A 228,906-nucleotide genomic window follows, 5' to 3' on the forward strand; every position below is an offset into this window, starting at 1 on the left:
GATTGCGCATGAGCTTGGAGACGGCGGCGGCCATTTCCGGGGTCAGCCCGGGCGCAAGGGCCGCGAGTTGCTCGGGCGTTGCCTGATCGGAGAGCAGAAAATCCCGGAAATCGCCTACCGTCAGGGCAGAGACGGGAGCGAAGGCGACCGGATCATGGGTGTCGAGGATGAGGCGGGTGACCTCATCCGTTTCATAGGGCACCAGCGCTTCGGAGAGGAAGGCCTTCAGCGGCACCTCCGCCAGGGCCATCTTGGCGGCCACATTCTCCTCGGCGGATGAGGCGGCGATGCCGGCCAGCATGTCGCCGGAGCGCGGCGGCGTGGCCTTGGCCATCAGCTCCTTAAGATCCGCAAACACATAGCTGCGGGCGCCGATGCGGTGGACATAGGCCATGATGTGCTGCTCCCCGTCCGGATCATCCTGCGTGAACGGGGCCTGAGAAACAAGGAATGTGCCAATTTGTGGGGATGTGTGGAATTTCGGCTGAAAATCCTCACTGTCCCGCCGGCGGCGTCTCCGCGGTCTCGGTCTCGTCCTCCTCGCCATAGCCCACCAGGCGCAGGGGGCGGGCGCGGATCTGCCGGGTCTGCGCCCAATGCACCAGCGCATCCTCGGCGCCGTGCGTCACCCACAGCTCTTGGCAATGGGTGGCGCGGATGGCGGCGCACAGGCCGTCCCAATCCGCATGGTCGGAGATCACCAGCGGCAGTTCCACGCTGCGCTGGCGGGCGCGGGCGCGCACCCGCATCCAGCCGGAGGCGAAGCAGGTGAGGGGATCGGCGAAGCGCCGCGCCCACAAATCGGTCATGGCCATGGGTGGCGCCACCACGATGGCCCCCACGAAGGCGGACTTGTGCGCCCCCGCCACCGGTTTCAGCGGGCCGAAATCCTGCCCCTGGGCGGCGTAATAGTCGGTGATGGGCTCGAGAGCGCCGTGGACATAGAGCGGCGCGGTGTGGCCGGCGGCGCGGATCATGGCCATCACCCGCTGCGCCTTGCCGAGGGAATAGGCGCCCACCAGATGGGTGCGCTCGGGAAACACCGCCACCGAGCGCAGCAGCTTTGCCACCTCCTGGGCCGGATCGCCGAAGCGGAACACCGGCAGGCCGAAAGTGGCCTCGCTTACGAACACATGGCAGCGCACCGGCTCGAACGGGGCGCAGGTGGGGTCGGCGGCGGTCTTGTAGTCGCCGGAGACGACGATCACCAACCCATCCTTCTCCAGCCGGATCTGGGCCGAGCCCAGCACATGGCCGGCCGGATGCAGGCTGACGGTGACGCCGTTGATGTTCACCATTTCGCCATAGGCGAGGGGCTGGCGGGTGGACGTGAAGCGCTCTCCCAGGCGCAGCGCCATCAGATCCAGCGTCTCGCGGGTGGCGAGCACGGCGCCATGGCCGGGGCGGGCATGGTCCGAATGGGCGTGGCTGATGAGCGCCCGGGGCACCACCCGCACCGGGTCCACATAGAAATCGCCGGGCGGGCAATAAAGCCCCTTGGGGGTCGGGTGAAGCAGATCTTCAGGGCGCACGTCTGGTCTCTTTCCGCAACTCGTTATATGGGAGCGCGCCGCTTATCTGCGAGGCCCCCGTGTCCGCCGCCGTCCACACCCATTCCTCGGGTGACCCTGTGCTCGATCGCCGGCTCGACTGGGCCCGCGCCTGTCTTGATCACCATGACTGGTCCGCCGCCGCGGATCTCCTCACCGACACCCTGGCCGAGGCGCCGGACTTCGCCGCCGCGTGGTTCCTGCTCGGCGAGGCCCGCGAGGCGGGCGGCGATGCGGCCGGCGCGGCCGATGCCTTCACCCGGGCGCGCGATTGCGACCCGGACGACGCCTTCGGCGCCGGCCTGCGGCTGGCGCGCCTCGGCCAGGCGCCGGTGGAAGGGGCCATGTCGGCGGCCTATGTGCAGACCCTGTTCGATCAATATGCGGACCGCTTCGAGGGCGCCCTGCGCGACAATCTCAACTATCGCGGCCCGGAACTGCTGCACGCCGCCGTGGCGCGGGTGGCGGGGCCCGACTGTCACTTCCACCGGGCGCTGGATCTTGGCTGCGGCACGGGGCTGACGGCGCCGCTTTTCGCGCCGCTGGTGGACGCGCTCCACGGGGTGGATCTCGCCCCCGCCATGCTGGAGCGGGCCGAGCGGCTCGGCCTTTATGCCGGGCTGGAGGTGGGGGAGATGGGTGCGGTGCTGGCAGCGGCCCCGCCGGCCAGCTTCGACCTCATCATCGCCGCTGATGCCCTGTGCTATGTGGACGAGATCGCGCCCCTGTTCCGGGAGGCGGCGCGGGTGCTCACCCCTGGCGGGCTGTTCGCCTTCACCAGCGAAACCCATGAAGGTGAGGGGGTGCTGCTGCGCGACACCCTGCGCTTCGCGCATCCCGCCGCCATGGTGCGGGCGGTGGCCGCCACCGCCGGGCTTGAACTGCGGCTTCTGGATCACGCCTCCATCCGCACCGAGGAGGCGGTTCCCGTGCCGGGGCTGGTGGGGGTCGCGGCGCGGCCCTGATCAGTTCACCGGCAAGGCGAACGGCGTGCCCTCGAAGGCATCGCGGCCGCGGCCGATGCCGGCGATGGCCGCCACCATGCGCCCGTCGCGCCCCAGTGCCGCATCCGCCAAAGCGACGATGCGCGGATTCGGGGTGGCGGTGGGCGAGGCGTGGCGCAGCCGCTGCGCCAGCTCCACCTCGTCGCGATCGGGCAGCAGCGCGCACAGCGAGGCGTAGGCCGCCGCCGTCGAGCGCGAGATGCCGGCATAGCAATGGATCACCAGCGGCGTTTCCCGCGGCCAGGCATGCACGAACTCAAACAGCGCGTGCATATGCTCGGCACCGGGCACCACCATGCCTGCCATCTCATCGACAATGTCGTTGATGCCCAGGAACAGGTGGTCCGTGGGGTCCACATTGCTGGGTCGGGTGAAGACCGTGCCGCCGTTGATGAGCGAGATCACATGGCGCGCGCCGGTGGCCGCCACTGTCTCATGCAGTTTGGCGAGGGAGCACACGTGAATCATGGCTGCAGCTCCTCGAAGCGTCGCAGAAACCGCGCCTTGGCGGTCTCCGCCTCCCAAGGGGTGAGATAGTCACTTTCCTCTGCGTCGTCGAGGTGCACCGGGCGGCCGAAAAAGCCGCGCGCCTCCTGCGCCGAGAAGCCGGCAAGCCGGGTCGCCTCCAGATAGGCCGAGGCGCGGTCGGCCGCCTTCACGATCTTCACCAGGGTGTCGGGCCAGGTGGTGGGCAGGGAAAAGCGCACCGAGATGGCGGTGAGCAGGCGCGCCTCGACGCCCTTGTAATCGCCCCCCAGCACCGCCTTGAACGGGGAGATCATGTCGCCGATCACATATTCGGGGGCATCGTGCAGCAGCACGCACAGCCGCCAGCGGGCATCGAGATCGGGATGGGTGCGCCGCGCCAGGCGCTCGGTGAGCAGGGAATGCTGGGCCACCGAGAAGATGTTGGCGCCATGGGTCTGGCCATTCCAGCGCGCCACCCGGGCAAGGCCATGGGCGATGTCCTCGACCTCCACGTCGAGCGGGGAGGGATCGAGCAGGTCGAGCCGGCGGCCGGACAGCATGCGCTGCCACGCGCGTGGCGGCGCGCTCTTGCGGGCGCGGGAAGGCTTGGCGCCCGCGCGGGGGGCGTCCGGGTCCGGTGAGGCGGGGTGAGAGGTCACGAATCGCGTGCTCCGATGCTGCCGCGAAGGTAAGGTGCCGGCCGTTCGCCACAAGGGTGGGCCCATCGCCGCGATGGCTCTCCACAGGCGCAAAGGGATCAGGAGCGCGATGACCGCCACCGGTGCAACCCCCGCTGCCGCGATGACCGCCGCCATTCTGGAGCCACCTGTCGTGCTGCGCCCCACGCTGGCGGCCAGCGCGGCGGTGTTCCGCGGACCGCTGGTGCTGCTGGCGCGCCGGGTGAACGGCCCGGGCGCCGGCCTGTGGAGCCTGCCCGGCGGGCGGGTGGAAGCCGGCGAGACCCTCGCCACCGCCGCCGCGCGCGAACTGATGGAGGAAGTGGGCGTCGATGCCCACATGGTCGCTGTCGCCGGGGTGCGGGACGTGATTCTGCAGGATGCGGCCGGGCGGCTGGAGGCCCATTTCGTGGTCATCGCCTATGCGGCCCGCTGGCAGGCGGGAGAGCCCCGCACCGGCCCGGAGGCGGCGGAGGTCGGCTGGTTCCGGCCCCAGGAGGTGGCGGGCCTCGCCACCACGGAGGGGCTGGCGGAGGTGGTGAGCGCTGCCGCCGCGATCATGGCGCAGCCCTGAGGCATCGCTCCTCAGTCGCAGTCAAGGCCTTGACCGCGCCGCATGAAGATCGCACCACAAGGCAACCCGGAACGAACCATGCCCATCCGCAGCCTGTTCTTCGCTTTGCTTGTGGGGGCGGCGGCCCTCTGTGGCCCCCTCACTGGCCCTTTGGGCGGGCGCCTTCTCGCCGCGCCTTCCGCCGCTGTGGAGGGCGCGGCGCCGCCCTATGACGACGATCTGCAGCGCCTCGCCGAGATTCTCGGCGCCCTGCATTACCTGCGCCCCCTGTGCGGCGCGGTGGGAGAGGAGCAGCGCTGGCGCGACGAGATGGGCGCGCTCATCGAGACCGAGCAGCCCTCCGATGCCCGCAAGGGCAAGATGATCGCCGCCTTCAATCGCGGCTACACCAGCTTTTCCCAGGTCTACCAGGTGTGCACGCCGGCCGCGAAAGTGGCGGTGGAGCGCCAGCTGGAGGAGGGGGCGCGGCTCGCCCACGACATTGTGGTGCGCTACGGCGGAAATTGATGAACGGGCGCCGGGGACGTTAACCTTTTGGTTAGAACTGGGCTCCCCTCGCGGCCATCTCGTGGTAGTCATCTCCCGTCGCCGCTTGTTGCGCGGCTGGAGGTTTCTACGTGTCGACATTGCCCAGCCCAGCCATTGCCCTTCCCGATATCGCGGACATGGCCGCCGACGATCGCCATGTGGCGCTGACCTATCTCAGCGACGCCTGGGTCGAGGCCGTGCGCGACGGGCTGGAGGAGGAATGCCTGGTGCAGGCGGCCCTGTTCACGGCCCTGCGCAGCCTGGTGGCCACCTATGGCGAGACGGCCAGCGCCGATTTCGTGCTGGGGCTCGCCGACCGGGTGCGCGCCGGGGAGTATACGGTGGTGGACCACACTCATTGAATTTCGACGCCGCCGGGCGCCGTCGCGTTGTTTGAGAGTACCGCTTCAAACCGACTTCCAAGCGTTCCGCGTGGATGACCTCCACCGGAGCGCTTTTTTCTTGTCCGGGCGCCAAACGCCAACCGGCGCCCCGAGGGGCGCCGGCGCGGCAGGCAAGGTGAGCGCGGCGCCGATCAGGCGGCGGCGTCCCGCTTGTTCTGGCGGTTGCTGATGAGATCTTCCACCACCGTCGGATCGGCGAGGGTGGAGGTGTCGCCCAGGCTCTCGAACTGGTCCTCGGCGATCTTGCGCAGGATGCGGCGCATGATCTTGCCCGAGCGGGTCTTGGGCAGGCCCGGCGCGAACTGGATGAGGTCCGGCGAGGCGATGGGGCCGATCTCCCGGCGCACCCAGCCCACCAGCTCCTTGCGCAGCTCTTCGGTGGGCTCGATGCCGTCCATCAGGGTGACATAGGCGTAGATGCCCTGGCCCTTGATGTCGTGGGGGAAGCCCACCACGGCAGCTTCCGACACCTTGGGATGGGCGACGAGGGCGCTTTCCACCTCGGCGGTGCCCATGCGGTGGCCGGAGACGTTGATCACGTCGTCCACGCGGCCGGTGATCCAGTAGTAGCCATCGGCGTCGCGGCGGCAGCCGTCACCGGTGAAATACTTGCCGGGGTAGGTGGAGAAATAGGTCTGCTCGAAGCGCTCGTGGTCGCCATAGACGGTGCGCATCTGGCCCGGCCACGAATCGGCGATCACGAGGTTGCCCTCGCAGGCGCCGGCAAGCACCTTGCCTTCCGCATCCACCACCTCGGGCATGACGCCGAAGAACGGGCGGGTGGCCGAGCCGGGCTTCAGCTTGGTGGCGCCGGGCAGGGGGGTGATGAGGATGCCGCCGGTCTCGGTCTGCCACCAGGTGTCGACGATCGGGCAGCGCTCGTCACCCACCACCCGGTAATACCATTCCCAGGCTTCGGGATTGATGGGCTCGCCCACCGAGCCGAGCAGGCGCAGGGAGGCGCGGGACGTCTTCTTCACCGGCTCCTCGCCGCCCTGCATCAGCGAGCGGATGGCGGTGGGGGCGGTGTAGAAGATGGTGACCTTGTATTTGTCGATCACCTCCCAGAAGCGGGACGTGGTGGGATAATTGGGCACGCCCTCGAACATCAGCGTGGTGGCGCCGTTCGCGAGCGGGCCATAGATGATGTAGGAGTGGCCGGTCACCCACCCCACGTCCGCCGTGCACCAGTAAACATCGCCTTCGTGATAGTCGAAGACATACTGGTGGGTCATGGAGGCATAGACCAGATAGCCACCGGTGGTGTGGAGCGCGCCCTTCGGCTTGCCGGTGGAGCCGGAGGTGTAGAGGATGAACAGCGGATCTTCCGCATTCATCGGCTCGGCCGGGCATTCATCGGTGACCATGGCGGCGGCTTCGTCGTAGTAGACGTCGCGGCCGGGGGTCATGTCCACCTTGCCGCCGGTGCGCTTCACCACGATCACATGGTCGACGCCCTCGCCGCCCATATGGCCGATGGCGGCGTCCACATTGGCCTTCAGCGGCACCTTGCGGCCACCGCGCAGGCCTTCGTCGGCGGTGATGATGACCTTGGAGCCGCAATCGGAGACGCGGCCGGCGAGGCTGTCCGGAGAGAAGCCGCCGAACACCACCGAGTGGATGGCGCCGAGCCGGGCGCAGGCCAGCATGGCATAGGCCGCCTCGGGGATCATCGGCAGGTAGATGGTGACGCGGTCGCCCTTCTGCACATTGCGGTTGCGCAGCACGTTGGCAAAGGTGTTCACCGCGCTCGCCAGCTCGCGGTAGGTGATGATCTTGGATTCGTCGGGCCCGTCGCCTTCCCAGATGATGGCCGGCTGGTCGCCGCGGCTCTCCAGGTGGCGGTCGACGCAATTGTAGGCGACGTTGGTGATGCCGTCCTCGAACCACTTGATGGAGACGTGGCCGGGGTCGAACGAGGTGTTCTTCACCTTGGTGAAGGGCTCGAACCAGTCGATGCGCTTGCCGTGCTCGCCCCAGAAGGTGTGCGGATCCTCGACCGAGGCGGCGTACATGGCCTTGTAGCGGGCATCATCCACGAAGGCCTTCTGGGCCCAGGCGGACGGCACATCATAGATCTTCTCGGACATGGCCTTTGGCTCCCTCCCGCGGGTTCACGACCCGCACCTTGAACATTTCCACCGCCGGCGCGTTCTCGCGATCATCAGCGGATGGCACGCGACTTATCGTTCTCAGCGAACGCCGTTCGCCCTTATTGGGGCGGATTATGCTGACCTGACCGCCCCTCCACAAGGCATGGAACAGCCCGACTTTGGGTGCATATCCCATTGGTCAGGCCCCCGGCGCCAGGTGTTGCGGTGCACGCCGATGAACCGCATTGCGGGAAGTGCATGGCGGTGCAGAAGCATCTTTTGCGTGTGGTATCCGGCGGGGCTGCGTCGCCGGGGCAGGTATTCCCGTAAAAACTCTTCCCCTATAACGCGCCGAGGGTGGAGGTTTTGTGGAATGGACATCTGGACGCGGATTCTTTTGCTGCTGGCCGGGCTCATGGGCGCGGCCGGCGTGGCGGCGGCGGCGGTGTCGGCCCATGTGGGCGGCGGCACGTTTGTGGAAACGGCGGCCTACTTCCTGTTGTTCCACGCCGCCGCGGTCACCGCACTGGTGGCGCTGGCACTCGGCCTGGCGCGGGGCACCACCCTGGTGCGCCTCGCCGGCTCGCTGCTGGTGCTCGGCGTGGTGCTGTTCAGCGGGGACCTGGCCATGCGCGGCCTGATGGACGCGAAGCTGCTGGGCGGCAGCGCGCCGTTCGGCGGCACCACCATGATCGCCGGCTGGCTGGTGGCGGCGGTGGCGGCGCTGGTGGCCCGCCGCGCCTGAGCGTGGTCACGCCGGGGCGCGGGGCCGCCACACGCTGGTGTGCTTGATCTCCATGTCTTCCAGCTCGCGGGTCATCGGCACCCGATATTCGGCGATGCGCTCCAGCGTCTCCTTGGGCAGATAGGTGCGGCCGGGATCGCCGATCAGCACCCGCGCCCCGCGCCGCGCCAGGGCGCTGAGCCAGCCATGGACTCGCTCCGCCAGCTCGCGCTCATAGCTGATGTCGCCGGCCAGCACCGTGTCCCAGCCCGCGTCGCGGCCGATCAGGTCCTCGCCCACCGGGGTGAGCGCCACGCCGTTGGCGTCGCCGTTCAAGGCGATGGCCGAGAGGGCGAACGGGTCGATATCCGCGCAATCCACCTCAAGCGCGCCGGCCTTCATGGCGGCGATGCCCACCAGCCCGGAGCCAGAGGCGAAATCCAGCACGCGCCCGCCGGCCACCAATTCCGGATGGTCCAGCACATGACGCGCCAGCGCCTGGCCGCCGGCCCAGGCGAACGCCCAGAAGGGCGGCGGCAGGCCGAGCTCGCCCAGCTCTTCCTCGGTGCGATGCCAGATGGGCACCGCCTCGTCCGCCACATGCAGCGAGATTTCCGGAACCAGGGGAACAGGCCGCAGCCGGGTCTCGGCGCGGATGAAGGCGACGGGGTCCTTGATGCGCCCGCTCACGCCTTGCCCGCCAAACCACCCCCAGAAACACCTCCCGAAACACCTCCCGAAACACCTCCCATGGCGCACAGCAGGGCCCATTCCTCATCGGTCACCGGCTGCACGGAAAGCCGAGAATATTTGATGAGGGCCATCTCCTGAAAGCGCGGATCGGCCTTGATGGTGGCAAGGCTGATGGGGGTCTTCAGCGGCTCCACCGCCTTGAGGTCCACCATCACGAACTTGCCGGAGGGGTCGGAGGGGTCAGGATAGGCCTCCTTGATGACCTCGACGATGCCGACGATCTCCTTGCCCTCGTTGGAATGGTAGAAGAAGCCGGTGTCGCCCAGTCTCATGGCCAGCATCTGCTGCTTGGCGAGGTGGTTGCGCACCCCATCCCAATGGGTGCCCTTGGCGCCGGCCTTCACCTGCATGTCCCAGGACCATTTGAAGGGTTCGGATTTGTAGAGCCAATGGGCCATGGGCGCGCTCGAAAGGTTTGTGAAATGAACCTTGCGGGTGTGCCGCGTCGCGCCGGAGTTGGCAAGGGGGCTTGGCAAGGGGGCTTGGCAAGGGGGCTTGGCAGTAGCTTTGGCAATCCCGTCGGCAAGCGGATGAGCGGGGGGTCACGGCGTGGTTGGCGGAACAGGCTGGTGGTGTAAGAGGGGGCGCCGCTTGGGCAGGGTCACAACACGAGGAGCGCAGGATGATTCTTGAGATCGCCACCATCGAGGTGAAGGACGGCGCGAGCGCCGACTTTGAAGCGGCCGTGCGGGCCGCCACCCCCTGCTTCCAGCGCGCGCGGGGCTGCAAGGGCCTGGCGCTGCGCCGCTCGGTGGAACAGCCCAACCGCTATTTTCTGGTGGTGACCTGGGAGACCCTGGAGGACCACACGGTGCATTTTCGCAATTCGCCGGACTTCCAGGAATGGCGGCAGCTGGCCGGCCCGTTCATGGCGGCGCCGCCCAGCGTCGAGCACAACACCCTGGCGCTCACCGCTTTCTAACGCCGGTTGAGGCGCGGCTGCGCGGCCCGATCCAACACGGGTCCGACCGACCCCGGAGGACGGCCGCCGGGGTCGGTCCGGTCACAGACCAAACAGGCGGCGGGGCGCCGGGGCAGGCTCGGCATCCGCCGTCTCCGGGCCGGGATCATCCGGCAGGGGCGGCATGGCGATGACCGGGTCGCTCTCCTTCGCGCGCTCCGCCGGCCGAGCCTTGAGCGCCACCTGCGCCGGGGTCGCGCCCACCACATCAATGGTGTGCGGCGCCGGCCCGGCGCCGGGGGCCACGGCGGGAGCCGCAGAAGGGGCCACAGAGGGCGCCACGGCGGGAGTGACAGGGGTGGTCGGCTGAGCGGTGGGCTCCACGGACGCCGGCATTTCCGGTTCTGCCGCCAGGGCGGCTTCCAGGGCGCGCGCCTGGGCTTCCGCCTGCGCCTCGGCCTCGGCCGCCTGCACCCGGGCCTGCTCGCTGGCGCGCACGGCGGCGATGGCTGCCATCACCCGTTCGGCGCCATGCTCCAGCACCGGGGTCGAGGCGACGCCCGGTGGCACCGTCCAGGTGAAGGCATCCAGCTTGCCGGTGACCGGGGAGATGGGTTGCCACTGGTCGGCGATCACCCCATCGGCGATCCACGCCGGGTCGCGGGCGGCATTGACGGCCCGCGCGGTCCACTCACGGGCCTTGCCGATATCGCCATTCTCGCCGGCCTCCAGCTCCGCCATCAGCAGGCACACCCGCTGGGTAGGCGCCTCCAGCAGCGGCTGCAGGGTCTTGCGGGCCTCGCCATATTCATGGGCATCGAGGCAGGCGCGGGCCAGGGCGACGGCGCTCTCGGGATGGTGGGGCGCCTTGGCCACCAGCAGCCGGACCCGCTTCAGCCGATCCAGGGCCGCGTCTCCGGGGCGCAGGTGGGCCTCCACCTCAGCCAGTTCCGGATGGGGGTTGGCGGCATAGGCGGCTTCCACCACCTTGGCGGCCTTTTTCAATTCACCGGCGGCACCCATCAGGCGGCCGGCACAGGCGGCGGCGGGCACCAGCGTGGGGGCGAGACGCACCGCTTCCTGCGCCAGTTCGCGCGCCACCAGCGGGTCGGCCTGCTCCAGGGCCAGGGCCTCGGCGGTCAGCAGCACCGCCCGGCGGCGGCGATATTGCGCCTTGTCGATGCCCTTCTGCGCCATCTGCCGTTCCAGCACGGTGCGGGCGGCGCGAAAATCCCCGGCGGCGCAATGGGCCTCGATGACCGCGTCGGCCGCCCAGCCCAGGGTTGGGGCCTCGGCCGCCGCCTCGGCTGCGATGACGGCAGCGGCGGCGCGATCGCCGGCCTTGCGGGCTTCCATGTGCAGGCCGCGCAGACCCAGCAGGCGGGTCGGCGGATATTTCGCCATGGTTTCGAAGGCGGCCACGGCCACCTCGGGATTGTTGTCGAACTGGGCGGTCTGGGCCGCCAGAAGGTGCGTGAGCGGCTCGTGGGGCAGCAGCCGGGCCGCATCGCTGCACGCCTTGCGGGCGGCGGTGGCATCGCCGCTGCCGATGGCGATGAGGCCCTGGGTGAGCGCCCGCCAGCCCTGTTCGCGCCGGCGCCGGCCGGAAAGGGCGGCCACCAGCCGCGGCGAGTTGATGAGGAAGGCGATCAGCCGCCACAGGGCCAGCATCACCCCGGTGACCACGGCGATGACGGCGAGCGCCACCGGAATGGTGGTGTCGACGCGCCAGCCCTGCCACACCAGGGAAATCTCCCCCGGTCGGTCGGCAATCCAGGACGCGCCGAAGGCCAGGGCCGCGAGCAGGGCGAGGAAGAAGACGAGACGGATCACGGCGCTTTCCCCGAAATGCTGGCGAGGGACTGCTGATAAAGCGCGGCGGCCGCGTCCAGCGCGCGCAGCCGCAGGTCCATCTGCGCGACGATGGGGGCGAGCTTGGCCGACACCGCCGGCGGCATCTGCCGCAGCAGCGTCAGGGCGCCGGCCAGATCACCGGTGCGCACCGCCACCACGGCACGGCCGAGGGTGGTGCGCGCGGCGTCCACATCGGGCCCGTCGGCGGGGCGGATCTTCACCAGCGTCTGCGCGCTCGACAGGAAGCGGGTCATCAGCGAGGCATCGGCGGGCGCGGCCTCGGGTGCTGGCGTGAGGGCGTCGAGGCTGGCGTTGCCGGTGGCGGCCAGGGTGTCGGCCAGCTTCGCCAGGGTGGGGAAGCCGCCTGCGGCCTGACCGGCGAACGGCTCCAGCGCCGCCGCCCGCGGGCCGAGCAAGGCCTGCGCCGCCGCCAGTTCCGGAGCGAACGGCCGGCCCGTCTCCAGCGCCGCCTTCAGGCTGCCCAGCACCACCAGGCTCGCCGCCGCGCGGTTGGTGGCAGCGGCCGCATCGGCGGCGTTCAGCGCTTCCTTGCGGGCTTCGTCGATGCGCGCACCCATGAGATCGATGCGCGGTCCGAGGCCCTGGGCCTGCTGGGCCGCCACGGTGGCGGCGGCCACGGCGGTCTTCAGGCTCTCCTGTCCCGCCTGCAGCGCCTCTTCGGCGCCCTTGAGGGCGGTGACGCGGGCATCGAGGGCGCCAAGGGCGGTCTCCGCCTTGCCGACGGCGCTCTTGAGCGCATCCATCTGCGGCGTCAGGTCCGGTCCCGACGCGGCGGGCGGCGCCGGCGCGTCTTTCAGGGCCGCCAGGGCACTGTCCGCGGTGGCGAGGCGCGCGTCGATCTGGTCGAGCCGTCCGGCCAGCGCCGCCAGCCGCTGCGGATCGGCGCCCGGGCGAGCTTCCAGCGCCGCCATGCGGGCGGTCAGCGGGCCGAGGTCCACCGTCGGCGCGGCGGGCTGGTGGTGAATGAGGGAATAGGCAAGGCCACCGCCCGCGCCGGCCCCGCCCAACAGGCCGAGCACCAGCGCCGCCAGCACCGTGCCCGCCCCCGAGCGCCCTTTGGGCGCGGCGGGCGGGGCCGAGGCGCCGGCTTTCGCCTCCGCCTTGCTGTCGTCCTTGACGGCCGCCTTGGCCGTGTCCTTCGGCGCATCCTTGGGTGCCGCCGTGCCGGTCGGCGGCACGCTGGCGCGGGTGTCCGCGGGCTTCGCCTCTGAAGCCTTGGTGCTCGTGGCTTTGGTATCCGTGGCTTTGGTATCCGTGGCCTTGGTATCCGTGGCCTTGGTTTCGGCCGCCGGCTTGCCGTCGGATTTCGTCGCGGCGCCACCCGTGGTTGCGGGGGCGGGCGAATCGACAGGGGCCGCGCGGCCGGCGTTTTCGGGCGCCGATGCGGATGTGGCCGAATCGGCCACGGTGCCCGCCACAGGCTCGCTCTTCAGCTCCTGCGCCTTCAGATCGAGGGTTGGCGGGGTGCGGGGGCGGCGGGACTGTGCGCCCGCCGCATTCGGATCATCGCTCGCCATGGGCCTCCTCGTGGGTCGCATCCGCCTGTGGACTCGGATAGACCGCCGGGCGTCCCATCGCAACCTCTGGCGGTCCGGGCGGGGTCAGAACAGCGCGAACAGGGCGTCCTCATTGGGGGCGCCGGCGGCCTCGATGGCGAAGCCCGCGCGCACCAGTGGCCCGCCCACCTGTTCGGACAGGCAGAACTCCCGCACCCCGGCCAATTGCCGGGTGAGCCCGGCCTTGGCCACGCACTCCAGCAGGGTCTTCACCGTGCGCTGGGAAAAATGCAGGGCCGCGTTGATCTGTCCCGCCTCCAGCGCCGCCCGCGCGTCCTCGGAGAGGGCATCGGCCGGCTGGGCCGCATAGATGATGGTGAGCACCAGCTGGAGACCCGGCGCCTTCAAGAGTTCGGCGAGGTCGGTGGCGCGGTCCTCGCCCGCCGGGTTCAGCACCCGCGCGCCCTTGGGCAGGGCCTCCGCCAGGCGGATGGCGAGGGCGCTGGCATTGCCTTCGCAATCGGTCACCTGGGTGAAGCCGGCGGTGCGCGCCTCCCTCGCGGTGCGCGATCCCACCGCAAAGGCCGGCAGATGGAACAGGCCCGGCCCCTCCGGATGGGCGGCGAACGCCTTCACTCCGTTGATGGAGGTGAAGGCCACCGCCTCGAACGGCCCGGCCGGCAGCGGCTCCCGGGTGGGGGCGATGCGCAGCATGGGGTCCACGGTCGCGTCATGGCCGAGCGCCCGCAGGCGGGCGGCGGTCTGGGAGGCGGCGGGTTCCGGGCGGGTGATGAGAAAGTGCATGGTTCGTGTCTCCGGCTCGTTTCTCCGGCGCGTGTCTCCGAATGGCCCCCTTCGGCCCCTAGAGGCCGAGGGCGCGGGCCGGGGCGCTGTCGCGCAGCCGCAGGCCGCAGCGGGTGCCGAGGGCGGCGGCCTCGGCCACTGGCGCCGCCTCCTCGGTCTCGGCGGCATCGGAGCCGTCGAGCGCGAGCACCAGGCCGGCGAGCCGCACCCGCTCGCCGTCCACGGTGGCAAGCCCGGCGATGGGGGTGCGGCATGAGCCGTCGAGGGCCGCGAGGAAGGCCCGCTCGGCCGTGACGGCGATGCCGGTGGCGCGGCAGGCGATGGCGGCGACCGCCGCATTGCTCTCCGCATCCGCCACGCGGCATTCGATGGCCACCGCCCCCTGGCCCACCGCCGGCAGGAAATCGCAGGTGTCCAGCACCGCGCTCGCCTCATGGGCCAGGCCGAGGCGGGTGAGGCCGGCCAGCGCCAGCAGGGTGCCGTCGAAATCCCCTTCGCGCACCCGGGCGAGGCGGGTGTGGACGTTGCCGCGCAGCAGCTCCACCTTCAGATCCGGCCGCAGACGCTTGAGCTGGGCCGCTCGCCGCAGGGACGCGGTGCCGACCTTGGCGCCGGGGCCAAGATCGGCGAGGCAGCTGCCGTGCTTGAGGATCAGCGCGTCGCGCACGTCGGCGCGGGGCAGGTAGCCGGCGAGGTGCAGGCCCGCCGGCAGCTCGGTGGCCACATCCTTGGTAGAATGCACGGCAAGGTCGATACGCCCGTCGAGCAGCGCGTCCTCGATCTCCTTGGTGAAGAGCCCCTTGCCGCCGGCCTCGGAGAGCGCGCGGTCCTGGATGCTGTCGCCGGTGGTGCGGATGATCTCGATGGCGATGGCCTCCGCCGGCATCTTCAGCGCGGCGGCGAGGGCGGCCTGCACCGCATGGGCCTGCCAGAGCGCCAGCGGGCTACCGCGGGTGCCGATGCGCAGCCGGGCCGGGCCGCTTTTCGCGGGGGACGACGGGGCGGGCGAGGTGAGAGTGTTCGTGTCTGCGCTCATGGGCGCGTACAATGCCCCTGGGAATCAAAATGGGGTAGAGCGGCGTTCCGGCGCAGCGTCCGCCGGCCGTGAGGGAGTGAAAACAGCGTGGCGGATCTTCTCGTTCTCGGCATCGAGACCACTTGCGACGAGACCTCCGCCGCCGTGGTGGCCCGCTCGCCCTCCGGCGCCAGCGACATCCGCTCCAACGTGGTGCGCTCGCAGATCTCCATTCACTCGCCTTATGGCGGCGTGGTGCCCGAGATCGCCGCCCGCGCCCATGTGGAAATCCTCGATCACGTGATCGCCGAGGCCATGCGGCAGGCGAACCTGTCGTTCCCCGAGCTGTCGGGCATCGCCGCCGCCGCCGGGCCGGGGCTCATCGGCGGCGTCATCGTCGGCCTCACCACCGCCAAGGCGCTGGCGCTGGCGGCCCGCAAGCCCCTGGTGGCGGTGAACCATCTGGAAGCGCACGCGCTCACGGCGCGGCTCACCGACGGCGTCGCCTTCCCCTATCTGCTGCTGCTGGTCTCCGGCGGCCACACCCAGCTTCTGGCAGTGGAGGACGTGGGCCGCTACACCCGGCTCGGCACCACTTTGGATGACGCGGTGGGTGAGGCCTTTGACAAGGTGGCGAAGATGCTGAGCCTGCCCTATCCCGGCGGGCCGCAGGTGGAGGCCCAGGCGGCGCGCGGCTATGCCGGCCGCTTCGCCTTTCCCCGCCCCATGATGGGCCGGCGCGAGCCGGATTTTTCCCTCTCCGGCCTGAAAACCGCGGTGCGGCTGGAGGCGGAGAAGCTCGCCCCCCTGACCGATGACGATGTGGCGGACCTGTGCGCCGGCTTCCAGGCGGCGGTGGTGGACGTGATCGTCGACCGGGTGAAGGCCGGCGCCCGCGCCTTCCGCGATCGGCTGGGGCGCGGCCCCACGGCGCTGGTGGTGGCGGGGGGCGTGGCCGCCAATGGCGCCATTCGCGAAAGCCTTGCCCGCGTCGCGGCCGAGCTCAACACCCGCTTTGCCATGCCGGCCCCCGATCTGTGCACCGACAACGGCGCCATGATCGCCTGGGCGGGGGCCGAGCGGCTCTCCCGCGGCATGCATGATCCGCTGACGGTGAGCCCCCGCGCCCGCTGGCCGCTCGATCCCGCTGCCGCCGCCTCGGCCCACGCCCGGGCCTGACGGTGACCCGCTTTTCCACCATCGGTGTGGTGGGTGCCGGGGCCTGGGGCACCGCGCTCGCCAATGCGGCGGCCCGCGCCGGGCGCGACGTGGTGCTCTATGCCCGCGATGGCGCGCAGGTGGCGCAGATGGTGGCGGCGCGCGAGAACCGCGCGGCGCTGCCCGGCATCGCCCTCGATGCGCGGGTGACGCCCAGCGCCGATCTGGCGCAGGCGGCGGGCTGCGATGCGGTGCTGCTGGTGGTGCCGGCGCAGGCATGCCGGGTGGTGGCCCGGGCGCTGGCGCCGATGATGGCGCCGGGCACGCCGGTGGTGTCCTGCGCCAAGGGCATTGAGCGCGGCAGCCGCGCCTTTGTTACCGAGGCCATTGCCGCCGAGGCGCCGGCGGCGATGCCGGCGGTGCTCTCTGGCCCCAGCTTCGCCAGCGACGTGGCGGCGGGCCTGCCCACGGCGGTGACCCTGGCCAGCGCCGATGCCACGCTCGCGCAGGCGTTGTGCGCGGCCCTGGGCTCCTCCACCTTCCGGCTCTACCACTCCACCGACGTGCGCGGGGTGGAGATTGGCGGCGCCACCAAGAATGTGCTGGCCATTGCCGCCGGCATCGTCGCCGGGCGGCATCTGGGCGCGAGTGCCGGGGCAGCGCTGGTGGCCCGCGGCTTTGCCGAGCTGACGCGCTTTGCCCGGGCCTATGGGGCGCGGGGAGAGACCATGGCCGGCCTCTCGGGCCTCGGCGATCTCATCCTCACCACCTCCGGCCCGCAATCCCGCAACTTCGCCTTCGGCGCGGCGCTGGGCGCGGGCACGGCGACGCCGGCCAAGCTGGCGGAAGGCGCCTTCACCGCCAGCGTGCTGGTGGAAATGGCGGCTCTGAAAGGCGTCGACATGCCGGTGAGCGCCGCTGTCGACGCCGTGCTGCAGCAGCGCTTGTCCATCGACGCCGCCATCGAGGCCCTGATGACCCGCCCGCAGAAGGCGGAAGGGTAGGGTTCAGTTCTTCAGCCGGTCGAAGGTGTGTTCCATTTCGTCGCGGCTTACGGCGTCGAGGGCCACGGGGGCGAAGGGGTCGCCGCCGGCGGCGAACTCGGCTTCGGCTTCCGGATGGGCGAGGGCGATCTTCAGGGCCGCCACCAGGTCATAAAGGCCCCAGGCATAGCCGGTGTCGCGCATGGCCGATTGCAGGGCGTTCTGCACCAGCGCCCGCACGGTGCGGTGGGGCTCGGAGACCGGCACCTCTTCCGCCCCGCCCTCAAGCGCGGAGACGCAGGCGTCTTCGTTGAACGAGGCGTGGCCACGGCAGGCCATGGGCCGCACCGGATAGATGACGCAGATCCCTTCCGCCAGGAACGGGCATTCGCGCACCAGCGCCATGGGCCGCACCTTGCCCGAGGGCTCGACGAAATCGGCGGCGGTGGTGAGCCGGTCCACGAGGTCGATGCCCACAGACTTGAAGCCGGTGGCCATGGCGCGTACGTAGCGGGCCACCATCAGCACTTCCGGCGCAGTGGCCGCCACCAGGATCTGGCAGCAGGTGCCGCAGCCCTTGCGGCAGGCGAGGGCCGGCAGGCCAAGGGTCTGATCCTCCACATTGCGCTCGAAAGAGGTGAAGGCCTGCATCCAGATGCGGTCGATGAGGTCGGCCTGCGCCTTGTGGCCGGCGAGGGTGGCGACAAAGCCCTGGTGTTGGGCCTTGAAGAAGGCCACGGGGCCTGAGGATTCGGCGGGCGCGGCCGCGCTCTCGGCAATGGACACCGCAAACCTCCAAAAAATCAGTCAATCCGGCAAACGTGATCAAACATCACGTCCCATCGGGCGCAGGACCGCATTGAGCTGGAACAAGCTATGTCCCAATGGAAATAGCGGACAAGTGCGGGAAACTGCGTAGGCGGGCGGCGCGCCCCTGGCGATAGCCGTGGAGGGCGGGGCGCGCGAGCGCGCGGCGGTGAACGGCGCCTTGTGGCCGCCCCTGGCCGGTGCTATGCGGCGCGGATGACCGCCAGCGCCCAGAAGAACATCCGCAACTTTTCCATCGTCGCCCATATCGACCATGGGAAGTCGACCCTCGCCGACCGCCTGATCCAGATCACCGGCGGGCTCTCCGAGCGCGAGATGACCGACCAGGTGCTCGATTCCATGGATATCGAGCGCGAGCGCGGCATCACCATCAAGGCGCAGACGGTCCGCCTCTCCTATAAGGCGCACGATGGGGAGACCTATACGCTGAACCTCATCGACACCCCCGGGCACGTGGACTTCGCCTATGAGGTGAACCGCTCGCTGGCGGCGGTGGAAGGTTCGCTCCTGGTGGTGGACGCCTCCCAGGGGGTGGAGGCGCAGACCCTGGCCAACGTCTACCAGGCCATCGACAACAATCACGACATCGTGCCGGTGCTCAACAAGGTGGACCTGCCCGCCGCCGAGCCGGAAAAGGTGAAGGCGCAGATCGAGGACGTGATCGGCCTCGATGCCTCCGGCGCCATCGGCATCTCCGCCAAGACCGGTCTCAATGTGGACCAGGTGCTGGAAGCCATCGTCACCAAGCTGCCGCCGCCCATGGGCGACCGCGCGGCGCCGCTGAAGGCGCTGTTGGTGGACAGTTGGTACGACACCTATCTCGGCGTGGTGGTGCTGGTGCGCATCATCGACGGCGTGCTGAAGAAGGGCCAGCGCATCAAGATGATGGGCTCGGGCGCGGTCTATGATGTGGACCGGGTGGGCGTGTTCACCCCCAAGATGGTGGCCATGGCCGAGCTCGGCCCCGGCGAGATCGGCTTTCTCACCGGCTCCATCAAGGAAGTGGCCGATACCCGCGTCGGCGACACCATCACCGAGGACAAGCGCCCCTGCGCCGAGGCCCTGCCGGGCTTCAAGCCGGCCCAGCCGGTGGTGTTCTGCGGCCTGTTCCCGGTGGATGCTGCGGATTTCGAGGACCTGCGCGCCGCCATGGGCAAGCTGCGCCTCAACGACGCCAGCTTCTCCTTCGAGATGGAGACCTCGGCCGCGCTGGGCTTCGGCTTCCGCTGCGGGTTTCTGGGCCTGTTGCACCTGGAGATCATCCAGGAGCGGCTGGAGCGCGAGTTCAACCTCGATCTCATCGCCACCGCCCCCTCGGTCATCTACGAAATCCAGATGACCGACGATACGGTGATCGACCTGCACAATCCGGCCGACATGCCGGATGTGGTGAAGATCTCCGAGATCCGCGAGCCGTGGATCCGTGCCACCATCATGACGCCGGACGAGTATCTCGGCGCGGTGCTGAAGCTTTGCCAGGACCGGCGCGGCAACCAGATCGAGCTCACCTATGTGGGCGCGCGCGCCATGGTGACGTACGACCTGCCGCTGAACGAGGTGGTGTTCGACTTCTACGACCGGCTGAAGTCCATCTCCAAGGGCTATGCCTCGTTCGACTACCAGATCACTGAATATCGCGTCGGCGATCTCGTGAAGATGTCGATCCTGGTGAATGGCGAGCCGGTGGACGCCCTCTCCATGCTGGTGCATCGCACGAGGGCGGAGGCGCGCGGCCGGGTGATGTGCGAGAAGCTGAAGGATCTCATTCCCCAGCATCTGTTCAACATCCCCATCCAGGCCGCCATCGGCGCCAAGATCATCGCCCGCGAGACCATCAAGGCCCTGCGCAAGGACGTGACCGCCAAATGCTACGGCGGCGACATCACGCGAAAGCGCAAGCTGCTGGACAAGCAGAAGGAGGGCAAGAAGAAGATGCGCCAGTTCGGCAAGGTGGAGATCCCCCAGGAAGCCTTTATCGCCGCGCTGAAGATGGACGATTGAGGGCGCCGCCAGTCCCCAGGGCCGCGCGCTGACGCGCCCCGCACGTCAGCCCCTTGAGCTTATCCCCGCTGCGGCACCGGTGCCGCAGCGCCCTGAGCGACCGCCTTCTTCGCCCTCGACCTGCGCCCCGCCCGTTTCATCCACCACACGGCGATGCCGGTGCCGGCGAGCAGGGCGACCACCACGCCGGTGACCGCGATGATGATGCGGCCGGTGAGGCCGAAGATGCGGCCCGAGTGGATGGGATATTGAATCTGCAGGAAGATGTCGCCGGCGGTGCCGACCCCGGGGAGGAAGTCGCCCCTGGGGGCGGCGGTCTCGCCGTCGAAATAGAGCCAGCGGGTGTCCATGGGATCGTCGTGATCGCCGAAGGCGACGCCGAAAATGCCGAAATGGGCGGAATAGAAGATCTCGCTCGGCGGTTCGTCCCAGCCCCGCGCGCGGGCCTCCTTGATGCCCGCCTCCATTGCCACGTCATAGGAGAGGGTGCGATCGCGCAACCGCTCCAGCGGCGCGCCGGAGAGGGGCGTCGGGGTCACTTTCGAGAACAGGGAAACGAGGGGCTCCACCACCTGCGGGCGCAGGTTCATGGTGATGGAGGTGAAGGCCACCACGATCAGCAGCACGAACAGCCACAGGCCGGCGGCCCGGTGCAGGTCGAGATTCAGGCGGAACCGGCTGCCCCCCTTGATGGCGAAGGCCGGTCGCCATTTGGCGAGGAACGGCCGCCCGCGCGGGAAGGTGAGGGCAAGGCCGATGAAGCCGTCGATGAACCACAAGATGGCGACCACCCCCATGAAGAGGATGCCATAGACCCCGGGCAGGCTGAGGTTGTGGTGGAACTCGTAGAGGAACGGCACGAAGTTCAGGCGCGAGAAGCAGCATGCGCCCCATTTCCGCTCGGCCAGGATCGCGCCGCTCACCGGGTCCACGTTGAACCAGTCGGTGGTGAGCTCGGCCTGCTCGCCGGTCTTGGGATCCACCTTGCCGGCGGCCACCGCCAGTACCGCGTGGCCCGGCTCATGGTCGAGCATCATGTACCAGACAGCGCGGTCGGGGGCGCCGGCATCGATGCGCTGCGCCAGGGCCTCCGGCGACAGGGGCGGACCCTCGGCGGTGGCGCGATAGGCGGCCGGGTTCAGCGCGGCATCGATCTCCGCATAGAACGCCAGCACTGCGCCGGTGAGGCCGGCGCAGATGAGGAACACAGCGGTGGCGAGGCCGAGGATGCGGTGGGCCCACACCAGCGCCGGGCGCAGCCCGCCACCGCGTCGCGCCGGAACAGAGGTCGCGGGAGCGCCCATGGCGCTCACCAGCGGTATTTGGCCGAGGCGAGGATGGTGCGCCCCTGCTGCCAATACCAATAGCCCTCATTGTCCAGCGCCTTTTCCTGGTTGAACAGGTTCTTGGCGTTGAGGGCGAACTTCCAGGCGTCCTTTTCGTAATAGAGCGCCGCATCCACCGGGTACTGGGCGGGGTTTTTGTAGGTGTTGTAATTGTCCGAATAGAACTCGCCCAGGTAACGGATGCCGAGGCCGCCGCCGAAGCCCTTCAGGGCGCCGTCCGGCACCATGTATTTCACCCACAGGGACGCCACGTGGGTGGGCATGTTCAGGGGCGTGTTGCCGATGGTCGCGGTGTCGGCGCTGCTGAGGATCTTGCCGGCGGTGTAGGTATAAGCGGCGGTGAGATCGAGTCCCTGGGCCATCTCCACCAGCGCCTCCGCCTCGAACCCGCGCACCCGGATGTCGCCCACCGGGCTGTAGACATAGGAGATGGGGTCGGGAACGGCGTAGTTGGTCTGCTTGATCTGGTAGAGGGAGACGGTGAAGAAGCTGCGCCCGCCCTTGGGCTGGTACTTCACGCCCGCCTCATACTGCTGGCCCTCGGAGGGCTGCAGCAGCTGGCCGGAGGCATCCACATTGCTGGAGGGCAGGAACGAGGTGGCGTAGCTCACATAAGGCGACAGGCCGATGTCGAACTCGTAGAGCAGGCCCGCCTGCCAGGTGAAGGCCTGGTCATCGCGGGAGGCGATGTCGGTGCCATAAGTGAGGCTCGACATGTCCTGGGTGACGAAATCCTGCCGTCCGCCGAGGGTGAGGTGCCAGCCGCCCAGGGTCATCTGGTCCTGCGCATAAAGGCCCAGCTGATTGATGGTCACGCCGATGCGGCTGGTGATGGCCGGGGCGAGGACCTGATTGTCGGCGGTGGGGTTGAGCAGGTTGAGGGGCGAGGCGAAATAGCCGTAGCCATCGCCATAATTGCTGTTGCCCCACAGATAGTCGAGGCCGCCCAGCACCTTGTGCTGGATGGCGCCGGTGGCGAACTTGGCCTCGATCTGGTTGTCGGCCTGGAAGGTATCCAGGGTTTCCTTGTAGTTGGCGGCATAAAGGCCCACCAGCGGCCACGAGACCGCGCCGGTGGGGAACATCCAGTAGCTGTGATTGTCGATATGGCCGTAGCGCACGTTCTGGCGCGCGGTCCAGCTGTCGTTGAAATCGTGCTCCAGCCGGTAGCCCACCTGCTCCTGGGTCTGCTCGATGGCGTTGTAATTGGTCCCCACCGGGATCTTCGTGAGGTGGCCGTTGGGCTGGTAGAAATAGGTGCTGGCGGGCAGCTTGATGTCGAGAATGTCGGCCAGCACCGTGAGGCGGGTGCTGTCGTTCTGGAAGGTCATGGACGGCGCCAGATAGAGCGCGTCGTTGGAATTGAAGGCGGTGTTGCCCTGGGCGTCGCGGCCCACGCCCACCAGGCGGTAGAGCACGCTGCCATCCTCCTTGGCGCGCCCGCCGAGGTCGAACGAGGCCTGCCACCACTGGGGATAGCCGCCCTGCAGCTCCACATTGGCGAAGGGGGTATCCACCGGCATCTTGGAGATGCGGTTGATGAGGCCGCCCGGCACGGTCTGGCCATAGAGCACGCCCGCCGGTCCCTTGATCACGTCGATGCGCTCCAGGCCCTCGGTCTCGGTGCGCCAATAGGCGAAATTGCCGGCCGCCTGGGCGAGCCCGTCGCGGAAATCGCCGCGGGAGGTGACGGAGAAGCCGCGGATATAGATGTCGTCGAAGCGTGGATCATAACCATAGGCGCCGGTGACGACGCCGGACGTGTAGGAGACGGCGTCGATCACATTCTGCACCGCGCGGTCGTCCATCTGCTCGCGGGTGACCACGGAGACGGAGCGGGGCGTCGTGATCAGCGGCGTATCGGTCTTGGTGCCGGCGCCGCTGCGGGTGGCCACATAGCCATCCACCGGGCCCCAGGCGGTGTCGCCGGCGCCTTCCACATTGAGGGTCGGCAGTTCCAGGGGAGAGGCGTCCTGCGCATGGGTCGCGGTGGCGGCGAGCAGCGCACCACCGCCGAGCGCCGTGGCCGCCATCAACCGGCTGAGACGACGAAGGGTGGCTGCCGGGGCGGGGGCGGTCCGGGAGATCGTGGCGGAAGAGAAAAGAATAGCAATCATCTCAATGTCGCTGAATATGTCGAATCCGAGGCGTATTGGTGAGATACGCGATCGATTGATCGACATCAATTCAGTTGGATTGCTTTGAGCTCACATTGAAGCTATTCAATAAAATATAGATCGAAATATTATTATTATAAAATATTATTATCATAATTCAAAGCTGATGCGCGGTGTATGAGCTGAAAACGAAAGCGGCGCCTGAATGGACCCCCGAAGGGGCGCATTCAGGCGCCGATCTCAATCTCAGCAGTGCGCGCGGGACTCAGTGGTCGCGCACGTAGACCGAGGCCTCAGCGGCAGCGCACGTAAACCATGGTGCCGTAGCGCTTGGCCACTTCGGGGTCGACCCAGCGCAGCACCAGCACGTTGCCGTCGAAGCGCATGATCTGGCGGTCGGCCTGGCTGCCGGCGGGCTCGCCGGGCGGGCCGATATAGACGGGACCGCCGGGCACCTGCTTGGACACCACTTCGGTGAGCTTGTTGTCGTCGGCCAGATACATCATCACGCCGCCGTTGGGGCCGGCAGTGATCACATAGGGGTTCGAGCACTGCTCCTTGGCCTGGGCCTCGGTGCGGCCGGCGTCGTCGGGCCGGTGATAGGCGGCAAGGCCCCAGCGGCCCACCAGGCGGTCGGGCGCGATCGGGCTCGTATATTGTGGCGCTGCGGGCGGGGGCGGTTCGGTGGGAGTGGTGCTGCAGGCGGCGAGGGTCAGGGCAAGTGCCGCCGCCATGATTCCGGCCATTGCGGCACGACGATGGTGCGCAGGGCGCACGGTCGGCCGTGCAAGCGTAAGTTTCATGAATAACTCCGTGGCCTTCGCCGTCTCGACTCCGGTCTGCTCCCAGGATCCGCCGTACACCGACGGACGGGCACCGACCATAATGGCTGATTGCTCTCCCGTCGATGCCGCCGCACGCGGAAGACCGGCTGGCGCAGGTGTCGCTTCAGGTGCCGCTTCAGGCGCCCCTCAGGCCCGCCCCCTGGTGCCGTCCGGTGTGCACCACCATATGGCGGCAGGGTTACCGCTTCGTATCCCGCCACCGTTCCTTGCCCATGGCGGTGAAAGCACAGGTGAAGGTGGCGATGAAGTTTGTCGCCGGCGCCTTGACGTGGCCGGAGGGGTTGCTTATCTCCGCGGCGGGCTTGGCACTCTTGTCTTGAGAGTGCCAGCAGCGTTGGGAGCGGCGTTTCGCGCCGCTCATTCTGGTCCGAGAGGAATAGACCCATGGCCTTCCGTCCCCTGCACGACCGCGTCGTCGTCAAGCGCATCGAAGCCGAGCAGAAGACTGCCGGCGGCATCATCATCCCCGATACCGCCAAGGAAAAGCCCCAGGAGGGCGAGGTCATCGCCGTGGGCCCGGGCGCCCGTGACGAGGCCGGCAAGCTCGTTCCCGTCGACCTGAAGGCGGGCGACCGGGTGCTGTTCGGCAAGTGGTCGGGCACCGAGGTGAAGATCGACGGCCAGGACCTCCTCATCATGAAGGAGAGCGACATTCTCGGCGTGATCGGCTGATCGCGAGAGAGTGTCTGAGCCTTTTTCCGCACGTTTCATAAGGAGGCCGTGATGGCTGCCAAAGAAGTCAAGTTTTCTGCCGACGCGCGCGAGAAGCTGCTGCGCGGCGTGGATATCCTCGCCAACGCCGTCAAGGTGACCCTGGGCCCCAAGGGCCGCAACGTGGTCATCGAGAAGTCCTTCGGCGCCCCCCGCATCACCAAGGATGGTGTGTCGGTGGCCAAGGAGATCGAGCTCGAGGACAAGTTCGAGAACCTCGGCGCCCAGCTGGTGCGCGAAGTCGCCTCCAAGACCAATGATCTGGCCGGCGACGGCACCACCACCGCCACCGTGCTGGCCCAGGCCATCGTCAAGGAAGGCGCCAAGGCGGTTGCCGCCGGCATGAACCCGATGGACCTGAAGCGCGGCATCGACCTCGCCGTGGTCGCGGCCCTCAAGGACATCCAGTCCCGCGCCAAGAAGGTCTCCTCCTCCGCCGAGGTGGCCCAGGTCGGCACCATTTCCGCCAACGGTGACTCCTCCATCGGCGAGATGATCGCCGGCGCCATGCAGAAGGTCGGCAACGAGGGTGTCATCACCGTCGAGGAAGCCAAGACCGCCGAGACCGAGCTCGACGTGGTCGAGGGCATGCAGTTCGACCGCGGCTATCTCTCTCCGTACTTCATCACCAATGCGGAGAAGATGATCGCCGACCTGGAAGAGCCCTACATCCTCATCTTCGAGAAGAAGCTCACCGCCCTGCAGCCGATCCTGCCGGTCCTCGAGGCCGTGGTGCAGTCCGGCCGTCCGCTGGTGATCGTCGCCGAGGACGTGGAAGGCGAGGCCCTGGCCACCCTGGTGGTCAACAAGCTGCGCGGCGGCCTGAAGGTGGCTGCGGTCAAGGCGCCCGGCTTCGGTGATCGTCGCAAGGCCATGCTCGAGGATATCGCCATCCTCACCGGCGGCCAGGTGATCTCGGAAGATCTCGGCATCAAGCTCGAGAACGTGACCCTCGCCCAGCTCGGTCGCGCCAAGAAGGTCATCCTTGAGAAGGAAAAGACCACCATCGTGGACGGCGTTGGCGAGAAGGCCGACATCGAGGCCCGCGTCGCCCAGATCAAGGCGCAGATCGAGACCACCACCTCCGACTACGACCGTGAGAAGCTCCAGGAGCGTCTCGCCAAGCTGGCCGGCGGCGTGGCCGTGATCCGCGTGGGCGGCTCCACCGAGGTGGAAGTCAAGGAGAAGAAGGACCGCGTGGACGACGCGCTGAACGCCACCCGCGCTGCGGTGGAAGAAGGCATCGTCCCCGGCGGCGGCGTGGCCCTGCTGCGCGCCAAGGGCGCCGTGGAGGCTCTCACCTCCGACAACGCCGACATCAAGGCCGGCATCAAGATCGTGCTGCGCGCCCTTGAGGCCCCGATCCGCCAGATCGCCGAGAACTCCGGCGTGGAAGGCTCCATCGTGGTGGGCAAGGTGCTCGAGGCCACCGATCCGAACTTCGGCTTCAACGCCCAGACCGAGGAATATGTGGACCTCGTCGCCGCTGGCGTCGTGGACCCGGCCAAGGTGGTGCGCACCGCGCTGCAGGACGCCGGCTCCGTGGCTGGCCTGCTGGTGACCACCGAGGCGCTGGTCGCCGAGCTGCCGAAGAAGGACGCCGGCATGCCGGCGATGCCGGGCGGCGGCATGGGCGGCATGGGCGGTATGGACTTCTGAGGGCACACGCCTTCGGAAGGGTCTAGGCCCTGCCGGCACGTTGAAGAGGGCGCGACCGCAAGGTCGCGCCCTTTTTCTTTGCGCGTGTTTCGCGCGCCGAGCGGGGCCCCGACATTTTCGCCATCCCGCGGCCGAGAGGGCTTGAAGACGCACCGGGTGCCATCTTATATGCGTGAGAACGCATATGCGGATGTAAGCAAGATGGATGTGCCCCAGATCCTCGCCGCCTTGGCGGAGCCCACGCGGCTCGGTGCCATGCAGATCATCTGCGATGGCGGCGAGCATTGTGCCTGCGAGCTGATGGAGCGGCTGGCGGCGACCCAATCGCGCGTGTCCCGCCATATGGGCGTGCTCAAGGCGGCGGGGCTGGTGATCGACCGGCGCGATGCCCAATGGGTGCGCTATCGCCTCCATCCGGATCTGCCGGAAGGCGTGGCGCGGATCCTGGAGGCTGTCGTGGCCGCGGTGGCCCCGCTCTCGTCCGCCCCTTCGGCGCCCCCCCCCGCCACGGGAAGGACCTGCGCATGAGCATCGACACCCTGAACGCGCCGCGCGGGCGCGACACGGGCGCGCCGGCCTGGATGTGGGGCGCCGGAGTGGGGCTGGCGCTGGTCGCCTGGGTGCTGGCCTATAGCCAGCTGGTGCCGTTTTCGGCGTGGCTGGTCTCGCTGCTGCCGGTGGACCCGCAGAGCCGGCTGGGCTCGGCCCTCGCCTTCTTCTTCTATGACACGCCGAAGGTCATTCTGCTGTTGACCCTGGTGGTGTTCGCCATGGGGGTGGTGCGCAGCTATTTCTCGCCGGAGAAGACGCGGGCGCTGCTGGCCGGCAAGTGCGAGGGGCTGGGCAATGTGCTGGCGGCGGGGCTCGGTGTGCTCACACCCTTCTGCTCCTGCTCGGCGGTGCCGCTGTTCATCGGCTTCGTGTCCGCCGGGGTGCCGCTGGGCGTCACTTTCTCCTTCCTCATCGCCGCGCCCATGGTGAACGAGGTGGCCCTGGGGCTGCTGTTCGCTCTGGTGGGCTGGCCGGTGGCGCTGACTTATCTGGCGTTCGGGCTCGCCCTCGCCATCGTCGCCGGCTGGGTCATCGGCCGGCTGAAGCTGGAAGGTTGGCTGCAGGATTGGGTGAAGGAGATCCAGGTTGGCGCGGGTCTGTCGTTGCCGCAGGGGCGGCTGTCCTTTGTTGATCGTCTGAAGCTGGGCCTGGAGGCGGTGCGCGACATCGTCGGCCGGGTGTGGATCTGGATGATCGTCGGCATCGCCGCCGGGGCCTTGATTCATGGCTATGTACCGGCCGAGCTGATGGCGAGGATCATGGGCGCCGATGCCTGGTGGTCGGTGCCGGCGGCGGTGCTGGTGGGCATTCCCATGTACAGCAATGCGGCGGGGGTGATTCCCATTGTCGAGGCGCTGCTGGACAAGGGCGCCGCCCTGGGCACCACCCTCGCCTTCATGATGTCGGTGATCGCTTTGTCGCTGCCGGAGATGATCATTCTGCGCAAGGTGCTCACCTTGCGGCTGATCGCGGTGTTCCTGGCGGTGGTGGGCGGCGGCATCCTGATGGTGGGCTATCTGTTCAACCTGTTGTTTTCCTGATCGAGGGAAGGACGTGCCATGAGGGACGTGAAAGTGCTGGGCTCCGGCTGCAAGCGCTGCGAGGCGACCCAGAAGCTGATTTCCGATGCCGCCGCGCGCCTGGGCGTGGACGTCACCGTGGAAAAGGTCACCGATTACGCGCAGATCGCCAAATTCGGCATCCTCTCCACCCCCGGTGTGGTCATCGACGGCAAGGTGGTCCACGCCGGCGGCGTGCCGGAGGTGGCGGCCGTGGAGGGCTGGCTGAAGGCCTGAGGCCGACGCCGCAATGGACCCGGTGCACATCCCGAAGGGCGCGGCCGCAAGGTTGCGCCCTTGTTTTTTTGCGTGCGCAGCTTTGCCCGGATGCGCGCACTGAAGAGCCCCCACGGGGGTGCTCTGGGCAAGGTCATGGGGCCGGCGCGCTGCACCAGTCTCATGCAGAAATGACGCATGTGCCGCAAGTCGTCATAGAACCGAAATACATGAATGAAGCCCCAGAGATCAGAAAGAATATTTAATCTGTAAGATAATATGATTTTTCAATTATATAAATTTATCATTATTATGTATTTGTTATTTATAGAAATTATAGGCGATTATGGGTGGAATCTGGCCGGATTATGGTGTTTATTGGCCGCATATCAGCCCACAATAGATCGCAAGGGGAGTCATGTTCAGCCGCATTGTCATCAACCCGCCCGTGTTCTTCGGTTCTGTTTTGCTCATTGCCATGTTTCTCATGGTCGGCGTCGTCGCGCCCGACCGCGCGGGCGAGATCTTCTCGCAGCTGCAGAGCTCCATTCTTTCGGCCTTCGGCTGGCTCTATCTGCTGGCGGTCGGCATTTTCCTGGCGGCGGTGCTGATCCTGTCGGTGGGCCGGTATGGCCGCCTCAAGCTCGGCCCGGATGATGCGGTGCCCGACTTCAAGTTCACCTCCTGGGTGGCGATGCTGTTCGCCGCCGGCATGGGCATCGGCCTGATGTTCTATGCGGTGGGTGAGCCCATCACCCATTTCATGACCCCGCCCACCGCCGAGCCGCGCTCCGTGGCCGCCATGCGCGAGGCGATGACGGTCACCTTCTTCCACTGGGGCATTCATGCCTGGGCGATCTATGCGGTGGTGGGCCTCTCGCTCGCCTATTTCGGCTATCGCTACAACCTGCCCCTCACCATCCGTTCCGGCCTTTATCCGCTGCTGAAGAACCGCATCAACGGCCCCATCGGCCATGCGGTGGACATCTTCGCCATCGTCGGCACCATCTTCGGCATCGCCACCTCGCTGGGGCTGGGCGTGTCGCAGATCAATGCCGGCCTCAACTATCTGCTGGGCGTTCCCATCGGCATCGAGGTGCAGCTGCCGCTCATCGCGGTCATCACCTGCTGCGCCACCGTCTCGGTGGTCTCGGGGCTGGATCGGGGGGTGCGCATCCTCTCCGAGACCAATCTGGTGCTGGCCATCGCGCTGATGCTGTTCGTGCTGGTGGTGGGCCCCACCGAGGCGCTGTTCCGCGATTTCGTGCAGAACATCGGCCTTTATCTCGATACCCTGCTGCTGCGCACCTTCAACATCTACGCCTATCAGCCGACCCCCTGGATCGATGGCTGGACGCTGTTCTACTGGGCGTGGTGGATTTCCTGGTCGCCGTTCGTGGGCATGTTCATCGCCCGCATCTCCCGCGGCCGCACGGTGGGCGAGTTCGTGGTGGCGGTGCTCTTCATTCCGGCCGGCTTCACCTTCTTCTGGATGACCGTGTTCGGCAACACCGCCATCCTCATCGACACCACGGTGGCCAATGGCCAATTGGCGGCGGATGTGGCGCAGAACGTGTCCGTGGGCCTGTTCCAGTTCTTTGAATATCTGCCGCTGTCGCCCGTCACCTCCACCCTGGCCATCGCGCTGGTCGCCATCTTCTTCGTGACATCGGCGGATTCCGGCTCGCTGGTGGTGGATGCCATCGCCGCCGGCGGCGCCACCGAGACCTCGACCCTGCAGCGGGTGTTCTGGTGCGCGCTGGAAGGGGGCGTGGCGGCGGCACTGCTGCTGGCCGGGGGCCTTGGCGCGCTGCAATCGGCCACCATCGCCAGCGCGCTGCCCTTCACCTTCGTGATGCTGGCGCTGGTGTGGGCGCTGTTCGTGGGCATGCGGGCGGATGTGGCGCAGCGGGAGGCGCAGGCCGCGCAGCCGGCGGCGCCGGCCCCCGCGCACCCGGCCTCGGGCCTCACCTGGCAGCGCCGGCTCGCGCTCATCCTGCATTCGCCAGACCTGAAGGAAGTGGAAGCCTTCATCGCCACCCAGGCCCGGCCGGCGCTGGAGCAGGTGGCCGTGGAGCTGACCCGGCGGGGCCGGCCGGCCGAGGTGCGCGAGGAGAATGGCGCCGTGGCCCTCACGGCCCCGGCGGACGGGGTGCGCGACTTCGTCTATGGGGTGATGCCGGTGGCCCGCCGCCTGCCCACCTTTTCCGCCTATGAAGCCGCCAAGCCCGACTTCCGTTATGAGGCGCGCACCTATTTCTCCAATGGGGGCCGTGGCTACGATGTCATGGGCATGAGCCGCGAGCAGCTGCTGGCGGATGTGCTGGTGCAGTTCGAGCGCTATCTGCTGCTGGTGCAGTCGCCCGCCTCCCAGTTGGTGACCGAGGCGCCCGAACATGGCGCGGAAGGGCAGGGCCCCGCCCAGCAGCCGGCCACCTGAGCCCGCGGCGGAGACGGGCCGGCGCCAGGCGATGCGCGGCACGCCCGCGGCGCGCCGGCCACCTCACTGCTGCCGTGATCTCGGTGTCAGTGGCGCAGCGAGGGCAAGCGCGCGCGCCTCAGGGGCGACCTGATGGCGCTTGCGCTTGCCAGCGGCGCCGTGTGGCGGCACTCTCCGCCCGACACGGGGCTGGCGGGGTGCCGCGCCGGGCCACGGGACAGGGGTTTGCCAGGTCATGATCAAGGATTGTGGGACCGCCGCCGGCGGCGTGAGTGAACAGGCCGCCGCGCCGCAGCCGTGCGCGGGCGCCCTCAGCCGCCGCAGCTTCCTGGTCGGCTCGGCCCTCGGCTTCGGCGCGCTGGGGCTCGCCGGCTGCGCCGGGGTGGATGGCATGACCCTCGCCGAGGCGCAGAAGGTCTATGGGCCGGTGCCGGAAGAGAAGTTCCCCATTCCGGCGGTGGACCTCAGCAAGGTCAATCCCAAATACTACCGCCGCACCGTGCGCTATGAGACCAAGGAAGCGCCGGGCACCATCATCGTCGATCCCGGCAATTATTACGTCTACCGCATCGAGGACGACGGCATGGCGACCCGCTACGGCGCCAATGTGGGCCGCGACGGCTTCCGCTGGAGCGGCGATGCCTATGTGGGCCGCAAGGGCGAATGGGCGGTGTGGACCCCGCCCAAGGAGATGATCAAGCGCCAGCCCGAGGCGGCCAAATACGCCGGCGGCATGCCCGGCGGCCTCGACAACCCGTTGGGCGCGCGCACCCTCTATCTCTACCAGAACGGCAACTACACCCTTTACACCATCTATGCCACGAGCGACCCGGAATCCATCGGCAGCGGCGTCACCAGCGGCTGCGTGGGCCTCCTGAGCCAAGACATGCTCGACCTCTACGCCCGCACCCCGGTGAAGACGAAGGTGGTCGTGCTGCCGGCGTAGGGAGCAGGGCGGATATTGAGGCGTAGCTTGATCAGGGGCGTTCGGCTTTGCGCTTCTTAACAATCTTAGAGGCAAGCTTTGCCTCTGGCGCAAAGCGGACTCGGCTCCTGCTTTGACAGGGTGCCTCTGATGCTAGACGCTTTTGATACATGCTTGTCACCGCGGGCCTTCCAGATCCTCAACTGGGAATAAATCAAAGCGGATGAATACATGTCGACGATCAAATGAATTAGATTCCGAGACGCCTGCCGATTGCCTTGTAGTAGGTGTCTTCAAATGCACGAAAATGGTTATTTCTTAGGGTATTGATCTGAGCTGGCGGTGCGACGGTATTTTTGAGAGCAGATAAGAGGCAAAGGAATTTCGCATGAGTTATACCGGTTCCGCGGGACGGATTGGGTGCCTTTAAGATGTCGAACATTGCCCTAAAGGTCGAGGGGTCCTTGGCAAGCTTTTTGTGGAATCTATAGGATTCTCGCACACCGGCGTTTAGGGTGCCCGCAAGAAGGTTCTTTAAAGGCTCCTCGTCCGGTGAATCGAGAAACAATGGAAAGAATGATGCTGCCAGACGTCCTAGCCGGTCGTGCGGAACCCAAATTTCACGGGTGTCTTGAAGAGTTTTAAGAATCTGAGTGGTAGTTCCATATTTCGACTGAAGCCATAGTCTACAATAGAGTCCGAAATAGGTATGTGCGTCGCTGCTTTCAATGATGGATTCAATCATTGGGTGGCAGTGCCTTGTTTTAATGAACGTCTCAACAAGATAATTCGACATCTCGACCATTGCTGCGTCGTCCACCAGAAGACCCGACTGGCAAGCCCTTGCTAAGACGGCTGCGATTGACGGAGTCAGGGGGCGGCTTCTTATCAAGGAGTAGATATTTTCCCGAACAGATGGTCTCCGTTTAATAAGATCTTCAAGCGTATCTGGATTTAATATGGCGCCTGTTTTTGTTGCGAGACCTAGCCATCGCTTGAGGATCTTTTCACCGTTTCCTGTCTCAAACGATTTTTTGCGAAGCCCTTTCCGGATTCTAGCTTCAATAAGAGCGCGCTGCCTATCTAGCGGAAGTCCGTGTTTTAGCCGATAATCGACGCTAGTCGTTACTGTATCTAGGCGCACGTTCTCGAAAATTCGAAAATGTCGAATGGCGTCAGATTGTTGGAGAATGATCGTTTTGCCGCTGTTTAAGCGAACCTGCTTTGTCTGTAGTACAAGATCAACCGTCTTCAGCGCCTGCTTAGCCTCGACAATCGTGTCGACACCAATATCTATGTCGTCCATGAAGCGCACGAAATCGCGTCTGCTGTCGCTGGCAAGGTAAGAGTCTAACTCATAGAGGAAGCAGTGCGCGAGCAGACGAGGTGCATCGAGATTAATTTGCGGCAAGCCGACCTCGATGCGGGGAGTGTAGTCAGGTTGCCAAAGCAGGTCACCAAGAACGTAGATTAACATGTCGATCACGCATTCATCCACTCCGCTGATCGAAGAAATCGCGTTGCGGAGATGGACGTAGGAAATGCTGTCGTAGTAGTTTGCGATGTCCGTCACGACAATGAACTTGCGTGTTTTCGAAAACTGAAAAAGTTCCTTCTGGAAATTAAGCCAAGATGCAAATGTGCCATAACCGCTAGGTGGCGACGAAAATTTGTGATCCTTCGGTTCAAAGAAGGCCCTGCTCGTAGGTGCCTTTCCTTTGATCTCAGAGTATAGGGCGTCAGATAGGCACTGCAACACGATGGCGTCCCGTACACTTGGAATGACGAGTTGCCTGCAGAGACCCTTGCTCTTTTCAACGAGTATTCTTTGTGCCTTTTGCGGCGTGTATTCTCCCGATAGTATTAGATTAGATAATTTTGTACTTTCAGATTTTCGATATATATGAAAATCAAAATTTTCTATACCGTCACAAATAAATTGTTCTCGAATAGATTTTTTTACTTTATAATTCCATATTCGCTCTATATTTTCAGGTGAAAATATAGATTGTAGTTTCTGTGCGCGTATGTCGAAGCGAGGAGATTTCATGATTGCCATGCGATGATTGTTTTTAACAAAAATCGCCGACATTGATTGAGAAGTGTTTAATATTGACGCTAAAACGATAGCGGGCACTAGGAGGTCTGGAGCGTATGGCAATCTTTCTGGCTGTCCTGGTGAGGGCCGGGTAATTCGTGCCTAAAGGATGCTTTGGGCCGCTACATCCCAGTAAGAGCAAATGCCGACATGTCCACCATTCTGTCGTTCTATCTCACGACGGATGGGCGGTTCTCGGCCCGTTCTTGTCGTACGAGCCAAATAGGTGAATGCCCAAATCCATACACCGCTGGTTTCCGCTTAGGGGCAACCCGCGCCAACCACCACCCCCCGCACCTCCCGCCCCACGTCCCCCGCCCGCATCACGCTGCCCATGACCGCCACCCCGGCCGCTCCGGCGGCGCGGCAGGCGGTGGCGGTGGCGGCGGTGATGCCGCCCAGGGCGATGACCGGGACGCGGGCGGTGGCGGCGGCCTCGGTGAGGCCGGGGAGGCCCAAAGCGGGGCCGTAGCCGGGTTTGGAGGGGGTGGGGAAGAGCGGGCTCAGGGTGATGTAGTCGAGATGGGCCGGGTCGGCGGCCGTCGCTTCCGCGCGGGTGTGGGTGGACAGGCCGATGAGGGCTCCCGGGCCGAGCAGCGCGCGGGCGGCGGCCGGGTCGCTGCCGGCGGAAAGGTGGACGCCATCGGCCCCGGCGGCGGCGGCCAGCGTTGCCGGGCCGTGCAGGGTGAGGGTGGCACCGGTGGGGCGGGTGACGGCGCGCAGGCGGGCGAACAGGGCGATCTGCTCGGCCTGCGGCAGGTCCTTTTCCCTCAGGCTGAACCAGCGGCAGCCGGCGGCGCAGGCGGCGGCGATGATGTCGGCAAGGTCGCCCCGCGCCTGGCTGCGATCGGTGATGACGAGCAGAGGCGGGCGGGGCAGCATGGGCTCAGCTGCCCACGAGGCCGAATTCGGGGCTGGAGGCCTCCGCATGGAGCTTGCGGGGAATGCGCCCGGCGCGGCGGCCGAGCCGGCCGGCATCCACCGCGGCGCGGAAGCCCGCCGCCATGCGCACCGGATCGAGCGCCTTCGACACCGCCGTGTTGAGCAGCACCGCCGAACAGCCCAGCTCCATGGCCAGCGCCGCATCGGACGGGGTGCCGAGGCCGGCATCCAGCACCACCGGCACCGGCGAGCGGGCGCAGATGAGCTCGATCATGTGCGGATTGGCGATGCCGAGCCCGGTGCCGATCATGGAGCCCAGCGGCATCACGGTGGCGGCGCCGAGGTCCGCCAGCTTCTGGCAGGTCACCGGATCATCATTGCAATAGGGCAGCACCACGAAGCCGGCGTTCACCAGCTCCTCGGTGGCCTTCAGCAGCTCTTCCACATTGGGGTAGAGCAGTTCGCGATCGCCGATCACCTCCAGCTTCACCCAATTGGTGTCCAGCGCCTCGCGCGCCAGCTCGGCGGTGAGCACCGCATCCTTGGCGGTCTGGCAGCCGGCGGTGTTGGGCAGAATGTGCACCCGGCCGGAGAGGAGATCGGTGAGGCTTTCCTCATAGCCGGCAAGGCTGATGCGGCGGATGGAGGCGGTGGCCATCTCGGCGCCCGAGGCGGCCAGCGCATCCAGAAACACCTTCTGGTTGGGATAGCCGGCGGTGCCCAGGAACAGACGCGAGCGGAAGCTGCGTCCGGCAATGACGAGCGGGTCGTCGGAAAGGAGATCGGTCATGGCTTTTCTCGTTGTCGTGCGCCGGCTCAGCCGCCCTGCTTGGCGGTGATGATCTCCAGCGTGTCGCCGCTGGCGAGGCGGGTGTCGGTCCAGGCCCGGCGCGGCACCACCGCGCCGTTGCGGGCCACCGCGATGCCCTTGCGGGTGGCATCGATGCCCTTGGCGTCCAGAAGGTCGCTGACGGTGACGACGCTCAGCGCCTCAGCGGCGCCGTTCACGGTGAGGTCGAGGGCGGGCACGGTCATGGCGGGGCTCATTCTGCGGCGGCCCGGGGGGCGAAGCGGCCGGCCTCGAAGGGCGCGGCCAAAGGATCGAGCCGGCCGGAAAGGACGAAATCCGCCACCAGCCGGGCGGTCACCGGCAGCAGCAGGATGCCGTTGCGGTGATGGCCGGTGGCGAACACCAGCCCCTCCACCTCGGCGCTGGGGCCGAGAATGGGGGCATCGTCGCGGCTGCCGGGGCGGAAGCCCACCCATTGCTCGTGAATGGAGAGCTCCTCCAGCCCCGGCAAAGCGCGCCAGGCGTGGGTGAGCAGGGCCAGCTGGCCGCCGGCGGTCAGGTCGGTGTCGAAGCCCTTCTCCTCGGTGGTGGCGCCGAGGATCAGCCGGCCGTCGCGGCGCGGCACCAGATAGGAACCCGGCGCCCAGATCACATGGTTGAGGAGGGGCGCGGCCGGATCCATGCGCAGGGCCAGCATCTGCCCCTTCACCGGGCGCACCGGCAGCGGCGCGGCGGGGGTGATGTCCACCCCCCGGCTCCAGGCACCGGCGGCGAGGATCACCACATCGGCGGGCTTCAGCTCTTCGCCCACCACCACGCCCAGCACCCGGCCGCCGCTGGTGGCCACCTTGGCGACGGGGCTGTGCTCGAAGATCGAGACGCCGGCGCGGGCGGCGGCGATCTTCAGCGCGGCGGCCACCTTGCGGTTGTCCACCTGGTGGTCCTCGGCGGTGAGGATGGCGCCGGACAGCTGGCCGGCAAGGCGCGGCTCGCGCCGGCGGGTCTCGGCGGCGGTCAGCCACTGAACGGGGAGGCCGAGGGATGTCTGGAAGGCGAACAGATGGCGCAGCCGGGCGCCATCGTCGGCGGTGAGGCCGATGGTGAGGGTGCCTTCGGTGCGCAGGTCGACGCTTGCGCCGGAGGCGGCCTCGAGCTCGGCGGCGAAGGCGGGCCACAGGGCCTGGCTGGCGCGGTTGAGGGCGAGCAACTCCTCTTCCCCCGGCTCGGCCTCGGCGCAGGCGGCCAGCATGCCGGCGGCGGCGTGGCTGGCGCCGCGCCCGGTCTCGCCGGCCTCGAACAGGGAGACGGCGCAGCCCGCGCCGGCCAGTTGCCAGCCGAGCGAAAGACCCATCACCCCGCCGCCGACGATGGCGACGCGGGGAGCGATCCCGGGTCGCGCGGTGGCGAGGGAAGACGGGGACGAAGACACAGGCGACAAGCTCTCGCTCATCGGCACCTCCCTACGCTGGCATGATCCAGACAGGTTCGATGGGTATGATCTCAGCCGCGTGCGCACGCGGCACCCCAGGCCGGCCTCTATTATTCCACGTCGGATCGGCAGACCGCAAGCACCGGCGCGAAGGCGAGCGCGGGTGCAGCTTTGCGGGGCGGGCAGGGGGTGGCCGGCGCGACTCGGCGGGCCTATTCGGAGATGATCTTCACCTTGTCGCCGTACTTGATCTTGTTGCCGTTCTCGAGCCCGTTGAGCACCAGGAAGCGCTCCATGTGGCGGTCGGGCACCTGCATGCGGGCGGCGAGCTTGTCGGCGGTGTCGCCCAGGCCCACCGAGACCACCCGCACCCGCAGCGGCTTCACCGTCTCCGCCTCGTTGAGGGAGACCCGGCGGAAGGTGGTGGCGGCGGCACGGAACTGCTTGTCCAGCTCCGGCGTCAGCTCGCGGGCGGCGAAGATCAGCCGGTAGACATCCGAGCCGAAGCGGATGGCGAACATGCGGAACGACCACTGATCGCCCCGGGCGATCGCGGTGGCGGCGGAAAAGCCGTTCACCGAGAGGGTCTCCACCGTGTTGATCTCCACCCCGTCGATCCAGCCGGAAGAGAGGTATTGGGCCAGCGACTGGTCGGGGTTCACCCGCACCGCGTCGAGCCGCAGCGCCTCGCGGCCAGAGCCGGTGGCGCCCAGCACCGCCTGGGAGGTGTTCTCCAGCGAGAAGCCATCCGGCGCGGTGAAGGTGAAGCCCAGCTTGGGATGGAAGAACTTGCGCCCGCGCACGAAGCCTTCCTTGGGGTCGTCGCCATAGACCATGCCGTTGATGGCGGAGAGATAGAGCGCGCGGTCGCGCTCGCCGGAGCCGGGGGTGGCATATTGGCGGGCGTTGGCGATGGCGATGGAGATGCGCTCCGGCGTCGCCGGGTGGGACGAGAGGAAGTCCATGTCCGGCGTGGTGGAGGAGGACGAGCCGCCCAGCGCCGTGGAGCGGATCTCCGCATATTTGCCCATGTCGGTCAGGAAGCGGGAGGCGCCATAGGGGTCGAACCCCGCGCGCGAGGCGATGCCGACGCCGATGGCGTCCGCCTCCAGCTCCTGCCCGCGGGAGAAGGAGGCGAGGGTGCGCCGGCTCTTCTGCATGGCGAGGGCGCCGAGGTCGGGGTCGTTCACCACATCGGAGATGACCCGGCTCACCAGCACCGCCTGCTTCACCTGGTCCTCGCGGATGGTGGCATGGCGGGCGATCACATGGGCCATCTCATGGGACAGCACCGACGACATTTCGGAGGTGTCGTTGGCCAGCGCCAGCAGGCCGCGGGTGACGTAAAGCGATCCATCCGGCAGGGCGAAGGCGTTGATGGCCGGCGAGTTGAGGACCGTGACGCGGTACTTCAGGTCCGGCCGCTCAGATGCCGCCACCAGCCGTTCCACCACCTGCTGGATGAGCGCCTTCAGTTCCGGATCGTCATAGGTGCCGCCATAGCTCGCCACCAGCCGCTCGTGCTCGCGCTGCTGGGCGGGGGTCATGCCGGCATATTCGGAGGCGGCGCCGGAGGAGAGGGGCACGCTCGCCTGGTCCAGGTCCACATTGGCGCAGCTGGTCAGGAACAGGGGCACCACGGCGGCGAGCGCCCAGCGGCTCCAGCGGGCATGCGCCAGCGGCCGCGCCTTGCGGCACGGGCACGCTTGCCCCGGTGCGGTCCGCCCGCTCACGCTCACTGCCTCTTCCCCCGGCGATCGGCCGATCGCTCCGTATCGTCATCCACCAGCCGCGTGACCGCGGCGGCGGTCTTCACCACCATGGCCGGCCCGCCCTGTTCGCGCACCACGCCGCGCACGCGCACCATGGTGCCACGCAACATGGCGGGATCTAGGCCATGCCCGAAGATTGTGGCGAAATCCGCCGTCGCCATCATGACGGTGAAGTCTTGCCGCCAGCTGTCACCGAAATTCAGATAGGTACGATCCCGGCGCACGCCAACCGTCAGAATGCGGCCTTCCGCTACGGAAAACAAACCGGCGCGGGCGCTGAGGCCTTCAATATCCGTGGTGCCGGGGCGCGCGCCGGCCGCCTGCCACAGTCCACGCGCCGTCCGGCGGGCCGCGTCTTCCGCCGCCAGAAGACTGTCGGTGCAGGCGGGGGTGGGATCCGCATAGGCGGCGCCCGCGCGCACCAGCGCCAGGGCGAGGCTCTCGCCGGTGCTGCCATTTTCGTTTTGCCCGGCGGAAGTGTCGTCCAGCCACGCCGCGCCGATGAGGCGGCCGTGGCGATCGGTGGAGGTGGCGCCGAGGCGCAGGGGCACACCGGCGAGGTTCGAGACGGCGGCGCGGGCACCGGCCCAGAGCGGTGCGTCAGCGCCAAAGCGCACCGGCAGCACGACCTGCATGGGCACCAGGCGCCGGCCGTCCGACAGCCGCAGGCTGCCGTCATCTTCCAGCTGCACCATGCGCGGCCTGTCGGCCGAGGGCGTCGCACCCGTCGCCTCAGTGGCGTCCGGTCGCCCGGCGGGGGTGGCCTGCGGCGCGCACGACGTCTCCGCGGCAAAGGCCGGCGCCAAGGGTGCAAGCGTCCATAGGCCGAGTCCCAGCGCCAGACAGCGGAAGCGGAGCCATCGCCGTGCCGGAACGTCAGTTCCCCGATCTCGAGACGCGATGGACGCGGCGCGGATGCTCCGTGCGGGGGGGCGTGGGTCAAGAGGTATGAATTTGCTGCTCAGCCGGTGACCGACTGCGCGGAGCGCCGCCGGAAGGGGACCGGGGGCCGCGTCGGCAAAGGGGCGCGGTGCTCTGAAGCGGAGCTGTCGCATGACGTCAGACTACCGCAAAGCCCCCGCGTCTTGAAGGCGCGCGGGCGAAACCGCCATCACCCTTTCTTACCTTGCGTTGCGAGCGGGGGCGGGAGCGGTCGTCAGCGGAGCCCGCGGCGGGTTATAAGGCGGGCGGCCGGGCCGGTGCCGGGTCGTCTCCGTTGGGTCCGCGTTCGAGGGGTTTCATGGCCGATCTTGCTCCCACCGCCCGCCTCTCGGCGCCTTCGGTGGCTCGCAACCGCGAGCCGATCCTGGCGGTGCTGTCACCCCTGCTGCCCCGTGCCGCCCGCGTGCTGGAGGTGGCCAGCGGCAGCGGCGAGCATGCGCTCTTCTTCGCCCGCCAGCGGCCGGATATCTTCTGGCAGCCGACCGATGCCGCGCCCGATGCCCGCGCCTCCATTGCCGCTTGGGCGGCGGCCGAGGGCCTGTCCAACGTGGCGCCGCCTCTGGCGCTCGATGCCGTCGCCCCGTCCTGGCCGCTGGATGCGCCGGAGACCATGGATGCGGTGGTGTGCATCAACATGATCCACATCAGCCCCTGGGCGGCCACCGAGGGGCTCATGCGCGGCGCGGCCGCCGCTCTCAAGCCGGGCGGCGTGCTGCTCACCTATGGGCCCTATCTGCGGGCGGGCGTGGCCACCGCACCGAGCAATGCGGCGTTCGACGCGGACCTGCGCCGGCGCGATCCGCGCTGGGGCCTGCGCCAACTCGAGGATGTGGAGGCCTGCGCCGCCGCCGCTGGCCTCATGCTGGCCCGTGTGACGGACATGCCGGCCAACAACCTCTGCCTCGTCTTCCGCAAGGCGACCAAGGGGCGTTCGTGAACCGGCGTCTCAGATGACCGCGGCGGCGATGGCCCGGCCGATCTCGGCGAAGGCGGCGTTGCGCTCGTCCATGGTGAGCTTGGTCTGGGTGAGGTAGATGGCGGCCACGATGGGCTTGCGGCCGCCGGGGCCGGTGGGCCAGGAGACGGCGATGATGGCGCGGGACCCGTGGCCGCCGGCGCCGGTGCGATCGGCGGTGACCCAGCCGGCGGGAAAGCCGGCCCGCAGCAGCGGCCCGGCCACCTGATCATTGATCATCCAGCCGGTCAGCAGGTCGCGGGCTGGGGGGAGCAGGGTGTCGCCCAGCAGCAGGCGCGATAGGCTGGCGGCGGCCGCCTGCGGGGTGGTGGTGTCACGCGGGTCGCCGGGGCTCGCTTCGTTGAGGGCGGTTTCCCAGCGGTCCAGCCGGGTGTCGGAATCGCCGATGCCCCGCATGAAGGCGGTGAGGCCCACCGGCCCGCCGATCTGCATCAGCAGCAGGTTGCCGGCCGTATTGTCGCTCACCGCCAGTGCCGCTGCGCACAAAGCGGACAGGCTCATGCCGGTGGCCACATGCTGGCTGGTGACCGGGGAATAGGGCACGAGATCGGCCGCGGTATAGCGAATGATCTCATCCAGCCGTCGGCGCCGCGCGTGCACTTCCGCCAGCACGGCGGCGACGGCGAACGCCTTGAAGGTGCTGGTGAGGGGAAAGCGTTCCTCGGCGCGATGCCGCCAGGTCTGGCCGCTGGCGGTATCCTGGATGACGGCGCCGAGGCGGCCGCCGCTGCGGCGCTCCACGCTCTCCAGCGTCTGTGCGAGGGTCAGGGCGGTGGCGCCCGCCGGCGTGGACAGGCCGGCGCAGCCAAGGCCGGCAAGGGCCGTGGCGGCACTGGAGACGAGCAGGGTGCGACGGGTGAGTGCGGCGGGCACGATGGCGGGCGGCCTCCAGGGGCGGCAGGCGGATGCCCGCCAACTCGCAGCGAACCCCTGCGGAAGGGGGAACAGGAATGGTGTCCCCGGCGTGACTCGAACACGCGACACCAGGTTTCATCCCACTTCGGCTTTCGCCGCCGCCAGCCCTGCGGCCGGCGTTCGTGGTCTGGACTATCCCTTCGCCATGGCCCGCGGGAAGATCCTGCAGAAGCGTTAGGCGCCGCCCGTCTAGTCTCTACACCTTCCCGCTGGAAAAGCTCCCGCGGGCTTGGCTCGGGATTGGCATGGCCCCTGCGCTGGCAGTGGCCGAAGCTTTCCCCGACTTTGAGCGGATTCACGCGCGGCGTTTCCCCCACACGTGCCCAATTTTAGGAAACCTGTGCTCTATCCTGCTGAGCTACGGGGACCTTGCCTTCCTATACCGGGGCGGCAGGCGCCGCGCCAGCCGGAAGATGGCGCGGTCGGTGCCCTTTGGACAACGTCCTTTGGACAACCTTCGGGACAACCCTCTGCATCCGCCCGCCCTCAGGGGACGGCCTTGAGGTGGAAGGGCGCCGCCGGCGCTGTCCGCTCCTGCGGCGCAGGTCCCTCGCGCAGCATCGCGAAATGGCGCCGCGTCGCCTCCGCCCAGCTCTCCAAAGTGAAGCGCCGGGCCGAGCTGCGCAGCAGCCCCATGCGCCCGCGCGCCTCCTCTTCCGGCATGGCGAGGGCCTGGTCGAGGGCCTTGTCCATGTGGGCGTGGGAGAAGGGATTCACCGGGATGGCCCCTTCCAGCAGCACCGCCGCACCGGCGAATTCGGAGAGAATCAGCACACCCTTGCCGTCCGCGCCCTGGGCGGCGCAGAACTCGCTCGCCACCAGGTTGAGGCCGTCGGCCAGCGGGGTGATGGCGGCCACGTCCGCCGCCCGGTAATAGGCGACGAGCTCGGGCAGGGGGATGGCGGTGGAGATCAGCGACACCGGCTGCCACTCGAAGCTGCCGAAGGCGCCGTTGATGTGGCCGGTGAGCTCCTCGATGCGCTGCTGGATGTCCTCATAGGCACTCATCGCCCGGTTGGCGCCCACCGACACCAGCATGAAGCGCACCTTGCCGTGAAGCTCGGGCCGGCGCTGCAGCAGGCGCTGGATGGCCTCCAGCTGCTGGATGTTGCCCTTGGTGTAATCGGTGCGGGACACCGAGAGGATGAGCTGCCCGCCATCGAGCCCGGCGCGGATGGCCTCCACCTTCTCCGTTACGGCGGGTGCCGCCGCCAGCTCTTCGATGTAATCGAAATTCACCCCCACCGGATTGGTGTCGAGATGCACCGTGCGGCCGTCGACGGAGAGGGCCAGCGGGGTGAAGACCTCGCTCAGCGCGGTGCCTTCGCGAGCCATGCAGGGGCTGGTCTCCATGTCCTCCGCGAGCCTTGCTCGGGTAAGCGAGTGGGCGGTGGAGACGAAGTTCTGCGCATAGCGCGGAATGTGGAAGCCGATGGAATCGCAGGCCAGCAGGCTGTCGACGATCTCCTTGCGCCAGGGTAGTACGTTGAACATGTCCGCCGCCGGGAACGGCGTGTGGTGGAAGAAGGCGATCTTCACCGAGGGCTTCAGCTGGCGCAGATAGCCGGGCACGAGCCACAGGTTGTAGTCGTGCACCCAGACCACGGCGTCGTCGGAGGCCTCCTCCGCGGCGGCTTCCGCGAACGCCCAATTCACGCTGCGGAACGTGGGCCAGTCGACGGGATCGTAATTGTAGCGTTCCTTGAAGCCGTGGAGGATCGGCCAGAAGGCTTCCTTCGAGGTGACGTGGTAGAAGCTGCGCACCTGCTCGGCGGTGAGGGGCAGGCGCGTCACGGCATAGGTGCCGTAGCTGTCGGAGATCTCCACCACCCGCTCGAAAGCGGGATGGGCCGGGTCCTCCGCCTCTTTCCAGGCGATCCAGGCGCCGCGGTCCATGCGGCCGAGCAGGGCTTTGAGGGTGGGCACGATGCCATTGGGGCTGCCGTGCTCCCGCAGCACCACCTCGCCATCTTCCTCGCGCTCCTCATAGGGGGCGCGATGGTAGACGATGACGAGATCCGATTTCATACGTTGAGCTCCGGCGGTTCGGGATGCAGATGGAAGGCGGCGATGGCCTCGGCGATGCCGCCGGTGCCTGGTGCCGCGCATTGGCGCACCTTGGGCAGGGCACGGGTGGCGTCCAGCAGCGCCGCTTCGGCGCCGCCCACCACCGCGCCGTGCAAGCCGGTGCGGAACATGGACAGATCGTTCAGGGTGTCGCCGGCCACCAGAACCGCTTCCGGCCGCAGGCCGAGATGGGCGATGAGGCGGAGCAGGGTCGACCCCTTGTTCACCCCCGCCGGCAGCACGTCGAGGAAGCAGCCGTGGGAGATGAGGATGTCGAGCCCGGCCGCCTCCAGCGGGGCGATGGACGCCGGATCGTAGGCGGCGGGATCGTAATGGTAGGACACCCGGTGGCGGAACGGCGTGTCCTGCTCCGCCAGCCCCGGCGCGGCGCCCAGCGTGCGGCGCACCAGATCGGCCCGCGCGCCCCAGGCGGTGGCGATGGGAGCTTCCAGATCATGCATGATCTCAAGGCTGGGCGCGGCGCCCGCGCGGTCGACGCGCGCCACCGTGGTGCCCACGTCCGCCACCACATAATCGGGAACCGGGATCTCCTGCGCCCCATCGACGGTGCCCGCGCAGAGCTCGGTGATGAAGCCGGGATCGCGGCCGGTGACGAAGATGAGCCCCACCTCGTCCCGCCGGGCGGAAATCCAGCGATAGAGCGCCTGGCGCATCGGCGCCGTGCCGCCGAGGAAGGTGCCGTCGAGGTCGGTGGCGAGCACGAAGCGCCAGTCCTGCCGATCTCCCCGCGTCAGGGCGGGCCGGGTTACCGCCACGGTCAAGGCAACAGCTCCGCGAAGCGGCGGGTCACCTCGTCCTGCGCCGGATGGGGGAAAGTGAGGTCGAGGGCGCGCGGCTCCGCCTGGATGGGCGAGGACCAATAGGCGGCGAAGGTCTCGCCGATGGGGCGGCCATCGGCGACAATGGCGCGGACCATCTCGCAGATGGGCATGTGGAGGCCCAGGCGCCGGGCAAGATCGGTGACGGTGAGCGCGTTGTGGCGGCCTTCCACCAGAACCGGCGCGCCGTCGAACACCTCCGCGTCGCTGCGGCCCTGGCCGCGCTCAAAGCCATAGCGGAAGTTGCGCGACTTGAGGCTGGAGCAGGTGAGCATGAGGTCGCCCATGCCCGACAGGCCGGTGACCGTCTCCCGCCGGCCGCCGAGGCGCACCGCCAGTTCCTTCATCTCGTCGAGGCCGCGGGTGATGAGGGCGGCCCGGGTGTTCTCGCCGAAGCCGGCGCCCGCCAGCATGCCGCAGGCGATGGCGATGACATTCTTCACCGCCCCGCCCACCTCGGCCCCGGCCATGTCGTCGGAGACATAGGGGCGGAAGCTGTCGGAGGTGAGGGTGGCGGCCATGCGCGCCCCGGCGCGGGCGTGGGGCGGCACGTGGGGGCCGGTGACGCAGGCGATGGTGGCCGCGGTGGGGTGGCCCGCCGCGGTCTCGGTGGCGAAGGTGGGGCCGGTGACCACGCCGATGACACGGCCCGGCGCGGCCTCTTCCGCCACCGACGACATCATGAGGCCGGTCTCGGCCTCGATGCCTTTGGCGCTGACGAACAGGGGCACATCCGGCGCGGTGAGCGCAGCGATGCGGCCGGCCATCTCCCGGATGGTGGTGGAGGGGGTGACCAGCAGCACCGCCTCGGCGCCATCGAGCGCGGCCGCGAGATCGGCGGTGGGGGTGATGGCTTCCGGAATGGGAATGTCGCCCAGATAGGCGCTGTTGCGGCGCGCGCGGGCGATCTCGGCGGCACGGTCCGCATTGCGCATCCACAGATGGACGCGCCGGCCGGCACGGGCGGCGACCAGGGCGAGCGCAGTGCCCCAGGCGCCGCCACCGATGACGGCCAGGGTGTCGTAAGGGCGGGGCACCAGGGGAAGCGGCTCAGTAACGGGGCGCCGCGGCTGGTGCGCGAGAGTGGCGAAGTCGGTCATGGGACCCCCTGTGTTGCAAGGGCGTGCCGCAGCCGCACAAAGCGGGTGGCGACGGGGCAAGGATTGCCCGGTTCGGCTCCCGAAGAAGCCTGCCTTCATTCAATGGTTGAATGTATGATATGTGGATATTTTTCAAAATGTCAATTCTTTTGCGCCGAAAAAATGAAAATGATTTGTCTATTTAATGTCTTTCGAAAATGCACTTTGTGAGATGAAGAAAAAACTTGTGATATATTAAATATCAATTCTGAGATAAGTAAAAATAATTCATTGATAATGAAGTTTACGACATATCTTTCAGTTTGTTGTTTCTGTCGGTGGAGCCGGCTGTGCACGCCATGCAATCTTTGGGCGATCATGTAACGTCATTGCGCGCGCTCGTCATGAGCGGTCGGGATGCGTGAAAAATCACGTGCTGCAAATACGTTGGCGCCATGGAGCCGGGGTCGCCCGGTGCTGCCTGGGCGTGGCGGATTGATCCGATCTACTGACCGGTGGCTGATGGGGGCGGCGCAGCATGATCGCGCCGGTGCCGGGGACAGTCGGATGTGGGGAGGGGTGTCCTAATACCGTATTTCAGGTCGGTGTGCTGCGTTGTACCTGCTTCATGCGGGCGATTCCCGGTCGGCGGCGGCGGTCGGTGGGGCAGGGAAAACGAAAAGGTTTGCGCGAGATCAAAGAATGGCGCGACAGTGGCGGTGATCCTGCGATGTTACGGCGGCCCCGATGCGCAGGAGGATGGCTCGTGGGCGTGATGCCTCAGGAATTCAACACTTCGCGCGAGGTCCAGATCCCGCCCTTCGGGCTGGCGGGGGAGGTTGTGGTTCCCGCCGGTGCGCGCCGGCTGGTGGTGTTTGTGCACGATGCCGCCTCCGACCACACCAGTGTGCGCAACCGGACCGTGGCGCGGCTTCTGCAACCCCGGGGTTTCGCCACCGTGGTGTTCGATCTGGTGCGACCGCAGGATCGGGCGGACGGCGCACGGGTGGTGGATGACCTGATCGAGCAGAGCGACCGGCTGGTGGAGCTCCTCTCCTGGATCGGCCGGGAGCGCGATCTCGCCTCCCTGCCGTGCAGCCTGTTCGGCGCCGGAACCGGCGCGGCGGTGGCGCTGGTGGCGGCGGCCCGGGTCCAGTCACGGGTCCATGCGCTGGTCTCGCGCGGCGGGCGGCCCGATCTCGCCAAGCCGGTGCTGGGCCTGGTGCGGGCACCGACCTTGTTGCTGGTCGGCAGCGCCGATCTGGAGGTGCTGGACCAGAACCGCAGCGTCATGGCCCTGTTCGGCGGACCCGCTGCGCTTGAAGTGGTGCCGGGGGCGAGCCACCTGTTCGCCGAGGAGGGCGCCCTGGAGGCCGTGGCCCGGCTGACGGCGGACTGGCTGGCCGCGCAGGTGGGCCTCGCCTCCTCCGGCCAGCGATGAGCCCCCGGGGCTGTCTCCGCACGCGCTGAGTTCAGGGACGGATCGGCACCCAACGCGCGCCCGCCTTCACATAGCTGCGCTTTACCGCCGCCCACGCGATGCGGTGGGCAGCCTCCTCGCGGCGCGGGTCGTCCAGATGGGCGGCAAAGGCGGCGTTGAAGGCGGCGCGGTAGATGTCGCAGCCGTGCTGAGGCAGGTGCTGGCGCACGGCGGGCGGCAGGTCGTCATTGCTCCGGTATGGCAATCCGGCCTCCCAACGGTGCAGGCGCAGGGGGAGACGTGCGGCCCGCAGGAGACACACGCATGTCTCGTGCCGCGCAGGGCTCAGTCGGCTTCTGTCTCGTCGCTGTCGAGATCCTCGCAGGAATAGCCGAGCTGCGACAGGGCCTCCTCCAGATAGTCGGCCAGCAGCGGGATGCCCAGAAGATAGGTTGCGGTCCGGTTGTTGTGGGCGCGGGCGGCTTCGGCGCGCAGCTCGTCCCAGCTGTTGAAGTCGCCGTCGCCGCGACCAAGCCACGCCAAGGCCACCAGATCCTCCTGCTCATCCTCATTCATGTCGCGGATGAAGGAGACGATCTCGCTGCGCACCGGGTCGCTGGCGTGATCCTCCAGCACCGACACCATGGCGTCGTCGGCCGCGTTGGAACCGCTATCGGGATCGCTGACGGCGTCCTTCACGTCGAATTCGCGCGCCAGCTGGATCAGAAAGCACACCTTCTCCAGGGAGACGGTCAGATTCGGGGCATCGGCCATGGTGCTTCTCCAGGAAAATCAGGCGGGGCTGCCAGACAGCCACCGCGCGCTGCACTCTTATCCTGAATCTCGCATCCATGTCCGGCCGGCGTTGACCGGCGTCAAACGGGCGCAGGTTGGCCCGGCCCCGGGGGCGCCCTCACGGCATGGCGGAGGGCAGCTTGATGATCTCGCCATCGACCGCAAACGTGCCGTAGCCGCGGTGGTGGATGGTCTTGGGTTGCTTCTGCGCGGGATCGCGCCACGCCTTCACCACCTCCAGCACGAACAGATTGTGGCTGTTCACGAGGCGGGTGTTCACCACCTTGCATTCGAGGTTGGCGAAGCATTCGGCGATGAGGGGCGCCTTCACCTGTTCCGCCGGCAGCGGCGTCAGTCCGAAGGTGGCGAACTTGTCGGTGTCGGCGCCGGAGCAATTGCCGATGCCCACCACTTTCTTGGCAAGCTCCACCGCCGGCACGGCGATCACGCATTCCTTGGTGGCGCGCAGGGCGGTGAAACTGAAATCGCCGCCGCTGACCACGCAGGCCACCAGCGGCGGGGTGAACTCCACCATCATGTGCCACGACATGGTCATGACATTGGGCACGCCCCGCTGGCTGGTGGTGAGCAGCACCACCGGCCCGGGCTCCAGGACCTGATAGACCTCGTCGAGAGGCAGATCCTTCACGGCAGATCCCTTATTGCAGGCGCGTCACGGCCGCCGGCGGGCGCGCACGCGCACCGGGATCGCCTGGGGCTTCCGCGCGGCCTGGTGAAGGGCGAGCTGCACGGCGGCAACGGAACCGAGGGCGAGAAGCGCGAGCGTCGCGAGCGACAACATGGATAATCTCCCTCCTGGGAGGACAATCGGGGCCGGCGCAGTGTGGCGCGCCGACGGCACCAGCAAAACCCCAGAAGCTGTGGCGAGCCTTGCTTCTCATCAAATATGCAGCGCCGGCCGCTTCGCGAGGGTGTTCACGTTTTCTTGAGCATGTTTTCGAGTCCGCTTGCCCGGCCGCCGCGGGGGATGGCGTTGAACCATGGTCGGTGGCGGCGCCGGGCTCCCGCGGCGCCGGAAATGACGTATGAGCACGGCGGGCCGCTCACGGCCTCGAGGCCTGTCTTTCATGAATGAGACATCCGTGGCCGCCGCGTCGGCGACCACCAATGAGATCCATCTGCACCTCTCCGATGTGAAGACCTTCTTCCAGGAGCCGGAGCTCGACCCGTTCGTGGGCGAGGACCTGGATATGTCCGGCATCGACCAGCTGATGGATGCGCTGAAGGCACAGAGCGACTGGAAGAAGCACACCCTCAGCGCCGTGCTGCATCTGCCGCCTGCCGCCCATGCGGACCCCCATGTGGGCGAGATGCCGCGGGCGCTGGCACGCTATTGCGACAAGCAGATCCAATATAGCCGCCGCAAGATCACCGAGCTGCGGCTGGAGGGGCGCCACGCCTTGCGCATGGGCGCGCTCTTCCTGGCGGTGTGCTTCGGCCTGTCGGCGCTGACCGAGAAGCTCCTGGGTTCGGAAAGCCTGTTCGGCCAGGTGCTGGTGGAAGGCTTCATCATTGCCGGCTGGGTGGGCCTGTGGCACCCGCTGGAGCTGCTGCTCTACGCCTGGTGGCCTTACGCGCAGGACATCAAGCTGTATGAAAAGATCAAGGCTATGCGGCTCGCGTTCGCGTTCGACCGCACGGCGGTTTGAGGCGGGGCCGGATGCGGTGGGGTGAGGTTCCGTTCAGGAAGGGCTGGCGATGCGGGTGATGATGGGTCTGGCGGCGGCGGTGCTGGTGGGTGCCGCGCTCTATCTGGCGGATACGCTGTTCGCGCCGGTGGTGTTCGCGCTGTTCGTGATCGCCGTGGTGTGGCCGCTGCAGCGGGCGCTGAAGGCGCACCTGCCGTCCCTCGTGGCGGTGCTGATCACGCTTGTGATCAGCCTGGCGGTGGTGGGGGCCGTCACCTCCATCGTGGTGTGGGGCTTCACCCATGTGGGCCAGTGGGTGTTCCAGAACGCCGCCCGCTTCCAGGCGCTCTACGCCCAGCTCGGCGATTGGCTGGAAGGCCACGGCTTCGTGCTGGCGAGCGTGGTGGCCGACCATTTCGACGTGCGCTGGCTGCTGCGGGTGTTTCAGGACGTCTCCGGCCGGCTGCAGGGGCTGGCGAGCTTCCTGGTGTTCACTTTCGTCTATGTGCTGCTGGGCCTGCTGGAGGTGGATGCCGCGGTGAGCCAGCTGAAAGCGCTGGAGCGGCGGGGCAAGGGCGGCTTCCTTCTGTCCGCCGGCGCCGACATCGCCGCCAAGCTGCAGAAATACATGATGGTGCGCACCTTGATGAGCATCGCCACCGGCGCCGTGGTGTGGGTGTTCACCCTCACCGCCGGCCTGGAGCTGGCGCTGGCCTGGGGCGCCATGGCTTTTGCGCTCAATTACATTCCCTTCATCGGCCCGTTCATCGCCACTTTGCTGCCGACCCTGTTCGCGCTGGCCCAGTTCGAATCCTGGGAAATGGCGGTGTTCGTGTTCGTCTGCCTCAACATCATCCAGTTCCTGTCGGGCAGCTATATCGAGCCGCGCATCGCCGGCAAGGCGGCGGCGGTCTCGCCCTTCATGGTGCTGTTCGCGGTGTTCTTCTGGGCCTTCCTGTGGGGCCTGCCGGGGGCGTTCATCGGCGTGCCCATCCTCATCGCGGCGGTGACCTTGTGCGCCCACCATCCGTCCACCCGTTCGGTGGCGGCGTTGCTCTCCGGCCAGCCGGCGGACGAGGAGGCCTCAGGGCCGGTCGCCGGGTAGGCCGGCTTCCAGCCGCTCCAGCAGATAGGGGAAGAAGGGGTTCGAGGACATGCGTACCAGCATGTCGATATTGACGATCAGCGCCCCATATTCCCCCCGTGCAGCCACATCGCCGAGCCGCACGCCAAAGGCGTCGGCCGGGTCCGGGGTCAGGCCGTAAAGCCCGTCGTCCAGCGGGAACGGCACCGCCACATGGGAGAGGGAATAGACATCCGGCGGGTAGGACAGGCCGAGGGCGCGCACCTGCGTTTCGGTGCTGTCGGCGGGGGTGATGCGCACCTCCACCTGGTCGGAACCGGGGTTCACATTGGTGACGACGGCGGTGCGGAAGCGGCGCGGGCCCGGCGGCAGCAGCCGGTCGAGGGCGGTATCGGCCCGGCGGTTCAGCAATTGCTCGAAATGGGTGTTGCGGTTGATGTCGAACAGCACCAGCTCGCTGCCATTGTCGGCAAGGTGGGTGTGCAGGGACTCGATCACCGCCCGCGTGCTCACCGTATGGTCGAGCACCGATTGGAAGGTGAGCACCGGGGCGAGGCCGGCGAGCTGGCCGTTGCGCAGATGGCGCCGGATATTGGCTTGCACCGCCTGGGTGAGCAAGAACGACTGGCGCGCCGCCTGCACCGGAAACGAATTGTATTTGAACGGGTTGAACTCGGGAATGATGGAGAGCCAGGCGGCCTTGGCGAAGGCCGGGAACACCGCCGGCCAGGAGGCGATGCCGGCGAAGCGGGCAAATTCCGTCACCCCCACCATGGGCGAAACTAGAACGATCTTGGCCGGCGCCACCAGGGCCGGGTCATCCAATGCGTCGAGGGCGTGCATGAGGGCGAGCGCGCCGCCATTGGAATAGCCGATGATGTGAATGGGCTTGTCCGGCCCCACCCTTTTGCGGGCCTCGCGCATGGCGAGCCGGGTGGCGGCGATCCAGTCCTCGTAATCCACCCCGGTGAGGGCGCCGGGCACGGTGCCGTGGCCGGGCAGGCGGATCGAGATGGACAGGAAGCCCCGGGCCGCATAGCGCCGCGCCAGATGCCGGAGGCTGAAGGGGGAATCGGTGAGCCCGTGCAGAAACACGGCGGCGCCTGCCACCGGCCCTTCCGGCTCCAGCACGAAGGTGCGGTTGAAATCCTGCGCGAAGGCGCCGGGATAGACGGGGCTCTGCGCGAAATAGCGGTTGAAGCGCACGCGGTCCTGCGGCGGCAGCTGGTCCGTCACCTGCGCCTTCACCTCGGCGAACAGGGCGTTCTCGGCCGCCAGATAGGTGGCGAGATCCGCCTGTGCCATGGCCGCGCGGCTCATCTCCTTCGGCACGAAGGTGTGCCAGGGCTCCAGCGGAGCGCCCCTTTGGGAGTCCACCGCCCGCACCACGAACACCGTTGCCAGCACGATCAGGACGCCGATGGCCGCCCGCTTCACCCAACGCCACGCCCAACCGACCATCACCTGTCCCTCGACCGCTCGCGCGCCAGCGCGCAGCGCTACCTCTAGAGCATTTTGGAGTGAAATGGGCAGCGGGTCGGGCGCGAGCGCCTAGAGCGTGATCACCTGTGCCGCCGCCCCCAGGGCCCGGGTGGCGGCCGCGGCCACGTGGGTGTGGTGGGTGAAGACGATCACCTGGGTGGTGGCGCCGAGCTCGCCGAGCAGCCGCAGGCCGGCCTCCGTGCGCGCTTCGTCGAAGGTCACGAACAGGTCGTCGGCCAGGAAGGGCAGGGGCGCCGCGCGGCGGGCGTGCTCCTCGATGGCGGCCACCCGCAGGGCCAGGAACAATTGATCGCCGGTGCCCTCGGAGAGCGCATCCACCCCGTGCAGGCGGGCCTCGCGCACCGCCGCCAGCCGCGCCGGTTCGGCGTCGTAGTCGACGGCGATGCCGTCCCATTGGCCGCGGGTGAGGGTGCGAAAGGCCTCGGCGGCCCGCGTGATGATGGGGTTCTGGTGGGTCTGCCGGTAGCGCTCGATGGCGTGGGTCAGCAGGCGCGCCGCCACATGGGCCCGGGTGAAGCGGGCCATGGTGCCGTCCAGTTCCGCCACCGCATCCTGTGCCTCCTGGGCGGCGGCCGCGGCGCCGGCGCGCTGTTCCAGGGCCGCCAGCGCGGCCCGGGCCTGGGTGTGTCGCTCCACCGCCTCGTCGCGCGCGGCGCGGGCGGCGGAATGGGCGGCGGCGGCGGTCGCTGCGTCGCGGACCAGGGCGTCGTCATCGCGCTCGGCGATGGCGGCTCGGACCTCGTCGAGGCTGCGGTCGCCGCATTCGGCTTCGAGGCGCGCGCGGGCCTGCGCCAGGTCGGCGCGCAGGGTCGCCGCCTCGGTGAGGCGATCGATGAGCACGGGGAGGGCCGCCGCATCGTCGAGGCCCGCCTGCGCCAGCACCTCCTGGAGCCCGGTTTCGGCGCGGGCGAGGGTGGCCGCGGCGGCGGTCGCCGCAGTGGTGCGCTCGGCGAGGGTGGCATCGGCCGCATCGGCCTTGGCGCGGGCCTGCCGGGCGCCATCGAGCCGCGCCCTAAGGGCCCGCACCGTACCGCACAGATCATCGCCGGCGGGCGCGTCCAGCTGCGCCAGCAGCGCCTCCACCTGCGCGGTGAAATGGATCTCGTCCTGCTCGATGCCGGCGATGCGGCGCTCGGCGGTGGCGAGCTTTTCGGCCAGGGCCGGGGCCTCCTGCCACAGCTCCAGGGCCGCCTGCACCTCCTGCAGCGGCGCCGCCGCGCGGATGGCGAGGACGGGGAACACGGTCTCGGCCTCCTCGGCGCAGGCGCGGGCCTTGGCATCGAGGGTCGCGCGCTGGCGGGTGAGATGGGCGCTCTGGTCGTCGAGCCGTTTCCGATCGCGGATGAGATCGCGCTGCCGGGCGAACGCCTCGTCCCGCTCGCCAATGGCGCCGCGCAGCACCGCGAGCCGGATCGGCCCGGCGCCGAGAGCCGGCAGCTGCAATTGGACATGCAGCTGTTCCACCTGCGCGCGGTCGTCCCGGCAGACCGCGTCCTGATGGCTCAAGTCCGCCTGCTGGCGGGCCCGCTCGTCCGCGTCCGCGCGCAGCGCCGCCACTTCCTGGAGGAAGGCGAGGGCGCGCGGGTCCGGCTCGGGCGACAGGCCCGCCTCGCTCCACAGGCGCTGCCAGCGCAGCCGTGCCGCATCCAGATCGGCCTCGGCCGCCATCACCCGGGTGGCGTGGCTGGCCCGGCGCGCGGCAAGCTCGGCCAGGGCGATGTCGGCATGGCTGATGTCCGCCAGGCGCTGGCTGGCGCTCAGGCGATCGTCGGCCAGCCGGTCGGAGGCCGTCATGGCGTGCTCGAAGTCCTCGGCGCGGGCGGCATCGTCGGCCTCGGGCGGGCGTTGGCCCAGCAGGGCCGGCCGCAGGTCCTGCCACAGGCCGTCGCGGCGGTCGCGGGCGGCGGCGATGGCCTGGGCGGTGGGCGCCGTGCCGGCGGCGTCCAGAATGGCGCGGCGCGCCACCCATTGGTCATGCTGCCCCTCCAGCTCCGCGCTCTGCTCCTTGAGCCGGGCCAGGGTGTCGGCAGCGGCGGTGATGGCGCGCAGGGCCTGTTCCGCGGTGGCGGCATCGGGCAGTGGCGCCCGTGCGAGCGGGGTGATCTGCCAGGGGCCATAGGGCAGGCGGGCGAGGCGCGCCGCCTGGGCCTCGCGGGCGGCAGCCAATTGGCGGGCAAGGGCGGCGCGTGCGGCCTCGCGGGCTTCGGCGCCGTCGAGCGCGTCGATGGCCCGACGCAGTGGGGCAGGGTCTTCGGCGGGCGGGAGGCCACTGGCCGTGGCGTCGAGCACCCGGCGGGCGCGAATGAGCCCCTCCTCGTCCTGCGCCAGGGCGTCCCGGCGCCCGGCGAGGTCGCGCATCTGGCCCAGCAGGTCGCCGGCGCGGGCCAGCAGGGGGCGCCCGGGCAGCCGGGCGCGCAGTGTCGTCACATCGGCGAGGCCGAGGTTGGCGGCGATATGGGCCAGCCCGGCCCGCGCCTCTTCCGCCTCCTGCCGCCTGTGGGGCAGGCTGGCGCGCTCATGCTCGATCTTGGCGCGGTCCTCATCGCAGCGGACGATGGCCTCGGCCACCGCCAGCACCGCCGCATCGGGCGCAATGGCCTCGCGCGCCGCCTGGGCCATCTGCGCCGCCGCGCGCGCGGCGGCCTCGGCCTCGCTGGCGCGGGCGTGGGCATCGAGCCGGGTGCGGGCGAGCTGGGGAAAGGCGGCATCCACCGGGGGCAGGGGGCCAAGTACCGCCAGCGCCGCCTCGGCCCGCGCCACCGCCCGCAGCTCCTTGGCGGCGCGGATGAGGGCGGCGGCGCGCTGTTCGGCCAGATGGGCCTCGATCTCGGCATCACCCGCGGACGTCCGCAGGGCGGCCGCCTCGGCCTCGGCGGCGCGCAGAGCCTTGACCTCCTCGCCGCGCAGCTCGCGGGCCTGGATCTCGGCCTGGGCCGACCTGTAGCGTTCCACCGCCACATAGAAGGGGGCCTTCGCGTTCTTACGATCGGGATTGAACAGCTCGGCGGCGCTCGCCCTCATGGCGTCGCGCAGGTCGGCGACCCGGTTGAGGCCGGGGGCGGCGGCGATCAGCGTCTCGGCCAGGTCCCCTCCACCGGCCAGCAGTTTCTTGCCGCCGTCGCGCAGGCGCTTCTGGTCGAGGCCGAAGATGTCGAGGAAGGCGGCGCGATCGTGGGCACCGAGGAAGGGCGCGAGCACATCATCGGGCAGGGGCGCGTCCGTCTCGGGATCGACGATGGTGGCCTTGTTCCGCTTGCGGCGGGCGAAGGACAGGGCGTGCCCGGCGCCATCCACCAGCGTGGCGGACAGACGCATGGCGGCGTAATCGTGCAGGAAATTGAAGCGCGACGTGAAGTCGATGCCGAACAGCACGTCGCAGGCGGCGGCCAGGGCGGTGGTCTTGCCCGCCTCGTTGGAGCCCAGCACCACGCTGACGCGGGCGTCGCGATCGAAGTCGAGGGTGCGATCGGTGAAGCGGCCGTAGCGATCGAGGCCGAGACGCACGAATCTCATGACGCGGAGCCCTCCCCGGCGGGATCGCGCAGGCGGGCGATGATGGCCTGTTCTCCTTCGGCGAGGGCCTCGGCGATCACCGCCTCCAGGTCGGCCTCGTCGAGGCCGAGCGCCTTCAGCACCGGCTTTGGCGCCTTGCCATAGAGGTCGCGGATGGTGGCGCCGATGTCGGCCCGCACGGCGGGATCGGCGGTGACCTCAGCCAGGATCTGCTCGAAATCGGCCAGTTGCGCGGGCATCGCGGTGGGTGGCGCCTCCACGCGGATGGACACCTTCTCCACCAGCACCTGGTCGCCGGCCGCTGCCGCCAGCGCCACCACATCCTCCCGCAACTGGCCCGGGTCGGCGCGCAGGTGATCGGCGAGGGGCGTGCGGCCGGTGAGGGTGAGGCGCACCGCCAGCGGTCGCCCGTCCGCCTGCTCCACCGCCTCCGCGAGGGCAACCCGCAGCCGGCCGTGCAGGTCGGCAGGGCTGCTGAGGCCCGTGAGGTCGAGGTTGAGAGACGCGAAGCGGGCGGCATCGAGGGTGAGGGCAATCATGTCGGCGATGCGGCCGTCGACCACCCGCACCAGCGTTGCCCCCTTGGCCCCGGTCTCGCGGGCGTGGCGGCCCTGCAGATTGCCGGGGAAGACGATGGCCGGGCCCTGCGGGCGCACCACCTCGCGCTGGTGAATGTGGCCCAGCGCCCAGTAATCGTAGCCGGTGCGCTCCAGGTCCGCGACGGTGCAGGGCGCATAGACCTCATGGCCTTCGCGGCCGGTGAGCGAGGTGTGGAGCACGCCGATGTTGAACTGGCCCTCCCGCGCCGGAGGATAGGCCAGGGCCATGTTCTCGGGCACATGACGATGCGCGAAGCCGCGCCCATGCAGCACCACGCCGATCTCCGGCAGCTCGACGCTCTCCACCTTGCGCACCGAGAAATTGTGCACGTTTTCCGGCAGCGGCAGGTCCCGGCTGATCACCGAGAGGGCGTCGTGGTTGCCGCGCAGCATGAACACCGGAATGTTCTCGCGCGCCAGCCGGCCCATCTGCCGGACGAACACATGGCCGGTGGAAAAGTCGCGCCAGTCGCCGTCATAGATGTCGCCGGCGATGACGACGAAGGCGACCTTCTCGGCGATGGCGGTCGAGACCAGATTGTCCAGCGCCTGGCGCGAGGCGCCGGTGAAGGCGGCGGCCTCCGCGCCACGCAGCGAAAGCCCGCGCAGGGGGCTGTCGAGATGAATGTCTGCGGCGTGCAGGAATTGGAACGAGCTGGCGGCCATGCGACAATCAAAGGGTGCGACATCAAGGGGGAGGGGCGCCCGGCGGGCGCCATGGAAGGCGCGTCAGATTGCGTGCGCCGGCCCCGTTTGGCAACCGGGGCTGACTGGCGCGCCTGCGACGGTGCTGTGCTTTCGACCCTCTTGCTGAGCCCGGTGCCTGGGGTATAGGTATCCCCCTGTCCTCTGCCCCGGACCGGTGTGGCCTTCACGCCAGGGATCGCGCAGCGACGAGGGCCGGCATAGCGGCCAGCCGAAGACGCCAGCGCGCAGCCCGTCAAAAAGATACTCATGGAGACCCGCGGCCATGGCGTCCGATCTTCCCCCGCTGTCTGAAGTCGTCTCTCATATCGTCGATGCTGTCGATCGGGCGCCGCTGGTGGACGAGCCCTTCTGGCACCTCGAATTGTCGGGCGTGTTTCCGGATGCGCTCTATCGCGCCATGCGCACGGCCATGCCCGAGGCGCGCGAGTATCGCGCCCTGAAGGGCCGCAACAATGTGAATGTGAAGGCGGACGGCTCGTCCACCCGCGTGAAGATCGATCTCTATCCGGAATATATCCGCCACCTGCCCGGCGAAAAGCGCGCCGTGTGGAGCCTGGTGGGCGAGGCCCTGCGGGCGGAGCCGGTGAAGGATGTGTTCATGCGGCGGCTGGCGCCCGGCCTCGGCCGGCGGTTCGGGCCCGACTACATGGGCACCGGCATGTTCCCCGTGCCCATGCTGACCCGCGACGTGGCCGGCTATGAGATTCCGCCCCACACCGATACCCGCTGGAAGGGCATCACCATCCAGTTCTATCTGCCGGAGGATGAAAGCATCACCCACGTGGGCACCCGCTTCGACCGGCGGCGGCCCGAGGGTGGGTTCGAACTGGCCCAGCGCATGTCGTTCGCACCCAACACCGGCTATGCCTTCGCCGTGGGGCCGGACACCTGGCACTCGGTGGACAAGCTGGGCCCCGAGGTGGCGACCCGCGATTCCATCCTCCACACCTATTTCGTGGACAACACGCCGATGTTGGCGTTCCGCAATCGCGGCAAGCGGGTGGGCAACTTCCTGCTCAACGAGTTCCGGCATCTGGCCGGCTGAGGCCGGGCCGGCCATGGACGCCGAGACCCTCGCCGATCTGTTCGCGGCCTTCGGGCCGGTGCAGGTGCGCCGCATGTTCGGTGGGGCCGGTGTCTATGCGGACGGGTTGATGTTCGCCCTCGCCGTGGATGGGGTACTCTATCTCAAGGCCGACGCGGCCTTCGCCGCCGCGCTGGCCGCGCAGGGCTCGGCGCCGTTCACTTATGTGGCCAAGACCGGCGCCCGCACCATGGGCAGCTATTGGCGGGTGCCGGATGCGGCCCTGGATGAGCCCGACGACCTGGCGGTGCTGGCCCGCCGTGCGCGCCAGGTGGCGGGGGCGGCGGTTCTGGAGAAGACTGCGGCCAAGGCGCGGCGGGTGAAGAACGTCACGGGCCCGGCGCGCTGACGCCGCTCAATGGTTCGCCATGAAGGCGGCGATGGCGGGCACCAGGGACGGCGCCAGCGGCACGTCCGGTTGGGCATAGGTGGCAAGGTTGGCCATCCGCTCCGCCGGGGCGACCTTCAGCACGTGATTCATCCCCTCCACCAGCACCAGTGCGGCCCCCGGTCGGTGCGCGGCGAGGCGACGGGCGTCCTCCGGCGCGACCTGGAGGTCGGTGGTGCCCTGGAGGATCAGCACAGGCACCTCCACCCGGCCGAGCTCCTGCGCCGGATCCAGCGGCAGCCACGACATGAGATAGGGCTGGACGCTGCGCCGGTAGAGCGCGGCAAGCTCCGGCGGAGGATCGTTGACCGCCTGCTGGCGGGTGAGGGCGTCGGCGATGGCGGCGGAGCGCTGTTGCAGCGCCGCCGGAACGCCGGCCGCCGCGAGCTGCCGGCCAATGAGCTGCGCTGCGGGGAAGCCGGCGCCGGCCACCAGGATGACCCCGGCCACCGGATGCCGTGGGGTGGCGCCAGCGGCGACCTGGGTCGCCACCAGCGCGCCTTCGCTGTGGCCGATGAGAAAGATGCGGGCGACGCGGGGCTCAGCGGCGAGCCGGTCGAGCCAGGCGGTCGCATCCTCCACATAGGTTGAGAAGCGGAGATCCTCTTCGCGCAGGTCGGCCGGCTGGCTTTGGCCGACGCCCCGCTTGTCGATGCGCAGGCTGGCGATGCCCCTGGCGGCGAGGTCTTGCGCCAGCAGCTTGAGAGTGTTGGAGCGTGCCTGTGGGAGATTGCCGTCGCGATCCACGGGCCCGGACCCGGGCAGGATCAGCGCGGCTGGTACCGCGGCGGTCCCTGATGGCAGGGTGAGGGTGCCATGCAGTGCACCCAGCGCCACCGGCCGTTCCTCGAAAGCGGCTGCGACAGAGGGCATGAGACCCATCACGGCGGCGAAGATCCAGGCGAGGTGTCGTGCCATCGGTCTCTCCGGGTGGGGCAACTGGTGGGGGCGTGGCGTGCGCCGCGGCTGTGGCCTTCGCGCCCGTCTCGATCTTCGATGCGCGATCGCGGCCGGGCGAACCGTCCCGCGGTCTCCCCTCGCGAACCGCTTCCGGCAGACAGGCGGAAGCTCGCCCCATGAGACTGGCTTGGGTGGTGGGCATGAGCCGCAGGCAGGGATCGCGGATGTCGATTGAACTGAACGCTACGGAATGACGACGTTTGCCCCGAACGGTGTTTGCCCGGGATCGTTCGTCAGCACGACGGCCAGGATGCCGTGCGCCGTCGGATGCCCGAGGCGCATCTGAACCCGCCTTCCCGGAGCAGAGGACAGAGCGGCGGTGCGGATCTTCCCCGGCATGTGGCCGCTCCGTGGCAGGCCACACCGAAAACCGGCGGCGGCAGACATCCGTTCGCCGCCGGGGTGGGCCATCGCCGAAGGGCGACGGCGCCTTGTGTCAGCTCGCCTTCACGCGCACGGGGCGCAGCAGGAAGGCCGGCAGGTGGGACATGTCCGCGGGCTCGTTGGCGGGCTGCCGCTCACGGCGCGGAGGACGGGCCTCGGCCACCTCTTCCCGCTGTGGGCGGCGGGGACGCTCGGCCCGGGGCTCCTCGGTGCGGGGCTCCTCGGTGCGGGGCTCCTTCTCCCGCTGGCGGCGGGGCTCCTTCTCGCGCTCCCGGCGCGGTTCGGAGCGGGCGTCCTTCTCCACCCGGCGCTTGCCGCGCAGGCGGCCATCCTCGCGTCCCTCGCGGCTTTCGCGCTTCTCCCGCGGCGGAGCCTCGCCGAGCGGCTCGCCGTGCCAGGGAATGGCATTGCCGATGAGCTTCTCGATGGAGGCCAGGGATTTGGCGTCTGCGTGGGTGACGATGGAATAGGCGGTGCCGGTGCGGCCGGCGCGCCCGGTGCGGCCGATGCGGTGCACATAGTCTTCCGCGTGGTGCGGCACGTCATAGTTGAAGACGTGGCTCACCTCGGGAATGTCGAGGCCGCGGGCCGCCACGTCCGACGCCACCAGCAGCTTGGCTTCGCCGTTGCGGAACTGGTCCAGGGCCTTCAGGCGGGCGTGCTGGTCCATGTCGCCATGCAGGGCCACGGCATTGAAGCCATGCTTCTGCAGCGAACGATGGAGCACCGCCACATCGCGCTTGCGATTGCAGAAGATGATACCGTTCTGCAGATTTTCGCTGGAGCGGATGAGGTTGCGCAGCACATCGCGCTTCTCCCAGTCCTCCTTGCCGGAGGCCACCAGCAACTGCGTCACCGTGGTGGCGGTGGAGGCGGGCTTGGACACCTCTATGCGCACCGGGTTGGACAGGAACTGGGAGACCAGACGCTGAATCTCCGGCGGCATGGTGGCCGAGAAGAACAGGGTCTGCCGGGTGAACGGCACCAGCTTGCAGATGCGCTCGATGTCCGGAATGAAGCCCATGTCCAGCATGCGGTCGGCCTCGTCGATGACGAGCACCTCGATGCCGGACAGCAGAAGCCGGCCGCGCTCCACATGGTCGAGCAGGCGGCCGGGGGTGGCGATGAGCACGTCAACGCCGCGCAGGAGCTTGGAGTCCTGGTCACCGAACGAGACGCCGCCGATCAGCAGCGCCACGTTCAGCTTATGGTTCTTGCCGTAGCGGGTGAAGTTCTCTTCAACCTGGGCGGCAAGCTCACGGGTCGGCTCGAGGATCAGGGTGCGGGGCATGCGAGCCCGGGCGCGCCCCTGTTCGAGCAGGGTGAGCATGGGAAGGGTAAAGGCCGCGGTCTTGCCGGTGCCCGTCTGGGCGATACCGAGCACATCCCGGCGCGCCAGCACCTCGGGGATGGCCTGGGCCTGAATAGGAGTGGGCTTCGTATAGCCCGTATCGGCGACGGCCGCGAGGACCTTCTCGCTCAGGCCGAGTTCGGAAAATGACATTGCATCTTTAGGATGCGGCGGCGCGCCGCTGATCGAACGTCCCGTGCCGTACGGGGTCAGACGAGTGGTCGTCGGTCGGCGCGCTTGGATTCGACATAACTCGGACGACGGAGAGCAACATATGAAAGTTGTGCGCCGTGTCAATGATTACGTCAGCCTTGCAGGCGCAATCTGATGAAACCGGGTCTTGACCGGGGGCCGCCGGGCGTCCAGGGGTAGACGCAACCGTTTCCCTGCCCCGGGTCCCCATGCCGTTCCTCTTCATTCTCGGTCTCGCCGCATTCGCGAGCGCGTTCTCCCTGCGCGCCGTCGATCCCATGCTGAATATTCTGGCTGCCGATCTCGGGGTCTCGCTGGCGCAGGTGGCGGTGCTGGCCAGCGCCTTCACGCTGCCCTACGCCGCATTCCAGCTGGTGTTCGGCCCCATCGGCGATGCGGTGGGCAAGCTGCGGCTGGTGCGGGTCAACCTCACGGTTCTGGCGCTGGGCCTGGCGGGCTCGGCGCTGGCCGGCAGCCATGAGGTACTGCTGGTCACCCGGGTGTTCTCCGGCGCCTTCGCGGGCGGCATCATTCCCGTGGTGCTGGCCATGGTGGGCGATCGGGTGAGCTTCGATCAGCGGCCGGTGGCGCTGAGCCGCATCCTGCTGGCGCTGGTGCTCGGCCAGCTCTCCGGCTCCGCTTTATCCGGTTTCATCGCCGCCTATGCCGGCTGGCGCGACGTGTTCTGGGCGGCGAGCGCCCTGGCGGCGGTGGCGGCTCTTGCCTGCATGCTGGGCATGAAGGAGCTGCAGACGCGCGGGCCCCTCTCGTTCGGCACCTCCATCGCCAGATACGGCGTGGTGCTGCGCAACCCGTTGTCCATCAAGGTCTATGGCGTGGTGGCCCTGGAAGGCATCTTCACCTTCGGCGCCTTTCCCATGATGGCGCCGCTGATGGTGGCGCACGGCTTCGGCGATGCGGTGGAGGCCGGCCTCATGCTGGGGGGCTTCGCCGTGGGCGGCGCCTTTTACAGCTTTGCGGTGCCGGTGCTGGTGCGGGCGCTGGGGCTTGGCGGCATGGCCGGGGTGGGGGCGGCTACCGTGGGTCTGCTGCTCATGGCCACCGCCGTCGCGCCCATGTTCGCTCTGGCGCTGGGCATGTTCACCCTGGCGGGCTTCTGCTTCTACATGATCCACAACGTGCTGCAGATCCTCGCCACCGAACTGGCGCCCGAGGCGCGCGGCTCGGCCCTCGCGCTGTTCGCCACTTCGTTTTTCGTGGGCCAGGCGGTGGGCGCCATTCTCCACGCCACGGTGGCCGATCGCTTCGGCCCCACCGCCGTGTTCGTGCTGTGCGGGGTGGTGATGGTGGCCATCGCCTGGCCGGCCTCCCGGCTGGCCCCCCGCGGCGGCGCCGTGGGCCCTGCCGAGAGCGAATAGGCCCGCCGGCGGGCTCAGATGTCGAGCAGGTCTTCGTCGGCGAAGGCGGCGTGCTCGGAGATGAAGGCGAAGCGCGCTTCCGGCTTGTTGCCCATCAACCGCTCGACGATGTCGATGGTGGCGGCCCGCTCGGCATCCTCGATGCTCACCCGCTGCAGGGTGCGTGTTCGGGGATCCATGGTGGTCTCCTTCAACTGCGCCGGCATCATCTCGCCGAGGCCTTTGAAGCGGCCGACGTCCACCTTGCCCTTGCCGGAGAATTCCTTCTTCAGCAGCCGGTCCTTGTGGGCATCGTCCCGGGCGTAGAGGGTCTTGGCACCCTGGGTGATGCGGTAGAGGGGCGGCACCGCCAGGAACAGGTGGCCTTCCTCGATCAGCTTCGGCATCTGGCGGAAGAAATAGGTCACCAGCAGCGAGGCGATATGGGCGCCGTCCACGTCGGCGTCGGTCATGATGATGACCTTCTCATAGCGCAGGTCGGTATCCCGATACGCTCCGAGGGTACCGCAGCCGAGCGCCTGGGTGAGGTCGGAAATCTGCTGGTTCTGGGCCAGCTTGTCGCGGCCGGCGCTGGCCACGTTGAGGATCTTGCCGCGCAGGGGCAGCACCGCCTGGGTCTTGCGGTCGCGGGCCTGCTTGGCGGAGCCGCCGGCCGAATCGCCTTCGACGATGAACAGCTCTGAGCCCGCCGCCTCGGTATTGGAGCAGTCGGCCAATTTGCCCGGCAGGCGCAGCTTGCGCACCGCGGTCTTGCGGGAAATCTCCCGCTCCTGCTTGCGCCGCAGCCGTTCCTCGGCCCGGTCGATCACATGCTCCAGCAGGCGGCTCGCCTGGGCCGGATTGGCGGCGAGCCAGTGGTCGAAGGGATCGCGCAGGGCGCTTTCGACGATGCGCGCGGCTTCCGTGGTGGCGAGGCGATCCTTGGTCTGGCCTTGGAATTCCGGCTCGCGCACAAACACGGAAAGCATGGCAGCGCAGCCCGTGGTGACGTCGTCACCGGTGATGGCGGCGCCGCGCTTGCCCTGGCCTGAGCGCTCCGCATGGTCCTTCAGGCCCTTCAGTAGAACGGCGCGCAAGCCGTTCTCATGGGTGCCGCCATCGGGGGTCGGGATGGTATTGCAGTAAGAGGCAATGCCGCCATCGCCATCGGCCACCCAGGCCACCGCCCATTCCACCGAGCCGTGGCCACCGGGCTTCTGGATGCGGCCGGAGAAGATGTCCGGATGCACCAGGGTCTGGCCTTCCAGATCAATGGCCAGATAGTCGCGCAGGCCGCCCGGGAAGCGGAACACCATCTTCTCCGGCACGCCCTCGATGCCCTTGAGGAGGTCGGCATCACAGGACCAGCGGATTTCCACGCCGCCGAACAGATAGGCCTTGGACCGCGCCATGCGGAACACCCGCGCCGGCTCGAAGCGGGCGGCGGGGCCGAAGATCTCCGCATCGGGATGGAAGCGCACCCGGGTGCCGCGCCGGTTGGTGATGCGCCCCACCTCGGTGAGCGGGCCATCGGGCACGCCGCGGGCGAAGGTCTGGCGGTAGAGGGTCTGGTTGCGCGCCACCTCCACCTCCAGATGGTCGGACAGGGCGTTCACCACCGACACGCCGACGCCGTGCAGGCCGCCGGAGGTCTCATAGACCTTGCTGTCGAACTTCCCGCCCGCGTGGAGCGTGGTCATGATCACTTCGAGGGCCGACTTACCCGGGAATTTGGGGTGCTCTTCCACCGGGATGCCACGGCCGTTGTCGGCGACGGTCAGGTAGCCGTCGGTCCCCAGATGCACCTCGATGAAGGAGGCGTGGCCGGCCACCGCCTCGTCCATGGAATTGTCGATCACCTCGGCGAACAGGTGATGCAGCGCCTTGGAATCCGTGCCGCCGATATACATGCCCGGCCGCCGGCGCACCGGCTCCAGCCCTTCCAGAACCTCGATATGGGCGGCGGTATAATCCGACGCCATGGCGGGGACGGGCGGGGTCTTGGAGCGGGCAGACGCCTTGGTGGCGGGACGGGCACGGGCGGCGGAGCCGAAGAGGTCGTCGGTATCGGACATGGCGCGTCGATAGCAGAGGGAGGGGGGCCGCGCACGCGAATCGTTCCGCAGGCGCGAACATCGGAACCCCATTGTGCCCGAGTGCGCCGCAAAGGGGAACAGAATGGCAACGGTGGGCGTCCCCCTACGCGGCCCCGTGCCGGCGGCGGGTGGGCTTGTGTCTTTTCCCTGCCAAGGGATCGGTGTAGAGACCGATGCCCCACGTCGTCAGCCTGTTGGCCGGTCTGTCTCGGGCCGGGCGTTGGGCGTGGATGCAGGAGAGGAAGATGGCGGACGCAAAGGCAAGGGTCGCGGTTCTCGGCGCCTCCGGTTACACCGGTTCCGAGCTGGTGCGACTGCTGCTGCGCCATCCGCGGGTGGAGATCGTGGCCCTCACCGCCGATCGGAAGGCCGGCCAGGCCATGGCGGACGTGTTCCCGCAGTTTGCCCCGTTCGACCTGCCGAAGCTGGTGACCATCGAGGAGGTGGATTTCTCCGCGGTGGACCTGGTGTTCTGCGCGCTGCCCCACGGCACCACCCAGACCGTGATCAAGACCCTGTTCGAGACCACGCCGGGCATCAAGGTGGTGGACCTTTCCGCCGATTTCCGGCTGAGCGATCCCGGCGCCTATGAGCAGTGGTACGGCCACCCCCATGCGGCTCTCGAGCTGCAACAGGAGGCGGTGTTCGGCCTCGTCGAGATCTATCGCGACGACATCCGCAAGGCGCGGCTGGTGGCCAATCCGGGCTGCCACACCACCACCGCCATCCTGCCCGTGGTGCCGCTGCTGGAAGCCGGGGCCATCGAGCCGGAAAGCATCGTGGTGGATTCCAAGACCGGCATGTCCGGCGCCGGCCGCTCGGCCAAAGAGGCCATGCTGTTCTCCGAGGTCTCGGAGGGCATCCATGCCTATTCGGTGGGCTCGCACCGGCACATGGGCGAACTGGACCAGGAATATACCAAGGCCGCCGGCCGGCCGGTGGTGCCCGTGTTCGTGCCCATCCTCACCCCCATGAACCGGGGCATCTACGCCACCATCTATGTGCGCACCACCGGCGCCACCGCAGAGGATCTGCACAAGCTCATCGCCACCTTCTACAAGGGCGAGCCCTTCGTTCACGTGCTGCCGTTCGGCAAGGTGCCGCAGTCGCGCCACGTGCGCGGCTCCAACATGGTGTTCATCGGCGTGGTGGCGGATCGCGTGTCCGGCCGGGCCATCATCCTCTCCACCCTCGATAATCTGGTGAAGGGCGCGTCCGGCCAGGCGGTGCAGAACATGAACCTGGTGCTGGGCTTCCCCGAGACCCAGGGGCTGGAGCAGATCGCCCTGATGCCCTGATCGGCCTTTCGAGTAGTTTGCGTCGCACGTCACGTATTGTGCGATGCATTATAATAATTCTGCGCTGCACAACCGCTCCGGCCCCGCTGGGGCGGTTGTTTCATATGAACTTCTCATACTTCTGAATGATATTCCGTTGGGTCAATGGCTTGGGCCAACCGCGTGCCTCGCGGTACAGCTTAGGGCATACCAACATAATTCGAGTCGCCAGCAGCATTATGGCAGGCTAGCTTACCTTTGCCCGTGTTCCAGGCGGGCGCCGATTCTCGACGTCTCTTCCATTCATTCTCGCTTTGGATCCAACGCCGATGAGCTTCATCATCTGCCTTGCGGCGCTCTTCTTCCTGATGTTCGTGGCCTACCGCGGCTTCAGCGTCATCCTGTTCGCGCCCGTCGCCGCCCTTGCCGCGGTGCTTCTCACCGAACCCGGCGCGGTCCCCGTCGTCTTTTCCGGCCTGTTCATGGAAAAGATGGTGGGCTTCATCAAACTCTACTTCCCCGTGTTCCTGCTCGGTGCGGTGTTCGGCAAGCTGATTGAGCTGTCGGGCTTCTCGCGCTCCATCGTCTCGGCCATCGTCAAGCTCCTGGGGCCGGGCCGCGCCATTCTCTCCATCGTGCTGGTGGGCGCGCTCCTGACCTACGGCGGCGTGTCGCTGTTCGTGGTGGTGTTCGCGGTCTATCCGTTCGGCGCCGAGATGTTCCGCCAGGTGGGCATTCCCAAGCGCCTGCTGCCGGCTGTGGTGGCGCTGGGCGCCTTCTCCTTCACCATGGATACGCTGCCGGGCACCCCGCAGATCCAGAACATCATCCCCACCACCTTCTTCAAGACCACGGCCTATGCCGCGCCCATCCTCGGCTTCGTGGGCACCGCCTTCATCCTGGTGGTGGGCCTCAGCTATCTGGAATTCCGCCGCAAGCAGGCGCAGAAGCGCGGCGAGGGCTACGGCACCGGCCACATCAACGAGGTGGTGGTGGACGAGAGCGTGCCCCTGGTCTCGCCTTGGCTTGCCCTGGCGCCGCTGGTGGTGGTGGGCATCGCCAACCTGGTGTTCGCCCGCCTCATTCCCACCTGGTTCCCGCCCACCGCCACTGCCACTCTGGTGGAAGGCGGCCCGGTGGTGAGCGTGCCTACCGCCACCTGGGCGGCCATCTGGTCGGTGCAGGCGGCGCTGCTGCTCGGCATCGTGGCGGTGCTGCTGTTCGCCTTCAAGCCCATCAAGGCCAAGTTTTCGGCCGGCTCGAAGGATGCCGTGGGCGGCGCGCTGCTGGCCAGCCTCAACACCGCGACCGAATATGGCTTCGGCGCCGTGATCGCGGCGCTGCCGGGCTTCCTGCTCATCAAGTCGGCGCTGTCGGCCATTCCGAACCCGCTCATCAACGAAGCGATCACGGTGACCACCCTCGCGGGCATCACCGGCTCGGCCTCGGGCGGCCTGTCCATCGCGCTCGCTGCCATGTCGGAGCAGTTCATCGCCCTCGCTCATACCTACAACATCCCGTTGGAGGTCATGAGCCGCGTCGCCTCCATGGCGTCCGGAGGCATGGATACGCTGCCCCACAACGGCGCCGTCATCACCCTTCTGGCGGTCACCGGGCTCACCCATCGCCAGTCCTATGGCGACATCTTCGCCATCACCCTCATCAAGACGGCGGCGGTGTTCTTCGTCATCGGCTTCTATTGGCTGACCGGCCTCTATTGAGCCGGTACGCGCCGTGCGCATGAACCCCGCCCTCCCTGCCGGAGGGCGGGGTTTTCTTTGGCCGCGCTCACCGCGCCCGGGCCTCCGGCGCGGGCTCTGAATCGGCTGGCAGGGTGAAGATCTCCGCCATCGCCACAAAGGGTGGAACCAGCAGGAACCACATGCCGATCATCAGGTAGAGGAAGGCGGCGAGGGCGCAGCCGCCGAGGAACGCCAGGAAATTCAAGCCGAACCGCCCCAGCCGCGCCCGCATGGCGCCGACATCTGCCTCGGGCGAGGGCCGCCACAGGCCGGCGACATCCACCAGGATCTGGGTGGCGGTGCCGGTCATCATGGTGGAGGGCGGCACATCCGCCAGGTGGGTGCGATGGAGCGCATTCTGCAGCGCCATGGCGCTGACCAGGGTCATGCCGGTCATCAGGGCGGAGGGGCTGTTGACGTCGGTGAAGGGACCGAGCTGCACCGCCACCAGCGCCGCATGGGCCAGCAGCACCAGCTTCACCGCCATCAGCATGCGAAAGCCGTTGAGGCCGCGGGCTGCCATGGCGCGGCTGAACAGCATGGCCGCCACCACCACGAAGGCGAACACCGGCATGGCGATGACCTTGCCCACCGCCGGCGTCCGGCCCTCGCCGAGCGCCGCGGCGAAGGTGACGATGTTGCCGGTGACATGGGCCGTGAACAGGCCCCCAAGGGCGACGAAGCCCGCCGTGTCCACGAAGCCCGCATTGAAGCACAACAGAATAGGCAACGCGCGCCGCACGTCCGCTCTCCCCGTCAAGGTCACCCGAAAACAAGGTCACCCGAGAATAGGCCGGCGGCGCTCCGGCGCGATGCGCGAATTTGGCTGGATCCGGGGCGCTGGTGGTCGTGAGCCATGGCTCCATGGCGGCTGATGCACGTCCGGTCCTCAGGTGTCCTGCACCCTCAGGTGTCCTGCACAGTGACGCAACAGCTGCAGTTTTTAATCTCGTCCGGGCTATGCTTTCGACGTTTCTACATCGGCTCCGCCACGTCCTTGAGCCGGAGGCTCACGCGGGTTTCGCCCTGCCAGGTGTCGAGGTCGAGGCTGCCGGCCACGTGCATGGGGCGGCCGCGGGCGGCGAGCAGCGCGCGGCCGAGGGGTTCCTCAGCGATGCGGAAGGCCACCGCCTTCAGGCTGGTGCCGTCGCCGGAGACGATGCGGGCCCGCACATGGCCGGTGCCGAAGCTCTCCGCATAGGTCACCTTGTGGTTGGGGAAGGCGAACACCGGCTCGGCATTGCCAGCGCCGAACGGTCCGGCCTGGGCGAGGCTCTCCACCAGGCGCGGTGTGGCGGCTGCCGCCGTCAGGGCGCCGTCGAGGGTGAGGGTGCCTTCGGCCCGCCCCCGGGTCACATCAGCGGCGAGGCGACTCTCGAAATGGGCGCGCAGTTCCCCAAGGCGGGTGCGCTCCACGGTGAGGCCCGCGGCCATGGCGTGGCCGCCACCCTTCACCAGCAGCCCCAGCTCCACCGCCTCACGCACCGCCCGGCCGAGGTCCACGCCGGCGATGGAGCGGCCGGAGCCGGTGCCGGTGGCGCCGTTGAAGGCGATGGCGAAGGCGGGCCGCTGGAAGCGCTCCTTGAGGCGGGAGGCCACCAGCCCCACCACGCCGGGGTGCCAGCCATCGCCGCTGACCACCACAACCGAGCCCTCATCGGCGAGGCCGAGAGCGGCCTGTGCCTCCAGCTCGGCGGCGGCGACGATGGCCCGCTCCACGTCCTGGCGCTCGGCGTTGAGCCGGTCGAGCTCGATGGCGATGGTCTTCGCCTCCAGCGGATCGGTGCTCAGCAGCAGCCGGGTGCCCAGGGTGGCGTCGCCGATGCGGCCGCCCGCATTGATGCGAGGGCCGAGAATGAAGCCGAGGTGATAGGGGCGGGGCGGGCCGTCGAGCCGGGCCACATCCATCAAGGCGGTGAGCCCCGGCCGCATCCGCCGGCGCAGGGTGATCAGGCCCTTGTTGACGAAAGCGCGGTTGAGGCCCTTCAGCGGCACCACGTCCGCCACCGTGGCGAGGGCGACGAGGTCCAGGGCCTCCAGCAGGTCCGGAGCCGGCCGCCCGGTGCCGAAATGGCCGGCCAGCCGCAGCGCCCGCACCAACCCCACGGCGGTGATGAAGGTGAGCCCCGCCGCACACACATGGCCGAGGCCGGAAAGATCGTCTTCCCGATTGGGGTTGACGATGGCTTCCGCCGGCGGCAGCGCCTCGTTGGCCTGGTGATGGTCGATCACCACCACGTCGAGGCCGAGGCGGCGGGCGGCGGCCAAAGGCTCGGCGGAGGTGGTGCCGCAATCCACCGTCACCAGCAGCGTCACGCCCTGGGCCGCCAGCGCCTCGATGGCCGGCACGTTGGGGCCATAGCCCTCGTAGATGCGGTCGGGAATATGGAACAGGGGATCAAGGCCGGCGGCCCGCAGCACGCCCACGAGCAGCGCCGTGGAGCAGGCGCCGTCCACGTCATAGTCACCGAACACCGCCACCTGCTCGCCACCGGTCACCGCCCGGGTGAGGCGCGCCACCGCGGGCGCCATGTCGGTGAGGGTGTCCGGATCGGGCAGCAGGGTGCGGATGGTGGGGTCGAGATAGGTCTCCACTTCGTCCAGCGCCACCTCGCGGCCGGCCAGCACCCGGGCCAGCAGCTCGCTGATGCCGTAGCGCTGGGTCATGGCGAGGGCGGTCTGGGCGCCGCGCCCGTCGAGCCGCTCGCGCCAGGTGCGATCGGTGGCGGAGCGGGAGACATTGAGGAAGGGGCGATTCGTCAGGGCGATATTCACCCAGCTATGAAGCCAGAGCCGTGCGGCAACGTCGAGGCCGAGTTGGAGCGCAGGCGCTCAGAGCGCCTGCATGGCGAGCAGCGCCGCGCCGCCCGCCGCCATGGCGATGAGGGTGGCACAGAGGAAGCGCAGGGTGAAGGCGCGGGTCCCCGCGGCAGCGGCCAGCACCACCCGGCCCACGCCGTTCATGCCGAGGGCGACGAGGATGCACAAAGCCGCCCCTTCGAACGACAGGCCGCTTCCGGCCAGACGCGCCGCGTTCAGCGATGGCACGTCCACATCCACCAGCCCCGCCACCGCGCTCACCAGAAAGAGGCTGCCCGGTCCTACCGCCTTCAGCAGGAAGCCGCTGAGGGCGGAGATGGCGCCGAACATGGCGGCGAAGGCGGCCAGCGGGCCGAGGTCGAACGGATTGCCGAGGCTCGATTCCCCGCGGGCCCCGCTGCTGCGGCGCATCATCAGCGCGCCGGTGATGCCGAAGCCGGCGGCGGCGGCGAGCGCCGGCAGGCCGAGGTGCAGCAGCAGGCTAGGGGCGACCACCGCGCAGATGACGCAGACCCGCAGCACCGACACCATGGCGGCCACCGCCGCGCCCCCCGCCAGCAGGGACGGTGCTTCCCCACCGGCGGCCCGCCGGGCGAAGGCGAGGGCGACCGCGGTGGAGGACACCATGGCGCCGCCAATGGCGCTGATGAGGATGCCCTTTTCCGGCCCTGCCACCTTCACCGCCACATAGCCGGCGAACGAGATGGAGGCGGTGAGCACCATGAACAGCCATAGCTGCCGGGGATTGATGCTGTTGAAGGGATCGATGGCGCGGTCGGGCAGCAGCGGCAGCACGATCACCGTCATGCCCAGCAGCATCAAGGCCGAGCGCAGCTCCGGCCAGGTGAGGCGGCGCACGGCCTGATGCAGCATCTGCCGGGTGGCAAGCAGGGAGGTGGCGGCGATGGACGCCGCCGCCGCGACCGAGGTTTCGCCCGCCACCGCCAGCGCGCCGAGGGCAAACACCAGCATGGCGGCGACCAGGCCGGTTATGGAATAGTCGTTGTCCCGCACCATCTCGCGATATTTGAAGACGGCGAACAGAACTGAGGTGGCGAGCCCCGCGGCGATCAGCACGGCTGCGCTGTTCAAGGCCTGAGAGAGCGCCGCGCACACCCCGCCGAGCAGGCCGGTGAGGGCATAGGTGCGGATGCCGGCGGTGCGGCTACCCTCCGCTTCCTTGCGCTCCTGCCAGCCGCGCTCCACGCCCACCAGCAGGCCGATAGCGAGGGAAACGGCGAGGTGGAAGATGAGATGGTCCATGGTCTCCCACCACACGGCGCTGCGGCAGCACCGGTGCCGCGCAGGATCACGAGCCTAGCGAAAGCCCGTGTCACATGCTGGGTTTTTCTCGGGTCGCGCGGGTCTGCCGGGATCGCTCGCCGGCCAGACGGATGCGCGAGTGCTGCGGCCGCCTTGGTGTGCGGAACGTCGGGCCGGCGGTACAGAAAAGCCCCGCGCTTCAGGGCGCGAAGTGGAACTTGCGGAAGTCCCGATGCTGGGTGGTGATGCGCCGCACCGTGCCGGTGGCCGCCCGCAGCACGATGGTATCGGTCTCGATCACATCCCGGCCGAAGCGCACGCCCTTCAGGAGGGCGCCGTCGGTGACGCCGGTGGCCGAGACCAGGCAGTCGCCCCGCACCATCTCTTCCAGGTGATAGATCTTGGCGCCGTCGCGAATGCCCAGCGCCTTGGCCTGGGCCCGCTTCTTCTCGGTGTCGAGCACGAGGCGGCCCTGCATCTGCCCGCCGATGCAGCGCAACGCCGCCGCCGCCAGCACCCCTTCCGCGGCGCCGCCTAGGCCGAGGTAGATGTCGACCCCGCTGTCTTCCGGATTGGTGGTGTGGATGATGCCGGCCACGTCGCCGTCGGTGATCAGCTTGATGGCGGCGCCGGTCTTGCGCACCGCTTCGATCAACGGCGCGTGGCGCGGCCGGTCGAGGATCAGGGCGGTGATCTCGGAAGGCGGCACGCCCTTGGCCTCGGCCAGCGCCTGCACATTCTCCTCAGGCGGCTGCGAAAGGGAGACGATCCCCTCGGGATAGCCCGGTCCGATGGCGAGCTTCTCCATATAGACCGGCGGCACCTTCAGCAGGGATCCGGCCTCGGCGATGGCCAGCACCGAAATGGAGCCTTCCATGTTCTTGGCGCACAGGGTGGAGCCTTCGAGGGCATCCACCGCGAGATCCACCGGTTCGCCGCCGAGCCCGAAGGTGTCACCCACGAACAGGTGCTCGGTTTCGCCTTCGGCGCCTTCGCCGATGACCACGGTGCCGTGCACCGGCGCCTGCTTCAATTCGCGATAGCAGGTGGACATGGCGGCGAGGTCGGCCGCCTGCTCGTCCCCGCGTCCGCGCAGACGCGCGGCGGAAACGGCGCTGCGCTCAGTCACCTGCGCCACATCGAGGGCGAGGCGGCGATCCAGGACCGGAGCCATCCGGGCGGCGCTCATGTCATCAATCCTTTTCGATGCGGATCACCTGCGGCAGGGCGGTGACGACGCCATCGGCCTCGATAGCCGAGATGGCGCGGCGCACCGCCTGTTCCGAGGTGGCATAGGTGATGAGGATCACCCGCGCGGTGCCCTGAACGGAGGCGCCGGCGTCCTGGGGCGGACGGCGCTGGACGATGGACTCCAGCGAGATGTTCTCCTCGGCCATGCGCCGCGCGATGGTGGCGGCGGTGCCGGGCTTGTTCACCACCGAGAGGCGGATGTAATAGCCACCCTCGTGGCGCTGCATGGGCGCGCGCTCGGCCTTGGCGAGGCTGGCCACCGGCAGGCCGAAGGCGAAGCCGCGCACGCCACGGGCCACATCAGCCAGATCGCCCACCACGGCCGAGGCGGTGGCGTCGCCGCCGGCGCCCGGGCCCACCAGGGTGAGGGCGACGGCATCGGCATTCACCGCCACCGCATTGGTGACGCCGGACACCTGGGCGATGGGCCAATGCTTGGGCACCATGGTGGGATGCACCCGCTGCTCGATACCGGTCTCGGTGCGCAGGGCGACGCCCAGCAGCTTCACCTTGTAGCCGAGGTCGTCGGCGGCCTCGAGATCCTCCAGCGTCAGTTGGCGGATGCCTTCCACATAGATGGATTCGGAATCCACCTGGGTGCCGAACGCCAGCGAGGTGAGGATGGCGAGCTTATGGGCCGTGTCGAAGCCGTCGATGTCGAAGGTGGGGTCGGCTTCCGCATAGCCCAGGCGCTGTGCCTCGGCGAGGCAGGACTGGAACGAGAGCTTCTCGTCCACCATGCGGGTGAGGATGTAGTTGCAGGTGCCGTTGAGAATGCCGGAAACCCGCTCCACCACGTTGCCGGCCAGGGATTCGCGCAGGGTCTTGACGATGGGGATGCCCCCCGCCACCGCCGCCTCGAAATGGAGGCCCGCGCCCGAGGCTTCGGCGCGCTGGGCGAGATCAACGCCCCATTTGGCGAGCAGCGCCTTGTTGGCGGTCACCACCGGCTTGCCGGCATCGAGCGCCGCGGCCACCGCCGCCTTGGCGGGGTCGCCGTCGCCGCCCATCAGCTCCACGAACACGTCGATGTCGGGATCCCGGGCCAGCGCCACCGGGTCGTCGTACCAGCGCAGCGCCGAAAGGTCGACGCCGCGATCCCGGGTCCGGTCCCGCGCCGCCACCGCCACCACCTTGATGGTGCGTCCGGTGCGCAGGGCCAGTTCATCGGCGCGGCGCTGGAGCATGCGGATGACGGAGGCCCCGACGGTGCCGAGGCCCGCGAGGCCGACTTTCAATTCACTCATGGATCGGACCGGTTCTTTCCGAAGGTACGAGAACGCCCGCGGTGGGCGGGCGTTCGGGCGGGGCGGGCGTGACGCGGATCAGCGGGCCGCTGTGAGCGGCACCACATTATGCAGAGTCAGGCCGGCCTGATCGAAGAAGCGGCGGATGTTGCGCGCCGCCTGGCGGATGCGCTGCTCGTTCTCGACCACCGCGATGCGGACATAATCGTCGCCATGCTCGCCGAAACCGACGCCCGGGGCCACAGCCACTTCCGCCTTCTCGATGAGCAGCTTGGAAAATTCCACCGAGCCCATCTCGCGGAACGGCTCGGGAATGGGCGCCCAGGCGAACATGGAGGCCTTGGGAGCGGGCACCGCCCAGCCGGCCCGGGCGAAGCTGTCCACCAGTGCGTCGCGCCGCTTCTTATAGGTCTCGCGCATCTCGGCCACGTAATCCTGCGGGCCGTTCAGCGCCGCCGCCGCCGCCACCTGGATGGGCGTGTAGGCGCCGTAGTCGAGATAGGACTTCACCCGCGCCAGCGCCGAGATGAGCCGCTCGTTGCCCACCGCGAAGCCCATGCGCCAGCCGGCCATCGAATAGGTCTTGGACATGGAGGTGAACTCCACCGTCACGTCCATGGCGCCCGGCACCTGCAGCACCGAGGGGGGCGGGTTGTCGTCGAAATAGAGCTCGGCATAGGCGAGGTCGGACAGAACGATGAGCTCGTTCTTCTTCGCGAAGGCCACAACGTCCTTGTAGAATTCGAGATCCGCCACGCAGGCCGTGGGGTTCGAGGGATAGCACAGCACTACGGCGATGGGCTTGGGAATGGAGTGCTTCACCGCCCGTTCCATGGCGTGGAAGAACTCCGGCCCCGGTTCCACCGGCACCGAGCGGATGACGCCGCCGGCCATCAGGAAGCCGAAGGCGTGGATGGGGTAGGACGGGTTGGGGGTCAGGATCACGTCACCGGGGGCGGTGATGGCCTGCGCCATGTTGGCGAAGCCTTCCTTCGAGCCCAAAGTGGCGACGATCTGCCGATCGGGATCCAGCTTCACGCCGAACCGACGCTCATAATAGGCCGCCTGCGCGCGGCGCAGGCCGGGGATGCCCTTGGACGCGGAATAGCGGTCGGTGCGGGGCTTACCGATGGTTTCCTTCAGCTTCTCCAGCACATGTTCCGGCGCCTCGAGATCGGGGTTGCCCATGCCGAGGTCGATGATGTCCACCCCGGCATTGCGAGCGGCGGCCTTTACACGGTTCACTTGCTCGAACACGTAAGGCGGCAGCCGGCGAATGCGGTGAAAGTCGGTGGTCATCTCAATGGCTCCAAAGGCCGTGTCACAGGGTGTGATGAACAAGCCGCACCTGTCCCTCTCCCGGCGCGGCGAACGGGTCTTTTAGCACTCTTCGCTGAATGAAAAAGCAACGATTGCGATCGTTGTGGGGCAAAACCGGCGAGAGTGGTCAATTCCCGCTGTCGACGGCGCTGCGAATTTTCGCCTCGCGATCCCGCGACACCTGTTCCAGATCCCGCTGCAGCCGGGCGCGCTGCGCATCGGTCATGGGCGCGCGGCCGGTGCGCGGGGTGGTGCCGATGGTGGGATAGGAATCGGCCGGCACCTCGGCCACGTTCGAGGTATCCGGCGGCACCGGCAGGGTGAGGGGCGTATCGTTGGCGCACGCGGCCAGACCCAGGGCCAGGGTGGTGAGGACGCCGAAGGTGGCGAGAGGGCGGGCGGCGCGGGCCGGGACGGGGAGAGGCAGGATCCGCGGGCGGGGGCGCATCGTCGGCATGAACGCACACATCCCTGGTGCTGTGGGTGGCCTCGATCATCCCGCGAGGCTCGATCCGGGTCGCGTCCTCCGCTAATATGCGCAAATTGGGAAATGCGAAACAACCTGAGCCGGAAGCCCGGAAAAAACGGCATCAGGAGCAGGGAAGGACAGCCCAGGGTGAGGGGAACGCGGAGAATCGCCGCCGCGTCGCGATCGACATCCGACGTCCCTCCCGCACGCCCGGCGCCTGCTGCGATGCACCATATGCACAGGGCGCCGCCCGCCACGTCGCCGACATCCCGCTGCGCTAAGGAACGCCTTGCATTGGCCCCATCGTCTCGGGCTATGCTCTTTCTCTCGTACAGGTTGCGTCGATTTGTGATGCTATGGAGCGTGCCATGACCAGTTCCGCTGTCCAGCCTGCACCGACTCCGGACACGCTCACCGTGCCGGCGGAGCCCGCCGCTGCGGCACCGGCGGTCGCGCCCGCCGCCGTCACCGCGCCTCAGGAGAAGGCCCCTCAAGCCAAGGCCCCTCAAGCCAAGGCCCCTCAAGCCAAGGCGCCGGTGGCCGGAGAGGGGCAGAAGAATCTCAATCTGGAGACCTTCGCCCAGAATCTGGCACAGATGGTGGAGGAGGGCGGCAAGGCCATGGCTGCCTATCTCGCGCCCCGCGAAGCCGGCAAGACCGACGATCTCGCCGACGACATCGCCGATGCGCTGAAGACCGTCGGCCAGGTGGCCGAATATTGGATGACCGATCCCCAGCGCTCCATCGAGGCCCAGTCGCGGCTGATGACGGGCTATCTGTCGGTCTGGGCCAATACGGTGAAGAAGCTGGCGGGCGAACCGGTGGAGCCGGTCGCCGCGCCGGAGCCCCGGGACCAGCGCTTCAAGGATCAGGGCTGGAGCGAGAGCCCCATCTTCGATGCCCTGAAGCAGGCCTATCTCGTCACCTCCCATTGGGCGGAAGACATGGTGAAGGAGGCCGACGGCCTCGACCCGCATGTGCGGCACAAGGCGGAGTTCCTGGTCAAGCAGATCTCCAACGCGGTCTCGCCCTCCAACTTCGTGCTCACCAATCCGGAGCTGATCCGCGAGACCCTGTCCTCATCGGGCGAGAACCTGGTGAAGGGCATGAAGAACCTCACCGAGGACCTGGTGGAGGGTAACGGCACCCTGCGCATCCGCCAGACCGACATGAATGCCTTCGCCGTGGGGCGGAACCTCGCCCTCACCTCCGGCAAGGTGATCTTCGAGAATGAGCTGATGCAGCTCATTCAGTATGCGCCAACCACGCCGACGGTGAAGAAGACCCCGGTGCTGATCGTGCCGCCGTGGATCAACAAGTTCTATATTCTCGACCTGACCCCCGAGAAATCTCTGATCAAGTGGCTGGTGGATCAGGGCGTTACCGTGTTCACCATCTCCTGGGTCAATCCGGACGCGCGCCTCGCCACCAAGGGCTTCGACGATTACATGCGCGACGGCATCATGGCCGCGCTCGACACCGTCGCCATCGCCTCCGGTGAGCGGCAGGTGCATACGGTGGGCTATTGCGTCGGCGGCACCCTTCTGGCGGCGACCCTCGCCTATATGGCCGAGACCGGGGACGACCGGATCGCCTCCTCCACCTTCCTCACCACGCAGATCGACTTCACTCACGCGGGTGACCTGAAGGTATTCGTGGATGAGGAGCAGCTCTCCATTCTCGAACGCAAAATGAAGTCCACGGGCTATCTCGAGGGCAGCAAGATGGCATCCGCCTTCAACCTGCTGCGCTCCAACGATCTCATCTGGCCCTATGTGGTGAATAATTATCTGAAGGGGAAGGATCCGTTCCCGTTCGATCTTCTGTACTGGAACGCCGATCCCACCCGCATGCCGGCGGCCAACCACTCCTATTATCTGCGCAACTGCTACCTCTCCAACAACATCGCCAAGGGCAAGGCGGAGCTGGCCGGCGTCACCCTGGACATGCGCAAGGTGACGATCCCGGTCTATTCGTTGGCCACCCGGGAAGACCACATCGCGCCGCCCAAGTCGGTCTATGTCGGCGCCAATCTGCTGTCGGGGCCGGTGCGCTATGTGCTGGCGGGCTCCGGCCACATCGCCGGCGTGGTCAATCCGCCGGCCAAGATGAAGTACCAATACTGGGCGGACGGGCCCGCGGGCGGAGACTATGAGGGCTGGCTGGACGGCGCTCAGGAGCACAAGGGCTCCTGGTGGCCGGACTGGCTGGCCTGGTTCTCCGCCTTGAGCCCGCAGGATGTGCCCGCGCGTGAGGTGGGCGGCGGTCGCCTGACGCCCATCGAGGATGCGCCGGGCCGCTATGTGAAGCAGCGGTCCTGAGCGCCGCGCCGATCGGCACCCGGCAAGCCGCGCCTTCGGGCGCGGCTTTTTTGCGCCGTGTAGCGGAAGCCTTTCCCCGACCGGTGCAAGCGTTTAGTTTAGCGCCCCTGTCGTCATCGTTTCGATGCGGTCCCAATCCGGCGAGGATCTTTTGCGTTACGTCTCCACCCGCGGCGAAGCCCCGGCTCTCTCTTTTTCCGATGCGCTGCTGGCGGGTCTCGCCCGTGACGGCGGTCTTTATGTGCCGGAAACCTGGCCGACCCTTGCGCCGGAGGCCATCGCCGCCCTCGCCGGCAAGCCGTATCCCGCCGTCGCCAAGGCGGTGATCGCGCCGTTCGTGGGGGATGCGCTGCCGGAACGCGCCCTCGACCTGATGATCGCCGATGCCTATGCGGGCTTCCGCCACCCGGCGGTGACGCCGCTGGTGCAGGTGGGGCCGAACCGCTTCGTGCTGGAGCTGTTCCACGGCCCGACCCTGGCCTTCAAGGACGTGGCCATGCAGTTGCTGGCCCGGCTGATGGACCATGTGCTGAGCGCCCGTGGCGCCCGCGCCACCATTGTCGGCGCCACCTCGGGCGATACCGGTTCGGCCGCCATTGAGGCGTTCCGCACCTCCGATGCGGTGGATGTGTTCATCCTCTATCCCCACGGCCGGGTGTCGGAGGTCCAGCGCCGGCAGATGACCACGGTGAACTCGCCCAACGTGCACGCCATCGCGGTGGAAGGCACGTTCGATGATTGCCAGAGCATGGTGAAGGCCATGTTCAACCACCACGCCTTCCGCGATCAGCTGGCTTTGGCCGGGGTCAATTCCATCAACTGGGCCCGCATCGTCGCCCAGGTGGTCTATTATTTCTATGCCGCCACGGCCCTCGGCGCGCCCTATCGCGAGGTGTCGTTCGTGGTGCCCACCGGCAATTTCGGCGACATCCTCGCCGGTTGGGTGGCGAAGAAGATGGGCCTGCCCATCCGCGATCTCGCCATTGCCACCAACGTCAACGACATCCTGGTGCGCACCCTGAATACCGGCCGCTACGAGGTGACGGGGGTGACGCCGTCCACCTCGCCGTCCATGGACATTCAGGTGTCGTCCAATTTCGAGCGCCTGCTGTTCGAGGCGGTGGACCGGGATGCCGGCGTCATCCGCCAGCTCATGGGCTCGCTCGCTCAGTCGGGCAGCTTCACGTTGCCCAAGGAGGCGCTGGCCGCCATCGTCGCCGATTTCTCCGCCGCCCGCGCCGATGAGCCGGAGACCGCCGCCACCATCGCCAGGTTCTACAAGGGCGCGGGCTATCTGGTGGATCCGCACACGGCGGTGGGTCTCACCGTGGCCGACAAGGTGGAGCATGCCGCCAAGGTGCCGCAGGTGGTGCTGGCCACCGCCCATGCGGCCAAGTTCCCCGATGCGGTGGCCGCCGCCACCGGTTTCCGGCCGCCGCTGCCGCCCCATATGACGGACCTGATGAGCCGCCGGGAGAGCGTGACCGTGCTGCCCAATGATCTCGAGGCGGTGGAAGCCTTCATTCGCGGCCGGGCCCGCATCGCCGCCGGCGCGGCGGCGTGAAAGGAGACGGCATGAGCGTCGACGTCTCCACCCTCGAGAACGGCATTCTCGTCGTTACTGATTCCATGGAGCACCTGGGCACCGCTTCCCTCGGCATCTGGGTGGGCGCCGGCGCCCGCGACGAACAGGATGACGAGCACGGCATCTCCCACCTCTTGGAGCACATGGCCTTCAAGGGCACGCGCCGCCGGTCGGCGCGGCGCATCGCCGAGGAGATCGAGCAGGTGGGCGGCGACATCAACGCCGCCACCTCGGTGGAACAGACCAGCTACAATGTGCGGGTGCTGGGCGAGGATGTGGGTCTCGGCCTCGACATCCTGTCCGACATCCTGACCGAGCCGGCTTTTGCCGCCGACGAGCTGGCGCGGGAAAAGAACGTCATCGTCCAGGAGATCGGCGCGGTGATGGACACCCCCGACGACCTGGTGTTCGACCTGTTCCAGGAGCAGGCCTTTCCCGGCCAGGCGGTGGGGCGCTCCATCCTCGGCACGCCGGAGACGGTGCGCGGCTTCAGCCGCGACCAGCTCGGCGCCTATCTCGGCCGCACCTATCGCGGCCCCAAGATGGTGGTGGCCGCCGCCGGCGCGGTGCAGCATGAGCAGGTGGTGGAAGAGGCGCGCCGCCGGCTGGCGTCCATCGGCGCCAGCGACAAGCCGGAGCAGCCCGGCGCGCGCTACGCCGGAGGCCTTGGCCTCACCGCTCGCGACACCGAGCAGGTGCATGTGGTGATCGGCCTGGAAGGCTGTTCCTATCTCGACGCCGATTTCCACGCCTTGCAGGTGTTCACCAATGTGCTGGGGGGCGGCATGTCGTCCCGCCTGTTCCAGGATGTGCGGGAGGAGCGCGGCCTGTGCTACTCCATCTATTCCTTCCACTGGAGCTATGCGGACACCGGCCTGTTCGGCATTTATGCGGGCACCGATGTGGGCGACGTGGGCGAATTGTCGGAAGCGGTCATCGAGCAGCTCCTGGCGGCGCAGGACAGCATCACCGAGAGCGAGGTGGCCCGCGCCAAGGCGCAGATGAAGGTGGGCCTTCTGGCCGCGCTGGAGAGCTCGGGCGCGCGGGCCGACCAATTGGCGCGGCAGCTCCTGGGCTTCGGCCGCATCATCCCGGTGGACGAGATCGTCGCCAGAGTGGATGCGGTGGACGTTGCTGCGGTGCAGCGGGTGGCGCAAGATCTGGTGGCGCGCGGGCGTCCGACCCTGGCGGCGCTTGGCCCCAAGGCCGGGCTGGAGCCGGCGGCGCGTGCGGTGGAAGGGCTCGCCCGGCGGTGAGTGGGCCCGCCAGAACGGCAGGGCCCGGCGCGGCACGAACGACGGATGGCGGTCGGTGGGCCGGCAAGACGAGGGTTGAACGAAACCATCATGTGGCTGCTGAGCACGTTGTTCGCGCCGGATGTCCTGCCCAGCATCGAGGGCGACAGGGTGTATCTGCGGGTGCCGCAGACGGGGGACTTCCCCGCGTGGCGGGACCTGCGGGCGCAGAGCCGGGCCTTTCTCACCCCCTGGGAACCGTTATGGCCGTCCGATGACCTCAGCCGCGGCGCCTTCCGGCGGCGGCTGCGGCGCTACGCCCGTGACATGCTGGCGGACGAGGCCTATCCGCTGCTGGTGTTCCGGCAGGGCGACCACCAGCTGCTGGGCGGCCTCACCCTCTCCAACGTCCGTCGCGGGGTCTGCCAGGCGGCGAGCCTCGGCTATTGGATGGGTGCGCCTTATGCCGGGCAGGGCTATATGAAGGCCGCTGTCACGGCGCTTCTGCCCGTGGCCCATGAAGTGCTCCACCTGCACCGGGTGGAGGCGGCGTGCATGCCCAACAACCGCCCCTCCATCGCGCTGCTGGAGGGCTGCGGCTTCACGCGCGAAGGCTATTCGCGGGAATATCTGTGCATCAACGGGGTGTGGGAAGACCACCTGATGTTCGCCCGGCTGCGCCATGATGCCTTAAGGCCCGGCACCCGTCCGCGGGAGAGCTCCGCGGCCCAGTGAGCGGCGGCTCGCCCGGCCAGAGATGGGTGATCTCAGTCGGCCGGTGTCGCGTGGGCCGCCGGGGTGGCGGCGGGGGGCGTGGCAGGTATTGCAGCAGGGGTTGCTGCAGGGGGTGCTGCAGGTGTCGCGACCGGAGCCGCTGCCGGGGCGGCGGCGGGCGCCACCAGCTTCTCGATGACCGACCGCACGGTGGTGATGGCGCTCTTGTGACCCTTGACCGCCTCCAGCAACGACTGGGCGGCGTCGGATCGCTCGATCAGGCTGGCGGGATCGGCGATGATGCGGGGTGAGACCCAGGGTCCCTGCATCACGAACGGCAGCGAAATATCCGGCAGGCTGCCCTTGGGCGGGGCTATCAGGGCGGCTTCGCCGGTCAGGTCCAGGGAGCGGGTGCCGACATCCAGGGTGCCGCCCAGGGAGAGCCGCACCAACTTGCCGCTGAGCTTCATCTCATCGAGGGTGGCAAGGCCATATTGCAGGGTGGCGCGGGCCACCAGCCGGTCGAAGGCGGTGCGACCACCGCGCGGATCGCCACCGGAGAGCGGTCGGCGCTCGATGCGGCGCAGAACCTGGGCCACGTCGAATCCCACCAGATAACCGCCCTCGCTGGTGAGGCTGACCCGGCCGGCGAGGGTCTGGGCAATGTCCTGCGGGCTGCGGCCCTCGCCCTGGAGGTCGAACTGCAGGGTGCCGGTGCCCTCGAAATGATCGAGCCCGGCAAGGTCCGCGAGGGCCGGGGCGAGGGCGATGTCGGTGCAGTCGGCTTCCACATGCAGCGACAGGCCGGTGCCACTGGCGCGGTTGGCCCACAGGGGGGCCAGGGTCGCCGTGCCGCGCAGCATGCCGTTCCAGCCGTTGGTCTGTCCCAGCGCCAGCACCAGCCGCCCTTCGGACAGCACCGCGCTGGCGGCCACCGTGGTGAACAGGGTGTCGCCGGCGGTGACCTGACCCGCCGACAGGCGCAGGTCGAGGTCGAAGGCGTTGAGCACCGAGAGGTCGATGGGCTCCCGGCTCCATTCCAGGCCGTTGTCGCTGGTCAGGCGCAGGCGGCCATACGGATTGAGATTGAGCCGCTCGGCCGCGAACGTGCCCTGCAGCATCGGCCGGGCGTCGGTGAGCTTCAGCAGCAGGCCGCCCTCGGCGCGGTTGCCGTCCAGGTCCAGCATCGCCTTGGTGAGGGAGAGCTGATTGTCGTCCATCACCAAATGGGACGAGAGGCTGAACGCCTCGAAGCCGCGCGCGGTGGGGGCGGTGGCGCCGAGCCATTCGAGCAGGGCCCGCAGCGAATCCACGTCGGCCGAGATCGTGCCGTCGGCGCCGAAGCTGCTGCCGAAGCTGCTCTGCCCGCGAAAGCGCACAATGGCGCTGCGGGACGACAGGGCGATCCGCGTGGGGCTCTGGGTGCCGGCCAGGAAATCCTGGATATTGTCGACCGCGAGGCTGGCTTCCACCGCCTCGTCCCGCCAGTCGAAGGTGACGTCGAGGGCGACCCCGCGGCCATTGCGCATGCGGTCGATGCTGCCGTCGATGCCGGACACCAGCTCCTGGGTGAGCCCGCTTTCCGAGCGCCAGACCACAGTGCCGTTCACCACCCGCAATTCCGGCGCATCGGCGGCGGCGAGGAAGCCGGCCATGCCGAGCTGTGGTCGGACGGTCTCGCGGCGCAGCACCAGGGTGGGGCTGACCAGAGTGACGTCGGCGATCTCCACATGGCCGAGCAGCAGCGGCCACAGATTGATGCGGCTGACCACCGATTCCGCATCCAGGGCCTGGTCGCGGGGGAGGGAGAAGGTGACCTTGTGCAGGATGACGCGCGGCGAGGGCAGCAGCTGCAGCACCGGGTCGCCCGTGATGGTGACGCCCTGTGCGGTGGTGCCGGCCACGGCTTCGATGGCGGAACGGCGCAGATCGGCGGCGGGCACCAGCAGGGGAAGCAGCGCCAGCGCCGTCAGCGCCACCCCTGCGGCGAGCCCGCAGCCGGCGGCGACGATCAGCGCGAGGCGACGTGTGGGTGCGCCAAGTTTCAACGTCAACTCTCGAATGGTCGGGCCATGGAAGGCTCCATCGCCGGTCTCCCCGCCGCGCGGCACGCCGATCCGCGTCAGCGCGCCCCGGGGACTGGTGGATCCGTCTCATGGAAGAGCGGAAGGGCGCCTCGCGATGGAGGGCGCCTCAGTTCGGGGGCAACATCGTTATATTCTGTGTCGCTTTCAAGGCTGGCGCGATTGCCTGCGGAGGTAACATATAGCTGTCACTAAACGCCTTGATCCCATACGAAAAAGCCCGGCGCGAGGCCGGGCTTTCGGATCTGTCGGTGGTGGAGAGGATCAATCCTCGTCCATCTCGCCGATGTGGTGCTGCGCGTAGAGCTGCAGGCCGAGCTTGGCGACGAGGTCCAGCTGAGTCTCGAGGAAGTCGATATGGCCTTCCTCGTCGGCCATGAGCTCCTCGAAGAGGTCGCGGCTCGGATAGTCCTTCACCGACTGGCAGTAGGTGGCGCCTTCCTGGTAGAGGGCGCGGGCGTCCAGCTCGGCGGCGAGGTCCGCCTCCAGGATCTCCTTCACGTCCTGGCCGATCCGCAGCGGATCGAGCACCTGCATGTTCGGGAAGCCGTCCAGGAACAGGATGCGGTCGGTGAACTTGTCGGCGTGGACCATCTCCTCGATGGATTCCGCGCGCCACTTCTTCGCCAGCGCCTTGTAGCCCCAATTGTCGAGCATGCGATAATGGAGCCAGTACTGATTGATGGCGGTCAGCTCCGAGCGAAGGCCTCTGTTGAGGTATTCGATAACCTTCGGATCGCCTTTCATGGTCTGCTCCTGACGCCTAAAACCGGCCATACCTTGTGAAGTCGAAATGGTTTTAGACAAATTCTAAGTTGATTTCAACACCCGGAAACCGCTCGGCCGACGCTATCGGTGCGCCGCCGGTTCACGATGGCGTTTGCGGTTCAGCGGTGTGACCCGTGCCGGCGGTTACTCCGCCGCGACCATGCCGGTCAAGGCCGCGACCGCGCAATCCTCCGCGCACCCGGCGCAGCTGCGGGCCTGAGCCTGATCCATGATGGCACGAATGGTGCGGGCACAACGCCCGCATTGGGGGGAGCAGCCCAGGCAGCGATAAACCTCGCCGGGCGTACGCATCCCATCCGACGCCGCAAGGGCATCGAGGACCTGACGGTCCGAAAAGACGTTGCAAGAACAAACGATCATGGCAATGCCCAGATCAGCTCAATTAGAAGTCATCCAAAAACGTGCTTCTCATTCTCATTTACGCAGACACGGGCCTTCGCCGTCAACTGCGTAGAATTCCGAGCGCGTGAATCAGAATTTTTCTAAAGAAGTGGCGGGCGACATGCGGGTTCCGGAGGTATTCGCGCGCCGCTCTGGGCGGCTGCGCGGGGCGTTCTCCTAACGGGGTAGGGTCAGGCGGGCGCACATGCCCCGCGGCCGGCCGCGCACGATCTCGAACCGGGCGCCGAGGGCATCGGCTTCCGCCACCAGACGGGCCAGCCGGAGCGGCCGGCCGGCGCGGCTGAAGCGATCGGTGCCGGGGGAGAGGGTGAGGGGGCGCCGGGCGGCGGCATCGTCCACTTCGTCCACCGCATCGCCCGCATCGTTGATCTGCAGATACACCGGGCTGGTGCCGTCGGGATCCTCGCAGGTGAGGGAGATGATGATGGTGGAATCGGCCGGCGCGGCGCTCAGCGCCTCTTCCAGCATCAGCCGCACCAGCCGGGCCAGGCGTGGCGGGGCGGAGGTGATCTGTGGCACGTCGTCGATGTCGGTCCGCACCGTCACATGCCGGCGCCGGGCCACCGGCCGCAGCTCGGCGAGGGCGGCGTGCACCAGGGCTGCGGGTGCGGTTGGCTCCAGCGGCGGCTCGCCCAGCGGGGTGGCGAGGGCGCTCAGATCGTCGAGGCTCTGCTGCACGGTCTCCATGGCCGCCCGCAGGTCCGGCGGCAGCAGGCTGTCGTCGGGCTGCCGCGCCGGATCGCGCAGGGTGGCGAAGGCCGGCGCCAGGCTTTCCGCCAATCGGCGCGCCACCAATTGCAGCGCCGCCTCGGGAGGCCGTGGGGCCACCTGCTGGTGCGCCGGTTCAGCGGGCGGGTCGGGGGAGGGCGCCACGGTGGGCGCCGTCTGCGCTGCGGCGTCGTTCGTCGCCGCCGCGGCGCGCTGCGGGGCCGTCACGGAGCTGCCGGCGGCATCGGCGGCGGGGGCGCTGGCGGGGGGCGCCGTGGGGCCGAACACCAGGCAGAATTCGGCGGGAACCTCGCTGATGCGGGCGAGACCGGCCAGGGCCTCCAATTCCTCACCATTGCGCGCCCGCAGGGTCAGCTGCAACGGGGCGATGGCGCCGTCGCCGTTGGCCGCGCCGGCCGTGGCGCCCTCCAGCCAGCCATAGGCGCCGGCGCGCTGGGCCGGCGCCACCAGCAGAATGAAGGAGTGGCCGGTGATGTCCTCGGCCGGAAAGCCGAACCGGGCCACCGTTGCCCGGTTGGCGAACAGGATGCGGCTGCCCGCGTCGATCAGCAGCAGCGGCCAGGGCACCAGATCGAGGGCGGCGCGGCGGCTGTCCTCGGGCGCGCGGGCGGGCGGATCCAGCTCATTGGCCCGGTCGAGCCGGCGCAGCACGTGCAGCCGCGCATCCGGCGAAAGGAAGGGGGCGGTCATGGTGCGCGCAGTCACGGGCAGGCGCTCGCCGGTGGCGGTCATCAGGCTGCTGTTCCCCTGGGGTCGGATCTGAATCGCGTGGTCGAGACCGCCGGCGGCTTCCACCGCGGCGAGGTCCGGCCACCCGGTCCAATCGAAGAAGGTGCGGTTGGCGTGCACCGGCTGGTCGGCATCGGCCAGCACCGTGGCCAGCGGCAGGGCGTCGAGCACGGCGGTGGGCAAGGCAGCTGGCAGGGTTGCGGTGGTGTCGTCGTCCGGGGCCGGGCCGGGCGCATCGGGCTCCTCGCCGCCGATGAAGCCGGTCAAGGCCCGGCCGATCTCCTCGAACGTCTTGCTGTCGCGGGCCGAGAGCGCGCTGCCGAAGGGCACCACATTGGTGGCGACTGGCGCCGCACTCTCCGGCGCGGGTGGCGATGGCATGGCGGGGGCTTCGTCGGTCATCGGCATGGCGCCGCGGCGCAGGAGCCCGAAACCGCGCGTGCCAAGCTTGCGGCGGCGCGGATCCAGCAGTGGCACGCCACCCAGCTCCAGGTCCAGCGGCTGTGGCTGGCGCACCGCGAGGCGGATGCCGGAGAAGCTGACGCCCTGCGCCAGAACGTCCGTCAGCACGCCGCCGCCGCCGGGGCTGCCGCCCACGAGGCCCGCGGCTTCGAGTTCCGGCACACGGGCGCCGATCCAGCGTCCGGCGGTCGCGCCGAGGGCGCCCGCCAACACCGGGGAAAGGGAGCGGAAGCGGTCTTCGGCGTCCATCTCGAAGGTGAAGCGTTCCACGGCCGGCGCCGGAGCGGCGGGCGCGGCGATCGGTGCGGCGGCGTCGGGTACGGCGGGATCCGAGAACAGCAGGGTGCGGTGTCCCTCAAGGTCGAGCGGCAGGCAGCGGAACACCTGGTGGGCGCCGTCGCCGGGCGGGCGCAGCCGCACCAGGGTGGGCCCGCTCTGCCATGCGAGCTGTTGGGCGATTTCGGCGATCGAGGGTGGCAACGGCGCGTCCGCCACCACGCCGAGGTCGGCGCTGGCGGGGGTGGCGCTGAGAACGACGGCGGTCTGCGCATCCACGAGAAAGGCCGGCACCCGGTCCTGGCGCAGGGGCGCGAGGCGCGGTTCCGACAGATCGAATATGCGGGCCTTCGTCTCCGTCATCCCTGCTGTCCGCATTGGCCGCCCGGGCGGTCTCGTGGGTTTCCATCGGGAAGGGACAATGCAGTAAATTGGTTAATAGCGAGGCAACTCAGGCGTGCTTTATGATTTTCATATTGGCGCAGCGTGGACAGCGCATACTACAATCAAAATGGTGCGGCTTTTAGGGATGGCCGCGCCGCAGCCCGAGGAGACACCGCCATGACCACGAAGTTCAGCCCAAACCTTGAGTTGCCTGCGGAAGTGCGTGCCGTTGCGGAAAAGAATGTCGCCCAGGCGCGCCAGGCGTTCGAGACCTTGTTCAAGAATGCCCTCGATGCCGTCGACGAAGGCGAGGGCCGCCTGGAGGAAGTGCGCAGCGGCGTGCTGGAGCTGCGCCAGAAGGCGCTGTCGCAGATGGAAGCCAATGTGGATGCGAGCTTCGCGTTCCTCAACAAGCTGGTGACCGCCAGGACCCCGCAGGAAATGCTGAGCCTGCAGGCGGAATTCCTGTCGAGCCAGATGCAGAAGGCGGCCGAGCAGGCCAAGCTGCTCGGCGCCGATGTGAAGTCGCTCGGTGAGACCACCGCCAAGTCGCTGGATCAGCACGCCCGCGCCCTGGCCGATCGGGTGAAGACCCTGAGCGCCGCCGCCGCCGAGAGCGCGCAGAGCGCGGCTCAGGACCTGAAAACGGTGGGAGAGAGCGTCATTCGTGAAGCCAAGACCAATGCCGAGAAGGCGCTCGACCCCAACAAGTCCGCCTGAAGCGAGGCTTTCGCGTTCCGTCACGTCGCCTCTCGCGGCGGCTTGACTGAAAACGTTCTCATTGTGCGGCGCATGAATTGTTTTTGCGTCGCACGCAACCTTCCATTATAGCTTGGAAAGTCGGGGCAGTGGCCCGTGTTTCTCCTTTGGCGGGGTGGGGTGCAGGGGTGCCCAGAGCTCGCGGGGGTGAACGTCCGGCGCAGTCCGGAGGCCATTGTCACTTCGTTCACGCAAGGCCCCGCGTATCTTGAGGACGACATGAGCGACTCCTTCATCAAGGCGTATCAGGACCAGGTCGAGGCAGCGAAGAAGGCGTTTTCCGCCAATGGCATTCCTCCGGTGGAGGTGCCTCCGGCGGTGCGCGAGATCGCCGAGAAGGGACTGGCTGCCGCCCGCGAGAATTACGAGAAGCTGAAGGCGTCCGCCGAGCAGGTGAATGCTGCTCTGGAAGAGACCTACACCACCGCCAGCAAGGGCGTGGCGGAATACAACGCCAAGGTGCTCGAGGCCATGCAGGCGAACGTGAACTCCACGTTCGACTATTTCAATTCGCTGCTGCAGACCAAGAGCATGGCCGAGGCTGTCGAGCTCTCCACTGGTCACGCCCGCAAGCAGTTCGACACGGTGAGCGGCCAGGCCAAGGATCTCTCGGCTTTGGCGCAGAAAGTGGCGTCGGAATCGTCCGAGCCGCTGAAGAAGTCGGTGGAGAAGTCCACGCCGACGGCCTGATCGGTCGCCGCGATGTGTGCGCCGCCGCGCAAGGGGCGGCGCACCGGCCGCGGAGTGCCGACGATGGCGTGTGCCGGTGCTGGCGTGCCGGTGATGGGCGTCCCGTCCCGGGGCGCCTTTTTTGTTCGGCCTGTTTCTTTTGATCCGCCTCTTGCCATCCCTGACCCCGGCCCCTCATCTCTAGCGGCGGCCGGGCGGATGCTTGACGGCCGGGTGACGCCTTGTCATGAGGCGGAGTTGTTTTCCTGTGAGTCGCACATGCGTGCCTTCGGTTCCCTCTCGCCCCAATTGCTCGTTGGCCCGTCCTGGGTTGGCGACATGGTGATGGCTGCGAGTCTGGTCGAGGTGCTGCGCATGCGTGAGCCCTCCCGCCCCATCGACGTGCTGGCGCCGGCCGCGGCGCTGCCGATCGCCCGGATGATTCCGGGGGTGCGGCGCACGATTCCCCTGGGCCTGGGGCATGGCGAGCTCGGGCTCGTGGCGCGCTGGCGCCTGGGGCGCTCGCTGCGCGCCGAGGGCTATGGCAAGGCCATCATTCTGCCACGCGCGTTCAAGGCGGCCATTCCCCCTTTCGCGGCGGGCATTCCCGAGCGGGTCGGCTACAAGGGTGAGATGCGCACGGCGCTGCTCACCGATGCGCGGCCCGACAGCCTGCGCAAGACGGCCCGCACCATCGATCGCTTCGTGGCCCTCGGCCTGCCGCCCGGCACCCAGACCATGGTGCCCCGGCCCCATCTCATGCTGCCGGACGGCGCCCATGATGCGGCGGTGGCCAAGTTTCCCCTCGCCGGCGAGGGGCCGGTGATGGTGCTGTGTCCCGGCGCCGAATACGGCCCGGCCAAGCGCTGGCCGGCGCCGAAGTTCGCCCAGCTGGCGGCGCTGGCGGTGAAGGCCGGCTATCGGGTGCGGGTGCTGGGCTCGCCCAAGGACCAGGAGGCGGCCGACCTCATCGCTGCCACCAGCGGCGTGGCCGTGGACAATCTGGTGGGTCGCACCAGCCTGATCGACGCCGCTGCCATTCTCGCCGACGCCGACGTGGTGATCTCCAATGATTCCGGCCTCATGCACGTGGCCGGGGCGTTCGAGCGCCGGCTCGTGGTAATCTATGGCGCCTCCTCCGAGAAGATGACGCCGCCGGCCGGGCGGCGGGCGCGGGTGGTGGCACGGGATCTCGCCTGCCGTCCCTGCCACAAGCGCGAATGCCCCCTCGGCACCCTGGCGTGCCTGGAGGAGATTCAGGCGGAAGAGGTGATGGCGGCGGCCGAGCAGACCCGGCAATGAAGCTGCTTCTCATCAAGTTGTCGTCCCTTGGTGATGTGGTCCACACCTTCCCCGCGCTGACCGATGCCGCCGCCGCGCTGCCCGGGCTAAGCGTGGATTGGGCGGTGGAAGAGGCGTTCGCGCCGGTGGCGGCGCTGCATCCCGCCGTTCGCCGCACCATCCCGGTGCCGTTGCGCCGCCTGCGCAAGCACCCGCTCGCCGCCTGGCGTTCGGGGGAGGCCGGCGCGGTGCGCCGGGCGCTCGCGGCGGAACGCTATGATGTGGTCATCGACGCCCAGGGCCTGCTCAAGAGCGCGCTGGTGGCCACCTGCGCCGAGGGGCCGCGCCATGGCTTCGATCGCGCCAGCGCCCGCGAGCCGTTGGCAACCCTGTTCTACGGCCATCGCCATCATGTGCCCGAGGTGGAGCATATGGCGACGCGCATCCGAAAATTGTTCGCCGCCGCCTTGGGCTACAGCCTCGAGGGCCTGCCCGCCGACACCGGCCTGCGACCGGTGGCGACCGGCGGCGCGCCCTATCTCGTGTTCCTGCACGGCACCACCTGGCCCACCAAGACCTGGAGCCGGGAGGGCTGGCAGGCGCTGGCCGCCCGCGCCGGCGCGGCGGGCCTCAAGGTGCGCCTGTTCGCCCATGGGGCGCAGGAGACGGCCCGCGCCGCCGCCATCGCCGCCGATGAACCGGCGGTGGAATTGCTGCCGCCCCAGTCCCTGGCCACCGTCGCCCCGGTGCTGCAGGGGGCGGCGGGGGTGGTGAGCGTCGATACGGGGCTTGGCCATCTCGCCGCCGCCTATGGGGTGCCGACCCTGGGGCTCTATGGCCCCACCAATCCGCAGCTGACCGGCCTGTTCGGCGCCCGGGTGCGGGAATTGCCGGCGACGCGGGACTGCGCGCCCTGCGAGAAGTCGCGCTGCCGCATCGCCCCCGCCACGCGGGAAGGGCCGCCCTGCCTTGCCGATCACGGCGCGGCAGCCGTCTGGTCGGCGCTGGAGACGTTGCGCGCCGGCGTGGACAAAGGGCAGTGAGCCGTGGCACACGACCGTGTTCCGCGTGACCGCTGAAAGGCAGACCCCATGAAGCGCCAGCCGTCCATGAGCCGCGACATCCTCCTCGTCACCGGCGGGGCGGGCTTCATCGGCTCCAACATCGCCCGCGCCGCCGCCGAGGACGGCTACCGCGTGGTGGTGGCCGACTGGCTGGAGGACGGCCCGAAATGGCGCAACATTTCCGACATTCCGCTGCATGACGTGATCCGCCCCGAGGTCGTGAACAGCTTCGTGGAGAAGGAAGGCGGGCGGCTGGCGGCGGTGGTGCACATGGGCGCGGTCTCCGCCACCACCGAGCGCGACGCCGACAAGATCGTCGCCCGCAACATCCGCGCCACCCTGGATCTGTGGGACCTCGCCACCCGCAAGGGGCTGGGCTTCATCTATGCCTCCTCCGCCGCCACCTATGGCGACGGCGCCGCCGGCTTCACCGATGACGAATCGACCGCCGGCCTGGCGCTGCTGGCGCCGCTCAATCCCTATGGCTGGTCGAAGCTGTTCGTGGATCGCCGGGTGATGGCGGATGTGGAGGCGGGCGGGCCGCGCCCGCCGCAGTTCGCGGGCCTGCGCTTCTTCAACGTCTACGGCCCCGGCGAGGACCACAAGGGCGACATGCGCTCGGTGGTGCACAAGATCTATCCCGCCGCCGCGCGCGGCGAGAGCGTCACCTTGTTCAAGTCCCACAATCCTGAATTCACCGATGGCGGGCAGCTCAGGGACTTCATCCACGTGTCGGACTGCGTGGAGGTGGTGCGCTGGCTGCTGGAGAATCCGGATGTCTCCGGCATCTTCAACGTGGGCACCGGCAAGGCCCGCTCGTTCGCGGATCTCGCGCGGGCGGTGTTCGCGGCGCTGGGCGCGGCGCCGCAGATCACCTATGTGGACATGCCCGAGAGCCTGCAGAAGGCGTACCAGTATTTCACCGAGGCGGACGTGACCAAGCTGCGCGCCGCCGGCTACAAGCGGCCCTTCCTGTCGCTGGAGACCGGGGTGGAATCCTACGTCACCGACTATCTCAAGGGCCGCGTCGAGAGCGCGGGATGATGCGCGTCAAGGGTTTCGATCATGGTTGAAGGGCGCATGCCGCGCATCACCGTCATCGGCGATGTGATGGTGGACCGGTATATCGTCGGCTCGGTCTCGCGGATCTCGCCGGAAGCGCCGGTGCCGGTGCTGGTGCATGGCACCGAACGCATCGTGCCGGGCGGCGCCGCCAATGTGGCGGCCAATGCCTGCGCCCTGGGCGTGGCGGTGAGCCTGGTGGGCCTCGTCGGCACCGATGCCGATGCCGCGGCCCTGGCCGAGGCGCTCGCCCCCTATCGCGAGATGGACCTTGCCCATCTGGTGCGCGATCCCGCCCGCCCCACCATCACCAAGACCCGCGTCATGAGCGGGCGCCAGCAGATCGTGCGCATCGACGCGGAGACCCAGGCCGCGCCCAGCGCCGCCACCGAGGACGCCCTGGCGGCGGCGGTGGTGGCGGCGGTGAAGGGCAGCCGGGTGGTGGTTCTGTCCGATTACGCCAAGGGCGTGCTGTCCGATCGGGTGATCGCCGTCGCCATCGCTGCGGCTCAGGCCGAAGGGGTGCCGGTGATCGTCGATCCCAAGCGGCGCACCTTCGAGGCCTATCGCGGCGCCAGCCTCGTCACCCCCAACCGCATCGAGCTCGCCGCAGCCACCGGCCTGTCCGATGGCACCGATGCGGAGGTGGCCGCCGCGGCGGCGCGCGCCTCACAGCAGTTCGGCGGCGATGTGCTGGTGACTCGCTCGGAAAAGGGCATGACCCTGTGGCGCCGCGACGGCGACGTGCTGCACGTGCCGACCCAGGCGCGTGAGGTGTTCGATGTCTCCGGTGCCGGCGATACGGCGCTGGCGGCGCTGGCGGTGTCGCTAGCCTCGGGCCAGCCCATGGAAAGCGCGGTCTATTTCGCCAATGCGGCAGCGGCGGTTGCGGTGGGCAAGATCGGCACCGCGGTGGTGACCCGGGCTGAACTCGCCGCCGCCCTCGATGCCAGCGTCGCACACGGGGCCGAGGCGGGGGAGCTGGTCTCCCGCAGCCAGGCGGCCGGCATCATCGCGGGCTGGCGGGCGGCGGGGGCACGGGTGGTGTTCACCAACGGCTGCTTCGATCTGCTGCACCCCGGCCATGTCTCGCTGCTGGAAGCGGCGGCGCGGCAGGGCGACCGGCTGGTGGTGGCGCTCAACACCGATGCCTCGGTGCGCCGCCTCAAGGGGGCGAGCCGGCCGGTGCAGGATGAAGGGGCGCGGGCGCGGGTGATGGGGGCCATGCGCTGCGTGGATCTGGTGGTGCTGTTCGACGAGGACACGCCCTATGAGACCATCGCCCAGCTCAAGCCCGACGTGCTGGTGAAGGGCGCGGATTATCGCGAAGACCAGGTGGTGGGCGGCGATCTGGTGAAGAGCTGGGGCGGCCGGGTGGCACTGGTGGATCTGGTGGAGGGTCGCTCCACCTCGGCGCTGGTGGCCAAGGCCCGCTCGTAAGGCCCGGCTGAGGCGGAGGCCTCAGCTGCAATAGTCGATCACCTTGCGCATGAAGTCCTCGCAGGCCTCCAGCTGGCTGATCTCCACATATTCGTCGGCCTGATGGGCGACGCCGATGGAGCCCGGGCCGCAGATGACGGTGGGGATCTGCGCCATCTCCACGAACAGGCCGGCCTCGGTGCCATAGGCCACCTTGGCGTGGTCGTTGCGCCCGGCCCAGCGCTTGGCGAGGGTGGTGATGGGCGCTTCCGGATCGGTGGCGAGCCCGGGAATGGCGCTCATGATGTTGAAGGCGATGCGGCTTTCCGGCGCCCGCGCCTGCATGCCCGGTTCCAGCTCGGTGTGGGCGTAATCGGTGATCTCGGCGACCAAGGCGTCGATGTCCTGGTCGGGCAGGGCGCGGATTTCCCATTCCATCACCGCCCGCTCGGGCACGATGTTCACGGCGGTGCCGCCGTGCAGCACCCCCACATGGGCGGTGGAAACCGGCACGTCATAAAGGTCGTCCCGCGGGCCTTCGGCGAGGCGGGTGTCGAGGGCCATCACCCGGGCGGCGATGAGGGCCGCCGCCTGCACCGCATTCACCAGCTCCGGCGCGCGGGAGGAATGGCCGCCCCGGCCGGTCACCACCGTTTCCAGCGAGCGCTTGGATTTGTGGGCCACCACCACCTGCATCATGGTGGGCTCGCCGACGATGCAGCCTTCCGCCCGATAGCCGTTGGCCACCATATGGGTGAGCAGCGGGCGCACCCCCAGGCAGCCCACCTCCTCGTCATAGGAAAAGGCGAGGTGGATGGGCTTCTTCAGTGGCTGCGCCTGCATCTGCGGCACCATGCCGAGGCACACCGCCAAGAAGCCCTTCATATCGGCGCTGCCGCGCCCATAGAGCTTGCCCTCCCGTTCGGTGAGGGTGAAGGGATCGGAGCTCCACAGCTGGCCATCCACCGGCACCACGTCCGTATGGCCGGACAGAATGATGCCGGGCACGTCCCGCGGGCCGATGGTGGCGATGAGCGCCGCCTTGCCTTCGGCGACATCCTCCACCCGCTCGAACGGGATCGCGCGGGCGCGGAAAAACGCTTCCACCGCTTCCACCAGCGCGAGGTTGGAATTGCGGCTGGTGGTGTCGAAACCGACGAGGCGCGCAAGCCATTCCAGCGTGAGGTCGGCGGCCATGGGGCAGGGGTCTCCGGGCAATGATGCGTCGCCAGTATAGCCGCCGACCGACCTGCGGCGCGACGACGGGATGCATTTTTCCCGCCTCCCGTTTTCCCGCGCCCTCGGCCTCACACCCTGTGCTTTGCCGTGGCGGGAAGCCCCGGTAGTGTCGCCGCCCGCGGAAGGTCTGCCAGGGCAGGGCGCGGCGGTGGAGGCATGATGGCGACAGGGCTGGTGTTGGTGCTGGGCGGCGCGCGGTCCGGCAAGAGCGCGTTCGCCGAGGAGATGGTGGAGGCGGAGCCGGGCCCCTGGGCCTATCTCGCCACCGCCGAGGCGCGGGACGACGAGATGGTGGACCGCATCGCCCGCCATCGGGCCCGGCGGCCGGACGGCTGGCGCACCCACGACGTGCCCCTGGCGCTGGCGCCCGCGCTCGATGCCTTACCGCCGGAGCAGCCGGTTCTGGTGGATTGCCTCACCCTCTGGCTCACCAATCATCTTTTGGCCGAGCACGATCTCGACGGGGAATCGGCGGCGCTGGAAGCGGCGCTGTGCCGGCGGCCCGGCCTCACCGTGTGCGTCGCCAACGAAGTGGGGCTTGGCATCGTGCCCGACAATGCGCTGGCCCGCGCCTTCCGCGACGCCGCCGGCCGGCTCAACCAGCGCCTCGCCCGCCGCGCCGGGCGGGTGGTGTTCATGGTGGCCGGCCTGCCGATGTCGGTGAAGGGCGGCTGAACTCTCAGCCGAAGGCGAAGAGCAGCGCTCCCGCCACCACCAGAGCCACCAGCAGGCCATCGGCCCGGCGATAGAGGCGCAGTGCGGCGCGGATGTCGGCGGCGGTGGCCTCCCGCCGGCCATCGCCCATATAGGCATCGTCGGTGGGCACGCCGCCATAGACCTTGGGGCCGTTGAGCTTCAGCCCGAGGGCGCCGGCCATGGCCGCCTCGGCCCAGCCGGCATTGGGGGAGCGATGGCGCGGCGCATCCCGCCCCATGGCGGCGAAGGCGGGCCCCGCCGAGGCGCCCGGCGTCACCGCGGCGGCGGCCACCAGCAGCAGGCCGGTGAGGCGGGAGGCCGGCAGGTTCACAAGATCATCGGTGCGCGCCGCCGCCCAGCCGAAGGCGCCATAGCGGGCGTTCAGATGGCCGATCATGCTGTCGGCGGTGTTGATGGCCTTGTAGGCGGCGCCACCGGCCAAGCCACCGAGGCACATCCAGAAAGTGGGGGCGACGATGCCATCGGAGAAATTCTCCGCCAAGCTCTCGATGGCCGCCCGCGCCACGCCCGCCTCATCCAATTGCTGCGGATCGCGGCCGACGATCTGGCTGACCGCCACGCGCCCCGCCTCCAGGCCGCCCGTCTCCAGCGCCTGCGCCACCGCCGCCACATGGGTGTGCAGCGCGCGCTGGGCCAAAAGGCTGCTGCCCGCAAGGCCGGCGAGGAGGAGGCCGAAGGGCAGGGCGCGCAGCCCGGTTTCCAGGATCGCGGCCGGCACCGCTGTCGCGATCACCAGCACGCCGACGGTGACGACCCCCAGCAGGCGGCGCTGGGCGGCGGGGCGCTCCGGCGCGTTCCAGGCCCGGTCCAGGGTGCTGATCAGTCGGCCGATCCAGATCACCGGATGGCCGATGCGGTTCACCAGCGCCGCCGGATAGCCCAGCGCGGCTTCCACCAGCAGCGCCAATGCCGTGATCTCGAACCCCATGGACCCCTCGCCACCGAATCCCGCCCGCGCGGATCGCCTGCCCATGCCACGGGCTCCCGCGGTGGGCAAATCCCCTGCCTTTTGCAATGCAGCAAAGCCCGCTATCCTGATCTTCGAAGACAGTCCGGCGGGCGTGACGCAAGGCGCCGGCAAGCTGACCGCTTCATGGTGGCGCGCGCAAGCTGCATGCCCCAAAGGACGGCATGAGAGGACGGGTGATGACGCAGCCGCTGCCCCGGGTGCCGGAGGGCAAGAGGGTCTATGCCGTGGGTGACATCCACGGCCGGCTCGACCTTTTGGTTCGTCTGCAGCGGCAGATGGAAGACGACCAGGCGGCCCACCCCGGGCAGGAGCCGGTGGAAATCTATCTGGGCGATTACGTGGACCGGGGCCCGGCGAGCGCCGAGGTGCTGGAGACCCTGCTGGAGCGCCGCCGCGCCCGGGACGTCATCTGCCTGTCCGGCAATCACGAGCAGATGATGCGCGAGGCCCATCGCAGCTTCGAGGCCTTCCCCCACTGGCAGCGGGTGGGCGGCTTCGAGGCGGTGCAATCTTATCTGCCCGGTTTCGCCGAGGTCGCGGGGGTGCAGGAGCCGCACAGCCTGTGGCAGCAGTGGCGCGGCGCCGTGCCGGCCCGGCATCTGGTGTTCCTGGAGAGCCTCGGCACCTATCACGTGTGCGGCGACTATCTGTTCGTCCATGCGGGCGTGCGGCCTGGCGTGCCGCTGGAGGACCAGCGACGCGAGGACTGCCTGTGGATTCGCCACGCCTTCCTCGACCATGCCGGCGCGTTCGACCATATGGTGGTGCATGGGCATACGCCCACGCCCGAGCCGCAGCTGAAGGCCAACCGCATCGGCATCGACACCGGCGCCTTCGCCAGTGGCCGCCTCACCTGCCTGGTGCTGGACGGGGCCGAGCGCGTCCTGCTCTCCACCTGAGCGGAGGTCCGGGCCGCGGTGGCGCATGCCGGCGCCGCGTGCTTCACTGGCGACAGGACAAGCCGGGCGAGCAGGGGCCGGCGACAGGGAGCCGCGCGCCATGTTCATCGCATTCTTCGAGGCCCTGAAGACGGCGGGCGTGCCGGTTTCCGTGCGCGAATACCTGACCCTCATGGAGGCCATGGACCGCGATCTCGCCGGCCGGCAGGTGGACACCTTCTATTACCTCGCCCGCGCCAGCCTGGTGAAGGATGAGCGGCACCTCGACAAGTTCGACCAGGTGTTCGGCCAGCACTTCAAGGGGCTGGAGGCGGCGCTGGGCGAGGAGGGGCACGCCATTCCCGAGGAGTGGCTGCGCAAGCTCACGGAAAAGCACCTCACCGAGGAGGAAAAGCGCCAGATCGAGGCCCTGGGCGGGCTCGACAAGCTGCTGGAGACCCTGGCCGAGCGGCTGAAGGAGCAGAAGGGGCGCCACCAGGGCGGCAACAAATGGATCGGCACCGGCGGCACCTCGCCCTTCGGCGCCTATGGCTACAATCCTGAAGGGGTGCGCATCGGCCAGGACGGCAACCGCAATTTCCGCGCCGTGAAGGTGTGGGACAAGCGCGAGTTCAAGGACTTGGACGACGGGGTGGAGCTCGGCACCCGCAACATCAAGGTGGCGCTGCGCCGGCTGCGCAAGTTCGCGCGGGTGGGGGCGCCGGAGGAGCTGGACCTCGACGGCACCATCCGCGAGACCGCCCGCGCCGGCTATCTCGATGTCAAGCTGCGGCCGGAAAAGCGCAATGCGGTGAAGGTGCTGCTGTTCCTCGATGTGGGCGGCTCCATGGATTGGCACATCGCCCAGTGCGAAGAATTGTTCTCGGCCGCGCGCACCGAGTTCAAGTATCTGGAGCACTTCTATTTTCACAATTGCGTCTATGAGAGCGTCTGGCGCTCCAACGCCCGCCGCGCCAGCGAGCGGATCTCCCTGTTCGATGTGCTGCACACCTATGGCAGCGACTACAAGCTGATCTTCGTGGGCGACGCCTCCATGAGCCCCTATGAGATCATGTATGCCAACGGCTCGGTGGAGCATAACAATCCCGAGCCGGGCAAGATCTGGATGGAGCGGCTGCTCGCCACCTATCCCCACGCGGCCTGGCTCAATCCGGTGCCGCAGGCCCATTGGGGCTATACGGATTCCATCCGGCTCATGGGGCACATCCTGGAAAACCGCATGTTCCCCCTCACCGTGGAGGGGATCGACGCGGCCATGCGCGAGCTGAGCTGACCGGCGCAGGCTGCGTCCCTTTTCCCGCTCCTCTTGCGTCGCCTCCCGCCTTCGCCCACACAGCGGCGATGAAGCGAGGACCCATGCCGGACAGGACCAAGACCGACATCACCTATGCCTATCACCCCCGCCTCGGTGGTGCCGGCGTGGCGCTGACCCTGCAGGACGATGCGCTGCAATGGCTGGTGGGGCCGCGGGAAGGGCGCCTGCGGCTCGCCGACATCGGACGGCTGACGCTGCGCTTCCAGCCCGCCAAATTCGCCAGCGCCACCTTTGAGCTGGAGATCCTGGGGCGGGAGGGCACGCGGCTGGTGGTGGCCTCCGCCTCCCGCACCTCGCTCACCGCCATGCGCGACCAGAAGGCGGATTACCTGCGCTTCGTGCGGGCGCTGCACGCGGCCCTGGCGCGGGCTGGTGTCGCAGTGGAGTGCCGGGGCGGCTATGGCCGGGCGCGGTGGGGGCTGATGATGGTTCTGGGCACCCTCGCGGCGCTGGGGCTCGCGGGGGTGGTCGCTTTTGCCGCGTCGCAGGCGCAGTGGAGCACGGCGGGGCTCATCGCGCTGCTGTCGGTCATCGTCGCTTGGCCCACGGCGGAGACCCTGCGCCGCAACCGGCCGCTGCGCTATCGGCTCACCGAGCTACCGGCCCGCCTGCTCCCGGCGTGAGGGCACCTGTTCCTCCTCTTCCGCCTTGCGCAACAGGCCGGTGGCCACATCGGCGAGGCGCGGGGCGGGCAGAGCGGTGAACGGCAGCGGTCGCGTGACGGCGATGGCGGCAAGCCCCAGGCGCGCGGTCAGGAGGCCGTTCACCACCCCTTCCCCGAGCTTGGCCGAGAGGCGGGCGGCGAGGCCCTGGCCGACGATCTGCTGCACCAGCGTATCGCCCGCCGCCATGCCGCCGGTGACGGCGAGGTGGCCGAGCACATGGCGGATGAGCCGCAGCATGCCGAGCATGCCCGGCCGCCCGCCATAGAGCTGGGCGAGGCGGCGCATCAGGGAGACCGCCGTGTAGAGCACGAAGGCGAGGTCCACCAGGGCGCGGGGCGAGACGGCGGTGACCACCGAGACGTTCTTGGCCGCTTCCGACACCATCTGTCGGGCACGGGAATCCAGGGTCGGGAGCAAGGTGCGTTCGGTGAGCCGCACCAGATCCGCCCCGTCGATGATGCCGCCAAGATGGCTTTCGAGCTCCACCCGCGCGCGGGCCAGAGTGGGCTGCGCGGCGGAAAGGCGCAGCATGTCGCGCGCTACCCCCTGCGCCAGGGTTCGGTCATCGTCCGCCAGGGCCGCGGCGGCCTTCTCGCGCACATGGTCGAGATGGGCGAGGCGGGCGATGCCCGCCACCTCGCGGCCGATGAGAATGACGCCGGCCAGCACCAGCGCGCCGGCAAGGCCGAGGCCCACATAGCCGAGCGCCGGGGACTGGGCATAAAGATCGCTGACGAGCTGGCTCAGCCCCACATAGGCGGCAAGGCTCAGCACCCCGCCGAGGGCGGTCCAGAACAGGCCGGACCACGAAAAGCCGAAGCGGGAGAAGACGCCGCGTCGGCCGCCGGCCGCCGGCACCGGTTCCGGCGGCCCAGCTTCCAGCTCTGCCTCGGGCGGGGCCAGGGTGATGTCGCCTTCGTCCAGGCGGAACACCTGCGGGCGCGCGGCCTGCGGGCGTTTCGCGGAGGGGGACATGCGGGCGGGCTCGTCGCTCATCGGTTCTCCAGTCGGGCGGCCGCATTCGTGCCGCGTGGGCTCACACCAGGCGGTCGCCCAGCAGGAACTCCAGCGCCCGATCGAGGCGAATATGGGGAATGGGCGCCTTGCCGCCAATGCCCGCCGGCGGGCGGAACTTGAGGAAGCGGAAGTCGGCGTCGTTCACATCGCCGGTGGCGAGGCCGCGGAAGCCGGTGCCGGCGGGGTCGAAGAAGCTGTCGGGATCGGCCGGCAATTCGCCGGGAAACACCGCCACTTCCTCCTCGCCGTCGAAGCGGTGGCCGCCGGCCTCCTGGCCCTTCTCCGGCGTGCCGACGATGGCGGCGAGATCGAGGCCGTCGCGCCGCACCCGGGCTTCGCGGGTGGCGCGGATGGCGGCCAGCGCCACCACGTCGAGCGCCGCGCCATGCTCCTTGGCCCTGCCGCGCGCCCGTTCCACCAGCCGCGCCAGGATGGCTTCCAGCCGGTCGTGGCTGGTGTGGTGCAGGTGGTCGGCCTTGGTGGCGGCGAACAGCACCTTGTCGATGCGCGGGCGGAACAGGGTGCTCAGCAGGCTGTTCCGACCGGTGCGGAAGGCGGCCAGGATGCCATCAAGGGCACGTTCGAGGTCCGCCAGCGCGGCCGGCCCGGCATTGAGGGCGGAGAGGGCATCCACCAGCACGATCTGCCGGTCGAGCCGAGCGAAGTGGTTGCGGAAGAAGGGCCGCACCACGGCATTCTTATAGGCCTCGAAGCGCCGCTCCATCATGGCGCCGAGGCTGCCGGGGCGGGGCGCGCCGTCGGGCGGGTCGAGCGGCGCGAAGGTGAGGGCGGGGGAGCCTTCCAGATCCCCCGGCATCAGGAACCGGCCGGGCGGCAGCAGGCTCATGGCCACTTGCTCGGTGCGGCAGGCGGAAAGGTAGGCGGTGAACAAAGCGGCCAGCTCGCGGGCGTGGGCCTCGTCCGCCGGCCCATCGGCGCCATGGGCGGCCACCGCGGCGAGATAGGGGCTGGCCACCCGCGCCCGGGCCGGCGCCCGCGCCAGCTCCAGGCTCTGGCGGGCGAAGTCCGCATAGCTCATGGCCAGCAAGGGCAGGTCCAGCAGCCATTCGCCGGGATAGTCCACGAGATCGAGGGTGAGGGTGCGCAGGCTGCCGCGGGCGGTGGCATAGCGCACCGCCAGGCGCAGTTCGCTCACCCGCGTGGTGGAGGAGGGCCAGGCGCGCGCCTCGGCCAGGGTGGCGAGGTGCTCCTCATAGGCGAAGCGCGGCACCGCATCGTCGGGCTGGGGTTCCAGCTCGGCGCGGGCGATGCGGCCGGATTGCATGGCCTCGAACACCGGCATGCGGCCGCCCCGCTGCAGGGCGTGCACCAAAGCGGTGGTGAAGATGGTCTTGCCGGCGCGCGAGAGGCCGGTGACGCCGAGCCGCAGGGTGGGGTGGGCGAGGCCCTCCACCCGGTCGGCGAGGGTGAGCCAGGCGATGCGGGCTTCGTCGAGGGCGCCGGTGAGGCCGATCATGCGCTCAGCCGGCGCCATTCAGCTCGCGCGGAACCAGGAAGCGGTCGAGGCGGCCGCTGGCGGGCTTGATGGTGCTCCAGTCGTCCACCGGCAGGTCGATCACCGCCAGGGCGCCGGTGGGGAATTTCTCCGCCATGCGCGCCATGTCCGCCGCCACGCCGTTGGCGACCAGGGTCGCTGCCAGATCCTCAAGGCCTGGATTGTGTCCCACCAGCATCAGCATATGCACCTGTCGGGGCTGCTCGCGCACCACGCCGAGCAACCGGGTGGCGCTGGCATCGTAGATGCGCGGCTCGCTGGCCGCCATAGGCACCGGCGGCATCTGGCCGGAAACCAGTTCCCAGGTCTCCCGCGCCCGCCGGGCGGGGGAGATGAGCACTCGATCCGCCACCAGACCCTGAAGGGCGAGATAGGCGCCGAGCCGAGGGGCCGCTTCACGGCCGCGTGGCGCCAGGGGACGCTCCGGATCGGCCATCCCTTCAGGCCAGTCGGATTTGGCGTGACGCAGCAAGATGAGACGGCGCATGGGCAAACCGGAACGTGTCGAAGGTGGCCCCTTATGCCCGAGGCGCGTGCTGCATCGCAACCCGCAGCGGGCGTGTTCGCGCCACGCCGCGCCCGCAAGCGGCGGTGGAAACGGATTCTCAAGCCGCCTCGCGCCACACTGTCGCGGCCCTTACCTAAGGGGCGGCGCCAGGGGCTGCGGCCCGCAGAGATGAGGTGAAGGGCGTCCACCGCCAGAAAACGAGGGTTCATGACCAGCACCGCCTTGCCTTCCGCGTCTCCCGAATCCGCGCCCTTGCGCCACGCCACCGGTCCGGAGCGGACGCGGGATTGCGATGTGTGTGTCATCGGTGACGACATGGCGGGTCTGCTGATGGCCTGCGATCTGGCGACGCGCGGCCTGGAGGTGGTGCTGGTGAGCCTGGCGCGGCAGCCGGAGGGCCTCGGGCTCGATGCCACTTTGGCCCCGGGCTATGGCCTCTCCGCGCGCGCCTTACGGGATGCGGTGGGCCAGGCCGATGCGCAGGATCTTCTGCGTCTTTCGGTGGCGGCCGCCGAGCGCGGCATGGCGCTGGCGACGGGGGCCGGCCTCACCCTTGGTGCCAAGGGCCGGCTGGCGGTGGCGCGGCCGGCGGCAGCCGATGATCTGTGGCGCGAGGCCGAGGCGTTCAATGCCCTGGTGCCGGGCGGCGGGGTGGTTCTCGATGCGGCCGACACCCAGGCGCTGCTGGCCACGCCGACCTATGTGGCGGCGCTGGGGGTGGTGCCCGCCCAACAGGTGGGGGGCGCGGCGTTCCGCCAGCTGCTGGAGGCGGCGGTGGCCGATTGCGGCCTCACCCGCCTGCCGCAGCCGGCAGCCCTCAGCATCGATGGGCATGGGATTCGCAAATATGTGACCCTGCCGGGGCTGCGCGTGCGTGCCGCCCATCTCGTGTTCAGCGGTGGGGCGGAACTGGTCCGGTGGGCGCCGGAGCTGGCGCCGAGCCTGGTGACGCGGCCCTGGGTGCGCGGGCGGTTCCACGTGCCGGCGGGCACCGCCGCCTATGGTGGGCTGGCGGAGGAGGTGGGTGCCACCGGCCTGCGCTGGCGCTTTGAGGGCGATAGCCTCGCGCTCGCCGCCGAAACCGCTTTTCCGCCCTGGGGGCGGGCCTCCGCGGCCCGCTGTCTGCGCCGCCATGTGAGCGCCGTCGCGCCGGCCGCGCGTCGGGCGCTGGTGGAACAGAGCCACGGCGTGGCGCTCACCCACACCCGCCATGGCATGCCGCTGTTCGCCGAAGGGGAGAAGGGCGTGTGGTTCTGCGTCACCATGGGGCTGGAGGAGCTGGCCCATGGTGTGCTGGGTGCGCGCCTCATCACCGATGCCATTGTCGCCCGCGACGACCGCATCCGCCTGTTTCAGCCGTTTGGCCTGGAGCCGCCGGGGGCGCGGCCGCAATCCCGATTCCGGTCAGTACTGGATTATCTGCAGCGGCGGGTGCGGGTGGCCACGGCCGCGCGCGCGGCGCGCAGCGCACCGGTGGCAGAAACGGCTGAGCCGGGCTGAGGGTTTGACAAAATGCCGCAGGTGCCGGTGCGCGGGTGTGGCGTGGCCGCTGGCCAGTTCCCGCCGCATCCTGCGGTATCAAGGTCTTGGTGAGGCTGTTGGCTCGCCAGCGGTACCAAACAATGGCAAACTGCGGTATGCGGGGAAAAGCAGCGAGGGACGCAAGGTCAGGAGCGATCATAAGCTGAAATTTACGGACGGTGCCTAGCGTCCGTTGTGCGTGAGGGGGGACTTTCGGCCCTTTCGCGAAGAGTGCGTGGCGTGCGCCGCGGCAAACCCCTTCCAACCTCGAGCGGAAATGGCGAGAGCGGCGACTTCCTTTTTCGGCCTGTGCAGGCGCCCCGTGGCAGTGACGGCGGCGGTGCTGGCGCTCGGCATTCTGCCGGCGCATGCGGAGGACGGCGACTTTTTTGATTCTGTCGCCAATTTCTTCAATCCCAACCGGGAGAAAGAGAAGAAGCCGCCGACCATCGACGCCGTGCCCTACACCATCGAGCTGGAGGTGGTGGGCGGCGATCGCAGCGTCAAAAGCGCCATCACCGATGCCTCCAACCTGGAGAGCATGAAGTCCAACCCGCCCTCGGGGGCGGCCGGGCTGGTGCGGCGGGTGACGGCGGATCGTGACCGGATCATCGCCGCGCTTTATTCCAACGGCTATTACGGCGGCACCATGGAGATCACCATCTCCGGCAACCGGGCCGACACGCCCAACATTTTCGACATCGTCGAGGCGAGCCGCGCCCGGGGACCGGTGCCGGTGAAGATCGTCGTGGACCCCGGGCCGCAGTTCACCTTCGGCGCCGTGCGGGTGCTCAGCGCCAGCAACCGCCAGCCGCTGGCCGATGCGCCGACGCAGCGGGCGCTGCGGCTGGAAACCGGCCAGGTGGCACGCGCCGACGCCATCGTCGCCGCCGAGACCACCTTGTCCGACCATTGGCGGCGCATGGGCTATCCCTTCGCCAAGGTCGCGAACAAGGAGGTGGTGGCGGACCACGCCACCCAGCAGCTCAACGTCACCTTCCTGGTGTCCACCGGGCCGCGCGCCACCTTCGGGAAGTTCACCGTTTCGGGCGCCGATTTCCTCACCCCCGGCTTTATCGAGGACCGCATCGAGATCCAGCCGGGCGAGCCCTATTCGCCGGAGCGCCTGGCCGCCTTGCGCCGGCGCCTCGCCAAGATCGAATCCGTCGCCAGCGTGCGGGTGCGCGAGGCCGACCATCTCGACGCCAACGGCCAGCTGCCCATCTTTATCGATGTGACGGCCCGGCCGCCGCGCTTCGTCGGATTCTCCGCCAAATACTCCAATACCGACGGCTCCTCGCTCACCGCCTTCTGGGGCCACCGCAACCTGTTCGGTGGCGGCGAGACCCTGCGGCTGGATGCCACCGTCTCCTGGTTCGGCGAGAAATCCGAGGCGGTGCCCGATGCCGACCCGTTCGGCTACAAGGTGTCGGCGAGCTTCATGAAGCCGGGCATCTTCACCGCCAAGGACGATCTGCTGGCGGAGGTGGCCGGCCTGCGCGAGGTGACCAACGCCTATGTGCGGGAAGGCGTGACCTTCCTGGGCGGCGTGCGGCATCGCTTCAATGATCAGATGAGCCTGCAGATCGGCATCGACCTGGAAGATTCCACGGTGGAGGATGCCGACGGCAGCGGCGACTATTTCATCGCCGGCGTGCCGCTGGACTTCAATTTCGACAATACGGATTCGCCCCTCGACCCCTCCCGCGGCCTGCGCGCGGCGGTGACGGTGGAGCCGTTCGCCTATCTGGGCGAAAATGGCGCCGGCCCGGTGATGGCCAAGGGCACCTTGTCCGCCTACCACGCCTTCGATGAGGAAAAGCGCTACATCCTGGCCGGGCGGGTTTCCACCGGCGGCTATGCCGGCGCCGATCTCACCGACGTGCCGGCCCAGCGGCGGTTCTATGTGGGCGGCGGCGGCTCGTTGCGCGGCTACGACTACCAGTCCGCCAGCCCGCGCAACGCGCGCGGCATCATCATCGGCGGCCTCAGCTATTTCGAGGCATCGGCGGAATTGCGCGTGCGCATCACCGACACCATCGGCCTGGTGCCGTTCTTCGACATGGGCTCGGCCTATGCCACCGAATATCCCGACTTCAGCATGATGAAATATTCCGCCGGCCTGGGCCTGCGCTACTACACGGCCATCGGGCCGCTGCGCCTGGACTTCGCCGTTCCCCTCAATCCCGGACCAGACGACGGCTCGTACGGCGTCTATGTCAGCTTGGGGCAGGCTTTCTGATGGCGGCTCGTGGCATTCTCTTCTCGATCCTGCGCTGGACGGGCTTCGTCGTCGCGGGCCTGCTGGTGCTGGTGCTGGCGCTGTTCGGCGCGCTGCAGACCGGGCCGGGCAAGGGCGCCCTCGCGCGCATCGCTTCGCAGCTCGCGTCCGTATCCGGGCTCACGGTCACCATCTCGGACATTCGCGGCGGCGTGCCGTGGGATATGAGCATCGGCCATATCGGCGTCGCCGACGCCAAGGGCCCGGTGGCGGAGGTGGAGGCCCTGCGCCTCGCCTGGCATCCCCTGTCGCTGCTCGGCGGGGTGGTGAACATCGAGGCGGTGGAGGCGGCGCGGATCGCTGTCGAGCGGGTGCCGGACCTGCCGCCCTCGGAGCCGTCCACCAGCAGTTCGGGCGGCGGATCCTTCGCCATGCCCGTGCGGCTCGGCCGCCTGGCCATCGCCGACATCTCCCTCGGCGAGCCGCTGCTCGGTCGCGCGGCCCAGCTCACCCTCACCGCCTCGGCCGACCTGATGGCCGCCTCCGATGGGCTGGCGGTGGATTTCGACCTCGCCCGCAAGGACGCGCCCGGCCAGGTGACGGGGCAGGTGCATTACACCCCGCAGACGCGGAACCTGGTGGTGGACATCAACGCCACCGAGCCGGAAGGGGGCCTCGTGGCCCGCGCCGCCGGCATGGATGGCTTGCCGGCGCTCGACGCACGCATCACCGGCAAGGGGCCGATTGATGCCTGGGACGGCAATCTGGCGCTGAATGCCGGCGCCGTGGCGCACATGACCGGCGCAGCCGGGGTGCGCGCCACCGCGGCCGGCCACCGGGTGAACCTGACGCTCGATGCCGAGGTGGCGCGGCTGCTGCCCGCCGCCATCGCCCCCCTGTTCGAGGATAAGACTGAACTTTCGGCCACCGCCCTCGTGGAGACCGCCGGCCTCGTGGATGTGGAAACCCTGACCCTGCGCGCCTCCGGCTTCGGCTTCGCGGCGCGCGGCAAGGTGGACCCCGCCGGCGACGGCTCCGATCTCGCCTTCAGCGCGGTGGCCGGTGATGCCGACCGCTTCTCGGCGCTTGCCCCCGGGGTCGCCTGGACGTCGGTGAAGGCGGAAGGCGCGGCCAAGGGGGCGCTGGCGGCGCCGGCGGCCACCGTGCGGCTCACCGCGGCGGACCTGTCCGGTGCCGGCTATGGCGCCAAGACCTTGACCCTCGATGCGGTGACCCGGCCCCAGGGCGGGGCGGGGGACCTCGCCCTGTCCGTCGACGCCCAGGCCGCCGGGCTCACCAGCACCGACGCCAAGGTGCGCGCGGCGCTGGGCGACACTGCCCGGCTGACCGCCACCGCCACCAAGCCGGCCGATGGCACCCCGACGCTCACCGGCTTCACCGCCGCGCTCAATGCCCTGTCGGCCCGCTTCACGGGTACCGCCAGCGCCGAGGGGGCCGATGGCACCCTGCATCTGGAGCGGCTGGATCTGGCCGCCTTCGGGCCGCTGGCCGGCCGGCCCCTCTCCGGCACCGCCCAGCTCGAGGCGGACGTGAAGGGAGCGGAGCAGTTCCGCCAGCTCACGCTCAAGCTCGCCGGGGGCACCGAGAAGGTGAAGACCGGCATCGCCGCGGTCGACGGCCTGTTCGGCGACACCTCCCGGCTGTCCGGCGCCATCGCCCGCACGGGGGAGGCCGCCTTCGGGGTCGAGGACCTCACCCTGTCGGCAACCGGGCTCGACCTGAAGGTCAACGGCACCCTCTCCAAGGCGCTGGCGGACCTGAAGGTTCTGCTGACCCTGGACGATCTCAAGCGGGTGGAGCCGCGTCTGTCCGGCCGGCTCGACACCACGGCGGCCTTCTCCGGCAGCCTCGACGCGCTGGCGGTGGCGGCCCGGGTGGCGGTGCCCGAAGGCACCGCCATGGGCCAGAAGCTCGAAGGGCTGGCGCTTGATCTCGATGCGCGCAACCTGACCGGCCTGCCCGCCGGTGCGTTCAAGCTCGATGGCCGTATCGCCGGCAAGCCGGCCACCGGCGGCGGGGCCTTCGCCCTCGGCGATGGCGGCGCGGCCCGGCTGGAAAAGCTCGATCTCGCCATCGGCTCGGTGACGGCGCGCGGCGATGTGGCCCGTGGCGGCGATGGCCTCATGGCGGGGCAGCTGGCGGTGGCCGCCGGCAATCTCGCCGACCTTTCGGCCCTGGCGCTGACGGAACTGGCTGGTAAGCTCGACGCCAAGGTGGATCTCGGCTCCACCAACGGGCGCCAGACCATCGCCCTCAATGCCACCGCCGACGGCGTGCGCGCCGCCGGGCAGAGCGTGGGCGCCGCGCGCATCAATCTCGATGTGACGGATCCCACCGGCCAACCGGTGCTCAACGGCAATGTGGATGTCAGGGATGTGAATGCCGGGGTGGCCATTCCCCGCGCCACCCTCACCGCCCGCGGCGCCGGCCGCGGCACGGCATTGCAGCTCGATGCCCAGGTGAACGGGGCCAATGTGGCCGCCGCGGCCCAGCTCAACCACCAGGGCACCACCTCGCAGGTGCGGCTGGAACGCTTCAGCATGGCGCGGGGCGGCACCACCCTGGCCACGTCGGCGCCGGCCAACATCACCATCAACGGCGGCGACGTCACCATCGACCGGCTGGCGGTGGCCAGCCGCGGCGGCAGCGCCACCGTTTCCGGCCGCGCCGGCAGTACGCTCGATCTCAACGTGGATGTGCGCGCCCTGCCGCTGGCGCTGGCGGAGCTCGCAGCGCCAGGGCTGAACCTGGCCGGCACCCTCAACGGCACCGCGCGCCTGCGCGGACCGGCGGCCCGGCCGGATGGCACCTACGATCTGCAGGTGCTGCGGCTCAGCAACCCCGACCTCGCCGCCGCCGGCGCCGGCCCGTTCGATATCCGCACCAATGGGCAGCTCGGCAATGGCCGGGTCACCACCCGCACCACGATTTCCGGAACCCACCTCTCCAATCTCGCCATCACCGGCTCGGTGCCCATGGGGGCGGGGGACATGGACCTGACCGCGCGGGGCGGCGTCGATCTGCGCATCGCCAATCCTTCGCTCGCTGCGCTCGGCAGTCAACTGGCCGGCACCGCCACCATCGACGCGACCATCCGCGGCACCACCGCCGCTCCGCGCGCGGGCGGCACTGTGCGTATCAGTGGCGGGCGCTACAATGATGGCGCCAATGGTGTCACCCTGGATCGCATCGAAGGCGTCATCGCCGGTACCGATCGTTCGGTGACCGTGCAGTCGCTCACCGCCCGCACCCCCAATGGCGGCAGCGTCGCCGTGCGTGGCAGCGTGGGGCTGGACCCCGCCGCCAACTTCCCGGGCCGGCTCGAGGTGACCATGCAGAATGCGGGGCTCGTCAACAGCGAGCTCATCCGTCTCGTCACCGAGGGACGGATTGCGCTGGAGGGCCAGTTCACCAACGATCCACGGGTGACCGGCCGGCTTCAGGTGCGGGCCATGGACGTGAACATTGCCGAGCGCATGCCCGGCGGCGTTCAGTACATGCAGGTGAAGAATGTGAATGACCGCCGCGGCCGCAACGCCGCGCGGGTGCCCCCGCCACCGCCTGAGCGGCAGCGTGGTGGTGGCGGTGGCGTCACCCTCGATCTGGTGGTGGCCGCGGCCAACAACATCTTCGTGCGGGGCATGGGCATGGAGGCGGAGCTGGGGGGCGAGATCCGCGTCTCCGGCTCCAGCCGGGCGCCGCTGACCCAGGGCGGCTTCGAGATGCGCCGCGGCCAGTTCGACATTCTCGGCAAGCGCCTCAACTTCACCCGGGGCAAGATCCAGTTCACCGGCAGCACCGATCCGGAGCTCGATTTCGTGGCGGAGACCACCGCCAACGACATCACCGCGCGCATTCTGGTGACCGGACCCGCATCCCGGCCGGACATCACCTTCACCTCGACCCCGACCCTGCCGCAGGATGAGGTGCTGGCGCGCCTGCTGTTCGGCCGCAATGCCGGATCGCTGACGGCGACGCAGAGCCTGCAGATTGCCCAGACCATCGCCCAGTTCTCGGGTGGCGGCGGAGTGCTGGACCAGATGCGGCGTACCCTCGGGGTGGACAGCCTCGACGTGGGCATGAATTCCGCCGGCACCGGCGGTCAGGTGGGCCTCGGGCGGCGCATCAACGACCGCATCTATATGGGCGTGAAGCAGGGCACCACGCCCAATTCCAGCCAGGTGACCGTGGATGTGGACGTGACCCGCAACATCCGCCTGCAGGGCGCCACCGGGGCAGACGGTTCCACCTCGGTGGGCATCGGCGCGCAGTGGGATTATTAGGCGCCTTCCGCAGCGCCTTTATTGCCGCTGCTCCGGGCCGTGTTGCTCCGGACAGTCTCGCGCGCGGTTGCGGTCGTTTGGGCTCTCACGTTTACTGATCCCGGGGGACCCCACGTTTGCCGAGCCAAGGTGCGCTGGTCGCGCATTGGCAGCGGCGCCGGTGCCGCCGCGCAGCCGTCCCTCAGTGGGGCCCGTGCTGCCTGGCGTCAGTGGCGCGCGGGCCCGTTGCGGGTGGCCTGTCCGCCCGCCGGCAGGGTGAGCCGGGGCCCCTGGAGCGTCACCTTATGAAGTGGAACGTTCTGCAGAGGTGCGTTCGGCAGCGAGAGGCCGGGCTGGAGCGCATGGTGGGCATTCTGCGCGTCGGTGCCGGCGTGCGGGTTGTGCGCACCATAGCTGGCGATGGGTGCCGCCCAGAGGCGCTCGCCGCGATGGTCCAGGGCATAGATGCCGACCCAGGCGGCACAGTCACAATCCGCCTCGGCGATTTCCATCGCGAGGTCATGCTCGAAGCAGATGGTTTCGCCCTCCATCACCCACAGGCCATCATCGGCGCAGGTGAAGGGAACGACCTGGTAAGCACAGACCCGTCTGCGCCACGGCATGTCAGCACCCTTGAGAACGTGTCCGGCGCGCCCCCAAACACCGTCTCTGGTTGTCCGCAACGACAAGAGCTTACGCGCTGATGCGATGTCGCGCTACTGTCGGCGTGCAATGCGCCGGGCCCACCGCTCGGGGATGGAGACACGGTCGAGCGTGACGAGGCTTGGGCGAGAGCATGGGTGCAGTGGTCATCTCCAATGTGGTTCTGCTGGTGGTTGCAGCGCTGCTGGTTGCCGGGACCCTGTCGAGCCTGCTGGCCGCCCGCTTCGGCGCTCCGATTCTGCTGCTGTTCCTGCTCATCGGCGTGCTGGCCGGTGAGAACGGTCCGGGCGGCATCCATTTCAACGATTATTGGGCCACCTACATGGTGGGGTCGGCGGCGCTGGCGCTGATCCTGTTCGATGGCGGGCTACGCATGCGCATCGGCGCCATGCGCGGGGCGGTGACGCCGGCACTGCTGCTCGCCACCATCGGCGTGGTGCTCACGGCGGCCCTGGTGGCCCTGGTGGCGGTGCCGCTGCTCAATCTGTCGCTGCTGGAAGGCTTCCTGGTCGGGGCGGTGGTGGCCTCCACCGATGCCGCCGCCGTGTTCTTCCTCATGCATGCCCAGGGGCTGCATCTCGGCCGGCGGGTCGGCTCGGTGATCGAGCTCGAATCCGCCACCAACGATCCGGCGGCGGTGTTCCTCACCGTGCTGCTGGTGGAACTGATCACCAGCGATCTCTCCCACCCCGGGCTGGCGGTGGTGCTGGGGGTGTTTCGCGAGCTGGTGGTGGGCGGCGTGCTCGGCGTGGTGGGCGGGGTGCTGCTCGCCTGGCTCATCAACCGGGTGGATCTGCCCGGCGGGCTGCATCCGGTGCTGGTGGTGGCGGTGGCGGTGCTGCTGTTCGCGGTCACGGCGCTGGCGCACGGCTCCGGCTTCCTGGCGGTCTTCGTGGCGGGCCTGGTGATGGGCAACCGGCCGGTGCGCGCCATCGCGCCCATCACCGGCTTTCTCAATGCCGTGACCTGGATGTGCCAGATCGTCATGTTCGTGATGCTGGGCCTCCTCGTCTCGCCCCAGACGTTGCTGGATTATGCGATCCCGGCGCTGGGCGTCGCGGTGTTCCTGATCCTGGTGGGGCGCCCGCTGGCGGTGTTCCTGTGCCTGGCGCCGTTCCGTTTCTCCAACGCGGAAAAGGCCTTCATCTCCTGGGCCGGATTGCGCGGGGCGGTCTCCATCTTCCTCGCCACCATTCCCATGCTGGCGGGCCTTGCCCATGCGGAGGTCTATTTCAACATCGCCTTCACGGTGGTGCTGGTCTCGCTGATCCTGCATGGCCTCACCATGGTGCCGGCGGCACGGCGCTTCGGCGTCGCGTTGTCCGATCCGCTGCCGGCGGTGCGGCGGTTCGAGATCGACCTGCCGGGGCAGATGGAGGTGGAGCTGGTGGGCTATCCGGTCACCGCCGGCACGCCGGCCACCGGCAGCGGCCTGCCGGAATGGGCGCGGCTGGTGATGGTGGTGCGCGCCGGCCAGACCCTGACACCGGAAGCCGCCGGGCCGCTCGAGCCGGGGGACTACGGCTATATCCTGGCGCCGCCGCAGAAGGTGCATGGGCTCGATCGCCTGTTCCGGCCCAAGGAAACCCTGGTGCTCGATGACGTGGCCGCCTTTCCGTTCGTGGGCGAGGTGCGGCTCGGCGATCTCGCCGGGCTCTATGGACTGCCGGTGCCGCAGCAGGAGTGGGCGCTCACCATCGCCGACGCGTTCGCCGATCGCGCCAGCGATCGCGTCGCGCCGGGCATGCGCATCGCCTACGGCCGGGCGGTGATCGAGGTGCGCGATGTGGACGATGGCCGCGTCACCTGGGCGGTGCTGCGGCTCGAAGGGGGTCGCCTGCGGCGCGGCCTGCATGTGCTGCGCCGGCTGTTCGGTGAGAGCGCGCCGCTGGATGAGGACTGACGAGGCGCCTTTTTCCCGCCGCGAGGGCACGGCATGGCTGGCGCCGTGCCGGCCTCCGCGTGGCGGGTCGGGCGACCGGGAGAGCAGGGAAGGCCATGCGATTGTTCATGCGGCGCCGCGATGGCGCGGACGGCAACCGGGACGCCGCCCGGGCGCTGGCGGACCTGGTGCGCCAGGCGCTCGAGCTGGAGGAGGAGGCCACGGTTTCGGTGTCCGAGATCTCCTGTGGCGATCCGGCCTGCGGCGGCGCTGAAACGGTGGTGCTGGTGATGCGGCCCGGGCGGCGCACCGAGGCCGCCAAGGTGCTGATGCCCATGGCGCAGGTGACGCAGGAGGCGCTGCTCGCCGCCCTGAAGCCGCTTTCGGTGCCGGGTCGGCGCGGTTAGCGCCGCTCCGCCCTTTTGTTGCCGCCACGAAGGGGCTAAAGGGCTGGCAGCCGCTCCGTCAGGGGGCGCCGTTTCCGCAGATAGATGCCGCCATGACCTCCTTTCTCGCCGCGCGTCCGCTGAACCCCATCTATTCGGCGCTGCCCACCACCATTTTCGAGGTGATGTCCCAACTCGCCCGCACCCATGAGGCGGTGAACCTGGGGCAGGGCTTTCCGGACGACCCCGGGCCGCTGGACGTGCGCCAGAAGGCGGCCGATGCGGTGGTGAACGGCTGGAACCAGTATCCGCCGATGATGGGGCTGCCCGAGCTGCGCCAGGCCGCCGCCGCCCATTTCCAACGCTGGCAGGGGCTCTCGCTCGATCCCGAGACCGAGGTGATGGTGACTTCGGGGGCCACCGAGGCCCTGGCCGGCGCGCTGCTCGCGCTGATCGAGCCCGGTGACGAGGTGGTTCTGTTCCAGCCGCTTTATGATGCCTATCTGCCGCTGGTGCAGCGGGCCGGCGGCATTGCCAGGCTGGTGCGCCTGGAGCCGCCCCACTGGACCATCACCGAGGAGAAGCTGGCGGCCGCCTTCTCCGATCGCACCAAGCTGGTGCTGCTCAACAATCCGCAGAACCCCACCGGCGTGGTGCACAGCCGCGAGGAGCTGCAGCGGGTGGCGGATTTCTGTCAGCGCTTCGGTGCCTATGCGGTGTGCGACGAAGTGTGGGAGCACGTCATCTTCGACGGGCGGGTGTTCGAGAGCATGATGGCCCTGCCGGGCATGCGTGAGCGCACCGTGAAGATTTCTTCCGCCGGCAAGATCTTCGGCATGACCGGCTGGAAGGTGGGGCTGGTGTTGGCCGCGCCGCCGCTGATGAAGGTGTTGTCCAAGGCCCACCAGTTCCTCACCTTCACCACGCCGCCGAACCTGCAGGCCGCGGTGGCCTATGGGCTCGGCAAGGAAGACGCCTATTTCACCACTATGCGGGCGGGCCTGCAGCGCTCGCGCGACCGGCTGGCGGATGGCCTCGCGGGCCTCGGCTTCCGGGTGCTGCCCTCGGCCGGCACCTATTTCCTCAACATCGACCTCTCGGCCCATTCCAATACGCCCGACGACGAGTCCTTCTGTCTCGATCTGGTGAAGACCCACGGCGTCGCCACCATCCCGGTTTCCGCTTTCTATGCGGATGACGCGGTGCGCTCCGTGGTGCGGTTCTGCTTTGCCAAGACCGACGCCACCATCGATCGCGCGCTGGAGCGCCTTGCCCGCGTGCGGCTGGCGGCCTGAGGCGCCTGGCGGCTCTCTCGCGGTTCAGGCGATCACGGAAACGTCAACGCGCCGCGTTCGCCGTGTATTCGACTTCAATTCTGTCCAAACCTTAATTGGACCCGGTGCAGAGAGTGTCGTTGCATCGCAGCGATTGCGACAGGCGGCGGGATCGAGGGTGGCATGACGAGCGAAGGGCGTAGGCGCGGGCGCGTGGTTCTGGCCGTGGTGACCCTGGCGGTCGCCGGCGGTGGCGCCTGGCTCTGGCAGGATAAGCCGTGGTTGGCGAAGGCCCCGACCGAGTCGGCCGCCGGCCGGCCGCGCGAGGTGGCGGTGCTGGTGGGCGCCGCCACGCGCAAGCCCATGCCGGTGCGGGTGGAGGCCCTCGGCACGGTCGAGGCCATGGTGACGGTGCCGGTGCGCTCGCGGGTCGCCGCCGAGGTGGAGAAGGTCGCCTTTGCCGATGGCGCCACCGTCGCCGCCGGGGACCTGCTGTTCGAGCTGGATTCCCGGGTGATCGACGCGCAGATCCGGCAGGCCGAGGCCACCCTGGCCAAGGATCGGGTGCAATTGGAGAAGGCGCGCCGCGACGTGGAGCGCTATTCAGGGCTGGTGACCCGCGCGGCCATCTCCCAGGTGCAGCTGGACGACGCCAAGACCACCGCCGATGTGCAGCAGGCGACGGTGGACCAGGACGAGGCCAACCTGCAGTCCCTCAAGGTGCAGCGGGGCTATTACGAGATCCGCTCGCCGGTCACCGGGCGCATCGGCGTGGCGGCAGCGCGGGCCGGCACGGTGATCCGCGTCGACGACACCCTGGCCACGGTGCGCCAGCTCAAGCCCATCTATGTCGCCTTCGGCCTGCCGGAACGCTACATCAACGATCTGCGCACGGCGCAGAATGCCCAGGTGGCCATCACCCTGCAGGGGTCGGGCGAGACCATCGGCGGGGGCCGGGTGGCGGTGATCGACAATACGGTGGATCCGCAGACCGGCACCCTCACCGCCCGGGCGGTGTTTGCCAATGCCGATGAGCGCCTGTGGCCCGGCACCCTCGGCGCCGTCACGGTAACCCTGCGCACCGAGCCGGACGTGGTGGTGGTGCCATCGGAGGCGGTGCAATCGGGCCAGAGCGGCCCCTTCGTGTTCGTGGTGGAAGATGGCGCCGCGCGGGTGCGCCCGGTGGTCGTGGCGCGCACGGTGGATGGCGAAAGCGTGATTGCCAAGGGCCTGGAGGGCACCGAAACGGTGGTGATCGACGGGCAATTGTCCCTGCGGGAGGGCAGCCGGGTGCGCGTGAAGCGGCCGGCGACGCCCGTGGCCGGGAGCTGACGCCATGTTCGCCGAACTGTGCATCCGCCGGCCGGTGATGACCACGCTGATGATGGTGGCGCTGGTGGTGGCGGGGCTGTTCGCCTATCGCCAGCTGCCGGTGGCGGCGCTGCCGCGGGTGGATTTTCCCACCATCACCATTTCCGCGTCCCTGCCCGGAGCCAGCCCCGAGACCATGGCGACGGCGGTGGCGACCCCCATCGAGCGGCAGCTCGCCACCATCGCCGGCATCACCTCGCTTACCTCGTCCAGCACCCAGGGCGCCACCTCCATCACCGTCCAGTTCGATCTCAACCGCAGCATCGACGACGCGGCGCTGGACGTGCAGTCCGCCCTCTCGGTGGCCCAGCGCCAGCTGCCGGACGAGATGACGACGCCGCCGAGCTTCCGTAAGGTCAACCCAGCCGACGCGCCGGTGCTGCTGCTGGCGGTCTCCTCCGCCACGCTGCCCCTTTCGGCGGTGAATGAATATGCCGATACGCTGATCGGCCAGCAGATCTCGCAATTGCCCGGCGTGGCCCAGGTGCAGATCTACGGGGCGCAGAAATATGCGGTGCGGATCCGGGTGGATCCGGCGGCCGCGGCGGCGCGCAACATTTCCGCCGCCGATATCCAGAGCGCGGTGCAGGCGGCGGCCTCCAACACGCCCATCGGTGTGCTGTCCGGGCCGAAGCAGACCTTCACCATCGACATGGGCACGGCCAGCGCCAGCGCCGACCACTTCCGGCGCCTGGTGGTGGCCTGGCGCAACGGCGCGCCCGTGCGCCTCGACGAGATCGCCCGCGTCAGCGACGGGGTGGAGAACGAGCGCGTGGCGAGCTGGTTCAACGATGATCGCTCCATCATCGTCGCCATCGTCCGCCAGCCCGATGCCAATACGGTGGCAGTGGTGGACGAGGTGAAGGCGCGTCTGCCCGCGTTCCGCGCCCAGCTGCCGGCGTCCGTCGACATCAACGTGCTGATGGATCGCTCGGTGTCCATCCGCGAGGCGGTGGCCGACGTGCAGAAGACGCTGTTCGAGGCCATCGTCCTGGTGGTTCTGGTGATCTTCCTGTTCCTGCGCAACGTGCGCGCCACCATCGTGCCGTCACTGGCGCTGCCCTTGTCGATCATCGCCACCTTCGCGGCCATGTGGGTGTTCGGCTATTCCATCAACAACATGACGCTGCTGGCGCTCACCTTGTGCGTCGGCTTCGTGGTGGATGACGCCATCGTGGTGCTGGAGAACATCTACCGGCACGTGGAAGAGGGCATGACGCCGTTCCGCGCCGCTATTCTCGGCGCGCGGGAAATCGGCTTCACCATCATTTCCATGACCCTGTCGCTGGTGGCGGTGTTCATCCCGGTGCTGTTCATGGGTGGCGTGGTGGGGCGCATCTTCCGCGAGTTCGCGGTGACCATTTCGGTGGCGATCCTGGTGTCGGGCTTCGTCTCCCTCACCCTCACCCCCATGCTCTGCGCCCGGGTGCTCAAGGCGCCCGACCATGGCCGCCGGCCGAACCTGTTCTTCCGCATCACCGAGCGCATGTTCGAGGCCTGGCTCGCGGCCTATCGCATCAGCCTCGACGCCGTGCTGCGGCACCGTTTCCGGATGCTGATGGTGACGTTCGCCACGGTGGGCCTGTCGGCCTATCTCTATGTGGTCATCCCCAAGGGCTTCTTCCCGCAGGAGGACAACGGCTTCATCACCGGCACCGTGGAAACCGCCACCGACACCTCGTTCGACGCCATGGTGGAGCATCAAAAGCAGGTGGCGGCGGCGGTGCGGCAGGATCCCAACGTGGCCTATCTGGTCTCCACCGCCGGCGCCACCGGCAACAGCCGCACCGGCAATACCGGACGGCTGTTCATCTCCCTCAAGCCGCGCGCCGAGCGCACGGCGTCCGCCAACGGCGTGATCCAGGACCTGCGGCGGCGGGTGGCGCAGGTGCCGGGGGTGAAGGTGTTCTTCCAGCCGGTGCAGAACATCAACGTGGGCGGCGTCGCCTCCAAAAGTCAGTTCCAGTACACCTTGCAGAGTTCCGACACCAAGGCGCTCTATGCCGGCGCCGAGCAGATGGAGCAGGCCATCGCCAAGCTGCCCGGCCTGCGGGACGTGACCAGCGATCTTGAGATCTCCAATCCGCAGCTGACCATCGACCTCGACAAGGACAAGGCGGCGGCCCTGGGCATTACCGAGCAGATGCTGCGGGATGCGCTCTACACCCAGTTCGGCACCCGGCAGGTGGCCACCCTTTACACCCCCACCAACCAGTATGCGGTGATCGCCGAGGTGCAGCCGCGCTTCCAGCGCGATGCCGCCGATCTCAGCCGGGTCTATCTGCGCACCGCGTCGGGCGCGGTGGTGCCGTTGGAGACGGTGGCTGACATCCGCCGCACAGTGGGTCCGCTCTCGGTCGCCCACCAGCAGCAGCAGCCGGCGGTGACCATCTCCTTCAACCTAGCGCCGGGCACCTCCCTGGGGCAGGCGGTGGAGGAGATCAGCCAGGCGGAGCGCAGCGTGGGCCTGCCGGCCTCCATCATTACCGGCTTCAAGGGCACCGCGCAGGTGTTCCAGGATGCGCTGGGCAATCAGGTGCTGCTGATCCTGGCCGCGGTGCTGGTGATCTACATGGTGCTGGGGGTGCTCTATGAGAGCTTTATCCACCCGCTGACCATCCTCTCCGGCCTGCCGTCCGCCGGCATCGGCGCGCTGGTGACGCTGATGGTGGCCGGCATGGAATTGTCGGTGATCGCCATCATCGGCATCATCATGCTGGTGGGCATCGTGAAGAAGAACGCCATCATGATGATCGACGTAGCCCTGGTGCGCCGCCGCGCCGGCGCCAGCGCCCATGACGCCATCCGCGAGGCGGCGCTGCTGCGGTTTCGGCCGATCATGATGACCACCCTTGCCGCCATCTTCGGTGTGCTGCCCATCGCTTTGGGCGCGGGGGCGGGATCGGAGCTGCGCCAGCCGCTGGGCGTGGCGGTGGTGGGCGGCCTGCTGGTGTCGCAGCTGCTTACCCTGTTCATCACCCCGGTGGTCTATCTCTATCTCGACAAGCTCGACACCCGCGTGCACCACGCCATTTCCGGCCGGCACGAGGCGAGCGAGACGCCACCCCTGCAGCCGCCACAACCCCGCGCCGCGGCCGAATAGGCCGCCCGCCCGCCCGGTCGCTGCGCAGCTAGAAGCGCTCGGGCACCCGGTGGCGGATGGCGGGGCTTGCCTGCGCATCATGGATGACGCCGCGCTCGGGCAGCCTGATCGTCTCCCGCGGCACTGCCTGATAGGGCACCTGGGACAAGAGATGGGAGATGATGTTGAGGCGGGTGCGCTTCTTGTCGTCGGAAAAGGCCACGTACCAGGGGGCCCAGGGCGTATCGGTCGCGGCCAGCATCTCGTCGCGGGCGCGGGAATACTCATCCCAGCGCGAATAGGATTCGATATCCATGGGCGAGAGCTTCCACACCTTGCGCGGATCGTCGATGCGCGATTCCATGCGCCGGGTCTGCTCGGCTGGAGAGACTTCCAGCCAGTATTTCAGCAGGATGATGCCGGATTCCACCATGGCCCGCTCCACCAGCGGGGCGCCGGTAAGGAACTTGCGGGCCTGCTCCTCGCTACAGAATCCCATCACCCGCTCAACACCGGCGCGATTGTACCAGGAGCGATCGAAGATGACGATTTCGCCCGCCGCCGGCAGGTGCGGCACGTAGCGCTGGATGAACATCTGGGATTTTTCCCGCTCGGTGGGCGGGGGCAGGGCCACCACGCGGAACACCCGCGGGCTCACCCGTTCCATGATGGCCTTGATGACGCCACCCTTGCCGGCCCCGTCACGGCCCTCGAAGAGGATGCAGATCTTGGCCCCGGTCTGCTTGGCCCAGATCTGCAGCTTGACCAGCTCGGCATGGAGCGCCTTGAGCTCGCCTTCATAGGCCTTGCGCTTCAGCGGCTCCGGATGGCCCGCTTGCGGATGATCGGCCTGCTCCGGATGCTTCGCGTCGTGACCCATGATGTCCCCCCCTGGGCGCCCGCCGCGGCGCCGGTGGCGCGGCGGGCTTGTGGTGGTGCGGGCGCCGGTCCGGGGCCCGGAGACAGGCTCAGGCCCAGCTGAGGAAGAAGCCCACGTCGCCGGGCATGCCGCCGGGCCAATCGACGATCATGGCCTTGAGCTTGTAGTGGTTGGGGCGCAGATAGTCGCGCCACAGCTCGAACGCCTGGCGCGGCCGGCCGGTGAGCGTCTCGGGCCACCCGTCCTCGGCATTGTTGATGGCGCGCCCCTTGTCCGTGCACAGGGTGTTGGGAAACCGCAGGACCATGATCTCGGTCTCGCCGCGCTGGGCGGCCAGCCGCATCTTGGTGATCAGATTCTGGGCGATGGCGTGGATGAGGTCCGGGGTCAGGTCCACCGGCGTCGCGAGCTTCTTCACCAGCTCCTCGCGGGCCTTGTCCTCCTTGTCCATGGCGGCGAGCTCTTTGTTGAGCTTGTTCTGCTCGAGCTCCAGCATGTATGCGCGCAGATCATCCGCGGACATGAAGGTTTCATCGGCCAGGGTGCTGTGGGGAGCCTGGGCTTGATCGGTCATCGTCTTGGCCTTTCGCGCACGGTGATCGGTATCGGCACGACCGACAGGATCACGGACGAAGGCTGCGGTGAAATCAATAGAGCGTCCATGACCTGCGCCAATTTGCGCACCGAAAAACGACATCAGGTCTTCCGCTGCTGAAGCAACAGGTGATGCTTTGTGAGTGGAGGTATCCATCTCTTGGCTAGAGGTGGATTTTTGTTCGGGTGCACTCTGGTGTGGCACTGCCACGATCCAGGTGCGGGAGCGGGTGAATATTGAGAGGCGCATGGAGGTGGCGATGTCCCGTTCATTGCGATGAAAAGGATAGGTGTCGTCTTCCAAAGACGGGAAGGGGGCGCGGGCGGCCATCGCGTCCATTTTGGCGGTCATTCCGGCACCAAGCGGCCTGTGATGTGCCGGTTGGAACTGCTCCAATGGGACCCGCCTCGATTGGAACGCCAAGCATCCGATGGTACCGTCACGCGCTTATGATCCACAATTCGAGCGGGAGATGTCGCGCGTGAAACCCATTGCTTTCGCCGCCCTCGCCCTGGTCGCCTTTTCGGCGACGGGCTGCGTGACTGCGGTTCAGGACAAGGAAAACATGCTGTCGGCGGCGGGTTTCAGCGTGCGTGTGGCGGACACGCCGCAGAAGGCCGCGTCACTCCGGAAGCTGCCGCCGCACAAGTTCGTGGTTCAGAACAAGGGCGGGCAGCCGCTTTACCTCTATGCGGACCCCACCGTGTGCGGCTGCCTCTATTATGGGACGCAGGAAAACTTCCAGAAGTACCAGCAGATGGCCTTTGCGCAGAACCTCGCCAACGAGCAGCAGATGACGGCCATGATGAACCAGCAGATGGCCTTCGATTACGGCCCCTGGGGGCCCGGGCCATGGGGCCCGGCGGGCTATTGGGGCCCCATGTGACGCCAGCTGCGTGAAGCGCGCGGCTTGACGAACGGGTCCGAGGCGGCGGCTGGCGCGCGCAGCCGCCTCGGCCGCCCGCCAAGGGCTTTGGATGCGTGTCTTTTTTGCCACCACAAGGGGCTTTGTTCGCCGCTAAATAGGGGGCGGATTCCGGTTTGTCCGGCGGGGCCGTTGCGCCCGTGCGTTGGACGAGGTTCGGCACCGCGCAAGCGCGCTGCATACAGGCGAGAGCTGCGCACGAGATCGGGAAGGCAAGAGGTCTGCCATGTTGTGGTGCCGGGACGCGATGCTGTCGGTGGGGGTGGCGGGTCTCATGCTGGCGGCGGCCGCGGGAGGTCCTGCAGCCGCGGCTGATCTTTACGCTTCGAGCGCTGCCCCGGCGGCGAAGCCCTCGGCCGAGGATTGGTATCTGACCATCGGTGTCTCCGGCCGGGTGGAGCCCGATTATCCCGGCGCGGACGATTACGCCTTTCGGCCGGGCGCCATCTTCTCCATCTCCAAGGCCAGCGGGCTCAATGTGTTCCGCAGTGTCGACGACAATCCCTCGGTGGCGCTGCTGGATACCGGCAGCTTCCGGGTGGGCGCCGTCGGGCGGCTGGACTGGGGTCGCGACGAGGATTCCTCCGATCGCCTGACCGGTCTCGGCGATGTGGACATGTCGATCGAAGCCGGTGGCTTCGCCGAATGGTATCCCTTCCAGTGGCTGCGCCTGCGCGGTGAACTGCGCTACGGCATGGGCGGGTTCGACGGCGTGACCGGCGATCTCGCGGCCGACCTCATCTACACCATGGATCGCTGGCGGTTCGCGGTGGGGCCGCGCCTGTCCTACGCGGGCAGCGGCTACATGGGCACCTATTTCGGCATCACGCCGCTGCAGTCGCTTTCGGCGACCCTGCAGGGTAATCCGCTGCCGGTGTTCAATGCCGGCGCCGGGTTCGATGCGGTGGCCGCCACCGCCCAGGTGACCTACAATTTCCGCAACGGCTTCGAGGCGGGGGTCTACGGCACCTATGGCTATCTGCTGGGGGACGCGGCCGCTTCGCCCCTGACCAGCGACGAAAGCCAGTTCAAGGCGGGCGTCTCGCTGAGCTACACGTTCAACATGGGCAAGTCTTGGTGGTGACAGCTTGGTGGTGACAGCTTGGTGGTGACAGCTTGGTGGTGACAGCTTGGTGGTGACGCCCAGCTGGTGAAGTCCTGGTGCTGATCATCGGCCCGTGCGGGTGCTGAGGTTGGGCAGCCGGCCCCGTGGGAGCGCGTGCCGCGCTCCAGGCGCGGCCCATCTCCTCTTTCACTGATCGGCGCGTCCTGTCGCCTTCTCCTCGCGCCGTTGCTCGGCCCGCCGCGCCAGATCATAGCCCAGAACCACGGCGCCGCCCGCCGCGGCGGCCGCAGCGCCGCCTGCGGCTGTGGTTTCGTCCTGCGGCGTGGTGTCATCCTGCGCGGGCGTGGGGTGGCGCTCGCCGCCTTCGACGTCGTCACGCCCCACATCATCGATCGCGGACCGGGCGGCTGCCTGTGGCCGCGCCGCATGGGGGGAAGAGCCATCGCCGCGGCTGCGGCGATGGAGCAGGGCCCAGAACAGAGCGAGGGGCACCAGCGCCGCCAGCAGGGCGACGACGCTGGCGGCATCCACAATCAACGCTGCTCGCGCCGCGCGAGAAAGGCCAGCCGCTCGAACAGATGGACATCCTGCTCATTCTTGAGCAGCGCGCCATGCAGCGGCGGAATGGTCTTGCGCACGTCCTTTTCGCGCAGGGTGTCCGCCTCCACGTCCTCGGCAAGCAGCAGCTTCAGCCAGTCGATGAGCTCGGAGGTGGAGGGCTTCTTCTTGAGGCCCGGCACCTCCCGCAGGTCGTAGAACAGCCGTAGCGCCTCCGAGACGAGGCGCTGTTTGATGCCGGGGAAATGCACCTCGACGATGGCGCGCATGGTCTCGGCATCGGGAAAGCGGATGTAGTGGAAGAAGCAGCGGCGCAGGAAGGCGTCCGGCAGCTCCTTCTCGTTGTTGGAGGTGATGATCACCACCGGGCGCTGGTGCGCCTTCACCTGCTCGCCGGTCTCGTAGACGTGGAACTCCATGCGGTCGAGTTCCTGCAGCAGGTCGTTGGGAAATTCGATGTCGGCCTTGTCCACCTCGTCGATCAGCAGTACCGGGCGCTGAGGCGCAGTGAAGGCCGTCCACAACTTTCCCTTGCGAATATAATTGGCAATGTCGTGCACCTTGGGGTCGCCGAGCTGGCTGTCGCGCAGTCGGGCGACGGCGTCATACTCATAGAGTCCCTGCTGCGCCTTGGTGGTGGACTTCACATGCCACTCGATCAGGGGCGCGCCGAGGGCGGCGGCCACCTCCTGCGCGAGAACGGTCTTGCCGGTGCCGGGCTCGCCCTTCACCAGCAGGGGGCGCTCAAGCACGATGGCGGCGTTGACGGCGACCTTGAGGTCATCGGTGGCGACATAACTCTCGGTACCCTCGAAGCGCATCGGCGCGAATCCCCGTTTCTTCCCCGCGGCAGGGGCAGGAGCGCACCGCACCGCATCACCGGCAGGGTCGGCAGTCGCCGGCCGCCCGTCAAGTCCCGACCCCCGCAGACGGTGCACGCGCTGCGGCAGGGGGGAGTTGTCGTGGGGCGGCGGCGCCGATATAAGCGCGGCGACCTTGGAGCGTGTGTCCGTCTTGCGGGGCCCCCGCGCGGCCGCCACTCCAGTTCGTCGACGGTGCAGGCTCCGCTCTCGCTATCGCCAACGGCCGGCCTGGCGTTCCCCTGCACCGCGGGGATCAACGACGCGTTATGAGGGACACGGCTGATGTCGATCCAACTCGACGAGGACTATCGGCCCCACGATGACGAGCCTTTCATGAACGACAGGCAGCGGGAGTATTTCCGCCTGAAGCTGTTGCGCTGGAAGGACGACATCCTGCGGGAAGCGCGTGAAACCCTGCAGCACCTTCAAGATGAGAACCAGAACCATCCGGACCTTGCGGACCGGGCCTCATCGGAAACCGACCGCTCGATCGAATTGCGGGCGCGCGATCGCCAGCGCAAGCTGATCGCGAAGATCGACGCCGCGCTGCAGCGGATCGAGGACGGAAGCTACGGCTATTGCGAGGACACCGGCGAGCCCATCTCCCTGAAGCGGCTCGAAGCTCGGCCCATCGCGACCCTGTCGCTGGAGGCTCAGGAGCGGCACGAACGCCGGGAACGGGTCTATCGCGACGACTGAGCAGGAAAACCGTGGCCCGCCCGCCGTCGGGGCAGTCGGTGGGCCGCTCATCCCGCAGCAAAAAAAAAGGGCCGGCGCCTTTCGGTGCCGGCCCTTTTCACATTCTGTGGTCTAGCGCTCCCGCGGCGGGGTGCGGCCCAGCAGGCTTGCCATCTCCGCATCGAAATCGTCGAGGAAATCCGGCTCCTCGGCGGAGGCTTTCGGCTCCGGCGTCACCACGGGGGGCGCCGAGAGGGCCGCGGGCGTGGCCCGCCGCGCGGTAAACAAGGGTTCGCGCGCCGGCCGCACGGGCGTGGGTTCGCGCATTGGGTCGACCGGTGCATAGCCGCGGGCCGGCCGCTCGGGCGGGGTCAGTTCGCCGGCCGCGCGGGAGAAGCGCGGCAGCTCGCGCGGACGGCTCTCGCCAACTGGGGCGGGCTGAGCGCTGGTGCCCTCCGGAGCCGGCGCGGTGTGCCCGGTCTCCTCGGTGCCGGGCAGGCGCGGGCGGCGTCCGAACAAACCGGCGCGCGGTCGCTCGGGTGGCGCGGCCACCGGCTCGCGGGGCGTCCCGAAGAGCCGGCGCTGCGGCTCGCTGGTCTGCTGGCGCTCCTGACGGGCGGCGCTGGCGACGCTCCCCTCGATATCTTCCAGCAGGTCGGAGAGGGACAGATGCAATTTGTCCTCGGCCGGGCGGCTGTCGATGGGGCGGGCCAAGGCGGCGTCGAGCCGCTGCGCCATCTCCTTGAGGCGGGGTTCCACCGCAGGTGCCGTACGCGGGGTCTCCGGCGTCTCCAGCCGCGCCGCGGGCCGCAGGGTGGGACGCGGGTCCTGGGCGGGGGCCCGGGGCGTCACCTCCGCATCGCGGAGGGCCGCCTCCATGTCCATGACGATCTGGTCCTGCAAGGCCCGCTCCGCCGCCACCTTCTCAGCGGCCGCCTTCTCGGCAGCGGCCTTCTCAGCGGCCGCCTTCTCAGCAGCGGCCTTCTCAGCAGCCGCCTTCTCAGCAGCCGCCTTCTCAGCAGAGGCCTTCTCAGCAGCGGCCTTCTCAGCAGCGGCCTTCTCAGCAGCGGCCTTTTCAGCAGCAGCCTTCTCTGCAGTGGCCTTGTCGGCGGCCGCCTTTTCAGCAGCCGCCTTCTCAGCAGCCGCCTTCTCAGCAGCCGCCTTCTCAGCAGCAGCCTTCTCTGCTGCGGCCTTCTCTGCTGCGGCCTTCTCAGCAGCGGCCTTCTCAGCAGCCGCCTTCTCAGCAGCCGCCTTCTCAGCAGAGGCCTTCTCAGCAGCGGCCTTCTCAGCAGCGGCCTTCTCAGCAGCGGCCTTCTCAGCAGCGGCCTTCTCAGCAGCGGCCTTCTCAGCAGCGGCCTTCTCAGCGGCGGCCTTCTCAGCGGCGGCCTTTTCAGCAGCGGCCTTCTCAGCGGCGGCCTTTTCAGCAGCGGCCTTCTCAGCGGCGGCCTTCTCAGCGGCGGCCTTTTCAGCAGCGGCCTTCTCAGCGGCGGCCTTCTCAGCGGCGGCCTTTTCAGCAGCGGCCTTCTCAGCGGCGGCCTTTTCAGCAGCGGCCTTTTCAGCAGCGGCCTTCTCAGCGACAACTTTCTCAGCAGCAGCCTTCTCCGCAGCGACGCCGTCGTCGGCAGCTTCGGCCGCGATGGCGTCTTCCGCCTCCTGCGCCAGCTGTTCAGCACGTCGGTTGATCTTGCGGATCTGCGCCTCGGTGGCTTCGCGCTCCTTGCCCGAAAGGTTCGGCAAGGTCTTCGTCAGGCTGGCGGCGCGGTCATGGTGGCGCTTGAGATTGACCAGAATGGCGGCGGCGGCCCCGCGCGGCGACGCAGCTGCCGCCGGCGCCTCGGCGACAGCCGGTTTTTCGGGCACCGGTTTCTCAGTGGCGGCGATGGCCGGAGCGGCGACCTGTGGGGCTGCGCCATGGCCGGCGCGCATCTCGCGGGCGTGCGCCTCGCGGCGGGCCGGGCCCGTCTCGTCCGCGGCGGGCGCCGCCAGGGCGGGCTCGCGCGGGAGAACCGGGCGCCGATGGCGGTCGGTGTCGATGGTGTCGTCCAGGGGCAGGGCGACCGCGGCGGCGACGGCGGCAGTCAAAGCATCCGCGTGGGCGGCGGGCAGGGCGGGGGCTTCCGCCCGCAGCGGCAAGCTGGCGCCCACGTCCGGAGCTGCGACAGCCGGGGTCGCCGCAGCAGCGGATCGGCCCTGCCGCTCCATGGGCAGCGCCGGCCGCAGTCCGGAGGTGTCAACATACCCGCCCGTGATATTTGGCTCCACCACGACGTCGTTGGTTCCGCCGGTCAGCAGCAGGTGTTCCACATCGTCGCGCCGCACCAGAACCAGGCGCCGGCGCGGATCGATGGAGATGGCATCGACGACGGCGAGGCGGGGCCCGGCGCGACCGCGTCCCGTCATCCGGCCGGAGCCACCGCCCAGCCTGCGGATGACGAGAATGGTGGCACCGAGCAGCACGGCGATAACGACCACCGAGATCGCGAGCCGTACCCAAAAATCCAGCTCAGCGCCGAACAACTGCTGTAACATCACGCCTCCGTCGCGCAGCCTACGGGAACTTGGAGTCATAGCGAACGGATGACTCTGCGTCTCTACGATAGACGCCATCACCTAAGGTTTTGTTGATAATCATGGCAGGATTTGAGTCGACCGCGACTCCTCTTCTAATGAGAGGGCGCCGCGAGCGGCGATGCGCAACCGGGAAAGGTAGGCGATGAGCAGGACAAATGCGGCTGTGAGCAGGTCCAGATCTGCCATGCTGGGAACCGGTGCGCGGGCACAGATGCTGCGAACCGCAGGGCTCGGCGTACTGGCGCTGGCGGGCGGCTTTCTGGCAACGCTTCTGTTCTCCCAGGCGACGGGATCGTTCGTCTCCGGCCTCATCGGCGGCTTTGCCGTGTTCGGGGCGTTCTGGGCGGTTTCCATGGTGTGGAAGGCCTGGCAGGGGGAGGCGGAGCCGCAGGATAGCCTTGGCCCGGCGGTGATGGCCGCCTCCAAGGACGCGCTGGTCGTGGTGGAGGATGGTGAGCGGGTGGTGGCCACCAATGCCGCCTACCTCACCATGTGCCGCAGCGAGAACGGGGAGGCGCCCACGCCGGAGCGCTTCCTGGGCCGGGTGCCGGGCATTCATGCCGCTTTGTCGGAGCTGCTCAACGCGGTGGCCGAAGGCCGGAGCTTCCAGCGGCTCATCGATACGGATTCTGGCACGGGCGGCCGGCAGGTGGAAATCTCCGTGGCGCCCCTGGAGACGCCGCGACGGGTGTTGTGGACGCTGCGCCTGATCTCTGCGCCGGTGGCGCCGGTGGTCGCCGAGCCGGTGGTTGCCCCAGACGGTGCGGCGCCCACGGCGACAGTCGGCGGTCTGGATCTCAAGAGCGCGGCGGCGCTGCTGGAAGCCTGGGAGCGGGCACCGGCCGGTGTGGCGCGCTTCGCGGGCGAGAGTGTCGCCCTCGCCAATGTCACGTTCTGCCGGCTCTTGGGCTATCCTCTCGCCGATTGGCCGCAGGAAGGCATGCCGCTGGCCGAGGTGGTGGCCCCCGGGCATCTCGCCCGCGTGCGCGGCGCGGTGGGCGCCGGTCGCGGTGCGGCCTGTCTTGAGGTGGAACTGACGCGCAAGGATGGGCGCCCGGTGCCGGTGCTGCTGTGCCTCGGCGCCAGCGACGGGGCGGGCGAGGCCACCGGCGTGGTGCTGCCGCGCGCGGCTCTGCCGGCCCCGGCTGCTGCGCCGCAGCCGGCACCGGAGGTGAAGGTGGAGGCGCCCGCGCGGCCGGTCGCGCCCGTCGCGCCGCCGGTTGCGGCCCCGGTTATGGCGCCCGCGGCAGGCGCTGCCGAAGCGGGCGAGATGGACCGATTCTTCCTGCGGGCGCCGCTGGCGTTGGCGGTGGTGGATGCGCAGGGGCGGCTGCGCACCGCCAATGCCGCCTTCACGCGACTGTTCGGCTGCGATGCGGCCACCGCTATCGGGCGGCCGCTCACCGCCCTGGTTTCGGAGCGCGATGCCACGGCGCTGGCCGGCTTCCTCAGTGAGGCGGGGCGCGGTGCTGCGCCGTCCCTTCCCTGCGATGTGACGGCGGCGGGCACCGGCGGGCGCGCCGCGCGCCTGTTCGGCGCGCCCCTCGGGGTGGCGGACGGCGCGCTGGCGCTGTGCGCCCTCGACACCACCGAGCAGAAGGCGCTGGAAGTGCAGTTCGCCCAGTCGCAGCGGCTGCAGGCCGTGGGGCATCTGGCCGGCGGGGTGGCGCACGACTTCAACAATGTGCTCACCGCCATCATCGGCTATTGCGATCTGCTGCTCGCCAAGCATCGACCGAGCGACCCGTCCTTCCCCGACATCATGCAGATCAAGCAGAACGCCAACCGGGCGGCGGCGCTGGTGCGCCAGCTGCTGGCGTTCTCCCGGCGGCAGACGCTCCGCCCTCAGGTGATCGAGCTGACGGACGTGATCTCCGACGTGTCGGAACTGTTGCGGCGCCTCATCGGCGAGCGCATCACCCTGGAGGTGCAGCACGCGCGGGACCTGTGGCCGGTGAAGGTGGATGTGAACCAGTTCGAGCAGGTGATCGTGAACCTGGTGGTGAACGCCCGCGACGCCATGCCCGATGGCGGAACCCTGACCCTGCGGACCCTCAACGTGCCCACTGCCGCCTGTGGCGCCTATGGCGAAGGCTCGCTCACCCCTTCCGATTATGTGCTGGTGGAGGTGGAGGATACGGGCAGCGGCATTCCCAGCGAGATCATCGACAAGATCTTCGAGCCGTTCTTCTCCACCAAGGAGGTGGGCAAGGGCACGGGGCTGGGGCTCTCCACGGTCTACGGCATCGTCCAGCAAACCGGCGGCACCATCCTCGCCGCCAGCGAGCACGGCAAGGGCAGCGTGTTCCGCGTGTTCCTGCCCCGCTATGTGCCCAGCGCCGAGGAAGAGGCGCCGCGTCCGGCGGAACCGGAGGTCAAGGTGGGGGATTCCACCGGCCAGGGCCGCATCCTGCTGGTGGAGGACGAGGATGCCGTCCGCGCCTTTGCCAGCCGCGCCTTGTCTGCGCGTGGCTATGAAGTGAGCACTGCCGCCAGCGGTGTCGAGGCGCTGGAGGTGATGGCCCGCGGCGGTCCCAAGATCGACCTGGTGATCTCCGACGTGGTGATGCCGGAAATGGATGGCCCCAGCCTCCTCAAGGAGCTGCGGGCGCGCGATCCAGCCATGAAGGTCATCTTCATCTCCGGCTACGCCGAGGAGGCGTTCGCCCGCAACCTGCCGCCCTCGGAGCACTTCGCTTTCCTGCCGAAGCCGTTCTCGCTCAAGCAGCTGGTGGCGGCGGTCAACAGCGCGCTGCGCGGGACGGAGTAGGGCGGTATCCCAGGAATATTCTGGGTTTGAACACCGATGCACGCCGGCGCTGGAACGTGCCGGCGTGCATTTTTTGTGTCGGCAACCGTGCCGCTTCCCTCTAGTCTTCTAGCACTTGCGAAGTTGAGGGAGGGCGGCGATGCAGCTGAGCAGGAACCTTGGTTCACGGGGCGGATGGTCGCGCCTGGCTATGGCGGCGGTGTTCGGCTGGTCGAGCGCCATCCTGCCGGCACAGGCGCAACCCGCGGGCGCACCAGCCGCCGGCACATCCACCCTCGATGCCGGCGCACCTCCGCTGCCCGGCGCCCCGTCTCCGGACCCGTCGGTGGTCGCTCCCGGGCTGTCCGCGCCGGCCATGCCGGCCCCCGATGCGGCGCCCGAGGTGGCGGTGGACCCATCGGCACCGCGCTACACGCTGGAGCAACTTCAGCAGCTGCTGGGTCCTTATGCGCTCTATCCCGATACGCTACTGGCACAGCTTCTACCGGCCACGGTCTATCCGCTGGAGCTGGTGCAGCTCGAGCGCTGGCTGGCGGCCCATCGCGCCGAAACGCAAAAGGGCGATTTCTCCGGTGTCGATGCGCTGAACTGGGATCCGGCGGTCAAGAGCATGGCCCGTTTCCCGGGCGTGGTGACGAAGCTCAATGAGACGATCGATGGCACTGCGGCCATCGGCTATGCCTTCACCGTGCAGCCGGAGCAGGTGGCTGAGGCCATCCAGCTGCTGCGGGCCCAGGCGGAAGCGGCGGGTGCGCTGAAGACGACGCCGCAGCAGGTGGTGACCACCCGTACCGATGATGGCGTGCGAACCGTCTACATCACGCCGGCCGAACCCGAAGTGGTCTATGTGCCGGATTATGATCCGACCACGATCTATACAGCGGCGGGCGTGGGCCTGCTGGGCTTCGGCGCCGGCATTCTGGTGGGCAATGCCTGGAACAATGCCTGGAACTGGCGCCGCGGCTGGGTCTATCCGCCGGTCTGGCCCGGCTACCCGGGCTGGCGGCCCCCACCGCCGCGCCCCGGCCCATGGCCCGGCCCCGGCCCCCGGCCGGGCCCATGGCCTGGTCCTGGTCCTGGCCCAGGTCCCTGGCCGGGCGGTGGTCCGCGCCCAGGGCCATGGGTCGGTCCCGGCCCGGGTGGTCCCGCACAACCTTGGCGCCCGCGTCCCGGCGGGCCGGGCATGGTTCCGGGCCGTCCGGGCTTCGGTCCCGGCGCCCCCGGCTTTGGTCCGGGTCGTCCCGGTGCGCCGGGGATGGTGCCCGGCCGTCCGGGCTTTGGTCCCGGCGCCCCCGGCTTTGGTCCGGGTCGTCCCGGCGCGCCTGGGATGGTCCCCGGTCGCCCGGGCGTTGGCCCCGGTGCTCCTGGCTTTGGCCCGGGTCGTCCCGGCACGCCGGGGGTGGTGCCCGGTCGCCCGGGCGTCGGCCCCGGTGCTCCTGGCTTTGGCCCGGGTCGTCCGGGCGCGCCTGGGATGGTGCCCGGTCGCCCTGGCGTTGGCCCCGGTGCTCCTGGCTTTGGCCCGGGTCGTCCCGGCGCGCCGGGGGTGGTGCCCGGTCGCCCCGGTGTCGGTCCCGGTGCTCCTGGCTTTGGCCCGGGTCGTCCCGGCGCGCCGGGGATGGTGCCCGGTCGCCCCGGTGTCGGTCCCGGTGCTCCCGGCTTTGGTCCGGGTCGTCCCGGCACACCGGGGGTGGTTCCTGGCCGCCCGGGCGTCGGCCCCGGTGCCCCTGGATTCACCCCTGGTCGTCCCGGCAGCCCGGGCATGGCGCCGGGCCGTCCAGGTGGCGGGGCCGCCGGGCCCGGGTCCATGCGGCCGGCGGTCGGTCCGCAGGGGCGTCCAACGCCAGCCATGGGGCAGCAGCCGCGCAACGCACCCGCCGTGCGCCAGCAGTCGCGGAACGCTCCAGGGGTGCGGCAGCAACCGCGCAATGCTCCGGCCATGCGGCAACAGCCGCGGAACGCCCCAGGGGTGCGGCAGCAACCACGCAATGCTCCGGCCATGCGGCAGCAGCCGCGGAACGCGCCGGCCATGCGGCAGCAGCCGCGGAACGCGCCGGCCATGCGGCAGCAGCCGCGGAATGCCCCAGCCATGCGGCCGCAGCCGCGGAATGCCCCAGCGATGCGGCAGCAGCCCGGACCGCGACCCGGCGCCAACATGGGGAACCGGCCGGCCAACCGGCCGGCGCCAGCAGCCCGCCGGCCGCCGCCGCGGGGTGATCTTCGCCGGTGAGGACGGCTCCGCCGCGCGGTTGCCCTAACGGACGGCTGCGGGCGACCGCCGGAGATCGCGGCGAATCTCACCGCTGATGATCGGCGACGACCCCTGTGGAGGGCCGTCGCCGGACATGTGAAGAGACAGAGGCAGCGGCTTGTGGCGATGATGCAACAGTTTGCGATGCCTCATTTTCGCCGCCAGTGATCAGGGTTTGCATAGCTTGGCTGTGGTGAAGGTGGGCCCGTAGGGGGTGGGGTTGACCCAACCGCCCACTTGCCACCCATCTGGCGCTGGGATAAGGCTGCGGCGTCGTTTCGAACTCCTCCAACCGAGGCCGGCGCGTTCACGCTTTTCAGCGGATCGCCTCCGTGTCCCGGTCCCTGCGTCCCGAGGTGCGGGCCACATGAACGCATTGCTCATGGATTATCTGCCGGTGGTGATCTTCATCGGCGTCTCTCTGGTCATCGGCCTTGCCCTTCTGGTGTCGCCTTTCCTGGTGGCCTACCAGAACCCCGATCCGGAGAAGTTGTCGGCTTACGAATGCGGCTTCAATGCGTTCGACGACGCCCGCATGACCTTCGACGTGCGATTCTATCTCGTCTCGATCCTGTTCATCATTTTCGACCTGGAAGTGGCCTTCCTGTTCCCCTGGGCGGTGAGCTTCGGCGGCCTCGGCGACCTGGGCTTCTGGTCGATGATGATCTTCCTCGGGGTCCTGACGGTTGGCTTCATTTATGAGTGGCGCAAGGGAGCTCTGGAATGGGACTGACCCCTTCGGCGGCCAAGCCGGATATCGCCCCGGCGCCCAAGGGCATCATCGATCCTTCGACCGGCAAGCCGGTCGGGGCGAATGATCCCTTCTTCACCGAGGTCAACGCCCAGCTGGCGGACAAGGGCTTCATCCTCACCACCGCCGATGACCTCATCACCTGGGCGCGCACTGGCTCGCTCATGTGGATGACCTTCGGTCTCGCCTGCTGCGCGGTGGAGATGATGCAGGTCTCCATGCCGCGCTACGACGTGGAGCGGTTCGGCTTTGCGCCCCGCGCCTCGCCGCGCCAGTCGGACGTGATGATCGTGGCCGGCACGCTCACCAACAAGATGGCGCCCGCCCTGCGCAAGGTCTACGACCAGATGCCGGAGCCGCGCTACGTGATCTCCATGGGGTCGTGCGCCAACGGCGGTGGTTATTACCACTACTCCTATGCGGTGGTGCGGGGCTGTGACCGGGTGGTGCCGGTGGACATCTACGTGCCCGGCTGCCCGCCCACGGCGGAGGCGCTGCTGTACGGCGTGCTGCTGCTGCAGAAGAAGATCCGCCGCATCGGTACCATCGAACGCTGAGCCGCGAAGGTTCGGGACGGGATAGTTGAGATGGACGAGACCCTGAAAGATCTGGCCGCCCACATCACCGGCGCTCTCGGCGGCGCGGTGAAGGGTTGGGCCGTGGCCTTCGGCGAGCTGACGCTCGAGGTGGATCCGGCTCAGATCACCAAGGTGGCCACCTTCCTGCGGGATGATCCGGCCTGCCTGTTCCAGTGCATCGTCGACGTGTGTGGTGTCGATTATCCGAGCCGCGAGAAGCGCTTCGACGTGGTTTATCACCTGCTGTCGCTGCGCCAGAATCTGCGGGTGCGCCTCAAGGTGGAGACCGACGAGGAGGGGCCCGTTCCCTCGCTGTGCGGGGTGTTCGCCGGGGCCAATTGGTTCGAGCGGGAAGCCTACGATATGTATGGCATCCTGTTCACCGGCCACCCGGAGCTGCGTCGCCTGCTCACCGATTATGGGTTCGACGGCTATCCCCTGCGCAAGGACTTTCCGACCTCCGGCTATGTGGAGGTGCGCTACGATGACGAGCTCAAGCGCGTGGTCTACGAGCCGGTGAAGCTCACCCAGGAATTCCGCAATTTCGACTTCCTCTCGCCGTGGGAGGGCGTCGACTACATCCTCCCCGGTGACGAGAAGGCTTCGGGCGACAAGCCTGTGCCGCCGAAGGCCGGCTGAGGGAGCGCCAGATGGGACAGGAACTTCCGATCAACGCCGAAGAGATGAAGCCGGCCGACAAGGTTCGGAACTTTCAGATCAACTTCGGCCCCCAGCATCCCGCCGCCCACGGCGTGCTGCGCATGGTGCTGGAGCTGAACGGCGAAGTGGTGGAGCGGGTTGATCCGCATATCGGCCTGCTGCATCGCGGCACCGAGAAGCTGATCGAAACCAAGACGTTCACCCAGGCCGTGCCGTATTTCGACCGGCTCGACTATTGTGCGCCCATGAACCAGGAGCACGCCTACTGCCTGGCGGTGGAGAAGCTCCTGGGGCTTGAGGTGCCCAAGCGCGGCCAGCTGATCCGCGTGCTGTATTCGGAAATCGGGCGGCTGCTCTCCCATCTCCTCAACGTCACCACGTTCGCCATGGACGTGGGTGCGCTGACCCCGCCGCTGTGGGGCTTCGAGGAGCGCGAGAAGCTCATGATCTTCTATGAGCGCGCCTCCGGCAGTCGCATGCACGCCGCCTATTTCCGCCCCGGTGGCGTCCACCAGGACCTGCCGAAGGCGCTGGTGGAAGATATCGGCAGCTTCTGCGAGACCTTCCCGCGGGTGCTGGACGACCTCGACCGCCTGGTGACCGGCAACCGCATCTTCAAGCAGCGCACCGTCGATATCGGCACCGTGTCGCTGGAGGATGCGCTGTCGTGGGGCTTCTCGGGCGTGATGGTGCGCGGTTCCGGCGCCGCCTGGGACCTGCGCCGCGCGCAGCCCTATGAGTGCTATTCGGAGCTGGAGTTCGACATTCCCGTGGGTGTCCATGGCGATTGCTACGATCGCTACGTGGTGCGCATGGAAGAGATGCGGCAGTCCACCAAGATCATGAAGCAGTGCGTTGAGCGCCTGCTGAAGGAGACGGGGCCGGCCCATTCCACGGACCACAAGATCACCCCCCCCAAGCGCGGCGAGATGAAGCGGTCCATGGAAGCGCTCATCCAGCACTTCAAGCTGTTCACCGAAGGCTTCCACGTGCCCGCCGGCGACGTGTATGCCGCGGTGGAGGCGCCCAAGGGCGAGTTCGGCGTCTATCTGGTGTCGGACGGCACCAACAAGCCGTATCGCTGTAAGATCCGGGCTCCCGGGTTCGCCCATCTGCAGGCCATGGATTTCCTCTCGCGCGGCTACATGCTGGCTGACGTGTCGGCCATCCTGGGCTCGCTCGATATCGTGTTTGGCGAGGTGGACCGTTGATGCCGCGCCTGTCCGTCATCCTCCCGATGGGTGAGCCCCGCACGGCTGCGGCCGGCTCCATCGCTGGTCTGGAGGCCTGAAGAATGTCCGTTCGTCGCCTCGCTGCCGAGCAGCCCGAAAGCTTCGCCTTCACGCCGGAGCTGGAGGAGATCGCCAAGGCGCTTATCGCCAAATATCCCGAAGGCCGGCAGGCCTCCGCGGTGGTGCCACTGCTGTGGGAGACCCAGAAGGCGGCCGGGGGCTGGCTGCCGGAGCCGGCGCTGCGCGCGGTGGCGGATCGGCTGGGCATGGCCCACATCCGGGTTCTGGAGGTCGCGACCTTCTACACCATGTTCAACCTGGCGCCGGTGGGGAAGTATTTCGTGCAGCTGTGCGGCACGACCCCCTGCATGCTGCGCGGCTCCGATGATCTGAAAGCGGTGTGCCAGCGGCGCATCGGCGACGAGCGCCATGTTTCGGCCGACGGCACCTTCTCCTGGCTGGAGGTGGAGTGCCTGGGCGCCTGCACCAACGCGCCCATGGTGCAGATCAACGACGACTATTTCGAGGACCTCACCCCCGAGAACTTCGAGGCTCTGCTCGACAACCTGGCCGCCGGCCGGCCGGTGAAGATCGGCCCCCAGAACGGGCGTCACGGCTCCGAGCCGCTGGGCGGGCCCACCGCCCTTACCGATCCTGCCCTTTATGCGCCGAAGGCGAAGCAGGACGAGCCTGCCGCGCCCGCCGCCGCGCCGACCACCGGGGAGTGACGCCATGCTCGCCGACAAGGATCGCATCTTCACCAATCTCTACGGCCTTCAGGATTTCAGCCTGAAGGGCGCCCAGTCGCGCGGCTGCTGGGATGGCACCAAGGCCATCCTGGAGAAGGGACGCGACTGGATCATCAACGAGATGAAGGCCTCGGGCCTGCGTGGCCGCGGCGGCGCCGGTTTCTCCACCGGCCTCAAGTGGTCGTTCATGCCCAAGCAGTCGGACGGCCGGCCCCACTATCTGGTGGTGAATGCCGACGAATCCGAGCCCGGCACCTGCAAGGATCGCGAGATCCTGCGCAACGATCCCCACACGCTGATCGAAGGCTGCCTCATCGCCTCCTTCGCCATGGGCGCGCATGCGGCGTACATCTATGTGCGCGGCGAGTTCATCTATGAGCGCAAGCGCCTGCAGCAGGCGATCGACGAGTGCTATGCCGCCGGCCTGCTGGGCCAGAACAACATTCACGATTACCCCTTCGACCTTTATGTGCACCACGGTGCCGGCGCCTATATCTGCGGCGAAGAGACGGCGCTGCTGGAAAGCCTGGAAGGCAAGAAGGGCATGCCGCGGCTGAAGCCGCCGTTCCCGGCCAACATGGGCCTTTATGGCTGCCCCACCACGGTCAACAACGTGGAGAGCATCGCAGTGGCGCCGACCATCCTGCGGCGCGGTGCGGCGTGGTTCTCGGGGATCGGCCGCGCCAACAACGTGGGCACCAAGCTTTACGGCATCTCCGGTCACGTCAATCGGCCCTGCGTGGTCGAGGACGCCATGGGCATCACCTTCAAGGAGCTCATCGAGAAGCACGGCGGTGGGGTACGTGGCGGCTGGGATAATTTGCTGGCCATCATCCCCGGCGGCGCGTCCTGCCCGGTGGTGCCCGCGGAGGCCTGCGAAGACCTGATCATGGATTTCGACGGCCTGCGCGCGGTGAAGTCCTCGTTCGGCACGGCCGGCGTGCTGGTCATGGACAAGTCCACCGACATCATCAAGGCCATCGCCCGCATCTCGGCCTTCTTCAAGCATGAGAGCTGCGGCCAGTGCACGCCGTGCCGCGAGGGCACCGGCTGGATGTGGCGGGTGATGCAGCGCATGGCCGAGGGGCGCGCCCACAAGCGCGAGATCGACATGCTGCTGGAGGTGACCACCCAGATCGAGGGTCACACCATCTGCGCCCTGGGCGACGCCGCGGCGTGGCCGGTGCAGGGGTTGATCCGCAATTTCCGGCACGTGATCGAAGAGCGCATCGACCAGTATGCGGCCAACCCGCATCCGGAGCCGGTGGCGGCGGAATGAGGTCGCGTCCCTCCTGAACGCCGTTGGCGGGCAGGGCGGGGGACGCAGGTTAGTCAAGGATCGGGACGCGGGCGCGCCGGAACCGGTGCACGTGTCTCACGCCCGCGCCCGGCGCGGCACAAGGCGAGGTGGGAGTGATGGCGAAGATCGTCGTCGACGGCACAGAGATCGAGGTCCCGGCCGAATACACGCTGTTGCAGGCGTGTGAGGCGGCGGGGGTCGAGATTCCGCGCTTCTGCTTCCATGAGCGCCTCTCGATCGCCGGCAATTGCCGTATGTGCCTGGTCGAGGTGAAGGGCGGCCCGCCCAAGCCGACGGCGTCTTGTGCCATGGCGGTGAAGGATCTGCGGCCCGGCCCGAACGGCGAGCCGCCGGTGGTTCTCACCAAGAGCCCCATGGTGAAGAAGGCCCGCGAAGGGGTGATGGAGTTCCTGCTCATCAACCACCCCCTCGATTGCCCGATCTGCGACCAGGGCGGTGAATGCGACCTGCAGGACCAGGCCATGGCCTATGGCGCGGACACCTCGCGCTTCGCCGAGAACAAGCGGGCGGTGGAAGACAAATACATGGGGCCGCTGGTGCGGACCGCCATGACCCGCTGCATCCAGTGCACCCGCTGCGTGCGCTTCACCACCGAAGTGGCCGGCGTTCCGGACCTCGGCGCCATCGGGCGCGGCGAGGATACGGAGATCACTACCTATCTCGAGCACGCCATGCGCTCGGAACTGCAGGGCAATGTGGCAGACCTGTGCCCGGTGGGCGCGCTGACCCACAAGCCCTACCAGTTCCACGCCCGGCCGTGGGAGCTGATCAAGACCGAGTCCGTCGATGTGATGGACGCGGTGGGCTGCAACATCCGCGTCGACACCCGCGGCCGTGAGGTGATGCGCATTCTGCCGCGCACCAACGACTTGGTGAACGAGGAGTGGATCTCCGACAAGTCCCGCTATGTGTGGGACGGCCTGAAGGTGCAGCGGCTGGATCGCCCCTATGTGCGCAAGGGCGGCCGGCTGGTGCCGGCGTCCTGGATCGAGGCCTTTGCCGCCGTGGCGGAGAAGGTGAAGGCGGCGAAGCCGGAGAAGATCGGCGCGCTGATCGGCGATGTCGCCACCGTCGAAGAGGTGTTCGCCCTCAAGACGCTGATGGAGAAGCTCGGCAGCGCCAACATCGACTGCCGCCAGGACGGCGCCGCGCTCGATCCGGCCCTCGGCCGCGCCAGCTACATCTTCAATCCCACCATCGCCGGGATCGATGCGGCGGACGCCATCCTGTTGATCGGCACCGATCCGCGTCATGAGGCCTCCGTCCTCAACGCCCGCATCCGCAAGCGCTGGCGCCAGGGCGGCCTGAAGGTGGGCCTCATTGGCGAGCAGGTGGACCTCACCTATTCGTATGAGTATCTCGGCGCCGGCCCGGAGAGCCTCGCGGCGCTTCTTGGCACTGGCGGTTTCGCCGATGCGATGAAGGGCGCGGAACATCCCCTCATCATCATCGGCCAGGGCGCTCTCGCCCGTGCGGATGGCGCTGCGGTGCTCGCCCTCGCGGCCAAGCTGGCGACGGCGTGCGGCGCGGTGAAGGAGGGCTGGAACGGCTTCGGCGTGCTCCACACGGCGGCCGCGCGGGTGGGCGCCCTGGACGTGGGCGCGGTGCCCGGCCCCAAGGGCCTCGACACCAAGGCCATGGCGGCCGGCGGTCTCGACGTGGCGTTCCTGTTGGGCGCCGACGAGGTGGATGTGGAGCCCGGCGCGTTCGTCGTCTACATCGGCACCCATGGTGATCGCGGCGCCCATCGGGCGGATGTGATCCTGCCCGGGGCAGCCTATACGGAGAAGTCGGGCCTCTATGTGAATACCGAAGGGCGGGTGCAGTTTGCCAACCGCGCCGCCTTCCCCCCCGGCGAGGCGCGCGAGGATTGGGCGGTGCTGCGGGCGCTGTCCGAGGTGCTGGGCCAGACCCTGCCGTTCGACAGCCTCACCGGCCTGCGCGCCAAGCTGATGGCCGCCTATCCGCACCTCGGCCGTCTCGACCAGATCGAGGCGGGCAAGGCGGACGACATCGCCAAGCTGGCCGAAAAGGGCGGGGCGGTGGAAAAGGGCGCGTTCGCGCTGCCCATCGAGGATTTCTATCTGACGAACCCCATCGCCCGGGCCTCCGCCATCATGGCGGAATGCTCGGCGCTCCAGGCGGCCAGTGCCGCCGAGGCGGCGGAGTGAGCGCGATGGGACGCTACGGCAGGATTCACACGGCGCCGACGATGGCGCGCGCGGCCCGGGCTTCGGCCCGCGCGCGGCAAGCGTGAGGGGGCGATAAGAACCGATGAGCTGGCAGGATACCCTTCTCCAGGTGCTGATCATCCTCGGGCAGAGCTTGGCGCTGCTCGTGGCGCTTTTGATCTTCATCGCCTTCATTCTGCTCGCCGACCGCAAGATCTGGGCGGCGGTGCAGCTGCGGCGCGGTCCCAACGTGGTGGGGCCGTTCGGCCTGCTGCAGTCCTTCGCCGATCTGCTGAAGTTCGTGCTGAAGGAGCCGACGGTTCCGGCGGGCGCCAACAAGGTGCTGTTCCTTCTGGCGCCGCTCGTCACCTGCGTGCTGGCGCTGGCGGCCTGGGCCGTTGTGCCCATCGCCGATGGCTGGGTGATCGCCGACATCAATGTGGGCGTGCTCTATATTTTCGCCATCTCGTCGCTCGGCGTGTACGGCATCATCATGGGCGGCTGGGCTTCGAACTCGAAGTATCCCTTCCTCGCGGCCCTGCGCTCTGCGGCGCAGATGGTGTCCTACGAAGTCTCCATCGGCTTCGTGATCATCACCGTGCTGATGTGCGCCGGTTCGCTGAACCTCAGCGCCATCGTCGAGGCGCAGAACGGCCGGTTCGGTTTCCTGAACTGGTACTTCCTGCCGCTGCTGCCCATGTTCGTCATCTTCTTCGTCTCGGCGCTGGCTGAAACGAACCGTCCGCCCTTCGACCTGGTCGAGGCGGAGTCGGAGCTGGTGGCGGGCTTCATGACCGAGTACGGCTCCACGCCCTACCTGCTGTTCATGCTGGGCGAGTACGTGGCCATCATGACCATGTGCGCCATGGGGACGATCCTGTTCCTGGGTGGCTGGCTTTCGCCGCTGCCGTTCGCGCCCTTCACCTGGGTGCCGGGGCTGGTGTGGTTCGTCATCAAGCTCTGCTTCATGTTCTTCCTGTTTGCCATGGCCAAGGCCATGGTGCCCCGCTATCGCTACGACCAGCTGATGCGGCTGGGCTGGAAGGTGTTCCTGCCCATCTCCCTGATCGCCGTCGTGGTGGTCGCTGGCGTGCTGCACTTCACCGGGAATGCGCCCCAATGAACGTGCTTCCGACCCATCAGATGAGCCGCGTGACCGCGGCGGGAGAGCGCCCATGAAGCTCGATCAGGCCGCGCGCGCGTTTTTCCTGACGGAGATGGTCTCCGGCTTCTTCCTGGCCATGCGCTATTTCTTCAGGCCCAAGGCGACGCTGAACTATCCCTTCGAGAAGGGGCAGCTGTCGCCGCGCTTCCGCGGCGAGCATGCCTTGCGCCGCTATCCCAATGGCGAAGAGCGCTGCATCGCCTGCAAGCTGTGCGAGGCCATCTGCCCGGCGCAGGCCATCACCATCGAGGCCGGCCCGCGCCGGAACGACGGCACCCGCCGTACCACGCGGTACGACATCGACATGGTGAAGTGCATCTACTGCGGCTTCTGTCAGGAAGCCTGTCCGGTGGAAGCCATCGTCGAAGGTCCGAATTTCGAGTTCGCCACGGAAACCCGTGAAGAACTCTATTACGACAAGGAAAAGCTGCTCGCGAACGGCGACCGGTGGGAGCGTGAGATTGCGCGCTCCATCGCCATGGACGCCCCCTATCGTTGAGCGCGGGCCCGCCGCGGGAAGCCGGGGCGGGTAAGGAACGGGTCGCGGGTCGCCGCGGCGCAGAGGTCCGGAGCGGTCGCGCGCGGCCGATCGGGAGCTCGATCTTGAGTTGTGAGCGGGAATCGCCCATCGGGATGCCGGATGGATGCGGTCGGCTCGAGCACGGTGGACTTGTGGGATGGGTCAGATCTATCGACGCATCGACCGCGGGATGCGGGCCCCGGGATGGGGTGCCGGCCATCTCGGCGTGGCGCAATCGAGCGCGGAACGGGCGCGCAGAGGGGGGCTCTCCGCATGAGTGTCGCGGCAGCGTTTTTCTATCTCTTCGCGTTCGTGCTGGTGGGATCGGCCGTCATGGTCATCTCCTCGCGCAACCCGGTGCAGTCGGTTCTGTTCCTCATTCTCGCCTTCGTGAATGCGGCGGCGCTGTTCCTCCTGATCGGCGCCGAGTTCCTCGCCCTGATCCTGGTGGTGGTCTATGTGGGCGCGGTGGCGGTGCTGTTCCTGTTCGTGGTGATGATGCTGGACGTGGATTTCGTCGAGCTGCGCCAGGGCTTCCTGCAGTATCTGCCCATCGGCCTGCTGGTCGGCATCATCTTCCTCGCCGAGCTGGTGCTGGTGGTGGGCGCCTGGGCCACGGGCCCGGGCATCTCCGCCGCGGTGTCGGCCGCGGCCGCGCCGGCGGGGTCGGACGTGTCCAACGTCAAGGCGATCGCCCAGGTGCTGTACACGGACTACATCTACTTCTTCCAGGCGGCCGGCTTCGTGCTGCTGGTGGCGATGATCGGCGCCATCGTGCTCACGCTCCGCCACAAGGCCAATGTGAAGCGCCAGAATATCTCGGCTCAGGTGGCGCGCACGCCCGAGGCTGCCATGAAGGTGGTCAAGGTGCGTCCCGGCCAGGGACTTTGAGGGGGCAGCCATGGAAATCGGTCTCTCCCACTACCTCACGGTGGCGGCAATCCTGTTCACGCTGGGCACGCTCGGCATCTTCCTCAACCGGAAGAACGTGATCGTCATTCTGATGTCGATCGAGCTGATCCTGCTGTCGGTGAACATCAATCTGGTGTCGTTCTCGGCCTTTCTCGGGAACCTGACGGGTCAGGTGTTCGCGCTTCTGGTCCTCACCGTCGCGGCAGCCGAAGCGGCCATCGGCCTCGCCATCCTCGTGGTGTTCTACCGCAACCGCGGTTCGATCGCCGTCGAGGACATCAACGCCATGAAGGGTTGAGGCCATGTATCAGGCGATTGTCTTCCTCCCCCTCGTCGGCTTTCTCATTGCGGGCCTGTTCGGCCGTGCCATCGGCGCCCGCGCCAGCGAGGTGGTGACCACCACCTTCCTGTTCATCTCGTGCCTGTTCTCCTGGATCACCTTCGTCCACGTCGGCTTCGACGGCGAGACGGCGCGGGTGCAGGTGCTGCAGTGGATGAGCGTGGGCGATCTCAAGATCGACTGGGCGCTGCGCATCGACAGCCTCACCGCGGTGATGCTGATCGTGGTGACCACCGTGTCGAGCCTCGTGCATCTGTATTCGATCGGCTACATGCATGAGGATCCGAGCCGTCCGCGCTTCTTTGCCTATCTCTCCCTGTTCACCTTCGCCATGCTCATGCTGGTGACGGCCGACAATCTGGTGCAGATGTTCTTCGGCTGGGAGGGTGTCGGTCTCGCGTCCTACCTTTTGATCGGCTTCTGGTATGAGAAGCCGTCGGCCAACGCCGCGGCCATGAAGGCCTTCGTGGTGAACCGCGTGGGTGACTTCGGCTTCATGCTGGGCATGTTCGCGCTGTTCGTGATGACCGGCTCGCTGGCGTTCGATCAGGTGTTCGCGGCGGCGCCCGGTCTCACCGGCAAGACCATCAACTTCCTTGGCCAGAATTGGGACGCGCCCACCGTCATCGCGCTGCTGCTGTTCGTCGGCGCCATGGGCAAGTCGGCCCAGCTCCTGCTGCACACCTGGCTGCCCGACGCCATGGAAGGCCCGACCCCCGTGTCGGCCCTCATCCACGCCGCCACCATGGTGACCGCGGGCGTGTTCATGGTGGCCCGGATGTCGCCGGTGTTCGAGCTGTCGCAGACGGCTCTGAATGTGGTGATGCTCGTGGGCGCTACCACCGCCTTCTTCGCCGCCACCGTGGCGCTGGTGCAGAACGACATCAAGAAGGTGATCGCCTATTCCACCTGTTCCCAGCTCGGCTACATGTTCGTGGCCATGGGAGCGGGGGCTTATACGGTGGGCATGTTCCACCTGCTCACCCACGCGGGCTTCAAGGCTTTGCTGTTCCTGTGCGCCGGCTCGGTCATCCACGCCGCGCATCACGAGCAGGACATGCGGCAGATGGGGGGGCTCTATAAGAAGGTGCCCTTCACCTACGCCATGATGCTGATCGGGACGCTCGCGATCACCGGCTTCCCGTTCACCGCCGGCTACTACTCCAAGGACGCGATCATCGAGGCGGCCTATGCCAGCCACAATGCCTTCGCGCTCTATGGCTGGGCCATGACGGTGATCGCCGCGGCACTGACCTCGTTCTATTCCTGGCGCCTGGTGTTCATGACCTTCCACGGCAAGCCGCGGGATCACCACCTCTACGACCACGCCCATGAATCGCCGCCGGTGATGACGCTGCCGCTGGCGGTGCTGGGGCTGAGCGCGCTGATTTCCGGTTACGCCCTCTACAACGTGTTCGTGGGCTCGGACGTGCACGAGTTCTTCCGGGCGTCCATCTACATGGGGGCGGAGAACCACATTCTCCATGCCATGCATGAGATCCCGGAGATGATCGTTCTGGCGCCGACGGCGATGATGGTCCTGGGCTTCCTGGTGGCCTATTGGTTCTACATCGTGAACCCGAAGGTGCCGGTGGCCCTCGCCCAGTCCCAGGACGCGCTCTACCGGTTCCTGCTGAACAAGTGGTACTTCGACGAGCTCTATAACGTCCTGTTCGTGCGGCCCGCCTTGTGGCTCGGCCGGCTGCTGTGGAAGCGGGGCGACGGCACCATCATCGACGGCTTCGGCCCCGATGGCGTGTCGGCGCGGGTGCTCGACGTCACCGGCCGCGTGGTGCGGCTGCAGACCGGGTATCTCTACCATTATGCCTTCGTGATGCTGATCGGCGTCGCGGCCCTTCTCACCTGGTTCATGTTCGCCGGAGTGTGACGACGATGACAGACTGGCCTATCCTTTCGGTCGTCACCTTCCTCCCCCTGGTCGGCGCCCTGTTCATCCTCGTGGTGCGCGGCGACGATGAGGTGGCGGCGCGCAATGCCCGCTGGGTGGCGCTGTGGACGACGCTCGTCACCTTCGTGGTGTCGCTGCTGCTGCTGCCGGGCTTCGATGCGGCGGCGCCCGGCTTCCAGTTCGTGGAGAAGTCGGCCTGGCTCGGCGATATCGCCGCCTACCACATGGGCGTCGATGGCATCTCCCTGCCGTTCGTGATCCTCACCACCTTCCTCATGCCGTTCGCGATCCTGGCCTCCTGGGAGAGCGTGCATAAGCGGGTGAAGGAATACATGATCGCCTTCATGGTCCTTGAGACCATGATGATCGGCACCTTCACCTCGCTCGATCTGGTGCTGTTCTACTTCTTCTTTGAAGGCGGCCTGATCCCGATGTTCCTCATCATCGGCATCTGGGGTGGTCCGCGGCGCATCTATGCGGCCTTCAAGTTCTTTCTGTACACCCTGGCGGGTTCGGTGCTGATGATGCTGGCCATCATGGCCATCTACTGGCAGGCCGGCACCACCGATGTGCCCACCCTGCTGCAGCACGGTTTCCCGCCGAGCATGCAGATTTGGCTATGGCTCGCATTCTTCGCCTCGTTCGCGGTGAAGATGCCCATGTGGCCGGTGCACACCTGGCTGCCCGACGCCCACGTGGAAGCGCCCACCGCCGGTTCGGTCATCCTGGCTGGCGTGCTTCTGAAGATGGGCGGCTACGGCTTCATCCGTTACTCGCTGCCCATGTTCCCGGAGGCGAGCGCCTATTTCGCGCCCATGGTGTTCACCCTGTCGGTGGTGGCGGTGATCTACACCTCGCTGGTGGCGCTGGTGCAGGAAGACATCAAAAAGCTGATCGCCTATTCGTCCATCGCCCACATGGGCTTCGTGACCATGGGCATCTTCACCATGAACGAGCAGGGCCTGCAGGGCGCCATGTTCCTCATGATCTCGCACGGCTTCGTGTCGGGCGCGCTGTTCCTGTGCGTGGGCGTCATCTATGACCGTATGCACACCCGCGAGATCGCCGCTTACGGCGGGCTCGTGAAGCGCATGCCGCTCTACGCGACCTTCATGATGGTGTTCACCATGGCCAACATCGGCCTGCCGGGCACCTCCGGGTTCGTGGGCGAGTTCCTCACCATGCTGGCGGCGTTCGAGCGCAACACCTGGGTGGCCTTCTTCGCCGCGACGGGCGTGATCCTCTCGGCGGCCTATGCCCTCTACCTCTACTGGCGGGTCATCTTCGGCAAGCTGGAGAAGGAGAGCCTGAAGAACATCCTGGACCTTTCGCCGCGGGAAATGGCGATCCTGACGCCGCTGGTGATCATCACCATCCTGTTCGGCGTGTGGCCGGCCCCCATTCTCAACATGACATCCCATGCGGTGAACGCGGTCGTCGCGCGCACCGATCAGGTGGCGGGTGCGGTGAAGACCGCGCTCCTCCTCAGCTTCTGATTTCGAGGTCGCTATGACGCAGCTCCTGCCTCCGCTCGGCGCTGTCCTGCCCGAACTGGTGCTTGCCGTCTCCGCTATCGTGCTGATCCTCATCGGCGCGTTCCGCGGGGAGGGGGCCGCCAATTTCGTCACCGGCCTCGCCATCGCGGTGCTGGCTGCGGCGGGCATCCTGGTGCTCCTGGGCCCCGGCGGCGACGTGGTGGCCTTCCACGGCGCCTTCGTGTCCGATCCGTTCAGCCGCTTCATGAAGCTGTTGGCGATCTTCGGCGCCACCATCTCGCTGGTGATGGCGGTGGACTGGCAGAACCGCGAGAAGCTGGCGCGGTTCGAATATGCGGTGCTGTTCGTCATCTCGACCCTCGGCATGTGCATGCTGGTGTCGGCGGGCGATCTGATCGCCCTGTATCTCGGCCTCGAGCTGATGAGCCTTTCGCTCTATGTGGTGGCGGCCATCAACCGCGACTCGGTGCGCTCCACCGAGGCGGGCCTGAAGTATTTTGTGCTGGGCTCGCTCTCCTCGGGCATGCTGCTTTATGGCTCGTCGCTGGTGTACGGCTTCACGGGCTCGGTGAACTTCAACGTGATCGCCAGCGTCGTGACCTCCCCGTCCATCGGCCTCATCTTCGGGCTGGTGTTCGTGTTGGCCGGCCTGTGCTTCAAGATTTCGGCGGTGCCGTTCCACATGTGGACGCCGGATGTGTACGAAGGCGCGCCCACCCCGGTCACCACCTTCTTCGCCACCGCGCCGAAGGTGGCGGGCATGGCCATCTTCATCCGCGTGGTGGCGGAAGCGTTCCCGCATATCGGCCATCAGTGGCAGCAGATCGTGGCCTTCGTCTCCATCGCCTCCATGGTGCTGGGCTCGTTCGCCGCCATCGGCCAGCGCAACATCAAACGCCTGCTCGCCTACTCCTCCATTGGCCACATGGGCTTCGCCCTGGTGGGCCTCGCCGCCGGCACGGCCGAGGGTGTGCGCGGCGTGCTGGTGTACATGACCATCTATGTGGCCATGACGCTCGGTTCGTTCGCCTGCGTGCTCACCATGCGCCGGCAGGGCCGGGCGGTGGAGAATATCGACGACCTGGCCGGTCTCGCCCGCAACAATCCGTTGATGGCGCTGATGCTCGGCGCGCTCATGTTCTCGCTGGCGGGTATTCCGCCCCTGGCCGGCTTCCTGGCGAAATATTACGTGTTCGTCGCCGCCATCCAGGCGGGCCTCTATGGCCTTTCGGTGATCGGTGTGCTGGCGTCGGTGGTGGGTGCGTACTACTACCTGCGGGTGGTCAAGATCATGTATTTCGACGAGCCGGCGGAGGCGTTCGACCCCATGCCGACCGAGCTGAAGGCGGTGTTGGGGCTCAGCGGGCTTTTCACGATCTTCTATTTCGTTTATCCCGCTCCTCTCATTGAGGCGGCGGGGGCCGCCGCCCGGTCGCTCTTCTGATCTATGGCTCAATACGAATTTCAGGGTTCCACGGTTCCCATCATCCGGTTCACGGAGATCGGCTCCACCAATGCGGAGGGTCTCGCCCGCTTGGCGCGTGGCGAGACCATGCCCGTTTGGCTGGTCGCAGATATCCAGACCGGCGGGCGCGGCCGGCGCGGGCGTCCTTGGACCTCCGAGCTCGGCAACCTGTTCGCAACGCTGGTGTTGCCCAATCCGGCACCGCTCGCCAATCTGGCGCAGCTGTGCTTCGTGGCGGGGCTCGCCGCGCGTGATGCGGTGCTTTCGGCCGCCCCGCAGGTGGCCGCAGAGCAGCTGAAGCTCAAATGGCCCAACGACCTGCTGCTGGAGGGCGGCAAACTCGCCGGCATCCTGGTGGAGGGCGGCACCGACGCAGCCAATCGGCCGGCGGCGGTGATCGGTTTCGGAATCAATTGCCTGCATCACCCGGATGATCTGCCCTACAAGGCGACCAGCCTGGAGGAAGCCGGTGCGCCGACCGCCCCCGACCGGCTGCTGGAGGCCCTGGACCTCGCCATGGCGGTCCGCCTCAACCAGTGGCACGGCGGCAACGGCTTTGCCGGCATCCGCTCCGACTGGATGCGCCATGCCCTGGGCATGGGCGACCAGGTGAGCGTGAAGGTCGGCGAGCGGGAAGTGATCGGCCGTTTTGAGAATATCGACGCGCGCGGCGCGATGATGCTACGCCGCCGCGATGGCGTGGCGGAGATCATCACCGCCGGCGACGTGTCATTGCGCGTGCCGGACTAGCTCCGGCCGGCTTCTTTCGAGTGCGGGAGGGGATGGCGAAGACGGTCGCGCAGCGCGAGGGGCGGCGGTGGCGACGGTTCGAGGCATTTATTTCAAGCTCATGCGGCGTCCGCCTTCTCCCACGGCGCGGTGAGCGTTTGTGTTGGAAGTGATCAGCCGATGGCAGTGACGGAAGAACTCGTGTTCGCGCCCTTAGGGGGCGTGGGCGAAATCGGCATGAACCTCGCGCTCTACGGCATTGGGCCGCGGAAGGCGCGACAGTGGCTGATCGTCGATTTCGGCATGAGCTTCGCCGGCGACGAGGCGCCGGGCGTGGACCTCGTTTTGCCCGACATCCGCTTCCTGGAAGCGGAAAAGACCAACATTGTCGGCATGGTCATCACCCACGGCCACGAAGACCACATCGGCGCCGTGCTCGACCTTTGGCCGCGGCTGAAGTGCCCCATCTACACCACCCCCTTTACCGCCGGGCTGCTGGAGGCGAAGCGGGCCGGGGAGCCGGGGGCACCGTCGGCGCTGCCGATCAACGTGGTCCGTTCGGGCGAGAGCGTGGCCCTCGGCCCGTTCGAGGTGGAATTCGTGCCGGTGGCGCACTCGATTCCCGATAGCCATGCCCTCGCCATTCGCAGCGCCGCCGGGCTGGTGGTGCACACGGGCGACTGGAAGCTCGATCCCAATCCCGTGGTGGGACGGCCCACCGACGTGGCGCGCCTCTCGGCGCTCGGCGATGAGGGGGTGCGGGCGCTGGTGTGCGATTCCACCAACGCCATCCGCGACGGGGTCTCCCCCTCCGAGCAGGATGTGGCGGCTTCGCTCAAGGAGATCGTCGCCAAGGCCAAGCACCGGGTGGCCTTCACCACCTTCTCCTCCAATGTCGCCCGCGTGCGCGGCATCGCCGAGGCGGCGATGGCCGCCGGCCGCGAGGTGGTGGTGGTGGGCCGGGCCCTGGAGCGGGTGATCGGTGTCGCCCGCGAGCAGGGCATGCTCGACGGTATTCCCCCGTTCCGCAGCGCCGAGGCCTATGGCTACCTGCCCCGGGAGCGGGTGGTGGCCATCCTCACCGGCAGCCAGGGCGAGCCGCGGGCCGCGCTCAAGCGCATCGCCGATGACGACCATCCGGAGATCGCGCTGTCGCCCGGCGATCTCGTGGTGTTCTCCTCGCGCACCATTCCCGGCAATGAGAAGGTGGTGAACACCATCATCAATGCCCTGGTGAAGAGCGGCATCGAAGTGATGACCGATCGCAACGGGCTGGTGCACGTGTCCGGCCATCCCCGGCGAGGGGAGTTGGAGCAGATGTATGCGCTGGTGCGGCCACAGCTGGCGGTGCCGGTGCACGGCGAGCCGCTGCACCTGCATGAGCATGCCCAGCTGGCCCGCGGGCTCGGCGTGCCCGAGGTGGTGAATTGCTATGACGGGCAGGTGCTGCGTCTGGCCCCCGGTCCGGCGGAGCGGGTGGGCGAGGTGCCATTCGGGCGGCTCTACAAGGATGCCCGGCTGCTGCTGGCGGAAGGCGGGCGCACCCTGCCGGAGCGCCGCAAGCTCAGCTACGTGGGGGCCATCTCGGTGGCCGTGGCGGTGGACAAGCATGGCACCCTGGCGGGGGATCCCTCGGTGGAACTCACCGGTGTTCCCGAGCGCGGGGAGGGCAATGTGGACATGCTGGACCGTGTGCTCGACACGGTGGTGGCGACGCTGGATGGCCTGCCGAAGGCCCGCCGGCGCGATCCCGATGCGCTGGCTGACACGCTGGAACGGGCCGTGCGCGCGGCCGTGAACGCTGTGTGGGGCAAAAAGCCCGTTTGCCACGTGCACGTTCTCGAAGTGTGATGGGTGGAACGCGGCGCCAGCGACAACCCGCAGGCGCAAGACAATGAGGGAAGCATGATCGGACGGCTGAACCATGTGGCCATCGCGGTGCGCGACATCGCGGCCGCGTCTGCGCTTTATCGCGATACCTTGGGGGCGGAGGTGTCCGCCGCGGTGCCGCAGGCCGAGCATGGCGTGACCACGGTGTTCGTGACCCTGCCCAATACGAAGATCGAATTCCTGGAGCCCCTGGGGGCGGACTCGCCCATCGCCAAGTTCCTGGAGCGCAATCCGGACGGCGGCATTCACCACCTCTGTTACGAGGTGGACGACATCATCTCCGCCCGCGATCAGCTGAAGGCCAAGGGGGCGCGGGTGCTCGGCTCCGGTGAGCCGAAGATCGGCGCCCATGGCAAGCCGGTGCTGTTCCTTCATCCGAAGGACTTCAACGGCACCCTTGTCGAACTCGAGCAGGCGTGAGGGCGCGGCGATGTCGGTCGCAGCCGTCGTCGCCATCTATTTCATCGTGTGGTGGGTCACGCTGTTCGCGGTTCTGCCGTGGGGCGTGCGATCCCAGCTCGATGCGGCGGGGGCGGTGCCGGGCAGTGATCCCGGCGCGCCGCAGCGGCCGATGCTCTGGCGCAAGATGCTCGCCACCACGGTGATCGCCGCTTTGGTGACCGCTGGCGTGGTCTATCTCCTCACCAGCGGCGTGATCGCCCTGGAGGATCTGCCCATGCCGTTCGACACGTCCTCGCAGTGAGGCGACCGGTCCCAGTGAGTCGGCTGCCGACTCACTGGGACAGATAAATCAATACATTGATATAAAAATGAGGTTGCATGCCGCATCGTCAGGGGCGCTCCTGGCGTGGTGTGGGTTGCGCATTTGCTGGAGCGCCAAGACGGTGGGTGATGGCTGCGGGTGGCCCGCAGCGGGGGCCAAGTCCCCTCTGCAGCAGGGCCAAGATTGGAAGGGGCGCGGCGTGGACAGGGCGTCGTCATTGCCCTGCCGAGCCCTGTAATGCATTGATTTGACAAAAAGAAAAGGCGAGGTCCGGTGACCTCGCCTTTTTTCATTCCACGGCTTTCGTGCCCCACGCGGGTCTATCGCCCACTGTGCCGAGACACGGCCAATCCGTGATGCCGATTCCGTATGCGCTCAAGAAGAGCGGCCGCCGGCCGGCTTTTGTTTTCGATTCCTCCCGAGACCCGGACCGCGTTCGCTACCCATGCGAGTGGGTCAGCGACGATCCCCTTTCTTGTGCGCAGACAAACTAGAACAAGAATCTGTCGTTTGTCATCCTTGCGCCGCAATAAGATGTGCATTGCGCTGCACCATGGTATTTAGATAGGGGGGTCGGTTCAGCGGGCTTGTGTTTTGCCGACGCTTCCGCTTTCACTCCCCACACTCCTTTCGATCCCCCCAGCCGTCGAGCCTTGCGATGCGCCTTTCCCGTTATTTTCTGCCGATTCTGCGTGAAGTGCCGCGGGAGGCGGATATCGTCTCCCACCGGCTGATGCTGCGTGCGGGCATGATCCGCCAGGAGGCGGCCGGAATCTTCGCCTGGCTGCCCCTCGGCCACCGTGTGCTCAACAAGATCTGCAACATCATCCGCGAGGAGCAGAACCGGTCTGGCGCCATCGAGATGCTGATGCCCACGATCCAGAGCGCTGACCTGTGGCGCGAGAGTGGGCGCTACGACGATTATGGCAAGGAGATGCTACGAATTCGGGACCGGCACGATCGCGAGATGCTATTCGGCCCCACCAATGAAGAGATGATCACCGACATCGTCCGCGCCTATGTGAAGTCCTATAAGGCGCTGCCGCTGAACCTCTACCATATTCAGTGGAAGTTCCGGGACGAGGTGCGTCCGCGCTTCGGTGTCTACCGCTCCCGCGAGTTCCTGATGAAGGATGCCTATTCCTTCGATCTCGACGCCGCCGGCGCGCGCCACTCCTACAACAAGATGTTCGTGGCTTACCTGCGCACCTTCGCGCGCATGGGCCTCAAGGCCATTCCCATGGTGGCGGATACCGGCCCCATCGGCGGCAATCTCTCGCACGAGTTCATCATTCTCGCCTCCACCGGCGAGAGCGAGGTGTTCTGCCACGGCGACTATCTGAACATGGCGCCGCCCCCGGCCGATGTGGATTTCGACGACCGCGCCGGCCTGCAGCAGGTGTTCGACCAGTTCACCGCGCTTTATGCCGCCACCTCCGAGAAGCACGACGAAGCCGCCTACAACGCCATTCCCGCCGACAAGCGCACGGCGGCGCGCGGCATCGAGGTGGGCCACATCTTTTATTTCGGCACCAAATATTCCGAGCCGTTCGGCGTGACCGTGCAGGGGCCGGATGGCAATGCCCACACGGTGCACATGGGCTCCTACGGCATCGGCCCCTCGCGCCTCGTGGCGGCCATGATCGAAGCCTCCCATGATGATGCGGGAATCATCTGGCCGGAGGCGGTGGCGCCGTTCCAGGTGGGCATCCTCAATCTGAAGGTGGGCGACAGCAGCACGGACACGGCCTGCGAGGCCCTTTACGCGGAATTGACCGCCGCCGGCTATGACGTGCTCTATGACGACACGGAGGAGCGCGCGGGGGCCAAGTTCGCCACCGCCGACCTCATCGGCCTGCCCTGGCAGATCCTGGTGGGGCCGAAGGGCCTGGCCGATGGCAAGGTGGAATTGAAGCGCCGTGTGGACGGGGCCCGCGAGCTGATCGCGCCGAAGGACATTCTGGAGAGGCTGAAGGCATGAGCGCAAAAGCGTCCTCGGCACCGCGCAGCGAGGAACCCACGGGAACACGGCCGTTCGCGGCGTTCGAGTGGATGCTGTCGCTGCGCTATCTGAGGGCGCGGCGCAAGGAAGGCTTCATCTCGGTCATCGCCGGGTTTTCCTTCCTTGGAATCATGCTGGGGGTTGCCACCCTCATCATCGTCATGGCGGTGATGAACGGTTTCCGCCAGGAGCTGCTGGGCAAGATCCTCGGCCTCAACGGCCACGTGCTGGTGCAGCCGCTGGAAACCCCGCTGACGGATTATGACGCGGTGGCCGAGCGCATCGCCAATCTCAACGGGGTGCGCCTGGCGGTGCCGCTGGTGGAAGGCCAGGCGCTGGCCTCCTCCCAGTTCGGTGCCTCCGGCGTCCTGGTGCGCGGGCTCAGCGAAAAGAACCTCAGGGGCCTGCCGTCGGTGGCGCACAATGTGCGCTCGGGCACGCTGGAGAGCTTCGACACGGGGCAGGGGCTCGCCATCGGCAAGCGCCTCGCCGACCAATTGTCGCTGCGGGCGGGCGACAACATCACCCTGGTGGCGCCGCGGGGCGCGGTGACGCCCATGGGGACCTCGCCGCGCATCAAGGTCTACAAGGTGGCAGCCATTTTCGAGGTGGGCATGTCGGAATACGACAGCGCCTTCGTCTTCATGCCGCTGAAGGAAGCCCAGGCCTATTTCAACCGCAACGGCGACGTGAACGCCGTCGAAGTTTATATCGACAAGCCGGATGATGTGGAGGAACTGCGCGGCGCCATCCAGGCGGCGGCGGAGCGGCCCGTCTATCTGGTGGACTGGCGCAAGCGCAACGCCACCTTCTTCAACGCGCTGCAGGTGGAGCGGAACGTGATGTTCCTCATCCTCACCCTCATCGTACTGGTGGCGGCGCTGAACATCGTGTCCGGCCTCATCATGCTGGTGAAGGACAAGGGCCACGACATCGCCATTCTGCGCACCATGGGGGCGACGCGGGGTGCGGTGATGCGGGTGTTCCTCATCACCGGGGCCTCCATCGGCGTGGTGGGCACGCTGGTGGGGCTGCTGCTGGGCGTCATCGTCTGCCTCAACATCGAGAGCATCCGCCAGTTCATTTCCTGGCTGACCTCCACCGAGCTGTTCTCGCCGGAGCTCTATTACCTCTCCAAGCTGCCGGCCGACATGAACGTGGGTGAGACCACCACGGTGGTGGTGATGGCCCTGGTGCTGTCGCTGCTCGCCACCCTTTATCCCTCCTGGCGGGCCGCCCGGCTCGATCCGGTGGAAGCCCTGAGATACGAGTGATGGATCAGCCCGCCCGCCGTCGCCCCGGTTCGCCCGGCACGCCGCCGCGTCCGCAATACGCCCTCGCTCTCGCCGGCGTGGTGCGCCGCTATACGGAGGGCGACAGCGCGCTGGAAATCCTGCGCGGGGTGGATCTTGCCATCGCCCCCGGCCAGTCGGTGGCGCTGGTGGCGCCCTCGGGCTCCGGGAAATCCACGCTGCTGCACATTGCCGGCCTGCTGGAGCAGTCGGACGCCGGCGAAGTCTTCATCGACGGCAAGCCCACCGCCCGGCTCGCGGATGCGGACCGCACCCGCATGCGGCGGCTGCATATCGGCTTCATCTATCAGTTCCATCATCTGCTGGGGGAGTTCACCGCCCTCGAGAACGTGGCCATGCCGCAGATGATCCGCGGCCTCTCCCATAAGGAGGCCAACGCCCGCGCCCGCGACCTGCTCAGTTATCTCGGCCTTGCCGAGCGGCTGAGCCACCGGCCGGCGGAACTCTCCGGCGGCGAGCAGCAGCGGGTGGCCATTGCTCGCGCCCTTGCCAATGCGCCTCGGCTTCTCCTGGCCGACGAGCCCACCGGCAATCTCGACCCGAAAACCTCGGACCATGTGTTCGACGCCCTCACGGAGCTGGTGCATGCCACCGGCGTCGCCGCCCTGATCGCCACCCACAATCTCGATCTGGCTGCCCGCATGGATCGCCGTGTGACGCTGCGCGATGGCAAGCTGGTGGAGCTGGCCTGAGACGCGCCGTCCGGAGGCGCTGTTGACTGGTATTTCCATAATGTGCGGTCCGGCGCCCCTCTCGGGCCTGTTGGGGGGTTAGCGAACGCAGCAAATGGCGCTATAGATGCGAGCGCGAGCCATTTCCCGAGTGCGGGATCGCCAGCGACCTCCGTTTTTTTGCAATTCCGGTGACGCGCGATGCCCTATTGCTGTTGTGCCCCGCTGTCTCAGACGGCGTCTTTCATGCGTTCTGTTTTCGGTGCGGCGTTTCTCACGGTGATCTGCGGCGTCGCTGGACCGGCACTGGCTCAGAACGAACCGACACCCGCTGCGCCGGCGGCACAGTCGTCCACGCCTTCGAGCGCGGCCGCCCCTCAGGGCGCTGCACCGGCCAGCCTCACGCCTGCTGCTGCCGTACCGGCTACCGGCGTCTCGACGCCGCGCCCCGCCGCGGCGACTCCCACCGCGGTCACGCCTCCGGCGCCGGCAGGCGTGCCGGGTGAGTCTGCCGCAACGACGCCTGCCGCAACGACGCCCGGCGCCGAGGGCGCGGCCGCTGCGCCGACCGAAGTGGTGTCGCCGCAGGATGCGGCCGCTCCGGCCCCTGCGTCAGGGCCCTCGCTGCTGCCCCATGACCTGTCGCCCTGGGGCATGTTCATGGCCGCCGACATGGTGGTCAAAGCGGTGATGATCGGCCTGGCCTTTGCCTCCGTGGTGACGTGGACCGTGTGGTTCGCCAAGTCGATCGAACTGCTGTTCGCCCGCCGTCAGGTCAATCGCACCCTCAAGGCGCTGCGCGCGGCACCGACCCTCGCGGCCGCCGAACGGGCCATGCCCCAGGGGCGCGGCCCGGGCCCGGCCACGGTGCGCGCGGCCGTCTCCGAATGGGAAACCTCGTCCGGTCTGCCGGCGGAGGGCATCAAGGAGCGCGTCGCCATCTCCCTCAGCCGCATCGAGGCGGCAGCCGGGCGGCAGATGTCCGTGGGCACCGGCGTTCTCGCCACCATCGGCGCCACCGCTCCGTTCGTGGGCCTGTTCGGCACCGTCTGGGGCATCATGAACAGCTTCATCGGCATCTCGAAGGCGCACACCACCAATCTGGCGGTGGTGGCGCCCGGCATCGCCGAGGCGCTGCTGGCCACCGCCATCGGTCTGGTGGCGGCGATTCCAGCCGTCATCATCTACAACGTGTTCGCGCGTGCCATCGCCGCCTATAAGGCCCGGCTTGCCGATACGTCCTCGGAGGTGATGCGGCACCTGTCGCGGGATCTCGATCGCGCTGCCCAGGGTAAGCGCGGGCCGAGCCTGCGCGCGGCGGCCGAGTGAGCGGCGGATAGAGGGCGCGACCCATGGCAGCCAACCTCTATCACGGGGGGGACGACCTCCCCGAGAATCACGAAATCAACGTCACGCCGTTCATCGATGTGATGCTGGTGCTGCTCATCATCTTCATGGTCGCGGCGCCGCTGGCCACCGTGGACGTGAAGGTGGACCTGCCCACCTCGAATGCGCAGCAGCAGCCGCGGCCGGACAAGCCCCTGTTCCTCTCGTTGAAGAGTGACCTGTCGTTGGCCCTGGGCGATGATCCCGTCAGCCGCGCCGGGCTGCGGGCGGCGCTCGATGAGGCGACCGGCGCCGATCGCGAGCAGCGGGTGTTCGTCCGGGCCGACAAGACAGTGGATTATGGCGCGGTGATGGAGCTCATGAACGCCCTGCGTTCGGCGGGCTATCTCAAGGTCGCGCTGGTGGGCCTGGATGGGGCCTCCGCCGGCGGGGCGCCGGCCGCACCCGCCACAGGCGCCTTGCCCGCCGTCGGTGCGCCATCCGCGGCGGCGCCGTCCGCTGGGGCAGCCCAGTGAGCGCGGTCCATTGGCACGATTTCGACCGCCACCATCTGCGTGACTCCCTCCTGCGCTGGGCGGCGGCGGGACTGCTGATCGTGCTGGTGCACACGGTCTTCGTCTATGGCGCGCTGTTCTGGCGTAAGGTGGAAGCCGCCTCGGCGCCGCCGGCGGCGGTGATGATCGAGCTTGCGCCCATGCCGGTGAGCGCGCCCTCGCAGGTGGAGGACGTGGCGCCGGGGCCGCAGATGGTGCAGGCGCCCGAGCCCACCCAGGACGATGCGCCGGATGTCGTGGAGGACAGCACGCCGCCGCCGCCCGAGCCGCTGCTTGAGCAGGCGCTGGACAAGCTTCCGGAGCTGCCGCCGGCACCCATGATCTCCGAGGTGACGCTGCCGATGCCGCAGCCCAAGCCCGAGATCAAGGAGGAGGAAAAGCGCAAGCCCGATCCGGAAAAGAAGCCGGAGAAGAAGAAGGCCAAGCCGTCGCGCCGCCCGGCGGCGCCGACTACGGCCGCCGCGCCCCGCTCGGAGGCCGCGCCCTCCCGCACGACGGCGGCGCCCTCACCGGGCATCAGCGCCAGCAATTCGCAGGCGCGGGCGTCCTGGGCGTCTATGGTTTCGGCCCATCTCAACCGCTTCAAGCGCTACCCGCCGGGTGCGCAGAGTCTCTCGGGGCGGCCGACGGTGCGCTTCTCGCTGGATGGTTCGGGCCGGGTGACGTCGGCGCGGCTGGTGCGTTCGTCCGGGTCCTCGGTGCTCGATGCCGAGGCGGTGGCGACCGTTCAGCGGGCCTCGCCGTTCCCGCGGCCACCGGATGGAAACGGCGCGACCTTCTCCGTTCCGGTGAACTTCACCCGGCGCTGAGCGGCCCCGCGCCACGGACCCGGCGAACAGACCATGTGACATTTCGATACGGGCGGCCGTCAGGTCGCCCGTGCGCTTGTTGACGCGGAGGCGCCCCGCCGGATGCGCCGCATGCGCGCACCGCAGGCCCGATGCGCGGACATCTCGGCCGACGGGCCCTTACGCCTTTGGACTTGGCGGCGGCCCTATGATAAGCGACCAGCTTCCGATTGCGGCGCCAGGTGGCGCCCAGCTTGTTTGGATTTGGAGACCTGCCATGGCCTCGCAGGACGCGAACCCCGCCTCCGTCACGGAGGAAATCAACCGCTTCTTCACCGCCACTCTCGCGGAGACCGATCCGGAGATCACGGCTGCGGTGAATGCGGAGCTGGGGCGTCAGCGCGACGAGATCGAGCTCATCGCTTCCGAGAACATCGTGTCGCGCGCCGTCCTCGAGGCGCAGGGTTCGGTGCTCACCAACAAGTATGCGGAAGGCTATCCCGGCAAGCGCTATTACGGCGGCTGCCAGTTCGTGGACGTGGCCGAGAACCTCGCCATCGAGCGTGCCAAGAAGCTGTTCGGCTGCGACTTCGCCAATGTGCAGCCCAATTCCGGCAGCCAGGCGAACCAGGGCGTGTTCTTTGCCACCATGCAGCCGGGCGACACCTTCCTCGGCCTGAACCTCGCCGCCGGTGGCCATCTCACCCACGGCTCGGCCGTCAACATGTCCGGCAAGTGGTTCAAGGCGGTGCCCTACACGGTGCGCCAGGAGGACCAGTATATCGATTATGAGGAGGTCGCTCGCCTCGCCGACCAGCACAAGCCGAAGCTGATCGTTGCCGGCGGCTCGGCCTATCCACGCATCATCGACTTCCCGAAGATGCGTGCCATCGCCGACAGCGTTGGCGCGCTGCTGATGGTGGACATGGCTCATTTCGCGGGCCTGGTGGCCGGCGGGGCGCATCCCAGCCCGTTCCCTCATGCCCATGTGGTGACCACCACCACCCACAAGACCCTGCGCGGCCCGCGCGGTGGCATGATTCTCACCAATGACGGGGATCTGGCCAAGAAGATCAATTCGGCCATCTTCCCCGGCATCCAGGGCGGCCCGCTGATGCATGTCATCGCCGCCAAGGCGGTGGCGTTCGGCGAGGCGCTGCGTCCCGAGTTCAAGCTCTATGCGAAGAACGTGGTGGAGAATGCCAAGGCCCTGGCCGAGACCCTCAAGGGCCACGGCTTCGCCATCGTTTCCGGCGGCACCGACACGCACCTGATGCTGGTGGATCTGCGGCCGAAGAAGCTCACCGGCAAGGTGTCGGAAGCGGCCCTGGGCCGGGCCCACATCACCTGCAACAAGAACGGCATCCCGTTCGATCCCGAAAAGCCGTTCGTGACCTCGGGCGTGCGTCTCGGCACCCCGGCGGGCACCACCCGCGGCTTCGGCGTGGCGGAGTTCCAGCAGATCGGCAATTTCATCGCTGAGGTGCTGGACGTGCTGTCGCAGAAGGGGGCAGACGAGGATTCGCTGGTGGAAGCGGCGGTGCGCGAGAAGGTCTCCGCGCTGCTCAAGCGCTTCCCCATCTACCCCTGAGACGTGTGCGTCGGAGGCGGTTGACTGATGCGGTGCCCCTATTGCGGGAGCCTCGACACCCAGGTGAAGGACTCCCGTCCCACCGAGGACAACACCGCCATTCGCCGCCGGCGCATCTGCCCCGATTGCGGCGGGCGCTTCACCACTTTTGAGCGCGTGCAACTGCGCGAGCTCATGATTGTGAAGCGCGCCGGCCGGCGGGTGCCGTTCGATCGCGACAAGCTCGCCCGCTCGGTCCAGGTGGCGCTGCGCAAGCGCCCGGTGGATCCCGAGCGGGTGGAGCGCATGATCACCGGCGTGGTGCGCCAGCTGGAAAGCCTGGGCGACACCGACATCCCCTCCCACACCATCGGTGAACTGGTGATGGAAGGGCTGAAGCAGATCGATGACGTGGCCTATGTGCGCTTCGCCTCGGTCTATCGCGACTTCCGCGAGGCGAAGGATTTCGAGCACGCGCTGGCGGAGCTCTCTTCGGACGGCACGCCGGTCGAGGGGAGCGCCGCTGAGGACGGCGGGCGCAAGCCGCCGCGCGCGGGAGAATGACCAGCGAGATGGTGCCGCTGCAGCAGGTCTCCTCCCCGGAGGAGGACGAGCGCTTTATGGCCGAGGCTCTGGCCGTGGGGCAGACCGGTCTTGGCCGCACCTGGCCCAATCCATCGGTGGGGGCGGTGGTGGTGCGGCATGGTCGGAACGGACCCGAGGTGATCGGTGCCGCCGCCACGGCCGCCGCTGGCCGGCCCCATGCGGAGCCGCAGGCTCTGGCGCAGGCCGGGGAGGGCGCCCGCGGCGCCACCCTCTATGTCACCCTGGAGCCCTGTTCCCACCATGGCCGCACGCCGCCGTGCGCCGATGCGGTGATCGCCGCCGGCGTCCGTCGGGTGGTGGCGGCCATCGAGGATCCCGACCACCGGGTGAAGGGCCGCGGCGTGGCGCGCCTGCGTGCCGCCGGCATCTGGGTCACCGTGGGGGTGGGGGCCGAGCAGGCGCTCGCCGATCACGCCGGCCACATCCGACGGGTCACCGAGGGGCGGCCCCATGTGCTGTTGAAGCTGGCGGTTTCCGCCGATGGCAAGGCAGCCCTCCCGGGTCCGCGCCCGGCGGTGGTGACGGGACCGGAGGCGCGCGCCCGCGCCCATCTCATGCGGGCCCATGCGGATGCGATTCTGGTAGGTGTGGGCACGGTGAAGGCCGATGACCCCATGCTGACCACCCGTCTCGAAGGCTATGAGAAGCGCTCGCCGCTGCGCATCGTGCTCGACAGCGCGTTGTCGTTGCCCCTCGATTCCGCTTTGGTGCGCACCGCCTGCGAGGTCCCGGTGTGGGTGGTCACCGCTGAAGATGCACCGGCGGATCTCGAGGCGGCGCTGGTGGAGCGCGGCGTGGAGGTGCTGCGCGTGCCCCGCGGCGGCCCCGAGGGGCGGCTCTATCTGCCCGCCGTGCTGAAATTGCTCGGCATGCTGGGCCTCACCCGGGTGATGGTGGAAGGTGGTCCGACCACCGCCGCCGCCTTCCTTGACGCTGGCCTGGTGGACGAGGTGGCCGCCTTCACCAGTCCGGTGGTGCTGGGCGCCGATGCGGTGCCGGCGCTGGCCGGGCGGCCGCTGGCGCGGCTGTTCGCGCCGGTGGGCTTCGTCGAGGTGGAGCACGAGGATCTGGGCCCCGATCATCTCGTGCGGTTGTGGAGGCGCTAGAATGTTCACCGGCATTGTCACCGACATGGGCGAGATTCTCTCCGCCGTGCCCCATGGCGAGGTGAAGACCCTCACCATCGCCACCGATTACGAGGCGTCCGGCATCGCGCTCGGCGCCTCCATCGCCTGTTCCGGCGTGTGCATGACAGTGACGTCGGTGGCGGCGGACGGCCCGCGCAGGGCGCGCTTCACCGTGGATGCCGGGCCCGAGACCCTGGCCATCACCACCGTCGCCGCATGGCAAGCCGGGCGGCGCATCAATCTTGAACGCTCGCTGAAACTTGGCGATGAGCTGGGCGGCCACATGGTGTCCGGCCATGTGGATTCCACCGCCAAGGTGCTGAAGCGGGAAGATCTGGGCGAGACCACCCGCTTCCTGTTCGAGGTGCCCCAGGGGCTGGCGCGCTTCGTGGCGGTGAAGGGCTCTGTGGCCCTCGATGGCACCTCCCTCACGGTTAATACCGTGGAGGGTAACACCTTCTCCTGCCTGCTCATTCCCCACACCCTGGCGGTCACCACCTGGGGCGGCGTGGGCGCGGGCGACCTCGTCAATTTCGAGGTGGATGTGATGGCCCGCTATGCGGCGCGACTCGCCGAGTTCCCGCGCGCCTGACGGGCTATCAGCCCGGCGCATTCGGCGGGCGGGCAGGTGCTCTGCAGTTCCGGCACACGCGGTGCGCTTGCGCGGCGCGGCGCGCTCTTGTACGCCTCGCGCCTCAGTTTCGGAGACGGTCCCATGGTGACGACGCGCAGAGAAGGCTCACAGGAAGCCAATGAGCTGCTGGAGGGCGCGCGGGTGCTCATCGTCGAGGCGCGCTATTATGAGGCGCTGGCCGACGAGCTTCTGGCCGGCGCCCGCGCGGTGCTGGAGGCCGCGGGTGTCGAGGTGGTGGTGATCACCGTGCCCGGCGCCCTGGAGATTCCGGTGGCGGCGGAAATCGCCCTCGACGCGGCGGAGATGTCCGGCGATGCGGTGGATGCGGTGGTGGGGCTTGGCGTGGTGATCCGCGGCGAGACCTATCATTTCGAGATCGTCGCCGGCGAATCGGCGCGCGGCCTCATGGATCTGGGCATCGGCCACGCCCTGCCCATCGGCAACGGCATCCTCACCGTGGATACCGAGGCGCAGGCCTGGGAGCGCGCGCGGGTGAGCGAGGGGGACAAGGGGGGCGGTGCCGCCGCCGCGGCCTTGTCGCTGCTGCGGCTCAAGCGAGGGCTTGAGCAATGACCGAGGCGCCGGCCAAACCCATGAAGAAGAGCGCGGCCCGCCTGGGGGCTGTGCAGGCGCTCTATCAGATGGATCTCGCCCAGACCCCGCTCAACGACATCTTCGCGGAGTTCGAGAGCCACTGGCTCGGCCAGGAGGTGGAGGGCACGCAGATGCCCGATGCCGACGTGAAGCTGTTCCGCGCGGTGGTGGAAGGGGTTCTGGAGCAGCAGCGGGTGATCGACCCGATGGTGGACAAGGCCCTGTCGCGCGGCTGGCCGCTGCGGCGGGTGGAAGCGGTGCTGCGGGCGGTGCTGCGGGCGGGGGCCTATGAGCTTCTGGCGCGCAGCGACGTGCCGGCGCGGGTGGTCATCGCCGAATATGTGAACGTCGCTGGCGCCTTCCTCGACCGGGACGAGACCGGCATGGTCAACGCGGTGCTGGACAATCTCGCGCACGATCTGCGCGCCGCCGAGTTCAACGGCCCGGGGGCGGCCTGAGATGACCGCCGGCGGGGCGCGCGGCACCGGCGAGGATGAGGTCATCAGCCGCTTCCTGCGCCCCATCGCCGACGCCCCGGAGGCGCGCGGCCTGCTGGATGACGCCGCGCTGCTCTCCCCGCCCGAGGGCTGCGACCTGGTTCTGACCAAGGACGCGCTGGTGGCGGGGGTGCATTTCTTTCCCGACGATTCTCCGGCCAGCATCGCACGCAAGGCCCTGCGCGTGAATCTTTCCGATCTGGCCGCCAAGGGCGCGCGCCCGCTGGGGGCGCTGCTGGCGCTGGCGCTACCGCACAATGACGTTGGCCGCGAGGCGTGGATGACGGCCTTTGCCGCGGCCCTCGGCGCCGACGCCCGCGCCTTCGCATGCCCCTTGCTGGGCGGCGATACCGTCTCCACAGCCGGTCCGCTGACGCTCTCCGTCACGGCCATTGGCTGCGTGCCCAAGGGCAGCTTCGTGCCGCGCACCGGCGCTGCGCCCGGCCAGGCCATCGTGGTGTCGGGCACCATTGGCGATGCGGCGCTGGGCCTCGCCTTGCGGCAGAACCCGGAGCGGTCAGCCTTCGCTGCGCTCTCCAGCGACCTGCGCGCCCATCTGCTCGATCGCTATCTGCACCCCCAGCCGCGCCTGGCTCTGGCGCCGGCGCTGCGCGCCCATGCGGCGGCGGCCATGGATGTCTCCGACGGGCTGGTGGGGGATCTGGCTAAAATGTTGGCTGTGTCCGGGTGTGGCGGGCATATCGAGGCCCATCGGGTACCGCTGTCGGCTGCGGCTGCGGCCGCGGCGCGGGCGGAACCAGCGCTGGCGCGCGACGCGCTGACCGGCGGGGATGATTACGAGATTGTCGCCTGCGTGCCCCATGAGCGCCTGCACGCTTTTATCGCTGTGGCCGCGTCGGCCGGGGTGCCCCTTGCCGTCATCGGCGAGACCCGAGCCGAAGGCGGGCTCGATGTGCGCGACGCCGGCGGCCATCTGCTGGTGCTGGAGCGCACCAGCTACAGCCACTTCTGATCACCCGCCTGGCCACGCCGTGGGCCTCTAGCCGAGGGCCACCAGCACCGATCCGGTGCCGATGAGCAGCACGCCCAGGCTGGCAACGGCGGAAAGGCGCTCGCCGAGGAACAGCACACCGAACAGGGCCACCAGCACCACGCTCAGCTTGTCGACCGGCGCCACCTGGGCGGCGGCGCCCATCTTCAGGGCGCGGAAATAGCAGAGCCACGACGCGCCGGTGGCGAGACCCGACAGCAGCAGGAACAGCCAGGTGCGGCCGGTGATGGTGCCGGGCGCACGCCATTGGCCGCCGGCGAAGGCGATCGCCGCCACCAGCGCCAGGATGATCACCGTGCGGATGAGGGTGGCGAGGTCGGAGGGGATGTCGGCGACGCCAACCTTGGCAAAAATCGCAGTGAGCGCCGCGAACCCGGCCGAGAGCAGCGCCCAGAACAGCCAGGAGGTGGTGAGGGAGGACATCGCGGATCTCCGGGAGCGGTGGACGCGGACTCGGCCGATCATAGCCGATGCCGGGCGCTCCGGAGCGCCCGGCGGCGTGCCTCACGGGCGCGGGGCCGGCGACAACAGCTGCTCAGGCAGGGGATAGGCGGCGGCGATGCGGTCGGCGAGCGCCAGCATGTCCGCCGAGGCGGTGCGCGCGTTGGTGTTCAGGCGGGCAGGCGGCTGCGGGCGGGCGCGATCGAGGCCCAGCCGTCCCAGCAGGTGCCGCCAGGGCTTTGCGCCAGGCGCGGCCGCGCGGGCGAGGGCCGGCGGGGCCCCCAGGATGTCCAGCAAGGTTTCGATGACCCCAATGCCCTGACAGGCGGCATCGTAGGACAGGATCGTCATCGGCCCCGTTGCTGCGGCCCGCCAGCGCGCGACGAAGGCGGGATAGTCGAAATAGAACACCCAGTCCCCATGCGAGCGGCGATAGCCGTGTTCCAGGATCTCGGTGGTGAAGGTGACGAAATCGTCCGTGTCGCCATGTTTCTGCAGCTCGTGATAGAGCGAGATCGCGTAATCGCGTGTGTTGCGCAGGAACAGAATGTAGTGCGGGCTCCAGCCGCTGGCACGAATCTGCGTCTCGAACCTGGATAGAAGCTCGGGTCGGTCCACCAGATACTCGAAATCTTCGGAGGACAGCACGGCGCAGCGGGCGCGGACCCCGGCCAGCTCGCGCGTCAGATCCGTGAGCGTGCCGTAGCGGTCCTCGGAACGCGGATCGGCCCGCAGCGACCAGGCGATATTATGCTGCCCCGCAGATCCGGGGGACACGCGGCCGGCAACGGGGACATGAATGCTCCGCCGGGCCAGGCGATCTTCATATTGCTTCAGAAACACCTGGATCGACGTGGTGCCGGTCTTATGGGTTCCGATGTGAATATACAGCGGCGGCATGGGCCAATCTTATTCGTTGGATGCCGTCATATACACGTTCGCGGTGCCGGCGGTGAGGGCCGTCTAGAAGCTGTGGGCCGCCACGTTGAGGGCGGCGCTGATCTGGCGGCGATAGGCCTCGCCGAACTTGTCGTCGATCAGCCGGGCACCGGCGCGCATCTCGTCGGTCACCGCCGACTTGGCCACATTGATGCGCCGCTGCCGCAGCTCGGCGAGCCGGGCGGGCAGCCCCAGGCTGGAGATGAAGGTGGGGATCACGCCACGGCCCTTGGTCGCGGCGTCATAGGAATATATTCTTAAATCCCCCTGGCTTGCGGCTCGCCATTGGGTGACGAAGGCATTGAAATCCACGAACAGGGTGCAATTGCCCGGGGGTTCATAATAGCCGTCGGCGAGCACGCGGTTCAGGTATTCGTCGAACCCGACGTCGATGTTCTGATTGGCGAATTCCTGGTAGAGCGAAATCGCGTAGGGGCCCGGGGCGCGCAGGTACAAGAGGTAGACGGGTGCCCAGCCACCGGCGCGCAGTTCCGCTTCCAGCGCGGCGATCTCGTCGGGCCGGTCCACCAGGAATTCCAGATCCTCGGCGGAAATCACCCCCTGCACGGGATTGGCGCGGTTGAGCTCGTCGACCAGCTCCCTGACGCCACCCCAGCTTGGATTGGCGCGGCTGTTGCCGAGCAGTGTCCAGGCGATGTTGTGGTGTCCGGACGAGCGGGAGGAGGGGCACCCCGCCTGCGGCACATAGGTGCCGTAGGCGCGCAGCTTGCGCGCGTGGCGGTTCAGGTACCACTGGATCGATGTGGTGCCGGTCTTGTGCGTGCCGATATGGATGAAGAGCTGTCGCATCCCGTGTCCGCTGCCACCTTCCCTTCGGCAGCATTCCCCTATGGGCATGCCTTAGCAGAGGTCGGGAGTCCTCGCCAAGCGCCGGTTGCGTGCATGTGTGCCGGCATTGGCGCAACGGCCGGCAGTGGCATTGACCAAGGCGGCATTGACCAAGCGGGGGCGCAGGTGTCTTCTCCCGCTTTGCCCGCTGCGGGCGTCTTCATCCGACTTTGGGTCCGCCACGCCATGTCCGATCCCGGCTTCGTGCATCTGCATGTCCATTCCGCATATTCGCTGCTGGAAGGGGCGTTGACGGTGGGCAAGCTGGCCGACTTCCTCAAGGCGGACGGCCAGCCCGCCATCGCCTTGACCGATACCGGCAACCTGTTCGGTGCGCTGGAGTTTTCGGAGAAGATGTCCGGTGCCGGCATCCAGCCCATCCCCGGCGTCTCGCTGGCGCTCGACCTGCCGGAGCCGCCCGGCCAGCGGGGCGTCATCCGCCCCCGCAAGCCGCGAATCGTGCTGCTGGCCCAGCGGGAGGATGGCTGGCGCAATCTCATGGCGCTGGTCTCCCGCTCCTATCTGGAGACGCCGAGCGACGAGGAGCCGCGCATTCTGCTGGATTGGCTGGCGGACGCCTCCAGCGGCCTGATCGCGCTCACGGGCGGGCCGGCCGGCCCCCTCGATCTGGCGCTGGCCGGTGGCCATGAGGATTTCGCCGCCGACCGGTTGGACAAGCTCGCCGGCATCTTCGGCGATCGGCTCTATCTGGAGCTTCAGCGCCACGGCACCGATGCCGAGCGGCTGGTGGAGCCGGGACTGATCGACCTTGCGTATGCCAAGGGCATTCCCCTGGTGGCCGCCAACGAGCCGTTCTTCGCCGCGCAATCGGACTACGAGGCCCACGACGCGCTGATCGCCCTCGCGGAAGGCAAGATCATCGCCGATGGCGAGCGCCGCCGGCTGACCCCCGAGCACCGCTTCAAGACCCGGGCGGAAATGCTGGAGCTGTTCGCCGATCTGCCGGAGGCCACCGCCCATTCGGTGGAGATCGCCAAGCGCTGCGGCTACCGGGTCCGCACGGTGAAGCCCATCCTGCCGCGGTTCACCACCGCTGCCGAAAGCGAGGCGGGGCAGGACGCGGAAGCGGCGGAGGCGGCCGAGCTGGAGCGCCAGGCGAAGGAGGGCCTCGCCCAGCGGCTCGCCAAGCACGGGCCGGCCGAGGGGCTGGATGTGGCCGCCTATGAGGAGCGGCTCACCTATGAGCTCTCCATCATCAACCGCATGAAGTTCCCCGGCTACTTCCTGATCGTGTCGGACTTCATCAAATGGGCCAAGGCCCACGGCATTCCGGTGGGGCCGGGGCGTGGTTCGGGCGCCGGCTCGCTGGTGGCCTATTCGCTGCAGATCACCGACCTTGATCCGCTGCGCTTCCATCTGCTGTTCGAGCGCTTCCTGAATCCCGAGCGCGTCTCCATGCCCGACTTCGACGTGGACTTCTGCCAGGAGCGCCGCGACGAGGTGATTCATTATGTGCAGGAGCGCTACGGCCGGGCCCAGGTGGCGCAGATCATCACCTTCGGCACCCTGCAGGCGCGCGGCGTGCTGCGCGATGTGGGCCGGGTGCTGGAAATGCCCTATGGCCAGGTGGACAAGCTCTGCAAGCTGGTGCCGCAGAACCCCGCCCACCCGGTGACGCTGAAGCAGGCCATCGAGGACGAGCCGCGCCTGCAGGCGGCGCGCGACGACGAGGAGGTGGTGAAGCGCGCCTTCGACATCGCCGTGAAGCTGGAGGGGCTGAACCGCCACGCCTCCACCCACGCCGCCGGTATCGTGATCGGCGATCGCAAGCTGCACGAGCTGGTGCCGCTCTATCGAGACCCCAAGTCCGATATGCCGGTCACCCAGTACAATATGAAGTGGGTGGAGCAGGCGGGCCTGGTGAAGTTCGACTTCCTCGGCTTGAAGACACTGACCGCCATCGACAAGGCGGTGAAGCTGGTGCGCCAGCGGGGCATCGATCTCGACATCTCGAAGATCCCGCTGGACGACCCCAAGACCTACGCCATGCTGGCCAAGGGCGAGACGGTGGGCGTGTTCCAGGTGGAAAGCGCGGGCATGCGCCGCGCCCTGGTGGACATGAAGGCCGACCGCATCGAGGACATCGTCGCCCTGGTGGCGCTCTACCGGCCGGGCCCCATGGCCAACATCCCGGTCTATTGCGACTGCAAGCACGGCCGCGCCCAGCCGGACTATATCCATCCCAAGCTCGAGCCCTATCTGAAGGAGACCTTCGGCGTCATCATCTACCAGGAGCAGGTGATGCAGATCGCCCAGGCGCTCTCGGGCTATTCGCTCGGTGAAGCCGATCTGCTGCGCCGCGCCATGGGCAAGAAGATCCGCGCCGAGATGGACAAGCAGCGCGCCCGCTTCGTCGAGGGCGCCATGGCCGGCGGTGTGGAAAAGGAGATGGCGGACCAGATCTTCGACGTTCTGGCCAAGTTCGCCGACTACGGCTTCAACAAGTCCCACGCCGCGGCCTATGCGCTGGTGGCCTACCAGACCGCCTGGCTGAAGGCGAACTACGCCACCGAATTCCTCGCCGCCTCCATGACCATGGATATGGGCAACACCGACAAGCTGGCGGAATTCCGCCAGGAGGCCCAGCGGCTCGGCATCAAGGTGCTGCCGCCCTCCATCAACCGCTCGTTCCGTGAATTCGCGGTGGAGAATGGCGAGATCATCTATGCCATGGCCGCCATCAAGGGGGTCGGCGGCGCCGCGGTGGATGCGCTGGTCGAGGCGCGCCAGGGCAGGCCCTTCAAGAGCCTCGCTGATTTCGCGGCCCGCCTGCCGGTGAAGATGGTCAATAAGCGGACCCTCGAAAGCCTGATGGCGGCTGGCTGCTTCGATGAGCTGGAGAAGAACCGCGCCCGCGCTTTCGCCGCCATCGACCCCATCGTGGCCGAGGGCCAGCGGGTGGAGGCGAACGCCGCCTCGGGGCAGAACGATATGTTCGGCTCCGGCCCGGTGGCGGCCAAGCTGCCGATTCCCGATGCCGCCCCCTGGCTGCCGGCGGAGCGGCTCAAGCGGGAATATGATGCGGTGGGCTTCTTCCTCACCGGCCATCCGCTGGATGATTATGCCGCCGCGCTGCAGAAGATGCGGGTGCAGAGCTTCGCCGAATTCTCCCGCGCGGTGCGCGCCGGCGCCGCTGCCGGACGGCTCGCGGCCACCGTGGTTTCGCGGCAGGAGAAGCGCACCAAGTCCGGCACGCGCATGGGCATCATCGGCCTGTCGGATCCCTCGGGCACCTTCGAGGCGGTGATCTTCTCGGAAGCGCTGGCCCATTATCGCGACCTGCTGGAGCCCGGCACGCCGCTGCTGATGATGGTGGCGGCGGAGCTCAATGGCGAGGATGTGCGTGTGCGCATCAATTCCTGCGAGCGGCTCGACGAGGTGACGTCTCGCACCCACCGGGCGCTGCGCATCTTCGTGCGCTCGCCCGAGCCGCTGGAGGGCATCGCCCGCCGCCTGGAAGCGGGAATCGGCCAGACCAAGCGCGACGGCGAGGTGAGTCTCGTCCTGCTCATGGACGACGGCAAGGCGGAGGTGGAAGTGCGCCTCGACGGCAAGTTCCCCGTCTCTCCACAGATCGCCGGGGCCCTCAAGGCGATTCCCGGCGTGGTCGCGGTGGAGGCGGCTTAAGGCGCTGCGGCGCCTGCAGGTATGGGCGCCCGCTAGTGGCGGGTTTTGCGAGCCGGGTCCGTTCCGCGCTGCGGTGGTGCTGCCCCCTTGCCTCCGACGGCCCCTTCGCGTATATGCGCCGCCATCCCGCACGCGGACATTCGGCCCCATGGCCATCCGGTGCCCTTGGTTCCTGACGGATCGAGGGTACGTCCGCGGAGGTTCAACCGGAGATTAAGACAATGGCGCTCCCCGATTATTCGATGCGTCAGCTGCTGGAAGCTGGCGTGCACTTTGGGCATCAGTCCCACCGTTGGAACCCCAAGATGGCTCCGTACATCTTCGGCGTTCGCAACAACATCCACATTCTCGACCTGTCGCAGACCGTGCCGGCGCTGCATCGCGCGCTGCAGGCGGTGTCCGACACCGTGGCCCAGGGCGGCCGCGTGCTGCTGGTCGGCACCAAGCGCCAGGCGCAGGACGCGGTCGCCGATGCGGCCCACCGTTCCGCCCAGTATTTCGTGAACCACCGCTGGCTCGGCGGCATGCTCACCAACTGGAAGACCATCTCCAACTCCATCGCCCGGCTGAAGAAGCTGGAGGAGATGCTGGCGGGTCCTGAGCAGGGCTCCGGCTACACCAAGAAGGAGCGTCTCACGCTCTCCCGTGAAAAGGAGAAGCTGGAGAAGGCCCTCGGCGGTATCCGTGACATGGGCGGCCTGCCCGACCTCCTGTTCGTGATCGACACCAACAAGGAAGACATCGCCGTGAAGGAGGCTCAGCGCCTCGGCATTCCGGTGGCGGCCATCCTCGACACCAATTGCGATCCCGACGGCATCGCCTTCCCGGTGCCCGGCAACGACGACGCCGGCCGCGCCATCCAGCTCTATTGTGATCTGATCGCCCGTGCCGCCATCGACGGCATCGGCCGCAGCCAGAGCGATCTCGGCTTCGACGTGGGCGCCGAAGAGGCGCCGCTGGTGGAAGAGCTGCCGGCCGTGGGCGGCACCTGGATCGCTTTCGAGCCCCTGTCCGGCCCCCGTGGCGTGGCTGACGATCTCAAGAAGCTCACCGGCGTGAGCCCGGAGATCGAGCAGAAGCTGAACGACCTGGGCGTCTTCCACTTCTGGCAGGTCGCCGGCCTCGATCCGGTCGATGCCGCCCGCATCGGCGAAGAGGTGGGTCTGCCGGGCCGCGTGGACGGCTGGGTGGCCCAGGCCAAGGAGATGTCGGCCGAGGTCGAATGATCTCGTCGCAGGGCTGATAGGAAATGTAGGTAATGGGGGCGCGGAGCGTCCCCGACGGCCGGCTCGGGACAACCCTGGCCGGCCGTGGCGCGAGAAGAAGGGATTGAACATGGCTGCGATCACCGCCGGGCTGGTGAAGGAACTGCGCGACAAGACCGGCGCAGGCATGATGGACTGCAAGTCCGCGCTCACCGAGACGAGCGGCGACGTCGAGGCCGCCATCGACTGGCTGCGCAAGAAGGGTCTCGCCAAGGCCGCCAAGAAGGCCGGCCGCGTGGCCGCCGAGGGCTTGGTGTCCGTCGAGTCCGCCGGTCACCATGCCGCCGCTGTGGAAGTGAATGCGGAAACCGACTTCGTCGCCCGCAACACCGATTTCCAGGCGTTCGTGCGCGAGGTGGCGAAGGTCGCCCTCAACACCGAGGGTACCCTGGAGGCGGTGGCTTCCGCCAAGTTCCCTGGTGAGGACGTCACCGTCGCCGACAAGCTGACGGCGCTCATCGCCACCATCGGCGAGAACATGACCCTGCGCCGGGCCGCCAAGCTGACCGTGTCGGCGGGCGTGGTGGCCACCTATGTGCACGGCCAGGTGGTCGAGGGCCAGGGCCGCATCGGCGTGCTGGTGGCGCTCGAGTCCACCGGCGACGTGGAGAAGCTGTCGGCGCTCGGCCGTCAGATCGCCATGCACGTGGCGGCGCTCAACCCGCTGGCGCTCGACGCCTCCGGCATTCCCGAGGAGACCATCGCCCGTGAGAAGGCGATCCTGCTCGAGAAGCACCAGGGCAAGCCCGCCAACGTGCAGGACAAGATCGCCGAGAGCGGCATGAAGAGCTTCTTCAAGGAGAACACCCTGCTCGATCAGGCGTTCGTCCACGACGGCTCCAAGTCCGTGGCCCAGGTGCTGAAGGAGGCCGAAGGCCAGGTCGGCGCTCCGGTCAAGCTCACCGGCTTCGTGCGCTATGCCCTCGGCGAGGGCATCGAGAAGGAAGAGAGCGACTTCGCGGCCGAGGTGGCTGCGGCCGCCGGTCAGTCCTGACCGGTGGGAGGTTGCGCCAATGCCGGTCTCCATCTCCGACGATTCGGATGTTCCCGACCCGGTGGTGCCCTATGGGGCGCCGGGTCTGCCGTATCCACGGATCCTGGTGAAGGTGTCCGGTGAGGCGCTGATGGGGCCGGAGCCCTTCGGCCTCCATCCTCCAACGGTCGCGGGCATCGCCCGCGACCTGGTCGCGGCCCGGGCGTTGGGCTGCGAAGTGGCGGTCGTGGTCGGCGGCGGCAACATCCTGCGCGGGGCGCGGGTGGCCGGCGAGGATCTCGACCGCGCGACGGCCGACCACATGGGCATGCTCGCCACCGTGATGAACGGGCTGGCGCTGGAGCAGGCCATCGAGAAGGCCGGTGCCCCCGCGCGCACCCTGTCGGCCATTCCCATGCCGACGGTGTGCGAGCCCTATGCGCGCCAGCCCGCCATGCGGCACCTGCGGCGCGGCCGCATCGTCCTGCTGGCCGGCGGCACCGGCAATCCGTATTTCACCACCGATACCGGCGCCGTGCTGCGCGCGGCAGAGCTCGATTGCGACGCGGTGTTGAAGGCCACCAACGTGGATGGCGTCTATACCGCCGACCCGAAGGTGGATCCCACCGCCACCCGCTATGAGCGCCTCACCCACGACGAGGCCCTGGCCCATGACCTGAAGGTGATGGACGCCGCGGCTTTCGCGCTGGCGCGGGAAGCGGCGTTGCCCATCATCGTGTTCTCGATCCGTGAGCCCGGCGCCATCGCCGCCGCGGTGACCGGCACGGGGCGGGTGACGGTGGTGGCGCCGTGAGCTGCTGAACGGCGGTCGGTGGCGCCTGGATCCGGCGCCGATTTGTGAACTTCGCCGTCGCCCTCGGGGCGACGAAAGGATAAAAGGTTCGGCCGTCCGCGCCGAGACGTGACTGCACAGGGGAATGCCATGAGCACCGGTTCCTTCGATATCGCCGACATCAAGCGCCGCATGCAGGGCGCCATCGGCGTGCTCAAGGATGAGCTCGGCGGGCTGCGCACGGGGCGGGCCTCCGCCAGCCTGGTGGAGCCCATCACCGTGGAGGCTTACGGCTCCAAGATGCCGCTCAACCAGGTGGCCACCGTATCGGTGCCGGAATCGCGCATGCTGCAGGTGCAGGTGTGGGATCGCGGCATGGTCGGCGCGGTGGAAAAGGCGATCCTGAACAGCAATCTCGGCCTGAACCCGGCCACCGAGGGCCAGGTGCTGCGGCTGCGCATTCCCGAGCTGAACCAGGAGCGCCGTCAGGAACTGGTGAAGGTGGCGCACAAATATGCCGAGGCCGCGCGGGTTTCGGTGCGTCACGTGCGCCGGGACGGCATGGACCAGCTCAAGAAGCTGGAAAAGGACGCCGAGATGAGCTCCGATGACCTGGAGCGGCTCTCCAAGGATGTGCAGAAGGCCACCGATGAGGCCATCGCCGAGGTGGATCAGGTGGTGGCCGTCAAGGAGAAGGAAATTCTCTCGGTCTGAGCTGCGGGTGAAAGGAGCGCCACGCGTTGAGCCCCGAGCATGCCATGACCTTGCCCGCCGCCGGCGACGAGGGCGCCCCCAGCGGGACGCCGGCGATGGTGCCCACCCATGTGGGTATCATCATGGACGGCAATGGGCGCTGGGCCACCGCGCGCAAGCTGCCGCGGGTGGAGGGCCATCGGCGTGGGGTGGAGGCCCTGCGGCGGTGCGTGCATGCGGCGCGCGAGCTCGGCATCCGCTACCTGACCATCTACAGCTTCTCGCACGAGAACTGGTCACGGCCGCTCACTGAGGTGAGCGAGCTGATGGGGTTGCTGAAGTTCTTTATCCGTAACGATCTGGCTGATCTGCACGCCTCCAATGTGCGGGTGCGCGTCATCGGCCAGCGGGCGGGGCTTGCCAAGGAGATCTGCGCGCTGCTGAGCGAGGCGGAGGCCCTCACCCGCAACAATACGGGCCTCACCCTCATCGTCGCCTTCAACTATGGCGGACGCCAGGAGATTGCCGCCGCCGCCGCCGCCATCGCCGCCGACGCGGTGGCCGGGCGGATCCGGCCCGAGGATGTGGCGCCGGAGATGATCGCCGCGCGGCTGGAGACGGCGGGCATTCCCGACCCCGACCTCATCGTGCGCACGTCGGGCGAGCAGCGCCTGTCCAATTTCCTGTTGTGGCAGGCGGCGTACGCGGAATTCGTCTTCCTGCCCATCTACTGGCCGGATTTCGACAAGGCGGCGCTGATTGCTGCGGTGACGGAATTTGCCCGCCGCGAGCGCCGGTTCGGTGGCGTGACCCCATCGGCGGCGCGCTGATGCGGGCCATTGGCAGCGATCTGAAGAATCGCACGGTTTCGGCTTTGGTTCTGGTGCCTCTGGTGCTGGGCATCACCGTGCTCGGCGGCTGGGCGTTTGCCGCTTTGTGGCTGCTGGCGGGGCTCGCCATACTGCACGAGTGGGGCGAGATCTCGCGGCTGGGCCAGCGGGCCGCTTGGTTCACCCTGTGCGCGGTGACCCTGTGCGGGGCCGGCGCGCTGCTGATGCTGTCCGATCGCCATTATGCGCTGAGTCTGCTGCTGATCGGCGCGGCCGGGGCCGCCCTGGTGGTACCGCGTCAGAGCGTGTGGAGCCTGTCCGGACTGCTGGTGGCGGGAGCGGCGGCGCTGCCGGTGATCGCGCTGCGGGGGCAGGGGCCCCTGGGCCTGCTGGCGGTGCTGTTTCTCTACGCAGTGGTATGGGCCACCGACATCTTTGCCTATTTCTTCGGCCGCCTTCTGGGAGGCCCCAAGCTGTGGCCACAGGTCTCACCCAACAAGACCTGGTCTGGCGCCATCGGTGGGGTGCTGGCGGCGGTGGTGGCCGGGCTGGCGGTGGCGGCCATCGGCGGCATCGGCAATCTGCTGCCGCTGGTGCTGGTGGCGGCGGGCCTCAGCATGGTGAGCCAGGCCGGCGACCTCGCCGAATCGGCGGTAAAGCGGCGCTGTGGCGTGAAGGACGCGAGCCGTCTCATTCCCGGTCATGGCGGCCTTCTGGATCGGCTGGATGGATTCGCAGCCGCTGCGCTGGTGGCGCTTGTGCTGGCCGAATTGCGGATGGCCATCGATCCTGCCGCCGGCCTGCTGATGTGGTAGGACCTGCGTCATGAAGACACCGGCCATAAGAACGTCGGCCATGAAGACGTCGGCGATGACGACACCGCTCCGGTCGGCGCCGGGGCCACGACCCGACGGCGCGCCGCAGCGGCTGTCGATTCTCGGGGCAACCGGCTCCATCGGGCACAGCGTCGCGAAGGTGCTGGCGGATGCGCCCGGGCGGTTCACCGTGGAAGCGGTGGCCGGTGGGCGCCAGGCGCGGGCGTTGGCCGAAATGGCGGTGCAGCTGAACGCGCGGTTCGCAGCGGTGGCGGATCCCGCCGCCAGCGCGGAATTGGCGGAAGCCCTGGCGGGCACCGGCATCGCCTGCGGGGCGGGACCTTCGGCGGTGTGCGAGGCGGCCGCCCGCGAGACCGATCTGGTGGTGAGCGCCATCGTCGGCGTCGCCGGGCTCGCTCCCTCGGTGGCGGCACTGGGGGCGGGGCGGCGCATGGCCCTTGCCAATAAGGAATGCCTGGTGGCGGCGGGCGACTTCTTCATGGCGGAAGCGGCGCGGCGCGGCACCGAGCTGCTGCCCATGGACAGCGAGCACAATGCCATTTTCCAGGCCCTGTCGGCGGCGCCGGACGTGGCGGTGGAGCGGGTGACCCTTACGGCATCGGGCGGGCCGTTCCGCCTGAAGAACCGGGACGAGATTGCCCGGGCGACCCGTGCCGATGCGCTCAAGCATCCCAACTGGTCCATGGGCGCGAAGATCACCATCGATTCGGCGACCTTGATGAACAAGGGGCTGGAACTGATCGAGGCCCGCCATCTGTTCGCCCTGGCGCCGGAGCAGCTCGATGCGGTGGTGCATCCCGAATCCGTGGTGCACGGCCTGGTGTCGTTCGTGGATGGGATGGTGGTGGCAGGGCTTGCGGTGCCCGATATGTGCGTGCCCATCGCCCACTGCCTGGCCTATCCGCAGCGCCTGTCCATCTCCAGCCGGCGGCTCGATCTGGTGCGCTGCGGCCAGTTGACGTTCGAGGCGCCGGACGAGGTGCGTTTTCCCGCTTTGCGGCTCGCCCGGGCCGCCATGGCGGCGGGCGGGGCGGCGCCGACCCTGCTCAACGGTGCCAATGAGGTGGCGGTGGCCGCCTTCCTCGAAGGGCGCATCAGCTTCTATGGAATCACCGATCTGGTGGAGGAGACCCTGGCGCGGGTCAGCGCCGGCGCGGCACCCGCCAGCGTCGAGGAGGCCCTGGCTGTGGATCAGGAGGCGCGACGGCTGAGCGCGGCGCTCTTGCCTAAGTTTGCCGCAAAGGCATCCTAAGAGGCAAAGTACGGGCGGCGCGACGCCGGTTCCGGCGCAAGGACGAGGGACGATGGACGCAGTTTCGGCTTTGGGAGCCAGTCTCACCGGTTTTGGCACGTCGCTGCTGGGCTACATCATTCCCTTTCTCTTCGTGCTCACCCTTGTGGTGTTCTTTCACGAGCTTGGGCATTTCTGGGTGGCGCGGCGGGCCGGCGTGCGGGTGGTCACCTTCTCGCTGGGCTTCGGCCCGGAGATCGCCGGGTTCTATGACCGGCACGGCACCCGCTGGCGGCTCTCGGCCATTCCGCTCGGCGGCTATGTGAAATTTTTCGGCGATGAGGATGCCGCCTCGGTGCCCGATCAGGCCCAGCTCAACCACATGAGCGCGGCGGAGCGGCGGGAGAGCTTCTTCTTCCAGCCCCTGAAGTGGCGGGCAGCGATCGTCGCCGCGGGGCCCATCGCCAATTTCATTCTCGCTATCGTCATCTTCTCCCTGGTCTTCATGGTGTTCGGGCGCCAGGAGACGGCGCCGCGGGTGGACCAGGTGAGTGTCGGCAGTGCCGCCGAGCGGGCCGGCTTCAAGCCGGGGGACCTGGTGCTGTCCATCGACGGCTCGCCGGTGGAGAGCTTCGCGGACATGCAGCGCATCGTCGGCATCAATGCCGGGCAGCCTCTGGCCTTCCGGGTGGAGCGCGGCGGCGCCGAGGTGGGGCTGACGGCGACCCCCGAGCTGAAGGAAGTGAAGGACGGCTTCGGCAACGTGCATCGCACGGGGCTGTTGGGAATCTCGCGATCGCTGGCCCAGGGCGACATCACCACCCGCCGCTATGGGCCGGTGGAGGCGGTCGGCATGGGGGTGCAGGAGACCTGGTTCGTGGTCACCCGCACCTTCGACTATCTGGGCGGGCTCATCGTCGGCCGGGAATCAGCGGACCAGCTCGGCGGGCCGATCCGCATCGCCCAGGTTTCCGGGCAGGTGGCCACGTATGGAATCGGCGCGCTGCTGTCGCTGGCGGCGGTGCTGTCCGTTTCTATCGGTCTTCTTAACCTCTTTCCCATCCCGATGTTGGATGGGGGGCATCTTCTGTTCTACGCTTTCGAGGCGGTGAGGGGGCGCCCGCTGAGCGCGCGCACCCAGGACATCGGGTTCCGGATCGGGCTGGCACTGGTGCTGATGCTGATGATCTTCGCGACCTGGAACGATGTCCTGCATATTGCTGCAATGTAAGGGCTTTGTGGGGGTGCTGGGGGTCGTGGCGGCAGCGCAACGGTCTCGGCAAAAAGGCGGGCAGGATGGTGCGCTCGGTTTGCAGCGCGATCAAAAGCCTGTAAAAGCGGCTCCACAGGGTGAGAATCCGTTGCGGGTCCCCGCACGGGTTCGTGATCGTCGACATTTCTTAAGGTTGCGTGCCACATGACTGCTCCGCTCCGGGTGTTGAGAAAGCTGGCCGCCGCAGTAGGCATTGCCGCATGTGTGGCGGTGTCGGCGGGGGCTGGTTCCCTTGTCGTGGCAAGCCCGGCCGCAGCTCAATCGAGCTCCATCGTGGTCGAAGGAAACCGCCGTGTGGACGCGGAGACGATCCGCTCCTACTTCGGCAAGGGGCCTTACACGGCCGCCAAGGTCGACGAGGCCTGGAAGGCGCTCTATGCGACCGGCCTGTTCTCCGATGTGCAGGTCAGCCAGTCGGGTGGCCGCATCATCGTGCGGGTGTCCGAGAATGAGGTGATCAACAAGGTCGCCTTCGAGGGCAACAAGAAGATCAAGGACGAGGTGCTGGCGGGCGAGGTTCAGTCCAAGCCGCGGGGCACCCTGTCCAAGGCCACCGTGCAGGCCGACACGCAGCGCATCATCGATGTGTACCAGCGCTCGGGCCGCATGAACGTCCGGGTGAACCCGGTCACCATTGATCGCGGTAACGGCCGTGTGGATCTGGTGTTCGAGGTCACTGAGGGTGAGAAGGTCGGCGTCAAGGACATCAAGTTCGTCGGCAACAAGGCGTTTTCCGACTGGAAGCTGAAGGACGTCATCTCGACCACCACCACCAACTGGCTGTCGTTCCTGAAGTCCACGGATGTGTACGATCCGGATCGGGTGAATTCCGATCAGGAGCTGCTGCGCCGCTTCTATCTGAAGAATGGCTACGCCGATTTCCGCATCCTGTCGGCGACGGCGGAGCTGGATCCGGCCGGCAATGGTTACATCATCACCTTCACGCTGGATGAGGGTGAGCCCTACAAGTTCGGCAAGGTGGATGTGGTCTCCAATATCCGCGACGTGACCCCGGAATCCCTCAAGGGGGTGGTGCGGGCCGTCGAGGGGCAGACCTACAACGCCGACATGGTGGAGAAGTCTGTCGAGAACATCACCATCGAGGTGTCGAAGAACGGCTATGCCTTCGCCCAGGTGCGTCCGCGCGGCGATCGCGACTTCGAGGCCAAGCGGATCAACGTGCTCTTCGTGGTCGAAGAGGGGCCGCGGGTGTATGTGGAGCGGATCGAGATCCGCGGGAACACCCGTACCCGCGATTGGGTGATCCGGCGTGAGTTCGATCTGGGCGAAGGCGATGCCTACAACCGCGTCCTGGTGGATCGGGCGGAGCGGCGTCTGCGCAACCTCGGCTACTTCAAGACCGTGAAGATCTCCACCGAGCCCGGCTCGGCCCCCGATCGCGTCATTCTGGTGGTGACGGTCGAGGATCAGCCCACGGGTGAGTTCGCCATCTCCGGCGGCTACTCCACCTCGGACGGCATCATTGGTGAGATCTCCCTGGGCGAGAAGAACTTCCTGGGTCGGGGGCAGTATGTGAAGGTGTCGGGCTCCTGGGGTCAGAATGCCCAGGGTGCCGAGTTCTCCTTCACCGAGCCTTACTTCCTGGGCTACCGTCTGGCCGCCGGCTTCGATCTCTACTGGAAGGAGACGCAGGCGACCAGCTACACCAGCTATGCCACCAACACGGTGGGTGGCGGTCTGCGGTTCGGTCTGCCGATCACCGACGAGGTGACGCTGGCGCTGCGCTACAACCTCTACCAGCGTGATCTGTCCACCTGCGATATCGACACCTACAACACCTACGAGCTGCAGCAGTATTGCCAGAGCACCACCTCGTGGGCGGTGCGCGAGGCGGTGGCGCAAGGGTCGACCATCACGTCGGCGCTCGGCTACACCCTGTCGTTCAACGGTCTCGATAACAGCCAGAACGCCACCCAGGGCCTGTATGCAGAGCTCAAGCAGGATCTGGCGGGTCTCGGCGGCGATGTGAACTTCATCCGCACCACCACCGACATCCGTCACTACACCCCCCTGATGTACGGCGACGCGGTGCTGTTGCTGCATGGTCAGGCGGGCTATGTGAGCTCCTGGGGTGATGACGACCTGAACATCACCGACAACTTCTTCATGGGTCCCAACCTGGTGCGTGGCTTCGCCCCGTCCGGTATCGGTCCCCGTGACGTGGCGCCCTGCGCGACCCGTGCCGCCAATGGCACGGCGAACGTTGCGACCGCCGCGTACTACAACTGCCTTCAGAACAATTCGACGGCCCTGGGCGGCACGCTCTACTGGGGTCTGTCGGCGGAAGTGCAGTTTCCGCTGGCCTTCCTGCCGAAGGACATCGGTCTGAAGATGGCGGTGTTTGCCGATGCCGGCTCGGTCTATGACTACAATGGCCCGACCACCTTTTCGGGTGTGCCCGGCTGGAACACCAACAACTTCTACGGCAACTCGAACCTCGTGAACTGCGCCAGCACCGGCTACAACACGAAGAACCCTGTCGGTAACGTCTGCGTCGCCGATGAGAATGTGGTGCGGTCGTCCATCGGCGCCAGCCTCATCTGGCAGTCGCCCTTCGGTCCGCTGCGGTTCGACTATGCCTGGGCCATGTCGAAGGCCAGCTACGACGACATCCAGGAATTCCGCTTCTCGGGCGGCACCCGGTTCTGACATCTCTCTCCTAAAGGCAGGCGCCGGAGGGCCGAGGCGAAAGCCGACGCTGTCCGGCGCCTGATCATGTCTAGCTATGAGCGAGCCTGTATTCTTCCCGCTGCCGGAGCCCCTCACCCTGGCGGCCATTGCAACCCTGTGCGGGGCGCAGCTGCGTCCAAAGGACGGGGAAGACGTGGAGGGGGCCGGCACGCGGCTGCTGCGCGGCGTCGCCACGCTGGAGACCGCGGGTCCCGACGAACTCGCCTTCTGCGACACGCCGCAGTTCGCGGACAAGATGGCCAGCAGCCGGGCAGGGGCCTGCATCACCTCCGAGCGCTTCGCCGCCAAGGCTGAAGGGGCTTTGCCGCTGCTGATCGCCCCCCGTCCGGCTGCCGCATTCCTGACGGTGATCCGCACGCTCTTTCCCGCAGCGCTGCGGCCCCTATCCATCTTCGGGCAGGAAGGCGTCGCGCCCGGTGCGCAGGTGCATCCTTCGGCGCGGCTCGAGCACGGGGTCACGGTGGATCCGGGCGCGGTGGTCGGTCCCGGTGCAGAGATCGGTGGGGGAACGGTGATCTGTGCCGGCGCCATCATCGGCCCCAACGTGCGCATCGGCCGCAACTGCTCCATTGGTCCTGGCGTCAGTGTCATCCATGCGCTGGTCGGCAATAACGTGATCCTGCACGGCGGCGTGCGGATCGGCTCCGATGGCTTCGGCTACCAGCCGAGTCCGCGCGGCCATCTCAAGGTGCCCCAGCTCGGCCGTGTGGTGCTGCAGGATGACGTGGAGATCGGTGCCAACACCACGGTGGATCGCGGCGCACTCTCCGATACCGTCATCGGCGAAGGCACGAAGATCGACAACCTGGTGCAGATCGCCCACAACGTGGTGATCGGTCGCCACTGCATCGTGGTGTCGCAGACCGGCATTTCCGGCTCCACCCGCCTCGGCGATTTCGTGATGCTCGGGGGCCAGGTGGGCGTGGTGGGGCACGTCACCATCGGTGATGGCGCGCAGATCGCGGCCTCAAGCAATGTGAACAGCGATGTTCCGCCCGGCGTGCGCTGGGGCGGTTCGCCGGCAAAGCCCGTGCGCGAGTGGTTCCGCGAGGTCACCACGCTGAAGCGGCTGGCGGCCCGTGGCGCGCACGGCGAAGGAAAGGAAGAGGACAAGGCATGAGCGAGACGGTTCCCTCGCAGGTGGCCACCGGCGACGAGAAGGTGCTGGAGAGCGCGGACATCCAGAAGGTGCTGTCGTGCCTGCCCCATCGCTATCCGTTCCTGATGGTGGACCGGGTGGAGCGCATCGACGGTGATGCCTCCTGCGTCGGCATCAAGAACGTGACGGCGAACGAGCCCCATTTTCAGGGCCACTTTCCCGGCAATCCGGTCATGCCCGGCGTGCTCATCATCGAGGGCATGGCCCAGACGGCGGGCGTGGTCTGCGTGCTCGGCAAGGACAAGCAGCAGCCCTCGCTCGTGTATTTCATGACCATCGACGAAGCCAAGTTCCGTCGTCCGGTGGTGCCAGGCGACGTGCTGGAATACCACATGACGCGCATCTCCCGGCGGCGGAATATGTGGTGGTATCGCGGCGAGGCTCGGGTGCGGGGCGAACTGGTGGCCGAAGCCAAGGTCGGCGCCATGATCGTGGAGAATTGAGCGTGCCGAAAATCGACCCCACCGCCCGTGTTGAAAACGTGGCGGGGCTTGCTGATGACGTGGTCATCGGCCCTTACTGCATTGTCGGTCCGCATGTGGTGCTGCACGCGGGGGTCAAGCTGCACGCCCACGTGAATATCCAGGGCGACACCACGGTGGGTGCCGGTACCGAGATCTATCCCTTCGCCTCCGTGGGCACGCCGCCACAGTCGGTGCACTACAAGGGCGAGCGCACCAAACTCTTCATCGGCGAGAAGTGCCAGCTGCGCGAGCACACCACCGCCAATATCGGTACCGCCAATGGCCGCGGCGAAACCCGCATCGGCAATGGCGTGATGATGATGGTGGGCGCCCACGTGGGGCACGACTGCATCGTCGGTGATCAGGTCATCTTCGCCAATAACGCGACGCTCGCGGGCCACGTCTCGGTGGGCGAGTTCACCTTTCTCGGCGGCTTGTGCGCGGTGCACCAGTTCACCCGCATCGGCGCGCAATGCATGATCTCCGGTCTGACCGGGGTGCGCGAGGACGTGATCCCCTACGGCAACGTGCTGGGCCAGGCCGGCAAGCTGGTGGGGCTCAACGTCATCGGCATGCGGCGGCGCGGCTTCACCAAGACCCAGCTGCACGAGGCGCGGGCGATCTATCGCGATCTATTCTTCGGCGAAGGCACCTTCGACCAGCGCCTGGCGCAGGTGCGCGAGAAGGTGGAAACCTCGCCGTTTGCGGCGCAGGTGATGGCCTTTATCGACGCGGATCGCAATCGCGCCCTGTGCCATCCCTCGCGAGGCGTGAGCAGCGAGGCGTGAGCCGCGAGCCGGATCCAATGGGGCGCGCATCCGCGTCTGCCGGGATGGAGACCATGGACGAGCGACCCTTGGGTATCGTCGCGGGAAGCGGCGCCTTCCCGGCGGCGGTGGCCGAATCGGTGCGGGCGCAGGGCCGCGAGGTGGTGCTCTTCCTCATCCAGGGCTTTGCCGATCCCGCATTGGAACGCTACGAGCACCATTGGTTCCGCCTCGGCTCCTTGGGTTCGGTCGCGTCGAAAGCGAAGGCGCGGGGCATCCAGCAGGTGGTCATGGTGGGCGGGCTCACGCGGCCGCGGCTGCGCGATCTCGGCCTCGATTGGACGATGCTGCGATTGCTGCCGCGCATTGCCGGCCTGTTCCGTGGTGGCGACAATCATCTGCTTTCCGGCGTGCTGCAATTGGTAGCGGAACAGGGCTTCACTTTGTCCGGTGCCCATGAGGTGGCGCCCGGCCTCCTGCTGCCGGAAGGGGTGCTGGGCGGCGTGACGCCGAGCCCCCAGGACCGCGCAGATGTGGCGCGCGGCCTCGACGTCATCCGCGCCCTCGGTCCTTACGATGTGGGGCAGGGGGTGATCGTGGTGGATGGCTGGGTGGCCGCCGTGGAGGCGGCCGAAGGCACCGATCAGATGCTGGCGCGCTATGGCGAGCTGCGGCGCAGCGGGCGGCTGCGGGTGAGTGCCGGCCATGGGGTGCTGGTGAAGGCGCCCAAGCCCGAGCAGGATCGTCGGATCGATCTGCCCTCCCTGGGGCCGGCCACGGTGGCGCGCGCTCACGAGGTGGGGCTGCGCGGCATCGCTTTCGAGGCGGGCGGGGCCATCGTGCCCGAGACCCAGGCGCTGGTGGCCGCTGCGGATGCGGCCGGCCTGTTTGTCGTCGGCGTGGGCCACGGTGCCCCTGGAGCGCTCGCGTGACGACCGGCGAGGGGGCGGCCCCGCAGGCGCCGGTGCGCATTTTCATGGTGGCGGGGGAAGAATCCGGCGACCAATTGGGCGGCGCGCTGATGGAGGCGCTGGCCCAGGCGGCTGGTTCCCCGCTCCATTTTCGTGGGGTTGGCGGCGCCCGGATGGCCGCCGCAGGGCTGGAAAGCCTCTATCCCATGGAGGACCTCACCGCCATCGGCGTGACGGCGGTGATTGGCAAGCTGCCCATCATCCTGCGCCGGCTGCGGCAGACCGTGGCGGCGATCCTCAAGGATCCGCCGGATGTGTTGGTGCTGGTGGATGCACCGGATTTCACCCACCGCGTGGCGGCCCGGGTGCGGGCGGCCAATCCGCGCATTCCCATCGTGAAATATGTCTCGCCCACCGTGTGGATCTGGCGGGAGGGACGCGCAGCGGCCATGCGGCCCTATGTGGACGCGCTGCTGGCGCTGCTGCCGTTCGAGCCGGAGGTGCATCGGCGCCTGGGCGGGCCACCCACCTTCTACGTGGGTCATCCATTGCTGGAACACCTGGATGAGCTGCGCCCCTCGGCCGCCGAGGCCGAGCGCCGCCGGGCGGAGCCTGCCCGCGTGCTGGTGCTGCCGGGCAGCCGGCGGCGCGAGATCTCCCGCCTTGGGGCGGACTTTGGGGCGGCGCTGGCGATGGTGGCGGCGCAGCGCCCGCTGGATCTCGTTCTACCCACCCTGCCGCGGCTGAAGGGGCTGGTGGAAGAGACGGTCGCATCGTGGCCGGTCAAGCCGCGCATCGTCACCACGCCCGAGGAGAAATATGCGGCCTTCCGCACGGCGCGGGCGGCGCTCGCCGCCTCGGGGACGGTCACCCTGGAACTCGCCCTGGCCGGCGTGCCCCATGTGGCCGCCTATCGTGTGGGCTGGCTGGAGGCGCAGATCGGCCGGCGCGTGCTGAAGGGCACGACGGTGATCCTCGCCAATCTGGTGGTGGGCGCAGACGTGGTGCCGGAATTCCTGCAGGAGTTCTGTAACCCGCAGGTGCTCGCTACGGCCCTGGGCGAGATGCTGGAGGACAGCCCGCGTCGCCAGCTGCAGGAGGATGGCTTCGGCCGGCTCGACGACATCTTCGCCATCCGTGGCCCCAGCCCCAGCGCCCGGGCTGCCGAGGTCGTGCTGCGTTTGGCCCGGAGCGGCCGACCGGCGGCGCTGCCCGGAGCGTGATCCGTGCGCCGCTGCGGCGCGCACCGCTCTCCCTCACATCTGCATTCTGCTGGTCTGCGGGCCGCGAGGCCGCGGGGACCGCGCCATGTGTCGCGCGCCCACTGGCAACGGCGTGCGCCGCCAGTGGGCGCGGCAGGGGCCTATGAAAACAGGGCGAATGAAAACAGGGCGAAACCTTGCGGTTTCGCCCTGTTGGTCTCAGGCGCCGCGGCGGGGAAGCCGCCATGCGGGCCGATATCATGTCGTCTGTCCGCGGCTCACTTGCGCTGCGACATGGGGATGTAGTCGCGACGATCGGCGCCGGTGTAGAGCTGACGGGGACGGCCAATGCGCTGGCTCGGATCCTCGATCATCTCCTTCCACTGGCCGATCCAGCCCACGGTGCGGGCGAGAGCGAACAGCACGGTGAACATGGTGGTGGGGAAGCCCATCGCCTTCAGGGTGATGCCCGAATAGAAGTCGATGTTCGGATAGAGCTTCTTCTCGATGAAGTATTCATCGTGAAGGGCAATGCGCTCCAGCTCCACGGCCACGTCGAGCAGCGGGTCATCCTTGATGCCCAGCTCGGTCAGCACTTCGTGGCAGGTCTTCTGCATGATCTTGGCGCGCGGGTCGTAGTTCTTATAGACCCGGTGACCGAAGCCCATGAGACGGAACGGATCGTTCTTGTCCTTGGCGCGGGCGATATACTCGGGGATGCGGTCCACGGAACCGATTTCCGCGAGCATCTTCAGGGCCGCCTCGTTGGCGCCGCCATGGGCGGGACCCCAGAGGCAGGCGACGCCGGCCGCGATGCAGGCGAACGGGTTGGCGCCCGAGGAGCCGGCGAGGCGCACCGTGGAGGTGGATGCATTCTGCTCGTGATCGGCATGCAGAATGAAAATCTTATCCAGGGCGCGGGAGAGCGTGGGGCTCACCTTGTATTCTTCGCAGGGAACCGCGAAGCACATGTTCAGGAAGTTGGACGTATAATCCAAGCTATTCTTCGGATAAACGAAGGGCTGGCCAACGGAATATTTGTAGGCCATGGCCGCCAGCGTCGGCATCTTCGCGATCATGCGGATGGATGCGATGAGGCGCTGGGTCGGGTCAGAAATGTCGGTCGAGTCGTGATAGAAGGCCGACAGAGCGCCGACCGAAGCCACCATGATGGCCATCGGATGGGCGTCGCGGCGGAAACCGTTGAAGAAACGGGTCATCTGATCGTGAATCATCGTGTGATGAGTCACGGAATGGTCGAATTCCGCTTTCTGGGCGGCGGTGGGAAGCTCCCCGTAGAGCAGGAGATAGCAGGTCTCCAGGAAGTCGCCGTCCTCGGCGAGCTGCTCGATGGGATAGCCGCGATAGAGCAGAACGCCCTCGTCGCCGTCGATATAGGTAATCTTACTTTCGCAAGAGGCCGTCGAGGTGAAGCCGGGGTCGTAGGTGAACATCCCGGTCTGGCCATAGAGCTTCGAGATGTCGACCACGTCAGGCCCGATGGTTCCCCCGCGGATCGGCAGGTCCCAGCTCTGCTCGCCCAAGCTCAGCTTGGCGGATTTGGCCCCGGTGTTGTTGGTGGCGTCCATGGATCCCTCATCCTTTGGGCGGACTGGGCGCCTTCGCTGGCGCGAAGCCGCCGCAGCGCAGTCCTAAACCCTCCCCAATCCTGCCGCAAGCATGACCATGCTTCATTGCAGGGCAGAGAGGCGAAATTCAGCAGCGGTAAGGTCTTCCGGCGTGTTCACGTTGAAGAACGGATCACCGTCTGCCGTCTCCCAGTTTTCTGTTACGGCGCCAAGGGTCTCGAGGAGAAGCCCGACTTTCCGCTGCCCTGCAGCAAGAGCCTCGGCCAGCGGTTCGCGGGCCCCTGGCGGCCATAGCGCGATGACGTGATGGCGCTGTCCGGCCGAAGCCGCGCAGACCACCCCTGCGCTGCCGGTATACCGATGTATGAGTCGGGAGACCAGATCGGCGGGCAGAAATGGTGTGTCTGCGGCAACCGTCAGCAGCGGGGTCTCGGGCGATTGCCGGGCCAGCCACTCCAGCCCCGCCAGAACTCCAGCCAGGGGGCCGGGCCGTCCGGCCAGCGTGTCGGGCACCAGGAGCAGGCCGAAGCCGGCATACAGTTCAGCGGGATCGTTGGTGTTGATGGCAAGGCCCGCCACCTGCGGTGCGATGCGCGCCAGCACGTGGGCAATGAGCGGGCGGCCGGCGAGGGGGACCAGCGGCTTGGGCAGCGGCGCCGCGGTGCTGGTCGCCATGCGGCGCCCATGGCCGCCAGCGAGGATGAGGCCGTACGGGAGGAGCATGGATCTCATGGTGCATCGCCCGGGTGCAAAAGCAAACGCCCAGCCGTGGGGCCGGGCGTCGCATCACTGGAGGCGGAGGGCATCCAGCCGCTTGGATGGTGCGTGGGGCCGGGGGCCCGTCAATCCACCAGCGCCGGGGGGCGGCTCGAGGTGAGCCGACGCGGCAGCAGCGGCGCCACCTTGGCGATGATTGCCCGCCACAGCGCAAAGTCGTTCAGCCGCGAGTTCTCGAACCAGCCGATCAGCGCCGCCGCCGCGAACGGCAGGCTCTGCACCATCAGGGCGATACCGTAGAGATTGATCTCGCGGATATGCCGCCAGTCGTTCTTGGTCAGCGCCACGCCGGGCATGTTGTTCAGCACGATGAGCGCGATGCCGGCCAGCAGCAGCAGGCCGCCGAGGGTCGCCTCGGGCAGGGCCGGGAAGTGGCGGGCCGCGCCGGCGAGCCAGTTCTTGCCCTTGGCGGTGCGGGCGAAGGCCAGATCCTTGTAGCGGAAGCCGTCCAGCACCGCCTTGGCCACCGTGTACTGCACCGCGCTCGCCGCCACTGCGGCGCCGAGCATGCGCAGGGGCGTGGTTTCCACCCGCAGCCGGTAGAGGCTGACGAAGTGCAGCAGATAGACCAGGAAGGTCATGAGGATGGGCAGGGTGAGCACATAGGCCGGCACCGAGACGCCGAACAGCAGCACGAACGGCACGAAGGCGAGGGACGCCAACGCCATGGCGGCGCCCACCGATTCCGAGCCCAGCCAGGAGATCCAGCCCAGCACGAAGTGGCGCTTCTGGGCCGTGGTCAGGCGCGAGCGGCCGGGCAGGAACCGCCGCCAATGCTTCTTGATGATCTGGAAGCCGCCATAGGCCCAGCGGTGGCGCTGTTTCTTGAAGGCCTCGAAGTTGTCGGGCAGCAGGCCGTAGCCGTAGCGCTTGCGGGTGTAATGGGTCTTCCAGCCGTTCTCGGCGATGGAGAGGCCGAGATCGGTATCCTCGCAGATGGTGTCCGACGACCAGTTGCCGGCTTCCACCATGGCGGCGCGGCGGATCAGGCACATGGTGCCATGCACCACGATGGCGTCGTCCTCGTTGCGCTGGACCATGCCGATGTCGAAGAAGCCAGCATATTCGGCATTCATCGCTTCGTGCAGGGGGCTGAGGCTGGCGTCGCGATGGTCCTGCGGCGCCTGCACGAGACCCACGGTGGGGTCCTCGAACACGGGCACGAGGTCCTTCAGCCAGTCCGGCGTCACCACATAGTCGGCGTCGATGACACCGATGATCTCGGCGTCGGAAGCGGTGTGATCCAGGGCGATGCGCAGGGCGCCGGCCTTGAAGCCGGCCACCTTCTCCGCATTGATGAACTTGAAGCGGTCACCCAGCTTGGCGCAGTGCGCGCGCACCGGCTCCACCATCGCCGGGTCGGGCGTGTTGTTGATGATGATGATCGCTTCGAAGTTCGGATATTCCAGCTTCGCCAAGGCGTCGATGGTCTCGATCAGCATCTCCGGCGGCTCGCGATAGGCGGGCACATGGATGGAGACCTTGGGGAAGCGGGACGGGGTGGCGGGTTTCAGCGATTCCACCAGGCGATGGGGGCCGTTGCCGAAGGCGATGGCGGCCATCTCCTCCACCCGGTAGAGCAGCACGAACACCAGGGGCACCAGCATCACCACGCTGAGCGCCAGGGTGACGTAGTCGCCGCCGGTGACATAGTGGTTCATCCAATAGTCCACCACCGTCGCCAGCCAGGCGGCGACGCCGTTGGCCGCGCCGGCCAGCACCAGGCCCTGGGACATGGTGAGGTCGCGCATGCGCAGCAGCGGCAGAGTGAACAGCACGCCCAGCAGCAGGGCCAGGATGGCGGTGGGGGCGTAGCTGTGCTCGACGATGGGGCCGGTGAGGGGGAACTTCAGGTTCCGGTCGGCATCGAACACACCCCAGTACTGGCCCACCGAGCCTTCGTTCTGCTTCTTGGGCAGGTCGAACGCCTCGATGATGTTGTACTCGATGCCGAGCGCGTCCGCCCGCGCCACGAAATCGCGGATGATCTTGGCCTGCTCGATGGGGTCGGGCACGCTGGCGCCGCGGTTGAAGCCGTGCGAGGGCCAGCCGAACTCGCCGATGACGATGCGCTTGCCGGGATAGGCGGCGCGCAGGCGGTTGTAAGCGTTGATGGTGAAGTCGACCACCTTGTCGGCCGGCACGTCCTCCCAATAGGGCAGGATGTGGGCGAGGATGAAGTCCGCGGAGGCGGCCACTTCCGGGTGGTCGAGCCAGGTGTTCCAGATTTCGCCGGTGGTCACCGGCACGTTCACCTGCCGCTTCACCTGGCGGATGAGCTCGGCGAGCTCGCGGTCGTCCATGTCGTCACGCAGCAGGGTTTCGTTGCCGACCACCACCGCCTGCACGTTGCGGTTCTTCTTGGCCACCTCGATCACGCCCGCGATCTCGCGGTCGTTGCCGTCCTTGGCCTTCTCGATGACGGCGCCGGTCTGCTTGTCCTTGTCGCGGTTCAGCCACGCGCCAGCGGTGACCTTGATGCCCTCCTCGCCGGCGATGGGCGCGATCAGCTCCTTGCCGTTGGTGGACGAATAGGTCCGCACGCCCCGGGTATAGGGCGCCACCACCTTCATGTCGGAACGGATCTGCGCTGCGTTTGTCGGCGCCTCGCCTTCCGGGCTCATGCTCCGGCTGAACGGGGCGAACGACAGGCTTTGGAAGCGATCCGTGACGTTCGGAGCGCTGACCTCGGGACGCAGGGAAATCCACATCGCGGCGTGGATCGAAGTCACAATCGCGATGACCGCTGCCGCAGCAGCAAGACCGGGACGCATGGCGATGCCCACCCAAATCTGGGATATCTGAACCAGGAACGCTCAACTGTAGCGAAAGGTTCTGGAAAATCTGGATCCGGAGCACCCTTTCGACCTGCCCCACGGTCGGCACCGCAGCTCAGGCCAAGCCGTACGCTGCGATGCATCGAGAAACTAACATGCTCACCTTTGGAGTTAAATCCTGATCATGGCGGGCATGGGACGCCGCTGCGTCAGGTCGATGACCCGTCCATGATCTTATTGTTGCGCGGGCGCCGGTGCCGGCGGCGGGGCGGCGATGTAATCCGGGTTGATCCAGCACTGGTGCACACGCGCGTCGACCCGTTCGCGCGCCTTGGGATCAATCTTGCCCTGGCGCACCAGGCAGCGGAAGGCGAGCTTGAGGTGCTCGGTGGGGCAGCCGAAGCGTTCGTAGATCTCCTGGTGACGACGGGCGGTGTCGATGTCGTCGTTCCACAGAAGTGCGGCAATCCGCCGCCCCGTCCAGACGCACTCCGGCAGGCCGGCGGTGCCCGGGAGCTTGGCCGCCTCGTTGAACTCCTCGATGGAGCGGCGCTGCGCTTCCTGCGCGGCCTTCTGCTCGGGGGTCTGCGGGGTCTCCTGCGCCGGCTTCTGATCGTTGGGCTGGGACTGGGCCGCTGCCGGCAGGGGCGCGACAAGGGTGCTGCACGCGATGGCGAGAGCGCCCGCCAGGGCCTGGAGTTTAAAGCGTTGCATGAGAGCCATGTTCTTCAAAAGGAGGGGCGGAGCGATCCGCGGCGACACGTTAGGTGAAGGCAGCGAATTTGTCAGCATGACGGCGCGGGCCTGCGTTAATGGCGAACGATCGCCGCGCGCCGGGCTGCTGCTCTCTCGCGGCGAGGTGACTTCACAGGGCCGCCGGGAGGCTCTATGTGCCGCCACAGCCCGCCTTGCTACTCTCCGCTCGCCACTGTCCCGCGGCGCCGTAAGGGGGCAGGCTCTGTCTTGCTTGGCTTTGGAGTTCCGATGTCGTCCTTCGTGCGGCTCCCGCTGGTCCTCGCCCTTGTTGTTGCCGCTCTCGTTGCTGGCCTGTGGGTTTGGCTCGGCCGGCCCGTGGCGATGCCGTCCTCGCCGCTGGCGGCTGGAGAGAAGCTGCCGTGCGTCTCCTATGCTCCGTTCCGTGATGGCCAGTCGCCGTTCCAGAAGGGCCTCGTCATCCCCGAGGCGCAGATCGACGAGGATTTCGCGCAGCTCGCCAAGATCACCTCGTGCGTGCGCACCTATTCCATCGAGATGGGGCTCGACAAAGCCCCGGACATCGCCCGCAAGCACGGGCTTTCCATGTTGCTCGGCGTGTGGCTCGGCCCCGATGTGGACCGCAATCGCATTGAGCTCGACACCGGCGTGCGTCTCGCACAGGAAAACCGCGACGTGGTTAAGGCCGTGGTGGTCGGCAATGAGGTGCTGCTGCGCGGCGAAATGTCGGCCACCGATCTCGGCACCACCCTGCGCTGGGTGAAGTCCCAGGTGGGTGACGTGCCGGTGACCTATGCGGACGTCTGGGAATTCTGGGAGCGCAACAAGGGACTCACCGAGAACGTGGATTTCGTCACCGTCCATATCCTGCCCTATTGGGAGGATCTGCCGGTGTCTGCAGCAGAGGCGGGGCCCCATGTGGATGAGATTCGCCAGCGCATGGCCGAGGCCTTTCCCGGCAAGGAGATCCTGATCGGCGAGACCGGCTGGCCCAGCGCCGGCCGCATGCGCGAGGAGGCGCTGCCGTCCCCCTCCAATCAGGCCCGGGTGATGCACGACGTGGTGAGCCTCGCCAAGAAGCGCGGCTATCGGGTCAATGTCATCGAGGCGTTCGACCAGCCCTGGAAGCGCCGCAGCGAAGGCACCGTGGGCGGCCATTGGGGCCTCATCGATGCCGGCACCCGCGCGCCCAAGTTTGAATGGGGCCAGCCGGTGGAGGATTTCCCCGGATGGCGCATGCATATCGTGGTCGGCGTGCTGGCGGTGGCCGGCGCGTTCGGGGCGGCATGGCGGGCCGGGCGCAGCCGCGAGGAGGGCGTGACCCCAGCGGAGTGGGGCGCGGTGTCCCTGGTGGCGCTGTTCGGCGGCGCGACATTGGGCGCGGCCATCTCCGCCCTGCCGCTGGAAAGCCTGGGCCTGGTGGGCTGGCTGCGCAACGGCGCGCTGCTGGCGCTGGCGCTGGCGGCGGTGGTGGGCATGCCGGCGGTCATCGCCTCCGGCCAGGGCCTGGCTCCGTTCTCGGTGGCGCTGGATGGACGGCTCAGGGCCCGTTCAGCGCCCATGGCGATTCTCGCCGCGCTGCTGCTGCTGCTGGGCGTGGTGGCCACGGGCGCGGTCGCGTTCGAGCTGGTGTTCGATCCGCGCTACAAGGATTTTCCGGTGTTTCCGCTGACCTGCATCGTCGCCGCATTGTTCGCGCCGCTGTTGGTGCGGCGGGCGGAGCGGGAGGGCTCAGGCCTGGGCGAGACCGTCGCCGCCTGGGTGCTGCTGATCGGCGGCATCTATGTGCCGCTCAACGAGAGCCTCGCCAACTGGCAGGCGGCCTGGTTCGGTGCGCTGTGCCTGGTGTTGGCCTTCACGCTGTGGCGGGTCCAGGCCGTGCGAAGGAAAGGATGAGGAGCATGGCTGCCAGCGCCCCGGCGATCTCGTTGTGAAACACCAGGGCGAAGGCGGCGAACACCAGCGTCATGGCGAACGCCGCCAGCGACGGCGCAAGGAGCTGGATGACGGCGCCGCCCAGGGCGAGAATGCCAAACACGTTCCACAAGGACAGGGTGAGCACCGCGGCGCGGCCGTAGCAGCCCATGCTTTCCAGCCCCGCCTCGCAGGCGAGGCCGACCAGCGCCGGCTCCACCACCATGTAACGCATGTAGAGCGCCCAGCCGACCGCGCCCATGCCCAGGGGAATCAGCCAGTTGAGGCTCTTGGGACCGGGCCGGAACAGGGGCCGGTCGGCATAGGGAATGTCGATCATGGACGCACCTTTGCGCGCGGGGCCTGGAGCGGGAGTGATGGGGCGCTGCTTTAAGAGGTGGGGCGCGCCGCGTCCAGCGGCAAGGTGGCGGCAGAACCGCCACCGGTTCGCGGCACAGACGGATTTTGCGATGGCGGGCCGGGCACGATAAGGGGAACCGCCGTCAGGAGGATGTGTGATGAGTGAACGGAGCCTACTGGTCGTGGTGCTGGCCGCCGGTGAGGGCACGCGCATGGCCTCGCGCCTGCCGAAGGTGCTGCACAAGGTGGCCGGGCGCACCATGCTCCACCATGTTCTGGAGACCACCCGTGCCGCCGGTGCCACCCGCACCGCCGTGGTGATCGGTCCCGATCGCGACGACGTGGCGGCGGAGGCGTGCCGGGTGGTGCCCGATGCCCAGGTGTTCGTGCAGCGCGACCGGCTCGGCACCGCCCATGCGGTGCTGGCGGCCCGCGCCGCCCTGGAGGCGGGCGTGGACGACGTGCTGGTGCTCTATGCCGATACGCCACTGATCCGCCCGCAGACCCTGGAGCGGCTGCGCGCGCCCCTGGCCCAGGGGGCGGCGGTGGCGGTGCTCGGCTTCCGCCCGGAGGATCCCACCGGCTACGGCCGCCTGATCACCGCGGGGGAGGCGTTGGTGGCCATCCGCGAGGAGAAGGACGCCACCGCCACCGAGAAGGCCGTGGGCTTCTGCAACGCCGGGCTCATGGCGCTGTCGGGGACCCATGCCCTGGCGCTGCTGGACCGCATCGGCAATGCCAATGCCAAGGGCGAATACTACCTGACCGACGCGGTGGAGCTGGCCCGGGCCGAAGGCCTGGCGGTGGTTGCCACCGAGGCGGACGTGGAGGAGGTGGCCGGCGTCAACAGCCGCCTGCAGCTTGCCGAGGCGGAAGCGATTCTGCAGCGCCGCCTGCGGGCCGCGGCCATGGCCGCCGGTGCGACCCTGGTGGCGCCGGAAACGGTGTTCCTGTCGGCGGACACCCGGCTGGGTCGCGACGTGGTGGTGGAACCCAACGTGGTGTTTGGGCCCGGGGTCAGCGTCGGCGACGACGTGGTGATTCACGCCTTCTGCCATCTGGAAGGCGCTGTGGTGGAGGCGGGGGCGCAGATCGGCCCGTTCGCCCGCCTGCGTCCCGGCACGCGGCTGGAAAACGGGGTCCGCATCGGCAATTTCGTGGAGACCAAGGCCGCCCACGTTGAAAAGGGGGCCAAGATCAACCACCTGTCCTATGTGGGCGACGCCCATGTGGGGGCCAACGCCAACCTCGGCGCCGGCACCATTACCTGCAATTACGACGGCTTCGGCAAATACCGCACGGAGATCGGCGAGAACGCCTTCATTGGCGTCAATTCGGCTCTGGTGGCACCGGTCACCATCGGCAAGGGGGCGTTCGTGGGCACCGGGGCGGTGGTGACCGACAACGTGCCGGACGACGCCCTGGCGCTCGCCCGCAGCCGCCAGCTGGTGAAGGAGGGCTGGGCCAGCGCCTTCCGCGCCCGCAAGGCCAAAGGCAAGGAATGAGGACGACGAGAGAAGCCGTTCCGACATGATCGGAAAGGGGATGTGATTCTGCCCTATTCCCCAAGCCAAGGTAGGAACGTTCAGACAATCCGTGCAGGCTGAGTCCCTTGGGACCGGCGCGCCACGGTCGCGCAGAGGCAGGCACAGGGATCATCGGAGCGTCACGGCATGTGTGGAATCGTCGGCATTCTCGGCAAGAGCGCGGTGGCGGAACATCTGGTGGATGCCCTGCGGCGGCTGGAATACCGGGGCTATGATTCCGCCGGCATCGCCACCCTGGAGAAGGGGCGGCTGGAGGTCTGCCGGGCCGAAGGCAAGTTGCGCCATCTCGAGAGCAAGCTCGATCGGCACCCTTTGCACGGGCATATCGGCATCGGCCACACGCGGTGGGCCACCCACGGCAAGCCCTCCGAGCGCAATGCCCATCCCCACGCCACCAAGCGGGTGGCGGTGGTGCACAACGGCATCATCGAGAATTTCCGCGAGCTGAAGCAGGACCTGCTCGATCTCGGGGTGAGCTTCAAGAGCGATACCGATACCGAGGTGGTGGCCCAACTGGTGGATCGCCAGCTGCTCGCCGGCCGCGATCCGGTCTCGGCGGTGGGCGAGGTGCTGCCCCGCCTCAAGGGCGCCTTCGCCCTGGCCTTCCTGTTCGATGGCGAGGAGAATCTCATCATCGCCGCCCGCCGCGGCTCGCCGCTGGCCATCGGCTACGGCCGGGGCGAGATGTTCCTGGGCTCGGACGCCATCGCCCTCGGCGGGCTGACCGATCTCGTCACCTATCTGGACGAGGGCGACTGGGCGGTGCTCACCCGCGAGGGCGTCACCATCCGCGACGAGAACGGCGCGGTGGTGGAACGGGCCATCCAGCGGGTGCCGGCCGGCGCCATGCTGGTGGACAAGGGCAACCACCGGCACTTCATGGCCAAGGAGATCTATGAGCAGCCGGAGGTGATCTCCCACACCTTCGGCCATTATCTGGACCTCGGCGCCGAACGCATCGCCATTCCCGATCTGCCGTTCGACCTCAACGAGGTGCGCCACATCTCCATTACCGCCTGCGGCACCGCGCTTTATGCCGGGGCGGTGGCGGAATACTGGTTCGAGCGGTTCGCGCGCATTCCAGTGTCCACTGACATCGCCTCCGAGTTCCGCTATCGCGAGACGCCGCTGGAGCCGGGGGGCGTGACCATCGTCATCTCCCAGTCCGGCGAGACCGCCGACACTTTGGCCTCGCTGCGCTACGCCAAGTCCTGCGGGCAGAAGGTGGTGGCGGTGGTGAACGTGGCCACGTCCACCATCGCCCGTGAGGCGGACATGGTGCTGCCCACCCTGGCGGGGCCGGAGATCGGCGTGGCCTCCACCAAGGCCTTCACCTGCCAGTTGGCCACCCTGGCCTGCCTGGCGGTGGCGTTCGGCCGCGCCGCCGGACGTCTGGCGGAAGATGACGAGCGCCGCCTGGTGCGGGCCTTCATGGAAGTGCCCCGGCTGATGACCGAGGCGCTGAAGCTCGCGCCCGACATCGAGGTGCTGGCCCGCACCCTGGCCAAGGCACAGGATGTGCTCTACCTCGGCCGCGGCACCAATTACCCGCTGGCCCTGGAAGGCGCCTTGAAGCTCAAGGAGATCTCCTACATCCACGCCGAAGGCTATGCCGGCGGCGAGCTGAAGCACGGGCCCATCGCGCTCATCGACGAGACCATGCCGGTGGTGGTGATCGCCCCGCATGACCGGATCTTCGACAAGACCGTCTCCAATATGGAGGAGGTGGCCGCGCGCGGGGGGCGCATCATCCTCGTCACCGATCCCAAGGGCGCCGAGGCGGCCCATGTGGACGCGGCGGAGAAGCTGATTCTGCCCGATATGCCCTCGACGGTGGCACCCCTGGTCTATGCCATTCCGGTGCAGCTGATCGCCTACCACACCGCGGTCATCATGGGCACCGATGTGGATCAGCCGCGCAATCTCGCCAAATCGGTGACTGTGGAGTGAGCTGGTCCGCGCGTGGATACCTCCGCGTAAGTTGCGGCAGCGGCAGACGCTAGCGTCTGGGCGGAAAGAATGCTGTGTTCGGCGGCCTCGCGAGGAGAGGACCGATGCAACCGGCCGGCTTTACCCTTGTCATGAATATGGCCGTCGCCGGGCTGTTCGCGGCGAGCTACGTGGCCATTGCCCTGCTCAATCGCGGCAGCCGGGCGCCGATCTGGTTCGCCGTGAGCTATGCCATCGGCATGCTGACGCCCATGGCCCAGCTCGGACTCGCCTATAGCGGTTGGACGGTGTTCTTCGGCGGCCTGGTGTTCTTCAGCTTCGCCGCCGCGCTGCTGGCGATGGTGCCGGCGCTGGCGGTGTTCTATCGGACACGGCCCCCCTGGCGGCTGGTGGGGGCGCTTGCCCTCGGCACCGTGATCCTCGGGCCGGCCCTTCCTCTGCTGGGACGGGGGCGGCTTGTCTATGAGCTTGCCTATCAGGCCCCGTTCGCCGCAGCCATGGCCGCCTGCGTCTGGGTGGTGCTGCGGGCCAGCCCGCGCCAGATCAGTGACCTGATGCTGGCCCTGGCCTTTGCGCTGCTGGCGGCGCATTTCCCCGCCAAGGCGGTGGTGGCCTGGCGGCTCGGCACCGGCAGCCTGCCCACCGACTACATCGGCACCACCTATGCGCTGGTTTCGCAGGTGAGCTCCGGCATTCTGCTCGTGGCTACCGGCCTGGTGCTGCTCATCAAGGCGCTGCAGCAGGTGATCCGTGAGAGCGAGGCGGTCGCCGAAACCGATCCGCTGACGGCGGTGGCCAACCGGCGCGGTTTCACGCTGCGCGCCGAGCGGCTGTTGACGGAGGCGCGCGAGCACGGCCGTCCGGCAGCGGTGCTGATGCTGGATCTCGATCACTTCAAGGCGGTCAACGACACTTTCGGCCATGCGGCGGGCGATGCGGCGTTGCGGGCATTCGGCGCGCTGCTGCGCCGCTCGGTGCCCCAATCGGCCCTGGTGGCGCGACTGGGCGGCGAGGAATTCGTGGTGCTGCTGGACCGCACGCCCATGGATGCCGCGCTGCTGCATGCGGAAGCCCTGCGGCTGGCCACTCTGGATTGCGCGGAGCCGGGCCTTCCGGCGCTGAGCGTCAGCATCGGCGTGGCCGCGCTGCCCGTGCCCTATGATCTGAGCCGCGCCCTGGAACGCGCCGATCGCGCGCTCTATGCGGCCAAGAGGGCAGGGCGCAATTGCGTGCGCAGCGAGGAGATGCGCCCATCTCTTAAAGTTAAGTCTTAACTTTAAGAGATGGTGAATTATTGCGAAAAATCAATTCATTAACCATACTTCATAAAGTGCTTTAAGAGGCTGTCTCAAACCCTTTTTCCGGCAGGTGCGAGGCTCCCGGATGAGGTTGCCGTCGCCCCGGGGCTCGGCGGTTGGCGACAGTCTGGCGTTTCGGGCGGCGAAGCTGCTGCGCAGGGCACGGGCTACCGCGCGGCGTGGGCGCGGTCGTCGGCCTCAGGGGGCTGCCTCGCCTCGCATGCCGATGGCGACCTGTGCCGAAGGGCAAGGCGGAGCGACGCGCGCGGGGGCGGATCAGGAGGCGGCTTCGCGGCGCGTCCCGAAGGCCATGGATGGCGCCGGCCGTTGGGGCCGCGCTGGCCCGAATGGCCCGCTCTCACACCGGGGGTTCCGGTGCCGACCTCCACAATAAAAAACCGCCGTCCGGGCGGGAGCCTGGACGGCGGTCATGCTGCGGTGTCGGGCGCGCTGCAGGCGCCTCATGTCATGCCGAGCTGTGGGCCGGGCCTCAGCGCAGGGGCTGGGGCGTCGGGCCCATGCGGCCAACGGTGAAGATCTGCACCCGTCGATTGACGGCGCCGGTGGGGTTCTTCGGATCGAGCAGCACCTCCTCGCCCAGGCCCACCGCCTCCAGGCGGCGCGGGTCCACATTGAAAGTGGTCGAGAGGGCTTCCTTCACCGCGTCCGCGCGCTCCTGGCTGAGCTTGAGGTTGTACTCGCGCGGGCCGGTGACATCCGTATTGCCGGTGATGATGAATTTGTAGCCGAGCAGAACGGGGTTGTGCATGGCATCGGCGATGGCACCGATGGTCCCGTAGGAGGACGGCTCGATGATTGCCGAATTCAGGCGGAACTGAATCTGCACGTTGATCTGCGGCAGCTTATCCAGGTGCAGCGCCAGCGACGGGCGGGTGAGCTGCTCGCCGGGATACTGCGTCATGTGCTGCTGCACCAGCTTGCGCATCTGCTCTGCGGAGATCGGCGGTGCGTTGTCGGTCAGGCCCTGGAGGCCCTGCAGAATCTGGCCATCGGACAGCGCGGTCTGGGCCAGGGTGGGGGTGGCGGCGAGCGCCAGCGTGGCCACCAGCGCCATGCGGATGAGAGGCGACGTCATGGGTGTCGTCCTTCCTTGATCGTTCGGAGTGGCGGGATGGCTCAGCGATAGCCGGCGTCGGTGATGGCCTGGTTGCAGGGCGCGCTGACCACCTTGCTCGCCTCCAGCAGGCAGGAGAGCAGGTTGCCGTCACCCGGCACCATGCCCTGACAGAGCCGGGCGGCATCCGCATTGCAGAGCTTGTAGATGGACTGCTGCGCCTGCTGGCGCTTGGCGATGGAAGCCATGGCCATGACATAGTCGGATTTGCAGCGGGCGCTGACCTGGGAAATCTTGCCTTCCATGCAGGCCCGCAGGGCGCCACCGCCCAGATTGACCTTGGGGCAGAATTTGGTGATGTCCGGCCCGCAGCTCTTGGCGAGAAGGGCGCCGGCCTGCGCGTAGCTCATGGTTTGCGCGCTCGCCCCCGCCGTGGACACCGCCAGCAGCAATGCCGCCAGCAGAATTCGAATGCCTGTCATGTTACAGCTCCCATCCCCTGTTGAGCCTTGGATCTTCATCGTGCGCACCGACGGCGCTCCGGCGCTGGAGCAGCCGCGCCGCAGTGGCGGCGCCGCGGTAAGAGGGGCCGGGGCCGCGGGAGGGCCCCTGATGTTCCAAAGCTGGCTCTTTCTGCATCATGCGGCGGCGGAGGGGCGCACCGCTTGGCGGCCAAGCTTGTTTCCCTGCCTGCCTATCGTCCTCATGGGCAATACGCAAGCTGCGGCGCATCATTGCGACTGAATCCGGCAGGCGCGGCACGCCGTCGGCGGGGCCACCGCGGACGAGAGGCCGGCGAAAGGCCCTTGAGGCGGCCAATTGGGGGCGCCCATTGGGCTGCGGAGCCTTGCATTTGCACTGCTCTTGCGCTATTTGAGCGGCGTTCGAGGCTTGCTCTCCCAAAGGTGGAGGCCGTCTGGACGGGCACGGCGCCTGCGGGATACGCGCGTCGGAATACTGGAGGCAGCCCGTCCTGGCATTCGCTTGTAGCCACGCCTCGAGACATTCCAATTCAGCCCGTGCCGCTCGGCTATTCGCGCCGGCCCGCCGATGGAACATCGGTGGCCGTCTCGGTGTTTCCTCTTGAGGGAGGGGCGCCGGGACATCCCGAGCGGTTCGGGGTTTCGCAACACGAGACGCCGGCGCAGAGAAGTTCGGAGACTGAATGTCCGCCGTAGAAACCACCCGTGAAGATTTTGCCGCCCTCCTTGACGAGAGCTTCGGCCGCGCCGAGCCCGCCGAAGGTACGGTCGTCAAGGGCATCGTGGTCGCCATCGAGAAGGATTTGGCGATCATCGACATCGGTCTGAAGACCGAGGGCCGCGTGGCCCTGCGCGAGTTCGCTGGCCCGGGCCGCGAGAACGCCATTCAGGTGGGCGACGAGGTCGAGGTGTATCTCGAGCGTGTCGAGAACGCCATGGGCGAGGCCGTCCTCTCGCGCGACAAGGCGCGCCGCGAGGAGAGCTGGGTCAAGCTCGAGAAGGCGTTCACCGCCAACGAGAAGGTCTTCGGGGTGATCTTCAACCAGGTGAAGGGTGGCTTCACCGTGGATCTCGACGGCGCCGTGGCGTTCCTGCCGCGCTCGCAGGTCGACATCCGCCCGATCCGCGACGTGGCCCCGCTGATGCACAATCAGCAGCCCTTCCAGATCCTCAAGATGGATCGTCGCCGCGGCAACATCGTCGTCTCCCGCCGCACCGTGCTGGAAGAGACCCGCGCCGAGCAGCGTCACGAGCTGGTGCAGAACCTCGAAGAGGGTCAGGCCATCGAGGGCGTGGTCAAGAACATCACCGATTACGGTGCGTTCGTTGACCTGGGCGGCATCGACGGCCTGCTGCATGTCACCGACATCGCCTGGCGCCGCGTGAACCACCCGACCGAGGTGCTGTCCATCGGCCAGACGGTCAAGGTGAAGATCATCAAGATCAATCACGAGACCCACCGCATCTCGCTCGGCATGAAGCAGCTCCTGGGCGATCCCTGGGAAGGCATCGAGGCCAAGTATCCGGTGGAGGCCCGCTTCAAGGGTCGCGTCACCAACATCACCGACTACGGCGCGTTCGTGGAACTGGAGCCGGGCATCGAAGGCCTGATCCACGTGTCCGAAATGTCGTGGACCAAGAAGAACGTTCACCCCGGCAAGATCGTTTCCACCTCGCAGGAAGTGGAAGTGCAGGTGCTTGAGGTGGATAGCGCCAAGCGCCGCATCTCCCTCGGCCTCAAGCAGACCCTCCAGAACCCCTGGGAGGCCTTCGCCGAGAAGTATGCGCCCGGCGCGGTGGTCGAGGGCGAGGTCAAGAACAAGACCGAGTTCGGCCTGTTCCTGGGTCTCGACGGCGACGTGGACGGCATGGTCCACCTGTCCGATCTCGACTGGAACCGTCCCGGCGAGCAGGTCATCGACGAATACCGCAAGGGCGACATGGTCAAGGCCGTGGTGCTCGACGTGGACGTCGAGAAGGAGCGCATCTCCCTCGGCATCAAGCAGCTTGCCGGCGATCCCTTCGCCGAGGCTGGCGATGTCCGCAAGGGTGCTGTCGTGACCTGCGAAGTCAGCGACGTGAAGGACGGCGGCATCGAGGTGAAGCTCACCGGCACCGACCTGTCGGCCTTCATCAAGCGTTCGGAGCTCGCCCGCGACCGCAACGACCAGCGCCCCGAGCGCTTCTCGGTGGGCGACAAGCTGGATGCCCGCGTCACCCTGTTCGACCGCAAGGCGCGCAAGGTGCAGGTCTCCGTCAAGGCGATGGAAATCGCCGAGGAGAAGGAGGCCGTGGCCCAGTACGGTTCGCAGGACTCCGGCGCTTCGCTCGGCGACATCCTGGGCGCCGCTCTCAAGCAGCGCGCCGAAGAGACCAAGGAAGACTGAGCCTTTTCGGGTTCAGGCCTTCAAGGCCAGACATGAGAAGGGCCGGCGCAAGCCGGCCCTTTTTTTTGGTGCCTTCGCTTAGGGGAGGTGCGAGTGTCAGTTCAGCCGCAGCAGGAAGCGGCGGTTGATGGCCTGCACCGGTCGGGCGTTCATGGCGAACAGGGCGCGGAACGTGTCGATGTCGGCCTGGGCCACATCGATGGGTGTGGCGAACACGTTCCAGTCCACCACCTCCGAGCAGGGCGGCGTGGTGAGGGAGCCTTCGTAACGGTAGGTGCTCGGCACCGCCGGCAGCAGCGCGCCCGGGTCCAGCTTCAGCGGCTTGTCGGCGCTGCCGGCGGCATGGGGGGCCGCGGCCATCACCTCGGAGAAGGTGGCGTTGGGCCGACCCGCCTGCATGAACACGCCAATCACCAGCAGCCCGCCATCGCTCGCGGCATGGACGAAATGGGCTTCCATGGCCTTGTGGGCCCCCACCAGCGTGTGCTCGCTGGGGGTGTGGAAGTGAAACTGCTTCAGCACATAGGTCTTGCCGTTGAGGCTGGCGGTGGCATCACCGTCCACGGCATCGGCCTGGATGGTGTGGCCGTTGTTGGTCACCCGGAAGGTGCCGGGTGACCAGGCGAGCTTCGGTCGCGCGCTTTCGGCGGCGACGGCGCCGTCGAGATTGACGGGGGATTGCTGGCTGCCCATGGAGCAGGCGGCGAAGCCCTGTTCCAGGCTGCCCCACTCCTGCGGCCCGCCGTGGCCCTCATAGGACCAGTGGACCCCTTCGCCCGCCTTGGCGAGGGGGGCGCAGAGCGGGCACAAGGCAAGAGCCTTCAGTAAAGTCCGACGACCCAGCATGGCGTTTCCTTCAAGCTTATTGGCGATCGACGTCGCTCGTCACAGTAGAGGACAGTTCCGATCGCGCGACAAGCTTGCCGCAAGCTTGCGTCAGGTGCCGCAAAAGGTCTGGTAGTCGCTCATCTGCGGCGGCAGCGCTGCATAGCTGGCAAAACGCGGCTGCTCATCAAAGGGATGAGAGAACAGGCCAAGCAATTCCTCGAACGGGGCGGTATCGCCTTCCTCGACAGCGGCCACCAGCGCCCATTCCACCAGATGGTTGCGGGGAATGAAGAGGGGGTTCACCCGCTCCATGTCGGCGCGGGCCGCGCTGCCCGTCCGTCCACCGGCGGCGATGCGCAGGCGCCAGCGCGCCGCCCAGGCGTCGAACGCCTCGCGATCCAGGAACAGGTCGCGCACGGCGGCCAGGTTGTCTGCGCTTTCGGCCGCGGCGCCAAGCCGGCGGAAGGTGAGGGTGAAGTCGGCCTTGGCATCCGCCATCAGGGCCAGGAGTTCGAACGCGAGCTCGAGGTCGTCCACGTTGCCGTCGGCGAGGCCGATCTTGGCCAGCAGTCCGGCGTGGTAGGCGGCCTTGAAGCGATCGGGGAAGGTGGCGAGCAGGGCATTGGCCTCGTCCACCGCCGCCGCGCGGTCGTCATTCAACAGGGGAATGAGGCACTCGGCGAGGCGGGCGAGGTTCCAATGGGCGATCTGCGGCTGGTTGCCATAGGCGTAGCGGCCCATGTGATCGATGGAGCTGAACACCGTGGTGGCGTCATAGCCATCCATGAAGGCGCAGGGGCCGTAATCGATGGTTTCGCCGGAGATGGACATGTTGTCGGTGTTCATCACCCCGTGGATGAAGCCGATGAGCTGCCAGCGCGCCACCAGGGCGGCCTGGCGGGCCATCACCCCCTCCAGCAGTGCCGCATAGGGCCGCGCCGCGCCAGCGGCCTCGGGATAGTGGCGGGCGAGGGCATAATCGGCGAGGGCCTTCAGCGCGTCCGTGTCCTTGCGGGCGGCGAAATACTGGAAGGTGCCGATGCGGATGTGGCTCGCCGCCACCCGCGCCAGCACCGCCCCGGGCAGCGCCCGCTCCCGCCACACCGGCTCACCGGTGGTCACGGCGGCGAGCGTGCGGGTGGTGGGCACGCCCAGCGCCGCCATGGCTTCGGAGATGAGATATTCGCGCAGCACCGGGCCGAGCGCCGCGCGCCCGTCGCCACGGCGGGAGAAGGCGGTGGGGCCGGAGCCCTTGAGCTGGATGTCGCGGCGCCGGCCGGCCTGGTCGATCACCTCGCCCAGCAGCACCGCCCGCCCGTCGCCGAGCTGCGGCACGAACTGGCCGAACTGGTGGCCGGCATAGGCCAGCGCGATGGGCTCGGCGCCCTCCGGCACGTCCACGCCGGCGAACATGGCCACGGCTTCCGGGGTGGCCAGCGCCTGCGGATCGAGCCCCAGCTCGCTGGCGAGGGCGGCATTGATCTTGATGAGCCCGGGTTTGGCCACCGGGGTCGGCCGGCTGGGGGCGAAGAAGCCCTCCGGCAACCGGGCATAGGAATTGTCGAACGGGATATGCAGCGGGCGGGTGTCGGCAATCGCGGTCATCACAAGAGCTTTCCCCCCGGGCGAAAAGGGGCAGGCCCGGGATCTCAAAGGGCAGGATCTCAACGGCGAAAGGGTGCGCGCTTCCGCGCCCCCTGTCCAGCCGGGTGCCTCACGGCCTGAGCGGGCGCAGGCCGACGACGCCGGCATCGGCATCATAAAGATAGTCGAAGCCGTTGAGGAACCGCACCGTAGTGTTGATGAACGGCGCGCGACGGGCGCGCCGCGAGACCACGATCTCCGCGGGCGCCAGCGGATCGGCGGCATCGCCCGCCGTGAAGCCATAGCGCGGCCCGGCCACGCCGTTCGGGGGCACCACCTGCACGGGCGTTCCGGGGGCGAGGCGGGCGTCGGCGCCGCCGCCCGCCAGCAAGCCGGCGGATTGGCTCTCCGGCACGGTGAGGTACATGCGGGTGACGCCCGTATCCATCAGCAGCGTGCCGCAGGCGGGCGGCTGGCGCCCCGCCAGAGAGAGACAGGCGGGAAGGGGAGCCCATTCGCCGGGGATGTCGGAGCGGGCGAGAGAGATCCGGGTGAAGCCCTCTTCCGCACCGGTCAATCCCACCTGAACCCCCTGGCGGCTCACCACATAGCCGCGGCGTAGCGCACCCGGTGCCATGTTGGGGAGGTTCAGGAAAGGGTTCTTCTCCGGCGTGCCCTGGGGCTGGTGGTCCCGTTCGCGGGCGAAACCGATGCCGAGCATGGCCACCCCACGCGGCTTGTCCCGCGGCGTGCAGTTCCGCGCCGTCTTCAGGCAATCGATGCGGCTCACCGCCAGCACCGGCAGCGGCCGGGTGGTGACGCGCCGCCCGTCCGCCCCGTGCACGGTGACCGGCGCCACCACATAGCGCCCGCGCATGATACGGCCCGATGAGGAATAGGTGAGGCTGCCGGGGCCGAGATCCGGCAATTGATCCAGGTGCGCGATAGAGCTAGCGGAGATGATGACACCGGTGGAGCCGGTATCCATCACCGCCCGGTGCATGGCGCCGCCGATGGAGATCCCCAGGGTGGGCGGCGCGGTGATGGGGGCGCCCGGCGCTGGGGCATTGAGATAGGGCAGGGTGACGGGCCCGGCCGTCTGCGCGCTGGCCATGGTGGTGGCGATCAACAGGGCGGCGCCGGCGATGATTGTCGGCGCCGCGGGCGCACGGGCGGCGCCATCCGAGCCCAGGCGGCGCTGTCGGGCGCGGGCGAAGCGGTCGGTCGCCTGGCCCAGCGCATCGAGGAGGGCGCGAACGGCAACGAGCGATGCGGCGGGCGGCATGGTGGGTCTCGTCGGCCTGCAGCGCATCGCGCGTGGGGAAGGTCGTGCCCACAATGGCGCCTGCGCGGCCGGACGTCGATGCCCTTGAGCGCTGCGGTGGCTCGCCATTCCGAGGCCAAGGCGTGCCTTCAAGGGGCGCGCATGCGCGGAGTGGGATCCATAAACGGCGCTCGACACCCGCAAGGCCGTTGCGGCAGCGGCGCCGGGCTGCTTGTCTGGGGCAGGCCTTCCATCCGCGAGTGACGCTTATGCGCAGCGAGATCACCGGAACCACCCTGCCTGTCCTCACCTTCACCCTGGAGCCCGGAGAAACCGTGCTGGCGGAGCCCGACCGCCTGTCGTGGATGACGCCCAATGTGGCGCTGAACACCACCGCGGCCACCGGCGGGGCCGGCGGGCTGTTCTCGGCCATCGGCCGGGCCATATCCGGCGGCGGGCTGTTCATGACCGAGTTCTCCGCCCAAGGCGGCGAGGCGCTGCTGGCGTTCGCGGCCACCGTGCCCGGCAACATCATCGAGGCCAAGGTGACGCCCGGCGCGGGCTTCCTCATCCATCGCCATGGTTTTCTGGCGGGGGAAATGGGGCTGTCGCTGGCCATCGGCGTGCAGCAGTCGCTCGGGGCCGGCGTGTTTGGCGGCAACGGGTTCGTGCTGCAGCATGTCACCGGCCAGGGCAGCGCCTTCGTGGAGCTGGGCGGCGAGATCGTCAGCTACACGCTGCAGCCGGGTCAGGAACTGCTGGCCCATCCCGGCCATGTGGGCATGTTCGAGGAAAGCGTGGCGTTCGAGATCACCACCATCGCCGGGGTGAAGAACGTGCTGTTCGGCGGCGACGGCCTGTTTCTCGCCCGGCTCCGGGGGCCCGGCAAGGTGTGGCTGCAGAGCCTGACCCCCGCCAAGCTCGCCCACGTCCTTGCCCCCTACCTGCCCACCGGCGGCCAGCACTGAACGCGCGGGGCGGCTCGCGCCAGCTTGCCGCGCGCCAGCGTTCAGCCCCGCATGAGCGCGGAAACGTGCGCCGAGGCGGAGGCGGCGAGGCCTTCCAGGTCATAGCCGCCTTCCAGCAGGGAGACCACGCGGCCGCCGCACACCCGGTCCGCTACGTCCACCAGCCGGCGGGTGACCCAGGTGAAGTCGGTTTCCACCAGCCGCAGCGAGGCCATGGGGTCGCGCACGTGGCCGTCGAAGCCGGCGGAGATGAGGATGAGATCCGGGCGGAACGCCTCCAGCCGGGGCAGCACGCGGGTTTCCATGGCCTCTTTGAACTGGGTGCCGTCGTCGCCCGCCCGCAGGGGCGCGTTGACGATGGTGTCGGCGGTGCCGGTCTCGCCCACCTCGCCGGTGCCGGGAAACAGCGGCATCTCGTGGGTGGAGCAATACATCACGCTGTTGTCGTCCCAGAAGATCTGCTGGGTGCCGTTGCCGTGGTGCACGTCGAAATCGACGATGGCGACGCGCTCCGCATTGAATTTCGCCTGGGCATGGCGGGCGGCCACCGCCACCTGGTTGAGCAGGCAGAAGCCCATGGGCTTGCGCGCCTCGCAATGGTGGCCGGGCGGGCGCATGGCCACGAAGGCGTTGGAAACCTTGCCTTCCATCACCTCGTCCACGGCGAAGCAGGCGCCGCCCACGGCGCGCAGCGCCGCTTCCCAGCTGCCCGGCGACATGACCGTGTCGGAATCGATGCGCACCAGCCCTTCCTTGGGGCAGGCGCCGCCCATGGCGTCGAAGAAGTCGGCCGGATGCACGCGGATGATGTCGTCGCGCTCGCCGCGGGGGGCGCTGTCGCGGGCCAGCAGGGAGAACTTCTCCTGCTCGAAGATCCGGTCCAACACGCGCAGGCGATCGGCCCGCTCGGGGTGGCCGAGCGGCGTCAGATGATTGAAGCCCGACGGATGGGTGACGAGCAGCGTGGTCATGAAAAGGCCGGCCTCCCTGAGATGCTATTTTTCTTTGACGAATAGCATACTCCTTGGCCGCCGGCACAGCCTTGAGGCGGCTCAATGATGCCGCCTCTATTTCTCGTGGTGCGGCCTTCAGTCGAGGCGCTTGGAGAAGATCACGCGGGGCTCCTCGATGAAGCCCTCGCGCTCATAGAAGGCGCGCACGGCCGTATTCTCCGGCCGCACCATCAGCATCAGCTTGGGCACGGCGCGGGCTTTCAGCCAGTCCTCGGCGGCGCGGCTCAGCGCCCGGCCAAGGCCGCGGCCCCGGTGGGTGCCATCCACCGCAAGATAATAGATCCAGCCGCGATGCCCGTCGTGGCCCACCATCACCGAGCCGATGACGGCGTCTTCGTGCCTCGCCACCAGAATGGTGGAGTGGGGCCCGCGCCGGGCCAAAGCGATGTCGGCCTGGGGGTCGTTCCACGGCCGGGTCAGCCCGGCCTCCTGCCACAGACGCACCAGAGCGGCGGTGTCGCCGTCCTCGGCATGGCCGACGGTGGGGGTGAAATCCGGCGCGGTGGCGAGGGCATGGGTGGTCATGACGGAGACTCGGTGCTGGAGGGGCGGGGCGCGGCGGCCCGGTTCAGACGATCGGCCATGGCTTCCCCAAGGCCCCTGCGCGGCAGTGGCACCACGGCGATGGCGGGGACGCCGGAAGCGTCGAGGCGGCGCAGCGCGCCGTAAAGATGGGCCGCCGCCTGCGTGAGATCGCCGGCGGGGCTGAGATCCTCCACCACGGCGGCATTCTCGCTGCCCGGCGGGCGGGCGCCGGCGAAGGTCAGAAGCGCCTCGCCGGGGGCGACGCACTGGGCCTCAAGCCGCACGCGGGCGCGCGGCGCATAATGGGAGGCGAGCCGCCCCGGGGAGGCCGGGCGGGCGGCATCCTCGCTGCCGGCGGTGGCGAGGGGCGCGCCGAGCAGCGCCTCGATGGCCTCGCGGGTCACGCCGCCGGGGCGCAGCAGGTGCGGTGTGGGCGTAGTGACGTCGAGGATGGTGGATTCCACCCCCACCGCGGTGGGGCCGCCATCCAGCACCAGATCGATCAGCCCGGCGAGATCGCCCATGACATGGGCGGCGGTGGTGGGAGAGACGTGGCCGGAGCGGTTGGCGCTGGGCGCCACCACCGGCCCGCCGAAGGCGGTGAGCAGCGCCTGTGCCAGCGGATGGGAGGGCACCCGTAGCGCCACCGTATCGAGCCCGGCGCGGGCGAGATCGCACACCTTGTCACCGCCGGTGTAGGGCACCACCAGCGTCAGCGGTCCCGGCCAGAAGGCTTCGGCGAGGCGCCGGGCGGTGGCGTTGAACGCGCCGAACGCCATGGCCGCCGTCGCGGTTGGCAAATGGGAGATGAGCGGGTTGAAGGCGGGGCGCCCCTTGGCAGCGTAGAGGGCGGCCACGGCCTGGGGATTGGCGGCATCGGCGCCGAGCCCGTAGACGGTCTCGGTGGGGAACGCCACCAGCCCGCCCGCCGCGAGGCACGCGGCCGCCGCGTCGACGCCTGCGGCATCGGCGGGAAGCTGGCGGGTGGGGCGGGCCGCTGAAGCGTGGGTCATTCTGGCCTTCATGAAACAGCACCTGCGACCAATGGGTCAGCACGTGCGTCTTGACGAACCGGTTGTATCGCCGCGAATTGGGGCCGGCCGGCGCCTGCGCTTAGAGCGCGGGCCGGTGGTTCGGTCAAGCCGCGCGACGCGCCCCGCGCCTGCGCCTGTCGAGGAGAGTGTGATGGCCTATCGTGCACCGGTCGAGGACGTATCCTTCTTCCTGAAGACCTGCACCGCTTTGCCCATGTTGATGGAGCAGGGCCTCATCGATCTCTCCTTCGATGTGGTGGATGCGGTGCTGGAGGAGGCGGGCAAGTTCGCCGCCACTGCCATCGAGCCCTTGGACCGGGTGGCCGACAAGGAAGGCTGCAGCCTGAAGGACGGGTCGGTCACCACTCCCACGGGCTGGAAGGCGGCCTATACGGCGTGGGCGGAAGCCGGGTGGAGCGCGGTGACAGCCGAGGAGGAATTCGGTGGCCAGCATCTGCCGACCACCGTCACCTCGGCGCTGACGGAATTCTGGAACACCGCCTCGCCCTCGTTCGGCATCGGCGGCGTGCTCACCATGGGGGCCATCGAGGCCCTGACCGCCCACGGCACCGCCGAACAGCGCAAGACCTATCTGGAGAAGATGGTGGCCGGCGTGTGGACCGGCACCATGAACCTCACCGAGCCGCAGGCCGGCTCCGATCTCGGCGCCCTGCGTGCCAAGGCGGTGAAGCAGGCCGATGGCAGCTACCGCATCTTCGGCACCAAGATCTTCATCACCTATGGCGAGCACGACATCGCCGAGAACATCGTCCACCTGGTGCTGGCGCGCCTGCCCGATGCCCCCGCCGGCACCAAGGGCATCTCCCTGTTCGTGGCGCCCAAATATCTGGTGAATGCGGACGGCAGCCTGGGCGCCCGCAATGACGTGTCTTGCACCGGCATCGAGCACAAGCTGGGCCTGCATGGCTCGCCCACCTGCACCATGACCTTCGGCGACAAGGGCGAAGGGGCGGTGGGCTACCTGGTGGGCGAGGAGAATCGCGGCCTCGCCTGCATGTTCACCATGATGAACAATGCCCGCCTGGCGGTGGGCATCCAGGGGGTCGCCATCGCCGAGCGGGCCACCCAGCGGGCCTTCGCCTATGCCAAGGACCGCCGCCAGGGCAAGTCGCCGGACTACAAGGGCGAGGGCATGGCGCCCATCATCGATCATCCCGACGTCAAGCGCATGCTGCTGACCATGCGGGCCGAGACCGATGCCGCCCGCGCCATCTGCCTGATGACCGCCGACGCCCTCGACCGCTCGCGCCGGCTGGCCGATCCCATGGGGCGGGCCACCGCCCTGGCCGAGGCGAGCCTCTTGACCCCCGTGGCCAAGGCCTTCTCCACCGACATCGGCATCGAGGTGGCCTCCATGGGCGTGCAGGTGCACGGCGGCATGGGCTTCATCGAGGAGACCGGCGCCGCCCAGCATTATCGGGATGCCCGCATCTTCGCCATCTATGAGGGCACCAACGGCATCCAGGCCATCGACCTCGTCACCCGCAAGCTGTCGCAGGAGGGGGGCGACGTGGTGACGACCCTCATCGGCGATTATCGCGACATTGCCGACGAGGCGCATGCGCTGGAGCTGCCGGAGTTCGGCCGCATGGGCGAGAAGCTGGCGGAGGCGGTGGATTCGCTGGGCCGCGCCACCCGCATCATGCTCGATCGGCTGGGCGAGGAGAATGCCAAGGTGCTGGCGGGGGCCACCCCCTACCTGCGCCTGTTCGCCCGGGCGGCCGGTGGTGCCTATCTCGCCAAGGCGGCGCTCGCCGCCCACCGGGAGCGCTCGGCCGGCGGCACCGATCCGCGCCTTGCGGCCCGCATCGCGGTTGCCCGCTTCTTCGCCGAGAATCTGTGCCCGCAGGCCAAGGGCCTGGAAGATGTGGTGGAGCATGGCCATGCCAGCGTGCTCGAGTCGCAGAGCGTGCTCGGCCTCGACTGAGCGCGTCCAGCGGCGGCGCTTCGGCGTCGCCGCCGGGATCTGGCTGGTCGCCGGCGTGGGCTTGCGGGTGTCCGGAGTGATTCCCGCTGTCATGATTCCTGCCCTAGTGATTCCTGCCCTAGTGATTCCTGCCGTCGCGGACGAGGTGCCGACACGCTGCGCGCCGGTGGCCGGGCCCATCGGCGCGCCACAGCTGTGCCCGCTGGCGCTGGAGGATGGCGTGCACCAGCGGGTGCTGGTGCTCACCCCGCCTGAGCCGCGCGCGGTTCTGGTGATGTTTCCCGGCGGCAGCGGCCAGCTGGGGCTCGGGAATGACGGCCATTTCGCCCACGGCGCCAACGTCTTGGTGCGCACCCGTGCCGATTGGGTGGCGCTGGGCTTCGCGGTGGTGATCGCCGATGCGCCCACCTCGGCGAGCCTGCGCGGCGCCCGGAGCACGGCGGCTTTCGGCGCGGCGGCACGGCGCCTCATCGCTTTCGTCCATGACCGTTTCAAGCTGCCGCTGTTCGTGGTGGGCACCAGCCAGGGCGCTATCGCCGCCGTGAACGTGGCCGCCGATGCGCCGACGGGTCTGGTGGCGGGCGTGGTGCTGACCGAAACGGTGTCGCGCCGCGGCGGCAGCGGCGAGACCGTGTTCGACGCCCATCCCGATGGCGTCGCCGTACCGGTCCTGGTGGTGGCCAATGCGGCGGATGCCTGCCCGGTGGCCGCGCCCGAGGACGCGCCGCGCATCGCGGCCGCCTTCACGCGGGCTCCCCATGTGCAGGTGCTGAACGTCTCGGGCGGACGCCGCGGCAAGCGGGCCTGTGGTTCCCTCTCCCCCCATGGCTACTGGGGCATGGAAGGGCAGGTGATCGGGGCCATCGGCGATTGGATCGACCGCAATCTGCAGGCGCCCCGCGCCCCCTAGCGGTTCGCAGATGCGCCGTGCCTTCGGCCTCGCTCCTTTGATCGCCGGCGGCGCGGCGACCGCCCTGCGGCTTTCCGCCGCCATCTGGCCGCGTTGTGGCCGTATTATGGTCAAATTTTAAAATTTCTTATACATCAATATGTTGCGCGCACATAATGGTATTATAAGGCCGTTATCTGTAGGTCACACCCGTTGACCTGTCTCAATGCTCATATTTGAATAAGTGTAATTCTGCCGCCGTCTGACGAATGGTGAACGCATGAAAAAGCTTGCCGTCATCATCGTATGCGGCTTGGTGGCTCTCGGAGCCGCTTACGCCGTCGCGCTTTCGACCCCTTACTGGTTCGCTCCCAAGCACGACGCGCAAGTTGACATACATGATCCCCAACTGATCGCCCGTGGCGCCTATGTGGCCCATGCGGCCGACTGTGTCGCCTGCCACACTGCGCCGGGAGGCAAGCCGTTTGCCGGCGGCCTCGGCATGCAGACGCCGCTCGGCACCATCTATTCCACCAATGTGACGCCCGATTCCAAGACCGGCATCGGCGCCTATTCCTATGGGGATTTCGAGCGTGCTGTCCGGCGCGGCATCCGCCCCGATGGCACCGCCCTTTATCCGGCCATGCCCTATGTGTCCTACGTCGTGGTCAAGGACGACGACATCAAGGCGCTCTACGCTTACTTCATGAGCGATGTGAAGGCGGTGGCGCAGGACAACAAGCCCACCACCATGCCGTGGCCCATGTCCATGCGCTGGCCGCTCTCCTGGTGGCAGCTGCTGTTCGCCCAGCCCCGCACCTTCGTCGCCCAGGCGGGTGCCGATCCCGAGCTGGTGCGCGGCGCCTATCTGGTGGAGGGTCTCGCCCATTGCGGCGCCTGCCACACGCCGCGCGGCATCGCCTTCCAGGAAAAGGCCCTCGCCAACGATCCGGCCGGCACCTATCTGTCGGGCTCGGTGCTCGAAGGCTGGTACGCCAAGAACCTGCGCAATGAGGCCCGCGGCCTGTCCACCTGGACCACCGAGGAACTGGTGGACTTCCTGGGCACCGGCCGTACCGACCGCACCGCGGCGTTCGGCTCTATGGCCGATGTGGTGGGGCATAGCACCCAGCACCTCACAAAGGCGGACCTGACCGCTGTTGCCAAATATCTGAAGCAGCTGCCGCCCCGTCCCGGGCATGAGGTGGCTTGGAAGCCTGAGGCCGACACCACCACCGCCAAGCTCCTGGCCGGCGATTACGGTGCCCCCGGTGCCGCCGCCTATGTGGCCCACTGCGCGGCCTGCCACCGCATGGATGGGCGCGGCGCGCCGCGCATCTTCCCGGCGCTCAAGGACAATTCGATCGTGTTCGCGGAGGATCCCTCCTCGCTGATCCAGTTCACCTTGACCGGCGGCACCATGGCCAAGACGCCCCACGACGTGATGACCTTCACCATGCCGGGCTTCGCCAATCTCTCCAACCATGACGTGGCGCAGATCCTCACCTTCATCCGCAACAGCTGGGGCAACCATGCCGAGGCCATCACCGAGGACGAGGTGGCGCGGATGCGGAAGATCATCAAGGACAAGCCCGTCAACTATGTGCCCGAGGCTCACAATGGCTAAGTCGCTCAAGATCGCCGGGATCATCCTCGGCGTTGCGGTGGTGGCCGGTGCCGGCGCCTTCGCAATCGGGGCCGGGGGCACGCCGCTCAATGCGCCTCCCGAGAAGACCTTTCCCGTGGTGGACAAGGAGGGAAAGCAGGTCGGCGTCTATCGGCTCCCCGATGACACCTCCATTCCCTCGCTGCCCAATGCCGAGCTGGTGCTCTACGGCAAGCGCCTCCTCAACGAGACCGCCCGCCTGCTGCCGAACAACGTGGGTGACAAGCTCAATTGCAACAGCTGCCACCTGGGCGAAGGCAAGGTGGACAACGGCGCGCCCTATATCAACACCGTCAACGACTTCCCGCAGTTCAACCCGCGGGCCGGCCGGGTGGTGAGCCTGAAGGAGCGCATCAACGGCTGCTTCCAGCGCTCCATGAACGGCAAGCCGCTCGATCCGGACTCCCGCGAGATGTCGGCCATGATCGCCTATATGGACTGGCTGCGGAATGGCGTGCCGAAGGGCCAGCGGGTGAAAGTGGTCGGCGCCGGCCCCATCGACATGAAGCTGGTGCCGGATCCGGTGCGGGGTGAGAAGCTCTATGCCCAGCACTGCGCCACCTGCCATGGCGCCAATGGCGAGGGCATGAAGGGGGCCGATGGCACCTTCATCTTCCCGCCTTTGTGGGGGGATGAATCCTTCAACATCGGCGCCGGCATGGCCCGCCTGTACAAGGCGGCCGCCTTCATCAAGTTCAACATGCCGGTCAGCGTGAACCTCGACCATCCGGTGGGGCAGGGCGGCGTGCTGAACGACCAGGATGCGGTGGACGTGGCCGAGTTCTTCACCCACCAGCCGCGTCCCGACTTCGCCGGCAAGGTCAATGACTGGGCCAACGGCAAGAAGCCGAAGGACGCCCGCTACTGAGCGTGCGCAAAGCTGAGAAACGCAGCCGACGGCGCGCCCCTGTGAGAGGCGACCGCGCCGTCGGTGTGTTCAGGGGCGCGTATCCCAAGCCCAGCCTTCCCAAGCTCGGCCTTCTCAAGGCAGGCCTTACTCGCAGGCGTCGGTCCCTGGGGCCGTCATGCTGGAGCTGTGCTGTATTGGAGCTGTGCAAGGTGCCTTTGGCGCATGGCCGGCAGCGGTGGGGCCGGGTGCATCTGCGGCACAAGCCCGTGCCGCAGACCAGAGGCGGGCCCGCAGCGGCGACGGGGCGCACGGGGCGGTGCGCGGCATGTGTGGTGCAACTGGCGCATAGGGGTCAGGCGACCTTGTCGCTGCCCTTGCCCTCGCCCAGCATGCCCAGGGCGCGCCAGGTGTTGCGGCCGGCATCCTTGGCCATGTAGAGGGCGGCATCGGCTTCCGCCACCAGCGCCACCAGGTCCACCATGGCCTGGGTGGCCACCGCCATGCCGATGGAGATGGACGCCGGCAGCACCAGGCCTTCGCTCTCCACCGGCCGCGACAGGTGGGCGTGCAGGCGATCGGCCAGCGCGGCGAATTCCTCCGCCGTCTTGCCGGTGGCCACCACGGCGAATTCGTCGCCGCCGAACCGCGCCGCCATGTCTCCCGCGCGCAGCGCCGATTGCAGGCGGCGGGCGATGGTGGTCAGCAGCAGGTCGCCGGCGATGTGGCCATGCACGTCGTTGATGCGCTTGAAATGGTCGAGATCCACCAGCAGCACCGCGAACGGCAGGTCGTCACGGGCGAGGCGCCGGCGCGCCTGCTCCATGGCGCGATCGAAGGTGGAGCGGTTGGCGAGCCCGGTCAGGGGATCGTGGCTGGCGGCGTGCTCCAGAGCGGCTTCCAGGTGCTTCTTCTGTGACACGTCGGTGATGGTGCCGACGATGCGGACCGGCTGGCCCTGCTCGTTGCGCTCGACGATCTTGCCGCGGGCAAGCAGCCAGACGTGGGCGCCATTGCGGTGCCGGCCGCGCAGCTCGCATTGGTAGAGGCTGTGGCGGCCTTCCGCATGGTCGCGGAACGCCTGCACCGCGATCGGCAGATCCTCAGGATGAATGAGCTCGCGGAAGCGCGACAGGGTGGGGGCGTCGTCAAGGGGCGTGTAACCGAGCATGCGATAGGCCCGGGCGCTGAAAAAGATGGCGTCGCTGGGAATATGCCAATCCCAGATGCCGTCATTGGCGCCTTCCAGCGCGTAGGAGAGCCGGCGCTGGTTTTCTTCCAGAGCCTCCTGCTGCTGGGCGCTGCGCGCGGTGATGGCGGCGATCAGCAGGGCGGGGCAGGCGGTCAACACCAGGCGCACCTGCAGCTGGACCAAGGCGAGCGGGTCGTTGGCGAGGGCCGGCAGGCCGAGATGCATCAGCCGAAACACCGCGAGGCTGATGGCCAACGCCGCCACCGCCAGCGCCGTGGGCCGCAGGCCCAGGCGAAACGCGAACCACAGCAGCACGCAGGTGGTGGCGTCGAGAGGCAGGCTGCTTTGGGTCATCGCGAGCACGGCGATGAGGGTCGCGAGCGCGAGGCTCGCTATTGCCATCTCCAGCCGGAAATGCCGGCGGCGCGTGTGCGCGACGGGGGCGGGGGCCAGCAGCAGGGGCGGCAGCAGCAGCAGAATGGCGGCGGTGCTGGAGCTCCAGTATTGCAGCACCGTCAGCCCCACCTCGGCGTTCCGGGTCCAGGCCGAGACGACGCCGGCCACCAGGGCGCCCGGAACGGTGGTGACCACCGCGATGGGAATGAGGCCCGCCATCTCCGGCACGTCCAGGCGGGCGTTGGCATCGAGCCCCACGCTCTCGCACCACCAGGCGGTGAGGCCGAAGGAAAAGCCGGCGGCCGCGGCGGCGGCGAGGGTCATGACGATGCTGTCGCCCAGCAACTGGTGCACGAGGCCGGTGGCCAGGACCACGGCGAGGGTGGACCAGCCCAGCCGTTGGCCGACGAACAGAAGGTAGGTCCCCACCGCCACCGCATTGGCGGGCCAGATCAGGGGATCTTGTCCGCCATTGCGGGTTGCGCTCAGCAGTGCCAGCAGCAGCAGCGCGTAGAAGGCGCTGAACAGCACCACCTGCAACGGTCCCGAGGGAAGGGGGGGCAATGGAGCAGGGCCCGCGCTTGACGCTGCTGGCGCCGCGGGCACGACGTCAGCAGGCATTGGGCGTTGCGGGCCGGTCGATGCGCCGCCCGTCCCGGAGGCGCCCGCAGGCGCGCTCCCGGAGGCGCCGCCGGCCACAGGGGCCCTTGCAACGCCGTCCGGCGCGGATGCCGGTCGCGCTGCGCTGAATGCCATCGGCCTCGGTTCGTTAGGGCGCATGACCACGTCTTCTTTGCGCCTGTGTTCCTCGACGGCCCTGCTGCTCGCCGCCGGCCCGGGCGCCGCGAGCAGGTGCCAATGCCGAAGGCATCACCTGCTCGCGCGCGGAAACGGCGATGGTCAAGAGCTCGTCAAAGTTGCGTTGCTCCACCCTGGTTAGGACCATTGTTGCCACGAACCGTTGCCAATGCAAAGCCTCGGGGCTATCCGCGACGGTTGTGGTTCAGGGATACAGGCGGGTCTTGCTCCAGCGCTCCCCCGCTGCGGCACGGCGGAAGACGATGCGGTCGTGCAGCCGGAACGGGCGATCGTGCCAGAATTCGATCTGCACCGGGCGGATGCGGAAGCCGGTCCAATGGGGGGGGCGCGGCACGCTGCCGAGGGCGTATTTCGCGGTGGTGGCGGCCACCGCCGCCTCGAGCGCGAAGCGGCCTTCCAGCGGCCGCGACTGCCGGCTGGCCCAGGCGCCGATCTGCGAGAGGCGGGCCCGGCTGGCGAAATAGGCGTCGGCCTCGGCGTCGCTCACCCGCTCCACCGGGCCGCGTGCGCGCACCTGGCGATGCAGGGACTTCCAGTGCATCACCAGCGCCGCCTTGGGGGTGGCGGCCAGCTCCTGCCCTTTGGCGCTTTCCGTGTTCGTATAAAAGACGAAGCCGTCGGCATCGGCATGCTTGAGCAGCACCATGCGCACGTCCGGCAGCCCGTCGGGGTCGACGGTGGCGAGCGCCATGGCGTTGGGGTCGTTGATCTCGCTCTTCTCGGCATCGGCGAACCAGGACGCGAACAGCCGGAAAGGCTCGTCAGCGTCGGTAAAATCACCAGTTGTTAAGGGGTTCTGGGGTTCCATGGTGGTGTCCGTCGTCATGTGGAGCCCCTCGTGTCTCGCCGAATCCCGGTCGCCCCGCCATTCGGCGGGCCGCTTCCTTATAGGGGCACTGCGTGTGTTCGCGAAGTCCTCCGCATCGGCGTTGGCGCGATGCTGCTGGCGGCGGTCCTGTCCTGCGGCGCCTGTAGCACGGCCCCGCTCGGTGACGATGATCTGACCACCGGATCCATTACCCCGCGGGCGGCGAGCCTACGTGAGCCGCGCGGGTCGGCGCCGCGGGGAATCGCCGCTGGTGATTGGCAGCAGGCCAAGCTCGCCCTGGATCAGGCCCTGGCGTCCGGCGAGCGTGACATCAGCGTGCCGTGGGAGAATGCGCAGACCGGGGTACGCGGCACCGCGACGCCGATCGGCACCGCGCGCGCCGGCGGGTGCCGCGACTTCATGATCGCGGTGGTGGATGGCAAAACCACCGATCGCTGGGTGCAGGGCGAGGCCTGCCGCGCCGAAGGCGGCACGGTGCTCAATCAGGTGCGGGTGCTGGGCAGCGCGTGACGTCGATTGTTGCGCGAACCGGGCCATGACCCCGTTGCATTTTCCGCGCCATGGACCCACATCTTGAACGCGGCTGGCCGCTTGAGCGCCGGCCGGCGAGGTGAGATTTCATGCGTGATCCATACGACGTCCTCGGCGTCTCCAAGACCGCCGACGAAGCCGAGATCAAGCGCGCCTATCGGCGGCTGGCGAAAAAGCTGCACCCTGATGCCAATGTCGACGACCCCAAGGCGCAGGACAAGTTCGCGGAGCTGAACACCGCCCACGAGATCCTGGCCGACAAGGAGAAGCGCGGCCAGTACGACCGCGGCGAGATCGACGCGGAAGGCAAGCCGCGGGCGCCGGAATTCTCGGGGTTCGGTGGCGGCCGGCGGCAGGGGCCGGGCGGCTTTTCCGGTTTCGACGGCGATACGATTTTCGAGAGCTTCTCCTTTGGCCCGGAGGGCGCGCGCCGCACGGGGCGGCGCGGCGCCCAGGGGAGCGGCTTCGAGGATATCGGCGACATCTTCGGCTTCGGCCGGCAGCGGCGCAGCGCCGGCGGCGGCTTCGCGCCGCAGCCGGGCGCCGATACCGAGATCACCCTGCCGGTGAGCTTCGAGGAAGCGACCCACGGCGCCAGCAAGCGGGTGGGCCTGCCCAACGGCAAACAGCTCGACCTCAAGATCGCCGCCGGCACCCGGGAAGGCCATCGCATGCGCCTCAAGGGGCAGGGCGAGCCGAGCCCCATGGGTGGTCCGGCCGGGGATGCCTACGTCACCATCGCCTATGCGCCGCACGCGACCTTCACCCGCGACGGCGACGATCTGCGGCAGGATGTGGACGTGCCCCTGGCGGACGCGGTGCTGGGCGCCAAGGTCCGCGTGCCCACCCTGTCGGGCAGCGTGGAGCTGAAGATTCCGGCCTGGACCTCCGGCGGGCGCACCTTCCGCCTGCGCGGCAAGGGGCTGCCCACGGCGGCCGGCGGCCATGGCGACCTGCTGGTGCGGACCAATCTTGTGCTGCCGGCGAGCCATGATCCGCAGCTCGAGGAGCTGATGAAGAAGCTGCAGACGGCCGACGACAAGGCCTGAGGGAACCCGGCCCGGCGGCGGGCCATGGGGGCGCTTTCCACGGCGGCGCGGGCGCACTACAGTCCGCGCCCCAATCCCGAACAATGGGGCGCCCATGTTTCTTGAACTGCAGAATCTCTATTTTGAGGATCTCACCGTCGGGCGCACGGAGCGCATGTCCAAAACGGTGTCGTCGTCCGACATCGTGGGCTTTGCCGAGCTGACCGGTGATCGCAATCCCATCCACCTGTCGCAGCATTTCGCGGCCAAGACCCCCTTCGGCGGGCGCATCGCCCATGGGCTCTATACCGCCAGCCTGATCTCGGCGGTGCTGGGCACCCGCCTGCCGGGGCCCGGGGCAGTCTATATCTCCCAGACCTTGAACTTCCGCGCGCCGGTGCGCATCGACGACACGGTGGATGTGGAGGTGCGGGTGGTGGAGCTCATTCCCGAGCGTCTGCGCGCCCGCCTGTCCTGCATCTGCTCGGTGAAGGGCGAGGTCGTGCTCGACGGCGAAGCCTGGATCAAGGTGCCGTCGGTGAAGACACCGAAGAGCAACGCTTAGGTCTGACCGCCATTGGAGCCCGCGCCCCGTGTCGCGGGGACGGGTGGCAGAGGGAACGCACATGTTCGATTCCGCGAAGGTGGAGCACAAGCTGGACAAGGCGGCCTTCAAGGCGCTGGAGCCGAGCCTGCGCGAGGATCTGCTCAATGTGCAGTTCCAGCTGATCGACCAGAAGAAGCGCAGCTTGGTGGTGCTCATCCACGGCCCCGATGGGGCCGGCAAGGGTGCCGTGCTCAATCGCCTTTACGGTTGGCTCGATGTGCGCAAGCTGCAGACGCTGACCTATGAACGCCCCTGCCGGGAGGACGATGGCCACCCGCCCATGTGGAAGTACTGGCGGGGGCTGCCGCCCTCTGGCGAGATCGGCATGATGCTGGGCTCCTGGTATCACAAGCCGCTGTGTGACCGGGTGTTGGGCCGGCTTGGCCGCGGCGCCTTCGTGGCGGCGCTGGAAGACGTGCGTCGGCTGGAGGCCATGCTGCACGCCGAGGGTGTGTGCGTGCTCAAGCTGTGGCTCTATCTCGACGCCGCCGAGGCGCGCCGGCGGCTGAAAGCGCTCAGCGAGGGCCCTTATCGGCGCCCGGTGGTGCGCGAGTGGGAGGAGCTCGACACCGCCAAGGAGCGCGAGCGCCTGGCCCGGGCCGCCGAGGATGTGGCCCGCATCACCTCCACCGATTTCGCGCCCTGGCACGTGGTGCCCGCCAGTGACGCCGACTATCGCGATGCGATGATCGGCAGCGTGCTGCTGGAGAAGCTGCGCGCCATGACCGCCAACGGCGCCAATGGCGGCGTCCACCAGCCGCCCAGCCCGACCCAGGTGCCGAAGACGCTGCCGGCCTTCTCCATCCTGTCCACCCTCGACCTGACCCGCAAGCTGGAGAAGCCGGACTACGAGGCGCAACTCGCCCATGAGCAGTCGCGCATCACCCGCGCCACCACGTCGCCGGCCTTCGCCGGGCGCGGGCTGGTGGTGGCGTTCGAGGGCAGCGACGCGGCCGGCAAAAGCTCCACCATCATGCGCCTGCGCGAGGCGCTCGATCCGCGGCACTTTCGCGTCTACCCCATCTCGGCGCCCAGCGACGAGGAGCGCGCGCGCCCCTATCTGTGGCGCTTCTGGCGCCACGTGCCGCCGCAGGGGCGCATCGCCATCTTCGACCGCTCCTGGTATGGCCGGGTGCTGGTGGAGCGGGTGGAGGATCTGGTGACGCCGGACCAGTGGGGGCGGGCCTATGGCGAGATCAATGATTTCGAGGCGCAGCTCGACCGCAGCGGCATCGTGGTGGTGAAGTTCTGGCTAGCCATCAGCGAGGATGAGCAGATGCGGCGCTTCGCGGCGCGCGAGACGATCCCCTACAAGCGCTTCAAATTGACCCCGGAGGATTGGCGCAACCGCGAGAAGTGGCCGCTCTACGAGGCGGCGGTGACCGAGATGGTCGACCGCACCTCCACGGACCTTGCCCCATGGACCCTGGTGGAAGCGGAGGACAAGAGGTTCGCCCGGGTCAAGGTGCTGCGCACCATCGCTGACCGTCTGGACGCCGCTTTGGCCGCCGACTGAGCCCGGTGACCTCCGTCCCGTCGCGCCACCGCTTCACGCGGCGATGGCGACCCGGCCGCGGCCGGCCTCTTTGGCCTGATACATGGCGCCATCCGCGCTCTTGAGCAGATCGGCCGCGGTGCCCACCCCATTCTCCGCCACCGCCACGCCCACGCAGGCGCCGATGGAGATGATGCGGCCGCCGATCAGGAACGGCTCGTGCAGCGCGGTGAGGACCTTGTCCGCCACCGCCACCGCGCTCGCCTGATCGGTGATGATGGGCAACAGCGCCACGAATTCATCGCCGCCGAGCCGGCCCACCGTGTCCTCCCCCCGCAGGCAGGAGGTGATGCGCAAGGCCACTGCCTTCAGGAGGTCATCGCCCACCGCGTGGCCATAGCGGTCGTTGACCGGCTTGAAGCGGTCGAGGTCGATGAACAGCACCCCCACCGGCTGGCGCCGACGGGCGGCCTGGGCCAGGGACTGTTCGACGCGATCGAGGAACAGGGTGCGGTTCGGCAGGCTGGTGAGCGCATCGAAATTGGCCTGCCGCCACAGCTCCTTTTCCTTCTCCTTGCGGGCGGTGATGTCGGAGAAGATGGCGACATAGCCCGATCGCAGGCCATTGCCGCGGACCACGGCATTGATCACCAGCCGCTCCACGAAATCGTGGCCGTCCTTGTGGCGGTTGATGATCTCCCCTTCCCACGACAGTTTGGAGTTGAGGCTTTCATAGAAGGCGCGGAAGAAGGCTTCGTCATGGGCGCCGGAGGAGAGGAATGAGGCATGCCGCCCCAGCGCCTCGGCGGCGGTGTAGCCGGTGATCTGGGTGAAGGCGCGGTTCACCGCCATCAGCCGGCCGGCGGGGTCCGTCACCATGATGCCCTCGGTGGTGGAATCGAACACCAGCTGGCTGACCAGCAGCTTTTCTTCCTGCCGCATGATCTCGGTGATGTTGGAGAAGGCGATCACCGCGCCCTGTGAGGTGCCATCCGCCTTCGGGGGCAGGCGGCGGGAGTTGAAAGTGGCCCAGATGCGTTGGCCCTCATCGCCATCCACATAGAACAGCTCGTGGTTGAGGTCCGTGGAGAGCGCCCGCATGCTTGGCCGCTCGCTGACGTCGATCCGGCGCCCGGACGGGTCGAACAGGGGCTTCTCGCGACGCTGCAGGGATTGCGCGTCGGCAAGCAGGATCTCCAGCGCCGCGGAATTGAAGGCGTCGATCTCCCCCTTGCCGTTCACCATGACGATGCCGGCGGGCATCACCTCGAACATGGTGCGGTAGCGCTGCTCATTGGCCTTGAGGCGCTCCTCGAGCTCGAACCGGTCGGTGACGTCGTGGATGATGGAGTAAAGAACGGTCCGGCCGCTCAGCGTCACGGGGCCGGAATACACCTCCACCTTGCGGATCTCGCCGGAGGCCAGGCGGTGGGGAAACAGGAAGAAGGGCTTGTTGGCCTTCAGCGCCTCGTTCATGCAGGCCTGCACCTCGTCCGGCGGCAGGCAGTTGATCTGCGTGATCTTCATGCGCAGCAGCTGCTCGCGGCTGTAGCCATAAAAGGTGCATGCCGCTTGGTTGGCGGCCAGGATCTGGCGGGTCACCGGATCGGAAATCAGCTTGATGGAGCGGTTCTGCTCGAACAGGCCATGATACATGGCTTCCTGCGCCGACAACGCCTGGCGCTGGCGCATTGCCCGCAACACCAGCGTCGCCACCACCGCCAGCAGGCCCAGGATCAGGATCGTATTGACGAGGAAATAGCGACGGTCGGCGGCGATATTGTCGTCGATGCTGGCCAGCAGGGTGGTCTCGGAGAGGTCCACCACCACCGCCGCCTGATAGAGCGGCATGCGCGCCCAGGCGATGATGTGCTGATCCCGGCCATCCTCGCTCGGTACCACCCGCGTGCCGCTGTCGGGACTGTCATCGGTCAAGAACGGGCGATGCGCCGGCGCTTGGGCGCCGACGCGGGAGAGGCCCTGGGAACTGCTGATGAGGATGAGGCCGCTGGGGAGGCTCAGCAGCTGCGCGACGTCACCGCTGCCCAGGCCGATCTGATCCAGTTTGGATGAGAAATAACTGAGCGGCATGCGGATCACCAGCACGCCCGCCAGCTGCCCGGCGCGCCAGATGCCGCGGGCAAACGGGAGCTCCCAGGCATCCGTGCCGGGCTGCCGCTCCGGCTCGCCCACCACCATTGCCGCCAGCTCCCCTCGGGCCGCCTTCAGCTTGCGGAAATAGGACGTGGTGGCGATGTCGCGCGGCGCACCCGCCGGAGCCGAAACCACCGCGACACCATGAATATCGTAAAGCCCCACCGAGACTGGTGCCTGCAGCGGAAGCAGGCCGAGCGCGCGTCGCGCGGAGGTATCAAAGTCGTCCAGGTGGCCGAGGTGGTCCTCGACGATCTCTTCCAGGACAAAGGAGATGGCGTGGAAGGTCGCGTCGAAGGATTGGCGGACCACCTCCGAAAGTTGTTCTGCGCGCAACTCGCCCGCTGCGCGCGTGCCTTCCCTGTCCTCTTGGAACGAACGCTCCAAATGAATCCAATAACTCAAGAACAAAAGCGCGATAAGACCCGCCGCAAGGCCCAGTTTGCTTTCCGTTCTTATGTGGGGGAGGCGGATCATTCGTGCGGGCCGTTGCTACTTTCGCGATCATAATCGAGCCATACGGCCTGCCAATAGGGGAGGCTTTCTATTTCGTTCCAGTTTGATCTTTAAAGGGCCCGCAGAGCTGCCGGAAGGGCAGCGGGGTGCGACTTCGTGTGTCGTGGCTGGCGCCTGACGGTACTCGATGGGGCACGAGATGCGGGTGGGTCGCGGTGGTGGCTGGGGCGCCTGGATTCGAACCAGGGAATGGCGGAATCAAAATCCGCTGCCTTACCTCTTGGCTACGCCCCACCGGCGATGCGGGCGCGGACCATATCGTCCCGCATAGCTCCTGTCCAATCCCGCTGGAGAGGTCTTCAACAGAAGGTGAGGGCCCGTTCAGGCCCCCGAGAAGCGCGGTGCCCGCTTCTCGGCGAAGGCGAGGCGCCCTTCGCGATAATCGGCACTGGCATTGGCGCTGGTGGTGGCGCGCCGGGCCTCCGCGAGCAGCGCTCCGGCACCGCTCTCGGCCGCGCGAATCGATAGCTTGGCCGCCTTCAGGGTGAGCGGGGCGTTCTCGGCCATGCGCTGGGCGAGGCGCGCGGCGGTGGCATCGATGTCGGCGGCGGCGGCCATGACGTCCACGGCGCCGATCTCATAGGCGCGCGCCACACTCAGACGGTCGGCGGTGAAGAACAGGTGGCGGGTGCCCTGGCTGCCGAACACGCGCAGCAGCCGGCCCATGCCCCGCGGATCATAGCCGAGGCCCAGGCGGGCGGCGGGAATGGCGAAGAAGGCATCATCTGCGGCGAGGCGCAGATCGCAGCTTGCCGCCAGCGCGGCACCGGCGCCCACGCAGGCGCCATGGATCAGCGCCAGGGTCGGGCAGGCAAGCCCCTCGATGGCCGAGCAGGCGGCTTCCACCAGTTCGTCGTAGCCCTGGGCGCCGGAGGCGTCGGAGCGGGCGGAATCGAAATCGGAGATGTCGGCGCCGCCGGAGAAGGCCCGGTCGCCCTCGCCGCGCAGCACGGCCACGCGGATGTCGGTGCGGCGCTCCGCGTCATGGGCGAACCGCGCGAGGCTCTGCCACATGGCGGAAGAGATGGCGTTGCGGCGCTCGGGATTGGAGAGGACCAGATGCGCGATGCCGTTTTCGACGGTAATTGCGATGCTGCCTGCCAAACCCGCCTCCATCCTTGCGCGGCCCGGCGCGGCTGGCGCGGGCTGCCTCTGGCGTGGCGCCGGCCAATCGGTGAAGGACCGACGGTCACGCTCCAGTCGCTGGCAGCTATGCCCGAAAAGACCGCGGAAGGCTATGGGGGCCACCGCCGCGGAGCGAGAATGATGCGACGGGAAGCGGGACGGAGCCGGAAGGCTCCGTCCCGTCCCAACGGGCGCCGGTCAGGGCTTGGCACCCGAAGCGCATGTGCCGGAGGCATCGCATCGCATCGTTTCGCGCCCTCTTTGGCGCGTCATCTCAGGAACTTCAAGCAAAAAAGCACAGGTAACCCATGTGGTCCTGCCAATGGGTAATGGAATAATGATGTTGGAATGGCTCTAGTCGGTATTTTCCGCATTCGAGTTTTGGAAAATGTTCGGTTTATTCGCGTCTAAAAAGGAAGTTTCCGATAAATCCGATTATCAGGCTACCAATGGCAACTGCAATCCCGTAAAGAAGCGCGTCATTTTGAGAGAAAATGGCGATATTTTGCTCAAATCCACTCTTTATAATCTCGAAATGCTCAGTCGATTGCGCGGTAACTTGTCCGTTGCGCAAGAGTTTGACAGAAACGTCGTAGCGGCCGATGGGCGCGCGGCCGGGAATGTCGAATTCGGTGCGAAACACCCGGGGCGCGAGGAAGGTCACGCCGCGCGGATTCTCCTCGTAAAGATCCTCCGAGCCCTGGATGCGCAGAAAGGCCTGGCGGAAGGAGTCGGTGGGCACCACGTCGGCGAAATCGGGGCCGACGCGCTGTAGCAGCACATTGCGCGACAGGCCGATCTGCTCGGTCCGCAGCACCTCCGGGCTCGCCATGTCCTCCACCGGGCGGTTCGACTGCACTGAGAGGAAGGCGGGCACGTCGAGGAAGGTGCGGCTGTCGCTGTTCACCCACAGGCCCGCCACGCGGGACTTGCGCCAGGCCACGTAGCTGGCCTGTGGACCGCGCACCGTCACCACGATGTCGGGCGGGGCCGCGTCTGGGGCCGTGTCGGCGCCTGCCACCTCAGCCACGCCGAACACCACCAGGCTGGCCCCGCTGAAGGTGGAGGTGATGCGCACCACCGGCTCGGAAATGGACACCACCAGCCGATCGCGCTCGGGCTCCGCTCCGCCGGCCGGCAGGGCAAGTGCGAGGCTGGCGGCGGCGAGGGCGGCCGTCCACAGCCCGCGCATCCGGCCGGAGCGGCGCCCAGCGGCCGCGGCGCGGACGGGCGGGGTCATCGCCGCACCTCGATGGTGGTGAGCACATAGAGGTCGGAGGGGTGGCGCACCAGATCCACCGCCACCCGCAGCCCGACCGCCAGCACCAGCAGCCCCAGCAGGAAGCGCAGATTCTCCGGCCGCATGGTCTGGCCGGTGCGGGCGCCGAACTGGGCCCCCATGGTGCCGCCGATCATCAGTACGAAGGCGAGCACCGCATCCACGGTGCCATTGGCCTCGGCGTGGAGCACGGTGGCGGCCGCCATGGTGACGAGGGTCAAAACCAGCGAGGTGCCGACCGACGTGGTGGTGGGCACCCGCAGCAGATAGATGAGCGCGGGCACCAGGATGAAGCCGCCGCCGACGCCCAGCACCGCGCCCAGCAAACCGATCATGAAGCCGATGCCGACCACCGGAATGGCCGAGACATAGATGCGGGAGCGGCGGAAGCGCATCTTCAGCGGCAGCCGCATGAACCAGGCGTGGGTGCCCGGCCGCCGCACCACCGGCGCGGCGCCGCGGCGGGTCCGGCGGATGGCGCGCACGCTTTCCACCAGCATCATGGTGCCGATGGTGCCCAGGAGCACCGTGTAGGCGAGGCGGATGGCCAGATCCACCTGGCCAATGATGCGCAGCCAGAGGAACAGCAGCACGCCGGCCAGGGTGCCCACCAGGCCGCCGATCAGCAGCACCCCCGCCAATGGCAGGTCCACCATGCCCTTGCGCAGATAGGAGAGGGCGCCGGAAAAGGACGAGGCAGCCATGTAGGGCGAGACGCTGGCCACCGCCACCGTCGGCGGCACGCCGGTGAAGATCAGCAGCGGGGTCATCAGGAAGCCGCCGCCCACGCCGAACATGCCGGAGATGAAGCCCACCGCGAGCCCCATGGCGAACACGGAAAAGATGGCCACCGGCAATTCGGCGATGGGCAGGTAGATGGTCACGGGGCTGCCTGTCTTGGCTGGGGATCGGCGCGTGGATCCTGACCTGTGGCGGGCTTTAAGCCATCGCTGCGGCGATGAGAAGGACGACGGGCCCATCGCGGCGAGAAAATCGCAAACATCACCGCCACGCGCGCCGCGGCCTCACGATCGCCGGGCCTGCGCCGCGAGCGCCGTCACCACTCCGGCGCAGGCCCGGGTCAGCCCCGCCGGTGGCCGCGGGCTGCCGCGGGGCAGACCCGGCACATGCACGAACACCACCGGCACGGCGGGCAGGCTTTCGAGAGCGATGAAATAGCTGGCGTTGCACAGGTAGCGCCCGGCATCGCGCGACAGGCGGGCGGGGGTGAAGGCGGCGCGGGCGGCGGCCAGCAGGGGCCGGGGCCGGGCGGTGGTGCGGCGCACAGCTGGCCCGCCGGCCACCAGTTGGTGGTGATCGGGGTGGGCACGGATGGCGTCGGGACGATCGGTGGCGCGGTTCACGGCTCGCGTTTCCACGCACAGCGCGCGGCGGCGGGCGGCGACGCCCAGCAGCAGCACGCCGTCGGGGGCGTGGCGAGCGAGCAGCGCCGGCAGGCGACGCAGCACCGCCCAGCGGGTGGGCAGGATCTCCACCGTCACCGCAATGTCGCCCGGCCAGCGCCGTCGCCCCAGGGCCCGGGCGATGGCCTCGGCGGGATTGGCCGCGACCCCCGGAAACGGGCCGAAGGCGCAGATGAGCAGGCGGCGGGTCATGGCGGCGCCTCCGGCAAGCGACCGGCGGAGTTACAGGCCGATGAGGTGGGCGATCTCGGCGGCGGCGAGGGCGGGGCCTAGGGTGCCGGCCGCCACCTCCTGCTCCAGCGCCGGCAGGCGGGCCTTGACCGCCGGGTCGGTGGTCACTTTTTCCGCGAGCCGCTCGTTGAGCAGGGTCCACATCCAGCGCACCTGCTGGCCCTGGCGGGTGGCGGCGAAGGTGCCTGCGGCCTCGCATTTCTGCCGGTGCAGCTCCACCTGGCCCCACACCTCGGCAATGCCGTCGCCGGTCAGGGCCGAATAGGTGAGCACGGGGGGCGACCAATGGGCCTGCCGGGCCCCCAGAAGGTGCAAGGCGGCGCGATATTCGCTGGCGGCGGCGCGGGCGCGGGGGATGTTGTCGCCATCAGCCTTGTTCACGGCGACGATGTCGGCGAGCTCCAGCACGCCTTTCTTGATGCCCTGTAGTTCGTCGCCGGCGCCGGGCAGCATCAGCACCAGGAAGGTGTCGGTGAGGTCGGCCACCGCGGTTTCCGACTGGCCGACGCCCACGGTTTCCACCAGCACCACGTCGAAGCCGGCGGCCTCGCACAAGAGCATGGTCTCGCGGGTCTTGGCGGCGATGCCGCCCAAGGTGCCGCTGGAGGGCGAGGGACGGATGAAGGCGCGCGGATCCACTGACAGGCGCGCCATGCGCGTCTTGTCGCCGAGAATGGATCCACCGGTGCGGCTGGACGAGGGGTCCACCGCCAGCACCGCCACCTTGTGGCCAAGGCTGGTGAGATAGGTGCCCAACGCATCGATGGTGGTGGATTTGCCCACCCCGGGCACGCCGGTGATGCCCACGCGGAAGGCACCGCCGGTGCGCGGCAGCAGGCCCTGCAGCAGGGCCTGGGCGCGGGCGCGATGGTCGGCGCGGCGGGATTCCACCAGGGTGATGGCCCGCGCCAGCGCGG

The 228,906-nt window shown here is 68.1% G+C and carries 195 protein-coding genes, 1 tRNA gene and 1 riboswitch (2 of these 197 cut by a window edge); of the genes, 112 read left to right on the top strand and 84 right to left on the bottom strand.

Features of this window, described 5'->3' with window-relative positions; all coding sequences use genetic code 11:
- Positions 1-394: the 5' end (the start) of an ethanolamine ammonia-lyase subunit EutB gene (locus MEU52_RS09880; protein WP_238121114.1), read on the bottom strand. It extends 995 nt beyond the left edge of the window; the window shows 394 of its 1,389 coding nt (coding positions 1-394); the start codon lies at positions 392-394; the stop codon falls past the left edge of the window.
- A gap of 100 nt (positions 395-494) precedes the next feature.
- Positions 495-1,532: a ligase-associated DNA damage response exonuclease gene (locus MEU52_RS09885; protein WP_238121115.1), complete on the bottom strand. Its 1,038-nt coding sequence runs from the start codon at positions 1,530-1,532 to the stop codon at positions 495-497.
- A gap of 59 nt (positions 1,533-1,591) precedes the next feature.
- Here MEU52_RS09885 and MEU52_RS09890 point away from each other — a divergent pair, with 59 nt between their 5' ends.
- Positions 1,592-2,515 carry a class I SAM-dependent DNA methyltransferase gene (locus MEU52_RS09890; RefSeq protein ID WP_238121116.1) on the top strand — a complete coding sequence of 308 codons (924 nt, stop codon included), beginning with the start codon at positions 1,592-1,594 and terminating at the stop codon, positions 2,513-2,515.
- On the opposite strand, the gene MEU52_RS09895 is transcribed toward MEU52_RS09890, so the two are convergent.
- Entirely contained in the window at positions 2,516-3,022 is a 507-nt protein-coding gene (locus MEU52_RS09895) for a tyrosine phosphatase family protein (RefSeq protein ID WP_238121117.1), read from the bottom strand. It lies immediately after the preceding gene.
- Positions 3,019-3,582 (bottom strand): HD domain-containing protein, encoded by a 564-nt coding sequence (locus tag MEU52_RS09900; protein WP_238121413.1) that lies wholly within the window; start codon positions 3,580-3,582, stop codon positions 3,019-3,021. The genes MEU52_RS09895 and MEU52_RS09900 overlap by 4 nt, the downstream gene beginning before the upstream one ends.
- A gap of 208 nt (positions 3,583-3,790) precedes the next feature.
- Here MEU52_RS09900 and MEU52_RS09905 point away from each other — a divergent pair, with 208 nt between their 5' ends.
- The 3 genes from MEU52_RS09905 to MEU52_RS09915 all read left to right on the top strand — a co-directional run bounded on the left by MEU52_RS09905 (position 3,791) and on the right by MEU52_RS09915 (position 5,163).
- Positions 3,791-4,273: an NUDIX hydrolase gene (locus tag MEU52_RS09905; protein ID WP_238121118.1), complete on the top strand. Its 483-nt coding sequence runs from the start codon at positions 3,791-3,793 to the stop codon at positions 4,271-4,273.
- A gap of 78 nt (positions 4,274-4,351) precedes the next feature.
- On the top strand, positions 4,352-4,780 hold the full coding sequence (locus MEU52_RS09910) for a TIGR02301 family protein (protein ID WP_238121119.1): 429 nt from the start codon (positions 4,352-4,354) through the stop codon (positions 4,778-4,780).
- 110 nt (positions 4,781-4,890) lie between these two features.
- Positions 4,891-5,163, top strand: a complete 273-nt coding sequence (locus MEU52_RS09915; RefSeq protein WP_238121120.1) for a hypothetical protein — start codon at positions 4,891-4,893, stop codon at positions 5,161-5,163.
- Positions 5,164-5,336: 173 nt separating this feature from the next.
- Here the strand turns inward: MEU52_RS09915 and acs are convergent, their stop codons facing one another.
- A complete protein-coding gene (gene acs, locus MEU52_RS09920) occupies positions 5,337-7,295 on the bottom strand; it encodes an acetate--CoA ligase (protein ID WP_238121121.1) in 1,959 nt (652 codons plus the stop codon).
- A 376-nt stretch (positions 7,296-7,671) separates the two neighbouring features.
- On the opposite strand from acs, the gene MEU52_RS09925 reads away from it, so the two are divergent.
- Complete coding sequence (locus MEU52_RS09925) at positions 7,672-8,043, top strand: DUF423 domain-containing protein (protein WP_238121122.1); 372 nt, start codon at positions 7,672-7,674, stop codon at positions 8,041-8,043.
- 6 nt (positions 8,044-8,049) lie between these two features.
- Here the strand turns inward: MEU52_RS09925 and MEU52_RS09930 are convergent, their stop codons facing one another.
- Both MEU52_RS09930 and MEU52_RS09935 read right to left on the bottom strand, forming a co-directional pair.
- Positions 8,050-8,712, bottom strand: a complete 663-nt coding sequence (locus MEU52_RS09930; RefSeq protein ID WP_238121123.1) for a class I SAM-dependent methyltransferase — start codon at positions 8,710-8,712, stop codon at positions 8,050-8,052.
- Positions 8,709-9,173: an EVE domain-containing protein gene (locus MEU52_RS09935; RefSeq protein ID WP_238121124.1), complete on the bottom strand. Its 465-nt coding sequence runs from the start codon at positions 9,171-9,173 to the stop codon at positions 8,709-8,711. The genes MEU52_RS09930 and MEU52_RS09935 overlap by 4 nt, the downstream gene beginning before the upstream one ends.
- A gap of 224 nt (positions 9,174-9,397) precedes the next feature.
- Here MEU52_RS09935 and MEU52_RS09940 point away from each other — a divergent pair, with 224 nt between their 5' ends.
- Entirely contained in the window at positions 9,398-9,697 is a 300-nt protein-coding gene (locus MEU52_RS09940; protein ID WP_238121125.1) for an antibiotic biosynthesis monooxygenase family protein, read from the top strand.
- 81 nt (positions 9,698-9,778) lie between these two features.
- Here MEU52_RS09940 and MEU52_RS09945 read toward each other — a convergent pair whose 3' ends face one another.
- The 4 genes from MEU52_RS09945 to hemC form a co-directional block, all read right to left on the bottom strand.
- Positions 9,779-11,509 (bottom strand): heme biosynthesis protein HemY, encoded by a 1,731-nt coding sequence (locus MEU52_RS09945; protein ID WP_238121126.1) that lies wholly within the window; start codon positions 11,507-11,509, stop codon positions 9,779-9,781.
- Positions 11,506-13,068, bottom strand: coding sequence for a hypothetical protein (locus tag MEU52_RS09950; protein ID WP_238121127.1), 1,563 nt, complete (start codon positions 13,066-13,068; stop codon positions 11,506-11,508). Before MEU52_RS09950 ends, MEU52_RS09945 begins: the two co-directional genes overlap by 4 nt.
- Positions 13,069-13,152: 84 nt before the next feature.
- Complete coding sequence (locus tag MEU52_RS09955; protein ID WP_238121128.1) at positions 13,153-13,851, bottom strand: uroporphyrinogen-III synthase; 699 nt, start codon at positions 13,849-13,851, stop codon at positions 13,153-13,155.
- A 58-nt stretch (positions 13,852-13,909) separates the two neighbouring features.
- Positions 13,910-14,887, bottom strand: a complete 978-nt coding sequence (hemC, locus tag MEU52_RS09960) for a hydroxymethylbilane synthase (RefSeq protein WP_238121129.1) — start codon at positions 14,885-14,887, stop codon at positions 13,910-13,912.
- Between the two features lie 87 nt (positions 14,888-14,974).
- Between hemC and tsaD the strand changes: the two genes are divergently transcribed.
- Complete coding sequence (tsaD, locus tag MEU52_RS09965) at positions 14,975-16,045, top strand: tRNA (adenosine(37)-N6)-threonylcarbamoyltransferase complex transferase subunit TsaD (RefSeq protein WP_238121130.1); 1,071 nt, start codon at positions 14,975-14,977, stop codon at positions 16,043-16,045.
- Between the two features lie 2 nt (positions 16,046-16,047).
- Positions 16,048-17,028, top strand: a complete 981-nt coding sequence (locus MEU52_RS09970; protein ID WP_238121131.1) for an NAD(P)H-dependent glycerol-3-phosphate dehydrogenase — start codon at positions 16,048-16,050, stop codon at positions 17,026-17,028.
- Positions 17,029-17,031: 3 nt separating this feature from the next.
- On the opposite strand, the gene MEU52_RS09975 is transcribed toward MEU52_RS09970, so the two are convergent.
- Positions 17,032-17,793: a YkgJ family cysteine cluster protein gene (locus MEU52_RS09975; RefSeq protein ID WP_238121132.1), complete on the bottom strand. Its 762-nt coding sequence runs from the start codon at positions 17,791-17,793 to the stop codon at positions 17,032-17,034.
- A 237-nt stretch (positions 17,794-18,030) separates the two neighbouring features.
- On the opposite strand from MEU52_RS09975, the gene lepA reads away from it, so the two are divergent.
- Positions 18,031-19,836 (top strand): translation elongation factor 4, encoded by a 1,806-nt coding sequence (gene lepA / locus MEU52_RS09980; protein WP_238121133.1) that lies wholly within the window; start codon positions 18,031-18,033, stop codon positions 19,834-19,836.
- 59 nt (positions 19,837-19,895) lie between these two features.
- Here the strand turns inward: lepA and MEU52_RS09985 are convergent, their stop codons facing one another.
- The 3 genes from MEU52_RS09985 to MEU52_RS09995 all read right to left on the bottom strand — a co-directional run bounded on the left by MEU52_RS09985 (position 19,896) and on the right by MEU52_RS09995 (position 24,102).
- Positions 19,896-21,140 carry a PepSY-associated TM helix domain-containing protein gene (locus MEU52_RS09985; protein ID WP_238121134.1) on the bottom strand — a complete coding sequence of 415 codons (1,245 nt, stop codon included), beginning with the start codon at positions 21,138-21,140 and terminating at the stop codon, positions 19,896-19,898.
- Between the two features lie 5 nt (positions 21,141-21,145).
- A complete protein-coding gene (locus tag MEU52_RS09990) occupies positions 21,146-23,299 on the bottom strand; it encodes a TonB-dependent siderophore receptor (protein WP_238121135.1) in 2,154 nt (717 codons plus the stop codon).
- Positions 23,300-23,592: 293 nt separating this feature from the next.
- Positions 23,593-24,102 (bottom strand): hypothetical protein, encoded by a 510-nt coding sequence (locus MEU52_RS09995; RefSeq protein WP_238121136.1) that lies wholly within the window; start codon positions 24,100-24,102, stop codon positions 23,593-23,595.
- A 426-nt stretch (positions 24,103-24,528) separates the two neighbouring features.
- Between MEU52_RS09995 and groES the strand changes: the two genes are divergently transcribed.
- From groES to MEU52_RS10030, 7 genes are all read left to right on the top strand, one after another.
- The gene (groES, locus tag MEU52_RS10000) at positions 24,529-24,816 is read left to right on the top strand and encodes a co-chaperone GroES (protein ID WP_238121137.1); all 288 of its coding nucleotides are present in this window, start codon (positions 24,529-24,531) and stop codon (positions 24,814-24,816) included.
- Between the two features lie 51 nt (positions 24,817-24,867).
- Positions 24,868-26,514 (top strand): chaperonin GroEL, encoded by a 1,647-nt coding sequence (gene groL, locus MEU52_RS10005; protein WP_238121138.1) that lies wholly within the window; start codon positions 24,868-24,870, stop codon positions 26,512-26,514.
- A 201-nt stretch (positions 26,515-26,715) separates the two neighbouring features.
- A complete protein-coding gene (locus tag MEU52_RS10010) occupies positions 26,716-27,042 on the top strand; it encodes an ArsR/SmtB family transcription factor (RefSeq protein WP_238121414.1) in 327 nt (108 codons plus the stop codon).
- A 53-nt stretch (positions 27,043-27,095) separates the two neighbouring features.
- Entirely contained in the window at positions 27,096-28,106 is a 1,011-nt protein-coding gene (locus MEU52_RS10015) for a permease (RefSeq protein ID WP_238121415.1), read from the top strand.
- 18 nt (positions 28,107-28,124) lie between these two features.
- Positions 28,125-28,361, top strand: a complete 237-nt coding sequence (locus MEU52_RS10020; protein WP_238121139.1) for a thioredoxin family protein — start codon at positions 28,125-28,127, stop codon at positions 28,359-28,361.
- A 397-nt stretch (positions 28,362-28,758) separates the two neighbouring features.
- Positions 28,759-30,780 (top strand): BCCT family transporter, encoded by a 2,022-nt coding sequence (locus MEU52_RS10025; protein ID WP_238121140.1) that lies wholly within the window; start codon positions 28,759-28,761, stop codon positions 30,778-30,780.
- 235 nt (positions 30,781-31,015) lie between these two features.
- A complete protein-coding gene (locus MEU52_RS10030; RefSeq protein ID WP_238121141.1) occupies positions 31,016-31,726 on the top strand; it encodes a L,D-transpeptidase in 711 nt (236 codons plus the stop codon).
- Between the two features lie 229 nt (positions 31,727-31,955).
- On the opposite strand, the gene MEU52_RS10035 is transcribed toward MEU52_RS10030, so the two are convergent.
- The 7 genes from MEU52_RS10035 to MEU52_RS10065 form a co-directional block, all read right to left on the bottom strand.
- Complete coding sequence (locus tag MEU52_RS10035) at positions 31,956-33,842, bottom strand: RNA-directed DNA polymerase (RefSeq protein ID WP_238121142.1); 1,887 nt, start codon at positions 33,840-33,842, stop codon at positions 31,956-31,958.
- A 222-nt stretch (positions 33,843-34,064) separates the two neighbouring features.
- Entirely contained in the window at positions 34,065-34,685 is a 621-nt protein-coding gene (locus MEU52_RS10040) for a thiamine phosphate synthase (protein ID WP_238121143.1), read from the bottom strand.
- A gap of 4 nt (positions 34,686-34,689) precedes the next feature.
- Positions 34,690-35,475 carry a thiazole synthase gene (locus MEU52_RS10045; protein ID WP_238121144.1) on the bottom strand — a complete coding sequence of 262 codons (786 nt, stop codon included), beginning with the start codon at positions 35,473-35,475 and terminating at the stop codon, positions 34,690-34,692.
- A gap of 26 nt (positions 35,476-35,501) precedes the next feature.
- Positions 35,502-35,720: a sulfur carrier protein ThiS gene (gene thiS / locus MEU52_RS10050; protein WP_238121145.1), complete on the bottom strand. Its 219-nt coding sequence runs from the start codon at positions 35,718-35,720 to the stop codon at positions 35,502-35,504.
- Positions 35,721-35,728: 8 nt separating this feature from the next.
- Positions 35,729-36,925, bottom strand: a complete 1,197-nt coding sequence (gene thiO, locus MEU52_RS10055; protein ID WP_238121146.1) for a glycine oxidase ThiO — start codon at positions 36,923-36,925, stop codon at positions 35,729-35,731.
- Positions 36,916-37,012, bottom strand: a riboswitch (TPP riboswitch). It overlaps the preceding gene by 10 nt.
- A gap of 104 nt (positions 37,013-37,116) precedes the next feature.
- Entirely contained in the window at positions 37,117-38,637 is a 1,521-nt protein-coding gene (locus MEU52_RS10060; RefSeq protein WP_238121147.1) for a M48 family metalloprotease, read from the bottom strand.
- A gap of 2 nt (positions 38,638-38,639) precedes the next feature.
- Positions 38,640-39,482 carry a thermonuclease family protein gene (locus tag MEU52_RS10065; RefSeq protein ID WP_238121148.1) on the bottom strand — a complete coding sequence of 281 codons (843 nt, stop codon included), beginning with the start codon at positions 39,480-39,482 and terminating at the stop codon, positions 38,640-38,642.
- Positions 39,483-39,916: 434 nt separating this feature from the next.
- On the opposite strand from MEU52_RS10065, the gene MEU52_RS10070 reads away from it, so the two are divergent.
- A complete protein-coding gene (locus tag MEU52_RS10070) occupies positions 39,917-40,555 on the top strand; it encodes a DUF938 domain-containing protein (protein WP_238121149.1) in 639 nt (212 codons plus the stop codon).
- 9 nt (positions 40,556-40,564) lie between these two features.
- Here the strand turns inward: MEU52_RS10070 and bla are convergent, their stop codons facing one another.
- The 4 genes from bla to MEU52_RS10090 all read right to left on the bottom strand — a co-directional run bounded on the left by bla (position 40,565) and on the right by MEU52_RS10090 (position 45,515).
- Positions 40,565-41,440, bottom strand: coding sequence for a class A beta-lactamase (bla, locus tag MEU52_RS10075; RefSeq protein ID WP_443266755.1), 876 nt, complete (start codon positions 41,438-41,440; stop codon positions 40,565-40,567).
- Positions 41,441-41,995: 555 nt separating this feature from the next.
- Positions 41,996-43,537, bottom strand: a complete 1,542-nt coding sequence (ggpS, locus tag MEU52_RS10080; protein WP_238121151.1) for a glucosylglycerol-phosphate synthase — start codon at positions 43,535-43,537, stop codon at positions 41,996-41,998.
- Positions 43,534-44,352 (bottom strand): HAD family hydrolase, encoded by an 819-nt coding sequence (locus MEU52_RS10085; protein WP_238121416.1) that lies wholly within the window; start codon positions 44,350-44,352, stop codon positions 43,534-43,536. The genes ggpS and MEU52_RS10085 overlap by 4 nt, the downstream gene beginning before the upstream one ends.
- A 2-nt stretch (positions 44,353-44,354) precedes the next feature.
- Positions 44,355-45,515, bottom strand: a complete 1,161-nt coding sequence (locus MEU52_RS10090) for an NAD(P)H-dependent glycerol-3-phosphate dehydrogenase (RefSeq protein ID WP_238121152.1) — start codon at positions 45,513-45,515, stop codon at positions 44,355-44,357.
- A gap of 745 nt (positions 45,516-46,260) precedes the next feature.
- Here MEU52_RS10090 and MEU52_RS10095 point away from each other — a divergent pair.
- Positions 46,261-46,935: a dienelactone hydrolase family protein gene (locus tag MEU52_RS10095; RefSeq protein ID WP_238121153.1), complete on the top strand. Its 675-nt coding sequence runs from the start codon at positions 46,261-46,263 to the stop codon at positions 46,933-46,935.
- Between the two features lie 31 nt (positions 46,936-46,966).
- Here MEU52_RS10095 and MEU52_RS10100 read toward each other — a convergent pair whose 3' ends face one another.
- The 4 genes from MEU52_RS10100 to MEU52_RS21805 all read right to left on the bottom strand — a co-directional run bounded on the left by MEU52_RS10100 (position 46,967) and on the right by MEU52_RS21805 (position 48,511).
- Positions 46,967-47,179 carry a ChaB family protein gene (locus tag MEU52_RS10100; protein ID WP_238121154.1) on the bottom strand — a complete coding sequence of 71 codons (213 nt, stop codon included), beginning with the start codon at positions 47,177-47,179 and terminating at the stop codon, positions 46,967-46,969.
- Between the two features lie 80 nt (positions 47,180-47,259).
- Positions 47,260-47,688, bottom strand: coding sequence for a DUF3775 domain-containing protein (locus MEU52_RS10105; protein WP_238121155.1), 429 nt, complete (start codon positions 47,686-47,688; stop codon positions 47,260-47,262).
- Positions 47,689-47,827: 139 nt separating this feature from the next.
- Complete coding sequence (locus MEU52_RS10110) at positions 47,828-48,358, bottom strand: flavin reductase family protein (RefSeq protein ID WP_238121156.1); 531 nt, start codon at positions 48,356-48,358, stop codon at positions 47,828-47,830.
- Between the two features lie 24 nt (positions 48,359-48,382).
- Complete coding sequence (locus MEU52_RS21805; RefSeq protein WP_273546153.1) at positions 48,383-48,511, bottom strand: hypothetical protein; 129 nt, start codon at positions 48,509-48,511, stop codon at positions 48,383-48,385.
- A gap of 286 nt (positions 48,512-48,797) precedes the next feature.
- On the opposite strand from MEU52_RS21805, the gene MEU52_RS10115 reads away from it, so the two are divergent.
- Together MEU52_RS10115 and MEU52_RS10120 are read left to right on the top strand one after the other, a co-directional pair.
- A complete protein-coding gene (locus MEU52_RS10115; protein ID WP_238121157.1) occupies positions 48,798-49,379 on the top strand; it encodes a hypothetical protein in 582 nt (193 codons plus the stop codon).
- A 49-nt stretch (positions 49,380-49,428) separates the two neighbouring features.
- Entirely contained in the window at positions 49,429-50,463 is a 1,035-nt protein-coding gene (locus tag MEU52_RS10120) for an AI-2E family transporter (RefSeq protein WP_238121158.1), read from the top strand.
- Here MEU52_RS10120 and MEU52_RS10125 read toward each other — a convergent pair.
- The 3 genes from MEU52_RS10125 to MEU52_RS10135 all read right to left on the bottom strand — a co-directional run bounded on the left by MEU52_RS10125 (position 50,443) and on the right by MEU52_RS10135 (position 56,723).
- Complete coding sequence (locus MEU52_RS10125) at positions 50,443-51,903, bottom strand: alpha/beta hydrolase (protein ID WP_238121159.1); 1,461 nt, start codon at positions 51,901-51,903, stop codon at positions 50,443-50,445. The two genes, MEU52_RS10120 and MEU52_RS10125, sit on opposite strands and share 21 nt — an antisense overlap.
- A gap of 90 nt (positions 51,904-51,993) precedes the next feature.
- Positions 51,994-55,458 (bottom strand): AAA family ATPase, encoded by a 3,465-nt coding sequence (locus MEU52_RS10130; RefSeq protein WP_238121160.1) that lies wholly within the window; start codon positions 55,456-55,458, stop codon positions 51,994-51,996.
- Positions 55,455-56,723, bottom strand: coding sequence for a metallophosphoesterase family protein (locus MEU52_RS10135; RefSeq protein WP_238121161.1), 1,269 nt, complete (start codon positions 56,721-56,723; stop codon positions 55,455-55,457). Before MEU52_RS10135 ends, MEU52_RS10130 begins: the two co-directional genes overlap by 4 nt.
- Before the next feature lie 304 nt (positions 56,724-57,027).
- Here MEU52_RS10135 and MEU52_RS10140 point away from each other — a divergent pair, with 304 nt between their 5' ends.
- A complete protein-coding gene (locus MEU52_RS10140) occupies positions 57,028-57,810 on the top strand; it encodes a hypothetical protein (protein WP_238121162.1) in 783 nt (260 codons plus the stop codon).
- Positions 57,811-57,823: 13 nt separating this feature from the next.
- On the top strand, positions 57,824-58,198 hold the full coding sequence (locus MEU52_RS10145; RefSeq protein ID WP_238121163.1) for a TfoX/Sxy family protein: 375 nt from the start codon (positions 57,824-57,826) through the stop codon (positions 58,196-58,198).
- Positions 58,199-58,204: 6 nt separating this feature from the next.
- On the opposite strand, the gene MEU52_RS10150 is transcribed toward MEU52_RS10145, so the two are convergent.
- The 3 genes from MEU52_RS10150 to MEU52_RS10160 all read right to left on the bottom strand — a co-directional run bounded on the left by MEU52_RS10150 (position 58,205) and on the right by MEU52_RS10160 (position 61,085).
- A complete protein-coding gene (locus MEU52_RS10150) occupies positions 58,205-59,155 on the bottom strand; it encodes an alpha/beta hydrolase (RefSeq protein ID WP_238121164.1) in 951 nt (316 codons plus the stop codon).
- A 225-nt stretch (positions 59,156-59,380) separates the two neighbouring features.
- A complete protein-coding gene (locus MEU52_RS10155; protein WP_238121165.1) occupies positions 59,381-59,536 on the bottom strand; it encodes a hypothetical protein in 156 nt (51 codons plus the stop codon).
- A gap of 97 nt (positions 59,537-59,633) precedes the next feature.
- Entirely contained in the window at positions 59,634-61,085 is a 1,452-nt protein-coding gene (locus tag MEU52_RS10160; protein ID WP_238121166.1) for a DEAD/DEAH box helicase, read from the bottom strand.
- Positions 61,086-61,333: 248 nt separating this feature from the next.
- Here MEU52_RS10160 and MEU52_RS10165 point away from each other — a divergent pair, with 248 nt between their 5' ends.
- Positions 61,334-62,503, top strand: a complete 1,170-nt coding sequence (locus tag MEU52_RS10165) for an MFS transporter (RefSeq protein ID WP_238121167.1) — start codon at positions 61,334-61,336, stop codon at positions 62,501-62,503.
- A 14-nt stretch (positions 62,504-62,517) separates the two neighbouring features.
- On the opposite strand, the gene parE is transcribed toward MEU52_RS10165, so the two are convergent.
- A complete protein-coding gene (parE, locus tag MEU52_RS10170; RefSeq protein ID WP_238121168.1) occupies positions 62,518-64,557 on the bottom strand; it encodes a DNA topoisomerase IV subunit B in 2,040 nt (679 codons plus the stop codon).
- A gap of 266 nt (positions 64,558-64,823) precedes the next feature.
- Here parE and argC point away from each other — a divergent pair, with 266 nt between their 5' ends.
- Positions 64,824-65,876 (top strand): N-acetyl-gamma-glutamyl-phosphate reductase, encoded by a 1,053-nt coding sequence (argC, locus tag MEU52_RS10175; RefSeq protein ID WP_238121169.1) that lies wholly within the window; start codon positions 64,824-64,826, stop codon positions 65,874-65,876.
- A 308-nt stretch (positions 65,877-66,184) separates the two neighbouring features.
- The gene (locus tag MEU52_RS10180) at positions 66,185-67,576 is read left to right on the top strand and encodes a GntP family permease (protein WP_238121170.1); all 1,392 of its coding nucleotides are present in this window, start codon (positions 66,185-66,187) and stop codon (positions 67,574-67,576) included.
- Between the two features lie 67 nt (positions 67,577-67,643).
- On the opposite strand, the gene MEU52_RS10185 is transcribed toward MEU52_RS10180, so the two are convergent.
- The 7 genes from MEU52_RS10185 to MEU52_RS10215 form a co-directional block, all read right to left on the bottom strand.
- Positions 67,644-68,339: a YoaK family protein gene (locus MEU52_RS10185; protein ID WP_238121171.1), complete on the bottom strand. Its 696-nt coding sequence runs from the start codon at positions 68,337-68,339 to the stop codon at positions 67,644-67,646.
- 233 nt (positions 68,340-68,572) lie between these two features.
- On the bottom strand, positions 68,573-70,372 hold the full coding sequence (recJ, locus tag MEU52_RS10190) for a single-stranded-DNA-specific exonuclease RecJ (RefSeq protein ID WP_443266559.1): 1,800 nt from the start codon (positions 70,370-70,372) through the stop codon (positions 68,573-68,575).
- 57 nt (positions 70,373-70,429) lie between these two features.
- Positions 70,430-71,680 carry an MgtC/SapB family protein gene (locus tag MEU52_RS10195; RefSeq protein WP_238121172.1) on the bottom strand — a complete coding sequence of 417 codons (1,251 nt, stop codon included), beginning with the start codon at positions 71,678-71,680 and terminating at the stop codon, positions 70,430-70,432.
- Positions 71,681-71,879: 199 nt separating this feature from the next.
- Positions 71,880-72,869, bottom strand: coding sequence for a class II fructose-bisphosphatase (gene glpX, locus MEU52_RS10200; protein ID WP_238121173.1), 990 nt, complete (start codon positions 72,867-72,869; stop codon positions 71,880-71,882).
- A gap of 4 nt (positions 72,870-72,873) precedes the next feature.
- Positions 72,874-74,178, bottom strand: coding sequence for a homoserine dehydrogenase (locus MEU52_RS10205; protein WP_238121174.1), 1,305 nt, complete (start codon positions 74,176-74,178; stop codon positions 72,874-72,876).
- A 78-nt stretch (positions 74,179-74,256) separates the two neighbouring features.
- The gene (locus tag MEU52_RS10210; RefSeq protein ID WP_238121175.1) at positions 74,257-75,477 is read right to left on the bottom strand and encodes an LL-diaminopimelate aminotransferase; all 1,221 of its coding nucleotides are present in this window, start codon (positions 75,475-75,477) and stop codon (positions 74,257-74,259) included.
- 148 nt (positions 75,478-75,625) lie between these two features.
- Entirely contained in the window at positions 75,626-75,955 is a 330-nt protein-coding gene (locus MEU52_RS10215; RefSeq protein ID WP_238121176.1) for a hypothetical protein, read from the bottom strand.
- 380 nt (positions 75,956-76,335) lie between these two features.
- Here MEU52_RS10215 and phaC point away from each other — a divergent pair, with 380 nt between their 5' ends.
- The 4 genes from phaC to MEU52_RS10235 all read left to right on the top strand — a co-directional run bounded on the left by phaC (position 76,336) and on the right by MEU52_RS10235 (position 81,843).
- Positions 76,336-78,288, top strand: coding sequence for a class I poly(R)-hydroxyalkanoic acid synthase (gene phaC / locus MEU52_RS10220; protein ID WP_238121177.1), 1,953 nt, complete (start codon positions 76,336-76,338; stop codon positions 78,286-78,288).
- Positions 78,289-78,412: 124 nt separating this feature from the next.
- Positions 78,413-79,852, top strand: a complete 1,440-nt coding sequence (gene thrC / locus MEU52_RS10225) for a threonine synthase (RefSeq protein ID WP_238121178.1) — start codon at positions 78,413-78,415, stop codon at positions 79,850-79,852.
- Between the two features lie 11 nt (positions 79,853-79,863).
- Entirely contained in the window at positions 79,864-81,129 is a 1,266-nt protein-coding gene (locus tag MEU52_RS10230) for a M16 family metallopeptidase (protein ID WP_238121179.1), read from the top strand.
- A gap of 90 nt (positions 81,130-81,219) precedes the next feature.
- Entirely contained in the window at positions 81,220-81,843 is a 624-nt protein-coding gene (locus MEU52_RS10235) for a GNAT family N-acetyltransferase (protein WP_238121418.1), read from the top strand.
- Positions 81,844-81,875: 32 nt separating this feature from the next.
- On the opposite strand, the gene MEU52_RS10240 is transcribed toward MEU52_RS10235, so the two are convergent.
- The 4 genes from MEU52_RS10240 to MEU52_RS10255 all read right to left on the bottom strand — a co-directional run bounded on the left by MEU52_RS10240 (position 81,876) and on the right by MEU52_RS10255 (position 87,656).
- On the bottom strand, positions 81,876-83,870 hold the full coding sequence (locus MEU52_RS10240; RefSeq protein ID WP_238121180.1) for an AsmA family protein: 1,995 nt from the start codon (positions 83,868-83,870) through the stop codon (positions 81,876-81,878).
- Between the two features lie 300 nt (positions 83,871-84,170).
- On the bottom strand, positions 84,171-84,653 hold the full coding sequence (gene bfr / locus MEU52_RS10245; protein ID WP_238121181.1) for a bacterioferritin: 483 nt from the start codon (positions 84,651-84,653) through the stop codon (positions 84,171-84,173).
- Between the two features lie 165 nt (positions 84,654-84,818).
- Positions 84,819-85,055, bottom strand: coding sequence for a (2Fe-2S)-binding protein (locus MEU52_RS10250; protein WP_238121182.1), 237 nt, complete (start codon positions 85,053-85,055; stop codon positions 84,819-84,821).
- A 198-nt stretch (positions 85,056-85,253) separates the two neighbouring features.
- On the bottom strand, positions 85,254-87,656 hold the full coding sequence (locus MEU52_RS10255; RefSeq protein ID WP_238121183.1) for a PAS domain-containing protein: 2,403 nt from the start codon (positions 87,654-87,656) through the stop codon (positions 85,254-85,256).
- A 198-nt stretch (positions 87,657-87,854) separates the two neighbouring features.
- Between MEU52_RS10255 and MEU52_RS10260 the strand changes: the two genes are divergently transcribed.
- From MEU52_RS10260 to rfaE1, 6 genes are all read left to right on the top strand, one after another.
- Positions 87,855-88,397: a phasin family protein gene (locus MEU52_RS10260; RefSeq protein ID WP_238121184.1), complete on the top strand. Its 543-nt coding sequence runs from the start codon at positions 87,855-87,857 to the stop codon at positions 88,395-88,397.
- 258 nt (positions 88,398-88,655) lie between these two features.
- Positions 88,656-89,126, top strand: a complete 471-nt coding sequence (locus tag MEU52_RS10265; protein WP_238121185.1) for a phasin — start codon at positions 88,656-88,658, stop codon at positions 89,124-89,126.
- A gap of 258 nt (positions 89,127-89,384) precedes the next feature.
- Positions 89,385-90,407, top strand: a complete 1,023-nt coding sequence (gene waaF, locus MEU52_RS10270; RefSeq protein WP_238121186.1) for a lipopolysaccharide heptosyltransferase II — start codon at positions 89,385-89,387, stop codon at positions 90,405-90,407.
- A complete protein-coding gene (waaC, locus tag MEU52_RS10275; RefSeq protein WP_238121187.1) occupies positions 90,404-91,429 on the top strand; it encodes a lipopolysaccharide heptosyltransferase I in 1,026 nt (341 codons plus the stop codon). The genes waaF and waaC overlap by 4 nt, the downstream gene beginning before the upstream one ends.
- 78 nt (positions 91,430-91,507) lie before the next feature.
- Positions 91,508-92,494 carry an ADP-glyceromanno-heptose 6-epimerase gene (gene rfaD / locus MEU52_RS10280; protein ID WP_238121419.1) on the top strand — a complete coding sequence of 329 codons (987 nt, stop codon included), beginning with the start codon at positions 91,508-91,510 and terminating at the stop codon, positions 92,492-92,494.
- Between the two features lie 21 nt (positions 92,495-92,515).
- The gene (gene rfaE1, locus MEU52_RS10285) at positions 92,516-93,952 is read left to right on the top strand and encodes a D-glycero-beta-D-manno-heptose-7-phosphate kinase (protein ID WP_238121188.1); all 1,437 of its coding nucleotides are present in this window, start codon (positions 92,516-92,518) and stop codon (positions 93,950-93,952) included.
- A 21-nt stretch (positions 93,953-93,973) separates the two neighbouring features.
- On the opposite strand, the gene argE is transcribed toward rfaE1, so the two are convergent.
- Entirely contained in the window at positions 93,974-95,128 is a 1,155-nt protein-coding gene (argE, locus tag MEU52_RS10290) for an acetylornithine deacetylase (protein WP_238125014.1), read from the bottom strand.
- A 201-nt stretch (positions 95,129-95,329) separates the two neighbouring features.
- Here argE and cobU point away from each other — a divergent pair, with 201 nt between their 5' ends.
- The gene (gene cobU, locus MEU52_RS10295) at positions 95,330-95,845 is read left to right on the top strand and encodes a bifunctional adenosylcobinamide kinase/adenosylcobinamide-phosphate guanylyltransferase (protein WP_238121420.1); all 516 of its coding nucleotides are present in this window, start codon (positions 95,330-95,332) and stop codon (positions 95,843-95,845) included.
- Between the two features lie 4 nt (positions 95,846-95,849).
- Here the strand turns inward: cobU and cbiB are convergent, their stop codons facing one another.
- Positions 95,850-96,815, bottom strand: a complete 966-nt coding sequence (gene cbiB / locus MEU52_RS10300; protein ID WP_238121421.1) for an adenosylcobinamide-phosphate synthase CbiB — start codon at positions 96,813-96,815, stop codon at positions 95,850-95,852.
- Positions 96,816-97,033: 218 nt separating this feature from the next.
- Between cbiB and MEU52_RS10305 the strand changes: the two genes are divergently transcribed.
- The 3 genes from MEU52_RS10305 to MEU52_RS10315 all read left to right on the top strand — a co-directional run bounded on the left by MEU52_RS10305 (position 97,034) and on the right by MEU52_RS10315 (position 99,694).
- Positions 97,034-97,756: a metallophosphoesterase family protein gene (locus tag MEU52_RS10305; protein ID WP_238121190.1), complete on the top strand. Its 723-nt coding sequence runs from the start codon at positions 97,034-97,036 to the stop codon at positions 97,754-97,756.
- Between the two features lie 100 nt (positions 97,757-97,856).
- The gene (locus MEU52_RS10310; RefSeq protein WP_238121191.1) at positions 97,857-99,029 is read left to right on the top strand and encodes a vWA domain-containing protein; all 1,173 of its coding nucleotides are present in this window, start codon (positions 97,857-97,859) and stop codon (positions 99,027-99,029) included.
- 83 nt (positions 99,030-99,112) lie between these two features.
- Entirely contained in the window at positions 99,113-99,694 is a 582-nt protein-coding gene (locus MEU52_RS10315; RefSeq protein WP_238121192.1) for a hypothetical protein, read from the top strand.
- Here the strand turns inward: MEU52_RS10315 and MEU52_RS10320 are convergent.
- The 3 genes from MEU52_RS10320 to MEU52_RS10330 are packed head-to-tail and all read right to left on the bottom strand — an operon-like array spanning position 99,668 to position 102,756.
- A complete protein-coding gene (locus tag MEU52_RS10320) occupies positions 99,668-100,732 on the bottom strand; it encodes a YcjF family protein (protein ID WP_238121193.1) in 1,065 nt (354 codons plus the stop codon). The two genes, MEU52_RS10315 and MEU52_RS10320, sit on opposite strands and share 27 nt — an antisense overlap.
- Positions 100,733-100,772: 40 nt before the next feature.
- On the bottom strand, positions 100,773-102,248 hold the full coding sequence (locus MEU52_RS10325) for a YcjX family protein (protein ID WP_238121194.1): 1,476 nt from the start codon (positions 102,246-102,248) through the stop codon (positions 100,773-100,775).
- Entirely contained in the window at positions 102,235-102,756 is a 522-nt protein-coding gene (locus MEU52_RS10330) for a SixA phosphatase family protein (RefSeq protein ID WP_238121195.1), read from the bottom strand. The genes MEU52_RS10325 and MEU52_RS10330 overlap by 14 nt, the downstream gene beginning before the upstream one ends.
- A 228-nt stretch (positions 102,757-102,984) precedes the next feature.
- On the opposite strand from MEU52_RS10330, the gene MEU52_RS10335 reads away from it, so the two are divergent.
- The 3 genes from MEU52_RS10335 (at position 102,985) to MEU52_RS10345 (ending at position 110,823) form a co-directional block, all read left to right on the top strand.
- Positions 102,985-104,277 carry a hypothetical protein gene (locus tag MEU52_RS10335; protein WP_238121196.1) on the top strand — a complete coding sequence of 431 codons (1,293 nt, stop codon included), beginning with the start codon at positions 102,985-102,987 and terminating at the stop codon, positions 104,275-104,277.
- A 343-nt stretch (positions 104,278-104,620) separates the two neighbouring features.
- A complete protein-coding gene (locus MEU52_RS10340; protein WP_238121197.1) occupies positions 104,621-106,540 on the top strand; it encodes an autotransporter assembly complex protein TamA in 1,920 nt (639 codons plus the stop codon).
- The gene (locus MEU52_RS10345) at positions 106,540-110,823 is read left to right on the top strand and encodes a translocation/assembly module TamB domain-containing protein (protein WP_238121198.1); all 4,284 of its coding nucleotides are present in this window, start codon (positions 106,540-106,542) and stop codon (positions 110,821-110,823) included. Before MEU52_RS10340 ends, MEU52_RS10345 begins: the two co-directional genes overlap by 1 nt.
- A gap of 206 nt (positions 110,824-111,029) precedes the next feature.
- On the opposite strand, the gene MEU52_RS10350 is transcribed toward MEU52_RS10345, so the two are convergent.
- Complete coding sequence (locus MEU52_RS10350) at positions 111,030-111,425, bottom strand: hypothetical protein (protein WP_238121199.1); 396 nt, start codon at positions 111,423-111,425, stop codon at positions 111,030-111,032.
- A 173-nt stretch (positions 111,426-111,598) separates the two neighbouring features.
- On the opposite strand from MEU52_RS10350, the gene MEU52_RS10355 reads away from it, so the two are divergent.
- The 5 genes from MEU52_RS10355 to MEU52_RS10375 all read left to right on the top strand — a co-directional run bounded on the left by MEU52_RS10355 (position 111,599) and on the right by MEU52_RS10375 (position 119,481).
- Positions 111,599-113,368, top strand: a complete 1,770-nt coding sequence (locus tag MEU52_RS10355; protein WP_238121200.1) for a potassium/proton antiporter — start codon at positions 111,599-111,601, stop codon at positions 113,366-113,368.
- 95 nt (positions 113,369-113,463) lie between these two features.
- Positions 113,464-113,754, top strand: a complete 291-nt coding sequence (locus MEU52_RS10360; protein ID WP_238121201.1) for a hypothetical protein — start codon at positions 113,464-113,466, stop codon at positions 113,752-113,754.
- A 92-nt stretch (positions 113,755-113,846) separates the two neighbouring features.
- Positions 113,847-115,028, top strand: coding sequence for an aminotransferase (locus tag MEU52_RS10365; protein WP_443266581.1), 1,182 nt, complete (start codon positions 113,847-113,849; stop codon positions 115,026-115,028).
- Positions 115,029-115,190: 162 nt separating this feature from the next.
- Positions 115,191-116,339, top strand: coding sequence for an efflux RND transporter periplasmic adaptor subunit (locus tag MEU52_RS10370; protein ID WP_238125015.1), 1,149 nt, complete (start codon positions 115,191-115,193; stop codon positions 116,337-116,339).
- Between the two features lie 4 nt (positions 116,340-116,343).
- Positions 116,344-119,481: an efflux RND transporter permease subunit gene (locus MEU52_RS10375; protein ID WP_238121203.1), complete on the top strand. Its 3,138-nt coding sequence runs from the start codon at positions 116,344-116,346 to the stop codon at positions 119,479-119,481.
- A 28-nt stretch (positions 119,482-119,509) separates the two neighbouring features.
- Here MEU52_RS10375 and ppk2 read toward each other — a convergent pair whose 3' ends face one another.
- A complete protein-coding gene (ppk2, locus tag MEU52_RS10380) occupies positions 119,510-120,340 on the bottom strand; it encodes a polyphosphate kinase 2 (protein WP_238121204.1) in 831 nt (276 codons plus the stop codon).
- Positions 120,341-120,428: 88 nt separating this feature from the next.
- Complete coding sequence (locus tag MEU52_RS10385; RefSeq protein ID WP_238121423.1) at positions 120,429-120,914, bottom strand: hypothetical protein; 486 nt, start codon at positions 120,912-120,914, stop codon at positions 120,429-120,431.
- A 502-nt stretch (positions 120,915-121,416) separates the two neighbouring features.
- Between MEU52_RS10385 and MEU52_RS10390 the strand changes: the two genes are divergently transcribed.
- Positions 121,417-121,821 (top strand): hypothetical protein, encoded by a 405-nt coding sequence (locus MEU52_RS10390; RefSeq protein ID WP_238121205.1) that lies wholly within the window; start codon positions 121,417-121,419, stop codon positions 121,819-121,821.
- Positions 121,822-122,086: 265 nt separating this feature from the next.
- Positions 122,087-122,944: a MipA/OmpV family protein gene (locus tag MEU52_RS10395; protein ID WP_238121206.1), complete on the top strand. Its 858-nt coding sequence runs from the start codon at positions 122,087-122,089 to the stop codon at positions 122,942-122,944.
- A 168-nt stretch (positions 122,945-123,112) separates the two neighbouring features.
- Here the strand turns inward: MEU52_RS10395 and MEU52_RS10400 are convergent, their stop codons facing one another.
- Positions 123,113-123,463, bottom strand: coding sequence for a hypothetical protein (locus MEU52_RS10400; RefSeq protein ID WP_238121207.1), 351 nt, complete (start codon positions 123,461-123,463; stop codon positions 123,113-123,115).
- Positions 123,460-124,305, bottom strand: coding sequence for an AAA family ATPase (locus MEU52_RS10405; protein WP_238121208.1), 846 nt, complete (start codon positions 124,303-124,305; stop codon positions 123,460-123,462). Before MEU52_RS10405 ends, MEU52_RS10400 begins: the two co-directional genes overlap by 4 nt.
- 324 nt (positions 124,306-124,629) lie before the next feature.
- Between MEU52_RS10405 and dksA the strand changes: the two genes are divergently transcribed.
- Positions 124,630-125,046, top strand: a complete 417-nt coding sequence (gene dksA, locus MEU52_RS10410; protein ID WP_238121209.1) for an RNA polymerase-binding protein DksA — start codon at positions 124,630-124,632, stop codon at positions 125,044-125,046.
- A gap of 111 nt (positions 125,047-125,157) precedes the next feature.
- On the opposite strand, the gene MEU52_RS10415 is transcribed toward dksA, so the two are convergent.
- A complete protein-coding gene (locus tag MEU52_RS10415; protein ID WP_238121210.1) occupies positions 125,158-127,554 on the bottom strand; it encodes a flagellar biosynthetic protein FliO in 2,397 nt (798 codons plus the stop codon).
- A gap of 226 nt (positions 127,555-127,780) precedes the next feature.
- Between MEU52_RS10415 and MEU52_RS10420 the strand changes: the two genes are divergently transcribed.
- The 33 genes from MEU52_RS10420 to thiL all read left to right on the top strand — a co-directional run bounded on the left by MEU52_RS10420 (position 127,781) and on the right by thiL (position 163,902).
- Complete coding sequence (locus MEU52_RS10420; RefSeq protein WP_238121211.1) at positions 127,781-130,366, top strand: response regulator; 2,586 nt, start codon at positions 127,781-127,783, stop codon at positions 130,364-130,366.
- A 139-nt stretch (positions 130,367-130,505) separates the two neighbouring features.
- Entirely contained in the window at positions 130,506-132,593 is a 2,088-nt protein-coding gene (locus MEU52_RS21810; RefSeq protein WP_273546157.1) for a DUF3300 domain-containing protein, read from the top strand.
- A gap of 388 nt (positions 132,594-132,981) precedes the next feature.
- Positions 132,982-133,347: an NADH-quinone oxidoreductase subunit A gene (locus tag MEU52_RS10435; RefSeq protein ID WP_238121212.1), complete on the top strand. Its 366-nt coding sequence runs from the start codon at positions 132,982-132,984 to the stop codon at positions 133,345-133,347.
- Positions 133,338-133,922 carry a NuoB/complex I 20 kDa subunit family protein gene (locus MEU52_RS10440; protein ID WP_238121213.1) on the top strand — a complete coding sequence of 195 codons (585 nt, stop codon included), beginning with the start codon at positions 133,338-133,340 and terminating at the stop codon, positions 133,920-133,922. Before MEU52_RS10435 ends, MEU52_RS10440 begins: the two co-directional genes overlap by 10 nt.
- 30 nt (positions 133,923-133,952) lie before the next feature.
- Positions 133,953-134,582, top strand: a complete 630-nt coding sequence (locus MEU52_RS10445; RefSeq protein ID WP_238121214.1) for an NADH-quinone oxidoreductase subunit C — start codon at positions 133,953-133,955, stop codon at positions 134,580-134,582.
- A gap of 44 nt (positions 134,583-134,626) precedes the next feature.
- The gene (locus MEU52_RS10450; protein WP_238121424.1) at positions 134,627-135,814 is read left to right on the top strand and encodes an NADH-quinone oxidoreductase subunit D; all 1,188 of its coding nucleotides are present in this window, start codon (positions 134,627-134,629) and stop codon (positions 135,812-135,814) included.
- Between the two features lie 83 nt (positions 135,815-135,897).
- Entirely contained in the window at positions 135,898-136,563 is a 666-nt protein-coding gene (gene nuoE / locus MEU52_RS10455) for an NADH-quinone oxidoreductase subunit NuoE (protein WP_238121215.1), read from the top strand.
- A gap of 4 nt (positions 136,564-136,567) precedes the next feature.
- Positions 136,568-137,863, top strand: a complete 1,296-nt coding sequence (gene nuoF / locus MEU52_RS10460; protein WP_238121216.1) for an NADH-quinone oxidoreductase subunit NuoF — start codon at positions 136,568-136,570, stop codon at positions 137,861-137,863.
- Between the two features lie 137 nt (positions 137,864-138,000).
- Positions 138,001-140,076: an NADH-quinone oxidoreductase subunit NuoG gene (nuoG, locus tag MEU52_RS10465; RefSeq protein ID WP_238121217.1), complete on the top strand. Its 2,076-nt coding sequence runs from the start codon at positions 138,001-138,003 to the stop codon at positions 140,074-140,076.
- A gap of 103 nt (positions 140,077-140,179) precedes the next feature.
- On the top strand, positions 140,180-141,199 hold the full coding sequence (nuoH, locus tag MEU52_RS10470; RefSeq protein WP_238121218.1) for an NADH-quinone oxidoreductase subunit NuoH: 1,020 nt from the start codon (positions 140,180-140,182) through the stop codon (positions 141,197-141,199).
- 52 nt (positions 141,200-141,251) lie between these two features.
- Positions 141,252-141,740 (top strand): NADH-quinone oxidoreductase subunit NuoI, encoded by a 489-nt coding sequence (nuoI, locus tag MEU52_RS10475; RefSeq protein WP_238121219.1) that lies wholly within the window; start codon positions 141,252-141,254, stop codon positions 141,738-141,740.
- A gap of 294 nt (positions 141,741-142,034) precedes the next feature.
- Positions 142,035-142,652, top strand: coding sequence for an NADH-quinone oxidoreductase subunit J (locus MEU52_RS10480; RefSeq protein WP_238121220.1), 618 nt, complete (start codon positions 142,035-142,037; stop codon positions 142,650-142,652).
- Positions 142,653-142,662: 10 nt separating this feature from the next.
- Positions 142,663-142,971 (top strand): NADH-quinone oxidoreductase subunit NuoK, encoded by a 309-nt coding sequence (gene nuoK, locus MEU52_RS10485; RefSeq protein ID WP_234052269.1) that lies wholly within the window; start codon positions 142,663-142,665, stop codon positions 142,969-142,971.
- 4 nt (positions 142,972-142,975) lie between these two features.
- Complete coding sequence (gene nuoL, locus MEU52_RS10490; RefSeq protein WP_238121221.1) at positions 142,976-144,901, top strand: NADH-quinone oxidoreductase subunit L; 1,926 nt, start codon at positions 142,976-142,978, stop codon at positions 144,899-144,901.
- Positions 144,902-144,906: 5 nt separating this feature from the next.
- A complete protein-coding gene (locus MEU52_RS10495) occupies positions 144,907-146,418 on the top strand; it encodes an NADH-quinone oxidoreductase subunit M (RefSeq protein WP_238121222.1) in 1,512 nt (503 codons plus the stop codon).
- A 13-nt stretch (positions 146,419-146,431) separates the two neighbouring features.
- On the top strand, positions 146,432-147,862 hold the full coding sequence (gene nuoN, locus MEU52_RS10500; protein WP_238121223.1) for an NADH-quinone oxidoreductase subunit NuoN: 1,431 nt from the start codon (positions 146,432-146,434) through the stop codon (positions 147,860-147,862).
- A 3-nt stretch (positions 147,863-147,865) separates the two neighbouring features.
- Positions 147,866-148,633, top strand: coding sequence for a biotin--[acetyl-CoA-carboxylase] ligase (locus tag MEU52_RS10505; protein ID WP_238121224.1), 768 nt, complete (start codon positions 147,866-147,868; stop codon positions 148,631-148,633).
- 159 nt (positions 148,634-148,792) lie between these two features.
- Positions 148,793-150,463: a ribonuclease J gene (locus tag MEU52_RS10510; protein ID WP_238121225.1), complete on the top strand. Its 1,671-nt coding sequence runs from the start codon at positions 148,793-148,795 to the stop codon at positions 150,461-150,463.
- 54 nt (positions 150,464-150,517) lie between these two features.
- On the top strand, positions 150,518-150,922 hold the full coding sequence (mce, locus tag MEU52_RS10515; RefSeq protein WP_238121226.1) for a methylmalonyl-CoA epimerase: 405 nt from the start codon (positions 150,518-150,520) through the stop codon (positions 150,920-150,922).
- Positions 150,923-150,932: 10 nt separating this feature from the next.
- The gene (locus tag MEU52_RS10520; protein ID WP_238121227.1) at positions 150,933-151,205 is read left to right on the top strand and encodes a DUF1467 family protein; all 273 of its coding nucleotides are present in this window, start codon (positions 150,933-150,935) and stop codon (positions 151,203-151,205) included.
- A gap of 679 nt (positions 151,206-151,884) precedes the next feature.
- Positions 151,885-153,207, top strand: coding sequence for a proline--tRNA ligase (proS, locus tag MEU52_RS10525; RefSeq protein ID WP_238121228.1), 1,323 nt, complete (start codon positions 151,885-151,887; stop codon positions 153,205-153,207).
- Positions 153,204-154,502, top strand: a complete 1,299-nt coding sequence (locus MEU52_RS10530) for a lipoprotein-releasing ABC transporter permease subunit (RefSeq protein WP_238121229.1) — start codon at positions 153,204-153,206, stop codon at positions 154,500-154,502. The genes proS and MEU52_RS10530 overlap by 4 nt, the downstream gene beginning before the upstream one ends.
- Entirely contained in the window at positions 154,502-155,233 is a 732-nt protein-coding gene (locus MEU52_RS10535; RefSeq protein WP_238121230.1) for an ABC transporter ATP-binding protein, read from the top strand. The genes MEU52_RS10530 and MEU52_RS10535 overlap by 1 nt, the downstream gene beginning before the upstream one ends.
- A gap of 225 nt (positions 155,234-155,458) precedes the next feature.
- Positions 155,459-156,541, top strand: a complete 1,083-nt coding sequence (gene exbB, locus MEU52_RS10540; protein WP_238121231.1) for a tonB-system energizer ExbB — start codon at positions 155,459-155,461, stop codon at positions 156,539-156,541.
- 23 nt (positions 156,542-156,564) lie between these two features.
- Positions 156,565-157,074 carry a TonB system transport protein ExbD gene (gene exbD / locus MEU52_RS10545; protein WP_238121232.1) on the top strand — a complete coding sequence of 170 codons (510 nt, stop codon included), beginning with the start codon at positions 156,565-156,567 and terminating at the stop codon, positions 157,072-157,074.
- Positions 157,071-157,922, top strand: coding sequence for a TonB family protein (locus MEU52_RS10550; RefSeq protein WP_238121233.1), 852 nt, complete (start codon positions 157,071-157,073; stop codon positions 157,920-157,922). Before exbD ends, MEU52_RS10550 begins: the two co-directional genes overlap by 4 nt.
- A gap of 256 nt (positions 157,923-158,178) precedes the next feature.
- Complete coding sequence (gene glyA / locus MEU52_RS10555; RefSeq protein WP_238121234.1) at positions 158,179-159,492, top strand: serine hydroxymethyltransferase; 1,314 nt, start codon at positions 158,179-158,181, stop codon at positions 159,490-159,492.
- Between the two features lie 27 nt (positions 159,493-159,519).
- Entirely contained in the window at positions 159,520-160,035 is a 516-nt protein-coding gene (gene nrdR, locus MEU52_RS10560; protein WP_238121235.1) for a transcriptional regulator NrdR, read from the top strand.
- Positions 160,032-161,183, top strand: a complete 1,152-nt coding sequence (gene ribD, locus MEU52_RS10565; protein ID WP_238121236.1) for a bifunctional diaminohydroxyphosphoribosylaminopyrimidine deaminase/5-amino-6-(5-phosphoribosylamino)uracil reductase RibD — start codon at positions 160,032-160,034, stop codon at positions 161,181-161,183. The genes nrdR and ribD overlap by 4 nt, the downstream gene beginning before the upstream one ends.
- A gap of 1 nt (position 161,184) precedes the next feature.
- Positions 161,185-161,796, top strand: coding sequence for a riboflavin synthase (locus MEU52_RS10570; RefSeq protein WP_238121237.1), 612 nt, complete (start codon positions 161,185-161,187; stop codon positions 161,794-161,796).
- 123 nt (positions 161,797-161,919) lie between these two features.
- On the top strand, positions 161,920-162,411 hold the full coding sequence (gene ribH, locus MEU52_RS10575) for a 6,7-dimethyl-8-ribityllumazine synthase (RefSeq protein WP_238121238.1): 492 nt from the start codon (positions 161,920-161,922) through the stop codon (positions 162,409-162,411).
- Positions 162,408-162,890 carry a transcription antitermination factor NusB gene (nusB, locus tag MEU52_RS10580; protein WP_238121239.1) on the top strand — a complete coding sequence of 161 codons (483 nt, stop codon included), beginning with the start codon at positions 162,408-162,410 and terminating at the stop codon, positions 162,888-162,890. Before ribH ends, nusB begins: the two co-directional genes overlap by 4 nt.
- 1 nt (position 162,891) lies before the next feature.
- Positions 162,892-163,902 carry a thiamine-phosphate kinase gene (thiL, locus tag MEU52_RS10585; protein ID WP_238121240.1) on the top strand — a complete coding sequence of 337 codons (1,011 nt, stop codon included), beginning with the start codon at positions 162,892-162,894 and terminating at the stop codon, positions 163,900-163,902.
- A 27-nt stretch (positions 163,903-163,929) separates the two neighbouring features.
- On the opposite strand, the gene MEU52_RS10590 is transcribed toward thiL, so the two are convergent.
- The 3 genes from MEU52_RS10590 to MEU52_RS10600 all read right to left on the bottom strand — a co-directional run bounded on the left by MEU52_RS10590 (position 163,930) and on the right by MEU52_RS10600 (position 166,131).
- Positions 163,930-164,364 (bottom strand): EamA family transporter, encoded by a 435-nt coding sequence (locus tag MEU52_RS10590; protein ID WP_238121241.1) that lies wholly within the window; start codon positions 164,362-164,364, stop codon positions 163,930-163,932.
- An 81-nt stretch (positions 164,365-164,445) separates the two neighbouring features.
- Positions 164,446-165,282 carry a hypothetical protein gene (locus MEU52_RS10595; protein WP_238121242.1) on the bottom strand — a complete coding sequence of 279 codons (837 nt, stop codon included), beginning with the start codon at positions 165,280-165,282 and terminating at the stop codon, positions 164,446-164,448.
- 63 nt (positions 165,283-165,345) lie between these two features.
- A complete protein-coding gene (locus MEU52_RS10600) occupies positions 165,346-166,131 on the bottom strand; it encodes a hypothetical protein (protein ID WP_238121243.1) in 786 nt (261 codons plus the stop codon).
- Between the two features lie 225 nt (positions 166,132-166,356).
- Here MEU52_RS10600 and dnaE point away from each other — a divergent pair, with 225 nt between their 5' ends.
- From dnaE to lpxB, 15 genes are all read left to right on the top strand, one after another.
- Complete coding sequence (gene dnaE / locus MEU52_RS10605; protein WP_238121244.1) at positions 166,357-169,818, top strand: DNA polymerase III subunit alpha; 3,462 nt, start codon at positions 166,357-166,359, stop codon at positions 169,816-169,818.
- A 221-nt stretch (positions 169,819-170,039) separates the two neighbouring features.
- The gene (locus tag MEU52_RS10610) at positions 170,040-171,044 is read left to right on the top strand and encodes a 30S ribosomal protein S2 (RefSeq protein WP_238121245.1); all 1,005 of its coding nucleotides are present in this window, start codon (positions 170,040-170,042) and stop codon (positions 171,042-171,044) included.
- A gap of 109 nt (positions 171,045-171,153) precedes the next feature.
- A complete protein-coding gene (tsf, locus tag MEU52_RS10615) occupies positions 171,154-172,077 on the top strand; it encodes a translation elongation factor Ts (RefSeq protein WP_238121246.1) in 924 nt (307 codons plus the stop codon).
- Between the two features lie 19 nt (positions 172,078-172,096).
- A complete protein-coding gene (gene pyrH / locus MEU52_RS10620; protein ID WP_273546158.1) occupies positions 172,097-172,870 on the top strand; it encodes a UMP kinase in 774 nt (257 codons plus the stop codon).
- A 129-nt stretch (positions 172,871-172,999) separates the two neighbouring features.
- Entirely contained in the window at positions 173,000-173,563 is a 564-nt protein-coding gene (frr, locus tag MEU52_RS10625) for a ribosome recycling factor (protein ID WP_238121247.1), read from the top strand.
- A gap of 44 nt (positions 173,564-173,607) precedes the next feature.
- Positions 173,608-174,372 carry an isoprenyl transferase gene (locus MEU52_RS10630; RefSeq protein ID WP_238121426.1) on the top strand — a complete coding sequence of 255 codons (765 nt, stop codon included), beginning with the start codon at positions 173,608-173,610 and terminating at the stop codon, positions 174,370-174,372.
- Positions 174,372-175,187 (top strand): phosphatidate cytidylyltransferase, encoded by an 816-nt coding sequence (locus tag MEU52_RS10635; RefSeq protein WP_238121248.1) that lies wholly within the window; start codon positions 174,372-174,374, stop codon positions 175,185-175,187. The genes MEU52_RS10630 and MEU52_RS10635 overlap by 1 nt, the downstream gene beginning before the upstream one ends.
- A gap of 55 nt (positions 175,188-175,242) precedes the next feature.
- Positions 175,243-176,460, top strand: coding sequence for a 1-deoxy-D-xylulose-5-phosphate reductoisomerase (gene dxr / locus MEU52_RS10640; RefSeq protein ID WP_238121427.1), 1,218 nt, complete (start codon positions 175,243-175,245; stop codon positions 176,458-176,460).
- Positions 176,461-176,512: 52 nt separating this feature from the next.
- Positions 176,513-177,670 (top strand): RIP metalloprotease RseP, encoded by a 1,158-nt coding sequence (gene rseP / locus MEU52_RS10645; RefSeq protein WP_238121249.1) that lies wholly within the window; start codon positions 176,513-176,515, stop codon positions 177,668-177,670.
- A 186-nt stretch (positions 177,671-177,856) separates the two neighbouring features.
- Positions 177,857-180,382: an outer membrane protein assembly factor BamA gene (bamA, locus tag MEU52_RS10650; RefSeq protein WP_238121250.1), complete on the top strand. Its 2,526-nt coding sequence runs from the start codon at positions 177,857-177,859 to the stop codon at positions 180,380-180,382.
- A 76-nt stretch (positions 180,383-180,458) separates the two neighbouring features.
- The gene (lpxD, locus tag MEU52_RS10655) at positions 180,459-181,544 is read left to right on the top strand and encodes a UDP-3-O-(3-hydroxymyristoyl)glucosamine N-acyltransferase (RefSeq protein ID WP_238121251.1); all 1,086 of its coding nucleotides are present in this window, start codon (positions 180,459-180,461) and stop codon (positions 181,542-181,544) included.
- On the top strand, positions 181,541-182,026 hold the full coding sequence (gene fabZ / locus MEU52_RS10660) for a 3-hydroxyacyl-ACP dehydratase FabZ (protein ID WP_238121252.1): 486 nt from the start codon (positions 181,541-181,543) through the stop codon (positions 182,024-182,026). The genes lpxD and fabZ overlap by 4 nt, the downstream gene beginning before the upstream one ends.
- 2 nt (positions 182,027-182,028) lie before the next feature.
- Positions 182,029-182,835, top strand: coding sequence for an acyl-ACP--UDP-N-acetylglucosamine O-acyltransferase (gene lpxA / locus MEU52_RS10665; RefSeq protein ID WP_238121253.1), 807 nt, complete (start codon positions 182,029-182,031; stop codon positions 182,833-182,835).
- Positions 182,836-182,888: 53 nt separating this feature from the next.
- Entirely contained in the window at positions 182,889-183,746 is an 858-nt protein-coding gene (locus tag MEU52_RS10670) for an LpxI family protein (RefSeq protein ID WP_238121254.1), read from the top strand.
- Positions 183,743-184,948, top strand: a complete 1,206-nt coding sequence (gene lpxB, locus MEU52_RS10675) for a lipid-A-disaccharide synthase (RefSeq protein WP_337927108.1) — start codon at positions 183,743-183,745, stop codon at positions 184,946-184,948. The genes MEU52_RS10670 and lpxB overlap by 4 nt, the downstream gene beginning before the upstream one ends.
- Before the next feature lie 257 nt (positions 184,949-185,205).
- Here the strand turns inward: lpxB and gltA are convergent, their stop codons facing one another.
- The 4 genes from gltA to MEU52_RS10695 all read right to left on the bottom strand — a co-directional run bounded on the left by gltA (position 185,206) and on the right by MEU52_RS10695 (position 190,784).
- Positions 185,206-186,516 carry a citrate synthase gene (gltA, locus tag MEU52_RS10680; protein WP_238121255.1) on the bottom strand — a complete coding sequence of 437 codons (1,311 nt, stop codon included), beginning with the start codon at positions 186,514-186,516 and terminating at the stop codon, positions 185,206-185,208.
- 102 nt (positions 186,517-186,618) lie between these two features.
- On the bottom strand, positions 186,619-187,248 hold the full coding sequence (gene mobA, locus MEU52_RS10685; protein WP_273546160.1) for a molybdenum cofactor guanylyltransferase MobA: 630 nt from the start codon (positions 187,246-187,248) through the stop codon (positions 186,619-186,621).
- A gap of 110 nt (positions 187,249-187,358) precedes the next feature.
- Positions 187,359-190,004 (bottom strand): glycosyltransferase, encoded by a 2,646-nt coding sequence (locus MEU52_RS10690; protein WP_238121257.1) that lies wholly within the window; start codon positions 190,002-190,004, stop codon positions 187,359-187,361.
- Between the two features lie 300 nt (positions 190,005-190,304).
- Positions 190,305-190,784 carry a hypothetical protein gene (locus MEU52_RS10695; protein WP_238121258.1) on the bottom strand — a complete coding sequence of 160 codons (480 nt, stop codon included), beginning with the start codon at positions 190,782-190,784 and terminating at the stop codon, positions 190,305-190,307.
- 270 nt (positions 190,785-191,054) lie between these two features.
- On the opposite strand from MEU52_RS10695, the gene MEU52_RS10700 reads away from it, so the two are divergent.
- Positions 191,055-192,680 carry a glycoside hydrolase family 17 protein gene (locus tag MEU52_RS10700; protein ID WP_238121259.1) on the top strand — a complete coding sequence of 542 codons (1,626 nt, stop codon included), beginning with the start codon at positions 191,055-191,057 and terminating at the stop codon, positions 192,678-192,680.
- Here the strand turns inward: MEU52_RS10700 and MEU52_RS10705 are convergent.
- On the bottom strand, positions 192,640-193,038 hold the full coding sequence (locus MEU52_RS10705) for a hypothetical protein (protein ID WP_238121260.1): 399 nt from the start codon (positions 193,036-193,038) through the stop codon (positions 192,640-192,642). The two genes, MEU52_RS10700 and MEU52_RS10705, sit on opposite strands and share 41 nt — an antisense overlap.
- A 178-nt stretch (positions 193,039-193,216) precedes the next feature.
- Between MEU52_RS10705 and glmU the strand changes: the two genes are divergently transcribed.
- From glmU to MEU52_RS10720, 3 genes are all read left to right on the top strand, one after another.
- Positions 193,217-194,563: a bifunctional UDP-N-acetylglucosamine diphosphorylase/glucosamine-1-phosphate N-acetyltransferase GlmU gene (glmU, locus tag MEU52_RS10710; protein WP_238121261.1), complete on the top strand. Its 1,347-nt coding sequence runs from the start codon at positions 193,217-193,219 to the stop codon at positions 194,561-194,563.
- Between the two features lie 168 nt (positions 194,564-194,731).
- Positions 194,732-196,555 (top strand): glutamine--fructose-6-phosphate transaminase (isomerizing), encoded by a 1,824-nt coding sequence (glmS, locus tag MEU52_RS10715; protein WP_238121262.1) that lies wholly within the window; start codon positions 194,732-194,734, stop codon positions 196,553-196,555.
- 104 nt (positions 196,556-196,659) lie between these two features.
- Complete coding sequence (locus MEU52_RS10720; RefSeq protein ID WP_238121263.1) at positions 196,660-197,829, top strand: GGDEF domain-containing protein; 1,170 nt, start codon at positions 196,660-196,662, stop codon at positions 197,827-197,829.
- A 514-nt stretch (positions 197,830-198,343) separates the two neighbouring features.
- On the opposite strand, the gene MEU52_RS10725 is transcribed toward MEU52_RS10720, so the two are convergent.
- Positions 198,344-198,949 (bottom strand): OmpA family protein, encoded by a 606-nt coding sequence (locus MEU52_RS10725; protein WP_238121264.1) that lies wholly within the window; start codon positions 198,947-198,949, stop codon positions 198,344-198,346.
- Positions 198,950-198,990: 41 nt separating this feature from the next.
- Positions 198,991-199,410, bottom strand: coding sequence for a hypothetical protein (locus MEU52_RS10730; RefSeq protein ID WP_238121265.1), 420 nt, complete (start codon positions 199,408-199,410; stop codon positions 198,991-198,993).
- 683 nt (positions 199,411-200,093) lie between these two features.
- Here MEU52_RS10730 and rpsA point away from each other — a divergent pair.
- Positions 200,094-201,797, top strand: a complete 1,704-nt coding sequence (gene rpsA / locus MEU52_RS10735; RefSeq protein ID WP_238121266.1) for a 30S ribosomal protein S1 — start codon at positions 200,094-200,096, stop codon at positions 201,795-201,797.
- Positions 201,798-201,893: 96 nt separating this feature from the next.
- Here rpsA and MEU52_RS10740 read toward each other — a convergent pair whose 3' ends face one another.
- From MEU52_RS10740 to MEU52_RS10750, 3 genes are all read right to left on the bottom strand, one after another.
- Positions 201,894-202,643 (bottom strand): carbonic anhydrase, encoded by a 750-nt coding sequence (locus MEU52_RS10740; RefSeq protein ID WP_337927109.1) that lies wholly within the window; start codon positions 202,641-202,643, stop codon positions 201,894-201,896.
- 90 nt (positions 202,644-202,733) lie between these two features.
- Positions 202,734-204,230: a protein adenylyltransferase SelO gene (locus tag MEU52_RS10745; RefSeq protein ID WP_238121267.1), complete on the bottom strand. Its 1,497-nt coding sequence runs from the start codon at positions 204,228-204,230 to the stop codon at positions 202,734-202,736.
- 109 nt (positions 204,231-204,339) lie between these two features.
- Positions 204,340-205,494 carry a hypothetical protein gene (locus MEU52_RS10750; protein WP_238121268.1) on the bottom strand — a complete coding sequence of 385 codons (1,155 nt, stop codon included), beginning with the start codon at positions 205,492-205,494 and terminating at the stop codon, positions 204,340-204,342.
- A 248-nt stretch (positions 205,495-205,742) separates the two neighbouring features.
- Between MEU52_RS10750 and MEU52_RS10755 the strand changes: the two genes are divergently transcribed.
- Positions 205,743-206,441, top strand: coding sequence for a TIGR00266 family protein (locus MEU52_RS10755; protein ID WP_238121269.1), 699 nt, complete (start codon positions 205,743-205,745; stop codon positions 206,439-206,441).
- 41 nt (positions 206,442-206,482) lie between these two features.
- On the opposite strand, the gene MEU52_RS10760 is transcribed toward MEU52_RS10755, so the two are convergent.
- From MEU52_RS10760 to MEU52_RS10770, 3 genes are all read right to left on the bottom strand, one after another.
- On the bottom strand, positions 206,483-207,412 hold the full coding sequence (locus MEU52_RS10760; RefSeq protein WP_238121270.1) for a histone deacetylase family protein: 930 nt from the start codon (positions 207,410-207,412) through the stop codon (positions 206,483-206,485).
- A 117-nt stretch (positions 207,413-207,529) separates the two neighbouring features.
- Positions 207,530-207,979: a GNAT family acetyltransferase gene (locus tag MEU52_RS10765; protein ID WP_238121271.1), complete on the bottom strand. Its 450-nt coding sequence runs from the start codon at positions 207,977-207,979 to the stop codon at positions 207,530-207,532.
- Positions 207,976-209,004 carry an L-threonylcarbamoyladenylate synthase gene (locus MEU52_RS10770; RefSeq protein ID WP_443266629.1) on the bottom strand — a complete coding sequence of 343 codons (1,029 nt, stop codon included), beginning with the start codon at positions 209,002-209,004 and terminating at the stop codon, positions 207,976-207,978. The genes MEU52_RS10765 and MEU52_RS10770 overlap by 4 nt, the downstream gene beginning before the upstream one ends.
- A gap of 160 nt (positions 209,005-209,164) precedes the next feature.
- On the opposite strand from MEU52_RS10770, the gene MEU52_RS10775 reads away from it, so the two are divergent.
- From MEU52_RS10775 to MEU52_RS10790, 4 genes are all read left to right on the top strand, one after another.
- Positions 209,165-210,961: an acyl-CoA dehydrogenase gene (locus tag MEU52_RS10775; protein WP_238121273.1), complete on the top strand. Its 1,797-nt coding sequence runs from the start codon at positions 209,165-209,167 to the stop codon at positions 210,959-210,961.
- A gap of 121 nt (positions 210,962-211,082) precedes the next feature.
- On the top strand, positions 211,083-211,871 hold the full coding sequence (locus tag MEU52_RS10780; RefSeq protein ID WP_238121274.1) for an alpha/beta hydrolase: 789 nt from the start codon (positions 211,083-211,085) through the stop codon (positions 211,869-211,871).
- A gap of 259 nt (positions 211,872-212,130) precedes the next feature.
- Positions 212,131-213,477: a cytochrome c gene (locus tag MEU52_RS10785; RefSeq protein ID WP_238121275.1), complete on the top strand. Its 1,347-nt coding sequence runs from the start codon at positions 212,131-212,133 to the stop codon at positions 213,475-213,477.
- A complete protein-coding gene (locus tag MEU52_RS10790; protein ID WP_238121276.1) occupies positions 213,470-214,384 on the top strand; it encodes a c-type cytochrome in 915 nt (304 codons plus the stop codon). The genes MEU52_RS10785 and MEU52_RS10790 overlap by 8 nt, the downstream gene beginning before the upstream one ends.
- A 334-nt stretch (positions 214,385-214,718) precedes the next feature.
- Here the strand turns inward: MEU52_RS10790 and MEU52_RS10795 are convergent, their stop codons facing one another.
- Positions 214,719-216,485, bottom strand: a complete 1,767-nt coding sequence (locus MEU52_RS10795; protein ID WP_238121277.1) for a diguanylate cyclase — start codon at positions 216,483-216,485, stop codon at positions 214,719-214,721.
- Between the two features lie 469 nt (positions 216,486-216,954).
- Entirely contained in the window at positions 216,955-217,596 is a 642-nt protein-coding gene (gene pdxH, locus MEU52_RS10800) for a pyridoxamine 5'-phosphate oxidase (RefSeq protein ID WP_238121278.1), read from the bottom strand.
- A 111-nt stretch (positions 217,597-217,707) separates the two neighbouring features.
- On the opposite strand from pdxH, the gene MEU52_RS10805 reads away from it, so the two are divergent.
- The 4 genes from MEU52_RS10805 to pap all read left to right on the top strand — a co-directional run bounded on the left by MEU52_RS10805 (position 217,708) and on the right by pap (position 221,281).
- Positions 217,708-218,109: an RT0821/Lpp0805 family surface protein gene (locus tag MEU52_RS10805; RefSeq protein ID WP_238121279.1), complete on the top strand. Its 402-nt coding sequence runs from the start codon at positions 217,708-217,710 to the stop codon at positions 218,107-218,109.
- Positions 218,110-218,219: 110 nt separating this feature from the next.
- On the top strand, positions 218,220-219,179 hold the full coding sequence (locus tag MEU52_RS10810; protein ID WP_238121280.1) for a DnaJ C-terminal domain-containing protein: 960 nt from the start codon (positions 218,220-218,222) through the stop codon (positions 219,177-219,179).
- 94 nt (positions 219,180-219,273) lie between these two features.
- The gene (locus MEU52_RS10815; protein WP_238121281.1) at positions 219,274-219,723 is read left to right on the top strand and encodes a MaoC family dehydratase; all 450 of its coding nucleotides are present in this window, start codon (positions 219,274-219,276) and stop codon (positions 219,721-219,723) included.
- 61 nt (positions 219,724-219,784) lie between these two features.
- Complete coding sequence (pap, locus tag MEU52_RS10820; protein ID WP_238121282.1) at positions 219,785-221,281, top strand: polyphosphate:AMP phosphotransferase; 1,497 nt, start codon at positions 219,785-219,787, stop codon at positions 221,279-221,281.
- Positions 221,282-221,314: 33 nt separating this feature from the next.
- On the opposite strand, the gene MEU52_RS21950 is transcribed toward pap, so the two are convergent.
- The 7 genes from MEU52_RS21950 to meaB all read right to left on the bottom strand — a co-directional run.
- Positions 221,315-223,726, bottom strand: a complete 2,412-nt coding sequence (locus tag MEU52_RS21950; RefSeq protein WP_238121283.1) for a diguanylate cyclase domain-containing protein — start codon at positions 223,724-223,726, stop codon at positions 221,315-221,317.
- A 363-nt stretch (positions 223,727-224,089) separates the two neighbouring features.
- Positions 224,090-224,164: transfer RNA gene (locus MEU52_RS10830), tRNA-Gln, on the bottom strand.
- A gap of 87 nt (positions 224,165-224,251) precedes the next feature.
- Positions 224,252-225,034 (bottom strand): enoyl-CoA hydratase-related protein, encoded by a 783-nt coding sequence (locus MEU52_RS10835; protein WP_238121284.1) that lies wholly within the window; start codon positions 225,032-225,034, stop codon positions 224,252-224,254.
- A gap of 418 nt (positions 225,035-225,452) precedes the next feature.
- Positions 225,453-226,295, bottom strand: a complete 843-nt coding sequence (locus tag MEU52_RS10840) for a TIGR02186 family protein (protein WP_238121285.1) — start codon at positions 226,293-226,295, stop codon at positions 225,453-225,455.
- Positions 226,292-227,218, bottom strand: a complete 927-nt coding sequence (locus MEU52_RS10845) for a sulfite exporter TauE/SafE family protein (RefSeq protein WP_238121286.1) — start codon at positions 227,216-227,218, stop codon at positions 226,292-226,294. The genes MEU52_RS10840 and MEU52_RS10845 overlap by 4 nt, the downstream gene beginning before the upstream one ends.
- A 141-nt stretch (positions 227,219-227,359) precedes the next feature.
- Entirely contained in the window at positions 227,360-227,950 is a 591-nt protein-coding gene (locus tag MEU52_RS10850) for a pyroglutamyl-peptidase I family protein (protein ID WP_238121287.1), read from the bottom strand.
- 30 nt (positions 227,951-227,980) lie between these two features.
- Positions 227,981-228,906, bottom strand: partial view of a methylmalonyl Co-A mutase-associated GTPase MeaB gene (gene meaB, locus MEU52_RS10855; RefSeq protein WP_238121288.1) — the 3' portion only. Its footprint extends 64 nt past the window's final position; 926 of the gene's 990 nt are visible here — the last part of the coding sequence; its start codon lies off the right edge, out of view; the stop codon is at positions 227,981-227,983.

The organism is Xanthobacter sp. NM-25, assembly GCF_022138605.1.
In the GTDB taxonomy this organism is placed as follows: Bacteria; Pseudomonadota; Alphaproteobacteria; order Rhizobiales; family Xanthobacteraceae; genus Xanthobacter.

Coding starts and splice junctions, on each gene's coding strand:
- dksA (WP_238121209.1), top strand. CDS start 124,630: ATGTCGATCCAACTCGACGAGGACTATCGGCCCCACGATGACGAGCCT.
- MEU52_RS09995 (WP_238121136.1), bottom strand. CDS start 24,102: ATGAAACTTACGCTTGCACGGCCGACCGTGCGCCCTGCGCACCATCGT.
- nuoF (WP_238121216.1), top strand. CDS start 136,568: ATGCTCGCCGACAAGGATCGCATCTTCACCAATCTCTACGGCCTTCAG.
- MEU52_RS09950 (WP_238121127.1), bottom strand. CDS start 13,068: ATGGCGAGCGATGATCCGAATGCGGCGGGCGCACAGTCCCGCCGCCCC.
- MEU52_RS10690 (WP_238121257.1), bottom strand. CDS start 190,004: ATGTGGATTTCCCTGCGTCCCGAGGTCAGCGCTCCGAACGTCACGGAT.
- MEU52_RS10365 (WP_443266581.1), top strand. CDS start 113,847: ATGACCTCCTTTCTCGCCGCGCGTCCGCTGAACCCCATCTATTCGGCG.
- thiO (WP_238121146.1), bottom strand. CDS start 36,925: ATGAGCGAGAGCTTGTCGCCTGTGTCTTCGTCCCCGTCTTCCCTCGCC.
- nuoE (WP_238121215.1), top strand. CDS start 135,898: ATGTCCGTTCGTCGCCTCGCTGCCGAGCAGCCCGAAAGCTTCGCCTTC.
- MEU52_RS10635 (WP_238121248.1), top strand. CDS start 174,372: ATGCGGGCCATTGGCAGCGATCTGAAGAATCGCACGGTTTCGGCTTTG.
- dxr (WP_238121427.1), top strand. CDS start 175,243: ATGACGACACCGCTCCGGTCGGCGCCGGGGCCACGACCCGACGGCGCG.
- MEU52_RS10725 (WP_238121264.1), bottom strand. CDS start 198,949: ATGACGTCGCCTCTCATCCGCATGGCGCTGGTGGCCACGCTGGCGCTC.
- MEU52_RS10700 (WP_238121259.1), top strand. CDS start 191,055: ATGTCGTCCTTCGTGCGGCTCCCGCTGGTCCTCGCCCTTGTTGTTGCC.
- MEU52_RS10535 (WP_238121230.1), top strand. CDS start 154,502: ATGGATCAGCCCGCCCGCCGTCGCCCCGGTTCGCCCGGCACGCCGCCG.
- MEU52_RS10320 (WP_238121193.1), bottom strand. CDS start 100,732: ATGAGCGACGAGCCCGCCCGCATGTCCCCCTCCGCGAAACGCCCGCAG.
- MEU52_RS10415 (WP_238121210.1), bottom strand. CDS start 127,554: ATGTTACAGCAGTTGTTCGGCGCTGAGCTGGATTTTTGGGTACGGCTC.
- MEU52_RS21805 (WP_273546153.1), bottom strand. CDS start 48,511: ATGTTGTCGCTCGCGACGCTCGCGCTTCTCGCCCTCGGTTCCGTTGCC.
- parE (WP_238121168.1), bottom strand. CDS start 64,557: ATGTCCGATACCGACGACCTCTTCGGCTCCGCCGCCCGTGCCCGTCCC.
- cbiB (WP_238121421.1), bottom strand. CDS start 96,815: ATGGGGTTCGAGATCACGGCATTGGCGCTGCTGGTGGAAGCCGCGCTG.
- cobU (WP_238121420.1), top strand. CDS start 95,330: ATGGCGACAGGGCTGGTGTTGGTGCTGGGCGGCGCGCGGTCCGGCAAG.
- MEU52_RS10405 (WP_238121208.1), bottom strand. CDS start 124,305: ATGCGCTTCGAGGGTACCGAGAGTTATGTCGCCACCGATGACCTCAAG.
- nuoL (WP_238121221.1), top strand. CDS start 142,976: ATGTATCAGGCGATTGTCTTCCTCCCCCTCGTCGGCTTTCTCATTGCG.
- frr (WP_238121247.1), top strand. CDS start 173,000: ATGAGCACCGGTTCCTTCGATATCGCCGACATCAAGCGCCGCATGCAG.
- rseP (WP_238121249.1), top strand. CDS start 176,513: ATGGACGCAGTTTCGGCTTTGGGAGCCAGTCTCACCGGTTTTGGCACG.
- rfaE1 (WP_238121188.1), top strand. CDS start 92,516: ATGGTTGAAGGGCGCATGCCGCGCATCACCGTCATCGGCGATGTGATG.
- MEU52_RS10750 (WP_238121268.1), bottom strand. CDS start 205,494: ATGCCGCCCGCCGCATCGCTCGTTGCCGTTCGCGCCCTCCTCGATGCG.
- pap (WP_238121282.1), top strand. CDS start 219,785: ATGTTCGATTCCGCGAAGGTGGAGCACAAGCTGGACAAGGCGGCCTTC.
- MEU52_RS10530 (WP_238121229.1), top strand. CDS start 153,204: ATGAGCGCAAAAGCGTCCTCGGCACCGCGCAGCGAGGAACCCACGGGA.
- thiL (WP_238121240.1), top strand. CDS start 162,892: ATGACCGCCGGCGGGGCGCGCGGCACCGGCGAGGATGAGGTCATCAGC.
- MEU52_RS09955 (WP_238121128.1), bottom strand. CDS start 13,851: ATGCACTTTCTCATCACCCGCCCGGAACCCGCCGCCTCCCAGACCGCC.
- MEU52_RS10480 (WP_238121220.1), top strand. CDS start 142,035: ATGAGTGTCGCGGCAGCGTTTTTCTATCTCTTCGCGTTCGTGCTGGTG.
- pdxH (WP_238121278.1), bottom strand. CDS start 217,596: ATGACGACGGACACCACCATGGAACCCCAGAACCCCTTAACAACTGGT.
- MEU52_RS10395 (WP_238121206.1), top strand. CDS start 122,087: ATGTTGTGGTGCCGGGACGCGATGCTGTCGGTGGGGGTGGCGGGTCTC.
- glmS (WP_238121262.1), top strand. CDS start 194,732: ATGTGTGGAATCGTCGGCATTCTCGGCAAGAGCGCGGTGGCGGAACAT.
- MEU52_RS10510 (WP_238121225.1), top strand. CDS start 148,793: ATGGCAGTGACGGAAGAACTCGTGTTCGCGCCCTTAGGGGGCGTGGGC.
- argE (WP_238125014.1), bottom strand. CDS start 95,128: ATGGCCGCCGACCTCACGCTGGAATGGCTTGCGCGCCTCGTCGGTTTC.
- MEU52_RS10135 (WP_238121161.1), bottom strand. CDS start 56,723: ATGGCCGCCAGCTCGTTCCAATTCCTGCACGCCGCAGACATTCATCTC.
- acs (WP_238121121.1), bottom strand. CDS start 7,295: ATGTCCGAGAAGATCTATGATGTGCCGTCCGCCTGGGCCCAGAAGGCC.
- lpxD (WP_238121251.1), top strand. CDS start 180,459: ATGAGCGAGCCTGTATTCTTCCCGCTGCCGGAGCCCCTCACCCTGGCG.
- MEU52_RS10695 (WP_238121258.1), bottom strand. CDS start 190,784: ATGCAACGCTTTAAACTCCAGGCCCTGGCGGGCGCTCTCGCCATCGCG.
- MEU52_RS10360 (WP_238121201.1), top strand. CDS start 113,464: ATGCGATTGTTCATGCGGCGCCGCGATGGCGCGGACGGCAACCGGGAC.
- phaC (WP_238121177.1), top strand. CDS start 76,336: ATGACCAGTTCCGCTGTCCAGCCTGCACCGACTCCGGACACGCTCACC.
- MEU52_RS10045 (WP_238121144.1), bottom strand. CDS start 35,475: ATGACCGATCTCCTTTCCGACGACCCGCTCGTCATTGCCGGACGCAGC.
- MEU52_RS10020 (WP_238121139.1), top strand. CDS start 28,125: ATGAGGGACGTGAAAGTGCTGGGCTCCGGCTGCAAGCGCTGCGAGGCG.
- lepA (WP_238121133.1), top strand. CDS start 18,031: ATGACCGCCAGCGCCCAGAAGAACATCCGCAACTTTTCCATCGTCGCC.
- MEU52_RS10305 (WP_238121190.1), top strand. CDS start 97,034: ATGACGCAGCCGCTGCCCCGGGTGCCGGAGGGCAAGAGGGTCTATGCC.
- MEU52_RS09925 (WP_238121122.1), top strand. CDS start 7,672: ATGGACATCTGGACGCGGATTCTTTTGCTGCTGGCCGGGCTCATGGGC.
- MEU52_RS10495 (WP_238121222.1), top strand. CDS start 144,907: ATGACAGACTGGCCTATCCTTTCGGTCGTCACCTTCCTCCCCCTGGTC.
- MEU52_RS10205 (WP_238121174.1), bottom strand. CDS start 74,178: ATGAGTGAATTGAAAGTCGGCCTCGCGGGCCTCGGCACCGTCGGGGCC.
- ribD (WP_238121236.1), top strand. CDS start 160,032: ATGACCAGCGAGATGGTGCCGCTGCAGCAGGTCTCCTCCCCGGAGGAG.
- hemC (WP_238121129.1), bottom strand. CDS start 14,887: ATGAGCGCAGACACGAACACTCTCACCTCGCCCGCCCCGTCGTCCCCC.
- MEU52_RS10805 (WP_238121279.1), top strand. CDS start 217,708: ATGCTGCTGGCGGCGGTCCTGTCCTGCGGCGCCTGTAGCACGGCCCCG.
- MEU52_RS10595 (WP_238121242.1), bottom strand. CDS start 165,282: ATGCCGCCGCTGTATATTCACATCGGAACCCATAAGACCGGCACCACG.
- rpsA (WP_238121266.1), top strand. CDS start 200,094: ATGTCCGCCGTAGAAACCACCCGTGAAGATTTTGCCGCCCTCCTTGAC.
- MEU52_RS10105 (WP_238121155.1), bottom strand. CDS start 47,688: ATGGCCGATGCCCCGAATCTGACCGTCTCCCTGGAGAAGGTGTGCTTT.
- MEU52_RS10310 (WP_238121191.1), top strand. CDS start 97,857: ATGTTCATCGCATTCTTCGAGGCCCTGAAGACGGCGGGCGTGCCGGTT.
- MEU52_RS10120 (WP_238121158.1), top strand. CDS start 49,429: ATGCGGGTGATGATGGGTCTGGCGGCGGCGGTGCTGGTGGGTGCCGCG.
- MEU52_RS10720 (WP_238121263.1), top strand. CDS start 196,660: ATGCAACCGGCCGGCTTTACCCTTGTCATGAATATGGCCGTCGCCGGG.
- MEU52_RS10010 (WP_238121414.1), top strand. CDS start 26,716: ATGGATGTGCCCCAGATCCTCGCCGCCTTGGCGGAGCCCACGCGGCTC.
- nuoN (WP_238121223.1), top strand. CDS start 146,432: ATGACGCAGCTCCTGCCTCCGCTCGGCGCTGTCCTGCCCGAACTGGTG.
- MEU52_RS10255 (WP_238121183.1), bottom strand. CDS start 87,656: ATGACGGAGACGAAGGCCCGCATATTCGATCTGTCGGAACCGCGCCTC.
- MEU52_RS10140 (WP_238121162.1), top strand. CDS start 57,028: ATGGCGTCCGATCTTCCCCCGCTGTCTGAAGTCGTCTCTCATATCGTC.
- MEU52_RS09905 (WP_238121118.1), top strand. CDS start 3,791: ATGACCGCCACCGGTGCAACCCCCGCTGCCGCGATGACCGCCGCCATT.
- MEU52_RS09895 (WP_238121117.1), bottom strand. CDS start 3,022: ATGATTCACGTGTGCTCCCTCGCCAAACTGCATGAGACAGTGGCGGCC.
- waaF (WP_238121186.1), top strand. CDS start 89,385: ATGCGTGCCTTCGGTTCCCTCTCGCCCCAATTGCTCGTTGGCCCGTCC.
- MEU52_RS10670 (WP_238121254.1), top strand. CDS start 182,889: ATGGACGAGCGACCCTTGGGTATCGTCGCGGGAAGCGGCGCCTTCCCG.
- MEU52_RS10030 (WP_238121141.1), top strand. CDS start 31,016: ATGATCAAGGATTGTGGGACCGCCGCCGGCGGCGTGAGTGAACAGGCC.
- glyA (WP_238121234.1), top strand. CDS start 158,179: ATGGCCTCGCAGGACGCGAACCCCGCCTCCGTCACGGAGGAAATCAAC.
- MEU52_RS10445 (WP_238121214.1), top strand. CDS start 133,953: ATGGACGAGACCCTGAAAGATCTGGCCGCCCACATCACCGGCGCTCTC.
- groL (WP_238121138.1), top strand. CDS start 24,868: ATGGCTGCCAAAGAAGTCAAGTTTTCTGCCGACGCGCGCGAGAAGCTG.
- glmU (WP_238121261.1), top strand. CDS start 193,217: ATGAGTGAACGGAGCCTACTGGTCGTGGTGCTGGCCGCCGGTGAGGGC.
- nuoK (WP_234052269.1), top strand. CDS start 142,663: ATGGAAATCGGTCTCTCCCACTACCTCACGGTGGCGGCAATCCTGTTC.
- proS (WP_238121228.1), top strand. CDS start 151,885: ATGCGCCTTTCCCGTTATTTTCTGCCGATTCTGCGTGAAGTGCCGCGG.
- MEU52_RS10260 (WP_238121184.1), top strand. CDS start 87,855: ATGACCACGAAGTTCAGCCCAAACCTTGAGTTGCCTGCGGAAGTGCGT.
- MEU52_RS10015 (WP_238121415.1), top strand. CDS start 27,096: ATGTGGGGCGCCGGAGTGGGGCTGGCGCTGGTCGCCTGGGTGCTGGCC.
- MEU52_RS10160 (WP_238121166.1), bottom strand. CDS start 61,085: ATGTCATTTTCCGAACTCGGCCTGAGCGAGAAGGTCCTCGCGGCCGTC.
- nuoI (WP_238121219.1), top strand. CDS start 141,252: ATGAAGCTCGATCAGGCCGCGCGCGCGTTTTTCCTGACGGAGATGGTC.
- nusB (WP_238121239.1), top strand. CDS start 162,408: ATGACCGAGGCGCCGGCCAAACCCATGAAGAAGAGCGCGGCCCGCCTG.
- MEU52_RS10520 (WP_238121227.1), top strand. CDS start 150,933: ATGTCGGTCGCAGCCGTCGTCGCCATCTATTTCATCGTGTGGTGGGTC.
- MEU52_RS10115 (WP_238121157.1), top strand. CDS start 48,798: ATGAATGAGACATCCGTGGCCGCCGCGTCGGCGACCACCAATGAGATC.
- MEU52_RS10765 (WP_238121271.1), bottom strand. CDS start 207,979: ATGACCACCCATGCCCTCGCCACCGCGCCGGATTTCACCCCCACCGTC.
- MEU52_RS09910 (WP_238121119.1), top strand. CDS start 4,352: ATGCCCATCCGCAGCCTGTTCTTCGCTTTGCTTGTGGGGGCGGCGGCC.
- MEU52_RS10600 (WP_238121243.1), bottom strand. CDS start 166,131: ATGCGACAGCTCTTCATCCATATCGGCACGCACAAGACCGGCACCACA.
- MEU52_RS10590 (WP_238121241.1), bottom strand. CDS start 164,364: ATGTCCTCCCTCACCACCTCCTGGCTGTTCTGGGCGCTGCTCTCGGCC.
- MEU52_RS10125 (WP_238121159.1), bottom strand. CDS start 51,903: ATGGTCGGTTGGGCGTGGCGTTGGGTGAAGCGGGCGGCCATCGGCGTC.
- MEU52_RS10150 (WP_238121164.1), bottom strand. CDS start 59,155: ATGGCACGACACCTCGCCTGGATCTTCGCCGCCGTGATGGGTCTCATG.
- MEU52_RS10180 (WP_238121170.1), top strand. CDS start 66,185: ATGAGCTTCATCATCTGCCTTGCGGCGCTCTTCTTCCTGATGTTCGTG.
- MEU52_RS10210 (WP_238121175.1), bottom strand. CDS start 75,477: ATGACCACCGACTTTCACCGCATTCGCCGGCTGCCGCCTTACGTGTTC.
- bamA (WP_238121250.1), top strand. CDS start 177,857: ATGACTGCTCCGCTCCGGGTGTTGAGAAAGCTGGCCGCCGCAGTAGGC.
- argC (WP_238121169.1), top strand. CDS start 64,824: ATGGCGGACGCAAAGGCAAGGGTCGCGGTTCTCGGCGCCTCCGGTTAC.
- waaC (WP_238121187.1), top strand. CDS start 90,404: ATGAAGCTGCTTCTCATCAAGTTGTCGTCCCTTGGTGATGTGGTCCAC.
- MEU52_RS10335 (WP_238121196.1), top strand. CDS start 102,985: ATGACCAGCACCGCCTTGCCTTCCGCGTCTCCCGAATCCGCGCCCTTG.
- MEU52_RS10755 (WP_238121269.1), top strand. CDS start 205,743: ATGCGCAGCGAGATCACCGGAACCACCCTGCCTGTCCTCACCTTCACC.
- MEU52_RS10025 (WP_238121140.1), top strand. CDS start 28,759: ATGTTCAGCCGCATTGTCATCAACCCGCCCGTGTTCTTCGGTTCTGTT.
- MEU52_RS10155 (WP_238121165.1), bottom strand. CDS start 59,536: ATGCCGGGGAAGATCCGCACCGCCGCTCTGTCCTCTGCTCCGGGAAGG.
- ppk2 (WP_238121204.1), bottom strand. CDS start 120,340: ATGGGTCACGACGCGAAGCATCCGGAGCAGGCCGATCATCCGCAAGCG.
- fabZ (WP_238121252.1), top strand. CDS start 181,541: ATGAGCGAGACGGTTCCCTCGCAGGTGGCCACCGGCGACGAGAAGGTG.
- thrC (WP_238121178.1), top strand. CDS start 78,413: ATGCGGTCCCAATCCGGCGAGGATCTTTTGCGTTACGTCTCCACCCGC.
- pyrH (WP_273546158.1), top strand. CDS start 172,097: ATGCCGGTCTCCATCTCCGACGATTCGGATGTTCCCGACCCGGTGGTG.
- gltA (WP_238121255.1), bottom strand. CDS start 186,516: ATGGACGCCACCAACAACACCGGGGCCAAATCCGCCAAGCTGAGCTTG.
- MEU52_RS10450 (WP_238121424.1), top strand. CDS start 134,627: ATGAAGCCGGCCGACAAGGTTCGGAACTTTCAGATCAACTTCGGCCCC.
- MEU52_RS10840 (WP_238121285.1), bottom strand. CDS start 226,295: ATGACCCCGCCCGTCCGCGCCGCGGCCGCTGGGCGCCGCTCCGGCCGG.
- glpX (WP_238121173.1), bottom strand. CDS start 72,869: ATGAGCGCCGCCCGGATGGCTCCGGTCCTGGATCGCCGCCTCGCCCTC.
- MEU52_RS10775 (WP_238121273.1), top strand. CDS start 209,165: ATGGCCTATCGTGCACCGGTCGAGGACGTATCCTTCTTCCTGAAGACC.
- MEU52_RS10815 (WP_238121281.1), top strand. CDS start 219,274: ATGTTTCTTGAACTGCAGAATCTCTATTTTGAGGATCTCACCGTCGGG.
- MEU52_RS10810 (WP_238121280.1), top strand. CDS start 218,220: ATGCGTGATCCATACGACGTCCTCGGCGTCTCCAAGACCGCCGACGAA.
- MEU52_RS10325 (WP_238121194.1), bottom strand. CDS start 102,248: ATGGCGCCGGCTGAGCGCATGATCGGCCTCACCGGCGCCCTCGACGAA.
- MEU52_RS10165 (WP_238121167.1), top strand. CDS start 61,334: ATGCCGTTCCTCTTCATTCTCGGTCTCGCCGCATTCGCGAGCGCGTTC.
- MEU52_RS10070 (WP_238121149.1), top strand. CDS start 39,917: ATGGCCGATCTTGCTCCCACCGCCCGCCTCTCGGCGCCTTCGGTGGCT.
- MEU52_RS10040 (WP_238121143.1), bottom strand. CDS start 34,685: ATGCTGCCCCGCCCGCCTCTGCTCGTCATCACCGATCGCAGCCAGGCG.
- MEU52_RS09935 (WP_238121124.1), bottom strand. CDS start 9,173: ATGGCCCATTGGCTCTACAAATCCGAACCCTTCAAATGGTCCTGGGAC.
- MEU52_RS10355 (WP_238121200.1), top strand. CDS start 111,599: ATGGGTGCAGTGGTCATCTCCAATGTGGTTCTGCTGGTGGTTGCAGCG.
- bfr (WP_238121181.1), bottom strand. CDS start 84,653: ATGAAAGGCGATCCGAAGGTTATCGAATACCTCAACAGAGGCCTTCGC.
- exbD (WP_238121232.1), top strand. CDS start 156,565: ATGGCAGCCAACCTCTATCACGGGGGGGACGACCTCCCCGAGAATCAC.
- MEU52_RS09985 (WP_238121134.1), bottom strand. CDS start 21,140: ATGGGCGCTCCCGCGACCTCTGTTCCGGCGCGACGCGGTGGCGGGCTG.
- MEU52_RS10375 (WP_238121203.1), top strand. CDS start 116,344: ATGTTCGCCGAACTGTGCATCCGCCGGCCGGTGATGACCACGCTGATG.
- MEU52_RS10790 (WP_238121276.1), top strand. CDS start 213,470: ATGGCTAAGTCGCTCAAGATCGCCGGGATCATCCTCGGCGTTGCGGTG.
- MEU52_RS10215 (WP_238121176.1), bottom strand. CDS start 75,955: ATGCCGACGATGCGCCCCCGCCCGCGGATCCTGCCTCTCCCCGTCCCG.
- MEU52_RS10435 (WP_238121212.1), top strand. CDS start 132,982: ATGAACGCATTGCTCATGGATTATCTGCCGGTGGTGATCTTCATCGGC.
- MEU52_RS10505 (WP_238121224.1), top strand. CDS start 147,866: ATGGCTCAATACGAATTTCAGGGTTCCACGGTTCCCATCATCCGGTTC.
- MEU52_RS10770 (WP_443266629.1), bottom strand. CDS start 209,004: ATGAAGGCCAGAATGACCCACGCTTCAGCGGCCCGCCCCACCCGCCAG.
- ggpS (WP_238121151.1), bottom strand. CDS start 43,537: ATGAAATCGGATCTCGTCATCGTCTACCATCGCGCCCCCTATGAGGAG.
- MEU52_RS10740 (WP_337927109.1), bottom strand. CDS start 202,643: ATGCTGGGTCGTCGGACTTTACTGAAGGCTCTTGCCTTGTGCCCGCTC.
- MEU52_RS10630 (WP_238121426.1), top strand. CDS start 173,608: ATGACCTTGCCCGCCGCCGGCGACGAGGGCGCCCCCAGCGGGACGCCG.
- MEU52_RS10385 (WP_238121423.1), bottom strand. CDS start 120,914: ATGACCGATCAAGCCCAGGCTCCCCACAGCACCCTGGCCGATGAAACC.
- MEU52_RS21810 (WP_273546157.1), top strand. CDS start 130,506: ATGCAGCTGAGCAGGAACCTTGGTTCACGGGGCGGATGGTCGCGCCTG.
- MEU52_RS10785 (WP_238121275.1), top strand. CDS start 212,131: ATGAAAAAGCTTGCCGTCATCATCGTATGCGGCTTGGTGGCTCTCGGA.
- MEU52_RS10265 (WP_238121185.1), top strand. CDS start 88,656: ATGAGCGACTCCTTCATCAAGGCGTATCAGGACCAGGTCGAGGCAGCG.
- MEU52_RS10570 (WP_238121237.1), top strand. CDS start 161,185: ATGTTCACCGGCATTGTCACCGACATGGGCGAGATTCTCTCCGCCGTG.
- MEU52_RS10730 (WP_238121265.1), bottom strand. CDS start 199,410: ATGACAGGCATTCGAATTCTGCTGGCGGCATTGCTGCTGGCGGTGTCC.
- MEU52_RS10850 (WP_238121287.1), bottom strand. CDS start 227,950: ATGACCCGCCGCCTGCTCATCTGCGCCTTCGGCCCGTTTCCGGGGGTC.
- exbB (WP_238121231.1), top strand. CDS start 155,459: ATGCGTTCTGTTTTCGGTGCGGCGTTTCTCACGGTGATCTGCGGCGTC.
- MEU52_RS10370 (WP_238125015.1), top strand. CDS start 115,191: ATGACGAGCGAAGGGCGTAGGCGCGGGCGCGTGGTTCTGGCCGTGGTG.
- mobA (WP_273546160.1), bottom strand. CDS start 187,248: ATGAGATCCATGCTCCTCCCGTACGGCCTCATCCTCGCTGGCGGCCAT.
- mce (WP_238121226.1), top strand. CDS start 150,518: ATGATCGGACGGCTGAACCATGTGGCCATCGCGGTGCGCGACATCGCG.
- MEU52_RS10705 (WP_238121260.1), bottom strand. CDS start 193,038: ATGATCGACATTCCCTATGCCGACCGGCCCCTGTTCCGGCCCGGTCCC.
- MEU52_RS10345 (WP_238121198.1), top strand. CDS start 106,540: ATGGCGGCTCGTGGCATTCTCTTCTCGATCCTGCGCTGGACGGGCTTC.
- nuoG (WP_238121217.1), top strand. CDS start 138,001: ATGGCGAAGATCGTCGTCGACGGCACAGAGATCGAGGTCCCGGCCGAA.
- MEU52_RS10315 (WP_238121192.1), top strand. CDS start 99,113: ATGCCGGACAGGACCAAGACCGACATCACCTATGCCTATCACCCCCGC.
- MEU52_RS10440 (WP_238121213.1), top strand. CDS start 133,338: ATGGGACTGACCCCTTCGGCGGCCAAGCCGGATATCGCCCCGGCGCCC.
- MEU52_RS10350 (WP_238121199.1), bottom strand. CDS start 111,425: ATGCCGTGGCGCAGACGGGTCTGTGCTTACCAGGTCGTTCCCTTCACC.
- MEU52_RS10330 (WP_238121195.1), bottom strand. CDS start 102,756: ATGCGCCGTCTCATCTTGCTGCGTCACGCCAAATCCGACTGGCCTGAA.
- MEU52_RS10250 (WP_238121182.1), bottom strand. CDS start 85,055: ATGATCGTTTGTTCTTGCAACGTCTTTTCGGACCGTCAGGTCCTCGAT.
- MEU52_RS09990 (WP_238121135.1), bottom strand. CDS start 23,299: ATGATTGCTATTCTTTTCTCTTCCGCCACGATCTCCCGGACCGCCCCC.
- MEU52_RS10610 (WP_238121245.1), top strand. CDS start 170,040: ATGGCGCTCCCCGATTATTCGATGCGTCAGCTGCTGGAAGCTGGCGTG.
- MEU52_RS10420 (WP_238121211.1), top strand. CDS start 127,781: ATGCTGGGAACCGGTGCGCGGGCACAGATGCTGCGAACCGCAGGGCTC.
- MEU52_RS10090 (WP_238121152.1), bottom strand. CDS start 45,515: ATGACCGACTTCGCCACTCTCGCGCACCAGCCGCGGCGCCCCGTTACT.
- MEU52_RS10145 (WP_238121163.1), top strand. CDS start 57,824: ATGGACGCCGAGACCCTCGCCGATCTGTTCGCGGCCTTCGGGCCGGTG.
- nuoH (WP_238121218.1), top strand. CDS start 140,180: ATGAGCTGGCAGGATACCCTTCTCCAGGTGCTGATCATCCTCGGGCAG.
- MEU52_RS10235 (WP_238121418.1), top strand. CDS start 81,220: ATGTGGCTGCTGAGCACGTTGTTCGCGCCGGATGTCCTGCCCAGCATC.
- MEU52_RS10760 (WP_238121270.1), bottom strand. CDS start 207,412: ATGACCACGCTGCTCGTCACCCATCCGTCGGGCTTCAATCATCTGACG.
- MEU52_RS10195 (WP_238121172.1), bottom strand. CDS start 71,680: ATGGACCATCTCATCTTCCACCTCGCCGTTTCCCTCGCTATCGGCCTG.
- ribH (WP_238121238.1), top strand. CDS start 161,920: ATGGTGACGACGCGCAGAGAAGGCTCACAGGAAGCCAATGAGCTGCTG.
- MEU52_RS09900 (WP_238121413.1), bottom strand. CDS start 3,582: ATGCTGTCCGGCCGCCGGCTCGACCTGCTCGATCCCTCCCCGCTCGAC.
- MEU52_RS10745 (WP_238121267.1), bottom strand. CDS start 204,230: ATGACCGCGATTGCCGACACCCGCCCGCTGCATATCCCGTTCGACAAT.
- thiS (WP_238121145.1), bottom strand. CDS start 35,720: ATGACCGTGCCCGCCCTCGACCTCACCGTGAACGGCGCCGCTGAGGCG.
- nrdR (WP_238121235.1), top strand. CDS start 159,520: ATGCGGTGCCCCTATTGCGGGAGCCTCGACACCCAGGTGAAGGACTCC.
- tsf (WP_238121246.1), top strand. CDS start 171,154: ATGGCTGCGATCACCGCCGGGCTGGTGAAGGAACTGCGCGACAAGACC.
- groES (WP_238121137.1), top strand. CDS start 24,529: ATGGCCTTCCGTCCCCTGCACGACCGCGTCGTCGTCAAGCGCATCGAA.
- dnaE (WP_238121244.1), top strand. CDS start 166,357: ATGTCCGATCCCGGCTTCGTGCATCTGCATGTCCATTCCGCATATTCG.
- MEU52_RS10130 (WP_238121160.1), bottom strand. CDS start 55,458: ATGAGATTCGTGCGTCTCGGCCTCGATCGCTACGGCCGCTTCACCGAT.
- MEU52_RS09940 (WP_238121125.1), top strand. CDS start 9,398: ATGATTCTTGAGATCGCCACCATCGAGGTGAAGGACGGCGCGAGCGCC.
- MEU52_RS10230 (WP_238121179.1), top strand. CDS start 79,864: ATGAGCGTCGACGTCTCCACCCTCGAGAACGGCATTCTCGTCGTTACT.